This is a genomic window from Bradyrhizobium sp. sBnM-33 (assembly GCF_032917945.1).
Lineage (GTDB): Bacteria > Pseudomonadota > Alphaproteobacteria > Rhizobiales > Xanthobacteraceae > Bradyrhizobium.
In genome coordinates this window covers 4,740,667-4,969,222 of sequence record NZ_CP136624.1, presented here as the reverse complement: position 1 = coordinate 4,969,222, position 228,556 = coordinate 4,740,667, and the positions used below count along the sequence as shown (strand labels likewise).

Annotated in this window: 205 protein-coding genes and 21 pseudogenes (1 of these 226 cut by a window edge); 82 read left to right on the top strand and 144 right to left on the bottom strand. The window is 61.2% G+C overall.

Annotated elements, in window-relative coordinates:
* Positions 1-818 precede the first annotated feature (818 nt).
* The 5 genes from gatB to gatC all read right to left on the bottom strand — a co-directional run bounded on the left by gatB (position 819) and on the right by gatC (position 4,632).
* Complete coding sequence (gene gatB / locus RX328_RS23115; protein ID WP_213252009.1) at positions 819-2,303, bottom strand: Asp-tRNA(Asn)/Glu-tRNA(Gln) amidotransferase subunit GatB; 1,485 nt, start codon at positions 2,301-2,303, stop codon at positions 819-821.
* Positions 2,300-2,593, bottom strand: a complete 294-nt coding sequence (locus RX328_RS23110; RefSeq protein WP_213252010.1) for a hypothetical protein — start codon at positions 2,591-2,593, stop codon at positions 2,300-2,302. The genes gatB and RX328_RS23110 overlap by 4 nt, the downstream gene beginning before the upstream one ends.
* Position 2,594: 1 nt before the next feature.
* Entirely contained in the window at positions 2,595-4,070 is a 1,476-nt protein-coding gene (gene gatA / locus RX328_RS23105; protein WP_213252011.1) for an Asp-tRNA(Asn)/Glu-tRNA(Gln) amidotransferase subunit GatA, read from the bottom strand.
* The gene (locus tag RX328_RS23100; RefSeq protein WP_171582027.1) at positions 4,067-4,273 is read right to left on the bottom strand and encodes a hypothetical protein; all 207 of its coding nucleotides are present in this window, start codon (positions 4,271-4,273) and stop codon (positions 4,067-4,069) included. The genes gatA and RX328_RS23100 overlap by 4 nt, the downstream gene beginning before the upstream one ends.
* A 71-nt stretch (positions 4,274-4,344) precedes the next feature.
* On the bottom strand, positions 4,345-4,632 hold the full coding sequence (gene gatC, locus RX328_RS23095) for an Asp-tRNA(Asn)/Glu-tRNA(Gln) amidotransferase subunit GatC (protein ID WP_213252012.1): 288 nt from the start codon (positions 4,630-4,632) through the stop codon (positions 4,345-4,347).
* A 377-nt stretch (positions 4,633-5,009) separates the two neighbouring features.
* Between gatC and RX328_RS23090 the strand changes: the two genes are divergently transcribed.
* Complete coding sequence (locus RX328_RS23090) at positions 5,010-5,189, top strand: hypothetical protein (RefSeq protein WP_213252013.1); 180 nt, start codon at positions 5,010-5,012, stop codon at positions 5,187-5,189.
* Positions 5,190-5,202: 13 nt separating this feature from the next.
* Here the strand turns inward: RX328_RS23090 and RX328_RS23085 are convergent, their stop codons facing one another.
* Positions 5,203-6,279: an NAD(P)H-dependent flavin oxidoreductase gene (locus tag RX328_RS23085; protein WP_213252014.1), complete on the bottom strand. Its 1,077-nt coding sequence runs from the start codon at positions 6,277-6,279 to the stop codon at positions 5,203-5,205.
* Between the two features lie 139 nt (positions 6,280-6,418).
* Positions 6,419-7,435, bottom strand: coding sequence for an NAD(P)H-dependent flavin oxidoreductase (locus RX328_RS23080; RefSeq protein WP_213252015.1), 1,017 nt, complete (start codon positions 7,433-7,435; stop codon positions 6,419-6,421).
* Positions 7,436-7,538: 103 nt separating this feature from the next.
* Here RX328_RS23080 and RX328_RS23075 point away from each other — a divergent pair, with 103 nt between their 5' ends.
* The gene (locus RX328_RS23075) at positions 7,539-8,420 is read left to right on the top strand and encodes a LysR family transcriptional regulator (protein ID WP_213252016.1); all 882 of its coding nucleotides are present in this window, start codon (positions 7,539-7,541) and stop codon (positions 8,418-8,420) included.
* Here the strand turns inward: RX328_RS23075 and RX328_RS23070 are convergent.
* The gene (locus RX328_RS23070) at positions 8,407-8,622 is read right to left on the bottom strand and encodes a hypothetical protein (RefSeq protein ID WP_213252017.1); all 216 of its coding nucleotides are present in this window, start codon (positions 8,620-8,622) and stop codon (positions 8,407-8,409) included. The two genes, RX328_RS23075 and RX328_RS23070, sit on opposite strands and share 14 nt — an antisense overlap.
* A gap of 198 nt (positions 8,623-8,820) precedes the next feature.
* On the opposite strand from RX328_RS23070, the pseudogene RX328_RS23065 reads away from it, so the two are divergent.
* The 3 genes and pseudogenes from RX328_RS23065 to RX328_RS23055 all read left to right on the top strand — a co-directional run bounded on the left by RX328_RS23065 (position 8,821) and on the right by RX328_RS23055 (position 11,255).
* Positions 8,821-9,755: pseudogene (locus tag RX328_RS23065) on the top strand (cyclase family protein).
* 85 nt (positions 9,756-9,840) lie between these two features.
* Complete coding sequence (ruvX, locus tag RX328_RS23060; RefSeq protein ID WP_213252018.1) at positions 9,841-10,323, top strand: Holliday junction resolvase RuvX; 483 nt, start codon at positions 9,841-9,843, stop codon at positions 10,321-10,323.
* Between the two features lie 2 nt (positions 10,324-10,325).
* The gene (locus tag RX328_RS23055) at positions 10,326-11,255 is read left to right on the top strand and encodes an AEC family transporter (RefSeq protein WP_213252019.1); all 930 of its coding nucleotides are present in this window, start codon (positions 10,326-10,328) and stop codon (positions 11,253-11,255) included.
* Here RX328_RS23055 and RX328_RS23050 read toward each other — a convergent pair.
* The 3 genes from RX328_RS23050 to RX328_RS23040 all read right to left on the bottom strand — a co-directional run bounded on the left by RX328_RS23050 (position 11,252) and on the right by RX328_RS23040 (position 14,634).
* Positions 11,252-12,034 (bottom strand): CPBP family intramembrane glutamic endopeptidase, encoded by a 783-nt coding sequence (locus RX328_RS23050; RefSeq protein WP_213252020.1) that lies wholly within the window; start codon positions 12,032-12,034, stop codon positions 11,252-11,254. The genes RX328_RS23055 and RX328_RS23050 overlap by 4 nt on opposite strands.
* Positions 12,035-12,221: 187 nt before the next feature.
* On the bottom strand, positions 12,222-13,865 hold the full coding sequence (locus tag RX328_RS23045; protein WP_213252021.1) for an acyl-CoA dehydrogenase family protein: 1,644 nt from the start codon (positions 13,863-13,865) through the stop codon (positions 12,222-12,224).
* A gap of 22 nt (positions 13,866-13,887) precedes the next feature.
* Positions 13,888-14,634: a M15 family metallopeptidase gene (locus tag RX328_RS23040; RefSeq protein WP_213252070.1), complete on the bottom strand. Its 747-nt coding sequence runs from the start codon at positions 14,632-14,634 to the stop codon at positions 13,888-13,890.
* Between the two features lie 243 nt (positions 14,635-14,877).
* Here RX328_RS23040 and RX328_RS23035 point away from each other — a divergent pair, with 243 nt between their 5' ends.
* Genes RX328_RS23035 through plsY form a run of 3 tightly spaced genes read left to right on the top strand, consistent with a single transcriptional unit; the run spans position 14,878 to position 17,764 of the window.
* Complete coding sequence (locus tag RX328_RS23035) at positions 14,878-15,831, top strand: aspartate carbamoyltransferase catalytic subunit (RefSeq protein ID WP_213252022.1); 954 nt, start codon at positions 14,878-14,880, stop codon at positions 15,829-15,831.
* Between the two features lie 4 nt (positions 15,832-15,835).
* Positions 15,836-17,137: a dihydroorotase gene (locus tag RX328_RS23030; RefSeq protein WP_213252023.1), complete on the top strand. Its 1,302-nt coding sequence runs from the start codon at positions 15,836-15,838 to the stop codon at positions 17,135-17,137.
* A 33-nt stretch (positions 17,138-17,170) separates the two neighbouring features.
* Positions 17,171-17,764 (top strand): glycerol-3-phosphate 1-O-acyltransferase PlsY, encoded by a 594-nt coding sequence (gene plsY, locus RX328_RS23025; protein WP_213252024.1) that lies wholly within the window; start codon positions 17,171-17,173, stop codon positions 17,762-17,764.
* Between the two features lie 15 nt (positions 17,765-17,779).
* Here plsY and RX328_RS23020 read toward each other — a convergent pair whose 3' ends face one another.
* Genes RX328_RS23020 through RX328_RS23010 form a run of 3 tightly spaced genes read right to left on the bottom strand, consistent with a single transcriptional unit; the run spans position 17,780 to position 19,756 of the window.
* Complete coding sequence (locus RX328_RS23020) at positions 17,780-18,160, bottom strand: type II toxin-antitoxin system HigA family antitoxin (protein WP_213252025.1); 381 nt, start codon at positions 18,158-18,160, stop codon at positions 17,780-17,782.
* Positions 18,150-18,473 carry a type II toxin-antitoxin system HigB family toxin gene (locus tag RX328_RS23015; RefSeq protein ID WP_213252026.1) on the bottom strand — a complete coding sequence of 108 codons (324 nt, stop codon included), beginning with the start codon at positions 18,471-18,473 and terminating at the stop codon, positions 18,150-18,152. The genes RX328_RS23020 and RX328_RS23015 overlap by 11 nt, the downstream gene beginning before the upstream one ends.
* 41 nt (positions 18,474-18,514) lie before the next feature.
* Positions 18,515-19,756, bottom strand: coding sequence for an amidase (locus RX328_RS23010; RefSeq protein ID WP_213252027.1), 1,242 nt, complete (start codon positions 19,754-19,756; stop codon positions 18,515-18,517).
* 86 nt (positions 19,757-19,842) lie between these two features.
* Between RX328_RS23010 and RX328_RS23005 the strand changes: the two genes are divergently transcribed.
* A complete protein-coding gene (locus RX328_RS23005) occupies positions 19,843-20,052 on the top strand; it encodes a GDCCVxC domain-containing (seleno)protein (RefSeq protein ID WP_249726448.1) in 210 nt (69 codons plus the stop codon).
* Between the two features lie 67 nt (positions 20,053-20,119).
* Complete coding sequence (gene dprA, locus RX328_RS23000; protein WP_213252028.1) at positions 20,120-21,235, top strand: DNA-processing protein DprA; 1,116 nt, start codon at positions 20,120-20,122, stop codon at positions 21,233-21,235.
* Here dprA and RX328_RS22995 read toward each other — a convergent pair.
* The gene (locus RX328_RS22995) at positions 21,232-21,633 is read right to left on the bottom strand and encodes a winged helix-turn-helix transcriptional regulator (RefSeq protein WP_213252029.1); all 402 of its coding nucleotides are present in this window, start codon (positions 21,631-21,633) and stop codon (positions 21,232-21,234) included. The genes dprA and RX328_RS22995 overlap by 4 nt on opposite strands.
* Positions 21,634-21,730: 97 nt before the next feature.
* On the opposite strand from RX328_RS22995, the gene RX328_RS22990 reads away from it, so the two are divergent.
* Positions 21,731-22,339, top strand: a complete 609-nt coding sequence (locus RX328_RS22990; protein WP_213252030.1) for an FMN-dependent NADH-azoreductase — start codon at positions 21,731-21,733, stop codon at positions 22,337-22,339.
* Positions 22,340-22,402: 63 nt separating this feature from the next.
* On the opposite strand, the gene RX328_RS22985 is transcribed toward RX328_RS22990, so the two are convergent.
* Positions 22,403-22,543, bottom strand: coding sequence for a hypothetical protein (locus RX328_RS22985; RefSeq protein ID WP_213252031.1), 141 nt, complete (start codon positions 22,541-22,543; stop codon positions 22,403-22,405).
* 182 nt (positions 22,544-22,725) lie between these two features.
* Positions 22,726-23,499 (bottom strand): SDR family oxidoreductase, encoded by a 774-nt coding sequence (locus tag RX328_RS22980; protein ID WP_213252032.1) that lies wholly within the window; start codon positions 23,497-23,499, stop codon positions 22,726-22,728.
* Between the two features lie 112 nt (positions 23,500-23,611).
* Here RX328_RS22980 and RX328_RS22975 point away from each other — a divergent pair, with 112 nt between their 5' ends.
* Entirely contained in the window at positions 23,612-24,088 is a 477-nt protein-coding gene (locus RX328_RS22975; protein WP_213252033.1) for a winged helix-turn-helix transcriptional regulator, read from the top strand.
* Between the two features lie 75 nt (positions 24,089-24,163).
* Here the strand turns inward: RX328_RS22975 and RX328_RS22970 are convergent, their stop codons facing one another.
* On the bottom strand, positions 24,164-24,412 hold the full coding sequence (locus tag RX328_RS22970) for a hypothetical protein (RefSeq protein ID WP_213252075.1): 249 nt from the start codon (positions 24,410-24,412) through the stop codon (positions 24,164-24,166).
* A 231-nt stretch (positions 24,413-24,643) separates the two neighbouring features.
* Between RX328_RS22970 and topA the strand changes: the two genes are divergently transcribed.
* From topA to rpmG, 6 genes are all read left to right on the top strand, one after another.
* Positions 24,644-27,412: a type I DNA topoisomerase gene (topA, locus tag RX328_RS22965; protein ID WP_213252034.1), complete on the top strand. Its 2,769-nt coding sequence runs from the start codon at positions 24,644-24,646 to the stop codon at positions 27,410-27,412.
* Entirely contained in the window at positions 27,413-29,767 is a 2,355-nt protein-coding gene (gene rnr, locus RX328_RS22960) for a ribonuclease R (protein WP_213252035.1), read from the top strand. It begins immediately after the preceding gene.
* On the top strand, positions 29,755-30,192 hold the full coding sequence (locus tag RX328_RS22955) for a DUF983 domain-containing protein (protein ID WP_213252036.1): 438 nt from the start codon (positions 29,755-29,757) through the stop codon (positions 30,190-30,192). Before rnr ends, RX328_RS22955 begins: the two co-directional genes overlap by 13 nt.
* 40 nt (positions 30,193-30,232) lie before the next feature.
* Positions 30,233-30,970 carry an NUDIX hydrolase gene (locus RX328_RS22950; protein WP_213252037.1) on the top strand — a complete coding sequence of 246 codons (738 nt, stop codon included), beginning with the start codon at positions 30,233-30,235 and terminating at the stop codon, positions 30,968-30,970.
* Positions 30,971-31,206: 236 nt separating this feature from the next.
* The gene (locus RX328_RS22945) at positions 31,207-32,532 is read left to right on the top strand and encodes an LLM class flavin-dependent oxidoreductase (protein WP_213252038.1); all 1,326 of its coding nucleotides are present in this window, start codon (positions 31,207-31,209) and stop codon (positions 32,530-32,532) included.
* A gap of 124 nt (positions 32,533-32,656) precedes the next feature.
* Positions 32,657-32,824 carry a 50S ribosomal protein L33 gene (rpmG, locus tag RX328_RS22940; RefSeq protein ID WP_007603295.1) on the top strand — a complete coding sequence of 56 codons (168 nt, stop codon included), beginning with the start codon at positions 32,657-32,659 and terminating at the stop codon, positions 32,822-32,824.
* Positions 32,825-33,005: 181 nt separating this feature from the next.
* Here the strand turns inward: rpmG and RX328_RS22935 are convergent, their stop codons facing one another.
* On the bottom strand, positions 33,006-34,238 hold the full coding sequence (locus RX328_RS22935) for an MFS transporter (RefSeq protein WP_213252039.1): 1,233 nt from the start codon (positions 34,236-34,238) through the stop codon (positions 33,006-33,008).
* A gap of 132 nt (positions 34,239-34,370) precedes the next feature.
* Between RX328_RS22935 and RX328_RS22930 the strand changes: the two genes are divergently transcribed.
* The 3 genes from RX328_RS22930 to RX328_RS22920 all read left to right on the top strand — a co-directional run bounded on the left by RX328_RS22930 (position 34,371) and on the right by RX328_RS22920 (position 36,384).
* A complete protein-coding gene (locus RX328_RS22930) occupies positions 34,371-34,988 on the top strand; it encodes a TetR/AcrR family transcriptional regulator (protein WP_213252040.1) in 618 nt (205 codons plus the stop codon).
* Between the two features lie 171 nt (positions 34,989-35,159).
* Positions 35,160-36,125, top strand: coding sequence for a serine hydrolase domain-containing protein (locus RX328_RS22925; RefSeq protein WP_249726449.1), 966 nt, complete (start codon positions 35,160-35,162; stop codon positions 36,123-36,125).
* Positions 36,115-36,384 carry a hypothetical protein gene (locus tag RX328_RS22920; protein WP_249726450.1) on the top strand — a complete coding sequence of 90 codons (270 nt, stop codon included), beginning with the start codon at positions 36,115-36,117 and terminating at the stop codon, positions 36,382-36,384. The genes RX328_RS22925 and RX328_RS22920 overlap by 11 nt, the downstream gene beginning before the upstream one ends.
* Positions 36,385-36,535: 151 nt before the next feature.
* Here the strand turns inward: RX328_RS22920 and RX328_RS22915 are convergent, their stop codons facing one another.
* Both RX328_RS22915 and RX328_RS22910 read right to left on the bottom strand, forming a co-directional pair.
* Positions 36,536-37,909: a PleD family two-component system response regulator gene (locus RX328_RS22915; RefSeq protein ID WP_213252041.1), complete on the bottom strand. Its 1,374-nt coding sequence runs from the start codon at positions 37,907-37,909 to the stop codon at positions 36,536-36,538.
* An 11-nt stretch (positions 37,910-37,920) separates the two neighbouring features.
* Positions 37,921-38,286 (bottom strand): response regulator, encoded by a 366-nt coding sequence (locus RX328_RS22910; protein WP_027538546.1) that lies wholly within the window; start codon positions 38,284-38,286, stop codon positions 37,921-37,923.
* A gap of 232 nt (positions 38,287-38,518) precedes the next feature.
* Here RX328_RS22910 and RX328_RS22905 point away from each other — a divergent pair, with 232 nt between their 5' ends.
* Both RX328_RS22905 and RX328_RS22900 read left to right on the top strand, forming a co-directional pair.
* Complete coding sequence (locus RX328_RS22905) at positions 38,519-38,818, top strand: DUF3572 domain-containing protein (RefSeq protein WP_213252042.1); 300 nt, start codon at positions 38,519-38,521, stop codon at positions 38,816-38,818.
* 174 nt (positions 38,819-38,992) lie between these two features.
* Positions 38,993-40,288, top strand: coding sequence for a DNA polymerase IV (locus RX328_RS22900; protein WP_213252043.1), 1,296 nt, complete (start codon positions 38,993-38,995; stop codon positions 40,286-40,288).
* Between the two features lie 143 nt (positions 40,289-40,431).
* On the opposite strand, the gene RX328_RS22895 is transcribed toward RX328_RS22900, so the two are convergent.
* The 5 genes from RX328_RS22895 to RX328_RS22875 all read right to left on the bottom strand — a co-directional run bounded on the left by RX328_RS22895 (position 40,432) and on the right by RX328_RS22875 (position 45,423).
* Positions 40,432-40,833, bottom strand: coding sequence for a RidA family protein (locus tag RX328_RS22895; RefSeq protein WP_213252044.1), 402 nt, complete (start codon positions 40,831-40,833; stop codon positions 40,432-40,434).
* A gap of 141 nt (positions 40,834-40,974) precedes the next feature.
* Positions 40,975-42,075, bottom strand: coding sequence for a dihydrolipoamide acetyltransferase family protein (locus RX328_RS22890; RefSeq protein ID WP_213252045.1), 1,101 nt, complete (start codon positions 42,073-42,075; stop codon positions 40,975-40,977).
* A gap of 19 nt (positions 42,076-42,094) precedes the next feature.
* Positions 42,095-43,075 (bottom strand): alpha-ketoacid dehydrogenase subunit beta, encoded by a 981-nt coding sequence (locus RX328_RS22885; RefSeq protein ID WP_213252046.1) that lies wholly within the window; start codon positions 43,073-43,075, stop codon positions 42,095-42,097.
* Positions 43,068-44,153, bottom strand: a complete 1,086-nt coding sequence (pdhA, locus tag RX328_RS22880; protein WP_213252071.1) for a pyruvate dehydrogenase (acetyl-transferring) E1 component subunit alpha — start codon at positions 44,151-44,153, stop codon at positions 43,068-43,070. The genes RX328_RS22885 and pdhA overlap by 8 nt, the downstream gene beginning before the upstream one ends.
* 403 nt (positions 44,154-44,556) lie before the next feature.
* Positions 44,557-45,423, bottom strand: a complete 867-nt coding sequence (locus RX328_RS22875; protein ID WP_213252047.1) for a cell envelope integrity EipB family protein — start codon at positions 45,421-45,423, stop codon at positions 44,557-44,559.
* A 250-nt stretch (positions 45,424-45,673) separates the two neighbouring features.
* Between RX328_RS22875 and RX328_RS22870 the strand changes: the two genes are divergently transcribed.
* From RX328_RS22870 to RX328_RS22855, 4 genes are all read left to right on the top strand, one after another.
* A complete protein-coding gene (locus RX328_RS22870) occupies positions 45,674-46,141 on the top strand; it encodes a RidA family protein (protein WP_213252048.1) in 468 nt (155 codons plus the stop codon).
* Positions 46,142-46,156: 15 nt separating this feature from the next.
* Positions 46,157-46,909, top strand: coding sequence for a glycerophosphodiester phosphodiesterase family protein (locus tag RX328_RS22865; protein ID WP_213252049.1), 753 nt, complete (start codon positions 46,157-46,159; stop codon positions 46,907-46,909).
* 107 nt (positions 46,910-47,016) lie between these two features.
* Positions 47,017-48,255, top strand: coding sequence for a GNAT family N-acetyltransferase (locus RX328_RS22860; RefSeq protein ID WP_213252050.1), 1,239 nt, complete (start codon positions 47,017-47,019; stop codon positions 48,253-48,255).
* Positions 48,256-48,309: 54 nt separating this feature from the next.
* The gene (locus tag RX328_RS22855; protein ID WP_213252051.1) at positions 48,310-48,732 is read left to right on the top strand and encodes an HIT domain-containing protein; all 423 of its coding nucleotides are present in this window, start codon (positions 48,310-48,312) and stop codon (positions 48,730-48,732) included.
* Between the two features lie 100 nt (positions 48,733-48,832).
* Here RX328_RS22855 and tsaA read toward each other — a convergent pair whose 3' ends face one another.
* From tsaA to RX328_RS22830, 5 genes are all read right to left on the bottom strand, one after another.
* A complete protein-coding gene (gene tsaA, locus RX328_RS22850; protein WP_213252052.1) occupies positions 48,833-49,324 on the bottom strand; it encodes a tRNA (N6-threonylcarbamoyladenosine(37)-N6)-methyltransferase TrmO in 492 nt (163 codons plus the stop codon).
* Between the two features lie 80 nt (positions 49,325-49,404).
* Positions 49,405-49,749: an AzlD domain-containing protein gene (locus RX328_RS22845; RefSeq protein ID WP_213252053.1), complete on the bottom strand. Its 345-nt coding sequence runs from the start codon at positions 49,747-49,749 to the stop codon at positions 49,405-49,407.
* A complete protein-coding gene (locus RX328_RS22840; RefSeq protein ID WP_213252072.1) occupies positions 49,746-50,489 on the bottom strand; it encodes an AzlC family ABC transporter permease in 744 nt (247 codons plus the stop codon). The genes RX328_RS22845 and RX328_RS22840 overlap by 4 nt, the downstream gene beginning before the upstream one ends.
* An 83-nt stretch (positions 50,490-50,572) precedes the next feature.
* Complete coding sequence (locus tag RX328_RS22835) at positions 50,573-50,995, bottom strand: dual specificity protein phosphatase family protein (protein ID WP_213252054.1); 423 nt, start codon at positions 50,993-50,995, stop codon at positions 50,573-50,575.
* Positions 50,996-51,129: 134 nt separating this feature from the next.
* Positions 51,130-52,080 (bottom strand): lytic transglycosylase domain-containing protein, encoded by a 951-nt coding sequence (locus tag RX328_RS22830; protein ID WP_213252055.1) that lies wholly within the window; start codon positions 52,078-52,080, stop codon positions 51,130-51,132.
* Positions 52,081-52,317: 237 nt separating this feature from the next.
* Here RX328_RS22830 and RX328_RS22825 point away from each other — a divergent pair, with 237 nt between their 5' ends.
* A complete protein-coding gene (locus tag RX328_RS22825) occupies positions 52,318-52,674 on the top strand; it encodes a PilZ domain-containing protein (protein ID WP_213252056.1) in 357 nt (118 codons plus the stop codon).
* Between the two features lie 83 nt (positions 52,675-52,757).
* On the opposite strand, the gene clpA is transcribed toward RX328_RS22825, so the two are convergent.
* Both clpA and clpS read right to left on the bottom strand, forming a co-directional pair.
* Complete coding sequence (gene clpA / locus RX328_RS22820; protein ID WP_213252057.1) at positions 52,758-55,169, bottom strand: ATP-dependent Clp protease ATP-binding subunit ClpA; 2,412 nt, start codon at positions 55,167-55,169, stop codon at positions 52,758-52,760.
* 264 nt (positions 55,170-55,433) lie between these two features.
* Positions 55,434-55,766: an ATP-dependent Clp protease adapter ClpS gene (gene clpS / locus RX328_RS22815; protein WP_028345585.1), complete on the bottom strand. Its 333-nt coding sequence runs from the start codon at positions 55,764-55,766 to the stop codon at positions 55,434-55,436.
* A 501-nt stretch (positions 55,767-56,267) separates the two neighbouring features.
* On the opposite strand from clpS, the gene RX328_RS22810 reads away from it, so the two are divergent.
* Positions 56,268-57,659, top strand: a complete 1,392-nt coding sequence (locus tag RX328_RS22810; protein ID WP_213252058.1) for a vWA domain-containing protein — start codon at positions 56,268-56,270, stop codon at positions 57,657-57,659.
* A 77-nt stretch (positions 57,660-57,736) separates the two neighbouring features.
* On the opposite strand, the gene RX328_RS22805 is transcribed toward RX328_RS22810, so the two are convergent.
* A complete protein-coding gene (locus RX328_RS22805; RefSeq protein ID WP_213252073.1) occupies positions 57,737-58,075 on the bottom strand; it encodes a phasin family protein in 339 nt (112 codons plus the stop codon).
* Positions 58,076-58,472: 397 nt separating this feature from the next.
* On the opposite strand from RX328_RS22805, the gene RX328_RS22800 reads away from it, so the two are divergent.
* Positions 58,473-60,320, top strand: a complete 1,848-nt coding sequence (locus tag RX328_RS22800) for a D-alanyl-D-alanine carboxypeptidase (protein WP_213252059.1) — start codon at positions 58,473-58,475, stop codon at positions 60,318-60,320.
* Positions 60,321-60,572: 252 nt separating this feature from the next.
* On the opposite strand, the gene RX328_RS22795 is transcribed toward RX328_RS22800, so the two are convergent.
* The 4 genes from RX328_RS22795 to RX328_RS22780 all read right to left on the bottom strand — a co-directional run bounded on the left by RX328_RS22795 (position 60,573) and on the right by RX328_RS22780 (position 64,244).
* Positions 60,573-61,298 (bottom strand): DnaJ domain-containing protein, encoded by a 726-nt coding sequence (locus tag RX328_RS22795; RefSeq protein WP_213252060.1) that lies wholly within the window; start codon positions 61,296-61,298, stop codon positions 60,573-60,575.
* Positions 61,299-61,365: 67 nt separating this feature from the next.
* Positions 61,366-62,130 carry a VWA domain-containing protein gene (locus RX328_RS22790; RefSeq protein ID WP_213252061.1) on the bottom strand — a complete coding sequence of 255 codons (765 nt, stop codon included), beginning with the start codon at positions 62,128-62,130 and terminating at the stop codon, positions 61,366-61,368.
* A 103-nt stretch (positions 62,131-62,233) separates the two neighbouring features.
* The gene (locus RX328_RS22785; protein WP_213252062.1) at positions 62,234-63,130 is read right to left on the bottom strand and encodes an alpha/beta fold hydrolase; all 897 of its coding nucleotides are present in this window, start codon (positions 63,128-63,130) and stop codon (positions 62,234-62,236) included.
* Positions 63,131-63,461: 331 nt separating this feature from the next.
* A complete protein-coding gene (locus RX328_RS22780) occupies positions 63,462-64,244 on the bottom strand; it encodes a helix-turn-helix transcriptional regulator (RefSeq protein ID WP_213252063.1) in 783 nt (260 codons plus the stop codon).
* 94 nt (positions 64,245-64,338) lie between these two features.
* On the opposite strand from RX328_RS22780, the gene RX328_RS22775 reads away from it, so the two are divergent.
* On the top strand, positions 64,339-65,421 hold the full coding sequence (locus RX328_RS22775) for a zinc-binding dehydrogenase (RefSeq protein ID WP_213252064.1): 1,083 nt from the start codon (positions 64,339-64,341) through the stop codon (positions 65,419-65,421).
* Positions 65,422-65,445: 24 nt separating this feature from the next.
* Here RX328_RS22775 and RX328_RS22770 read toward each other — a convergent pair whose 3' ends face one another.
* Positions 65,446-66,381, bottom strand: coding sequence for a division plane positioning ATPase MipZ (locus RX328_RS22770; protein ID WP_213252065.1), 936 nt, complete (start codon positions 66,379-66,381; stop codon positions 65,446-65,448).
* Positions 66,382-66,699: 318 nt separating this feature from the next.
* Between RX328_RS22770 and panC the strand changes: the two genes are divergently transcribed.
* Positions 66,700-67,551 (top strand): pantoate--beta-alanine ligase, encoded by an 852-nt coding sequence (gene panC / locus RX328_RS22765; protein WP_213252066.1) that lies wholly within the window; start codon positions 66,700-66,702, stop codon positions 67,549-67,551.
* Positions 67,552-67,670: 119 nt separating this feature from the next.
* On the opposite strand, the gene RX328_RS22760 is transcribed toward panC, so the two are convergent.
* The 4 genes from RX328_RS22760 to RX328_RS22745 all read right to left on the bottom strand — a co-directional run bounded on the left by RX328_RS22760 (position 67,671) and on the right by RX328_RS22745 (position 70,458).
* Positions 67,671-68,111, bottom strand: a complete 441-nt coding sequence (locus RX328_RS22760; protein ID WP_213252074.1) for a DUF1489 family protein — start codon at positions 68,109-68,111, stop codon at positions 67,671-67,673.
* Between the two features lie 56 nt (positions 68,112-68,167).
* Positions 68,168-69,148, bottom strand: coding sequence for a hypothetical protein (locus RX328_RS22755; protein WP_317258493.1), 981 nt, complete (start codon positions 69,146-69,148; stop codon positions 68,168-68,170).
* A 151-nt stretch (positions 69,149-69,299) separates the two neighbouring features.
* Positions 69,300-69,503, bottom strand: coding sequence for a hypothetical protein (locus RX328_RS22750; RefSeq protein ID WP_108517906.1), 204 nt, complete (start codon positions 69,501-69,503; stop codon positions 69,300-69,302).
* Positions 69,504-69,801: 298 nt separating this feature from the next.
* Positions 69,802-70,458, bottom strand: coding sequence for a glutathione S-transferase family protein (locus tag RX328_RS22745; protein WP_213254400.1), 657 nt, complete (start codon positions 70,456-70,458; stop codon positions 69,802-69,804).
* Positions 70,459-70,561: 103 nt separating this feature from the next.
* Here RX328_RS22745 and RX328_RS22740 point away from each other — a divergent pair, with 103 nt between their 5' ends.
* On the top strand, positions 70,562-71,239 hold the full coding sequence (locus RX328_RS22740; protein WP_213254402.1) for a DUF599 domain-containing protein: 678 nt from the start codon (positions 70,562-70,564) through the stop codon (positions 71,237-71,239).
* Between the two features lie 243 nt (positions 71,240-71,482).
* Positions 71,483-72,301 (top strand): phytanoyl-CoA dioxygenase family protein, encoded by an 819-nt coding sequence (locus RX328_RS22735; protein ID WP_213254404.1) that lies wholly within the window; start codon positions 71,483-71,485, stop codon positions 72,299-72,301.
* 71 nt (positions 72,302-72,372) lie between these two features.
* Here the strand turns inward: RX328_RS22735 and RX328_RS22730 are convergent, their stop codons facing one another.
* The 4 genes from RX328_RS22730 to mgtE form a co-directional block, all read right to left on the bottom strand.
* Positions 72,373-73,248, bottom strand: coding sequence for a hypothetical protein (locus RX328_RS22730; RefSeq protein WP_249726952.1), 876 nt, complete (start codon positions 73,246-73,248; stop codon positions 72,373-72,375).
* 21 nt (positions 73,249-73,269) lie between these two features.
* On the bottom strand, positions 73,270-74,088 hold the full coding sequence (locus RX328_RS22725; RefSeq protein WP_213254406.1) for an aldo/keto reductase: 819 nt from the start codon (positions 74,086-74,088) through the stop codon (positions 73,270-73,272).
* Positions 74,089-74,204: 116 nt separating this feature from the next.
* Positions 74,205-74,585, bottom strand: coding sequence for a helix-turn-helix domain-containing protein (locus RX328_RS22720; protein ID WP_213254468.1), 381 nt, complete (start codon positions 74,583-74,585; stop codon positions 74,205-74,207).
* A gap of 65 nt (positions 74,586-74,650) precedes the next feature.
* The gene (gene mgtE, locus RX328_RS22715; protein ID WP_213254408.1) at positions 74,651-76,087 is read right to left on the bottom strand and encodes a magnesium transporter; all 1,437 of its coding nucleotides are present in this window, start codon (positions 76,085-76,087) and stop codon (positions 74,651-74,653) included.
* Between the two features lie 164 nt (positions 76,088-76,251).
* Between mgtE and RX328_RS43805 the strand changes: the two are divergent.
* Positions 76,252-76,566: pseudogene (locus RX328_RS43805) on the top strand (polysaccharide deacetylase family protein); the annotation flags it as partial.
* A 188-nt stretch (positions 76,567-76,754) separates the two neighbouring features.
* Positions 76,755-78,047 (top strand): polysaccharide deacetylase family protein, encoded by a 1,293-nt coding sequence (locus tag RX328_RS22705; RefSeq protein ID WP_249726953.1) that lies wholly within the window; start codon positions 76,755-76,757, stop codon positions 78,045-78,047.
* 37 nt (positions 78,048-78,084) lie between these two features.
* Here the strand turns inward: RX328_RS22705 and RX328_RS22700 are convergent, their stop codons facing one another.
* On the bottom strand, positions 78,085-78,459 hold the full coding sequence (locus RX328_RS22700; protein ID WP_171582108.1) for a hypothetical protein: 375 nt from the start codon (positions 78,457-78,459) through the stop codon (positions 78,085-78,087).
* A 1,028-nt stretch (positions 78,460-79,487) separates the two neighbouring features.
* Between RX328_RS22700 and RX328_RS22695 the strand changes: the two genes are divergently transcribed.
* The gene (locus RX328_RS22695; protein ID WP_213254415.1) at positions 79,488-79,673 is read left to right on the top strand and encodes a hypothetical protein; all 186 of its coding nucleotides are present in this window, start codon (positions 79,488-79,490) and stop codon (positions 79,671-79,673) included.
* A 235-nt stretch (positions 79,674-79,908) separates the two neighbouring features.
* Here the strand turns inward: RX328_RS22695 and RX328_RS22690 are convergent, their stop codons facing one another.
* Entirely contained in the window at positions 79,909-80,334 is a 426-nt protein-coding gene (locus RX328_RS22690; RefSeq protein ID WP_213254417.1) for a hypothetical protein, read from the bottom strand.
* A 308-nt stretch (positions 80,335-80,642) separates the two neighbouring features.
* Here RX328_RS22690 and RX328_RS22685 point away from each other — a divergent pair, with 308 nt between their 5' ends.
* The 4 genes and pseudogenes from RX328_RS22685 (at position 80,643) to RX328_RS22680 (ending at position 82,461) form a co-directional block, all read left to right on the top strand.
* Positions 80,643-81,431, top strand: a complete 789-nt coding sequence (locus RX328_RS22685; RefSeq protein ID WP_249726955.1) for a hypothetical protein — start codon at positions 80,643-80,645, stop codon at positions 81,429-81,431.
* 461 nt (positions 81,432-81,892) lie between these two features.
* Positions 81,893-81,946, top strand: a pseudogene (locus RX328_RS43800) (hypothetical protein); the annotation flags it as partial.
* A 10-nt stretch (positions 81,947-81,956) separates the two neighbouring features.
* Positions 81,957-82,115: pseudogene (locus RX328_RS43795) on the top strand (phospholipase effector Tle1 domain-containing protein); the annotation flags it as partial.
* Between the two features lie 61 nt (positions 82,116-82,176).
* Positions 82,177-82,461: a hypothetical protein gene (locus tag RX328_RS22680; protein WP_249726958.1), complete on the top strand. Its 285-nt coding sequence runs from the start codon at positions 82,177-82,179 to the stop codon at positions 82,459-82,461.
* A 229-nt stretch (positions 82,462-82,690) separates the two neighbouring features.
* Here RX328_RS22680 and RX328_RS22675 read toward each other — a convergent pair whose 3' ends face one another.
* From RX328_RS22675 to RX328_RS22635, 9 genes are all read right to left on the bottom strand, one after another.
* On the bottom strand, positions 82,691-84,664 hold the full coding sequence (locus tag RX328_RS22675) for an ATP-binding cassette domain-containing protein (protein ID WP_213254420.1): 1,974 nt from the start codon (positions 84,662-84,664) through the stop codon (positions 82,691-82,693).
* On the bottom strand, positions 84,661-86,397 hold the full coding sequence (locus tag RX328_RS22670) for a peptidoglycan-binding protein (RefSeq protein WP_213254422.1): 1,737 nt from the start codon (positions 86,395-86,397) through the stop codon (positions 84,661-84,663). The genes RX328_RS22675 and RX328_RS22670 overlap by 4 nt, the downstream gene beginning before the upstream one ends.
* Positions 86,398-86,538: 141 nt before the next feature.
* Entirely contained in the window at positions 86,539-87,396 is an 858-nt protein-coding gene (locus RX328_RS22665) for a hypothetical protein (RefSeq protein WP_249726960.1), read from the bottom strand.
* A 74-nt stretch (positions 87,397-87,470) separates the two neighbouring features.
* Positions 87,471-87,770, bottom strand: a complete 300-nt coding sequence (locus tag RX328_RS22660; protein WP_213254426.1) for a PepSY domain-containing protein — start codon at positions 87,768-87,770, stop codon at positions 87,471-87,473.
* Positions 87,771-87,906: 136 nt separating this feature from the next.
* On the bottom strand, positions 87,907-89,004 hold the full coding sequence (locus RX328_RS22655; RefSeq protein ID WP_249726962.1) for a PepSY domain-containing protein: 1,098 nt from the start codon (positions 89,002-89,004) through the stop codon (positions 87,907-87,909).
* 171 nt (positions 89,005-89,175) lie between these two features.
* Positions 89,176-89,877 (bottom strand): hypothetical protein, encoded by a 702-nt coding sequence (locus RX328_RS22650; protein WP_213254428.1) that lies wholly within the window; start codon positions 89,875-89,877, stop codon positions 89,176-89,178.
* Position 89,878: 1 nt separating this feature from the next.
* On the bottom strand, positions 89,879-93,028 hold the full coding sequence (locus RX328_RS22645) for an efflux RND transporter permease subunit (protein ID WP_213254430.1): 3,150 nt from the start codon (positions 93,026-93,028) through the stop codon (positions 89,879-89,881).
* Between the two features lie 55 nt (positions 93,029-93,083).
* Positions 93,084-93,569: a hypothetical protein gene (locus RX328_RS22640; protein WP_317258492.1), complete on the bottom strand. Its 486-nt coding sequence runs from the start codon at positions 93,567-93,569 to the stop codon at positions 93,084-93,086.
* Positions 93,566-96,691 (bottom strand): efflux RND transporter permease subunit, encoded by a 3,126-nt coding sequence (locus RX328_RS22635; RefSeq protein ID WP_213254434.1) that lies wholly within the window; start codon positions 96,689-96,691, stop codon positions 93,566-93,568. The genes RX328_RS22640 and RX328_RS22635 overlap by 4 nt, the downstream gene beginning before the upstream one ends.
* Positions 96,692-97,355: 664 nt before the next feature.
* Between RX328_RS22635 and RX328_RS22630 the strand changes: the two genes are divergently transcribed.
* Positions 97,356-99,176: a hypothetical protein gene (locus RX328_RS22630; protein WP_213254436.1), complete on the top strand. Its 1,821-nt coding sequence runs from the start codon at positions 97,356-97,358 to the stop codon at positions 99,174-99,176.
* Between the two features lie 257 nt (positions 99,177-99,433).
* Here RX328_RS22630 and tnpC read toward each other — a convergent pair.
* The 3 genes and pseudogenes from tnpC to RX328_RS22615 all read right to left on the bottom strand — a co-directional run bounded on the left by tnpC (position 99,434) and on the right by RX328_RS22615 (position 101,876).
* Positions 99,434-101,026: pseudogene (tnpC, locus tag RX328_RS22625) on the bottom strand (IS66 family transposase).
* Between the two features lie 92 nt (positions 101,027-101,118).
* The gene (gene tnpB, locus RX328_RS22620; protein WP_213254438.1) at positions 101,119-101,466 is read right to left on the bottom strand and encodes an IS66 family insertion sequence element accessory protein TnpB; all 348 of its coding nucleotides are present in this window, start codon (positions 101,464-101,466) and stop codon (positions 101,119-101,121) included.
* A 200-nt stretch (positions 101,467-101,666) separates the two neighbouring features.
* A complete protein-coding gene (locus tag RX328_RS22615; RefSeq protein ID WP_213254440.1) occupies positions 101,667-101,876 on the bottom strand; it encodes a transposase in 210 nt (69 codons plus the stop codon).
* A gap of 809 nt (positions 101,877-102,685) precedes the next feature.
* Between RX328_RS22615 and RX328_RS22610 the strand changes: the two genes are divergently transcribed.
* Together RX328_RS22610 and RX328_RS22605 are read left to right on the top strand one after the other, a co-directional pair.
* A complete protein-coding gene (locus tag RX328_RS22610; protein WP_249726965.1) occupies positions 102,686-103,210 on the top strand; it encodes a hypothetical protein in 525 nt (174 codons plus the stop codon).
* Between the two features lie 142 nt (positions 103,211-103,352).
* Positions 103,353-104,189, top strand: coding sequence for a response regulator transcription factor (locus RX328_RS22605; RefSeq protein ID WP_249726967.1), 837 nt, complete (start codon positions 103,353-103,355; stop codon positions 104,187-104,189).
* A gap of 32 nt (positions 104,190-104,221) precedes the next feature.
* Here RX328_RS22605 and RX328_RS22600 read toward each other — a convergent pair whose 3' ends face one another.
* The 6 genes from RX328_RS22600 to opgC all read right to left on the bottom strand — a co-directional run bounded on the left by RX328_RS22600 (position 104,222) and on the right by opgC (position 111,025).
* Positions 104,222-105,568: an HlyD family type I secretion periplasmic adaptor subunit gene (locus RX328_RS22600; protein WP_409410882.1), complete on the bottom strand. Its 1,347-nt coding sequence runs from the start codon at positions 105,566-105,568 to the stop codon at positions 104,222-104,224.
* Positions 105,569-105,776: 208 nt separating this feature from the next.
* Positions 105,777-107,543 carry a type I secretion system permease/ATPase gene (locus RX328_RS22595; RefSeq protein ID WP_312018096.1) on the bottom strand — a complete coding sequence of 589 codons (1,767 nt, stop codon included), beginning with the start codon at positions 107,541-107,543 and terminating at the stop codon, positions 105,777-105,779.
* 147 nt (positions 107,544-107,690) lie between these two features.
* Entirely contained in the window at positions 107,691-108,218 is a 528-nt protein-coding gene (locus tag RX328_RS22590) for a hypothetical protein (RefSeq protein ID WP_249726968.1), read from the bottom strand.
* 300 nt (positions 108,219-108,518) lie between these two features.
* Complete coding sequence (locus RX328_RS22585) at positions 108,519-109,550, bottom strand: hypothetical protein (protein WP_213254446.1); 1,032 nt, start codon at positions 109,548-109,550, stop codon at positions 108,519-108,521.
* A 448-nt stretch (positions 109,551-109,998) separates the two neighbouring features.
* Complete coding sequence (locus RX328_RS43790) at positions 109,999-110,286, bottom strand: cupin domain-containing protein (RefSeq protein WP_410734069.1); 288 nt, start codon at positions 110,284-110,286, stop codon at positions 109,999-110,001.
* Between the two features lie 379 nt (positions 110,287-110,665).
* A complete protein-coding gene (opgC, locus tag RX328_RS22580) occupies positions 110,666-111,025 on the bottom strand; it encodes an OpgC domain-containing protein (RefSeq protein ID WP_317258807.1) in 360 nt (119 codons plus the stop codon).
* A gap of 341 nt (positions 111,026-111,366) precedes the next feature.
* Between opgC and RX328_RS22575 the strand changes: the two genes are divergently transcribed.
* Entirely contained in the window at positions 111,367-111,579 is a 213-nt protein-coding gene (locus tag RX328_RS22575) for a hypothetical protein (protein ID WP_317258491.1), read from the top strand.
* Positions 111,580-112,780: 1,201 nt separating this feature from the next.
* Here RX328_RS22575 and RX328_RS22565 read toward each other — a convergent pair.
* The 11 genes and pseudogenes from RX328_RS22565 to wrbA form a co-directional block, all read right to left on the bottom strand.
* The gene (locus tag RX328_RS22565) at positions 112,781-113,653 is read right to left on the bottom strand and encodes a DMT family transporter (protein ID WP_283772418.1); all 873 of its coding nucleotides are present in this window, start codon (positions 113,651-113,653) and stop codon (positions 112,781-112,783) included.
* A gap of 222 nt (positions 113,654-113,875) precedes the next feature.
* A complete protein-coding gene (locus RX328_RS22560; protein ID WP_213254454.1) occupies positions 113,876-114,370 on the bottom strand; it encodes a GNAT family N-acetyltransferase in 495 nt (164 codons plus the stop codon).
* 24 nt (positions 114,371-114,394) lie between these two features.
* Positions 114,395-114,541 carry a hypothetical protein gene (locus RX328_RS22555; protein ID WP_213254456.1) on the bottom strand — a complete coding sequence of 49 codons (147 nt, stop codon included), beginning with the start codon at positions 114,539-114,541 and terminating at the stop codon, positions 114,395-114,397.
* Positions 114,538-115,242, bottom strand: coding sequence for a hypothetical protein (locus RX328_RS22550; protein WP_213254458.1), 705 nt, complete (start codon positions 115,240-115,242; stop codon positions 114,538-114,540). The genes RX328_RS22555 and RX328_RS22550 overlap by 4 nt, the downstream gene beginning before the upstream one ends.
* A pseudogene (locus tag RX328_RS22545) lies at positions 115,239-116,114 on the bottom strand (arylamine N-acetyltransferase family protein). Before RX328_RS22545 ends, RX328_RS22550 begins: the two are co-directional and overlap by 4 nt.
* A gap of 20 nt (positions 116,115-116,134) precedes the next feature.
* Positions 116,135-116,320, bottom strand: coding sequence for a hypothetical protein (locus tag RX328_RS22540; protein ID WP_249726972.1), 186 nt, complete (start codon positions 116,318-116,320; stop codon positions 116,135-116,137).
* Positions 116,321-116,338: 18 nt separating this feature from the next.
* A pseudogene (locus RX328_RS43785) lies at positions 116,339-116,518 on the bottom strand (isochorismatase family protein); the annotation flags it as partial.
* A complete protein-coding gene (locus tag RX328_RS22535) occupies positions 116,482-116,829 on the bottom strand; it encodes a hypothetical protein (protein WP_213254462.1) in 348 nt (115 codons plus the stop codon). The pseudogene RX328_RS43785 and the gene RX328_RS22535, both read right to left, overlap by 37 nt.
* Before the next feature lie 358 nt (positions 116,830-117,187).
* On the bottom strand, positions 117,188-118,051 hold the full coding sequence (istB, locus tag RX328_RS22530; RefSeq protein WP_410733882.1) for an IS21-like element helper ATPase IstB: 864 nt from the start codon (positions 118,049-118,051) through the stop codon (positions 117,188-117,190).
* Positions 118,051-119,550: an IS21 family transposase gene (gene istA, locus RX328_RS22525; RefSeq protein WP_213257592.1), complete on the bottom strand. Its 1,500-nt coding sequence runs from the start codon at positions 119,548-119,550 to the stop codon at positions 118,051-118,053. The genes istB and istA overlap by 1 nt, the downstream gene beginning before the upstream one ends.
* A gap of 181 nt (positions 119,551-119,731) precedes the next feature.
* Positions 119,732-120,337, bottom strand: coding sequence for an NAD(P)H:quinone oxidoreductase (wrbA, locus tag RX328_RS22520; protein ID WP_213255443.1), 606 nt, complete (start codon positions 120,335-120,337; stop codon positions 119,732-119,734).
* Between the two features lie 286 nt (positions 120,338-120,623).
* Here wrbA and RX328_RS22515 point away from each other — a divergent pair, with 286 nt between their 5' ends.
* Entirely contained in the window at positions 120,624-121,220 is a 597-nt protein-coding gene (locus RX328_RS22515) for a LysR family transcriptional regulator (protein ID WP_213255441.1), read from the top strand.
* Positions 121,208-121,513, top strand: a complete 306-nt coding sequence (locus RX328_RS22510; RefSeq protein ID WP_213255439.1) for a LysR substrate-binding domain-containing protein — start codon at positions 121,208-121,210, stop codon at positions 121,511-121,513. The genes RX328_RS22515 and RX328_RS22510 overlap by 13 nt, the downstream gene beginning before the upstream one ends.
* A 203-nt stretch (positions 121,514-121,716) precedes the next feature.
* On the opposite strand, the pseudogene RX328_RS22505 reads toward RX328_RS22510, so the two are convergent.
* The 11 genes and pseudogenes from RX328_RS22505 to RX328_RS22455 form a co-directional block, all read right to left on the bottom strand.
* Positions 121,717-121,852 (bottom strand): annotated as a pseudogene (locus tag RX328_RS22505) (protease); the annotation flags it as partial.
* Positions 121,853-122,051: 199 nt separating this feature from the next.
* Positions 122,052-122,903 carry a sugar phosphate isomerase/epimerase family protein gene (locus RX328_RS22500; protein WP_213255437.1) on the bottom strand — a complete coding sequence of 284 codons (852 nt, stop codon included), beginning with the start codon at positions 122,901-122,903 and terminating at the stop codon, positions 122,052-122,054.
* Positions 122,904-122,959: 56 nt separating this feature from the next.
* Positions 122,960-123,706 (bottom strand): type 1 glutamine amidotransferase domain-containing protein, encoded by a 747-nt coding sequence (locus tag RX328_RS22495; protein ID WP_213255435.1) that lies wholly within the window; start codon positions 123,704-123,706, stop codon positions 122,960-122,962.
* Positions 123,707-123,853: 147 nt separating this feature from the next.
* On the bottom strand, positions 123,854-124,303 hold the full coding sequence (locus RX328_RS22490) for a hypothetical protein (protein ID WP_213255433.1): 450 nt from the start codon (positions 124,301-124,303) through the stop codon (positions 123,854-123,856).
* Positions 124,300-125,388, bottom strand: coding sequence for an ABC transporter ATP-binding protein (locus RX328_RS22485; RefSeq protein ID WP_213255431.1), 1,089 nt, complete (start codon positions 125,386-125,388; stop codon positions 124,300-124,302). The genes RX328_RS22490 and RX328_RS22485 overlap by 4 nt, the downstream gene beginning before the upstream one ends.
* A gap of 2 nt (positions 125,389-125,390) precedes the next feature.
* The gene (locus tag RX328_RS22480) at positions 125,391-126,335 is read right to left on the bottom strand and encodes a carbohydrate ABC transporter permease (protein WP_213255429.1); all 945 of its coding nucleotides are present in this window, start codon (positions 126,333-126,335) and stop codon (positions 125,391-125,393) included.
* Positions 126,336-126,338: 3 nt separating this feature from the next.
* Entirely contained in the window at positions 126,339-127,409 is a 1,071-nt protein-coding gene (locus tag RX328_RS22475; RefSeq protein WP_249727065.1) for a carbohydrate ABC transporter permease, read from the bottom strand.
* A 162-nt stretch (positions 127,410-127,571) separates the two neighbouring features.
* A complete protein-coding gene (locus tag RX328_RS22470) occupies positions 127,572-129,002 on the bottom strand; it encodes an ABC transporter substrate-binding protein (RefSeq protein WP_213255426.1) in 1,431 nt (476 codons plus the stop codon).
* A 47-nt stretch (positions 129,003-129,049) separates the two neighbouring features.
* On the bottom strand, positions 129,050-130,141 hold the full coding sequence (locus RX328_RS22465) for an ABC transporter ATP-binding protein (RefSeq protein ID WP_213255424.1): 1,092 nt from the start codon (positions 130,139-130,141) through the stop codon (positions 129,050-129,052).
* Positions 130,128-130,301 (bottom strand): hypothetical protein, encoded by a 174-nt coding sequence (locus RX328_RS22460; RefSeq protein WP_213255422.1) that lies wholly within the window; start codon positions 130,299-130,301, stop codon positions 130,128-130,130. The genes RX328_RS22465 and RX328_RS22460 overlap by 14 nt, the downstream gene beginning before the upstream one ends.
* Positions 130,302-130,308: 7 nt before the next feature.
* Positions 130,309-131,001 carry a GntR family transcriptional regulator gene (locus tag RX328_RS22455; protein WP_213255420.1) on the bottom strand — a complete coding sequence of 231 codons (693 nt, stop codon included), beginning with the start codon at positions 130,999-131,001 and terminating at the stop codon, positions 130,309-130,311.
* 82 nt (positions 131,002-131,083) lie between these two features.
* On the opposite strand from RX328_RS22455, the gene RX328_RS22450 reads away from it, so the two are divergent.
* From RX328_RS22450 to RX328_RS22425, 6 genes and pseudogenes are all read left to right on the top strand, one after another.
* A complete protein-coding gene (locus RX328_RS22450) occupies positions 131,084-131,563 on the top strand; it encodes a hypothetical protein (RefSeq protein ID WP_213255419.1) in 480 nt (159 codons plus the stop codon).
* Positions 131,560-132,786 carry an iron-containing alcohol dehydrogenase gene (locus RX328_RS22445; protein ID WP_213255417.1) on the top strand — a complete coding sequence of 409 codons (1,227 nt, stop codon included), beginning with the start codon at positions 131,560-131,562 and terminating at the stop codon, positions 132,784-132,786. The genes RX328_RS22450 and RX328_RS22445 overlap by 4 nt, the downstream gene beginning before the upstream one ends.
* Before the next feature lie 17 nt (positions 132,787-132,803).
* Positions 132,804-134,291, top strand: a complete 1,488-nt coding sequence (locus RX328_RS22440) for an NAD-dependent succinate-semialdehyde dehydrogenase (RefSeq protein ID WP_213255415.1) — start codon at positions 132,804-132,806, stop codon at positions 134,289-134,291.
* 123 nt (positions 134,292-134,414) lie between these two features.
* A complete protein-coding gene (locus tag RX328_RS22435) occupies positions 134,415-135,488 on the top strand; it encodes a sugar phosphate isomerase/epimerase family protein (RefSeq protein ID WP_213255413.1) in 1,074 nt (357 codons plus the stop codon).
* Positions 135,485-136,624 (top strand): Gfo/Idh/MocA family protein, encoded by a 1,140-nt coding sequence (locus RX328_RS22430; protein WP_213255411.1) that lies wholly within the window; start codon positions 135,485-135,487, stop codon positions 136,622-136,624. Before RX328_RS22435 ends, RX328_RS22430 begins: the two co-directional genes overlap by 4 nt.
* Positions 136,625-136,740: 116 nt before the next feature.
* Positions 136,741-137,521, top strand: a pseudogene (locus RX328_RS22425) (SDR family NAD(P)-dependent oxidoreductase).
* A gap of 77 nt (positions 137,522-137,598) precedes the next feature.
* On the opposite strand, the gene RX328_RS22420 reads toward RX328_RS22425, so the two are convergent.
* Both RX328_RS22420 and RX328_RS22415 read right to left on the bottom strand, forming a co-directional pair.
* Complete coding sequence (locus RX328_RS22420) at positions 137,599-137,799, bottom strand: hypothetical protein (protein ID WP_213255409.1); 201 nt, start codon at positions 137,797-137,799, stop codon at positions 137,599-137,601.
* Between the two features lie 37 nt (positions 137,800-137,836).
* Positions 137,837-138,052: pseudogene (locus tag RX328_RS22415) on the bottom strand (glutamine--fructose-6-phosphate aminotransferase); the annotation flags it as partial.
* 1,146 nt (positions 138,053-139,198) lie between these two features.
* Here RX328_RS22415 and RX328_RS22405 point away from each other — a divergent pair.
* Positions 139,199-140,338, top strand: coding sequence for a PqqD family peptide modification chaperone (locus RX328_RS22405; protein ID WP_213255407.1), 1,140 nt, complete (start codon positions 139,199-139,201; stop codon positions 140,336-140,338).
* 53 nt (positions 140,339-140,391) lie between these two features.
* A complete protein-coding gene (locus RX328_RS22400; RefSeq protein WP_312018112.1) occupies positions 140,392-141,336 on the top strand; it encodes a nucleotidyltransferase family protein in 945 nt (314 codons plus the stop codon).
* 750 nt (positions 141,337-142,086) lie between these two features.
* Here the strand turns inward: RX328_RS22400 and RX328_RS22395 are convergent.
* Positions 142,087-143,106: a TAXI family TRAP transporter solute-binding subunit gene (locus RX328_RS22395; RefSeq protein WP_213255403.1), complete on the bottom strand. Its 1,020-nt coding sequence runs from the start codon at positions 143,104-143,106 to the stop codon at positions 142,087-142,089.
* Positions 143,107-143,124: 18 nt separating this feature from the next.
* A complete protein-coding gene (locus RX328_RS22390; RefSeq protein WP_213255402.1) occupies positions 143,125-146,001 on the bottom strand; it encodes a hypothetical protein in 2,877 nt (958 codons plus the stop codon).
* A gap of 447 nt (positions 146,002-146,448) precedes the next feature.
* On the opposite strand from RX328_RS22390, the gene RX328_RS22385 reads away from it, so the two are divergent.
* Entirely contained in the window at positions 146,449-146,769 is a 321-nt protein-coding gene (locus tag RX328_RS22385; RefSeq protein ID WP_213255401.1) for a DsrE family protein, read from the top strand.
* Positions 146,770-147,130: 361 nt separating this feature from the next.
* On the opposite strand, the gene RX328_RS22380 is transcribed toward RX328_RS22385, so the two are convergent.
* The 9 genes from RX328_RS22380 to RX328_RS22340 form a co-directional block, all read right to left on the bottom strand.
* A complete protein-coding gene (locus tag RX328_RS22380; protein ID WP_213255400.1) occupies positions 147,131-149,293 on the bottom strand; it encodes a lipopolysaccharide biosynthesis protein in 2,163 nt (720 codons plus the stop codon).
* Entirely contained in the window at positions 149,290-151,212 is a 1,923-nt protein-coding gene (locus tag RX328_RS22375) for a hypothetical protein (RefSeq protein ID WP_213255399.1), read from the bottom strand. Before RX328_RS22375 ends, RX328_RS22380 begins: the two co-directional genes overlap by 4 nt.
* Positions 151,213-151,473: 261 nt before the next feature.
* Positions 151,474-152,484 (bottom strand): O-antigen ligase family protein, encoded by a 1,011-nt coding sequence (locus RX328_RS22370; RefSeq protein ID WP_213255398.1) that lies wholly within the window; start codon positions 152,482-152,484, stop codon positions 151,474-151,476.
* Positions 152,485-152,741: 257 nt separating this feature from the next.
* Positions 152,742-153,929 carry a glycosyltransferase gene (locus RX328_RS22365; RefSeq protein ID WP_213255397.1) on the bottom strand — a complete coding sequence of 396 codons (1,188 nt, stop codon included), beginning with the start codon at positions 153,927-153,929 and terminating at the stop codon, positions 152,742-152,744.
* Positions 153,930-154,182: 253 nt separating this feature from the next.
* A complete protein-coding gene (locus RX328_RS22360; RefSeq protein WP_213255396.1) occupies positions 154,183-154,839 on the bottom strand; it encodes a helix-turn-helix transcriptional regulator in 657 nt (218 codons plus the stop codon).
* Positions 154,840-155,088: 249 nt separating this feature from the next.
* The gene (locus tag RX328_RS22355) at positions 155,089-156,366 is read right to left on the bottom strand and encodes a polysaccharide biosynthesis/export family protein (protein WP_213255394.1); all 1,278 of its coding nucleotides are present in this window, start codon (positions 156,364-156,366) and stop codon (positions 155,089-155,091) included.
* Positions 156,363-157,631, bottom strand: a complete 1,269-nt coding sequence (locus RX328_RS22350; protein WP_213255392.1) for a hypothetical protein — start codon at positions 157,629-157,631, stop codon at positions 156,363-156,365. Before RX328_RS22350 ends, RX328_RS22355 begins: the two co-directional genes overlap by 4 nt.
* A complete protein-coding gene (locus RX328_RS22345) occupies positions 157,628-157,825 on the bottom strand; it encodes a hypothetical protein (protein ID WP_213255390.1) in 198 nt (65 codons plus the stop codon). The genes RX328_RS22350 and RX328_RS22345 overlap by 4 nt, the downstream gene beginning before the upstream one ends.
* Positions 157,826-157,870: 45 nt before the next feature.
* On the bottom strand, positions 157,871-158,590 hold the full coding sequence (locus tag RX328_RS22340) for an NDP-sugar synthase (RefSeq protein WP_317258489.1): 720 nt from the start codon (positions 158,588-158,590) through the stop codon (positions 157,871-157,873).
* 530 nt (positions 158,591-159,120) lie between these two features.
* Here RX328_RS22340 and RX328_RS22335 point away from each other — a divergent pair.
* The 6 genes from RX328_RS22335 to RX328_RS22310 all read left to right on the top strand — a co-directional run bounded on the left by RX328_RS22335 (position 159,121) and on the right by RX328_RS22310 (position 166,971).
* Positions 159,121-161,139, top strand: a complete 2,019-nt coding sequence (locus RX328_RS22335; protein ID WP_213255632.1) for a Calx-beta domain-containing protein — start codon at positions 159,121-159,123, stop codon at positions 161,137-161,139.
* 106 nt (positions 161,140-161,245) lie between these two features.
* Positions 161,246-162,811, top strand: coding sequence for a hypothetical protein (locus RX328_RS22330; protein ID WP_317258488.1), 1,566 nt, complete (start codon positions 161,246-161,248; stop codon positions 162,809-162,811).
* Positions 162,812-163,329: 518 nt separating this feature from the next.
* Entirely contained in the window at positions 163,330-164,049 is a 720-nt protein-coding gene (locus tag RX328_RS22325; RefSeq protein WP_213255636.1) for an NDP-sugar synthase, read from the top strand.
* Between the two features lie 65 nt (positions 164,050-164,114).
* Complete coding sequence (locus RX328_RS22320) at positions 164,115-165,251, top strand: DegT/DnrJ/EryC1/StrS family aminotransferase (protein ID WP_213255638.1); 1,137 nt, start codon at positions 164,115-164,117, stop codon at positions 165,249-165,251.
* Between the two features lie 56 nt (positions 165,252-165,307).
* The gene (locus tag RX328_RS22315; protein ID WP_249727100.1) at positions 165,308-165,946 is read left to right on the top strand and encodes a sugar transferase; all 639 of its coding nucleotides are present in this window, start codon (positions 165,308-165,310) and stop codon (positions 165,944-165,946) included.
* Complete coding sequence (locus RX328_RS22310; RefSeq protein WP_213255642.1) at positions 165,943-166,971, top strand: SDR family NAD(P)-dependent oxidoreductase; 1,029 nt, start codon at positions 165,943-165,945, stop codon at positions 166,969-166,971. The genes RX328_RS22315 and RX328_RS22310 overlap by 4 nt, the downstream gene beginning before the upstream one ends.
* Before the next feature lie 369 nt (positions 166,972-167,340).
* Here the strand turns inward: RX328_RS22310 and RX328_RS22305 are convergent.
* A pseudogene (locus RX328_RS22305) lies at positions 167,341-168,330 on the bottom strand (NAD-dependent epimerase/dehydratase family protein).
* A gap of 125 nt (positions 168,331-168,455) precedes the next feature.
* Positions 168,456-169,823, bottom strand: a complete 1,368-nt coding sequence (locus RX328_RS22300) for a UDP-glucose dehydrogenase family protein (protein ID WP_213255644.1) — start codon at positions 169,821-169,823, stop codon at positions 168,456-168,458.
* 916 nt (positions 169,824-170,739) lie between these two features.
* Here RX328_RS22300 and RX328_RS22295 point away from each other — a divergent pair.
* The 5 genes and pseudogenes from RX328_RS22295 to RX328_RS22270 all read left to right on the top strand — a co-directional run bounded on the left by RX328_RS22295 (position 170,740) and on the right by RX328_RS22270 (position 176,334).
* A complete protein-coding gene (locus RX328_RS22295; protein ID WP_213255646.1) occupies positions 170,740-171,681 on the top strand; it encodes a calcium-binding protein in 942 nt (313 codons plus the stop codon).
* Positions 171,648-172,166 carry a Calx-beta domain-containing protein gene (locus RX328_RS43780; protein WP_410734068.1) on the top strand — a complete coding sequence of 173 codons (519 nt, stop codon included), beginning with the start codon at positions 171,648-171,650 and terminating at the stop codon, positions 172,164-172,166. Before RX328_RS22295 ends, RX328_RS43780 begins: the two co-directional genes overlap by 34 nt.
* 169 nt (positions 172,167-172,335) lie before the next feature.
* Positions 172,336-174,039 (top strand): Calx-beta domain-containing protein, encoded by a 1,704-nt coding sequence (locus RX328_RS22280; protein ID WP_213255652.1) that lies wholly within the window; start codon positions 172,336-172,338, stop codon positions 174,037-174,039.
* 167 nt (positions 174,040-174,206) lie between these two features.
* Positions 174,207-174,443, top strand: a pseudogene (locus RX328_RS22275) (IS66 family transposase); the annotation flags it as partial.
* Positions 174,444-175,437: 994 nt separating this feature from the next.
* On the top strand, positions 175,438-176,334 hold the full coding sequence (locus tag RX328_RS22270) for a response regulator transcription factor (protein ID WP_213255654.1): 897 nt from the start codon (positions 175,438-175,440) through the stop codon (positions 176,332-176,334).
* Here RX328_RS22270 and RX328_RS22265 read toward each other — a convergent pair.
* Together RX328_RS22265 and RX328_RS22260 are read right to left on the bottom strand one after the other, a co-directional pair.
* Positions 176,243-177,007 (bottom strand): annotated as a pseudogene (locus RX328_RS22265) (transposase); the annotation flags it as partial. The gene RX328_RS22270 and the pseudogene RX328_RS22265 sit on opposite strands and share 92 nt — an antisense overlap.
* A gap of 628 nt (positions 177,008-177,635) precedes the next feature.
* Complete coding sequence (locus RX328_RS22260; protein WP_213255658.1) at positions 177,636-178,418, bottom strand: LuxR C-terminal-related transcriptional regulator; 783 nt, start codon at positions 178,416-178,418, stop codon at positions 177,636-177,638.
* 392 nt (positions 178,419-178,810) lie between these two features.
* Between RX328_RS22260 and RX328_RS22255 the strand changes: the two genes are divergently transcribed.
* The gene (locus RX328_RS22255; protein WP_213255660.1) at positions 178,811-179,536 is read left to right on the top strand and encodes a LuxR C-terminal-related transcriptional regulator; all 726 of its coding nucleotides are present in this window, start codon (positions 178,811-178,813) and stop codon (positions 179,534-179,536) included.
* A gap of 145 nt (positions 179,537-179,681) precedes the next feature.
* Here RX328_RS22255 and RX328_RS22250 read toward each other — a convergent pair whose 3' ends face one another.
* Entirely contained in the window at positions 179,682-179,918 is a 237-nt protein-coding gene (locus RX328_RS22250; protein ID WP_213255662.1) for a DUF6894 family protein, read from the bottom strand.
* Between the two features lie 1,127 nt (positions 179,919-181,045).
* Here RX328_RS22250 and RX328_RS22245 point away from each other — a divergent pair.
* The 5 genes from RX328_RS22245 to RX328_RS22225 all read left to right on the top strand — a co-directional run bounded on the left by RX328_RS22245 (position 181,046) and on the right by RX328_RS22225 (position 188,383).
* Entirely contained in the window at positions 181,046-181,306 is a 261-nt protein-coding gene (locus RX328_RS22245) for a hypothetical protein (protein ID WP_213255664.1), read from the top strand.
* Positions 181,307-181,430: 124 nt separating this feature from the next.
* Positions 181,431-182,969, top strand: coding sequence for a right-handed parallel beta-helix repeat-containing protein (locus tag RX328_RS22240; RefSeq protein ID WP_213255666.1), 1,539 nt, complete (start codon positions 181,431-181,433; stop codon positions 182,967-182,969).
* A 398-nt stretch (positions 182,970-183,367) separates the two neighbouring features.
* A complete protein-coding gene (locus RX328_RS22235) occupies positions 183,368-185,080 on the top strand; it encodes a type I secretion system permease/ATPase (RefSeq protein WP_213255687.1) in 1,713 nt (570 codons plus the stop codon).
* Between the two features lie 2 nt (positions 185,081-185,082).
* Positions 185,083-186,993, top strand: coding sequence for an HlyD family type I secretion periplasmic adaptor subunit (locus tag RX328_RS22230; protein WP_249727101.1), 1,911 nt, complete (start codon positions 185,083-185,085; stop codon positions 186,991-186,993).
* 1,144 nt (positions 186,994-188,137) lie between these two features.
* Positions 188,138-188,383 carry a DUF2934 domain-containing protein gene (locus RX328_RS22225; protein WP_213255668.1) on the top strand — a complete coding sequence of 82 codons (246 nt, stop codon included), beginning with the start codon at positions 188,138-188,140 and terminating at the stop codon, positions 188,381-188,383.
* A 184-nt stretch (positions 188,384-188,567) separates the two neighbouring features.
* Here the strand turns inward: RX328_RS22225 and RX328_RS22220 are convergent, their stop codons facing one another.
* The 5 genes from RX328_RS22220 to RX328_RS22200 all read right to left on the bottom strand — a co-directional run bounded on the left by RX328_RS22220 (position 188,568) and on the right by RX328_RS22200 (position 192,883).
* Positions 188,568-188,807: a hypothetical protein gene (locus RX328_RS22220; protein WP_213255676.1), complete on the bottom strand. Its 240-nt coding sequence runs from the start codon at positions 188,805-188,807 to the stop codon at positions 188,568-188,570.
* Positions 188,808-189,161: 354 nt separating this feature from the next.
* Positions 189,162-189,944, bottom strand: a complete 783-nt coding sequence (locus RX328_RS22215) for an alpha/beta hydrolase family protein (RefSeq protein WP_213255678.1) — start codon at positions 189,942-189,944, stop codon at positions 189,162-189,164.
* Positions 189,941-191,032, bottom strand: a complete 1,092-nt coding sequence (locus RX328_RS22210) for a DUF3182 family protein (protein WP_213255680.1) — start codon at positions 191,030-191,032, stop codon at positions 189,941-189,943. Before RX328_RS22210 ends, RX328_RS22215 begins: the two co-directional genes overlap by 4 nt.
* 784 nt (positions 191,033-191,816) lie before the next feature.
* On the bottom strand, positions 191,817-192,416 hold the full coding sequence (locus tag RX328_RS22205) for an NADPH-dependent F420 reductase (protein ID WP_249727105.1): 600 nt from the start codon (positions 192,414-192,416) through the stop codon (positions 191,817-191,819).
* 26 nt (positions 192,417-192,442) lie between these two features.
* On the bottom strand, positions 192,443-192,883 hold the full coding sequence (locus RX328_RS22200; RefSeq protein ID WP_213255684.1) for an ester cyclase: 441 nt from the start codon (positions 192,881-192,883) through the stop codon (positions 192,443-192,445).
* 173 nt (positions 192,884-193,056) lie between these two features.
* Between RX328_RS22200 and RX328_RS22195 the strand changes: the two genes are divergently transcribed.
* A complete protein-coding gene (locus RX328_RS22195) occupies positions 193,057-193,986 on the top strand; it encodes a LysR family transcriptional regulator (protein ID WP_213255691.1) in 930 nt (309 codons plus the stop codon).
* A gap of 92 nt (positions 193,987-194,078) precedes the next feature.
* A pseudogene (locus RX328_RS22190) lies at positions 194,079-194,675 on the top strand (IS110 family transposase); the annotation flags it as partial.
* Between the two features lie 917 nt (positions 194,676-195,592).
* Here the strand turns inward: RX328_RS22190 and RX328_RS22185 are convergent.
* The 3 genes from RX328_RS22185 to RX328_RS22175 form a co-directional block, all read right to left on the bottom strand.
* On the bottom strand, positions 195,593-195,970 hold the full coding sequence (locus RX328_RS22185; RefSeq protein WP_213254010.1) for a PRC-barrel domain-containing protein: 378 nt from the start codon (positions 195,968-195,970) through the stop codon (positions 195,593-195,595).
* Positions 195,971-196,110: 140 nt separating this feature from the next.
* Positions 196,111-196,281 (bottom strand): hypothetical protein, encoded by a 171-nt coding sequence (locus tag RX328_RS22180; protein ID WP_213254009.1) that lies wholly within the window; start codon positions 196,279-196,281, stop codon positions 196,111-196,113.
* Between the two features lie 20 nt (positions 196,282-196,301).
* On the bottom strand, positions 196,302-196,715 hold the full coding sequence (locus tag RX328_RS22175) for a ParB/Srx family N-terminal domain-containing protein (RefSeq protein WP_213254008.1): 414 nt from the start codon (positions 196,713-196,715) through the stop codon (positions 196,302-196,304).
* Between the two features lie 955 nt (positions 196,716-197,670).
* Here RX328_RS22175 and RX328_RS22170 point away from each other — a divergent pair.
* From RX328_RS22170 to RX328_RS22145, 6 genes and pseudogenes are all read left to right on the top strand, one after another.
* The gene (locus RX328_RS22170) at positions 197,671-197,805 is read left to right on the top strand and encodes a hypothetical protein (RefSeq protein WP_283772410.1); all 135 of its coding nucleotides are present in this window, start codon (positions 197,671-197,673) and stop codon (positions 197,803-197,805) included.
* A 152-nt stretch (positions 197,806-197,957) separates the two neighbouring features.
* Positions 197,958-198,122: a hypothetical protein gene (locus tag RX328_RS22165; protein ID WP_213254007.1), complete on the top strand. Its 165-nt coding sequence runs from the start codon at positions 197,958-197,960 to the stop codon at positions 198,120-198,122.
* 141 nt (positions 198,123-198,263) lie between these two features.
* Positions 198,264-198,695: pseudogene (locus tag RX328_RS22160) on the top strand (DMT family transporter); the annotation flags it as partial.
* A 515-nt stretch (positions 198,696-199,210) separates the two neighbouring features.
* Positions 199,211-199,729: a hypothetical protein gene (locus RX328_RS22155; protein WP_213254006.1), complete on the top strand. Its 519-nt coding sequence runs from the start codon at positions 199,211-199,213 to the stop codon at positions 199,727-199,729.
* A 321-nt stretch (positions 199,730-200,050) separates the two neighbouring features.
* Positions 200,051-200,413: a hypothetical protein gene (locus RX328_RS22150; RefSeq protein WP_213254005.1), complete on the top strand. Its 363-nt coding sequence runs from the start codon at positions 200,051-200,053 to the stop codon at positions 200,411-200,413.
* A gap of 675 nt (positions 200,414-201,088) precedes the next feature.
* The gene (locus RX328_RS22145; RefSeq protein ID WP_213254004.1) at positions 201,089-201,661 is read left to right on the top strand and encodes a hypothetical protein; all 573 of its coding nucleotides are present in this window, start codon (positions 201,089-201,091) and stop codon (positions 201,659-201,661) included.
* 638 nt (positions 201,662-202,299) lie between these two features.
* Here the strand turns inward: RX328_RS22145 and RX328_RS22140 are convergent.
* The 29 genes and pseudogenes from RX328_RS22140 to RX328_RS22000 all read right to left on the bottom strand — a co-directional run.
* Positions 202,300-202,542, bottom strand: a complete 243-nt coding sequence (locus tag RX328_RS22140) for a hypothetical protein (RefSeq protein ID WP_213254003.1) — start codon at positions 202,540-202,542, stop codon at positions 202,300-202,302.
* Positions 202,539-202,793 (bottom strand): hypothetical protein, encoded by a 255-nt coding sequence (locus tag RX328_RS22135; protein ID WP_213254002.1) that lies wholly within the window; start codon positions 202,791-202,793, stop codon positions 202,539-202,541. The genes RX328_RS22140 and RX328_RS22135 overlap by 4 nt, the downstream gene beginning before the upstream one ends.
* Positions 202,793-203,782, bottom strand: coding sequence for a dihydroxyacetone kinase subunit DhaK (dhaK, locus tag RX328_RS22130; protein WP_213254001.1), 990 nt, complete (start codon positions 203,780-203,782; stop codon positions 202,793-202,795). Before dhaK ends, RX328_RS22135 begins: the two co-directional genes overlap by 1 nt.
* A gap of 42 nt (positions 203,783-203,824) precedes the next feature.
* A complete protein-coding gene (locus RX328_RS22125; protein ID WP_213254000.1) occupies positions 203,825-204,256 on the bottom strand; it encodes a hypothetical protein in 432 nt (143 codons plus the stop codon).
* Complete coding sequence (gene ptsP, locus RX328_RS22120) at positions 204,253-205,851, bottom strand: phosphoenolpyruvate--protein phosphotransferase (protein WP_213253999.1); 1,599 nt, start codon at positions 205,849-205,851, stop codon at positions 204,253-204,255. The genes RX328_RS22125 and ptsP overlap by 4 nt, the downstream gene beginning before the upstream one ends.
* A 5-nt stretch (positions 205,852-205,856) precedes the next feature.
* Positions 205,857-206,171, bottom strand: a complete 315-nt coding sequence (locus RX328_RS22115; RefSeq protein ID WP_213253998.1) for an HPr family phosphocarrier protein — start codon at positions 206,169-206,171, stop codon at positions 205,857-205,859.
* Entirely contained in the window at positions 206,164-206,565 is a 402-nt protein-coding gene (dhaM, locus tag RX328_RS22110; RefSeq protein WP_213253997.1) for a dihydroxyacetone kinase phosphoryl donor subunit DhaM, read from the bottom strand. Before dhaM ends, RX328_RS22115 begins: the two co-directional genes overlap by 8 nt.
* Positions 206,562-207,176 (bottom strand): dihydroxyacetone kinase subunit DhaL, encoded by a 615-nt coding sequence (gene dhaL, locus RX328_RS22105; RefSeq protein ID WP_213253996.1) that lies wholly within the window; start codon positions 207,174-207,176, stop codon positions 206,562-206,564. The genes dhaM and dhaL overlap by 4 nt, the downstream gene beginning before the upstream one ends.
* A complete protein-coding gene (locus RX328_RS22100) occupies positions 207,173-208,180 on the bottom strand; it encodes an ABC transporter ATP-binding protein (RefSeq protein ID WP_213253995.1) in 1,008 nt (335 codons plus the stop codon). Before RX328_RS22100 ends, dhaL begins: the two co-directional genes overlap by 4 nt.
* Positions 208,173-209,270, bottom strand: a complete 1,098-nt coding sequence (locus RX328_RS22095) for an ABC transporter ATP-binding protein (protein WP_213253994.1) — start codon at positions 209,268-209,270, stop codon at positions 208,173-208,175. Before RX328_RS22095 ends, RX328_RS22100 begins: the two co-directional genes overlap by 8 nt.
* Before the next feature lie 5 nt (positions 209,271-209,275).
* A complete protein-coding gene (locus RX328_RS22090; RefSeq protein WP_213253993.1) occupies positions 209,276-209,488 on the bottom strand; it encodes a hypothetical protein in 213 nt (70 codons plus the stop codon).
* Positions 209,485-210,438 (bottom strand): carbohydrate ABC transporter permease, encoded by a 954-nt coding sequence (locus tag RX328_RS22085; RefSeq protein WP_213253992.1) that lies wholly within the window; start codon positions 210,436-210,438, stop codon positions 209,485-209,487. Before RX328_RS22085 ends, RX328_RS22090 begins: the two co-directional genes overlap by 4 nt.
* Entirely contained in the window at positions 210,435-211,394 is a 960-nt protein-coding gene (locus RX328_RS22080; protein ID WP_213253991.1) for a carbohydrate ABC transporter permease, read from the bottom strand. The genes RX328_RS22085 and RX328_RS22080 overlap by 4 nt, the downstream gene beginning before the upstream one ends.
* A 106-nt stretch (positions 211,395-211,500) precedes the next feature.
* Positions 211,501-212,832, bottom strand: coding sequence for an ABC transporter substrate-binding protein (locus RX328_RS22075; RefSeq protein WP_213254012.1), 1,332 nt, complete (start codon positions 212,830-212,832; stop codon positions 211,501-211,503).
* A 550-nt stretch (positions 212,833-213,382) separates the two neighbouring features.
* Positions 213,383-213,717 (bottom strand): annotated as a pseudogene (locus RX328_RS22070) (c-type cytochrome); the annotation flags it as partial.
* 574 nt (positions 213,718-214,291) lie between these two features.
* A pseudogene (locus tag RX328_RS22065) lies at positions 214,292-215,049 on the bottom strand (SDR family NAD(P)-dependent oxidoreductase).
* A gap of 64 nt (positions 215,050-215,113) precedes the next feature.
* Positions 215,114-216,540: pseudogene (locus tag RX328_RS22060) on the bottom strand (nitrilase-related carbon-nitrogen hydrolase).
* Positions 216,541-216,554: 14 nt separating this feature from the next.
* Positions 216,555-217,544, bottom strand: a complete 990-nt coding sequence (locus RX328_RS22055) for an acetamidase/formamidase family protein (protein WP_213253990.1) — start codon at positions 217,542-217,544, stop codon at positions 216,555-216,557.
* A gap of 40 nt (positions 217,545-217,584) precedes the next feature.
* On the bottom strand, positions 217,585-218,304 hold the full coding sequence (locus tag RX328_RS22050) for an ABC transporter ATP-binding protein (RefSeq protein ID WP_409410875.1): 720 nt from the start codon (positions 218,302-218,304) through the stop codon (positions 217,585-217,587).
* A gap of 13 nt (positions 218,305-218,317) precedes the next feature.
* On the bottom strand, positions 218,318-219,034 hold the full coding sequence (locus RX328_RS22045; RefSeq protein WP_213253988.1) for an ABC transporter ATP-binding protein: 717 nt from the start codon (positions 219,032-219,034) through the stop codon (positions 218,318-218,320).
* The gene (locus tag RX328_RS22040) at positions 219,034-220,098 is read right to left on the bottom strand and encodes a branched-chain amino acid ABC transporter permease (protein ID WP_213253987.1); all 1,065 of its coding nucleotides are present in this window, start codon (positions 220,096-220,098) and stop codon (positions 219,034-219,036) included. The genes RX328_RS22045 and RX328_RS22040 overlap by 1 nt, the downstream gene beginning before the upstream one ends.
* A gap of 13 nt (positions 220,099-220,111) precedes the next feature.
* A pseudogene (locus RX328_RS22035) lies at positions 220,112-220,983 on the bottom strand (ABC transporter permease subunit).
* A gap of 104 nt (positions 220,984-221,087) precedes the next feature.
* Positions 221,088-222,324: pseudogene (locus RX328_RS22030) on the bottom strand (urea ABC transporter substrate-binding protein).
* An 11-nt stretch (positions 222,325-222,335) separates the two neighbouring features.
* Positions 222,336-223,001: an ANTAR domain-containing response regulator gene (locus tag RX328_RS22025; RefSeq protein ID WP_213253986.1), complete on the bottom strand. Its 666-nt coding sequence runs from the start codon at positions 222,999-223,001 to the stop codon at positions 222,336-222,338.
* Positions 222,998-224,128: a transporter substrate-binding domain-containing protein gene (locus tag RX328_RS22020; RefSeq protein ID WP_410734067.1), complete on the bottom strand. Its 1,131-nt coding sequence runs from the start codon at positions 224,126-224,128 to the stop codon at positions 222,998-223,000. Before RX328_RS22020 ends, RX328_RS22025 begins: the two co-directional genes overlap by 4 nt.
* A 681-nt stretch (positions 224,129-224,809) precedes the next feature.
* Positions 224,810-225,394 (bottom strand): flavin reductase family protein, encoded by a 585-nt coding sequence (locus RX328_RS22015; RefSeq protein WP_213253984.1) that lies wholly within the window; start codon positions 225,392-225,394, stop codon positions 224,810-224,812.
* Between the two features lie 7 nt (positions 225,395-225,401).
* Positions 225,402-226,247 (bottom strand): ATP-binding cassette domain-containing protein, encoded by an 846-nt coding sequence (locus tag RX328_RS22010; protein WP_213253983.1) that lies wholly within the window; start codon positions 226,245-226,247, stop codon positions 225,402-225,404.
* 36 nt (positions 226,248-226,283) lie between these two features.
* A complete protein-coding gene (locus RX328_RS22005) occupies positions 226,284-227,087 on the bottom strand; it encodes an ABC transporter permease subunit (protein ID WP_213253982.1) in 804 nt (267 codons plus the stop codon).
* Positions 227,084-227,660 (bottom strand): annotated as a pseudogene (locus RX328_RS22000) (LLM class flavin-dependent oxidoreductase); the annotation flags it as partial. The pseudogene RX328_RS22000 and the gene RX328_RS22005, both read right to left, overlap by 4 nt.
* A gap of 252 nt (positions 227,661-227,912) precedes the next feature.
* Between RX328_RS22000 and RX328_RS21995 the strand changes: the two are divergent.
* On the top strand, positions 227,913-228,556 hold the 5' portion of the coding sequence (locus RX328_RS21995) for a hypothetical protein (protein WP_213253981.1). It continues 193 nt past the right edge of the window; the window shows 644 of its 837 coding nt (coding positions 1-644); the start codon lies at positions 227,913-227,915; its stop codon lies off the right edge, out of view.

Here is a 228,556-nt window from a genome sequence, read left to right as displayed (position 1 = left end):
CGGACCGATTTGAAAGAGCAAGTTCTTCCGAAATACGATCCAGCCGTTTGACCTGATGTCTCGCCGACACCCTCTTTCGTCGACCAGAGCCTTCAGCGTTTCGTCTTGGGGCTCGGGTGACGTGCCGGCATCGAGCCGCCGGCAATTTTCAAAGAAGCGAACTTACTTCTTCTTCTTGGCGACCTTGCGGGTCTTCTTCGCAGTCTTCTTCACTGCGCTCTTCGCTTTCTTCGCCTTCTTAGCTTTCTTGGCCATGTTGCCCTCCTAATGTAGTGAGATGGCTTAGTCGCTGCGTGCACTCGGGAATCGAGATGCACTACATCCCGAATACACCAACACATTCAAAAAAACAGCTTCCCGCTTAAGGAAGTGTTGACGCAGCGATGTGAGGGCGCGCGCAGCGCTGCAGTCGGCGACGCGACGACATGCTCGCGCATCAATGCAAAAAGTGCCGCAACGACCGCCATCGGCATTTGTCAAGATTGCAAGAAGCGCCTGTGCCGCAGCACTTTCTTGAATTCGCGCAGACCACGTTCGATGCGCAATCGATGTCGTCGCGACTCACTGATGCCGTGAAAAAGTCGTGTGCACGGACTCTGAGTCGCAAATTTTGGCAATAAAAAAATTTTCGTGGGCACAGCGTTGGCGTCTCATCGCCGCTCGCCAAAACCGAACTTTTTTGCGAATCGCGAAGATCGATTCGCAACTGCGCTATCCGGCGCGAGGGTGAATTTCAGATCGCGATCGACGATCGAAACACGCTCGCGCGCATCAATCGCGGCGCCATCAACGACGGAGTCGTCCCGTTACGGGACGCTTCAGATGCCGAGCTTCGCCTTCAGCAGATCGTTGACCGCTTGCGGATTGGCCTTGCCGCCGGACTGCTTCATCACCTGGCCGACGAACCAGCCGGCGAGCTGCGGCTTGGCTTTCGCCTGTGCGACCTTGTCCGGATTGGCGGCGATGATCTCATCGACGACCTTCTCGATCGCACCGAGATCGGTGACCTGCTTCATGCCGCGCGCTTCGACCAGCTCGCGCGGGTCGCCGCCTTCCGTCCAAACGATCTCGAACAGGTCTTTTGCGATCTTGCCGGAAATCGTACCCTCGCCGATCAGGCCAACGATCGCAGCTAGCTGCCCCGCCGACACCGGCGAGTCTGCGATTCCGTGGCCTTCCTTGTTGAGACGCCCGAACAGCTCGTTGATCACCCAGTTGGCGGCGAGCTTGCCATCGCGCGCCTTGTCGGCAAGACCGGCCAGCACGGTCTCATAGAAGACCGCGCTCTCGCGCTCGGCGACCAACACGCCGGCGTCGTAAGGCGACAGGCCGAGGCTCTCGATAAAACGCGCCTTCTTCTGGTCCGGCAGTTCCGGCAGCTTCGCCTTGAGCTCATCGACATAGCCTTGCGTGAACTCAAGCGGCAGCAGGTCGGGATCGGGGAAATAACGATAGTCGTGCGCCTCTTCCTTGGAGCGCATCGATCGCGTTTCGCCCTTGTTGGGGTCGAACAGTCGCGTCTCCTGGTCGATCGTGCCGCCATCCTCGATGATCTCGATCTGGCGCCGCGCCTCGTACTCGATCGCCTGGCCGATAAAGTTGATCGAGTTCATGTTCTTGATTTCGCAGCGGGTGCCGAGCGGCCCGCCCGGCTTTCGCACGGAAACGTTTACATCGGCGCGCAACGAGCCCTTCTCCATGTCGCCGTCGCAGGTGCCGAGATAGCGCAGGATCGAACGAAGTTTTGTCACGTAGGCCTTGGCCTGCTCGGCATCGCGAATATCAGGTTTTGACACGATCTCCATCAACGCCACGCCGGAGCGGTTGAGGTCGACATAGGACATGGTCGGCGACTGATCATGCAGCAATTTGCCGGCATCCTGTTCCAGATGCAGCCGCTCGATGCCGATCGTGGCGGTCTTGCCGCCGTCCAGTTCGACGACGATCTCGCCCTCGCCCACGATCGGCGACTTGTACTGGCTGATCTGATAGCCCTGCGGCAGGTCCGGATAGAAATAGTTTTTTCGGTCGAACACCGAGCGCAGGTTGATCTTGGCGTTGAGGCCGAGCCCGGTTCTGACAGCCTGCTTGACGCATTCCTCGTTGATGACGGGCAGCATGCCCGGCATCGCGGCATCGACCAGCGACACATGACTGTTGGGCTCGCCGCCGAATTCGGTCGACGCACCGGAGAACAGTTTTGATTTCGAGGTGACCTGGGCGTGCACCTCCATCCCGATCACGACTTCCCAGTCGCCGGTCTGGCCCTTAATCAGTTTTCCGGGTTTGACTGACACGTTCATGCTTTTCCACCCCCGAGCAGTGCGGACACGATCCGCTCCCATTCGGCTTCCAGAGAATCCTTCGCCACCGGCTGGCCAGCCTGGCGGTACCAGTAGCCGGCGTTACCGAGATCGCCTTCGACCCGGTGCAGATAGGCATGCACCCAGGCGGCGTTTGCACCGCTCTCGCCCTGCACGATCTTGTGGGCCCGGTCCCAGTCGCCCTTGGCGGCCCACCACAACGCGGCCAGCGGCGGTTGCAGGCCCGGCGCTGGCGCGGCATCCGTCAGGCTGGTGCGGAAATCCGGCATGTCACCACCAGCGCGGCGGCGTGAAGCGGCCGGCCGCCTGCTCCACGACTTCGCCGAGCGAGAACAGCGTCTCCTCGTCGAACGGACGGCCGATCAACTGCAGCCCAAGCGGCAGTCCCTGCGCGTCCTTGCCGGCCGGCACGGCGATGCCCGGCAGCCCCGCCATGTTCACCGTCACCGTAAAGATGTCGTTGAGATACATTTCGACCGGATCAGCGCCGCCCTTTTCGCCGATGCCGAAGGCGGCCGAGGGCGTCGCCGGCGTCAGGATCGCGTTGACGCCCTTGGCGAAGCAGTCCTCAAAATCCTTCTTGATCAGCGTGCGCACTTTTTGCGCGCGCAGATAATAGGCATCGTAATAGCCGGCCGAGAGCACATAAGTGCCGATCATGACGCGGCGGCGCACTTCATCGCCAAACCCTTCCGCGCGGGTGTTCTCGTACAACTCGCCTATGCTGCGGCCCGGCACGCGCAGCCCATAGCGTACGCCATCATAGCGCGCGAGGTTGGACGAGGCTTCCGCCGGCGCGACGATATAATAGGCCGGCAGCGCGTATTTGGTGTGCGGCAGCGACACCTCGACCAGTTCGGCGCCGGCCGCCTTCAGCCAGTCCGCGCCTTCGGTCCAGAGCTTTTCGATTTCCGCCGGCATGCCGTCGAGGCGATACTCTTTCGGGATACCGATCTTCATCCCTTTCACCGACTTGCCGATCGCGGCTTCATAGTCGGGCACGCCGATGTCGACCGAGGTCGTGTCCTTCGGGTCGTGGCCCGCCATCGAGCGCATCAGGATCGCAGAATCGCGCACCGTGCGCGCGATCGGACCGGCCTGGTCGAGCGAGGACGCGAACGCCACGATGCCCCAGCGCGAGCAGCGCCCATAGGTCGGCTTGACGCCAACTGTCGCGGTGAACGCGGCAGGCTGGCGGATCGAGCCGCCGGTGTCGGTTGCCGTCGCGCCCATGCAGAGCAGCGCTGCCACCGCGGATGCCGATCCGCCGGACGAGCCGCCCGGCACCAGCGTGGTGTTGGAACCTTCGCGGCGCCACGGGTTGACCACCGGGCCGAAGCACGAGGTCTCGTTCGACGAGCCCATCGCGAATTCGTCGTTGTTGAGCTTGCCGAGCATCACGGCGCCGTCGCGCCAGAGCTGCGAGGTCACGGTCGATTCGTACGGCGGCACGAAGTTGCCGAGGATCTTTGAGCACGCCGTGGTGCGCACGTCCTTGGTTGCGAACAGGTCCTTGATGCCGAGCGGAATGCCGGCAAGCGGCCCGCCCTCGCCCTTGGCAATCTTCGCATCGACCGCGCGCGCCATGGCACGCGCCTGGTCGGGCGTTTCCAGCACGAAGGCGTTGAGCGAACGCGCCGCTTCGATCGCGGCAAGATGCGCATCCGTCAGTTCGAGCGAGGTGAAAGACTTGCTCGCGAAGCCTTCCCGGGCCTCCGCGATCGTCAGAGATGTCAGATCGGTCATTTATTGATCGGGCTGCAGAAGAACGGAGAAAGCGTCTTGTCGTTGGCGGGATCGTTGGCGCGCGCCTTGTCGGCTGCCTCGAGCTGATCAAGCACGGCATCCATCGCCTTGTCGGGATCGGCGGCCTTGCCCTGCCGCTCCATCGCGTCGAGATAGTTCATATAGGCCTGATAGGCCTTTTCATCGTCGCAGAGCAGACACATCGGAAGACTCTTTTGTTTGACGCGTTTTCTTCACGCGAACCGGTACCCACTTCGCTCGAAAACGCTACGCTCTACTCCACCACCTTCGGCACCAGGAAGAAATCGTTTTGTGTCTCCGGCGCATTCCTGACGATGTCGTCGGGAATCTCGCCGTCACTGACCACATCCGGCCGTTTCTTCATTTCCATCGGCGTCACCGAGGTCATCGGCTCAACGCCGTCGATGTTCACTTCCGAAAGCTGCTCCACGAAGGCCAGCATGGCGTTCAGCTCGCCCTGCAAATGGGGAACCTCGGCCTCGGTGACCGCAATCCGCGCAAGATGCGCGATGCGGCGAACAGTGGCGGCATCTACAGACATAAATATAGGCCTCAAAGGGGGAATTCGCACCCGCCGTATAGCAGAGGCCGCTTTTGCGCCGCAACCGCGGGAACAGGCGGCCGCAGGGCCCTTTCGGTCGCCCTTGCCGTGATGCACAAGATTTCGTGTGCGAAGCGAAGATTTCTTGCGCAAAGGCGCCCCGACGAAACCATTTTTACCGATTGACGTAGTCATCCTGAAGCAATCGGGGGATGTAGTCGCGGCCGGAACATCGGGAGGCCGTGTCATATCGATCATCGAAAATGACCGCGCCGGATCGGAAAGCTGGGATCCGGCCCTCTGGTCCATCGGGACCGTTCTCGGCGTCGCGATCGTCTACCTCGCCTGCTTAACCTGACCCAAACGGGAGGAGAGCCATGTCCCAGGCTAAAATCTCCCAGGCTAAAATCCTGCGGGAAAAGGCGGAGATGTTCGAACGCCGCGCCGAAAATGCGACCGATCCCATCTCCAGGCAGCACTACAAGGAGATGGCAGCACATTACCGTTCGCTGGCCGCAGAGCATCTGGACGTCAGGCGCGACGAACCGGCGCACTGAGCGGCGAATGGGATTATCCGCTTAGCGCCCCGAACCGCGCCAGCGCAGCCCCCGCGAGCGAACGGGTCAATTCCGCCGCCGGCATTTCGCGGCCCATCCGCACCGCCTGCCCGGCCCACAGATTGGTGAAATCGACCTTGCCGAGCTTTTCGGCCGCGGCCTTCAGCGGCCCGAGTGCGGTTGCGGCATGCGGGAATGCCGGCGCATCCGGCGAGATCGGTCCGACCTCGCACATGACACGATTGGCAACGCCACGCGCAGGACGGCCGGTCATGACATTGGTGATGACGGTGGAATCATCATGCGCCTGGGCCAGCGCCGTGCGCGCGGGTCCGATCACCTTGGACTCCGGACAGCGCAGATAGGCGCTGCCGATCTGCACGCCGGATGCGCCAAGCGCGAACGCCGCCGCAATGCCGCGCCCGTCGGCGATGCCGCCGGCTGCGACAACAGGCACTTTCACTGCGTCGACTACCTGCGGCACCAGCGCAAACGTGCCGGGCTGCTGGGCGACATTGTCGGTCAGGAACATGCCGCGATGGCCGCCGGCTTCGGCACCTTGTGCGATGATGACGTCAGCGCCGTTCTCCTCCAGCCAGATCGCTTCCTTCACAATGGTTGCCGAAGACATCACGATGCAGCCCGCCGCCTTGACGCGCTTGACCAGCGCCGGATCCGGCAGGCCGAAATGGAAGCTGACGATTTCCGGCTTCAGTTCTTCCACCACCGCACACATCGTCTCGTCGAACGGCGCACGGTTGGCGGCGTTGATGGGCGTGGAAGGATCGATACCCAATTCCTTGTAATAAGCGCCAAGCCGCGCCTTCCATCCGGCCTCGCGCGTAGGATCGGCATCGACCGGCTTATGACAGAAGAAGTTCATGTTGACCGGCGCCGTGACGCGCTGGCGGATGATGTTGACCTGCTCGCGTGCTTTTTCGGCCGAAATCATCGCACACGGCAGCGAACCCAGCGCCCCGCCTTGGGCTGCGGCGATCACGAGTTCGGCGTCCACGGCGCCGGCCATCGGCGCCTGCACGATCGGAAATTCGGTCTTGAAGAGGTCGATGATCCGGCGATCTGGCCACATGGTTGTGCTCGCTAGTTATATTGCTCGGCTGCTGCATCCCCTCTCCCCTTGTGGGAGAGGGTGGATCGAATGAGCGAAGCTCATTCGAGACGGGTGAGGGGTTTCTGTCCGCGGAGACAAACCCCTCATCCGGCGCGGACTATGTCCGCGCACCTTCTCCCACAAGGGGAGAAGGGAAAGAAGAAGTGATCGCTGAATTCCGCCGTCCACCCAATATCTGCTCCGCCTCGGTGACGATCCTGTCAACGATTTCGGCGGCGGGCGGGATATCGTGGATCAGCCCGACCGCTTCGCCCGCAATGACGGCAGCGATATCGAAATTGCCCGCCGCTCTCGCCGCCGCATATTCGGCGGTAACCGCTTGAAGATTTTGCATGAGCTCGACCTCGCGTCCCATCCAGCGCCGCGCATGATCGTTGATCAGGCAGCGGCCGGTAAACGGCGCCGGCCAGACATTGTTGCGCGACAGATCGAAGATGATGCCGCGAACGCTGTTGCCGCTTGAGGCTGCACAGATGCGCCGCTTGGCTTCGTCCGCGCCGTCGCATTCCTGGCTGGCATAAAAGCGGGTGCCGAGCAGCACGCCGGAAGCGCCCAGCATCATCATCGCCGCAAGCCCGCGGCCGTCACCTATCCCGCCTGCTGCTGCGACTGGCACCCGGCCGGCCGCCAGATCAACAATGGCCGGCACAATGTCGATCGTGGTGCGCGAGGCGCCATGGCCGCCGGCTTCCGTTCCCTGTGCGATCAGAATGTCGGCGTCTGCATCGAGCGCCTGTCGCGCCATATCCTCGTCCTGAACCTGGCAGATCAACAACGCGCCCGATGATTTGACGCGCGGTGCGAAGGGTGTGGGATCGCCGAACGAGAGCATGATCGCTCGCGGACCGGCTTCAAGCGCGACATCCAGTAGCGCCGGCTGCTTCGCAAGGCTCCAGGTGATGAAGCCAATGCCGAAGGGATCGGAGACATCGGCGAGCTTGGCCGCCTCCTGCTCCAACCACGCCCGGTCGCCATAGCCGCCGCCGAGAATGCCGAACCCGCCGGCAGCGCTGACGGCTGACGTTAGGCGCGCGCCCGCAATCACATCCATCGGCGCCGACAGGATCGGATGCTGGATGCCCAGACGGGCGGTCAATGGCGTGGAGATCGGCATGTCCATTCCCCTGCAAACTAGACAGGCAGTCTAGGCCGAACTATCATTCTCCAAAAATGAATACTATAGAACTCTCCCATCTCTAGAAAGAAACGGGGCTGCCATGGAGCTGAGCGATCTCGTCACCTTCTCGGCCGTGGCCCGGCTCGGCGGCATCACCCGCGCCGCGGACGAACTCAACACCGTGCAGTCCAACGTCACCCAGCGCGTGAAGGCGCTGGAAGCCGAGATCGGCACCGCGTTGTTCGAACGGCACAGCCGCGGCATGACGCTGACCGGCGCCGGCCGCCGCCTGCTTCCCTATGCCGACCGGATGGCGGCGCTGTCGCGCGAGGCGGTGCTGGCCGCGCGCGACGATGGCGAGCCGAAGGGGCCGCTTTCGATTGGCTCGATGGAGACGACGGCCGCGGTACGCCTGCCCTCTTTGCTCGCCGAATTCCATCGCCGCTTTCCGGCGGTGCAATTGATCCTGCGGACCTCGACAACGGCTGACCTCGTGACCGGCGTGCTCAACGGCACGTTCGATGGCGCCTTCGTTGCTGGGCCGATCGAGCATGCCGAACTCGATGCGACAGTTGTCTTCCGCGAAGAACTGGTGCTGGTCACGGCACGGCGCTGGCAGAGCCTCGGCGCGTTACGTGCGGGAACGCCCGGCTCGGGTCCGACCGCCTTGGTCTTCCGTACCGGCTGCACCTACCGGCAGCGGCTCGAACAGGTGTTTTCGGAATTCGGCTGGCCGTCTTCCGCCCGGTTCGAACTCGGCACGCTCGACGGCATGATCGGCTGCGTCGCCGCCGACATGGGCGTGACGCTGCTGCCGCGCGCCGTCGTCGGGCGGAACGATACCGTCAACGTCCACACGCTGAACCCGGCGCAGGCACACGTCGAGACGCTTTTCATCACTCGTCGCACGGCCCATCAATACAGCGCGCTCCAGGGCTTTGCGTCCTGTCTGGCCGGCAACGGCGAGGTTATCGCTGCCTGACATACCAGCGCCGCAGCGCGACGCCGGCCCAGATCGCCTCGACCAGCCCGAACGGCCAGGCGCCCTGCAGAAATCCGTACACTGAGCCGAGCGCGCACGCGCCGGCAAAGGCAATGATGAACCAGTGGCTGCGGTCCTCCAGCGCGTAGGCCACCAGCATCGCGGTCACCGCGAGCAGGCCGAACAGGCTAAGCGCATCCACTGAACTGCCCCACGCGTTCCGTTGCGCGAAAATTCCGTTGCCGCAATTCAGCAACACATCGAATTGCGGCGCAGCACTCGCGGCTTTCCATCGCACACACGCAACGGCTCGAAAAATTTCTGGCCGCCGCGCCCCGCTACGTTAGTATGAGCCGCTAGTTACCAAAAACCATAACGTCAACATCTGGGAGGAACTGCGATGCGCAACGCTTTCGTGTTGTGCTGTTCTGCTGCCCTGTTGGGTACGGTCGGAACGGCAAGCGCTCAAGACTGGACGAAATCGAAATGGGGCCCAACGACGAGATCGGCGCTGCCAACTACATGACGCCTGAACTCGTCGTGAAGGCAGCGGGCTTGGTCAAAACCGGCAAGACCTACGCACTCGGCATTCCCGTCGACTCCACGACGCCGGCCCATCCGCCGCGCGCCTTCAAGATCACCGTCGTGCAACCCGGCCAAGCGGGAAGCCCCGGCCTCGGACCGACCAAGACTACCTACAATGACGACCTCATCGACGGCTGGGTTGGCGTCGGCAGCCAACTCGATGGCCTCGGCCATATCGGCGTCGAGCACGTCTACTATAACGGCAACAAGCTGGTCGATTTCGCCGATCCCACCGGGCTGAAGAAGCTCGGCGTCGAGAAGATTCCGCCGATGGTTGCCCGCGGCGTGCTGCTTGACATGGCCGCCCATTACAACACCGACGTGGTCAAGGAAGGCACCGCCTTCAACACCAAGGAGATCGAGGAAGTCGCGAAGAAGCAGGGCGTCGAAATTCGCCAGGGTGACGTCGTGATCTTCCATACCGGCTGGCTCAGCCTGATCGGCAAGGACGACAAGCGTTTCGGCGCCGGTGAACCCGGTCTGGGCGTCGAAGGCGCCAAGTATCTCACCGGCAAGGGCGTCGTCGCTGTTGGCGCCGATACCTGGGGCGTCGAAGCGGTCCCGTTCGAGACCAAGAACGTTTTCGAGGTGCACCAGATATTGTTGCCGATGAACGGCACCTACATCCTCGAAAACATGAACACCGCTGAACTGGCCCGGGACAGGGCCTACGAGTTCCTGTTCGTCCTCGGTCAGCCGCGCTTCAAGGGCGCGGTGCAGAGCATGATCAACCCGGTCGCGATCCGGTAACACCAAGCGCGGCGTGGCGTTCTCGCATGGATGCCACGCCGCGATCGGCTTTGCCTGGGCGACGCGGTGCGTGTTAAGCGGGGCGATGCCTGCCCCCATCCTCCCCTTGATCGACGCCGTGGCGCACTGGCCCGAGCGTGGCGCCCTGATCGGCCTCGATCTTGGCTCCAAGACCATCGGCGTCGCCGTGTCCGACCCCGACCGCCGGCTGGCAACCGGCGTCGCGACCATCCAGCGCAAGGCCTTCAAGGCCGACGCGGCGCGGCTGCTCGCGATATCAGGCGAGCGCAACGCGGTCGGCTTCGTGCTCGGGCTGCCTATCAACATGGACGGCAGCGAGGGGCCGCGCGCGCAATCGACCCGCGCCTTTGCCCGCAATTTCTCCAATCTCACCGGGCTTGCCATTGCCTTATGGGACGAGCGGCTTTCGACCGCGGCGGTCGAGCGCGAGCTGATCGGAATGGACGTTTCCCGCGCCCGCCGCGCCGAGGTGATCGACGAGCACGCCGCGATGTTCATCCTGCAGGGCGCGCTGGACCGGCTCGCAAAACTGCGCAGGGATCGCTGATCATGGCGGTCGTCATCGCGGCGCTGCTGCCGGTGTTCCTGCTGATCGTGCTCGGCTTCATCCTGAAGCGGACCCTGATCCGGCCCGAGGCGCAATGGCAAGGGCTCGAACGGCTGACCTACTACGTGCTGTTTCCGATCCTGCTGGTACAGACGCTGGTCAAGGCCGACCTGAGCACGGTGCCGGTGGCCGGCGTTGGCGGCGCGCTGCTGCTCTCGGTCCTGCTGATGTCGCTGCTCTGCCTGGCGCTACGGCCCTTGCTGGCGCGCCTGTCAGTCGACGGTCCGGCTTTCACCTCGATTTTCCAGGGCGCTACTCGCTGGCAGACCTACGTCGCGCTCGCCGTATCCGGCAGCCTGTTCGGCGACCTCGGGCTGGCGCTGGCTTCCGTCGCGATGGTCGCCATCATTCCGCTGGTCAACGTGTTCAGCGTTTCCGTGCTCGCCCACTACGCTTCGCCGGAAAAGCGCTCGGTTGGCACCATCGTCGCGACCGTGGCACTCAATCCTTTTATCTGGGCCTGCGTCATCGGGTTGGCGCTCAACGTCACCCACATCCCGCTTCCCAAACTCTGGCACGAGGTGGCCGATGCGCTCGGACGTTCCTCGCTCGCCATCGGCTTGCTGGTGACCGGCGCCGGCCTGCACCTCGAAGGCATGTTCCGGCCGAGCCTCGCCGCGTCAGTCGCGTTGTTCCTTAAGCTGATCCTGATGCCTGTGATGGCGGTCGCGCTGGCGCTCTGGTTCGGAGTTTCGGGTGCGAACCTTGCCATCGTGACGGCCTGCGCCGCGGTGCCCACCTCTTCCTCGGCTTACGTGCTGGCGCGGCAAATGGGCGGCGACGCACCGCTGTTGGCCCAGATCATCACGCTGCAGACCATTCTGGCGGCGGTGACGATGCCGATTGCGATCGCTCTGGCGGCCATGTGCTAATTGGAGCCGGCCAGCCAGAAAGTCTGGATGGTCGCCGCCAGATTGTTGATGCCGTGCAGGACGATGGTCAGCCAGGTCGAATTGGTGCGGTAGCGCAGATAGCCCAGCAGCAAGCCGATCGAAAACACCTCGCCGAAAAAGAACCAGTCGTATTGCAGGTGCAGCGAAGTCCAGGCCAGCGAGGACAGGAAGATGGCGCCGGCGACGCCGAGCCGCGACTCCGACCAGCCGCGATAGAGAAACCCGCGCGCGAAGATCTCTTCCCACATCGGTGCCGCGACGGCGAACGCGATCACCAATAGCCACAGCGCACCTTCGGCCTGCGCTGTTTTCAGAACCTCGCCCATGAAGCCCGGCGTCACCTCGCGCCCGAGCGCGCGCGACAGCAGGTCCCAGCCGCCGACGAGAATAGCCAGCGCGGCGAGACCGACGAAGAAATCGCGCCATGTGGTCCAGCGCAGCGCCAGATAATCGACAAAGGGAATGCGCGTCGGGCGGATCGCGATCCACGTCGCCAGCAGCACGGCAGGCAATCCGAGGATGACCGAGAGCGAGATGGTCAGGCCGGCGCCAATGACCCGGATCGCCTCAGTGATGTCGAACGATCCGCCCTGCCGCAGCACGAAATAGATGATGACCGTGGCTTGGCCGAGGAACACCGCGGCGAAGATGAACAGGCCCCACAGCGTCGTGCCCCAGAATTTCCAGGCGCGTGGCGGCCGCTGATTTGACGTCGCAGGTGGTACGGCAGCGGGACTTGCGGTGGTGAGGGAGTCCATCAAGTGACTTTCTCGTTGTCGTCATGCCCGGCCTTGCCGCCTTCGCTGAAGCTTCGGCGGCCGAGCGCACTTGTGGCCCGGCGAAGCCTTGGCGGAGACGGATGCCGGGCATCCACGTCTCTAGCACCGCGCAAAAGCAGGACGTGGATGGCCGGGTCAAGCCCGGCCATGACGATAAAAGCCCTATTCACGGCAGTGCGCGCGCCAGAAGGCCGCGGATGTCGCCGCTATCCAGATCGACCGCGCCATACATGCCGCCGTGATTGCCACCGAGGCGCGTGGCCGCGAACAACTCGGCATGGTGCGGCGACACGGCATTGAGCGCGGCAGCAGCCGCCAGCAGCGCCAGTTTTTCGACCGCCAGCCGCGCCACACGCTCGCTGTCCAGCCGGTGGAACGCCTTGCCGATGAATGCGGTTGCCTCACTCGCGCCCGGCACTCCGAGCGTCTCGCCGGTCAGTTCATGCACGATGTTGGACGCGGCTTCGGGCTCGCGCGACAGCGCGCGCAGCACGTCGAGACACATCACGTTTCCGGAGCCTTCCCAGATCGCATTGACCGGTGATTCCCGGTAATGCCGCGCCAGAATGCCCTCCTCCACGTAACCATTGCCGCCAAGGCATTCCATCGCTTCATAGAGAAAGCCCGGCGCGCTCTTGCATACCCAGTATTTGATCGCTGGCGTCAGCAGACGCATATAGGCGGCTTCCTTGGCGTCAAGGGGGGCGCGGTCGAACGAACGGCATAGCCGCATCACCAGCGCGACGGTAGCCTCGACATGCAGCGCCATGTCCGAGAGCACCGCCTGCATCAGCGGCTGATCGGCGAGATGCTTTTGGAATACGCTGCGATGCCTGGCGTGATGCAGCGCATGCGCCAGGCCCGATCGCATCAGCCCGGCGGAGGCGATCGCACAATCCTGCCGCGTCAACTGCACCATCTGGATGATGGTGCGGACGCCCTTGCCTTCGGCGCCGACGCGCTCGGCATAGGCGCCATGAAACTCGACCTCGGAGGAAGCATTGGAGCGGTTGCCAAGCTTGTCCTTCAGCCGCTGGAACCGGATCGCGTTGACGGACCCGTCGGGCGTAAAGCGCGGCATGAAGAAGCAGGTCAATCCCTGCTCGGCCTGGGCCAGCACCAGGAAGGCGTCGCACATCGGCGCCGACATGAACCATTTGTGGCCGGTGATGCGGTAGGCGCTGCCGTCGCGCTCCGCCCGTGTCATGTTGGAACGGACGTCGGTGCCGCCCTGCTTCTCGGTCATGCCCATGCCGAGCGTCATGCCACGCTTGGTCCACCACGGCGCAAACGCCGGATCGTAAGACCGTGTACCGAGCACCGGCATCACCTTCTCCAATAGGTCAGGCTGTTCCGCCAGCGCAGCAACAGAGGCCCGCGTCATGGTGATCGGGCAGAGATGCCCGGTCTCGACCTGCGCGGCCATGTAGAATTTTGCTGCGCGCACGGCTTCGGACGCACCGCCGGCTGGTTTGCCTTCGGCGGTCCAAGTCGAATTGTGCACGCCGGCATGCGCACTATGCGCCATCAATTCGTGATAGGCGGGATGAAACTCGACCTCGTCGCGGCGATTGCCGCGTGCATCGAAGGTGCGCAGCTTGGGCGTATTCTCGTTGGCGATGCGGCCGCGCTCCGCCATCGCCGCGGAACCCCAATGCTTGCCGAAGTCGGATAGTTCGCCCTCTGTCGCAGCGCCGCCATTGGCGGCGACTGCATCGACCAGCGGCCGGTCGGCCACGTATAGATCGACATCCTCGAACGGCGGCGACTGGTTGAAGACTTCGTGGGTCGAAAATGTTGCCTGGCTCATGGCTGATCCTGGAACCGTTAAATCATTTCCGCGATGTGATCGGGAAAACATAAGCCTGCCCGCCCGCGCCCGGCAGCGAAAAGTGCCACCACTCCTTCGAATAGTTTACAAATCCTCGCCGCGCCATCACCTGAACCAGCTTCGCGCGCCAGCGGCGCTGATCCGCGGTGATGGATTTCGCTGATGTGTGCGACTTGGGGTCGGAACAATCATAGCCGGTACCCATGTCGACGCTGCCTTCCGGCGCGCGCAGGTTCACGTTGGCGATGCAGTCGGCATAGTCCTTGTTGGGATCGAAGGTGGCCGAATTGTCGGTCTTCAGATCAACCAATGTGACATCGAGCGCAGCACCGGTCGAATGCCCAGAACGTTCGGCAATATAGCCCAGGCGGAACAGGTCGGCCTTGCTGAACGAGGGATTGTAGCGCTTCTGCGCCGGTGTTTCGCGGCCATCGCGCGACCACGCCACCATGTCGGCCACCGCGCGCGCCGGGCGGTAACAATCGAACATCTTCAGCGACAGGTTCTGTCGCGCGAGTTCTTCCTGAACACTCTTCAAGAGCACACCGACCTCGCGCTTCACCACGCATTCGGCGGCCTCATAGCCCCGCAGCGGCCGGCCGACAAAATTGTTCGAACCGGCGTAGCGGATATCCTGAATGATGGTCGGATCGGCGTCGCGCAGATGGATGAAACCGGCGGGCAATTTTGGCGCCTGCGCGGCGGCGCTTGCGATGCAACCCACCGCGAATATCGCCGCGAGTGCCATCCGTCTTGCCGCACCCCTGCCGACGGTCACGCCACTGCCCACGTGATCCGAACGCATTGAATGAAATGCCGCACGTTTTCCATGGTCCGATATACCGCGTGGCGATCCCGGCCATTCTAGTGGAATCCCCAGGCACGAACAGTGGAGACCCATTTGCCTGCCGTCGAGGCCCTAGTGGATAAGTCCGCACCGGGGATTTGAGACTTGCCCTGCGTGGCATCTCTGCCTATAGCTCTCGCTTTAATGAGCCCTGCATCGAAATCGACCTTCGTCCTCGGACACCGGCATCTGCTGGGAATCGAGGGGCTTTCCGCTGCCGATATTACAGGCCTGCTCGACCTTTCCGAGGAATATGTCGAGCTCAACCGCCAGGTGGACAAAAAGCGCACCTCCTTGCGCGGTCGCACCCAGGTGAACCTGTTTTTCGAGGCCTCGACCCGAACCCAATCCTCGTTCGAACTGGCGGGGAAACGGCTTGGCGCCGACGTCATGAACATGTCGGTGTCCTCGTCCTCGATCCGCAAGGGCGAGACGCTGATGGATACCGCCGTAACGCTCAACGCCATGCACCCGGATATCCTGGTGGTGCGGCACCACGCCTCCGGGGCGGTGGAACTTCTGGCGCGCAAGGTTGACGGTTCCGTGATCAATGCCGGCGATGGCGCGCACGAACATCCGACCCAGGCGCTGCTGGACGCGCTGACCATCCGCCGGAATAAGGGCCGGCTGGAAGGCCTCGTGATCGCGATCTGCGGCGACGTGATGCACTCCCGCGTGGCACGATCCAATATCCTCCTGCTCAACACCATGGGTGCCCGCGTCCGCGTCGTCGCTCCCTCCACACTGCTGCCGCGCGGCATCGAGCGGATGGGCGTCGAGGTCGCGCGCGACATGCGCGAGGGCCTCAATGGCGCCGATATCGTGATGATGCTGCGGCTGCAGCGCGAGCGCATGAACGGCTCCTTCGTGCCGTCGTCGGGCGAATACTTCCACTATTTCGGCCTCGACCAGAAGAAGCTCGCTTACGCCAAGCCGGACGCGCTGGTGATGCATCCCGGCCCGATGAACCGCGGCGTCGAGATCGACTCGATCGTGGCCGACGGCGCGCAATCGCTGATCCGTGAACAGGTGGAAATGGGAGTGGCAGTGCGGATGGCGGTGCTTGAAGCGCTCGCCCGCAACTTGCCGAACGCGTGAGATCATGCTGACCGACCGCCGCCCGATCCTGCTCGCCAATGCCCGCGTCGTCGATCCCTCAAGGGACTTTGACGGCCTGGGCGACGTCCTGATTGCCGACGGAACTATACGTGACTCCAGACGCGGCATCGGCGCCGCCGGCGTGCCTGAAGGCACCGACATCATCAATTGCGTCGGCAAGATCGTCGCCCCCGGGCTGATCGACATGCGCGCCTTTGTCGGCGAACCCGGCGCCAGCCACCGCGAGACTTTTGCGTCCGCAAGCCTTGCGGCGGCTGCCGGCGGCATCACCACGATCATCTGCCAGCCGGATACCTCGCCGGTCATCGATAATTCGGCGACTGTCGATTTCGTGCTGCGCCGCGCCCGCGACACCGCGATCGTCAGTATCCACCCGATGGCGGCTTTGACGAAGGGCCTGCTCGGCCAGGAAATGACCGAGATCGGCCTCTTGAAGGCCGCCGGCGCCGTCGCCTTCACCGACGGCGACAAGAGCGTGACCAATGCGCAGGTGATGCGGCGGGCGCTGACCTATGCGCGGGACTTCGACGCACTCATCGTGCATCACACCGAAGATCCCAACCTAGTCGGCGAAGGCGTGATGAACGAGGGCGAGTTCGCCGCCCGGCTTGGACTCGCCGGCATTCCCAACGCCGCCGAAGCCGTGATGCTGGAGCGCGATATGCGGCTCGTCGCGCTGACCGGCGGGCGCTATCACGCGGCCTCGCTATCGTCGATCGAGTCGCTGGAAATCCTCAAGCGCGCACGCGACGCCGGCCTCGACGTCAGCGCTTCCGTGTCGATCAACCACGTTACGCTCAACGAAAACGACATCGGTCCCTACCGCACCTTCCTGAAACTGTCGCCGCCGCTGCGTACCGAGGAGGACCGCCTCGCGCTGGTCGCAGCCCTCGCCTCCGGTTTGGTGGATGTCGTGATGTCCGATCACAATCCGCAGGACGTCGAGGTGAAACGGCTGCCGTTCGCGGAAGCGGCGTCCGGCGCGGTCGGGCTGCAGACCATGCTGCCGGCGGCGCTGCGGCTGATCCACAACGGCGAGATGGACTTCAAGACGCTGATCCGGGCGATGTCGACCCGCCCTGCGGAGCTTCTCGGCCTGCCCGGCGGCTCGCTGCGGGCGGGTTCCCCGGCCGACGTGATCGTCATCGACCCCGATACGCCTTGGGTGCTCGATCCCGCCGACCTCAAATCGCAATGCAAGAACACGCCGTTCGACGAAGCCCGCTTCTCGGGACGCGTCGTGCGTACTATCGTGGGTGGGCGGACAGTTTATGAACACGTCTGATTCGTCCGAACCAGCCCGCGTGGAGTAACGGCGATGTCACCTGAAGTATGGCTGCCGTTGGCATTCATTCTCGGCTATCTGCTGGGCTCGATTCCCTTCGGGGTGGTGCTGACTACAGTCGCCGGCACGCAGGACCTGCGCTCGATCGGCTCTGGCAACATCGGTGCCACCAACGTATTGCGCACCGGGCGCAAGGGCCTCGCCGCTGCGACGCTGATCGGCGATATGCTCAAAGGCACGGTTGCGGTGATGATCGCAGGCTATTTCGGCGGCGCCGATGCGGCGATCCTGGGCGCGCTCGGCGCCTTCCTCGGTCACCTCTTCCCGGTCTGGCTCAAATTCAACGGCGGCAAAGGCGTCGCCACCTATATCGGCGTGCTGATCGGCCTGTTCTGGCCGGCAGCCGTAATGTTTTGCCTGATCTGGTTAGCCACTGCCGTCACCACGCGCTATTCGTCGCTATCGGCACTGGTCGCTGCGTTCGTCACACCGCTGTTCCTGTGGTGGTTTGGCCACCCCGCGCTGGCCTCCCTGTTCGTCGTGCTGACATTGCTGCTGTTCTGGAAGCACAGCGAGAACATCAAGCGGCTGCAGGCCGGGACTGAGGGACGGATCGGGGCGAGGTAGCCCACTTGGCGGTCGTCAGGCCGCCTCTTCCTCGCGGGTCGGGCGAATCAGGATCTCGGCGGAAATACCGAGTTGCTCATGCAAACGACGGATCATATCGATCGACAGACTCCGCTTGCGGTTCATGACCTCCGCTACACGCGCGCGTGTTCCAATCAAAGGTTCTAGGTCCCGGCGGCTCAAACCTTGCTGCTCCATCCGAAACTGGATCGCCTCAATGGGATCTGGCGGATCCATGGGATAGTGCTTCGCTTCGTACGCGTCGATCAGGGTCGCCAGCACGTCGAGCCGGTCGCCCTTCGCAGTCCCGCTTTTTGCGCCCCAAAGGCGCTCAACCTCCGCAAGTGCGTTCTTGTAGTCCGCCTTGGTACGGATCGGTTTAAGCTCAGTCGCCATGTCGCACCTCGGTCACGTCGATTTTGTCATAGGCTTTGTGGGTGCCGATCCATTTGATCCAGATAATCTCCTTTTCGAAATCGACAGCCATCACAAGACGATAGTCATTGCCCTTGATGTTGAAGACGATCCGCTCTGCGCTAACGACGCTTGCTGTAGCATAGTGCCGCTTCACATCGGCCGTGCTCTTCCAAGACGCCTTACTCGCTTCGTCGAACCAAGCATCCAGCGCCGCTTTGACGGCCGGCTGATCCTTCCTGCCCGAAAGTCCCTGGACAAACTCTCGCAATGTCCGGCGGGCAATAATCCTCATTCCGCACCATTTATCATGGTCCCATTATGGGAGCAACAGATTCATTGCCTCTTGAGCGCCTCCTCCACAAACCGCGCCGCCGCCAGTGCTTGCGCATCCGCGCCGTGTCTCGCAATCACCTGCACGCCCACCGGCAAATTGACTTCCGCCACAAGTGTCGGAACGTTGACGCAGGGCACGCCCATCAGCGTCCACAGCCGGTTATAACGGGCATCGCCGGTCGAACCCAATCCCTTTGGCGCCGTGCCAGGCGCCGACAAGGTCAGCAGCACGTCGACATCGTCGAACATTTTTTCCAGCGTCTGTCTGGCACGGTTCGCTATTCCGATCGCCTCGTCGTAGGCGGCGGGTGTTATGTCCCCGCTCTTGTCCAGCTTGGCCCGCAAGAGCGGCGCCATCTTGTCGTAATGTTCACGATACTCCCAGGCGAGCGCCCGATGCGCCTCGAACTCCTGCACGACCGATTGCGCCAGCCATGCCTCGGCAACAATTTTGGGCAAACCCAATGCTTGTACCTGAGCGCCGGCTTTCTCCACCGCCCGCGTCGCAATGCGCAACGCCGCCTCGCCTGACGCTTCCGGCCGACCGGCGAAGTCCTGGGTCACGACGCCGATGCATGGTGTTCGAACTGTGGGTGGCAGAAGCAATTCGGGCCGGCCCGTCATCGCGGCAAGCCCGCGCGCCACGTCATCCACGCCAGCCGCGAACAGCCCGACCGTATCGAGCGTCCATGAATAGCATTTGACGCCGACCGTCGGCAGCAAGCGGTAAGACGGCTTGATCGCGGCGACGCCACAGAACGAGGCCGGCCGGATCACCGAACCGCCGGTTTGCGTCCCCAGTGCCAGCGGGATCATGCCGGCCGCAACCGCTGCCGCCGAGCCCGATGACGATCCGCCGGGTGTATGACCCTTGTTGCGCGGATTGAGCGTCGGCGTCGGATCCACGGAGGCGAATGCGGTGGTCGTGGTCTTGCCGATGATGGTCGCGCCCGCCTGCTTCAGCATCATCACCACGGCCGCATCGGCGCGCGGCTGATATCCCCGATAGATCGGCGAACCCATCTCGGTCGGGAAATCCATCGTATCCATGATGTCCTTGATGCCGACCGCAATGCCGCGCAACGGTCCGGCGCTTGCCGCACGCACATTTTCGGTACGGCAGACGAAAGCGCCGATGGCTTTGTCCTGTGCGGTGATCGCTTCCAGCGACTGGGCGACGGCGATGTCGGGTGAAAGTTCACCAGCATCGATGCGGCGCTGAAGGCCGGCGAGCGAGATCACGGGGCGTGGTTCCTGCGGCTTTTGATCGTGGCAGCTGGATGGAATATGATCGACCCGCCGCTGTCAAAAATTATCCGTGATTCCTGATGCAGCTTGAATCCATCCTGACCTGTCCGCGCTGCAGTCATCAAGCCGATGAGCAAATGCCAACGGACGCCTGTCAGTTTTTCTATGTCTGTAAAGGCTGCGGCGAGAGGCTGAAACCGCTGGCGGGCGACTGTTGCGTGTTCTGCTCGTACGGCTCCGTGCCGTGTCCTCCCGTTCAGGAAAGCGGCAAAGGCGCCTGCTGCAGCTAACAAACTCGGGACGTTTTCGCCTCAAACCAGTTGATCGCAATCTCAGGTTGGGCAAAGCTGTGTCCGCATGCATGACCGGACACCACATACCCTTCACCTCACCGACGCCGAGCGGATCGACCGGCTGCGCCTGATCCGCAGCGACAATGTCGGCCCGCGCACCTTCAACTCGCTCCTCGCCCATTTCGGCAATGCGGGCGCGGCGCTGGAACGGCTGCCCGATCTGGCGCGGCGTGGCGGTGCTGCGCGTTCAGCGCGCATCTGCAGCCAGGAGGAAGCGCGGACCGAGATCGCGGCAGCGAGCAAGATCGGTGTTTCGCTGGTGGCGCCGGGTGAAGCCGCCTACCCGCCGCGGCTGGCGACGCTCGACGATCCGCCGCCGATGCTCGGCGTGCGCGGCGCGCCCGACGCGTTGATGCGGCCGATGATCGCGATCGTCGGCTCGCGCAATGCTTCCGGCGCCGGGTTGAAATTCGCCGGCCAACTGGCGCGCGATCTCGGCGACGCCGGCTTCGTTGTCATCTCCGGGCTGGCGCGCGGCATCGATCAGGCCGCGCATCGCGCGACGATCGAAAGCGGCACGGTCGCGGCGCTGGCCGGCGGCCACGACCGGATCTATCCACCGGAGCACGGGGATTTGCTGGCCGCCCTGCTCGAGCATGGCGGAGCGATTTCCGAAATGCCGTTCGGCCACGTACCTCGCGCCCGCGATTTTCCCCGGCGCAACCGCCTGATCTCGGGCGCCTCGCTCGGCGTGGTCGTGATCGAAGCCGCGCATCGCTCGGGATCGCTGATCACGGCCCGGATGGCCGCCGAACAGGGCCGCGAAGTGTTCGCGGTGCCCGGCTCGCCGCTCGACCCGCGCGCCGCCGGCACCAACGATCTGATCAAGCAGGGCGCGGCGCTCGTCACCGAAGCCAGCGACGTCATTAACGCTATTCAGCCGATCCTCGAACGGCCAATCATGCTCGAGGCACGCGAGGACGACGAGCCGCTCGACTTCGACACCGATCCAGGCGAACGCGAGCGCATCGTTGCGCTGCTGGGACCGAGCCCGGTCAGCCTCGACGATCTGATCAGGATGTCAGGCCTCTCGCCCACCATCGTCCGTACCGTACTGCTCGAACTCGAACTGGCGGGCCGCCTGGAGCGTCATGGCGGCGGGCTGGTGTCGCTGATTTAGTCCTTCTCGCTGCGTGCGTCGAACTTCATCCGCGCGCGTTGGATCTCTGGCTGATGCTCGATCGCCCACGTGCCGAGAGCTTTCACCGGCTCGGATAAGCCACGCCCCAGATCGGTCAATTCGTAGTCGACGCGCGGCGGAATGGTTGGGAACACCGTTCGCGTCACAAGACCATCCCGTTCGAGCCCGCGCAGCGTCAGCGTCAGCATCCGCTGCGAGATGCCGCCGATCATGCGCTTGATCTCGTTGAAGCGCTTGGGTCCGTCGCCAAGCATCATGATCACGAACACGCTCCATTTGTCGCCGACCCGCGCCAGCACCGAAGCGGCGCCGCGGCAGTCACTGTCGAGGTGAGGACCAGCTGGCAGGGCAGGCACTTTTTTGTGCTCGGGTCTCATGGATGTGCTCGGGTGTAAAAAATGTGCGTTCTTGCGGGACCTTACGACAGTCACTCATATAGCGCCAGTTACAAACGTATACCAAGGGTGACCACTCATGAAGCTCCTGCATCTCGATTCCAGCGTTCTCGGCCCCCACTCCGTCAGCCGCCAAGTTTCCGCCGCCATCGTCGATCGGCTGCGCCAATCCACCCCTGGCCTCGACGTCAGCTACCGTGATCTCACGCTGACCCCGCTCGCGCATCTCACCGGTTCACACCTTGCCGCCGGCCAGGGGGCGCCTGTCGATGCTTCGCTGCAGGCGGATGTCGCCGCCGGCCAGGCCATGTTGGACGAATTCCTCGCCGCCGACATCGTCGTGATCGGCGCGCCCATGTACAATTTCACGATCCCAAGCCAGCTCAAGGCCTGGATCGACCGCATCCTGGTGGCCGGCAAGACCTTCAAATACGGCCCGCAAGGCGTCGAAGGGCTGGCCGGCAACAAGCGCGTCATCGTCGCGATCTCGCGCGGCGGGTTTTACGGGCCCGGCACGCCAGCCGCGGTCGGCGAGCATTTGGAAACCTATTTGCGCTGGGTATTCGGCTTTATCGGCATCAAGAATCCGGAATTCATTTCCGCCGACGGCATTCAGGTCGGCCCGGAGCACCGCGAAAAAGCCGTGGCCGGCGCGCTGAAGGCGGCAAGCGATCTGCACGCGGCCTAGATCAAAACGCTCTCGTTAGAGCTAGAGCGGCTGCCGCCGCCAGGCGCGGCGGCAGCGGCTCAATCAGAACACGCCGTTGATGCGGAGGATAACGACGATCAGCGAGATCAGCAGACCGACCCCGGAAAACAGGGCGACTGAAACAAATTGAGCGGTATCCGAACTTTGCGACGCCGACGAGGAGATGCCAGCGGTTTTCGGCATGACGGCTCTCCGGTTCTTTGATTGGCAAGAACGCCTGCCTCAAAATGTCCTGCAGTTACACCCCGGGTTCAATGCGCGTTCTGGCTCAGCGCCAATCCGCCGCAGGGCGCCGGAGCTGGCCAACGCGACGGAGAATAGTGGCATCACACCGCTGACCGGCTTGGATCGTGCCGGGACACGCCTCACCCCCGATAGATCGGCGCACCACTCGGAGAGGCCGTAGCGCCGCCGTCGACGAACAACTCCTGGCCCTGCACATGGGCGGAATCGTCGGAAGCGAGGAACAGGACTGTCTTGGAAATATGCTCGGGTTCGCCGATCCGGCCGAGCGGCGTCGCCAACGCGATGCGCTTCTCGAAGGCCTTTTCGGCTTCCGGCGTGGCGATCGCCGCCCCCCAGATCGGGGTGCGGATCGCACCGGGCGCCACCACGTTGACGCGGATGCCACGCGGCGACAATTCCGACGCCATGATCCGCGCCATTGCGCGCACGCCAGCCTTGGCGGCGCCATAAGCCGAATAGCCGGGAATGCCGAGCACCGAGATCACCGAACCGTTCAGAACGATGGAGGCGTTGTCGTTCAGATGCGGTAGCGCGGACTGAACCGTAAAAAATACGCTCGTAAGATTGGTGCTGATGACCTTCTCGAAGGTCTCGATCGTGGCAGCGCCAAGCGGCGTGCCGCCGGCGATCCCGGCATTGGCGAACAGGATGTCATACTTGCCGAACTTTTCGGCCCCCTTCCCGATCGCAGCTTCGGTCGCCGCGATGTCGGTGGCGTCAGCCGCGAGTGCCAGCGCGTTTGGGCCCAACTCCTTCGCAGCGGCATCGAGCGTCGCCTGATTTCGTCCGGTGATGACGACCCGGGCGCCTTCGGCCACGAACAGCTTTGCGGTCGCGAGCCCGATGCCGCTGTTGCCGCCTGTGATCAACGCCGTCTTGTTCGCGAGCCTCATGGCACGTCCCCGATGGTTGCATTATTAAACTAGATTGATTAGCTAGGGCATCTAGTTTAATATTGCAACCACACAAAGCCGTGATCGGTCTGAAACCCAATCGGAGACTGAAATGGTGAAACGAACGAGCTTTGAGCACGACGATTGCCCGATCGCGCGCTCGCTGGATGCGATCGGCGACTGGTGGTCGATGCTGATCATTCGCGAGGCGCTGTTTGGCATCAGCCGCTTCAGCGAATTCCAGAAGAGACTGGGGCTCGCCAAGAACATCCTCACGGTGCGGCTGCGCGCACTGGTCGATCAGGGCATCCTGAAGACCGCGCCCGCTTCCGACGGCAGCGCCTATCAAGAATATCTGCTGACGCCGAAAGGCCGCGGCGTTTTCCCTATCCTTGTCGCCCTGCGGCAATGGAACGAGGAATTCGACGAGCACCCGGAAGAGATCGCCACCATTTTGGTCGACAAGGAGAAGGGTAAGCCGGTTCGCAAACTCGAACTCTACGCGCAGGACGGGCGGTTATTGGGTGCGGGGGATACCGCGCTGAAGCCACGTACGGCGGTGAAGCAAAGCCGGCGGGCTACGGCGTAGCCGACTTCTTCTCCCTCCCCCCGCGAAGAGCGGCGAGAGGGAGAGTGCTCGGTGAGCTGCCGTCGGATCGAACTTTCATGACAATTTGCGTTTGCTGCGGGTGCGCAGCCGCTCTTCCGCCTCGAGTTGCGCCATGCCCAGCAGATGGCTGAGCACCTCGAGCCGATGGCGCTCCGCGAGCTTGACCAACTCGGCAACGGTCTCCGCAATGAAGGCCACGGCCTCATCGGGGCCGCCTTCCTCACCTCGTTCTGGTTCTTCGGTTGGCGATTCCGGTTTCTTGCTGGAAGCCTTCCGCTTCCGGCCGCCCGAAGCTTTACTCAAATAAATTGCATCCCAATGACACCAAAGTATTGCCCAGAAATAACCCCTTTAATGGCGCAACTCTAGGGCGCACTTCGCAACTCCTCAGATATAAGTCGGCATCAAAAGGTTCCCTGGCGGCATTTGCCGATTTGACAGGGGCCGCCTCACCACCCATGTTCGGGTCCAATCGGTGGGCCGCGAGTCTCGCGGAACCCGCCTTTATCTTTTCCCGTAAGCCATTGGAATGACATGAATATCGTCATCGTGGAGTCGCCGGCGAAAGCCAAGACGATCAATAAGTATTTGGGCGCCTCCTACGAGGTTCTGGCCTCGTTCGGCCATGTCCGCGACCTCCCCGCCAAGAACGGTTCCGTCGATCCGGACGCCAATTTTCAGATGATCTGGGAGGTCGATCCCAAGGCGGCCGGCCGGCTCAACGACATCGCCAAGGCCCTGAAGGGCGCCAGCCGACTGATTCTCGCAACCGACCCTGATCGCGAGGGCGAAGCGATCTCCTGGCACGTGCTGGAGGTGATGAAGGAGAAACGCGCGCTGAAGGATCAGAAGATCGAGCGCGTGGTGTTCAACGCCATCACCAAGCAGGCGGTGACGGACGCCATGAAGGCGCCGCGCCAGATCGACGGGGCGCTGGTCGACGCCTATATGGCGCGCCGCGCGCTGGACTATCTGGTCGGCTTCACGCTCTCACCCGTGCTGTGGCGCAAGCTGCCGGGCGCGCGCTCGGCCGGCCGCGTACAGTCGGTCGCGCTGCGGCTGGTCTGCGACCGCGAACTCGAAATCGAAAAATTCGTCCCGCGCGAATACTGGTCGCTGGTCGCGACCCTGACCACGCCGCGCGGCGACAGCTTTGAGGCGCGTCTCGTCGGCGCCGACGGCAAGAAGATCCAGCGGCTCGACATCGGCTCCGGCGCGGAAGCCGAAGACCTCAAGAGGGCCATTGAAGCGGCGAACTTCACGGTTTCGACCGTCGAAGCAAAACCCGCGCGCCGCAATCCGCAGGCACCCTTCACGACCTCGACGCTGCAGCAGGAAGCCAGCCGCAAGCTCGGCTTTGCGCCGGCGCACACCATGCGGATCGCCCAGCGCCTCTATGAAGGTATCGACATCGGCGGCGAGACCACCGGCCTCATCACCTATATGCGAACCGACGGCGTGCAGATCGACAGCTCGGCGATCACCCAGGCCCGCAAAGTGATCGGCGAGGATTACGGCAACGCCTATGTCCCCGACGCGCCGCGCCAGTACCAGACCAAGGCCAAGAACGCGCAGGAAGCGCACGAAGCGATCCGCCCGACCGATCTGTCGCGCCGGCCCGCCGAGATGCGCCGCCGCCTCGATCCCGATCAGGCGAAACTCTATGAACTGATCTGGATCCGCACTATTGCGAGCCAGATGGAATCGGCCGAACTCGAACGCACCACCGTGGACATCGCGGCGAAAGCCGGTTCTCGTGTGTTGGAGCTGCGCGCTTCGGGCCAGGTCATCAAGTTCGACGGCTTCCTCGCGCTCTATCAGGAAGGCAAGGACGACGACGGTGACGACGAGGATTCCCGCCGCCTCCCCACCATGAGCGAAGGCGAAGCCCTGAAGCGGCAAGCTCTTGCCGTGACCCAGCACTTCACCGAGCCGCCGCCGCGCTTCTCGGAAGCCTCGCTGGTCAAGCGAATGGAAGAGCTCGGCATCGGCCGCCCCTCGACCTACGCCTCGATCCTGCAGGTCCTGAAAGACCGCGGTTACGTCAAGCTGGAGAAAAAGCGGCTGCACGGCGAGGACAAGGGCCGCGTCGTGGTCGCGTTCCTCGAAAACTTCTTCTTGCGCTATGTGGAGTATGACTTCACCGCCGCGCTGGAAGAGCAGCTCGATCGCATCTCCAATAACGAGATTTCCTGGCAGCAGGTGCTGCAGGATTTCTGGAAAGACTTCATCGCCGCGGTCAACGACATCAAGGATCTGCGCGTCGCCGAAGTGCTGGATGCGCTCGATGATATGCTGGGTCCGCACATCTATCCCGCCCGCGCCGATGGCGGCGACGTCAGGCAGTGCCCAAGCTGCGGCACCGGCAGGCTCAATTTGAAGGCCGGAAAGTTCGGCGCCTTTGTCGGCTGCTCGAATTATCCGGAATGCCGTTACACGCGGCCCTTGGCCACCGATGGCGAGGCCAGCGCCGACCGCATCCTCGGCCAGGATCCCGATACCGGTCTCGATGTCGTCGTGAAAGCCGGCCGCTTCGGCCCCTACATCCAGCTCGGCGAACAGAAGGATTACGCCGAAGGCGAGAAGCCGAAACGCGCGGGCATTCCGAAGAACATGTCGCCTAGCGATATCGAGCTTGAACTCGCCTTGAAACTGCTGTCGCTGCCGCGCGAGATCGGGAAACACCCCGAGACCGGCGAGCCGATTACTGCCGGTATCGGTCGCTTCGGGCCATTCGTAAAACACGAGAAGACCTATGCGAGCCTGGAAGCCGGCGACGAGGTGTTCGACATTGGCCTCAATCGCGCAGTGACGCTGATTGCCGAGAAGATTGCAAAAGGCCCGAGCGGCCGCCGTTTCGGCGCCGACCCAGGCAAGCCGCTCGGCGAGCATCCGAGCCTTGGCGGCGTCGCTGTCAAGAACGGCCGCTATGGCGCCTATGTCACCGCTGGCGGCGTCAACGCCACGATCCCGAGCGATAAGACGCCGGACACGATCACGCTGCCCGAAGCCATCGCGCTGATCGACGAACGCGCCGCCAAGGGCGGCGGCAAGCCGAAACGCGGCGGCAAGAAGGCCGCGCCGAAGAAGGCCACCGCCAAGACTGCTACCAAGGCTGCCGACGCCGACGCGCCAAAGCCTGTCAAGAAAGCAGCAGCGAAGAAAGCCGTAGCAAAGCCGAAATCAGGAGCCGTCAGCAAGGCGCGCGCGCCGGTGGCATCCGCGGCCAAGACATCGGCGGCCAAGCTCGCCGCTCCATCCAAAACGCCCGCGAAGAAAAGCGCGGGCAAGGCGCGAGGATAAGTGAAGAGAAAACACGACCATGGCTTTCCGGCCCGGGACGCCATCGTCACCTTTATTCGTGCGCATCCAGGCAAGATCGGCACGCGGGAAATCGCCCGCGAGTTCGGCCTGAAGAATGCCGACCGCGCCGAACTGAAACGTATCCTGCGCGAGCTCGCCGACGAAGGCGCCATCGCGAAACGCGGCCGGAAGATTCACGAGACGGCTCTCCTGCCCCCGACCGTGATCGCAGACATCACCGGGCGTGACACCGACGGCGAACTGCTCGCCACTCCCACTGAATGGGACACTGAACAGAGCGGGCCCGCGCCGCAGATTCGCATCCACGTTCCACGCCGTCTGCAACCCGGCACGGCAGCAGGTGTCGGCGACCGAGCCCTGTTGCGGATCGAAAAGGCTGATGATGCCGAAGGCGCCCCTTATCGCGGGCGTATCATCAAGATCATCGATCAGGCCCGCACGCGCGTGCTCGGCATCTTCCGCAAACTGCCTGGCGGCGGCGGTCTGCTCGTTCCCGTCGACAAGAAGCAGGCCGGGCGCGAATTGAACATCGCGCCATCGGACACCGCGGGCGCCGAGGATGGCGACCTCATTAGCGTCGATCTGGTGCGCTCGCGCGGTTATGGCCTCGCCTCCGGCAAGGTGAAGGAGCGGCTCGGCTCGTTGTCGAGCGAAAAGGCGATCAGCCTGATCGCGATCCACGCCCACGAAATCCCGCAAGCGTTTTCACCATCCGCCTTGCGCGAGGCTGAGGCCGCGCAGCCTGCTGACCTGAAAGGCCGCGAGGACTGGCGCGATTTGCCGTTGGTGACCATCGATCCGCCTGATGCGAAGGACCATGACGACGCGGTGCACGCCGCGCCCGATTCCGATCCGAACAACAAGGGCGGCTATATCGTCCATGTCGCGATTGCCGACGTCGCCTTCTATGTGCGGCCGGGCTCGGCGCTAGACCGCGAAGCGGTGACGCGCGGCAACTCGGTGTATTTTCCGGACCGTGTGGTGCCGATGCTGCCTGAGCGCATCTCCAACGATCTCTGCTCGTTGGTGCCGGGCGAAGCGCGCGGCGCGCTTGCGGTGCGGCTCGTCATTGGCCCCGACGGCCGCAAACGCTCGCATAGCTTTCATCGCGTGCTGATGCGCTCGGCTGCAAAACTGCACTACGCGCAGGCGCAGGCTGCGATCGACGGGCGGCCCGACGATATCACTGGTCCGCTGCTCGAATCGATCCTGAAGCCTCTCTATACCGCCTATGCGCTGGTGAAGCTCGCGCGCGACGAGCGCGATCCGCTCGACCTCGATCTGCCTGAACGAAAAATTCTGCTCAAGCCCGACGGCACCGTCGATCGCGTCATCGTGCCGGAGCGTCTCGATGCGCACCGTTTGATCGAGGAATTCATGATCCTCGCCAACGTCGCTGCGGCCGAAATGCTTGAAAAAAGGGCGTTGCCGCTTATCTATCGGGTGCATGACGAACCAACCCTGGAGAAGGTCCATAACCTCCAGGAATTCCTGAAGACGCTCGACCTGCCGTTTGCCAAAACGGGCGCGCTACGGCCCTCGCTGTTCAATCGGGTGCTGGGCCAAGTCCGCGGCGAGGATTACGAGCCGCTGGTCAACGAGGTGGTGCTGCGCTCGCAGGCGCAGGCGGAATACTCGGCGGAGAATTACGGCCATTTCGGCCTCAACCTGCGCCGCTACGCGCATTTCACCTCACCGATCAGGCGATACGCAGATCTGATCGTGCATCGCGCGCTGATCCGCGCGCTCGGTCTCGGTGAAGGCGCGTTGCCAGAGAGCGAGACGCTGGAGACACTGAGCGAGATCGCGGCGCAGATTTCGCTGACCGAGCGGCGCGCCATGAAGGCGGAACGCGAAACCGCCGACCGGCTGATCGCGCATTTCCTCGCCGACCGTATCGGCGCAACGTTTCAGGGCCGCATCTCAGGCGTTACCCGCGCCGGCCTGTTTGTAAAACTTTCGGATACCGGCGCCGACGGGCTGATTCCGATCCGCACGCTCGGCACCGAGTACTACAATTATGACGAGACACGTCACGCGCTCGTCGGCTCACGCAGCGGTGCCATGCACCGGTTGGGTGACGTCGTCGACGTGCGTCTGGTAGAAGCTGCACCGGTGGCCGGCGCGTTGCGGTTCGAGCTGTTGTCGGAAGGCCAAGTGGAAAGCAAGATCATTCCGCGCGGCAGAAAACGCGAGGGCTCGAAGGCATCGGAAAAGCCGTCGAAATCGCATCCGGGCCGCAGCCCGCGCGACAAGGTTCGCAAGCCTCACAAGGGCAAGTCGGGCAAAGCCAAGCCCGGCAAATCGAAGAAGGGCAAGTCATGGAAACGGTGAACGCCGCGACGACATGGACCCGGGACACCGCGCAGGCCGAGAAGCGCGACCTCTGGAGTGCGATGAAGCGCGGCTTCCGTTGCCGCTGTCCGCGTTGCGGCGAAGGCAAGATGTTTCGCGCTTTCCTGAAGACTTCCGATAATTGCGCGAAGTGCGGGCTCGATTTTACTCCGCACCGCGCCGACGATCTGCCGGCCTATCTCGTCATCGTCATCGTCGGCCACATCGTAGTACCGGCGGCGCTGTGGATCGAGACCAATTTCTCGCCGGCCGTATGGCTGCAATTGGCGATCTATTTGCCGTTGACGTTCCTCTTATCGCTGGTCCTGCTGCAGCCGATCAAGGGTGCGGTGGTCGGCATCCAATGGGCGCTGCGCATGCACGGCTTCGACGAAAATGCCCCTGGCGATATTCCGCCGGTCTAGCTAAACCGGGGCAACAAGAGCACAAAAAGACGGGGATGGAATGAACGACGCCGCGACCGCCGTAACGGAAGAAAAAGAAGCCGATCATCATCCCTATTTCCGGCCCAAGGATGCAGCGACGCTGATCCTGATCGACCGCTCCGGCGAGAAACCGAAGGTTCTGGTTGGCAAGCGCCACGACAAGGTGGTGTTCATGCCGGGCAAATATGTTTTTCCCGGCGGCCGCGTCGACAAGTCGGACAACCGCATCCCCGTGGCCGCGCCGATTTCCCCAGAGCTCGAGTCCAACCTGCTCAAGGGCAGTCCGAAGATCGCACCATCGCGGGCGCGGGCGCTGGCGGTTGCCGCGATCCGCGAAGCCTGCGAGGAAACAGGTCTCTGCCTCGGATGCAAGGTCGACAAACCCGTCAAGCTCGACGGCGCCTGGAAGCCGTTTGCGGAAGCTGGTCTCTTGCCCGATCCATCCGGCCTGTTCCTGATCGCACGCGCGATCACCCCGCCCGGCCGCGTCCGCCGTTTTGATACGCGCTTCTTCACCGCCGACGCGTCAGCCATCGCCCATCGCGTCGAAGGCGTGATCCACGCCGACGCCGAACTGGTCGAGTTGATGTGGGTCGAGATCGGCTCGCAACCGCTGGCCGACGCCCATGCCATGACCAAGAACGTGCTCGCCGAACTCGACCGTCGGCTCGCCACCGGCCCCTTGCGCCACGACGCGCCGGTGCCGTTCTTTCATTTCTACGGCGGCAAGATGCAGAAGGACGTGTTGGGGGCATAGGGTCTTCCCGCTCTCTCCCCGCCATTGCGAGGAGCGTTAGCGACGAAGCAATCCATATCAGTGCTTGCGGCGCCATGGATTGCTTCGCTTGCGCTCGCAATGAGGGTATTGGCGTCACAGCAAATATCCTCCTCCAATCCCTTTAATTGCAAAATTCTTCTCAGGCCGCCCTGTTGGCGCTCACCTAATCGCCTCCCTATCTCTTTCCCAACAACAACAGCTACGGAAACGGGGCAATGGCACAGCGGCAACTCAAGCTCGGCGCATTCATGCGGCCGGTCTCCATCCATACCGGCGCGTGGCGCTATCCCGGCGCATGGCCCGATGCGAATTTCAATTTCCCGCGTATCAAACAACTGATCCAGAAGCTCGAAGCCGGCAAGTTCGACGCCTTCTTCATGGCCGACCATCTGGCCGTGCTGAACATGCCGATCAATGCGCTCAAGCGCAGTCACACGGTGACGTCATTTGAACCGTTCACGCTTCTGTCGGCGCTGGCCGCCGCCACCGAACATATCGGCCTGATCGCGACGGGATCGACAACCTTCGACGAGCCCTATCATGTGGCGCGGCGCTTTGCGTCGCTCGATCACATCTCAGGCGGGCGCGCCGGGTGGAATATCGTCACCACCTCCAATCCGGACGCAGCGCTCAATTTCGGGCTCGACGATCACATGGAGCACGGCGAGCGCTATAAGCGGGCGCGCGAGTTTTATGACGTGGTGACGGGTCTGTGGGATTCCTTTGCCGACGACGCCTTCGTGCGCGACGTCGAACAAGGCCTCTATTTCGATCCCGCCAAAATGCATGTGCTCAATCACAAGGGCAAATATCTCTCCGTGCGCGGGCCGCTCAACATTGCCCGCCCCGTCCAGGGCTGGCCGCTGATCGTGCAGGCCGGCGCGTCCGAGGACGGCAAGCAGCTCGCGGCGGAAACCGCGGAAGCCGTGTTCACCGGCGGCGGCAGCCTTGCCGACGGGCAGAAGCTTTATGCCGACATCAAGGGCCGCATGGAGAAAATCGGCCGCAATCCCGAGCACCTGAAAATCCTGCCCGGCGCCTTTGTTGTCGTCGGCGACAGTGTCGAGGAAGCCAAGGAGAAAAGGGCCAAGCTCGACAGCATGGTGCATTACGACAGCGCCATCGCCTCGCTCTCGGTGCAGCTCGGCACCGACGCCTCCGGCTTCGATCCCGACGGCCCGTTGCCCGAAATCCCCGAGACCAACGCCAGCAAGAGCGGCCGTCAGCGCCTGATCGATCTCGCCGCGCGCGACAAGCTCACCGTGCGCCAGCTCGCCCAGCGCGTCGGCGGCTATGGCGGACTGTCCTTTGTCGGCACGCCGCAAACCATCGCCGACCAGATGGAAGAGTGGCTGATGAGCCGCGGCAGCGACGGTTTTAACATCATGTTCCCGTTCCTCCCGGCAGGCCTGGACGACTTCGTCGACAAGGTGGTGCCGGAACTGCAGCGGCGCGGGATTTTCCGGAAAGAGTATGAGGGCAAGACACTGCGGGAGAATTTGGGGCTGCCGAGGCCGAAAAACCGGTTCTTTGAGGGTTAACTACCCCGATTCAAGCCAGTTTTTGCCCCGAAAACCTTGACTTTGGGCGATCAGAAGCTAGGTTGCGCGGCAAATGCAGGCCGGTTTGGCCGGCGCCTGACACCCCCATTTTGAGGTTCTGAACATGGCCAAAGCGGTCACCATCAAGGTCAAGCTCGTTTCCTCGGCGGATACCGGCTTCTATTACGTCGCCAAGAAGAATTCGCGCACCATGACCGACAAGCTGGTCAAGAAGAAGTACGACCCGGTCGCGCGCAAGCACGTCGAATTCCGCGAAGCGAAGATCAAGTAAGCGAGCCAATCGCTGACGGTTTTGAACGGGGCCTTGCGGCCCCGTTTTTTGATTCCGCGCTTTCGTGTCCCGGACGCGGTGCACCGCAGAACCGGGACCCACAGTAGCGCGGATGGACCCCGGATTAGCAGCGCACCACGCTGCTAAGAGCGGCGCGCTGCGCAGCATCCGGGGAACGAGACTACGCCGCTTGCATCTGCGGCGGCCCACCCGGCCGGATCAGCGCGAAGGCCACCTGGACGATGCCGCCGGCTAACCCAAGCGCGACGCCGATCCGCCAGGCCATGGTGTAGGAGCCGAGCGCGTCGTAGAGCACACCGCCCCCGAATGCGCCGAGGAAGCTGCCGATTTGGTGGCTCATGAAGGCGAGCCCCTGGATCATCGCCTGCCATTTCAGGCCGAACATTTCCGCCACCGCGCCCGCGACCAGCGGGCCGACGCCCATCCACAGAAAGCCCATGATGGCGCCGAACAGCAGCGTGGTTGCCGGCGTCGGCGGCAGCGTGAAATACCAGGCGAGCGCGATCGAGCGAAAGATGTAGATGCCGCCGAGCAGCGCCAGCTTGTTCCAGCGCTGGCCGGCCCAGCCGAAGAAGATGCTGCCGAGCACGTTGAAGCCGCCGATCATGCCGAGCGTCTGCGCGCTGAGCATCGGGTCCATGCCGCAGATCGCGAGATAGGACGGCAGGTGCGTGGTGAGAAAGACGAGCTGCATGCCGCAGACGAAATAGGCGCCGGTCATCACCACGAAGGACGCGTTGGAGAAGGCTATCTTCGTTGCGGCGGTGGCCGAAGTGTCGCCGATCTCGTCGTCCGACGGCTTGGGCAACGGGATTTTGTCCACTCTGCCCGCATACCAGGCCGCGGGAATCATCAGGAGCGACAGCACCACGAAGCCGACCAGCCCCATTCGCCAGCCGTAACCTTCATTGAGCATCTGCCCCATCGGCGCCGACAACAGCGCGCCGAGGGACCCGGCGCCCGACACCAGGCCGAGCACTGTGGAGCGCACCGACGCTGGAACGGCACGGGCTGCAACCGACATCGCAATCGCCGCCGCGGTACATGCCAGCGACGTGCCGATCAACACGCCGCCGCCGATCATCACGGCGAGAACGCCGTTCGCAGCCGCCATCAAGGCAAGGCCGGCGACATAGAGCAGCGCGCCGACCACCATGATGGCGCGAAAGCCGTAGCGCACTGTCAGCGCCCCGGCGAGCGGCTGCAAAAATCCCCAGGCGAGGTTTTGCACCGCGATCGCCAGCGTGAAGTCGGAAATCGATATTCTGATATCCTGCGTCAGCGGCTGCATGAAAATGCCGAGCGACTGCCGCAGCCCCATGCTCAGCGTCAGCATGATGGATGCGCCGATCAGAATGGGCAGCGTCGGACGCAGGATTTGCAGCAGCGCCATTGTTTTTATTCTCCCGAAGGGGCGCGATTCGAACGCCGCGTCCTGCAATCGACATCTGAAATGGGTACACAGACCTGTGTAACTGAGCTATAAGGCGCGCTGCTGTCAAGCAAACAGGACCCTCGCAATCGCATGGCTCCCCTGCCCGCCAAAACGGCGATGAAGGAACGGATTCTGGAAACCGCAGATAGGCTGTTCTATCTGCAGGGGATTCGCGCAGTCGGCGTCGATACTATCGCCGCCGAAATCGGCATCAGCAAGCGCACGCTCTACAATCATTTTCCCTCCAAGGATGCGCTTATCTCGGCCTATCTGGCGCGGCGCTTCGTGGCGCCGCGGCCATCAGACAAGTCTCCAGTCGAGCAGATTCTCGGCACTTTCGATTCGCTGGAGCGGCGCTTTTCGGCAAAAGATTTTCGCGGCTGTCCGTTCGTCAACGCAGTCGCAGAACTCGGCGAAGATCGGTCGGTCCGGAAGGTTGCGGTCGAGTTCAAGGAAAGCCGCCGCCTCTGGTTTCGCGACCTGCTGGTGCAGCTCGGCGTCGCGGAAGCGGACGCGCTGGCGACGCAGCTCGCTCTGCTGGTCGACGGCTCGATCGCGCAGGATCTCGTCCGCAACGATCCCGCGATGGCGCGCGCGGCAAAGGAAGCGGCAACGGTGCTGCTCAGGAATGCGGGGGTGAAGGTGGGCGGGACCAGTATGGCCGCGAAGAAAAGGACGAAGAAGCCCCGGCACTCGTCAATTGCATGAGGCTGGCAACCCGTCACACCGTCGTCCCTGCGAACGCAGGAACCCATACGCCGTGGCTTTTCAATGGGCCGATGTGGTAATCACCTTTGCTACAAGCAGCATCGGTGGTTATGGGTCCCTGCGTTCGCAAGGGGTCGACGCCATAGAAAGCGGCGACAAGTGGAAGTGAAAATGGAAAACCTGAAAGTGACCGCCAAAGGTTACGACTTTAAACCGGCACGCGCGGCTATGCAGCGCTATATCGATAACAACCTGCTGTCAGGCATTTCCTGGGCGGTCATGGTCGGGCGCGACCTCGTCGACGTGAATTGCGTCGGCTGGGCCGACAAGGAAGCGCAGACGCCGCTCCGCACCGATCACATCTTCCGCGTTTTCTCCAACACCAAGCTGATCACCTCCTGCGCCGTGCTCTTGCTGTTCGAGGAAGGTAAACTCAAGCTCGACGACGCAATCGAAAAATTCATTCCGCAGCTCGGAAATCGCAAGGTGCTGCGGCCCGGCGCCACCTCGCTTGACGACACCGAACCGGCGAAGAGCTCGATCACCATTCGTCAGTTGCTCAGCCACAGTTCAGGCCTGAGTTACGGCTTCTTCGATCCGGGCACTGCCATCTACAAGGCGCTCAACGAGCGCGGCGTCCATAATCCCATAACGACGCTGGCTGAAATGGTGGACGTGCTGACCGACCTGCCGCTGATCTATCAACCGGGCACGTCGTGGGAATATTCGCTGGCCACCGACGTGCTGTCGCGGCTGGTCGAAGTCATCAGCGGCCAGAGTTTCGACAAGTTCATCCGGGCGCGGATTCTCGACCCGCTCGGCATGGTCGACACCGGCTTCGTCGTGCCGGAAAAGCATCAGGGACGGCTCGTTGCCTATTACGCCGGTGCGGACCTGATGGAGCCGATGAAGCCGGGATTGACCCGAACCGACAACTCGCCCTTCCCCGGCGCCTATCTGCGCCCGATCGCAAGACTGAGCGGCGGCGGCGGTCTGGTCTCAACCCTGCCCGACATGGTCGCGCTTCCGAAGCCTGCTGCCCGGCGGGCCGACCTTGCTCAAGCCCGAGACGATCGCGTTGATGCTGACCAACCAATTGCCCGAGGGCCAGTGGATCCGTTTTGCCATGATGGGTGAGCAGCCCGGAAAGGCCTATACCCTGGCTGGCGGATTGATCCTGAAGCCCTCGGCGTTCGATCACCCCGACGCCGCAGGTGAACTGTATTGGGGCGGCGTTGCCGGCACCCAATGGTGGATCTCGCCGAAGCGCAACATGGCCGGCGTGATGATGGCGCAGCGCCAGATGGCGTTCGTCCATCCATTCTCGTTCGAGTTCAAGCGGCTGGCGTATGAGGCGGTGCGGCAGAACGCCGAAGGGATGCGTGTGTCGGCGTAACGTCCGCACAAAGACTGTCGTCACGCGCGAAAGCGGGTGACCCAGTATTCCAGAGACGCTAGTTATTGAACGGAGACGCCGCGGCGTACTGGATACCCCGCTTTCGCGGGGTATGACGACCGAGTAAGGCGGTGCAACTGCGCGATGAAGACTACGCCGCCGCTGATACCACGCGGTTCCGCCCGTCGTGCTTGGCGCGGTAGAGCGCGGTGTCGGCGCGCTTGAGCACGTCGGCGACCGGCTCGCCCTTGCGGTCCAGCGTGGCCAGGCCGATCGAGATCGTGACGTCGATCCGCTTAGTGCCCTTGTTGACGGCAAAGGTTTCGCCGGCGATCGAGCGGCGCAGGCGCTCGGCGACCATGCCGGCGACGGTCAGGTCGGTTTCCGGCATCACGATGACGAATTCCTCGCCGCCATAGCGGCAGGCGAGATCGATGCCGCGGATCGACTTGCGGATGCGCACGGCAAATTCGCGCAACACGTCGTCGCCGGCGTCGTGGCCGTAGGTATCGTTGATGGATTTGAAGAAGTCGATGTCGAGGATCATCAGCGCGAGCGGCTTACCGCGGCTCGAGGCCTGCTCGGCCAGCGTCGAGAGATGGCTTTCCATGTAGCGGCGGTTGTGCAGACCGGTCAGCGCGTCGGTGATCGCCATTTCGATCGAGTTCTGCACATTGTCGCGCAGATGATCGGTATAGCGCCGCTTGCGGATCTGGGTGCGCGCCCGTGCCAGCAGTTCGTTCTTGTCAACGGGACGCAGGAGATAATCGTTGACGCCGATTTCGAGCCCGCGCAGCAACCGCGCATTGTTGTCGGCGTCGGAGATGGCGAGAATGGGCAGCTGGCGGGTGCGCTCCAGCGAGCGCGCCTGGCTGCACAGCCGCAGGCCGTCGTAATTTTCCAGGCTGAGAGAGACGATCAGCAAATCGTAGTTGCCGTCAGCGGCGTGAAACAGCGCTTCCGCTGGATTGACTTCGACATCGACGGTGTGCTCGGCGGCAAGGATCGGCGCCAGCCGCTCGTAGGACGATGGCCGGTCGTCGACCAAAAGGATCCGCCCGCCGACGCCCTTGTCGGCAATCGCGCTGCGCTCGGGCGCTTCCATGCCGATCTCGAGCGAGGTGATGGCGCGCATGCGCAGCTCATCGGTCATCATCTTCAGCCGCGTCAGTGACCGAACGCGCGCGATCAGAACGATGTCGGATACCGGCTTGGTGAGAAAGTCGTCGGCCCCGGATTCCAGCCCGCGGACGCGATCAGACGGGCTATCAAGCGCGGTGACGATCACGACGGGAATGAAATGGGTGGCGGGGTTGGATTTCAGCCGGCGACAGACCTCGAAACCATCCATGTCCGGCATCATGACGTCGAGCAGGATGATGTCGCATTCGGAGCGCGAACAGAGGTCGAGCGCCTCGGCGCCGTTGGAAGCGGTCAGCACATCAAAATATTCGGCTGACAGCCGGGCTTCCAGAAGCTTGACGTTCGCAGGAACGTCATCGACGACAAGGATACGCGCAGACATCGAAACTCACCCTACCCGATAAAACGCCGCACGGTTTCAATAAACTTGCCGACGGAAATTGGTTTGGACAGATACGCCTCGCAGCCGCCTTCGCGGATGCGCTCTTCATCGCCCTTCATCGCAAACGCGGTGACGGCAACCACCGGAATGGCGCGCAACTCCGGATCGTCCTTGATCCAGCGCGTCACTTCCAGGCCCGATACCTGCGGAAGCTGGATATCCATCAGGATCAGATCAGGGCGCAGCTTGCGGACGAGATCGAGCGCCTCGAAACCATTGCTGGTGCCGGAGGTTTGATAGCCATGAGCTTCCAACAGATCGCGAAAGAGCTTCATGTTGAGCTCGTTGTCCTCCACGATCAGGACGGTTTTCGCCATCCCGTCCCTCCCTCACCTTAAGGAAACAAGTCCGGCCTTTCGGCACGTCCTGCACCGCCGCCGCCCCCTGTCGAAAACTGAATTCAAACTAGCGCCAGATTTCGCTCTAAGCCGTTAAATCGATGCACCAACTTTTACGAAGCGGTTTCCAATTGCTTGAACGCACTCCGCAGACTCGGGCATGATGGTTCCAAATTAGAGCCCATAAGTTAACGGAAAGGCAAATGATCTGTTGAAAAAGCCTGTTCACAACCCCCGCGAAGTGGCTGAAATCGTTGCGGTTCAGGCGCTGAGTTTTATTGCCGGCGATCCTGAAAGGCTAGGCTTGTTCCTGGCTGAAAGCGGCATCGGTCCGGAGACGCTGCGCACCGCGGCCGCCGACCCGCAATTTCTGGCCTCAGTGCTCGATTTCGTGCTGCGCGACGACGCAACCGTGAAGGCGTTTGCGAGCGCCTCGCAACTTCACCCGACCAATATCGCCGCCGCCCGTCAGGTGCTTGGCGATCCGCACTGGGAGCGCGACGTGCCGTGAGCGCGCCCGCGGCATCACCAGTGCGGCGAATTTGAAGTTCCTACCAGACTCGCAGTAACCTCTTCGTAGGAACTTCAAATTCTAAGAGCCGCGCTGGCAAACATAATTTGCTGGTGCTCCTTGTCATTCCGCAGTTCGCATAAGGTGGTGCGGCAAATGCGTGCGAACTGCGGAATGGGAGCACCAGACGGTCCGCGCGCGTTCTGCCGGGATTGCCTCAGCGACCTCGATATCAAGGCAAGGCGATGCAATGAATGCGGTTCCCCGCGCCTAGTCCGCCACCATGCCCTGCCCTCGCTGACGCTGGCGCATATCGATTGCGACGCGTTCTATGCCACGGTTGAGAAGCGCGACAATCCGGAACTTGCCGACAAGCCCGTGATCATCGGCGGCGGCAAGCGCGGCGTCGTGTCGGCTGCCTGTTATGTCTCGCGGACTTATGGCGTGCGCTCGGCAATGCCGATGTTTAAAGCGCTGGCGCTCTGCCCCCAGGCAGCCGTGATCCCGCCAAATATGGCCAAATATGTCCGCGTCGGCCGCGAGGTGCGGCATGCCATGCAAACGCTGACGCCGCTGGTGGAACCGCTCTCGATCGACGAGGCGTTTCTCGATCTTTCCGGCACGCAGCGTGTTCACGGCATGATCCCCGCAAAAGTGCTGGCGCGCTTTGCCCGCGAGGTCGAGCGCGACATCGGCATCACGGTTTCCGTCGGCCTGTCCTGCAACAAGTTCCTGGCCAAGATCGCCTCCGATCTCGACAAGCCGCGCGGCTTTGCCGCCCTCGACCAGATCGAAGCGCGCGAGATGCTCGCCGACAAGCCGGTCGGCTTCATCTACGGCGTCGGGCCCGCGACCCAGGAAAAGCTGCTGCAGCGCGGCTTTCGCACCATTGCCGATCTGCAGCGCGCCGACGAGGTCGAGCTGATGAAGCAGTTCGGCGGCGAAGGTCGCAGGCTGTGGCGGCTGGCGCGCGGCATCGACGACCGCAGCGTGGTGCCTGACCGCGGCGCCAAGACGATATCGAGCGAAACCACGTTCGAAAACGACATCCGCGATTTCGCCACGCTGGAACGGCTGTTGTGGCGGCTGTCGGAAAAGGTGTCGTCGCGGCTGAAGAACGGCAACCTGGCCGGCTGCACCATCACGCTGAAGCTGAAGACCGCCGATTTCAGGCAGCGGACCCGCTCGCAATCGATTCAGGCGCCGACCCAACTCGCCGCGAAAATCTTTGCGGTGTCGCGCGAAATGCTGGCAAAGGAGATCGACGGCACCGCCTTCCGCCTGATGGGCACCGGCGTCAGCGCCTTGCGCGAGGGATCGCGAGGAGACGACAGCGACATGCTCGACCGCCGCTCGGCCCACGCCGAGCGCGCGATGGATGACTTGCGGAAAAAGTTCGGCAATGCCGCGGTGATCCGGGGCATCGCGTATAATGGGCCCGCGCAGGAAGAAGATGAGGAGGAGGGGTAGATCACTCTCTCCCCGTCATTGCGAGCCACCCGGTCGGCGCAAAGCGCCGCCGGATGACAGGCTCCGCGAAGCAATCCATAGCGCCACAAGGGGAGAGATGGATTGCTTCGTCGCTATCGCTCCTCGCAATGACAGAAAAAAGCTCAATCGACGACGGCCACCGCCTCAATCTCGATCAGCCATTCCGGGGCCGCGAGCGCCGTTACACCGACGAGCGTGCTCGCCGGCGGCTCCATGCCCTCAAAGAAGGCCGAGCGCGCCTTGCCGATGATGGGACGGAGTTCAGGCTTGTAGCCGACGACGAAAGTCGTGATCTTCACGATATCAGCATAACTCGCGCCGGCGGCTTTCAGCGCCAGGCCAATATTGTGCATCACCTGCGTCGTCTGCGCGGCTATATCACCCTCGCCGACCACCCGCCCCTCCTCGTCGGTGGAGACCTGTCCCGCGATGTAGATCGTGCGCGCGCCCGAGGCGACGACGACGTGGGAGTAAGCCGGATTGTGGTGAAGGCCGCTTGGCCGAAGTTTTTCGAGCTTGCTCATGTTTGCGCCTCCCTGACGTGCATTGGTTCGGCCGAAGCGTATCCGGGTCCGGCGCTCTCGACCAGAGCGGTTCTCGCAATGCTGGACGGCTGCGAGGACGACCCCTCATCATCCGCATATGGTACCCTGCGCACGGCTATCTCACGAAAACTGCTCAAGGTCCGCTTTGAGCGCTACGAGGAAGCGAGCGGCTTCACCGCCTGTCACAACGCGATGGTCAAACGTGAGCGACAACGGCAGCACGCGCCTCACCGCCGGCTGGCCCCGATACGCGACCACCCCTTGGGTAATCCGGCCGGCGCCTATGATCGCCACTTGCGGCGGTACCACGATCAGGTTGGCGAAACGGCCTCCGATCATCCCGAAGTTCGACAGCGTAATCGTGGCTCCGCGCAGCTCTCCCGGAGGTATTGAGCGCGCGACTGCGTCAGCCCGCATGCGGTCAAGCCCGGCTCGCAAGTCCTTGACGTCCTGCTCTGCGACATTGCGCAACACAGGAACGATAAGGCCACCCCCGGTATCGACGGCAATGCCGAGGTCGATACGGTCGATCAGACGCCTTTCACCAGCGCCGGAATTGTACCAGGCATTGAGCGAAGGCTGTGCCTTGCAGGCGACAGCGATCGCGCGCACCAGTCGGATGGTCACGTCCTCGCCGGTTCGCCAATCGTCGATATCGGCCTGGTCGGTGACGCTGGCCGGGACGATCTCGGCGTGAGCCGCCGTCATGCGCTGAGCCATCGCGCGCCGCAAACCGCGCAAGGGTTCGGCAGGTCCGGTATGGGGCAAGCCCTTGGCAGCCCGTTCCACATCCGCACGCGTGATGGTGCCGCCGGGTCCTGTGGCTTCGACCAGATCGAGATCGACATCGAGTTTGCGGGCGAGCGCGCGTACCGCCGGAAACACCTGGGCTTTCTGTCCAGCCGCTGGCCCGGAAGTTGTCGCTGCCGCCGCCGGCGGCTCGCCACCGCCAAGTTCGCCGACAATGGTGCCGGTGTCTTGCTCGGGGCCTTCGGCAAACTCGACAAGCGGCGCGCCCACCTTCACCACATCTCCCTTGGCGCCAAACAGATGCAGGATGCGTCCGCTCGAAGGTGACGGCACCTCGACGACGGCTTTGTCGGTTTCGACCGAAACCAGTGGCTGATCGGTAACGACGTGGTCGCCTTCGTTGACATACCAGTTCACGATCTCCGCCTCTTCGAGACCCTCTCCCAGATCCGGCAATACGAACTGGCGCATGGGACAAACTCGCTTGCAATCAACTGAACTGGCACGCTTTGCGCGCGGCCGTGACGATACGACCGACCGATGGCATCATGTGTTGCTCAAGCCGCGCCATCGGAATGACCGTATCGTAGCCGGTGACCCGGGCCACCGGTGCGAGCAGAGAGGTCAGAGCGCGCTCGGCGATCAGCGCCGCGATCTCGGCGCCGAATCCGCCGGTGCGTGTCGCCTCGTGGACGATGACACACCGCCCTGTTTTCGCGACCGAACCGAGCACCGTGGCTTCGTCGTAAGGCTTGAGCGTGGCGAGATCGATCACCTCGGCGGCGATGCCGTCGGCGGCCAGCGCGTCGGCCGCCGCCATGGTTTCTTTCAGCATCGCCCCCCAACTGATCAGTGTGACGTCGCGGCCCTCCCGCAGGACAAAGGCGACATCCAGCGGTAAAGCCTCACCATTGTCTTCCACCTCGCCTTTCGCCGCGCGGTAGATGCGGGTCGGCTCAAGAAACACCACCGGATCTGGATCGCGGATCGCGGCGAGCAGCAGTCCGTATGCGCGATCCGGCGACGAGGGAATGACGACGCGCAAGCCTGGGATATGGGCGAGCATCGCCTCGGTGCTTTCGGAATGATGTTCCGGCGCGCGAATGCCGGCGCCGTGCGGCGTACGCAGAACCATTGGGCAGGTGAGCCGTCCCTGGGTGCGGTTGCGGATTCGGGAGGCATGGTTCACCAGTTGATCGATGCAGGGATACAGAAATCCCATGAACTGGATCTCGCCAACAGGCTTCAACCTCTGCGCCGCCATGCCGACGCAGAGTCCGCTGATCAGGAGTTCGGCAAGCGGCGTATCGAGGACGCGCTCGGGGCCGAAACGCGCTTGCAGCCCGACGGTCGCGCGGAAGACGCCGCCATTGATGCCGACATCTTCGCCAAGCACAACGACATCAGGATCATCTTCCATCGCGCGGGCAAGCGCCAGATTGACGGCTTCGACCAACGTCATTTCAGGCATCGCCCTCTCCCGCGAGTTCGCGGCGTTGCGCGGCGTAGACCTCGGGCAATTCGGCATAGAGATGATCAAACATGGTTTCGGGTCGACGTGGCTCCGCTGCCAGGTAGCGCTCAACCGCCGCCTCGACGCGCTCATGGCACTCCGCGGCGAGCTGTTCTTCCTCCGCCTTGCTCCACATTTTTTGGCCGACGAGATAGCTCCTCAGGCGCGTAATCGGCTCTTCCTTCCAACGGGCCTGGACTTCGTCAGCCGAACGATAACGTAACGCGTCATCGGAGGTCGTATGATCGCCGAGCCGGTAGGTGACTGCCTCGATGAAGCGCGGGCCTTGCCCCTCCCGGGCGGCGGCAATGGCATCTTCGGCCGCGGCGCGCATCGCCACAACATCGCTGCCGTCCACCTGCTCGCCGATGAAGCCGGCCGCGATGGCTTTCTGCGCCAGCGTTTCACAACCGGTCTGTAGTCGTAACGGAACAGAAATAGCCCATTGATTGTTGGTGGCCACGAACACGACCGGCATTTTGTGCACCCCGGCAAAATTCATCGCCTCGTAGACATCACCCTTCGAAGTAGCGCCATCGCCGAACATGCATACGGCGACACGCGGCTGCTTGCGAAGCTTGAAGGCATAGGCAACGCCGGCGGCATGCGGCGCCTGCGATCCCACCGGAACGCAAAACGGAAAATCCTGAACCGGTCCGGAGAAGTGATTGCCCCGCTCGTCCCCTCCCCAGAACAGCAGAATTTCCTCCAGCTTGACCCCACGCCAGATCAGCGCACCATTGTCGCGATAGGAGGGCAACAGGACGTCCTCTTCGCGCATCGCACTGGCTACGCTAACCGACACCGCCTCCTGGCCGAGTGAAACAGCGTATGTCCCAAGCCGGCCGGTGCGCTGCAACGCAACAGCCTTTCGGTCAAAGTTGCGCAGCAGCATCATCGCTCGATAGAGCGCCGTGAGGAGGCCGGCATCGGAGGCGAATGGGGGGAGCGGTCGGTTAATCGAGCCGTCTGGCGCGAGGTAATTGCGGTGGCGCACTTCAAAGTGCGCGATGACCGGAAGTCCTCCGTCTGGCATTTTTTTGCTGGCCACGTCCTCGCTCCCAGAGCGATTCTGCATCCTACCATTCGTAATTGGTGCTGGGCCGGAACAATACAAGATGGGCGCGCCGATCTCGCATGGCCGTTGCTGCACCGCGGGCTCGCGGGGATGGTCAGGTTGTCCTCGCGACGACTGAACCGTTAGGAGGCGGTTCGCCCGTTCGTTCGGTCTACTATGGCTGAACAGGATCCAGCAAAGGCCGAGGCAATCATCGCAGCCATGATGGCCCCGAACGAAAGGGTCGAGGCCTGGGGGCCGCTTGCGGCGCCAGCTGTCAAGGCGCTCGGATTGAAGCCCGGCGACTTCATGCGCCGGATGACATCAAGCAAAAGTTTGAGACACCCGCGCGGTCTCCGGTCGCGAACGTCTCGAGGGGACGTCACTTACACGGCTTGGAATCCCTGACGTCGAACCGGCCCATTGCACCCGCAATCACGAAATCATTGTAATCGAGCACCAGCGCGCGGGAGACGCCGTTCTCAAAGAGCTCGAACGACATCGCGTAAACCGGCGTCTGCTCACCGTCTTTCGCCTTGGTGTCGCGGTCGTAATAGCTCACGGTCACGGGCCAGCGGGTCAGCGCCTTCATCTGGTCGTTGACGGTCGACGGGTCGGGCGATGCAATGCTTTGGGTGCCCGGGATCGGCTTCCCGATCACCGACAGCGTGTTGTAGACCTTCTCGCCATTATCCGAGCCGTCATAGACCATCAGCTCCAGCACCGATTTACCTGCGCGCGCGGCGGCGATGATATGCTGGATCTGCTCGGTCGGGAACACGACCTTGCCGTCGAGCTCGAACGTCTTCGCAACCGGCTGCTTCAGCTTGACCCTGATGCGGTCGCCGACCCGTTCCGCCACGCCGTCGATCGGCGCGGAATCGGTATCGTTCATGCGGGTGTCGATCTTGAAGCGATAGCTCTTGCCGGCGGCATCTTCCCAGGAATGCGAGCGAAGATCGCTCAGCGTCAGCCTGCCCTCGCCGCTATCGAGTTCGGACACCTGGCGGAATTCGGAAGTGTAGCCTTCGCAGGCGCTGCCTGAAAAATTGTAGAGAATGCGCCCGCGCGCACCCGATATCGCGTTGGATCCGCGCGACTTGACCAGCTTCAATTCATACAGCGCCTGATGGGCGAGAAACGGCCCGCTGGCGCCCGCCAGCGCCGGTCCGTTTGCGAAGCCTGAGAGCAAAGTGGCCGCAGCCGAAAACACCAAAGCACGAACCGGAATCGGGAACGAGCTAGCCATGTCCTATTTTTCCTCGCGGGAGATTCGACTACATTAGTGACGGGTCCATTGCGTCGCAACTAGGGCAGTGCCACGAAAACGCAAGAATTCGAGGCCGAGGCGCGCCGCTTTTGGCATTTTCGGGTACGATCCGCCTCGATCGCCATGCTGGACGCAGCTCCACGTCGCTTGCAAGAAAAAGCGCGATGCGCGAAACAATGCACGCCTGACCGCAGGTCAGGAACGGTCACATCAAGCGGAGACGCAAAGCATGGCGGGTACGGTCGAACAGAAGCTGGCGGCACAAGGCATCACGCTGAACGAGCCGCGCACCCCCATGGCGAACTATGTCGGCTTCGTGCGCTCGGGAAACCTGCTGTTCGTCTCCGGCCAGGTCTGCGCCAACGCCGAAGGCAAGCTGATCGCCAAGGGCAAGCTCGGGGCTGGCGTCACGATCGAACAGGGCTACGCCGCAGCACAGGGCTGCGGCGTCAATCTGCTGGCCCAGATCAAGGCGGCGCTCGGCGATCTCGACAAGGTGGTCCGCGTGGTCCGGCTCGGCGGCTTCATCAATTCCGCGCCTGACTTCCTCGACGGGCCCAAGGTGCTCAACGGCGCCTCCGACCTGATGGTCACCGCATTCGGCGACAAGGGCCGGCACGCCCGCACCACCGTCGGCGTCGCCTCGCTCCCCTCGGACGCGGCCGTCGAGGTCGACGCCATCTTCGAGGTATCCTGATCGGAGCGTCCTCTCGTGCGTGCGCCGGACTGGCTGACGGCACGGCCCGTGGCCCATCGCGGCCTGCATGATATTTCGCGCGGCATCGTCGAAAACATGCCGGCGGCCGCGCAGGCCGCCGTCGACGATAATTTCGCCATCGAATGCGACATTCAGCTTTCGTCGGATGGCGAGGCGATGGTCCATCACGACAATGCGCTCGGCCGCCTCACCGAGGGCTCCGGCGCGTTGCTCGGCATGACCGCGTCCGAACTTAAGGCCGTCAGTTTCAAGAACACGCCGGAACGGATGATGACGCTCGGTGATCTCTGCGCGCTGGTCGCCGGCCGCGTGCCGCTGGTGATCGAGGTGAAAAGCCATTTCGACGGCGACCGCCGGCTGGTGAAACGGATGGCAGAGGTGCTCGCCTCCTATGACGGCCCGGCGGTCGGCATGTCCTTCGATCCGGATCAGGTGGTGGCGTTGCGCGAACTGATCCCCGGCCGCGCGCGCGGCATTGTGGCCGAACATGACTATACCGCCGAGGAGTGGCCGGAAGCGTCAGCGGAACAGCGCCGCGGCATGACGCATCTGCGCCATGCCTTCCGCACCCGGCCGCATTTCGTCGCCTATTGGGTGAATGAGCTGCCCGCGGCCGCGCCCTGGATCGCCCGCAACGTCTTCGGCCTGCCGCTGCTCGCCTGGACCGTGCGCACGCCCGAGCAGCGCGCGCGCGCCGCGCGCTATGCCGACCAGATCATCTTCGAGGAGTTCCTGCCGGGAACCTGATGCGTGGCCGCCCACCTTGAACTCGCCCGCTTGATGCACGATCTTTGCAAGGCGTTGGTCACATGGGCGATGGCTGATCGCATGATGGGACCGGTTTGAATTTCTAGATGGCGTCATCCGAAATCACCCTCGAAGCCGTTCCCTCCGTCAGCGACATCAAGGCTGCGGACTGGGACGCCTGCGCCAATCCGAAGCCGAACCCGCACAGCCTCGACAATCTCGACACGCTGGCCGCAAACGGATCTCAAAGCGATTCCTGCAAGCCAGCCTATAACCCTTTCGTTTCCCACGCGTTTTTTGCTGCCGCCGAGGTTTCCGGCTCGGCCTGCGCCCGCACCGGCTGGGGTCCCCGGCATCTTCTGGCACGGCTCGACGGCGAGATCGCCGGCATCGTGCCCTGCTATCTGAAAACGCATTCGCAAGGCGAATATGTCTTTGACCGCGGCTGGGCGGATGCTTATGAGCGCGCCGGCGGACGTTATTATCCGAAACTGCAGGTCTCGGTGCCGTTCACGCCTGCCACCGGGCCCCGGCTTCTGATCCGCGACGGTGTCGATCGCGAGCAGATCGGCTCGGCGCTGGCGCGCGGGCTAATGGCGCTGTGCAACGCGACCAACGCCTCCTCCGTGCACGTGACTTTTGCCCGCGAGGCGGAAGCGAAGTTGTTGGGCCAGCACGGCTTCCTGCTGCGGAACGACCAGCAGTTTCACTGGCACAACGATGGCTACGGTAGTTTTGACGATTTTCTGAACTCGCTGAATTCGCGCCACCGCAAGGCAATCAAGCGCGAACGCCGCGAGGCAGTGGCCGCCGGGATCACCATCCACCACCTGACCGGAGCCGATATCACGGAGGAAGCCTGGGACGCATTCTTCGCGTTCTATATGGAGACCGGCTCGCGCAAATGGGGCCGCCCCTACCTCACCCGCAAATTCTTCTCGATGATCGGCGAGAGCATGAGCCGCGACGTGCTCCTGGTGATGGCCAAACGCAAAGGTCGCTGGATCGCGGGCGCCATCAATTTCATCGGATCGGACACACTGTTCGGCCGTAATTGGGGCGCCGTCGAGCATCACCCATTCTTGCATTTCGAGGTCTGCTACTATCAGGCGATCGATTTTGCAATCCAGCGCGGCCTGAAGGTCGTCGAGGCCGGCGCGCAGGGCGAACACAAGCTGGCCCGCGGTTACCTGCCGCAAACCACCTACTCCGCGCATTTCATCGCCGATCCCGATTTGCGCCGCGCGATTGCCGACTACCTGAAGCGCGAGCGCGCCTATGTGGCCGAGGTCGGACGCGAACTGACCGAGGCCGGCCCGTTCCGCAAGGCCGCCGACGAGACTTGACCGGTTGAGCTGGCGACGTGAGATTTGAGATCAAACCTTGAGGAAAAGAAGCCCATGCCCGCCTATGACCCCAACAACCCTTTCGCAAAAATCTTGCGCGGCGAGTTTCCCTGCCACAAGGTCTACGAGGACGACCACGTGCTGGCGTTCCTCGACATCATGCCGCGTTCGCCGGGCCATACGCTGGTGATCCCAAAAGCCCCTGCCCGCAACATCCTCGACATCAGTCCCGAGGATTACGCCCACGTCGCGCGCGCCGCCCACAAGATCGCCGCCGCCGCGATGGAGGCCTTCAACGCCGATGGCATCACCGTGCAGCAATTCAACGAGCCAGCCGGCGGGCAAGTCGTGTTCCATTTGCACATGCACGTGATGCCGCGCCACGATGGTGTGGCGCTGCTGCCGCCCGCAAGCCGCAAGGAAGATGTGAAGGTACTGGAGGACAACGCGACCAAGCTGATGGCGGCGCTGGGGTAGTTCACGTAGCCCGGATGGAGCGAAGCGTAATCCGGGGAATTATGCGACGTTTGCAACACCGGCCCCGGATTACGCTGCGCTCCATCCGGGCTACGCAAGCCTACTCCCCCTCCAAATCCCCGCTCTTCGGCTGCGCCAGCGGCGAGAACTCGCAGCGGTCCGGCTTGACGTCCAGCAGCGGCGTTTCGTCGAGGCAGTCGAGGCCGCGCACCAGGATCGTGTTGCCTTCGACCCCGACGAACTTGACGACCGAGGTGCCGATCGGATTAGGCCGCACCGGCGAGCGCAGCGAGAAGGTGCCGCGGGTTTTCCGGTTGTTCTTCGGGCTCTGCAGCACCAGATCGCGGCGCGAGTGATGCAGCCAATAGATCACTTCGAGATTTTCATAGAATTCGACGCCCTTGATAGCGGGCACCCACGGCTCGAAAATCTCAAGGCGACAAACCGGGCCGTCATGGCGGCCCTGCCGTGGCGTCTCCAGCCGCGATTTCCAGGGCGTGCGGATGCGGCCGATGAACACCAGTCCGGCATCACGGACCGGCGGCATCTCGACGGTAACTTCGCCCTCGCGGAGTTTGGTGTCCTGAACCATTGCCTAATCCAGTGAGATGGGCACCGATCGCGTGCAACTTTTCTTGCGCGCGGGACAGTACCGGATTATGGGCCATGCAATCAACCGAGCCACCATTTGCCGGCCAGAAGGATGATCTCGCCGGAGACTACGCCGGCAAAGATCGAGCGTCGCGTCAGCATGAACACCGCAAAGCCGGCAGCGACCGCGCCGTAGCGCAGCCAGTCCGGCACGCCGGCCAGCGCGCCCGGCGGCTGCACCAGGATTTGCGCAATGACACCGGCGAGGATCGCGGTCGCCACCGCCCTCACCCACACCAGGACTTCCGAGCCCTCGTCGACGCCGGCGCCGAACCACAGCCCGGCCATCCGCCAGACCTCGTTAGGCAGGAAGCCCGCGAGCACGAGCACCAACAGCGCGTGCGGGCTGCCGAAAAACTCGCTCATGCGCGCGCCCTCTCCCGCCACCAGTGCACGGCGTAGGCAATGCTGCCAGCCGTGACGCCGCTAATCAGGATATCGACGCCGGTATGCAGCATCGACACCAGCGGAAACAACGCCAGACCCAGCACTAGCGCCAGCACATCCGATATCTGCTTGCAGTTGCGCGCCGTCGAAAGCAGGAACGCCAACGGCGTCAGCAGCAGGATCGCCGGCGCGAACAGCGGCGGCAGTTTGGCGGCAAGTGCGTAGCCAAGCGCAGTCGCGATCATGCATACAGTGACAAGTCCGCAGCCCAGGCCGTGCGTGAACGCAATCCGCCGCTCGCGCGGCACTTTTGGCAGCAGCCGATAGCATTCGACCCAAAGCGTGACGGCAATGAAATGCGTCACCAGCACGAGGTGGCGGCGCCTGGTCTTGGACGTCTTCATCAGCGGCAGCACCGACACCACCATTGGAAACAGGCGGATCGCGCTCACCGTCACCGCAATCGCCGCCTGCACCGCGGTTGCCCCGGAGCCGAGCGTCGAAATCAAGATGATCTGCGCCGGACCAGCCCAGACCAGCAATGTGCTGCCGAGCACCCAGCCGAGGCTGAAGTGGCTGTCATGGGCCAGAGCGCCGATGCCGAGATAGGTCGCAAACAGCACCAGCGTCAGCACGGTGGATGCGACCGAACTCATGCCCCACGCGAAGGCGCGGATGGGGCTTTTCCATTGGGGAGAAGAGAGTGGAGGCAGCGCCACGGATGACCGGATGTAAGTTTGAGTCGTCACGGGCATAGGGCTGACGAATGCGGGGCGCGTCAACCAAGCTCCGCTCAGGGCGGCTATGCGATTTGCGGCGATGCTCGGCTGGCCTTGTCAAAGGCGATAACCCAGTCACGTTGCTCCTCGGTGTCCGGCACGATCACGCCACGAGCTGCTTTGATCAAAGCAAGCGCTTCGCCGACCTCGATTCCCCGACAGATCATTGCGCACGCGGCGATAATGGACGCTCTGCCGATCCCTGCCCTGCAGTGAACCGCGATCGAACGGCCGTCGGCAAGACCGCCAGCGATGGACCGCGCAATACCCAACGCCTGCTGAATCTCCGGCACGCCACGATCAGGAATCGGAAAGGAGACGAATTCAATTCCACTCGCGCGGCAAAGCTCAGCTTCCCGCTGCAAACCAAGTTCGGTGACCTCGTCCGGCTCAAGGAGACTTATGACCAGATGGACGCCGGAAGTTTTCCATTCACCAACGTCCACTCCAACCAATCATCGGCGCGAGGACGGGCCATGATGGCGAGCCGACCCGCCATCTCAATCCAGTGCAATCGGGACATTCAAGATCGCCTCGGAATCCAGCATGTGTTCAAGCTAACCGTCAAGTCGCCACTTCTTCAACCCGGCACACCCCGGTTTCTCAGCACAAAACACGCGCCGCCCGCCTTGCGAATGCGGTTGCAGAGATCGTCGGCCTCGCCGCGTGTGTCTGCGCCGAAGCGCACTTGGTAGAATGTCGCCGGGCCGCGGCTGCGCAGGCGCGAGGCGAGGATGCTGGGGTCGCGATTGCCGATCAGGCTCGCAAGCCGCGAGACCGCGCGCCCATACATCGCGAGCGCCTTGTCGCGGGAAAAGCCGGCGGCGAGCTGCACGCCCCACACCTTCGCGGCCGCCAGCTTCACGCGCTGCTCCAGCCCGGCGATAAAGGGATTGGGCGCCTGCTTCAAGAGCGCCATCAATTCGCGGCAGCTCGATGCCTTGATACGTTCGGGCTGCTTGCCGTCCTTTCCCGCCTTCGCCCACTCCTCCACCGTGGAGCCTGTGATAGCGACGACGTAGTTGCGGGTTTCCTGCGGCATCCCGCCAGTGCCGGCCAGCCATTCCTGCACGCGCCGCGGGCCGGCATTATAGGCTGCCGCCGCGAGCCCGAGATTGCCGAATTGCTGGCGCAACTCGTCGAGAAACTCAGCCGACTTCGGCAGCGCCTGCACGGGATTGAAGGGATCGAGCAGGCCGCGTTCGTTGGCCGTTCCCGGCATGAACTGCGCAATTCCCTGCGCCCGCGCCCCGCTCCGCGTCACCGGCCCAACCGCATCCGGCTGAAAGCGGCTCTCCTGCCAGATCACGCGCGCGAAGAACTCCAGCGGCAGGTCCGACGCCCTCGCCGCCGACTCAATCATCAGGCACATCGCTTCGCGCGCCTCGCTCTCGCGCGCGGTGGGCGGCTTTTGGCTAGCCGTCGCGCTCGACCGGGTAGCCTCGCCCGCGTCCTCCGCGAAGGCGTTCGCAACTGAGCACAAAAGCGACACCGTGCACCATACGGCGCGAAGAAACCGACCTCTTTGCATGGCAGTTTGCAATCCGGGATTGCGCATTGCGGTGGAAACGTTAGTCAAACGATCATGGCTTGCAGGTGGATCCGCCGCCCCTCCGCTGCGCGCGGCTTTTTTGCGTTGCAATTGCTCCGAAAATACCCGCTATCGGAACCGCCGTTAATTTACGTTAACGCCGCATTTTGCGTCCGCCGGACTTTTACGGGCAACAAACCGGGGTAAAAGTCTCCTCACTTCTTTGGGAGACTTTCAATGCGGGAACGGCGCGAGAGCGTGCGCGACAAGGTGATGTATGGCGGCGTCGCCGAGATCGGCGAACGCGGCGCGACGCACGAATGCATCGTCCGCAATATTTCCGATCACGGCGCTACAATCGAATTCAGCAATGACGTCCAATTGCCGAAAGAACAGCTCTCGCTGCGCATCGCGCGCAAGGGTCGCTCTTTCCTCGCCAGGGTCGTTTGGTGGCGCGACAATTTTGTCGGCGTCGCATTCAGGGCGGAAAGCCCGGCCGAGCCGGTCTCCGATCTCGAGGAGCGGCTGCGCCGAAGCGAGATCAAAAAGCGGCAGCTCCAGCGCCGGATCGACGAACTGCTCGGCGAGCGCTGAAGCTGCAAGGCGCTACAGAAAAAGGCCGGCTGTCGAGCCGGCCTTTTTGCATTCTCTCGTCGCGTCTCTCGGTCGAACCGCGATCAGACCTTGACCAGCGGCCCCTTCGAGGCCGGCCCCTTGGAGCCGCCACCGCCGTTGGGGCCGCCCGGCTTCGGTTTGCGCTTGCGCGACACCGGCAGCTTTTCCGGCTTGGGCGTGACCGGCCCTTCGACGAACTCAAAGCCGATCTTGTCCTTGCCTTCCCCGGCGGCCTCGTCCTTGACCAGCACGACGCGGACATGGCCACCGCCCTTGAGCTGACCGAACAGCACCTCATCGGCGAGCGGCTTCTTGATGTGCTCCTGGATCACGCGCGCCATCGGCCGCGCGCCCATCTGCTCGTCATAGCCATGCTCGATCAGCCAGGCCTTGGCGGGTTCCGACAGCTCGATCGTGACGTCGCGATCGGCGAGCTGCGCCTCAAGCTGCAGCACGAACTTCTCGACCACCATGCCGATGACGTCGGCGTTGAGATGGGCGAACGAGACGATCGCGTCCAGCCGGTTGCGGAATTCCGGCGCGAACTGCCGGTTGATCGCCTCGTGGTCGTCGCCTTCCCGCTTGTTGCGCGTGAAGCCGAAGGCCTGACGCGCGAGGTCGGCGGCGCCCGCATTCGTGGTCATGATCAGGATCACGTTGCGGAAATTGACCTGCTTGCCGTTATGGTCGGTGAGCCGGCCGTGGTCCATGATCTGCAGCAGCACGTTGTAGAGATCCGGATGCGCCTTCTCGATTTCGTCGAGCAGCACCACGCAATGCGGATGCTGGTCCACGCCGTCGGTCAACAGCCCGCCCTGGTCGAAGCCGACATAGCCGGGAGGCGCGCCGATCAGGCGCGACACCGTGTGCCGCTCCATGTATTCGGACATGTCGAAGCGCAGCAACTCGACGCCGAGCGAGGCCGCGAGTTGCTTGGCCACTTCGGTCTTGCCGACGCCGGTCGGCCCGGAGAACAGGTATGAACCGATCGGCTTCTCGGGCTCGCGCAGGCCGGCGCGCGCCAGCTTGATCGAGGCGGATAGCGACTCGATCGCCTTGTCCTGGCCGAACACCACGCGCTTCAGCGTCTGCTCGAGATGCTTCAGCACCTCGGCATCGTTCTTTGACACGCTCTTGGGCGGAATCCGCGCCATGGTCGCGATGGTGGTCTCGATTTCCTTGATGCCGATCGTCTTCTTGCGCCGGTTCTCCGCGACCAGCATCTGCGCCGCGCCCGACTCGTCGATCACGTCGATCGCCTTGTCCGGCAGCTTGCGGTCGTGGATGTAGCGCGACGACAATTGCACCGCCGCCTCGATCGCCTCATTGGTGTATTTCAGCCGGTGGTAATCCTCGAAATAGGGTTTCAACCCCTTCAGGATTGCAATCGCGTCCTCCACCGTCGGCTCGTTGACGTCGATCTTCTGGAACCGGCGCACCAGCGCGCGGTCCTTCTCGAAATGCTGACGGTATTCCTTGTAGGTCGTCGAACCCATGCAGCGGATCGTGCCCGAAGCCAGCGCCGGCTTCAGCAGGTTGGACGCGTCCATCGCGCCGCCGGAGGTGGCGCCGGCGCCGATCACGGTGTGGATTTCATCGATGAACAGGATCGCGTTCGGGTGCGCCTCCAGTTCCTTCAAAACCTGCTTCAGCCGCTCCTCGAAATCGCCGCGGTAGCGGGTGCCGGCGAGCAGCGTGCCCATGTCGAGCGAGAACACGGTGGCGGCAGCCAGCACCTCGGGCACTTCGGAATCGACGATGCGCTTGGCAAGCCCTTCCGCAATCGCGGTCTTGCCGACGCCGGCCTCGCCCACGAACAGCGGATTGTTCTTCTGCCGGCGGCACAACACCTGGATGGCACGGTTGATCTCGGCATTGCGCCCGATCACCGGATCGATCTTGCCGTCCCGCGCCTTCTTGTTGAGGTTGACGCAATAGGTCTCGAGCGCTTCGCCCTTCTTCTTGGCGTCCTCGTTGCCCTTGGCCTCGGTCTCCTCGTCGACGCCGCGCACGGGGCGCGCTTCGGAGACGCCCGGCCGCTTGGCGATGCCATGGCTGATGTAATTAACCGCGTCGTACCGCGTCATGTCCTGCTCCTGCAGGAAATAGGCGGCGTGACTTTCGCGCTCCGCGAAAATCGCGATCAGCACGTTGGCACCGGTCACTTCCTCGCGCCCCGATGACTGAACGTGTATCACCGCGCGCTGGATCACGCGCTGGAAACCGGCCGTCGGCTTCGCGTCATCGGCTCCGTCAGTCACCAGATTTTCGAATTCGGTCTCGAGATAATTGACGAGGCTGGTGCGCAGCTTGTCGAGATCGACGCTGCAGGCGCGCATCACCGCAGCCGCATCCGAGTCATCGATCAGCGACAGCAGAAGATGTTCGAGCGTCGCATATTGATGATGGCGCTCGTTTGCAATCGCCAATGCACGATGCAGGGATTGTTCAAGGCTTTGGGAAAAAGTTGGCATTCGCGTCCTCTATGGCCCCCGGTCATCATGATCGCCATTACCCGGTGAGGCAACAACAACCTTCGTCATCCCCTGTCATATAGTTACACACGATCGTGGCGAAAGACCGGTTCCGCAAGCGTGGTTTTCCTCTAAATTCGCGGCACCACGGCGGCGGCACGCGACCTCCGCCCGAAAAATTATCGGGAATACGGTCGGCCTCCGTCAACACCGATCAATGCAATCCCGTTCCTTATCTCCGGCCGGATCGAGAGCCACGCGCGGCTATTTCTTTTCCATCACACATTGCAGTGGATGCTGGTGCTTGCGCGCAAAGTCCATCACCTGCGTGACCTTGGTCTCGGCAATTTCGTAGGTGAACACGCCGCACTCACCGATCCCGTGGTGATGGACATGGAGCATGATCTTGGTGGCCGCTTCGGCGTCCTTCTGGAAGAATTTCTCCAGCACATGAACGACGAACTCCATCGGCGTGTAGTCATCGTTCAGAATAAGGACGCGATAGAGGTTCGGACGCTTGGTCTTCGGCTTGACCTTGGTGATGACCGACGTTGATGGTCCGCCGGTTCCGGCGTTGCGGTTCTCGTCATTGCTCATTCGGGGAGCAGAAGATGACTTTGCCGGCACGGACGGACAAGCTTTGAAGGTTGACTGCAACATGGCTCAGGCGTTCGAAATTCCAAAAGGGATGACCGGAGAGCGCATCCTGGCCCACATGCGGTCGACTCTGACGTGAGCCACCGCCTGGTACCCAGTAACGCTTATTCCAGATCGCCGCTCCCGGTCCGACCCGTTGGTCGGATCGGCACCTGGAATATGGGTCCGTCGCCGGATCTCCGCAAGCGCATTGATGTCGCCCTGCCACGTCCCGCGATCGGCCCGATTCCCGGCTCGGCTCTCCGGACCAAGGTTAATCGTTTCTGTCGGATTTGACAAAGGACGGCGACGTGCCGTTTAGCCGCCGTTGAGCATACCGGGGTCTTTTGGCGACCGGCCCGGCGGTGCACCGGCTTTGACCTGTTTTTAGCGGAACCGGTTTACCGCCTGTTTAGCGGCCCGGGCGGAAATGCCCGTAGAAATCACATTTGCGGTGAGGCCATGCTCGATACAGTCGTATTCCGTCGCATTCGCGCGGCTGCCAGCCGGTTTGCCGGCGCCAATGAGGGCAACATCGCGATCCTGTTCGGGATCGCGGTACTCCCGATCATCGCTTTCGTCGGCGCGGCAGTTGATTACACCCGCGCCAACAGCGCCCGCTCCTCGATGCAGGCCGCCCTCGATTCCACCGCGCTGATGCTCGCGAAGGACCTGACCGCGGGCACCATCTCGACCTCGGAAATCCCGGCGAAGGCAGACGCGTATTTCAAGGCCCTCTATACCAACCCGGAAGCCAAATCGATCACGATCTCGGCAAGCCATACCCAAACCTCCGGCAGCGGCTCGACCATCCTGATTAACGGCTCCGGCGCCGTGGATACCACTCTCATGCGGGTCGCCGGTTTCCCGACCATGGGCTTCAATACCAGTTCCACCTCGGCCTGGGGCAACGTGCGCATGCGGGTGGCGATGGCGCTCGACGTGACGGGGTCGATGGCTTGGGATGGCAAGATGCCGGCCATGCAGACGGCCGCCAAGAGCCTGGTCGATCAGTTGAGCAAGCTCGCAAAGAACAACGGCGACATCTACATCTCGATTGTTCCCTTCGCCAAGGACGTCAACCTCGGCACGAGCTATGTCAACGAGAGCTGGATGGACTGGTCGCGGTGGGACACTCAGAGTGCTACCAACACTTGGGGCACGTGCAGCCAGTCCAGTTACACTGACAGGACTACTTGCAAGAACAACGGTAGGACCTGGACGCCGGACAGGAGCAAATGGACCGGCTGCGTCACTGACCGCGACAAGAACTTCGACACCATGAACACGCCTCCGACCTCGTCCAATGCTCCGACGATGGTCGTTGCCGAGGAATATATCGGCAATGGCGAAAATTACTGCAAATCGGGCAACACCCCCTACCTAGGAAAGATCGTGCCGCTGAGCTACGACTGGGCCACGCTCAAGTCGGAGATCGACAAATTGCAGCCCACCGGTAATACCAACCAGGGCATCGGTATGGCGTGGGCCTGGCTGACGCTCGGCGTAGGCGTGCCGCCGTTCAATGCCCCGGCCAAGGACACGGCGAACTATGAGTACAAGGATGCCATCGTCCTGCTGTCGGACGGTCTGAACACGCAAAACCGCTTCACCAACGACACCTCGCAGATCGATGCTCGCCAGAAGATCCTGTGCGCAAACGCCAAGGCGGCGCCGCACAACATCACGATCTACACCGTCCAGGTCAATACCGGCGGGGACGCGGAGTCTGCCGTGCTCAAGGAATGCGCCAGCGGTGCGGATAAATTCTATCACATCAAGTCCGCCGGCGAGACCGCGTCGGCGTTCAACTCGATCGGCCAGTCGCTGGCCAAGCTGCGCGTCGCGAAATAGGCGCCTCCATCGAGGCGGAAAGAAAAAGCCCGGCCGTTACGGCCGGGCTTTTTGCTTTCGAAATATAGAGCGGCGAATTAGTGCGCGGCCGGCGTGAACTTCGCGACCAGGCCTTCGTACGGCTTGTAGGTCTGCTTGGCGAGATCAGTGTAGAGGCCGGCAATCTTCTGCGACTCTGCGACAAAGGTTTCGTAGGAAGAACGCGCAAATTCGGTCTGGGCTTCGAGAGCCTTGTCCAGCGACTTCACGCCGGAGAGCTTTTCGACAAACGACTTTGTGTCTTCGAACGACTTCTTGGCGTAGTCGCCGTAGGCGCTCGCGATCGCCTGAACGCCGCTTTGCAGGTTGGTTGCGGAAGCGGCAACCGATTCGAGATGCTCTTTGCCGTAGTTCTGAATGTCTTCAATCTTGACCATCATGGAGTCCTTTTCCCAGACTGAGCGTTTCGATTGCCGGGAGGTCCCGGCCCCCTGACATGCTTCTTATATGTGCACTGCACAATAAAGTCAACAATTGTTGTGCGACGCACAAATGCGGCCAATTAACGGAAAACCCCGGGGTCTTACGCAACGGTTAATTAATCTTTTGGAAACTCGCTCGGCCTAACCTGATTCCTGGACTTGTTCGCCTTCCGACAGACAGCCCGAAAGCTGTTTGTGAACAGCATCTTAGCTAGAACAGCGACCTGATCGGCCACTCCAGCCTTGCCTCATGGCCGGACCGGTACTTCGAACGGGGAACCATCAGCGGCTGGTGGGCACAATTTTGCCTCACGAGCCGGTGATCAAGACAGAAATTGGGACGGGGAAGTAAATGCTTCGTACAACCTTGGCTTCCTCGCGCGCACTGCGAGTGTGCGTCCTCGGACTCGTTACCTTCACGACAGCAATACTGATCTCGAGCGAGAGCGCCGAAGCGCGCCGCCACAAGCACCGTCGGCACCATCACGTCGTGCGCGAAAGCTACAGCCCGCAATTCTCCTCCATCATCGTCGACGGCAATTCAGGCGCGGTGCTCGCATCCAACAATCCCGACGGTATCCGGCGCCCGGCGTCGCTGACCAAGATCATGACGCTCTATCTGCTGTTCGAGCGCCTGGAATCCGGCAAGATGAAGCTCGACACCGAAATGGAGGTCTCCGAGCACGCCTCCGAGCAGGCGCCGACCAAGCTCGGCCTGCGCCCGGGCCAGACCCTGAAGGTCGAGGACGCCATCAAGGGCCTTGTGACGCGTTCCGCCAATGACGCCGCCGTGGTGGTCGCCGAAGCGATTGCCGGCGATGAAGCCGAATTCGCCAGGCTGATGACGCGCAAGGCACGCGCGCTCGGCATGAGCAAGACCACCTATCGCAACGCCTCCGGCCTGCCTAACGACGAGCAACTGACCACCGCGCGCGATCAGGCGACCCTCGGCCGCGCGATCCAGGATCGCTTCCCGCGCTACTACCGCTACTTCGCGACCTCGGTGTTCAATTATCGCGGACAATCGATCCGCAATCACAATCGCCTGCTCGGCAATGTCGAAGGCGTCGATGGCATCAAGACCGGCTACACCCGCGCGTCCGGCTTCAACCTCGTAAGCTCGATGCGCCGCGGCAACCGCCACCTGATCGGCGTGGTGCTGGGCGGCCGCAGCGGCGGTTCGCGCGATGCCACCATGCGCAACCTGCTGGCCGAAAACCTCGAGAAGGGCGCGACCAAGCGCACCGTTGCCGCGATCACCGAGCGCAATCCCGCCGACGGCACCGTCGATGTCGCCGCAGCCGAGACCGTTGCGCGTCCGGCCGAAACGGCTCAGTCCGGCGGTGCCCTCGCCGCCGCCGAACCGGGGCTCGCCGCCATGCCGACAACCCGCTCGATCGCGCCGGCCAAGCCGTCGCTGATGGCGGCGGCCGCCGCTGCCCTGCCCCCTTCGCCCGCCAAGGTCGAACAGAACAAATTCGAGCCGCAAGGCAGGCCCGAACCCGCACCATTGACCAACGGCGTCATCCAGACCCAGCCGATCTCAGCGATCCCCGGCTCGGCTGAGCCGATGAAGCCGGTCAAGGTCAAGACAGTTCAGGTCAAGGCCGGGCCGATGAAGCTCGCTTCCGCCGGCCCCTCGCAGCCCGCGGCGCCGCCGATCACCAACACCATTCCGGCCCGCCCTGAAATCGCCGAGACCTCCAGCGCCGTCGTCGCAAAGGCCGCGGAGACCAAGGCCGAAGCCGCCAGGGTCGCGATGCCGCCGCAGCCGGCCAATCACGGCACCGGACAAGGCGTGCTCGGCGTGTTGCCCGCTTCCAGCCTGACACAGCCCCCCTCGCAAGCCACGCACTCGCAGGCGCTGGCATACGCCGACCCGGCGTCCCACGCCCAACCGCCGGCCGTGCAGCAAAACAGCGCCATCAAGCCGGCCGCGCCGGCGGTGGTCCGCACCGGCTGGATCATTCAGGTGGGTGCGCTTGAAAGCGAAAGCGAGGCCAAGCAGCGGATCGATCTCGCCCGCGCCAAGGCCAGCGCCCTGCTCAGCAAGGCCGATCCCTTCACCGAGCCCGTGGTCGCCAAGGACAACCGCACGCTCTACCGGGCCCGCTTCGCCGGCCTCGAGCGCGATCAGGCCGAAGCGGTATGCAAGACCCTCAAGCGCGCCGATATTTCCTGCATCACCGTTCGCAACTGATCGGGACGTTTCTTTGAATTTGGCAAAGCCGGCGCCGCAAGCGCCGGCTTTGTTGTTTTCCAAACACAGTCGCGACGGCGCTCGCGAGATCACGCTCAAGGCGGTCCGCGAAAACTTCTCGTCAAGGATTTCCGGTTAGGTTTCCCTGCAATGAACGATCGACCGCGCCGGACAACGGCGGGCGATATGGGCGTCAGTCAGAGAACGGAAGCAACTCGCGGTTTGTAGCGTCGGTGGCGTGAGCCGGAGTAGCTAGAGATGCGTGCGAAGAAGAGTATCCTTGGCCTCGTTTACGCGGGCAGCGAGGTACGTCGAGCCCCCTTGGTCGGGATGCAGTTTCTTCATCAGGGCGCGGTGCGCCCGGCTGATGTCGTCACGCCCCGCCCCCGGCTGCAAGCCAAGGATCTGATAGGCTTCCTCGTCCGTCATTTTTCCGCTCGCCGCCGTGCGGCGCTGCCCCCCTGCCGCATCGCCTTGCGCGTTCTGACGCCAAGCGGGAAACCGGCGGTCAAGATAGCTTTCAAGTAACGCGACGCTCTCGGCGTCGAAGGTCGGTATCATCGCGATCAATTGCCGCAGGTCGAATTCGCCGAGCGAACGCCCGGCATTCGGCCCGTCCACGATCCGCCCCGACAGCTCGCCGCTGTCGTGATCGAGATTCATGTCGAGAAACTGCGAACGGACGCGCGAGGTCTGCCCCGACGAACGCTGCGCGCCGCCGCCGAAGATCCCGCCGATATTGCTGAAGCCGCCTGGCCCGAATGGCGACCAGCCGAGCAGGCCGGCGCCGAAGATGCCGAGCGGAATGGCAACCGCGAGCTCGCCGCGCAGCCCGGTGAAAGCTGCGACCGCCAGCGCCACCACGCCGCCCACGATCTTGATAGCGCGCGCAAGCACGACCGGGTTGGCCGCACGAAACATCTGCAGCAGCAAGTACAGAACGACAACGGCGACGACGCCGGCAATCAGGGTTGCCATGGCTCTAATATAGCGATCCCGCAGACGAAAAGCATGATGCTCGCCCGGTCGCAAACCAAAGTCGTAATCACTTCATCTGCCCGATCAGTGCGGCCGCGCCGCTTGTGGTCTTCGACAGCCGCAGCAGCGCTTCGCGCCCGCCGGCAGCGTAGGCTGCGGCGGCGCGCAGCAGCTCGCGCAACTGCGCCGCGGCGCCGGGGTCGAACCTGCACCATGCGCCGCCGGTGAGCCGCGCAATTTCCCGGAACGCCTGCTCGGCGGTCGGATCGTGGCCTTCCTGGAACATGAACACGGGCACCTTGAGCAGGCCGAGCTCGCCGGCCTTGGCGCAGAGGTCGTCGACGGATTCCTCCATGGCGTCGCCAACAAACACCATGGCGCGCACGCCGGACGCCACCGCCTCGCGGCGCGCTTCCGACAGCACCTTGCCGATCTGGGTATTGCCGCCCCGGCAATCGATCTTGCCCATCAGCCGTGCCAATTGCGCGGAATCGGAGATCCAGCCCGTGGCGCGGCATTCGTTGAAGCCGCGGTAATAGACCAGCCTGATATCGAGGCTGCCGAGCGAGGCCGCCTCGCGAAACATGTCGGCCTGCAGCGCGCAGGCCATGTCCCAGGTCGGCTGCCGGCTCATGGTGGCGTCGAGCGCAAACACCAGCCTTCCCCTGGCGTCCGGGCGGTGCGGCGACATCGCGCGCGCTTTCGCCACGAAGGCTGCGATGTCCTCCGACGCCGACGGCTTGGTCTCGGGCAACGGGCCGCCTTTGCGCGCCTCGGCTCTTGCCGAAGCAACATCGTCTGCCGATTTGGGTTTGGTGGGTTCGCCGGCCATGAGCGCTCGCGAGTAACAGCAAGCTCTATTTGGGACGGCGCCTACAGCGGGTCAATGCGCCAACTCATGACGCAGCCGCAAATGCACGATAGCGGTAGGTTGTCTAGTTCGTGACTGGCTTGTTCTTCGGCGGCGGATTGCTGGCCAGCGGAACGGACAGCGGCACCGGTCCCGGGCTGCTGGTCAGAACGTCAGGCACCTTGGCGGGCACGGGCTTGAGCGCGCTCCTGTCGGACTCGTCAAGGAACCTGTCGAGCATCGACTGGATCGAGGACTTGGCCGCGTCAGGCCCGGTGTCGCGCATATCGTTATGCTGGAAGCCGGTGTTCACGACCGTGATGCCGGCCTGCTCGCATTGCTCGTCGTCGGGCACGACGCCGGGGTCGGGCTTGAAATGCGTATCCGTAGAGCGGAACGACAGGATCTTGAACTTGCCTTCGGTGAGGAACGGCACACGCAGATTGTCCAGCGTCACGACCTTCTTGATCTCGTCGGGATACTGCTTGGCGAAATACATCGAGATGTCGCCGCCCATCGAGTGGCCGACCATCGTCACCTTCTCATAGTCGGCGTTGGGCTGGACCTTCCTCATTTCGTGGATAGCGAAATGGATGTTGGCGACGCCGCGCTGAATCTGCGGCAGACGGCCGACATAGGGCTCGCCGATCTTGGTCACCATCGGCGGATCGGTCGGCAGATCGTGCTGCGGACTGACCGCAAGATAGCCGCGCCAGGCGAACACGTTCGACAGGAATGAATACTCGGTGTTCTTGACGGTGTTACCGTGATTGAGGATCGCAACCGGCAGGTTGATCAAGCCGGCATTGGCCTGCATTTCCTTGTCGCGGCGGACGGCAATATGCACCGCGACCAAGCGGTTGTCGCGGACGGGATCATGAAACGCGATAGTCTCATGCCGGATCGCCCACTTGCTCGCGGTGAAATACGCGACAGCGACCAGCACCGAGAGTGAAAGCAGAACGAGAATTCCACGTTTCATATTTGTCTTCGTCCTCGCGCCCCGTGGGGCCCAACCCTGTTTGAGACTCTTTCGGTCCCTTGTTGATGATATATGTCACGATGGCGTGACATAAAGGCTAAATGTTGTGTATTGACCGCCTGATCGTTGTGCGATGCACTCATCTATTGTGCAGCCGCTCGGTTCCACAAATTCGGCCTCCTTTTTACTTATGACGCCTCCTTTCAAGCTTCGGTTCGAGCATCCGATAAAAGTCTAATGGAAACGGCGTACTGCAGGGCCGGTTCCCGGGAACCGCTGCGTCACAGTGCGTCACGGTGCGTTAATACCCGCGGCGGGTCCCAGAGGGGACTTAAACCGTCGTGTAGATGACAAGCTTCAAAGCCGGGTCGTCATTGGCCTGGAAACTCGCATACTCCAGTTTGAGCTGCCCCTTTTTGGGATGGGTCAAGGATTTCCGTCCTGCCGCGACGCCGCTGACGTCATGGGCCTCCCACCAGCCAATAAATTCCGGACAGCCTTCCCGCAGGCGCGCCAGCAGGTCGCGAAAGGCAGGATCGCCGGCCCACAGGTCATGCGTCGCCCTGAACTGGGCAACCATGCGCTGGGCCTCATCCGCCCATGACGCGCCGAACAGCCGCCTCTTCGCGGGATTGGTCAGTACCGAGAGCAGGCTGTTGCGATCGGCTTCCGCAAGCCGGCTGAACGCAAAGATTTCGTCGGCGGCCGCATTCCAGGCGAGAATGTCCCAGCGTCGGCCGGTGACATAGGCCGGCAGGTTGAGTTGCTCGACCGTGCGGCGGACCGCGGACGGAACGGTCTCGCGGACAAAGGCACGCCGGTCGGTATTTTGCGTCAGCTCCTTCAGATGCCGGTGTTCGGCCCTGGTCAGCCGCAGCGCGCGCGCCAGTGCATCGATCGTTGCTGCCGAAGGGCTGACGGATCGTCCCTGCTCGAGTCGGATGTACCAGTCGACGCCGATACCGGCGAGGTCGGCCACTTCCTCCCGCCGCAGGCCGGGCGTGCGCCGCCGGCCGCCGGACAGGCCGACCGCCTTCGGCGTCAGTTTCTGCCGCCGCGAGCGCAGGAAGTCTCCGAGTTCGCTTTGCCTTGAATTCGTGCCTGGTTCTGCCATGCGCGCGGCGCTCCGTAGAAGGGTCCCAATCCTAGGATGATACCAGGTCTTGTTGGGGTGCGAGAATGCGACTTCGTCGAAACGAGGAGACCCCATGAAGGCTGCCGTTCTGAACGCGTTCGGATCGCCGCTTGCGATCGAGACGCTTCCCGACCCGCTGCTCGGCACCGGCGAGGTTATCGTCGACGTCATCGCGAGCCGCGTGCTGGCCCATGCCAACGAGGTCCTCAGCGGGCAGCGAAAATACCTGCTGGAATTACCCGTGGTGCCGGGCCCGGGTGCGATCGGCCGTGTCCGTGCCACCGGCCCCGACGCGACCCGCCTCCGGCCCGGCGATTGGGTCTATTGCGATCCGACAGTGCGCTCGCACGACAATGCGCTATCGCCCGACATCGCCCTGCAGGGGCTCACCGCCGGCAGCGAGGGCGGGCTGCACCTGCAACGGTATTTCCACAACGGCGCCTGGGCCGAACAGATGCGCGTGCCGACCGAAAACGCGGTTCCGATCGTCGAGATCGACGAGAAGGACGCAAGCCGCTGGTGTGCGCTCGGCACCCTGCTCGCCCCCTTCGGCGGCTTCCTTGCCGCACAACTGCAGGCCGGAGAGATCGCGCTGGTCAACGGCGCCACCGGCAGCTTCGGCAGTGCGGCCGTCGCCGTCGCATTGGGGATGGGCGCGCAATGCGTAGTCGCGACCGGGCGGAACGAGCAGGCGCTGGCTGAGCTGACGCGGCGGTTCGGCGCGCGTGTCCGAGCCGTGCCGATGCGCGGCCACCAGGCCGACGATCACGACCGCATCCTGCAGGCGGCGCCCGGCCCGATCGACTGCGTGCTCGACATCCTCCCGCCGGCGGCCAACGCCGCGCAGGTGCGCACCGCCATGATGGCGGTGCGGCCTTACGGGCGGGTGGTGCTGATGGGCGGCGTCGGCATGCTCGGGGGCGCCGGCCTCGACCTGCCCTACTCCTGGATGATGCGAAACTGCATCACCCTGCGGGGGCAATGGATGTACCCACCGCATGCGGCCGTGCTGATGACCGGCTTGATCAGTGCCGGCCTGGTCGATCTCGATCATTTTGAGATCACCGCGTTCGATCTGGACCGCGCCAACGAGGCGGTCGCGCATGCCGCCGCGCACAGCGGTCCGTTCAAAATGACGGTGATCCAGCCGCGATAGGCCGGCAAAGCGGGCCGATGGCGGTCAAGCGCTGATGATGTCGCCGATGATGTCGTGGACTTCGAGCGGCTTGTCAACCTGGGTGAACCATTCGGCGCGGTTGGCGGCGCGGCGGCGGCCGCGCTCGTCGAGCGGCAGCTTGAGCTGGCGCAATAGGCTGGTCACTTCCTCGCGCGCCGTGATGTGGCCCATGCTGGGGCGGGTGCCGAGGGTAGCCTCGTCGATGTCGTCGAGGGCGGTCAGGCCGCGCGGGAAGAATTCGCGGTAGACCACCCGCTCGGCGAATCCATCGATGGCACGGAAGCCGAGCCGCAGCGAAAGGTCCTTCAGGCTGTCGGCGACGAGCTGCTTGTTGCGCGATCCGATCATCGACAGGCGGTTGCGCACCACGATCCAGTCGGTGGTGGAGCCATCGAGCTGGCGGCGCTTGCGCCTGGTGTCGCGGACCATCTCGGCGTAGTGGCTTTCGCCGGTTACGGAATAGGTGGCCGGATCGACAGTGCCGAGCACGTCGAAATCGAGGAAGCTGTCGTTGATCGGGGTCACCAGCGTGTCGGCCATCGAATGCGCCAGCCGCATCAGGTAGGAGTCCGAACCGGGCGTATCGATGACGATGAAGTCGAAGGCGCGCTCGACCGTGCCGACCGCCGCCGCGAACTGCTGGAACTCCGAGTTTTCATTGTCGGCGATCTGCATCGTCTCGCCGAGCTTGATACAATAGTGAACGGGGATTTCGAGATCGAGACCGGTGCGGCGCGCCCACGCGCTCCGGTTGGCGATGTAGCGGGTAAAACTCTGCTGGCGGCAGTCGAGGTCGATGGTGGCGACGCGCTGCCCGGCCTTCATCAGGGCAACAGCAATATGCAGCGCGGTGGTCGATTTTCCGGATCCGCCCTTCTCGTTGCCGAGCACGACGACATGCGCCGAACCGAATTGACCCTGACTCGCCTGAAGCAACATGATTCAACCCCCGCACGATATCTTCAAATCACAGCGCGGCTGCGGTCAAGTGAAATGCGTGACGACGCATTCGATTCGCTCGCGGTGTGTCTTAATCATGAATCCGATGGTGCGGATTTCGTTCCGTTGCGCGATCGGCTCGCATTGTTTCAATCAGCGAGGCGCGCACGTCTAACTTTCGCGTTGAGCTGCCGCAGGCTTGTCATTCCGAGTAACCTTGGCGGCAAAGCTCGGGCCTTATAAGGTCGGCCCGCCCGCCGAAAGCATCGGGGCCACCGGCCCCTCACCCCGTCACAAGCTGCAAGAGATCGAGGCAAGATGTCGCGAAGTCCCATGGTCGTCCGTACCGTTCCCGCATTACGCCGCGCCGTCGAGACCTTGCGCGCCCGCAAAGCCGCCGTCGCGCTGGTGCCGACCATGGGTGCGCTTCATGACGGACACATGTCGCTGGTCCGCCTCGCCAAGCGTCGCGCACAGAAAGTCGTCGTCTCAATCTTCGTTAACCCGACGCAGTTCGCGCCGACGGAGGATTTCGGTTCGTATCCGCGCACCTGGAGGGCCGACCTTGCCAAACTCACCGCCGAGAAGGTCGACCTGGTCTGGAATCCGGACGTCAAAGCGATGTACCCGGACGGCTTCGCGACAAGGATCGTGCCCGAAGGTCCGGCTATCGCCGGGCTTGAGGATCGTTTCCGGCCGCATTTCTTCGGCGGCGTCGCCACCGTGGTTGGCAAGCTGTTCACGCAGGTTCGGCCGGACATCGCGATCTTCGGCGAGAAGGACTATCAGCAATTGCGGGTGGTGACTCAGATGGCCGCCGATCTCGACCTCGGCGTCAAGGTGATCGGCTCGCGCACCGTGCGGGAACGCGACGGGCTGGCGATGTCCTCACGCAACATCTACCTCTCGGCCGAGGAACGGCAGACGGCACCGACGCTCTATCGCGCCATGAAGGAAAGCGCAAAACGGCTGAAGGCCGGCGAGGATTTCGAGGCCGCGATGGCGGCGGGCCGCGAACTGATCACCGCCGCGGGCTTCGCGCTGGACTATTTCGAGGCCCGGCACGCCGGGACGCTGGCGCCGATCGCATCGGTCAAGGAAGGACCGGTGCGGATCCTTGTCGCCGCGAAGCTCGACACGACCCGCTTGATCGATAACATCGGTGTCTAGAGCCTTTCGGTTCTGATTGAATCAGAGCCGGGCCTAGATTCTTGTTTTGACGCGTTTTCTTGACGCGAACCGGTATCCACTTCGCTGGAAAACGCTTTGGTGCATAGCCGCAGCCCCGGTCAGAGCAACCCGAGATCGCGCAATTCGCGCCGCATCGGTTCCGGCATCGCGGCGACGCTGGCGGCGGAGGATTTGGTGAGGTCCGGGGGTGCTGCGTCCTCGGTCAAATAGCGCCAGCCCTGGAACGGGCGCATCGGCCGCGGCGAGACGGCAAACACCCTGGGCTGCATCACCAGGCGGCACCGCCCGATACCGTCCTTGTCGCGGAACGGTTCGATCGCGATGATCTTTTCGCGCGCGGCGATTTCACCCTTGATGACCCAATAGAGCGAACCGCCGGCGAGGATCTCGCCGTCGCGCTTGGGCGTCATCCGTGTGACGTGGACGTGACGAAGCGGCAGGCCCTTTTTCTTGGCGGTTGCCATGCGTTCGGCAACCCATCCTTTGAGTTCTTTGACCGACTCGCAGCCAACGGCGAGCTTGATGAGATGAAGCGGCATGATCCCGCCGATGTAGCGGCCCAGGCGCACTTTGAAAAGGTCACTCGTTGTGGAGATCACTGCTCGTTGTCGGCAGCCCCTGAAGCCGACGGCGCGAGCTGGACCGGTGCCGCAGTGGACGGCCGTTTCGGCGGCGGTGGCGGCTTCTTGGCGGCGGCTAGCGCTGGAGAGGGTGACGCTGATGGTGCCGGCGGCGGCGCCGCGGCCGGTCGCGGCGCCGCCGCCGATGCCGGTGCAGCTGTGGCCGGTGGCGACGGCTTCGCCGGCGGCTCGGGCGTCATGATGCTGACTGGCGGGGTCGAAGCTGAGGTCGGGAATTCGGCATTGGTCGGCTTCCCTGTCGGCACCGACGGCGGCAGCGCGGCAACCAGGCCCGCCGTCGCGGTCTGCGCCGGCGCATTCCACGACGCCGCATGGCGCATAACCAGGCTCTCGTAGACACGGTCTTCCATGTTGGCCGCGACCTGACGCGTGTCGGTCAGCGCGCGGAACGCGCGGCAGGCCGCTGGCGTACAGCGGTCACGCACCGTCAGCACATAGGCCATCAGCCCGTAACGGTCGCGCTCGACGGCGCGGCGCAGCGCCAGCAAGTCGGAGCCGCCCCCCTTGTTCGCGGTGACGACATCGCCCAGCGAGGTCAACAGCGTGATCTGCGAGGCGGCGTAGGCAACCGCCGCCGCCACCGACTCGGCCGAACCGAACAGCGCCTTCTCGCACGCGGTGAGGACGGCATCACCGGCGAGCTCATCGATACAGGAAAGCTGCGGCAATGCGGCGGTGGCTGTCAGAACCGGGCGAGCCTCCGTCGGCTGAACCGCGTTTGCCGTGCCGAAGCCGCGGAAGGTCACAGCTCCCGCGACGCCGATCGCAAGCAGCGTGACGAGCGCCAGCACGCCGTTGGCCACGGATCTCTCCGAGCGCAGCAGCGTAATCAGAACGACGAGCCCGACAAAGCCGGCCGTGGCCAGCGTCAGGTACAGTGGAAGGTTCGGCGAGCGCCAGATCTGATCCAGCGAAGCAGCCCAGGCCCAGTTCATGCGCAGTGTCCCTCAACGCAGCATCAAACGCGATCGAAACACGAATGCGTCTTTGTCGCATTCGCTTTTCGGCAGAATGGTTCTGCGAACGGGGCCTTTTGACGGCGCTTTGAATGGAACTCCGTCAGCCGGCTGCTTGCACACGACTGTTTCAGGAAATCGCGAGCTGGCTTTCCTTGGCGACCCGTTCGAAAGCTTCGGTCGAGCTTTTGATGCGATACTGACAGTCGTCGCCATCGGTCGGCAGCAGCCGGATCACCTCATAGGTGCCGCTGGCGGCCGGACGGGCCACGTTGCTGGCAGTAAAATAGACAGTCTCTCCAACGGAGTACTTATGCTTCAACGCCCTCTCCATTACGCAAGAACGCCGGCCGCGCTCACGGTCCCGCTAGCTTTCGGCCGACTTGAGAACCCCGCGACAACCTAGCACAGGCTAGCCCCCAAAAGCCAGTGGAATAGAGGCATGGCAAATGCGCAATTCTGCATGTTTTTCAGGGCGATAAGTGGCAATCCTGGGGTTCCCCCGAGAAACCTCACTTTCGGCGCCGGGACCGCTTTTCCCAATATCGGACAACTAACGGAGGATTGATCGAGTGCCACGGGCTCGCGGGCAGGCCCATGCGCCCCCAACCGCGCCTGCGTCGCGCCCTTCGTCAGACCGTCTCAAACCGGTCAATGACGAGCGTTTCGGCAAGGCCGGCGCGGGTCCATTCCTGGAATGCCGGAAACGACATCATCGCATCGAAATAGTGCCTCGCCTCGCCCCTCACCTCGATCGCATAGGTGCGAAAGCGATGCACCACCGGCGCAAACATCGCGTCTGCCCCGCCGAACGCTCCGAACAGGAACGGTCCGTCCTTGCCGTAACGGCGATGACAATCGGACCAGATCTCCTGAATGCGCGCCACATTGGCGCGTGCATCCTCCGACAGATCGACGGCACCGATCGGGCGGTGCAGGTTCATGCCGCATTCGTTGCGCAGCGGCATGAATCCCGAATGCATTTCCGCCGAAATCGAACGCGCATGCGCCCGGCGGGCGCGGTCTTCCGGCCACAGCTTCGCCTGCGGGTATTTCTCGGCGAGATACTCGATGATTGCGAGCGAATCCCACACCGTGATGTCGCCATCGATCAGCGTCGGCACCTTGCCTGAGTCCGAAAAGCTCAGGATCCGGTCCTTGTCCGCCTTGTCGTTGGTGTAGAGCGGAATGAACACCTCCTCAAAGGGGATGTCATTGGCGCGCAGCGCCAGCCATGGCCGCATCGACCATGACGAATAGTTCTTGTTGCCGATGACCAGTTTCAACATTTTGCGGGGAAATCCTGTTTGGACCGGCATCTTGCCATAGTGCACCGCACACGTCCAACCTGTACATCACGATCGCACAAGCCATCATCGGGGATGCCGCCACATGGGCACCTACTGGGTCGATATCGCCGCCGTCGCCTTCTTCGTCGTCGAGTGGCTGGCCTATGGCTTCACGCTCGAACACACGGCTTACGGCCGCGACAGCCTGTCGGCGCGCATGAATGCGTACCGTGAGGTCTGGGTGCGCAACATGCTCGACCGCGAGGCACGGATGGTCGACATGCAGATCATGGCCTCGCTGCAGAACGGCACCGCCTTCTTCGCCTCCACCAGCCTGATCGCGATCGGCGGCGCACTGGCGCTGCTGCGGGCGACCAACGATGCATTGGCCGTGCTTCGCGAGCTGCCGGTCGATCTCACCCCCTCGCCGGCGCTGTGGGAGATCAAATGCGTCGGGCTGATCCTGATCTTCATCTACGCCTTCTTCAAATTCGCCTGGTCGTATCGCCTGTTCAACTATGTCGCGATCCTGCTCGGCGCGATGCCACCCTCGTCGCAGCGCGACACGGCGGAAGCAGAAGCCCACGTCATGCGCACGACGCGCCTATTCGAGGCGGCGGGGCGGCATTTCAACCGCGGCCAGCGCGCGTTCTTCTTCGCGCTCGGCTATCTTGGCTGGTTCGTCAGCCCCTGGGTGTTGCTGATCACGACCGCACTCGTCGTGATCGTGACCTGGCGGCGGCAGTTTGCGTCGAACGCGTGGCGAGCGATGGGGAACTGATGAGCCGGCGGCTTTATTGATGCCTCAAACCGCGCGTGTTATCCCTCCGGCCACCATGATGATGATCCGCATCTTCAATATCGCTTCGGCCTTGTTCCTCAGCCGCTAACGGCCTGCCCGCGCCAGCGGGCGGAAACGACGCGTTCGTGCCGTTTTCGGCGCCAGCGCGATTCAGGGACCGAATGAGCCAACCATCCTCGCGACACGCGATGATGTCGGCTGGCCAAGTGATATGAGGATTTCATGCCTTCTAATACAATCCGACACGTGCGCGCGCTCAGCGACGCACAACTGAATCAGTTTGTTCAAGACGGGTTTGTCCGGCTGGACAACGCTTTCCCCGAGCAGCTTGCCGAGCAAGGCCGCGCCATTCTCTGGCGCGACACCGGATGCGATCCCTGCGACAAGAAAACCTGGACCCGGCCGGTGATCCGGCTCGGCTATTACGCACAGGAGCCGTTTCGGAAAGCGGTGAACACGCTGGTGCTCCACGCTGCCTTCGACCAGCTCGTCGGAAGCGGCCGCTGGCGACCACGCGCGGACCTCGGCAGTTTTCCGGTGCGCTTCCCGCATGCCGAAGATCCCGGCGATACTGGCTGGCACGTCGACCTCAGCTTCCCCGGCCCATCGGACGATCCAAACGAGCGGAACGATTTCGCCTCGTGGCGGGTCAACGTGACATCGCCTGGCCGCGCGCTGCTGATGCTCTTCCTGTTTTCCGATATTGGCGAACTGGATACGCCGACCCGCATCAGGGTCGGCTCGCACCTCGATATGGCGCGATTGCTCGAACCTGCTGGTGATGCCGGCATGTCGCACCTGATGCTCGCTGATGTGGCGGCCGAGCGTCCGGAAGCGCTGGCCGTAGGAAAGGCCGGCACGGTCTATTTGTGTCATCCGTTCCTGATCCATGCCGCGCAGCCGCACCGGGGTTCGAGGCTGCGCTTCATGGCGCAGCCGCCCCTGCATCCGGCCGAACCTGTCCGGCTTGAACGGGAGGACGGCGAATATTCGCCGGTTGAAATGGCGATCCGGCGCGCGCTGCAGGAAAATCCGGACTGAAAACCGGACTGAGAAGCGAATTGATGCCGTCCGGATCGGGACTCCCGAACCGGGCGGCATTCGTGAAAATGTTAGCCGCTTGTAAAATCCTGCGGGGTAAAGCTGAGGTCGAGCACCTTCCATTCGCCGTAGCGATCTACCGGCAGCATGGCATAGGGCTGGCAGGCCGAAAGCGCGCGGACGGCGCCCTGCATCAGCAATGGTCCCTTCATGGAGGCGCTGGCCTCGATCAGGATCGGTTCCGCGGCGAGCCTGCCGTCCGGCGCCATCAGGACACGCAGCTTGACCTTGACGTCGTCGGTGCCCGACACCGAGTTCGGCAGTTTCAAGCAGGTCTTCAGGTGCCGGCGGAATTCCGCGATCACGGAGCTCGATATGTCGGCGGCTTCGGTCGCCGGCCCATCGAAATCGTCGTCCTTGTTGCGGGCTTGCGCCGAAGCTTGCGGCTGCAGCGAGACGTCGGGCGGCAAGCCCAGCACCACCTGATATTTGATCGAGATATCCGGCTCGGGCGGCGTGTAGGCCGGTGCCGCCGATTGTGGCAGCGGCGACGCAACCGGCTGCGGCTCGGCCGCGCGTTGCGTGGCGAGTGCTGCCTGGTGCTGTGACCGCGGCTGTAGCTGCTCTGACGGCGGAGGTGGACTGGCAGCGGCAGGCTTTTCCAGCAGCGAGAAATCAGGCTGCGGGGTTGGCGCTGGCTCCGGCCTGGTCTCAGCGGCTTGCTGTTCCGCCGGCTTTGGCGGCTCGGGAATTTCCTGCGGCATGACGATTTCGACCGGGACCTGCTCGGCGGTCACCGTGCCGAACGGATGCACGTCCGAAAACAGCAGCACCAGCGTCAGCAGCGACACATGCGCGATCGCCGACGCCGTGATGTCAGAGGGTATGATCCGCCGCAGCTCCATCGCATCCGCAACGATGTTCGATATTCCTTGGCCTGCCAGCATAGCGGTCGGCGGCGCGGCTCCTCAATCCCATTTCGGTGCGAAGCCGAAATCCGTGAGCCGGCCGCCGGCGCTGCCCATGGCGGAAATCTCCTGCATGTCCTCGTCCGACAGATCAAAATCGAAGATCTCGATGTTCTCCGAGAGCCGTTCGAGTTTCGAGGTGCGCGGAATTGCCGCTACGCCCTGCTGCACCAGCCAGCGCAGGCAGATTTGCGCCGCCGTCTTGCGATGGCGTTCGCCGATCCGCTGCATCGCGCGATCGCCTTTGATGCGCCCCCTGACGATCGGACTGTAGGCCACCAGCGCCATGCCGTGACGTGCGCAAGCCTCCTTCACCTTGGTCTGGTCGAGATAGGGATGATACTCGACCTGGTCGCAGACCAGCGGTTCCGGGCATGCCGCTACCGCCTCCTCGATCAGGGCCACGGTGAAATTCGACACGCCGATATGCCGCGCGAGCCCTTGCTGCCTGACCCGTGCCAGCGCACCCAGCGTCTCCACCAGCGGCACCTGCGGGTTCGGCCAGTGCAGCAATAACAGGTCGACCTCGGTCAGGCGCAGCCGCACCAGGCTTTCCTTGGCAGAGCGTTCCAGATCGTGGGGCGCGAAATGCGAGGGCCAGACTTTGGTGGTGAGAAAAACCTGATCGCGCTTCACGCCCGCGGCCCGCAGCCCCTCGCCGACCTCGCGTTCGTTGTCATACATCTGTGCGGTGTCGATGTGGCGATAGCCGAGCCGCAATGCCTGCTCAACAATCCGCGCGCAGGTACGTCCACGCAATTCCCAGGTACCCAGCCCGATCGCCGGAATTTTTGCGCCATTGGCTTCGACAAACAGCATTGGTTGTATCCGCGGACCGGCCCCCATTATGGGCTGTGGAAACAGCCGTGCCAACAGATAGCGCTTCGAGCGGAGCGAATTCGGGCTCGCGTGAAGAAAACGCGCCAAATCAAGAGCTAGGCTGGCGACGGTTCCGTGGCGAGTGCTGCGAAGACGGTCTCCGGCGAGTGGGCAATCACCGCGAGCAGCGCCCGCGCCGGCCCGCGCGGCACGCGCTTGCCCTGCTCCCAATTCCGTATGGTTTCGACGGGCACGCCGAGCCGTGCCGCAAATTCGAGCTGCGTCAGTTGCGCACGACGGCGCAGATCGCGCACCGCGGGCCGCGCGGCGGTTTCACCCGGCGTTGCGTCAGGCATGACGGTCGCAGTCGAACGCGGCGCCACCGCGAGGCCGGGCGTCGCCAGCGCGAGCCCGGGCATCGTCGGCGCGAGCGGGAACTCCTGCCCGTCACGCAGTTCGACGATCCGTCCGTCTGCTTTCAGCCGCAACCGCTGCATGTTGACCTCGTGGGCCAACATCATCGGCGAAGCGCCTTAAGGTCCGATTAACGATAAATGAGGCGCTACTTCAGCCCGAACCAGAGCGTGGCGATGCCGAGGAACGAGAAGAAGCCGACCACGTCGGTGATGGTCGTGACGAAAGTTCCCGACGCCACCGCCGGATCGGCGCGCACCCGGTCCAGCACCATCGGGATCAGGATGCCGCCGAGCGCGCCGGCCACGAGGTTGCAGATGATGGCGAGGCCGATCACAACGCCCAGGCCGGGGATCTTGAACCACGCCACTGCGGCAACACCGGTGATGACAGCAAAGGCGAGCCCGTTGACGAGGCCGACCATCGCCTCGCGCATGACGACGCGGAACGCGTTGTTGGAACCGAGTTCGCGCGTTGCCAAGGCCCGCACCGCCACCGTCATGGTCTGGGTCGCGGCATTGCCGCCCTGGCTCGCCACGATCGGCGCCAGCACGGCGAGCGCCACCATCTTCTCGAGTTGGCCCTCGAACAGGCCGAGCACGGAGGACGCCAGAAAGGCGGTCGCCAGATTGACCAAGAGCCAGTTGAATCGGCCACGCGCGATGGTCCAGACGTTATCGGACAGTTGTTCGTCGCTGGTGACGCCACCGAGCGCCTTCAGGTCTTCATCGGCCTCTTCTTCGATCACGTCGACGACGTCGTCGATGGTGATGACGCCGACCAGCCGGTTGGTAGTGTCGACAACGGGAGCCGCGACCAGATTATACTTCCCGAACATCCGCGCGACCTCTTCCTGGTCGTCCAGCACCGAGACGCGGCGGCGGTCTTCTTCGATCAGGTCGACAAGCGGCACCGGGCGGCGTGCCCGCAACAGCGTGTCGAGCGAAACCGCGCCCTGCCAGTGCTGTTCGGAATCGATCGCGTAGATCTCGTAGAAGCGGTCGGGCAGATCGGGCGTGTCGCGCATGTAATCGATCGCCTGCCCGACGGTCCAATCCGGCGGCACCGCGATAAACGCGGTCTGCATCCGGCGGCCTGCGGAATTTTCCGGATAGAGCAGAACGCGCTCGATCGCGACGCGTTCGGGCGGCGGCAGCCTTTCGAGGATCTCTTCCTGGTCCTCCTCATCGAGGCCCTGGAGCAACTGGACGGCGTCGTCGGACTCCAGTTCGCGAACGCCCTCGGCAACCGTTTCCGGCTCAAGCTCCTCGAGGATCTCCTCGCGGACGGCGTCGTCGACCTCGTTGAGCGCCGAGAAGTCGAAATCGGTGCCCGTGATCTCGACGAGGGTGACACGGTCCTCGGGCTCGAGGGCCGCGATCAAATCGCCGAGATCGGCCTCGTGTAGTTCCGCGACCACCTCGCACAACAACGGCCGGTCGGCAGCATGGATTGCGCGCGTAATCTCCTCGACAAACTCGCGGCGGAGCTGCCCCTCCTCGTCCCGCATCAGGAGATGGTCGAGCACCGATCCCTGACCCGGTCGCGCTTCCGCGGCTTGGGCAACGTCGATCTTATCGGCCATGCCGCGCCTCGCCGGTTTGACAGAATGAGCGAACTCGTCTGAGCCACGCTTGACGCATTACCCAATCGGCTGCGCCATGTGCAATGCCAAATATCGCCAATAGCAAATGACCTGGAAATTCGGCGCGGCGCTGTGCCCGGCGGTCGCGACATTGCCATCACGACCCGACCTCACCGTTCTTTCGCTTCCTCTATTTTGGAACGACGCCCGCCACGCTGGAGATCTTGCAAAAGCGTGGCATCGCCGTGTTTCGGCGCCGATCTCTGGGCCGGCGACTGGAATCCAATGACGCCGGCGCAGCAACTGAAACTGCTCACCGACCGGCTGAAATTGCCCGCAAGGGCATCATCCTGCTGCACGTCCGAAGGCGCCGACCGCGGCGATGCTGCCGGCCTTTCTGCTACCTCCGCGACAATCACCACCGTGTGGTCCACGTCGTCCCGGCAGATGCCAAAACCGTGTCCGGCAAGGCACATTAAGGCCAAAATCGGCATGAAGTTCAGTCGATTAAAGCACGATTCATCGCGTCTCGTGTAAGCATGGCCCGCCTGAAGAACGATTGAACCTTGGTGCTGGTCGTCAGGACCAAGGGTTGGAATGAAGCCGGTGTTCAATGATTGCTAGCGTATTCGAAGGCCCCCGAGCGCGGCCATGGGCCGCTTTGTGCATGGGAGTGCTGGCCAGCTTCACCGTACAAACAGCTTCCGCCGCCGATTGTCCAGGTCATCCCGATGCCATCGGCACGTCACGTACCCTCGTGGTCGATCCGCGCGCCTATCCCGTCATCGGCACCATGCAATATCGTAAGACGCTGCCGCTGCAGGAACGTGAGGTGGTGCTGACGTTCGACGACGGTCCGCTGCCGAAATATAGCAACGAGATCCTCGACATTCTCGCCGCCCATTGCGCCAAGGCGACTTTCTTCCTGGTCGGAAGCCAGGCCAACGCCAATCCGGAAGGCGTGCGCAAGGTCCGCGACGCCGGCCACACCGTGGCCAGCCACACCCAGAACCATCCTGTCGGCATGGATCACCTGCCGCTCGACCGCTCCAAACAGGAGATCGAGCAGGGTATCGCCTCAGTAACTGCCGCGCTCGGCGACGGCACCGCGCCGGCGCCGTTCCTGCGCATTCCAGGCCTGCGTCGCAACGACGGGATCGAGGAATTTGCCGCTTCCAAGGGGCTTCAGCTCTGGAGCGCCGATTTCCTGGCCGACGACTGGCGCGACGTCTCCGCCAATCGCGTCTATGAGCTTGCGATGCAGAGGCTGGAGCGAAAGCGTAAAGGCATCCTGCTGCTGCACGACATTCAGCCGCGCACGGTCACGGCGCTGCCGAGGATCCTGAGCGAACTGAAGGCGCGCGGCTATCGCATCGTCCATGTGGTGCCGGCGACACCCGAACGGCCGCCGACGCCGACCGAACCGCAGCAATGGCAGTTGCATCCGCCATCGGAAATGGTGGCGATTTCGCGCTGGCCGAAGGTCTCGAAATTCGCTGTTGCCGGTCCCGCCGTGCTGCCCGTCCCGGGCTTGTCCAATCTCGACTGGCACACGGCCGATCTTGGCGCGCGCGCCCCGCGCGGTGGGGGCGGTGTAGCCCAGCTACCGGCAACGCCGTGGCCGCGCCAGACCAGTTTGCCGCCGGCCGGCGCGCTGGCCGCGCTGCCGATTCCGGCGGCGAGCATTTTCAAGATCCCGGAATCGGCGCGCGTAACAATGCTGGCCTTTTCGGCGCGGCCAACGACGCCGATTGCGCGGGTTCGGTCAACGGAAGTCTCCTCGGCAAAGCTCACCGGGAAATCTCATCGCCACGACCGCGCCGCGCCCGCCCAGCCGCCGGCGTCAGCCGGACAGACCGCGCAAGCGCCGGAGGGCGCCAGCGGGACGGCGCCGAAGCCGGTGGTGCAAGCCAAGCGGAATGCGCGATCGGTTCGCGTTGCTGGTCTGAAGAAGCGCTGACCGCCGGGGGCCGCTCGCCCGCCATCAAGGCGAAGGCTTAGCTGGCCACGATCTTGGCAATGCACAGCAGGATGACGATGGCGAGAAACAGCAGGTCGATATAGGCCTTGATCTCGCCGGCTTGGCGGAGCCCGCTGACTTCGGTGATCACCTGCTTGCGCGTAGACGTCGAATTCGGCCCCTCGCCCAGCGCCGCCACCAAGCGGCGGGCCTCCAGCTCCAGCCGTTCGATGCGCTGGAAGAAGTGAAACGACCGCAGCGCGGATGCCGCATGCATGCCGGCATAGACCAGCACGAGAACCGCGACGACCACGCGATGCTGGTACTTTTCCAGGAAATTCAGAGCAAAATAGACAAGCGCCAGGAACACGAAGTTGGAGAGGAATCGATAGGCATAGCTCAGAAAAAGCATTCATGTGCTCCGGATGGGCTGACATGCCGAACCGCGGTCAGAGAGCCGGAATCACCGGCAAGGCTGGCTCAGCTTACGCGAACGATACGACATCAGGGGAGCAACCATCACCCGGCCCCGAAAGGAATCACGCTGCCGTGTCCTTGCGGACACGCGCCTTCTCCTTCGCCCGCGACGTAAGGTCCAGCGGTACAGTTTGTGGTGCGCCGGCGGCCCCGAATCACCTCAGCAAGAATGACTCAAAGGTGCAGGCAAAACGATCTTTGTTCCGACAGTCTGCTGGCGCTGCCAAGGCGAACAGACCGGTTGCCCCGACGAAGAAGAAAGAGCGAGACTGACGTGCCTGACCGCTCAGGCAAATACACAAAGGGGAGCGACAGTCTCACCTAGCTCAGCGCTTCGCCATCCTGGAAGCCGCGAAACGGCCCGAGCACCGCGAAGCGCTGAGTCCTAACGATAAGATCCTCGCGCGTCTCGTAGCATATCCGGGGCAGCGACGATGCCGCCCGTCGCTGGATGAGACGTTTTCACTCCGCAAGGCCGACAGACTTATTTTTTCATCCTTTTCGTTTCTTGGTCCGGCGTGCTTACGTCGGCAGGGCTACGGGTGCTGTCAACTGGTACGGGTGGGGGTCCTCCGCCGGCGGCACCGCCGGAACCGGCGGCTCCACCTGTGCCGCCGTCACCGGCGCCTCCGCTACCTGCGCCGCCGGCGCCCGCGCCTGCACCGCCGGCCCCCGCGCCTGCGCCGCCCGCGCCTGCACCACCGGCCCCCCCGGCTCCTCCGGCACCTTGGGCGACAGCCAACGTTGAGCCGAGCGCAAAGAACAATGCTACCGCGATTGCTGATACTTTCATGATGATCTCCTTGTAGCTGTGGAAGCTCCGGAAATTTTCAGGCGCTGCTTTCGTTCCTATTTTTGCTGCGGCCAAATGCGCGAGCGGCTCCTTGGCGCGATAGGAACCTTTCCTGGCGCGGAGCTTAGGCAACAGCGATGATCGCGTGACTCAACGGAGGGCGGAAGCCAATGACATCGAAGTCAAAGAACCCTCTACGGCCCGAAGACTTTCCCTTGGATGTCGAAGGCCAGAAGATAAAGACACAGGACGGTACTCCCATCGCAGATGCGGAGAGTCCTGCCGTCGCGGTCGAAATCGCCGATCGCATTAACGAGGACGAGGCCAGGCGCGAGGAAGACAAGTGGTCAGCCTGATATGGCAGGCACCTGGCTTCGATTTACAGCGTGCGGCCGCCGCAGCGCCGCTGTTGGGACTGCCGGCTAGTACAAAGAGAACCCGTCATTTGCGACGGGCGCGAGTTTAGGGAGAAGTACAAACTAAGCTGATTCGCGGCCCCAGCGTGTACCGCAATTCACACACGCTATTAGAAAAGCATGGGCTCCCGTCGGGACGGCAAACCTGTGATCGATGTTCCCTATGTCTTACGGCCTACAATTTGCCTTCGATGATCTTGAGTTTGACGGTCTCGCAGGTCTTCCGAACGTGTTCTGTGAAGATCGCGCATTCCTCGATGCGCTTGAAGATCTTTTTGGCTTCCTCACGATACGACGCTGCGGTATCGCGCATGAAGGCAATGGCATTATGCACTTCAGCGGTCATTGCCTCGCATTTCTTCGCTGCGTTGATCAACTCCGCTCCCATCGCTTCGATTTCCTCGGCCGCAGCTTCATAGTCACGCACCACGGCCTCGGCTGTGAGCGCACCGACGCGCGTGACGCCCTCTTCATGCTCGACATAATCCGGCATCGGCTCCGATGGGGCCACCTTGATCGCAGGAAGGCTCCCTACGACATCTTCTTCAAACTTGGCCAAATCCAGCGGCGCAGTCCTGTGAAGTCGTTCGATACTCGCCATCGGTTATTCTCCATCACTTGATGAAAACCCCAGCGCGTGAGCATGGCGACCGATTCGTGGCGGAATCCTGCATGGAAGAAAGCGACGAAAAGGCGGACGTATGACAACGCGGTGGGATGGAAGCCTAGTCGCTTCTGTTCAGCCGAGGCGGCACTGGCTCACGCATTAACCATGCCGGCGCATCAGGCTACGCGTAGCCTACGCTTAATGCGCATTTAACAGTTTTGCATCATTGCTTGAGGCTCCAGCGCGAACTGCTTCAAGCCGCAAGAATTGCGGGCCGCACTCAACCTCTTCAGGAGGATCGATTGAGGACGCTTCTTATTTGCGCGCTGGGTACGACCTTGATCGGTTGCAGTAGCCAACAATCAACGCAGCCATCATGCGTTGGCCTGAACCCGTTAGCCTGCCTGACCGCGGTTCAAGTGCCGATCGAACCTGAATCGCTTGACAGCTATCCTGTCATAACGAAACCGGCGTCCGCCGTCGCCTGGCGCGGCGACAGCCTGCCCCGATCTCACGCGGACTACGCGGTCCGTCGAATACCCAAGCCAATCAAGGTCGCGGCGAAAGCTGCCATTCCCATACCGGTTCCTTCTCCGCAGGCAAGCCAGCAGACGACGGGCAATGCCATAGCTTCCCAAGCGCCTCCAGCAAGCCCTGCCGATCCGCATACAACGACTGACGTACCGCAAACCCGAACGACAGAGGAACAGGTGGCGGCCGCATCTGCCGTCGCGGAGCGAATGTCGGCCCCGACCTTGGATGCGTTGCTGGACGCTCTCGTAGCCGTTCTCGTGGCAGGTCCCGACGTCAAGTCGGTCGCGGACCTGGCCGGTAAGACAATTGCGATCGATGATAGATACTCCGAGTCGTCGATCAGGCGCGTCAGGACGGCGATGGCGGCAGCAGGTGCGCCCGACGTTCAACTGAGCAAAGCTCAAACTACTGCGGTCAGTCGGCTGGTCGGCAAAGAAGTTCCGGCTGCGGTGGTCGGGCTAGTCTCTACCAGCGCCGCGGACAACTTTCCTGAAATAGCGCGATATAAGACCTTCCAAATTCCGCTAAAACCTCGACCGAGCCCGGCCAAGCCGTAACGGGTTTGCCCCTCCGCACCCGTGACGGGATGCGGGCCGCGGAATCAAACACCCAACAAAAACAAGGCTGACTTTTTTGAGGTGGCGCGCTCGGAGGGCGGAGAAGATATTAGCAATTTCAACGACTTGCCGAGGTGAACACAGAGAAAAGCGCATTTCCGGCCTATAGGTGCCTTTCGAGCACAGCATCAGAGTTGAGCTAGATCGGGCGCGGCGCCGCTTGTACGCCGCGCCTCACCATCGACTCCTCCGATATGAGCCGTCCTCCGGGAGGGTTCTAAGGGGGTCTGCCTCCTCCGATTTCAAGAGGCACTAAAAGCGAAGCCACCTGTTTACGCTACGTGCCACCAAGGCCAGTCACCCGCCATCAAGGTGGCGGGCGGGCGAGCGGTAACCAATGAAGCGGGCCTGGGTTGGCTGGCTCGGCGCTTCAGTACGTATCCTGGAGACATCATGCGGGCGTGATTTGTGGGGGCGGAGTGATCGGAGCCTGTACCGCCTACTTCCTCGCTCGCCGCGGGGCCGATGTTGTTGTGGCGTCACGCCTTCCACAATGCCTCGCTAAATCCCTACGTCCCGTACGGGCGCCAAGCGCTCTCGATCGACGAAAACCGCGAAATCTTCGCGCCGGAGATTTGGGATGAGTCGGAAGAATCGCCGGAAGCCAAAGCGCGTGGTCGTATCAAGCAGGTTTGGTTTCCCGGCGTGCATTCCGACGTGGGCGGTGGCTATCGCGAGAGAGTGGATGATCAAGGAGGCCATGGCAGTCGAGCATCCGCTCATCGTGGATATGAGCAAGCTGAAATTGAAGCCGTCATACGAAGACATCCAGCACGACGAGCGGACCGGATGGGGTCGCGCCTGCACCGAGGGCACCAGGGAAGGCGTACGAGACGGCAATGGGCCGGACATCCTACATGAAGAATTTGTTCGCAACCGCTTTGGCTTAACCAAGGCACGTTGCGTGACCGGCGACCGACCCTATCGTCCAAAGGCGCTGGCGAAGCACCGCGATTATTTGAGTTTCTAAACCGTCACTGCGTTCGCCACACGGCGGACCTAATCTACGGTGAAGCCGACCTTTATAACGTGACCGCGCCGGAGCGCGACCAAGTTCACTTAAGCAAGCCGGGACCTGAGATTTGGCGCAAGCGCCCTCCCCCGGAGTGAAGCCAGAAAGCAGCGAGAAGATTGCCTTCAAGGGAAAGCGTCACCCGATTCGAACTTCCTTGCCAACCAAATTGGGTTTGCTGTCCGAACTAATGTCGGAACGCTTCGGCCGGCTCGAGCGCGGCGGCGCGCGAGGCAGGATAGACCCCCGACAGCAGACCGATCACCCCTCCGACGGCCGGTGCGAGCAAGGGAGCGAGCGGGTCTAGCACGGGAGTCCAGACCTGATACGCCGAGACACCCACCACGATCAGCACGCCGACACTCGATCCGAGCAGTCCCCCCACGACACCCATGGACGCACTCTCAATGAGGAACTGTGAAGCGATGTGGCGACGAGTAGCGCCAATGGCACGGCGCAGTCCAATCTCCGCCGTTCGCTCCATCACGCCCACCAGGGTGATATTTGCGATCCCGAGCGCGCCGACTACAAGCGACAGGCCGCCCAGCAGCAGGAACATCATATTGAGATCGGTTTGCACGTCATCGCGCACGCGCCGCGGCTCCTGCGGCAGTTGCACGCGAAGCGCGCGCGGGTCGTCCGGCCGCAGCGCCGCCCGCGCCTGCAGCGCGATCAGGGAAGCGGCGCCGATCTTCGTCTCCACGACTACCATGCCAGGCCCGAACAGACTGAAATGCCGTCGCGCCGTACCCTCGGGAATGATCACCGAACCGAGCAGCTCCGGCTTTCGCACCACATCACGGAGGATACCGATCACGAGATAGAGCTCGTCGCCGACATAGATCGCGGGCAGTCGCTCGACTCCAGTGATGCCCAGGCGGCGCGCGGCATCGGGGCCGAGGATCGCAACTCGCTCGGCGCGGGCAGAATGCCCCCCGTCGATAAACCGTCCCGAGGCGAGGTCGGCGCGGACCGCGCGGAACAAATCCGGCGAGGCGGCGCGCACTGCGAGTTTGAATGCGGTCTGATTGGACGGATCCACCACCGGCGAGGCGCTGACGAGCATGTCGTGGACATTGACGTCGCTGAGCAGGCCCGCAGCCACGACACCGTTCAGCCGGACCAGCCGTTCCGGCGCGTCCCATGGAATGGCACGCGGATCAATCGTGCCGGTCGCCATTCCCGGCCGCGCCGTGATGAACAATTCCGTGGCTGCGAGTTGATCGAACTGACTGATGATGCGGTTACCGGCGGTTCGGGTGAGACCGATGGTGGCAACCAGCGCCGACATGCCGATCACGATGCCAAGCACCGTCAGCGCCATACGGGCGGGACGGGCGATCGCCCCGGCAATGGCCTCCGAGACGAGGTCGCGCGTCGTGATCCCCGAAGGCGCGATGCGCGCCCTGGACGGAGGTGGCAATGCCGTCTCGCTTCCACCAAAGAGCCGGCCATCCTTCATGTTGACCCGGCGCGAGCCCCGGCGTGCGACGTTTTCGTCGTGCGTGACGACGACGATCGTCATGCCCTCCTTGTTGAGCTCGGTGAAAAAATCCAAGATCGACTCGGTATTCTTGGAATCGAGATTGCCGGTCGGCTCGTCGCACAAGAGCAGGCTCGGTGATCCCATCAGGGCACGGGCGATCGCCACCCGCTGACGTTCGCCGCCGGACAATTTCGAAGGCAGGAAATTCGCGCGATGCTCGAGGCCGACGCGGCAAATTTCCTCCATCGCCCGCTCGCGCCGCCCCCGTCCGGCCTGCCGGCGGTATACTTCCGCCAGCATGACGTTCTCAAGGACAGTGCGATAGGGCAGCAGGTGGAATGACTGAAAGATGAATCCAACGCGGCGGCTGCGCAGCCCGGCCCGCTCATTCTCGCTCAGCTTTGTCGTTTCGATACCATCAAAAACGTACTGTCCGCTGGTTGGCCGGTCGAGGCAGCCGAGAATATTCAACAGCGTGGATTTCCCCGAGCCTGACGGACCGGTTATCGACAGCCATTCGCCGCGCCGCAAAACGAGGTCAACATCGATCAATGCGTCGACCGCGGGATCGGTCCCGAATTGCTTGCACACTTTACGCAGATCGAGGACATGGTCGGCATCGACAGAAGCCGTCTTGATCGGCACCTCTGGCCGTATGTCCTCCATGAGCTTCATTTGACCGCCGCCGGCTCGGCTGTTTTATAGCCCACCACCACGAGTTGACCGGGCGCAAGCCGCCCGTCGGGAGTGTTGACCTCGACATAGCCGCCCGTTGAAAGCCCCGGTTGCACGGTGACGTATTCCTGCTTGCCGCCGCGATCGACCAGCACGCGCGACGTCCCGTCGGCGGCAAGCGAGACCGCGCTGGTCGGCACCGCGGTGACCGCGCCCTTCGATGTTTCGATCGGGATTGTCATCCGGACGGAAAACCCTGCCAGCAGCACAGGCGTGGTCTCCACCTTAACCCCGAGATAAAAGTGATAGCCGTCCACGCCGCGCGTGCCGGGTGTGGTCGCCACCGTCTCAACGACGCCGGTCGCCTTGATCCCAAGCGCCTGCTCGTCGATCGCAACTTTCATCCCGGACTTCACCAACGGCGCGGCTTCAAGTGGCAGTTGCGAGTCGACACTGAGCTGGTTGTCCGTTACACTCATCACCGGCCCGGAAGCATTGGCGGCGACCGAGGCGGTCACCTCGTGGACGCGGATCGGGAGCGACGGGATGAACACGACCTCGTCCGCCGGCACCTGCACGCCGAGCTTGGCGCGTGCCGCCGCAAGTTCGCTGGCGAGCCGCTCTGCGCGTTCGGTTGCGACCTTGACGTCAAATTCGGCGAGCGATTGCTGTTCCTGCGCCGCGCGTATGCTGCGGTCGCCTTCCAGGCGGGCCGCCTTCACCGCTCCCTCGGCGAGCTTGATCCGTTCGTCGATCAGAGCGGCCTCGCGTGCCGCGGTCTGTATCGCCAGATCGGCTTCCAGCTTCGCCTTGCGCTGCGCGGCACGCGCCACTTTCAGCTTGGCCTCGGCCGCAGCGCGCGCCGTTTCGGTCTGGCGCGGATCGAGCACGATCAGGGCACGATCGGCGACTTGCGTGGCGACATCGGCGCTGGCCGCGGTCGCGGAATGCGCGGCCCGCGCGCGTTCGGCTTCAAGCGCGAGCGATTTGCCGGCGCGCGCGTCCGCCAACTGGCGGCTATCGCCAACGCGCGCCGCGCTGTCGAGGGCGGCCTGACGCGCGTTCTGCTCAGCGATGGCCCGCGCGGCGGCGACGGCTTTCATCGCGGTTTCACGCGTGGCCTCGGCCGCAAGCTGGGCGCGCGCGGCGTCCGACCATTCCCGTTCGAGTGCGGCGACGGCCGCGCGCTGTTCGCGCGTCGGTGCGAACGGATCCCATCCGACCTTCTTATACAGACGCTCGACCGCGGCGGATGTCTTTTGATCGTAACTGCCATCGATGGTTCCCGGATCGAAGCCAAGACGGGCCAGAGCTTCTTCAAGCTGGCGGACGTCGCCGCCGCTCGTTCCCGGCGCCATGTCGCGAAAGGCGGGTGCCGCGCCCTGGAGGACAAAGACCGGGCGGCCGGATGCGGATAGAATCACCTCGCCTTCCCCAAAATTCGTATTCGGTCGCGGCAGTGACGAGATAAGCCCGGCGCCGCCCTTGACCGCTGAAGGTGCAATTGAAATCGGCTGAGGCAGCCCGAATCGGACCGTGCCGCGGGTGACAATATCGGAACTCAGTACGCGCGACTCCACAGGCACAAGGATCGCGGATGGTTCGGGCGCCGCAGTGCGCGCCGCCATTTCCGCTGGCGATTGGATCTTGGAGCCCATGTACCAGGCGCCAAGCGCCATGCCTCCAACCACGCCCAAGATAGCCCAGAGAAAGTTTACGCGCTTTGCGACCATGCCGTAGTCCCTCCCACCATCGACAGGGCCATCTTCGCAGGAAGCGTTGCGTCCGCCTTCGTCATGCGATGCGCTGCCAGGAAAGGAGATTACTCATAGCCGCCGATTTGGGGAAGTACGGGAGTGCACATCTTAATTGGTCTATTGCACCTTCCGGGAGAACAGTTCCTCCTGGATTTTCTCCTCGATTGGCGTCAGTACCTCCTCCTGCATTTTGAAGCTCTTAGCCGCGACCAGGCGCTCGTAATCCTGCAGTTTCCGTAGGGCAGTCTTCTGGTCCGGCGACATTTTGGAAACCAATAGCTTGCCACCCTCGGTCAGCGTGCTGAGCCGGTTCCGCAGGTCCGGTTCGATTTCGTCCGGGTGGCCGTATTCGAAGCCGGCCTTCTTCATCTCGCGCTGCCAGAATCCAAGCGCGGCCTTCATCCGCGGATCCTTGTTGATCAGCGCATCCTGGGGATTGTAGTGGGTAGCCTTTAGCTGATCGGGTTTGAAGGTTTCTGCTAAAGCCTTGCGCGTGCAACCGCCGGTACGCGATAAATCCTCGATTTCCAGAGCGACCGCGAGGGTGCTGGTCACTTCGTCCCCGAGCAATGCGCGATTGTAGGCGACTTGGTCTGCGGGGGATAGCTTACGGAAAATCTGCACATTGCGTTCGCCGAGACCGACGCGGGCGGGGCTGTAGCCGGTCGCTAGCTGAGGCGGCAGACCCGTATAGAAGGTGGATACGCCAAAGCCATAACGGCTGACGAACTCCTCCTCACTGAGGCCTGGAAGCCTTTTGTCCGCCGACATACCCGCCCGCACCGTGTTGTGATCAGCCGCGATGTACTGGAAGCCTTGTTCGCGCATGCAGCGCGCGATCAGTTCCTCGGTCTTCTCGATCGCCTGAACCAGTTCGCGCGGCGACAAGCCGAATTCCTCGGTGCCGAGGCCCTTCGGTGCCTGCGCCTGCGCCGCCGCTGTCGCTGGCGCGAGCAGGACGGCGAACAGGCCCATGTAAATTGCCCTCTTCATGGCGCTATCCTTTCCCAATAACGAACTTCGCATGCAGTCGTACATGCCGGTACCTGTCAGTCCGTCCCGATAATCTTTCCGCTCTCGATGTCGACGAACACGTCCTTCTCGCCCTGCTCCGGTGATTGGATCTCGATCACGTAGACATTCTTGCCGCGCTTTTTCTCGATCGCCACGTCGGTTACTTCGCCGGGGATGCGTTCAAGCGCAATCTTCTTTGCCTGTTCTTCCGTGATCTTTGCCGCAGGCTGCGCACGCTCTTTCGAACGGCCCGGTTGCTGCGCCTGCACGACGGCCACGGCTGGCGCAACAAGAAGAAGACTGGCGAGCAGGCCCCAGTGGATCGTCCTCTTCATGGCGGTATCCTTTCCGATCAATCGCTACGCCGGAACGGAACACAGAGGGATCGCCCGTGATCCACGATTTCGTCCCCCGCGGGAAGAGAAACCCGTGCGACGAAAATCGTGGATCAGGGCGCTCGCACCGTTCACATCAGTCTGTTCCGACGATCTTTCCGGACTCGATGTCGACAAAGACGTCCTTCTCGCCATCCTTCGTCTGGATCTCGACCACGTAGACATTCTTGCCTTTCTTCCGCTCGATCTTCAGGGAGGTGGCCTTGCCGGGGATCTCCGCGAGCGCGATCTTCGTCGCCTGGTCTCCCGAGACCTTCGCCACGGGCGGCGTATACTTCAACGGCTTGTCGCGCAGCTTCCCGACGCTTGAAACGTCCGCGGCGGGATTGTCCTTGGGCAGTGCGTTGGAAACGACGAGCTTGCCGTCCGAGGTGTCGAGCACGACGCCAACCACCGGACACCAGATCTTGTCGGTGATGTCTTTCAGGTCCTGCAGGCCCTGCTCGCGAACCCGCACGCAGTTTTTGAAGGTCCCGGCCGGAACCGCTATTTCGATGCCGGCTTCTATGTTCTCGGCGCCGCCATAGGCCGAGCTCTTGCTGCCGTCGAATATATAGCGGCCGCCGATTGTGAAAGTGCCGGGCATCAACAGGCCCGGTTCGGCCACGCCGTCGCCGTCAGGGTCGCCCGCTCGCCAGGTGCCAGCGAAAATGGGTTTGCCTTCCTCGTTGATCTCCCAACTCACCTCGCCAAAGACGTAGACGCTGTTGGTGGTCTTATCGAGGGCGAACCAATTGAGCGCGCGCTGTGTCAGCGTGCCATCGAGGTACTCCTCTTCCTGAACAACCGCGGTCTTGAATTTGCCGATGCCAGGGAGGTCGAAATCCTCGGTGCTATCCAGGACCACGGTCTCCTTGCGATATTTGCCGTCCGGGTGATCGGGCCGCTCATGCACGTGTTGGTGGCCGGGCACGATCGGGAAATAGAGCGGGTTGACCCCGTGCGGGACGATGTTCTCGCCTTTCAGATGCCAGTCCTTCAGCGACGAGTAATCCTTGTCGCTCTTAAAGCGCGGCGGTTCGTTGATCTCGCCCGCGACTGCGCTGCCAGCCTGCACGAACCCGGCTGCCGTCAGGACGGTGGCCGCCAAAAGCGTGGCACGCCACTTGACAAGCCAACCGGATTGGCTGCTCGCCGGCCTCATCTGCCGTTCCAAACCCTGCTTGTCGAACATCTCAATGCCCTCCAGTTGCGGGCGGCGGTCCGGCCAACTGACGCCCAAGGTTGCGGAAGTTTTCAGCCTGTGTGGCCGACGAACGAGAAAGCGCCGGTGCTCGCTCCCAATAAGAAGGCTTGGTCTGTATGGATCTTCTCTGCTGATCTGAGATCGCGTGGATGGGGTTGTTCATCGCGCCCTCGCAGTGGTGAAGCCGGCTTCGATGAACGACCGATTACCGTCCTTTGCGACGGTCCCAATCGCGAATTTGTAAGCCCTGCCGGCGCGCAGGAACCCTTCAGGTACCGTGAAGGATCTTGCTGAGCCCGGCAGCAGCGCCCGGATTTCGTAGGCCGAACCGGTTTGCTCGATCACGATCGCGCAGGCCTCGATCCCCTTCGGCGCGGACCAGCGCAGGGTCAACGCGGCGGCGGGTAAGTCTTTCTGATCAGGCCGCGGATATTCGAACGCGGCCGGTTCGGGGAATACGTGGCTCAACTGTGCCTCGCCGCGCAGGCTTGCCCCCTTCGTCGTTGTTCCCTCAAAACGATAGGCGCCCGCCGGGAAATCGGTCCGCACAATCCCGTCGTCAGTGGGCTCTGGCGATTCGATCGTAAGACGGCGGAGCCCCAGCTTCGAGTCTGGCGTTTTGAGATCGATCACCGTGCGCTCGGCGGGTGCCAACACCTTTAGTGCAGCCAGCCCATCCTCAGCGCCGGTTGCCTCGAACCGGATCTCGGCATCATGATCCTGCATATTGCGTTCGAGATAGACGGAGAGCTTTTGAAAGCGGCCAGCCTCTGCCTCGGCTGCCGTCGCCGGATATGCTAAAGTGGAGAGTGTCGCAGCGGCGACGCCAATCCAGCCGGTGTGACGACGCGCCGTTCTCATATCACGCGCTCCCGGCTACCGGTGCTGGAACGGTCAGGCGATCCGTCGAACGGCCAGCACCGCGACCGAAGCGGAGATAAAATGCAGGCAAGATAAACAGGTTGAGCAGCGTCGACGTCACGAGGCCGCCCAGAATGACGACCGCCATCGGATATTCGATCTCGTGGCCCGGCAGGTCGCCGAAAATCACCAGCGGCAGAATCGCCAGCCCGGCGGCACCGGTCGTCATCAGGATCGGCCGCAACCGCTCGCTCGCGCCGCGAAGCACGAGGTTCATGCCGAACGCCTCTCCCTCATGGCGTTCCAGATACTGGAAGTGGTTGATCATGATTATCCCGTTGCGGGCGGCGATGCCAAGCACGGTCAGGAAACCGATCAACGAGCCAAGAGAAATTACGCCGCCCGCGAGCCACGCCGCGAGGACGCCGCCCACCAGCGCCGAAGGAAGGGTGAGGAAACTGAGCGCTGCCAGACGCCAGCTGTCGAAAGACTGCCGCAGAAGTATGAGTATGCCGGCGAGCGCCAGAACGGCGAACAGTTGCAGCCGCTCGCGGGTGGCGCGCAGTTCCGCATATTCGCCTTGCAGCACCGCGTAATAGCCAAGTGGAAACGCCATCTTCTGCAGGCGCGACTGCACCTCGGTGGCGACGGCGGCGAGATCGTGGCCCTTGACATTGGCCTGCACGTCGATCCGACGGGAGCTGGCCTCACGCTTGATGGCATTTGGCGTCGGCCGAATGCTGACATCGGCTACTTCAGCGAGCCGAACGCGCTGCCCGGTCGGCGTGTTGATCAGCATCTCGCGGACCGAGTCCACGCTGTGGCGGGACACCGGATCGGTCCACACCTGCACGTCGTACGTGCGGCCGTCGATGAAGATATCGCCGACCTCCTCTCCGGCCATCAAGGTCGCAGAGGCACGCCTGACATCGCCCGGCTTCAGACCGTAGCGTTGTGCTTCCTCCAGCTTCACCGTCACCTGAATGTGCGGTACTTCGACCATCAACTCCTTGTGCAGGTTGACGAGGCCCGGAACGTCCGCGAGTGCCGCGCGGACCTCCTCCGCCTTGTCCCTGAGAACGTCGAGATCGGGGCCGAAGATGCGGACGACGATCGCCTCGCCGGCGCCGGTCAGGACCTCGCGAATGCGTTCCTTCAGATAGGTCTGCACATCGCGGTAGAGGCCGGGATAGCCGTCCACCATTTCCTCGACCTTGGCATGCGTCTTGTCGTAGTCCGCGTCTTTGCTGATGCTGATCCAGTTCTCCCCGAAATTGACGCCGTAGACCTCATCGGCGGCGAAGGCCTGGCCAATATGTGCACCGAAATTGCGTACACCCGGAATTGCGCGCAGTTCCCTGCTCGCGCGGGTCGTGATGCGCAGCATCTCGGGAAGCGAGGTGTCGGGGGTGGTGACCCAGTGCATCAGGAAGTCGCGCTCCTTGAACGAAGGCAGCAGCGAGTGCCCGAGCAGTGGCCAAACGCCGATCCCCGCGAGCGTCACGACACCGATGGCGACATAGGCCGCGCGCGGCGTTCGAGTGGCCCGTTCCAGCAAGGGCGTGTAGTGGCGCTGCAGCCAGATGATCACCGGCGATTCGCGCCCTTCGAGCCGCGCGTTACGCAGCAAGAGGAGACAGAGCGCCGGCGTCACCGTCATCGCGACGACGAGCGAGGCCGCTATCGCGAGCACATAGGCCGTAATCAGCGGCTTGAAGAAGGATCCGGTCAGGCCTTCCATGAACAGCACGGGCACGACCGCGACGACCACGATCAGGGTCGCGTAGACGATCGGCGCCCGCACCTCGAGCGACGCGTCCAGAATGATGCGCGCCGTGCTGCGCGTATCGCCCGCACGCCGTGCAAGACGCAGGCGTCGCATGATGTTCTCGACGTCGATGATCGCGTCGTCGACGACGATCCCCAACGCGATCACGAAGCCCGCCAGGATCATTGTGTTGACGGTGGCGCCGGCCTGGAACAGGACGAGGCTCGCCGCGAGCAGCGACAGCGGAATGGCGACGATGCAGACGATCGCGGTACGCAATTCGTAAAGGAAGATGAATATGATTCCCACGACCAGCAGGCAGCCCAGCAGTAGCGCCCATGATAGATTGTCGATCGAGTCCTCGACGAAAGTCGCTGGCCGGAAGATTGTCGTATCGATCTCCACCCCTGGAAGGCCGGGCTTCATCCTCTCCAGCGCCTCCTCCACCCCGCGGGTGACGGCAAGCGTGTTGCCCCAGGGGAATTTTTCGACGATGAGCATGAGGCCTGGGCCGTCGTTGATAATGGCATCGCCGATCATGCCCTGCGGCGCATAGACAAGATTGGCCACATCGCTCAGCAATAGCGGCGGCTTGCCGGCCGGTTTGGTCACTGGCACCCTGGCAAGCGTTTCGGGTGTCACGCTGGCGCCGACGAAGCGGAGTTGAAAGCGCTGATTGGGTGTTTCGACGAAGCCGCCGGTACCGATATGCGCGCCGCGGGCATAGCGCAGGAGGCCAACGTCGAGGGCATCGGAAACCGCCTCCTGCACCTGATCGAGCGTAATGTTCTCGGCGGCCAACCGCTTCGAATCAACCATGACCTGAACCATTTTGAGCTGCTCGCCCCAGATCGCGACGTTCGCGACGCCGGGAACGCCAAGCAGCCGCTGCCGGATGGTCCAATACGCCAGCATCGACAGGTCCATCACGGACTTGTCCTTTGAGGTAATGCCGACCTTCATGATCCGGCTGGTCGAGGACAACGGCGGCATCATGAAGGGCGGCGCGGCCCATGTCGGCAGGGTCTTGGTCGCGAGCGCCATCCGCTCGCTGACCAGCAGCCGCGCGCGAATTTCGTCGGCACCCGGCTTGAAGATCAGCAGGATCGACGACAGTTGCGGCACCGACTTCGACCGCATCACGTCGACGCCAGGGACGCCGTTCAGCGCGTTTTCCAGCGGCACGGTCACGAGTTGTTCAACTTCGGCGGATGAGAGTCCAAGACAGATTGTCTGGATCTCGACCCGTGGCGGCGCGAATTCCGGGAATACATCCACTGGCACGTCGCGCAGGCGCACCAGGCCAAACCAGATCAGCACCACGCCAAGGGCGAGGACGAGATAACGAAAGCGCAGACTGGAACCTACAATCAGCCTCATCATCACGAGCCCCCCACTCAGGCCGAAGCCGTAATGGAAAAACAATCTCGACGCGCAGCTAGTGACCTACCTTCACCTCAGTCCCGAAGACTTCCGGCACTCCAACGGCAAGCACCTTCGTGCCGGCAGGCGGCCCGTCACTCAGGTAAACATTGTCACCCTTGATGGTGTCGATCTCGACCGCTCCGCGGAAGAAGGTCAACGGATCGGCGCTGATATAGACCCACGTCTTTCCGGTCAGGTCGTAGAGAACAGAGGCATAGGGCACGATCCGGCGGCCCGACGGATCGGCGCGCACCTCGTCAATGAGGATGCCGAGCCGTTCCGCCGCTTTTGGCGTAAGCGTGATCTTTTTGATCTTTGCGTCATTCGTGGCCTCGACCCGCGCGGGCGCGCTCTTTTTGACCGTCGACTCCGCGGCCCATGCTGAGGGACAGGACGCTGCGAGGCACGCGGCAGACGCCGCGACCATCAATGCGTTGAAGCGGACCATGAGACGTTCCTCCTTTTTGACGTCCTTCGAAGCGGCACAAGCGGCGGTCATGACGCGGTCGCCATTTCAAGATCGAGCCGGTCGGCCGTCCAGCCACTGCCGAACCGCAGGTAAAGCGCCGGCAACACGAACAACGTTCCGAGCGTCATGGTAACGACGCCGCCCAAGACCGCGAGCGCAAGCGGGTGCGCGATTTCGAGTCCGGCAACATCACCCATGATCGCGAACGGAAGCACCAGAGCGAGCGTCGTCACCGATGACGCAATGATGCTGGGGAACTGTTCCAGCACGCCGCGACGCACCAGCTTTTCGCCGAACAGCTCACCCTCGTTCAATTGCAGATGCTGGAAATGGGCGACCAGACCGATACCCTGCCGCACCATCAGTGCGAGCACCGCTGCCAGACCCAACAGAGAACCAAGCGAGAAGTGAGCGTCGTTGATTGCGGCTGCCGCTAGGCCGCCGAGTGCCGCGACCGGTACACCGAGCAGCGACAGGGCACTGAGTGTCCAGCTGCGGAGCACCGCCTGCGTCAGCAGGAACATCAATACTACCGCCGCCGCCATGTAGCTGTATATCGATCGCAGGGCGGCTCGCTGTTCCTTGTATTCGCCGAGCACCTCGGCACGGTGCTCGAACGGGAATGCTATCTGCTTGACGCTCTTGGTAACATCAGCCGCCACATCACCAAGCGCCCGCTCGTCCACTTTCGCGGAAACATCGATACGGCGCGAGGACCCCTGGCGCCGGATGATGCTGGTGGCCGGCGCGATGCGAACGTCTGCGACCTGAGCGAGGCGGACCTGAGACCCGCCCTCGCTATTGATCATCAGATTCCGCACGTCATCAATGTTGTCGCGCAACTCCGGGCGTCCCCAGACAACCACGTCGAAAACCTTCTGGTCCTCGAAAAGCGCACCGACGGTGATGCCGCCGACCATCGCGGAGGTTGCCCTGCGGATGTCGCCCGGCTTCAGGCCGTAGTTTGCCGCGCGATCGACATCCACCTTGACTTCGATCGAGGGTTCTTCGACCTGTAATTCGACCCGGGGATTTTCAATGCCGGGGATCTTCGCCATCGATGCGCGGATCTCCTCCGCCTTGGCGCGAAGGATCTCAAGGCTGTTGCCATAGACCCGCACGGTCAGGGTATCCGGGTCACCGGTGAGCGCCTCACGCAGCTTCGTGGACAGGTATGTCCCAACCTCGCCACGCATTCCGGGATAGGCGGTGATGGCAGCTTCCACGGCATCGACCGTTGCTTCGTAGTCGGCCTTCGGATCGATGTTGACCCACACGTGCCCCGCATTGACATCCGTCGCGCGTTCGCAGTTGCACAGCACGGCCCGTCCGAGATCGGCGAAAGCGTTCTGTACTCCCGGGATCTGCCGTAGGTCGCGGATCAGGCCCTCGGTAGATCGGGTCATCGCCTGCAGCGAGGTGCCGGGCGGGCCCTGCCATTCGATCACGAGATCCGTCTCTCTGAAGCTGGGCACCATGTCGCGCTCGAGCGAGCGCCAGAGCGGATAGCACGCGATCGCCGCCACGAGGCAGGCGCCGATGCAGGCGAGCGGCGCGTGGATGACGCGCCCGACGATCCGATCGAAAGGCCTGGCCAACCTATTGATGACCCAACCGCCCGTCGGGGTCAGTGGCGCATTGGCGAGCAGCACCGCGGCCAGCGCGGCGGTCACGATCAACGCCACCAGCATCGAGATGGACACGGCGGCGATATAGGCCCAGGCCATCGGCGCGAAGAACGCGGCGGACCGGCTCTGCATGAACAGAACTGGCAGCACCGCAAGCACGATGATCAGCGACGCGTACAGCATCGGCCGGCGCGTTTCCAGCATCGCACGGACGACGACCATGAAGCCCGACCGACCGTCGCGTTGCGGCGCACGCAAGCGGTGCAGCACATTTTCGACGTCGATAATACTGTCATGCACGATCACGCCGGACGCCATCAGCAGGCCGGCGACGACCATCATGCTGAGCGGGATTCCGGCAGCCTGTAACAGCAGTTCAGCGCAGAGGAACGACAATGAGATCGTGGCCAAGGCGATAACCGCGGTCCTCCAGCTGCCCATCAGAAGGCCAAGCACGATGGCGGCCAGGATGATCGAAACGAGCATGGACTTGCCCAGATTGCTGGTCGCGCGTTCGATGAAACTCGCGGGATGGTAGATGGTCGTATTGATCTCGATACCGGGCAGCCCGGGTTTCAGTTCGTTGAGCGCGCGTTCAACGCCGCGCGTCACGTCCAATGTGTTGAAGCCGGGGAACTTCTCGATCGCAACCATCAGGCCGGGGTTTTCGCCGACGATAGCGTCTCCGATCAGCGCCTGATGACCGTCCACGAGATAGGCGACGTCGCCGACGCTCGTGGTCGTGCCGCTGAGCGGCACCTTGGCGAAGGTACCCACAGTAGAGATTGGCAGCTGGTGACGAATGCTGAGCCGCTGGTTCGGCGTTTCGATGAAGCCGCCGGTACCGGGCGTGGATGAGTTCAGGTAGGTGAGCGGCGAGGACCACACCGCCTCACCGGTCGTCTTGACCACCTGCTCGAGCTTGACGCCCTTCTTGTTCAGGTTTCGGGCGTCGACAAGCACCTGCACCTGCCGCTCGCGCTGACCCCATATCGACACATTCGCCACACCCGGAACCCCGGCGAGGCGTGGTGCGATATTCCAGCGCGCCTGAACGGACATGTCGATCAGCGAGACGGATTTCGAGCTCAGGCCGATGTTCATCACTCGGCTGGCCGAGGAAACCGGCTGAAGCATAACCGGCGGGCTGGAGACGTTCGGCAGTGCGTGCGCCTGCGTCAGCCGTTCCTGCACCATCTGGCGTGCTTTCATCAGATCGGTGCCGGGCGCGAAGATCATCTCGATCGTCGAAAGTCCCGCCATCGATTCCGACTGGATGACCTGGAGCCACGGCACACCGTTGAGCAGGTCCGCCTCCAGCGGCACGGTAATCAACGATTCGACCTCGGCGCTGGAGAGGCCAAGTGATTCCGTCTTCACCGTGAGCGAAGGCAGCGCCAGTTCGGGGATGACGTCTAGCGGCCTGTTACTGGCGCCGACGGCGCCGAGGATCAGAAGGCCGGCAGCACCAACTACAACGAGGGTGCGTAAACGCACGCTGGAGGAAATGAGCCATGCCAACATCGCTGCGCCCCCTCTTTGACCTCTGGTTGTATTTGACCTCTAGCTGTATTTGGCCTCTGGTTGTATTTGACGTCTAGCTGTAGTCGAACTCCGCCCGCCAGAGCAGTTGAACACTGATTTTCTACCCAGCGCTGCAATCTATTTCACAACGAGTTCCAATTTTTGCTATCGATCCTCAGCCGTATGGTCGCTGCAATTCGGTCTCGCTAATGCGGGCTATGTGCCCGTTAGATTACACATTGCCGTATTTCCCAGGCCAAAATCGGCGAGCAAGACACCTTGATGGCGATCTCTTGGCGATTCAAGTTAGCATGCTTACACAATTGTCTGTTGGCTAAAAGGGGGTAATTCCCCATCTGCGGTTATGTGGCTTTTGGGCTATGTGCGAAATCAAAAGATACATTGTAGGAATCGAAAGATATATTTTGCGGCAACCTCAAGTCGACGAGCCTAGTCAAGCGGTGTCGCGGCTGTCTCTTGGTTCGGATACATCGCTTCGCCTGCATTTGTTAACTGTGCCGATGCTGAGTCAGACGGTTGTCTGCAATCGACTTGACGGAGGATGCGCTGGCTGAGACAGTCCGATTACGCGAGCGGAATTGTTATGAGCCGGTTGGCTCGACTGGTTGGGTGGCGTCGATCTGCGGTAGTGATGGGGCCGCGTATGATCTGGGGTAAGCGGGACGAGTTCGTTGCCGGATCCAAGCAACGCCGGCGCGCGGCAGAAATTGGCACGGTCGAGACAACTGAGCAGGGTTGGCAGCGCGTCTGCACCGTTTATCCGTTGATCTTTCGCGCTACGCCGGCATTGTTGTTGAGCCTCGCACTGCTCGTTCCTCCTTGTGCCGCCGCCGAGAATGAGGACGTGGCAGATCTCCGGCGCATGCTCCAGGAGTTGAAGGCAGAGAACCGCAAACTTTCCCAGCGCCTGAGTACTTTGGAGAGCGCGCCGACGGCGCGGCGGACCAAGCCTGCAGCGACGTATGAGCGTCCGACAGCCGTCGCTGCTGCAGCGAAACCGGCACCGGTGGTTGAGGCTCCGCCCGCTCTGCCCGAGCCGGATTTGTCCGAAGCCGCAGCGAAGAGGCCGCTCGGCGTGCGCGTAAGAGAGTTGGAAATCGTCTGGGCGGCTCAGGAGAACGCAACGCGCCAGATCATCCGCGACTCGCTTTCAAAGACCGGGCCGAAGATCAATAGTTTCCTCGCGCTTAGCGGCGTGGTCGAAGGGCTGGCCTCGCGAACCGGATCATTCGACGGACCCACCAAGGAAGACCTGGCTCTGGGTACGGCGGAATTAGACTTCGATATTAAACTCGGCGACTGGTTGACCGGTGCTCTGGTTCTGCACTTCGACAATGGCACTGGCGCAATATTCCCGACCGGGAACCAACCAGTGGTGCCGACCAACCTCCCCGGCGTAGGCGTGGATCGCTTCACGCTTGATCGAACTCACATTTCAGTCGGCGATCTGATGCAATTCCCGATCGCGGCCCGCTTCGGAGTAGAGGTTTTGCATTTCGGTACGTCCACGGGCGTGGCACGCCTGGATACACTATCGATCGGCACTCCGCTGACAACCGAGGTGTTTGAAAACCGTCAGACCGCAGGAGGCCTCGAATTCGCCTGGCCAACCCCAGCGCGGCAGCCGCCGCCGGCGCCTGTCGTTGTTCCACGCGTTAGTCCGTTGGTCGTCGCACCGGCCGTGAGCCAACTGATGCGTTGGCTCGGCTACACTCCGCTCCCTGAGCGGCCGTTCCGGCCTACGCCAGTCACATTCCCCTTCGACCCGGCGCCCTTCTACGGCTCAGTCATGACCTATAGAGGCAGCGAAAGCATCATCCCCGGCCGGACGAAAATCGACGATTATAATGCCAGTCTCGGCTTCCGGACGAGAGGCCATTGCGGCGTGCCTTATGACCAGTTGAAGGACTCGCTTATTTGTCCCTGGACCCTTGACTTCCATGTCGACTACAACACGTCCGTTTTCGAAAGCAGATTTCTGCATTCGTCGTACCTGCCGTTCCTGAGTCAGATCGGCCGGATTCCCGGAGTGGCCGCGAGCCTCAAAACCAGTTTCGGCCCATTCGCGTTCGTGGGCGAGGTAAATGCCGCAGTTCAGGACGCCAGGTTTATCGATGGGCTCGGCATTGCTCGGAACATGATGCCGATGACTTGGCAGGCCTCGATTGCCTACCAGTTTGACTGGAACCCATGGATAACGGAGATCGGTGCGCAGGGCAATTACATCTCGGTGGGATATTCCGGCAGCAAAGACATGGCGGGCGTATCGATCCTGCAAAGCGGCGTACCAACCCGGATCGGATTCGTCCCGCAACACCGGCTTTTCCTCACCGGAGGCGAGTGGGTGATGGATGGGCTGAAGGTGGCCGTGGAATATTCAGCCAACTGGGACTATCCGGTGAGCAGCGGCGGCACGGGAAAGGTCGCGCATGGTGCATTCGGACTGATCCAGCTCAATTTTTGATCCGTCGGGCGTCCGGCGCTTAGAGAAACAAGCCAAATCCTGGAAGCATCGTCACGACAGATAGATTGAGCAGGCCGCTTCAGCCCCGCCGCCCACCAGAATGAACGCAAAAGATTGTTGACTCCCGGTTAGGGAAAATGCAGTTGCGTTTTCGATCGGAGCGACGGTGCGCGTTCTCACGCGCCAGTATAGAGCGCAGGAGCCGCAAATGAGGGGTACCCCTCCGGCGTGGGCCGCGGGTGTTGTCGCTTCGTAGGTCAGGCAGCGGATTTCGCCAGCGCCGTCTTCCATTCCCAGGGCAGCAGCTCATGGAGCCGGTTTTGTGGGGTATCGGCGATGCGAGCGAGCACGTCTGCGAGCCAGGCTTGCGGATCGACGTCGTTGAGCTTTGCCGTCATGATCAGCGTCACCATGACCGCGGCACGATCGGCGCCGCGCTCGGAGCCTGCGAAGAGCCACGACTTTCTTCCGAGGCCTAAGCCACGCAGGGCGCGTTCAGCGGTGTTGTTGGTCAGGCAGACCCGGCCATCTTCGATGAAGCGGGCGAACCGATCCCAGCGGCGCAGCATGTAGTCGATCGGCTTGACGACCGAGGATGAGTTCGACAGGCGGACGCGCTGTTCACGCAGCCATGCTTCCAGCGTCGCCAGCAGAGGAGCGCTCTGTTCTTTGCGCACCCGCAACCGTTCCTCGGCACTTTGGCCGTTGATGCCGCGCTCGATATCGAACATCGCGTCGATGCGCTTGACGGCCTCCAGCGCGATCGGTGAGATCGCCGCGGCGTTCTTGTCGCGCCGGGCATTAGCCGCGATATCTGCCAGCTCGAAGAACTGCCTTCGGGCGTGCGCCCAACACAAGGCAGGAGCAATCGGCCCCTGCGCGCGCGAGGCGTCGTATAGCTCGTTGTAGCCGCTATAGGCGTCGGCCTGCAGGATACCGGTGAAGCTGCCAAGATGCTGGACGGGATCCTCGTGCCGGCGATCGCGCGATGCCTAATAGAGCGCTGCCGGCGGGGCTCGTCCGCCAAATGGCCGGTCGTCGCGGACATAGGTCCAGATATGGCCCTTGATCGTCTGGCCCTTGGCCAGAATCGGCACATTGGTGTCGTCGCCATGCAGCCGCTCGGCGGCCAGGACGTGGCGCTCGATCAGTGCATGAAGCGGCTGCAGGGCCGCCGTACAGGCGCCGACCTGATCGGACAGCGTCGAGAGGCTCAGGTCGATGCCCTCCCGCCGGTAGCGCTCGCTCTGCCGGTTCAATGGCTGATGCTGGCCGAACTTCTCGAAAAGGATCATCGCCAGCAGGTTGGGACCGGCAAAGCCACGCGGTGTCACGTGGAAGGGCGCGGGCGGCTGGGTGATCCTCTCGCAGTCCCGGCACGAGAACTTCTCGCGCACGGTCTGGATCACCTTCCACTGCCGGGGAACGACCTCCAGCGTCTCGGTAATATCTTCGCCCAGCTTTGATAGTTTCGATGAGCCGCAGCAGGGACAGCTCTCCGGTGCGGCGACCACGACCCGCTCGCGCGGCAGATGATCGGGGAACGGTTTGCGCGACGGCCGCTTGCGCTGGAAGGACTTGACGGTCTGTGTCTGAGCCGCCGCCCTCTCAGCCGCCAGTTCGTCTTCGGTTGCGGTTGCTTCCAACTCTTCAAGCTGAAGCTCCATCTGCTCCAGCAACCGTGCCTTGCGCTCCGAGCGGCTGCCGTAAATCTGGCGACGGAGCTTCTCGATCTCGAGCTTGAGGTAACTGATCAGTGCCTCGGCCGCCTTCGCGTTGGCCGCTTCCGCTTTGGCGCTCGCCGCAACCGCCTCCGCTTCGAGCCGCGCGGCCCGTTCGGCGATGATCATCGCATGTGCGGCGGCAAGGTCAGTGGGGAGCGATTCAGGACGAGTCACGAAGCGATGGAATCACATCCATCGCCATCCGCAAGCGAAAAGCGTCAGCCGACCGATGTCGGCCGCCAGGTCTCCTGTGGGTGTCGCCAGTCGATGCCGGACAAAAGAAAACCAAGTTGTGCCGATGAGATCGCCACCGCGCCGTCAGCCGGGCTCGGCCACAAGAACCGGCCCCTCTCAAGGCGTTTGGTGAACAAGCAAGCACCCTGGCCATCATGCCAGATCACCTTCAGCAGGTTGCCGCGACGCCCGCGGAAGCAAAACAAGTGGCCTCTCAAGGGATCGCGCTGCAAGATCTCCTGGACCTGCAGAGCCAGCGACGGGAAGCCCTTGCGCATATCGGTGTGGCCGGTCGCAAGCCACACCCGCACGCCCGTCGGAAGCGGGATCATCGCTGTCGTGGCCCATCGGACAAGGCCGCGACGGCTGCCGTCACTGTCGCCGCGTCGACCGCACCCGCGATCCGCATCCGCGCCCCGGCGTAAACTCGATCTCGATCGCACCGCTGCTGGCCGATGCTTGCGCAGGTATCGGCGGCTCGGGCTCCGCGATCACCGTCACCGGCACGAAGCCGATTTGTCGTCCATCAGCGTCATTCTGCTCGGCGCGAAATGACCCGCCGCCACTTGAGAAGCAATGAACGCGAGACGCCGTATCGCCGGGCGGTCGCCGACACTTGCCGCGGACCCTGCAGGCTCTCCAGCACGATCCTGAGCTTCTCATCCTCGGACCAGCGCCGCCGCCGGCCCATCTCCACCACTTCGAGCCGCCCGATTTGGGCACTGTGCTTATCACTGTCCATAAGGACAGTTCTCAACATAGAGACCACCTCGCAAGGCGGCCCCCGCCGGAGGCTTACAATGAGGGCGGCGAGTAGCGCGTTATAAGCCTTCAGCTCCTGCGTTCCCCTTTAAGGAAGCACACCAGCGAAATCCGATGACGATCCCGGCGGATTTCCGATGCGAAGCAAACGACTGACGCTCGTGTCGGTCGTCATCCATACCAGCGCTCTCGCTATCCGGATTTATGGTAGTTCCAGTAAGCAACAATGCACTAGCGATCCCGAGCACGAAGAGAGGATGAGCGCGATCCGCTGGAACGGGCGGGCAGTTGCTGGCGAACATCGCAAGCCAGGCTAACTTCTTTACCAGCCCCCGCTCAGCTCAGTGTCGAGTTTGCTTTCAGCATTTCCAGCTTGTGGGCGTTCAAGGCGGAGAATTTTGCGAAGTGCGCTGCAAGCCAAACCATGCCGAGGGGCCGAACCACAATGAACTTTCATCGAGACGATGTTCAGGTCTGCTTTCGTGCCGATACTGTTGCAAAACTCATCTTGGATCACTGAGCACAAATGTTCCGGACCGCTGGTGCGGCGATCAAACGTTTATGCCACACGATCGCGAACTCACGAGCGGACGGGCGCTTAAGCAGCAGTTAATACTTTTGCGCAAATGATAGACAACCAGCGCAATATTAGATCGCCGCAAGAAGTGCGAGCGGAACTCAGGCCCCTTATGAGGGATTAGCATGAGAACGCTTCTCATTGGTGTTCTGGCTGCGACCCTGGTTGGCTGTAGCTGCCTTTTACCGCCACAAGCGAGCTTGGACGCGTGCATGGACGCGGGCGGGTCCGGCTGTCTCAACGGGATGGCGGTCGGTCGGTCGATTGAACCGGCGACAGCGTCATCCAAGACCAATTCCGCGACAACAAAAGTCAAGTCCACGATCGCGACGAAGACGCCGGAAGAGCCGTCGATTGCCCACGTCCGCGACAGGCCCCACCCCCCTGAGAAAAAGGCGAAGTCCACTGTGATCGAAGCGAAAGTCGGGGCTCCGGCATCTGGTCGGCCCGCTGAGACGTCCGATCCGGTCATCATCAAGGCGAAGACTACGATTGCTGCGAAGTTGGAGGACCCGACATCTGCCGAGTTCGGTGAGATGAAACGGGCCACCCGCAAAAATACGCTCGGGAAGTCCGTCGACACCATTTGCGGCCGTGTCAAAGGAAAAAACGCGTCGGGCGAAGATACCGGAGATAGGCCGTTTCTATATCTCGTGACGGAAGATGAAGCATACGTCGTCGATGGCCCCGCGAATTCGGCGGCGGCGAGCGCGTATCGCAATATTTGCAGCAGCTAGCCTGGAACAACAGAACCGCTGCCAAGATCTTTTGCGACGGACCAGAAGGTCCCTGACGACGTTCCTGCGAACGAATTCGAAGTTCGGGAGCAACGTGGCGATCTAGCAATTCGCTGCAGAGTGTGTGGGGCAGACTTGCTCCATGGAAAATGGAAATCAAAACTGGTGGAGTGCTCAGCGTTTCTCTGAACTCGGGGATATCATGGACGATCTTACTAATCTCGCGGAACTAGCCCAGGGGTCACAAAACTCACCGGTGATCGTGATCATCGAGCAGCATGTCCTGGCGCGTACGTGCATCCTCAATATCCTCAAGAGAGAACTCACTGGATTCGAGATCGTCGAGATGGCAACGACGAGTGGTCTGAACTGGCTATCAGGCAGAGACATCCGCTTGATTGCGCTTAATATCGGGAGCAAGCAGATCACCGACCCTTCGATCGAGGAGAGCCTCGCCCTCCTCGCAGAATCCTGCCCGAAGGCGTCCGTTGCTGTTTTGTCAAATCGCGACGACGACGCGACGGCTTCAGCTGCGATGCAACGGGGAGTGCGCGGCTTTTTTCCGACATCGATCCCGGTCGAAGTCGCTATCGCAGGACTACGCCTGGTTCTCGCCGGTGGGGTCTACCGGCCGTTACCGATCGTTGGGCAAAATGGAGCGTCGAGCCTCAAGGCGATATCGGAATGTCCCGGCGCGCTCGAGCTATTCGGAACTAACGAGGGTAACGGCGCCACCAGGATTGTGCCGGAGAAGGCGATGGGTGAGCTTACGCCACGCGAACAACATGTGCTCGAGGCGCTGCAGCTCGGCCTTCCCAACAAGTTGATTGCCGTCAGGCTCAACCTTTCGGAAAACACCGTAAAAATGCATATTCAACGTATCATGCGAAAATGCTCCGCGCATAACCGCACTGAGGCGGTCGTTCGCTGGAGCCGAGCCAACGGTCATGCGCGGCCCTCACGCGTGCGGTCATCTTGAGAGCTGCCAGAGCTCGCAGTTCTGGTCGCAGCTTAATCCTCGCGGAACGCGCCGTGGAAGCTGTCGAGCAGAGGTCTGAGAGCGTAGAGCGCCACGGTGCCGCGACCCGTCTTGATGAACACCTGGGCCGGCATTCCGGGAATAATCTGGAAACCATCGATCCCGGCGCCCGCCGGATCCTGCACCCGAATCTTCGTTGCGTAGTAGGGTTGATCCGTGCGCTTGTCGACCAGACGGTCGGCGGAAACGTGTATCACGGTGCCATGGAGCCGTGGCACGCGGCGCTGATTGTAAGGCAGAAGATTCACGTCGGCGCTCAGTCCGGGACGGACCACATCGATGTCTTCGGGCCTGACGCGCGCGATCACGATGAGTCGATCTTGCCGGGGAACTAGATCCATGAGAGGTGCCCCGGCGCCGATCACGCCGCCTAGCGTATGGATCTTCAGGTCGGTTACAACGCCGTCCTCGGGCGCCTTGACCGACGTTCGCAAGAGCTGGTCGTTGGCCGTCTGCAGTCGCTCGCGTAGCTGAAAAATCTGGTTTTGTACCTCGCGCAGCGACTGCGCTATCTCGTTATGACGGTCATTCTCCATCTTGAGCAGAACTGCCTGGGATTCGTTGATGACCTGCTCGGCGCGCGATATCTGCGCGACAATCTCACCCCGCCGCCCCTCGATGTCGGCGACTTCCCGCTCGAGGTTCAAAAGCCTCGGGCGCCGCTCAAGTCCTTTGTTGACGAGCATGGCGACGGTTGCCGCTTCTTCACGGACGATTTCGATGCGCCTCGACGCCGCGCTTTCCTGCGCCCTGAGGCCCTCGATCTCCTTTTCCACCTGCGACCTTTTTTCGCGGTTCACGGCCACTTGCGATTGAAAGACCTGCCGGCGCGTTTCGAAGATGGCCTGCTGGCCAGCAAGAACATCCGCGACCGACTGACTGGCATTCTGCGCCGTCTCCAGTCTGGCTGGAAACGACACCCGCCAGTCGCCGTGCTGTTCCGCCTGCAGCCGTGCCTCTCGTGCCATCGCCTCCCACAACTGGCCTTGCAGGCTCTGGGCTTCGGCGCGGGCCTTGGTGTCTTCCAGCGAGATCAGTGTTTGTCCGGCGCGGACGACGTCGCCATCCGCGACCAGAATTTCCCTGACGATGCCACCCTCCAGGTGTTGAATTGTCTTGCGACTCGACTCGGATTCGACGGTGCCGATCGCAATCGCGGCGCTCTCGAGCGGGGCATAGGTTGACCAGGTACCGAGACCAACGACAAAGCCACAAACCAGCAGGTTTCCAGTCCAGGTGACGCCGCGAAGCCGTTCGCGAAGCGCCGGCGGCGCCGATCTCAGCCACCGTGGGACCTCCCAAAGCTCGGAGTGAACGATTGCAGTCTTCAGATGATCCCATCCTCTTCGGGCAACGAGGTCAGAATGCTTGAGGTAGATCCAGGTGACACGGCGCAGCCGCTCGCAGAACGGTAGCGCCACCCATCTCAACCACAGTGAAACCTCTCGAATCCTGATCTGAGCGAATGAAAGTTTCATGAGATCCCGTTCCCTTCGGGCAAAGCGATAGGGAGAAGTGTACCGCGAGTCATGGCGAGATCGGTTGCGGCGAGGCGCCAGTGCTGCTTTCGCAGTTCTGGTCCGAACGACCTCGCACCGGTTCGCGCGCAGCAACTTGAGGTCGCGCCAAACACCTCTCGAAAACTTCCCTGCTCTCGCCGAAGGCGGTAACCGCGCCGTCCTGCATGATGGCAATCTTGTCCGTTACGCCCAGAATCCCGATCCGGTGGGTGATGATGATGACAGTGGTGTTGGCCGCCTTCATCCATGCAATGGCGTCGAACAGCATGCGCTCGCCGAGCGCGTCGAGGCTGGAGTTCGGCTCGTCGAGGACCACGAGGTGCGGGTCGCCGAAGAACGCCCGTGCAAGGCCGAGGCGCTGGCGAAGCCCGCGTGGAAGATTAGCGCCTCCGCCAACGACGACCGTATCGTACGCCTGCGGCAGCCGGATGATCGTCTCGTGAATACCGGCAAGCTTTGTTGCTTCAACAACTTTTTGCAAATCGGCATCGTCCAGCCGTGCAATGATGTCCTTTATGGTTTCTCCGAAGAGGTCGATATCCTGCGGCAGGTATCCAAGCCGCCGGCCGCCGCCCAAATCGCGCACGGCTGAAATGTCGATACCATCGAGCAGCACCGAACCTGCCGTCGGAGCCGAGATTCCAGTGATGATCTTGCCAAGCGTGGATTTGCCGGAGCCCGATGGACCGATGATGCCAAGGCATTCACCGGGCGCGAGACGGAACGACACGCCCTTCACGAACAGATGGTTCGATCCCGGCAGGGCAGCGCCGACATTGTTGACGATGAGGTCTCCCTTCGGCCTGTCCGGGAGGGCCTTGATGTTCGCAGCCGGGGTGACTGCGGACATAATGTCGTTGAGCCGGCGGTAGGCGGCGAGAGCCATCGCGAATGCCTTCCAGCCCGCAATCGCCCCTTCAACGGGCGGGAGCGCGCGTCCGAACAGCATGCTCGCGGCAAAGATGATGGCAGGACTTCTGCCCTGCTCCAGGACGAGCCAGGCGGCAGTGCCCATGATCACTACCTGCGTCAGCGCGCGCACGGGTTTGGAGATCAGCATGATAGTCTCGTGGCGGCGCTGAACCACCTCTTGCTCGCTCCGCGCATCCTGCGCAGCCTGACGGATGAGGCGCGCGGCGCCGTCGAGCATTCCCATGGCCCGGATCACGTGGAGGTTTGCGACGGCCGTGCCGAACCATCCCTGGCTCCTGGTCAGCGCGGCAGCCGACCGCGCCAGCGGGCCTTCCGTGAGCCGGTCTCCGGCAAGCCCAAGACCAAGCAGGAGAAGCGCGCTGAGTGTGCCGATCACACCCAACAAGGGATGCACGAGGAAGAGAACGCCGAGGAAGAGCGGCGTCCACAGCGCGTCAAACAGGGTCGAGCAGGCTCCGGACTGAGCGAACTGACGCAGGGTCGCAAGATCGCGATAGGCTTCCGATGCCCGAAAGCGATCGGCCTCATAGGCGTATTTGAAGCACGCGGAGAGCGCTGCCGGATGGAGCTCTTCTTCAAGCCACTCGCCCATCCGGCCCAATGCAGCCCGGCGCAACGCATCAAGCACGCCGCCAACCACGACGGTAAACGCAACGATCAGCGTCAGCATCAGGAGCGTAGCGCCGCTGCGGCTCGATAGGACGCGATCATAGATCTGAAGCAGATAGATCGAAGGCGCGAGAAGGAGGAGATTGTAGCTGCAGCTATACGCGAAAACGAGTCCGAGCGATCCCGCGCAGGTCCGCAAGGCCGCTTTCAACGGCGTCCGCGCTGGTGACATCGTTTGCAGCCGAAGCGGTGGCATCAGCATTGCGTTCCCGCCAGAGATCTGAAGTCCGACCCTTCCCCGCCCCGTTGTTCGCCGACTTTGCAGCGAAGCGAGAACCGGCAGCCCCCGCTGCCGGTTCTCTGCCCCCGGAGGCGCCGATCAGCCGTGCACTAACATGCCTGAATCGTCGATATAGTAGTGCTCGTAGCTGTTGAGCGCGTCGTTCAGGTTCGCGGACTCGATGCTGGCCTTGACGTCAAGGTCCCCGCCTTCCGCCTTGCTGTGGTCTCCGCCATCGCCGCCGATGCCGGCCCACACGTTCTGACTCATGTCCGCCGAGAGGTCGTTTTTCTGATAGGCCGACGTGCTAGCATCCACGTCGGACTTGTTGTGGCCGCTGTCCGTTTCCTGGTCGCCATCCGATACGGCTTTGCCGCCCTCTGCTTTCGAATGCTTCTCCGCCTTCGCATTCGCGCCCCCGGCGTCCCAGTCCGCGTCCTGGTGAACCTTATCGCCTGTCTTGACGTACACGTCGGCTCCATCAGCCTTGTTGTAAGGGTTGAACTCGATGCTTGGGCTGCTGCTGATGTTACCTTTGTTGATGCCATCTCCACCGTTGCCTGCGCTGTTGCCACCGGTCGAAACCTTGAACGCGATCGTGTCGGAAGGAAACAATACCTTTGCCATGTGGATCTCCCTGGTCTGGTTTGCACACTGTGCGTCCCAATGTGGACGGCACGAGTTTTGGATTTCGATGCCGGATCGGTCTAGCCGCCAAAGCTGATGCCATCCTTTTGCAAACCGTGTACGCCCGAAGTGCTACCCTCTCGGCGCCGAACCCAGTGATCTCCAATGCCACCAGAAGCGTTTTCAAGCGAAGCATGCCCTCGGACTTGATCCCGGGGGTAGAGACCGTTCACGTCAGGAAGAAAACGCGTCAAATCAAAATCCAGAGCGCCGCTTCGACTCTATCGAACGGAGAACGCTCTAGGCATGGTCCAGCAAGTGAAGGTCAGACAACAGGTGCATGGCGAAATCGCCGCCAAACACGGCGTTGCCGTGACCGCCGTCACCGCCTATTCCGGCAATCTGGATCGTGCTCTGATCGAATTGGACGTTGTTGCTCTGATGAGCCTCGGCTGTTGAATTGTAGCCGGCGATCGCAATGTTGATCGGGGCGTAGATCGCCACGTCGATGTCGACCATGCTTCCCGAGAAATGGCCGTTGCCGCCGTTGCCGGCGCCGTTGTTGCCGGTCGCGATGACGTCAGAGCCGATCAAGTCGAAAATGGAAGAAAATATGTCCGGGGTTCCGCCAGTCGCGGCATTGCCGTTCCCACCATCACCTCCGACGCCGGCCATCTGAAACGCGGATTGATCGAACACCACATCGTTCATCTGATGAGCGTTGGCACTGGAATTGTATCCTGCCACGGCGATATTGATAGGATAGTAGAACGCAAAGGACGCGTGAACGAGGCCCCCGTAAAAGTATCCGTCTCCGCCGTTGCCGGCATGGTTATTCCCGCTCGCGATCACATCGGAGCCCATCCCGCCGTGGTCGGATGCGAGACCTAACCCACCGATGGGTTGGTGGGGCCTGTGGTCAGTTCCGGAGAAGGACGCATCTCCGCCAATCGCGGCATTGCCGTTCCCGCCATCACCCCCGACGCCGGCCATCTGAAACGCGGATTGATCGAGCACCACATCATTCGTCTGATCAGCGTGGGCACTGGAATTGTATCCCGCCACCGCAATGTTGATCGGGGCATAGACCGCGACAGGAGCATGCATCATTGCTCCGAAGAAGTAGCCATCGCCACCGTTGCCGGCGCTGTTGTCACCGGTGGTGATCACGCCAGAGCCGACAGACCCGAACGCGCCGACGCCTCCGCCCAATGCGGCGTTCCAATTGCCGCCATCACCGCCAACTCCCGCGATCTGGGTTGGGGACTGATCAAAATAGGCGATGTTGGTCTGATCGGCGACGGCAATTGTATGGTTGGCCGCCTGCGTCATGTCGGCCGGCTCGGAAGCAGCGTAGCTGCCGCCGATCGGGCTGCCGGCAAAACAGGCCTTGACGCCGAGGCCGGCGCTGATCTCCCCAGCGTGGTCCGGGAAGAGTGGCCGCGAATCCGCGGAAAGCCACCATGAGACTGGCGCGTCGGCATCGTATGGATACCTACTGCCGAGGTAAACGCCGTCCGATAGACCCCGAACACCCATGGCTGCTGCCCTACCGAAATCGCTTCGCGCCGACTGGACGGACGCTCCCGAACTCAAGAGAGAATGTCACCGCGGCAACCCAAAAGCCGAGTCGTCAATTCGGATCGCAAACGTTCGGACGGTTGACATGACATCGGTTACGCCCGTTCGGACGTGCCCGCGCTTTCGATTGTCCGGAGGTTGAGCCGAGCTGAGCCGACCAACAAAGCCTCGGTCGTCCGCAAAGCCAAACCGTAGGACGTCACAGACAAGTGTCCGCTTGAGGCGGCCTCTTGCAATGCGAGCGGCTACTGTTTGCGCGGATCGTCAGCCGGATTGATGTAATCGATGCCGGGCCGATAAATTGAACTTGAAGGATCCCTTCCTCGCTTCCGGTCCAAGCGTAATGGGCGTGTTTTGCGGGGTGTACCCATAACGAGCCTGGCTTTAGGAGATCACCCTTCTTTTCGAGTTTTTCACCATGGCTACTGCCGTCATCACCACTTATGACTGTGACGACTTCGGAATAGGGATGAGTATGCGGAGGCATTTGGAAGTTAGGTCGAAACTTGATGCGTAAGACGACAACCTCGCCCGCTTTCGTGGGATCACCGACCAAGGTGGCAATCTGAACGCCCTTCGAAAAGGCTGGATTATCCTTCCATATGAGTGCGTCGGGCATCACCCGGAATGCAGTATTTTGCGCCATTGCCGGAATCGAGAGTGAAATCAAACCGCCGCCGTTAGCAGCAATTTTTCATGCGACTTCCTCCCCAAGCTGTAAGCAGCAAGAGACGCAAATCGCAATGTCCCGTCAGTGTGGAAACCAAATTGGAGCTGCGCGCCACAATTTTGCGTGCGTCAACACGAGTCAAACTACGTCATGAGAGACGGGCGAACCATAAGTCAAGTTTCGGAGATTGCGGCCATCACAATAATTCCGGCTGCCGCTTCGATTTGATCCTGATCAAATTCAGCAGCGTTGCGGCCGCGACCATCACCAGGGTACCAGCGAGGCTGAGCGCGATCTGCATCGCAAGCCCATCCGAGATGTTGACCAGCGCTATGTGGCTGGCGAGCGCCAGTAGAACACCGAGACAATAGATTGCCAGGGAGTTCTCGCCACAGCGGATCGCGCCGCGCATCACCGGCGTCATCAGCCCTCGCCAATCGCGAGGCACGAGCCATACCGTCAAAATCGCAAGGGCAAAAAAATGCAACAGTCGCAAAGGATCGAGATTCGATTTGTCCAGCGGATAGATCAGCTTTGCCAGCGTCTGCGGGACCAGCGCTTCCAGTGGTTTGCGTTGGGCGGCACGCTGAGCGTAAGCGGTGATTACTCGGCCACCCTATGCCGGCTGCCGGACGGTTGATGTGATCTGGTTCGCATCAGCGTGATCAACTTCCTTTGAAAGCACTTGCCTTCATTCGCCGGTGGCATCCGCGCTCAATTTGATTTTGTGAACGTCGCCTACCCCGGCACCGCCCTAACCGTGCGAGCGCTCCGGCTGAGTATGTGGCGCGCACAAGAGGGGGCACAAAAGAAACGAACGCCGGATCGCCGCCGCCACGCCACCAAATCGCCTAACGAATCAATGACGCCTGTTGCAGTGAGCTGGCGGCGATGCGCATGGGTACAGTAATGATGCGCTTGTCCAATCTATATCTAACTCCGGCCCAGACTGGGCTGGTTATGCTCACGGTGCTTCTGCTTGGCGCGATCGTCGTTCAAGTCATCATTGTGTCCGAACACAGCGAGGTGCGCACGCATACCAGTCCCGAGAACGGTGGCCGCGTCACCCTGGATATTGGTGTTGCAGACCTGCGTGCGTCGCTGCCGTAAATAACTTGTTGGACGGCAACGCGCGGCCGCCATGCAATGGACGCGAGGAACGCTATTTGATCGTCGCGTGCACAGTAACTACCGACGTGCCAAAAGCCGTCGGCCCCTGACCCGTTGCCTTGATGGCAAAAGTTTCGCTTCCCTTATATCTAGCCTTCGTAAGTAGTTGAGTTGAGCTTTTTCAATTTGCCGTGTGCCGGCTTTTGTAAATGTCCGAGCTACTCACCGTGCCGCGCATCGTGATCGGAAATGGGCAACTTTGCCCGGACGCGACGCTAATATCGCCGGTCGAGTTCTCGCCCTAGGCCGCGAGTTCTACTAATTTTGGACAGTCAGAAGCGGCCAGCGCTAAAGACGCGGACATTGAGCCTGTAACACCAACGCTAGCGCCAAAGCGGCGACTTTGGATAACCGCATAGTGGACTTTCTCGTTCTGCGCACCGCTGCCGAGCGATCCGGTCCAGGAGCCGCGGGATCAAGATGAAAAATCCGGCACACCCGGCCTACAGCCACGTCACAGAACAGTTCCGACAGCCGCCATCCCTACCACCAAAATCGGCACATCCAGACTGCCGGCTTTCCGAACGCTTTAATTTTCATAATATCGCAACCAAAGGAGGGCTCCGAGCACAGGTGTGCGCGCTCCGGCGAGAAACCCGCGCTGGCGCAGTCCAGTCCCCTGCTCCAAGCCAGGCATGTATCTCGTCGGGGCGCGCAAGCAGGAATTGCCGGCGCAAAGCTGATGACAATGGCAGCGTCACAGGCACCGGACTCCATCCCTCCAATTCGCGCGCAGCGGTTCGAACACGAGCGGACCGATTGATCGGTCTACATTTCTGCGGCGGCGCACCACTTTCAAGGAATTTCAACAGGTTACGCCAGCGCAAAAAGTGCCTTTGGGTAACCTTCGAAAGGAAATATCCTATATTTCAATTAGTTCCGCGGCTGGTGCGCTCGGAGGGCAGTCGTCTTTGTTGCAAATTCAACAGCTTATCGATATGGGCGAACAACGAAAACTACATCCGAACCAATCGCCTCGACTGCCTGGCGGTAGTACCTTGTGATTTGATCGTCAGTGCGCCGGGACGGTGGCCGTGCAATCATCACGCCGGCAGCGCCACGTTCCATCGAGTTGGGCCCGAGAAACCAAGAGCAGCAGTCCAACTTGCTACGAGAGACCTCACGGTTTCCCAGCGTTTTCTTAAGATGCGAGCCACATTCCCGCAAGCGCAATGACACCGCCAACTGCCTGCCCAACACCGAGCGTTTCGCCCAGGATCACGACCGCAGTCAGGACGCCAACGATCGGGTCCAGATTAATGAACGCGCCGACAACGCTCGCATCGAGCTCTCGCAACGCCCGGCTGTAGAGAACAAAGGCGATGGCTGAGGCCACGATCGCGAGGAATAAGGCGGCGAGCCAGGCCTGCAGAGAAGGGGACGGCCATGGAGCATGCATCAACTCGAAAGCAGCAAGCGGCATCTGCATCACCGCGCCGATCGCCGAGGCACAGGCGACCACGACGATTTGGTCTGCATCGGTTAAACGCTTCGCGATCACGGTATAGATGGCCCATGCAACGATCGCTCCCAACATCCACAGCGCGCCAAGCAGTGGCTGCGGCGAGGCGCAATCCCTCTCGCCGGTCAGCGCAACGAGCGCCACGCCGCACACGGACAGCGCAATGCCGGCGACACGGCGTCTCGATGGAGTTTCTTTGAGACCGATGACCGCGGCGACGACGACAGCGGCGGGAACAAGCGCGAACATGAGCGCCCCTTGGGAGGCCGAACCGTAGAGCAGCGCATAGTTAAACCCGACATGAAAGAGGGCGATGCCGGTGAACCCCATCAACAAGAGGGCAGGAAGGGGAAATGGACACGGCAGAGACCTGAAGCCACCCCGGGTGGCCGCGATGGGTATCAGCGCGACCGCGGCTATGAGAAACCGTAACGCACTCAGGGTAATCGGTGGAATCTCGCTGACCGCTGCCTTGGTGATGACGAAAGTGCTGCCCCACACAAGCATAACCGCAATGAGGCTTGCCAGCGCCGTAGAGCGATTCGATATCATGGGCGATCCCTGGGCAGCATGTCTTCAATCGGTGAGAATCGAACAACAAAAATGCACTGCCGAGCAAAGGATGCAATCACTCGCGCATGATGCAGGACCGTCCATAGTAACAAGAATGCTGCTCGCCCTCTCCGTTAACCGGCTCGTCGCGCCTACTCGGCGCTCATGCTCCGCACCCTTTCCTTCCTTCTCTCTGCGGACGATGAGAGGAATCACCGGCCATCACTCATGCGAGAGGCGCTTTACGAGACGCAGCTCACGCAAGCGGGTGCCTCGGAAGTCCGACTCGCGGACCGACCCATCCGGGCGGTAGCCGGCCGCTGTGTACACGGCTATAGCACGCTCGTTCTGCTCGTGGACGAACAGGTAAGTCTCCCGGCACCCGGCAGCCCGCAGGGCGTCATGCGCTGCAGCGAGCAGAGTGCGCCCAATACCGCGACGGGCGTGGCCGGGGTGAACGAAGAGAAGAAACATCTCGCCGTCTTTGGGATGGACCGCTGTGTAGCCGACGACGTTCTCGGTTTCGTCGACGGCGACCAGGAACACGTTTGGTGCCATGTGCTCGGCAACGAGCTGATCCCAATCGCGCGGCGCGAACATTGGCTTGGCGCTGAGCTCGCCGAGGTAGCTCCAGGCGGCGCGGACCGCGGCGTCGAAGACCGCCCCGATTGCCGCCGCGTCCTCGGCAGCGGCGCGCCGTAATGTGATCCCTTTCATCCGCGATTTCGTACTCATAGACCCTCACCCAAGCGGTGTCTCGAGCGCAACTTTCAGTGCCGCATCGTGCGCTGGTGCCGTCGGCCGGCAGTCTTCGAGCTCGATCACTACGCAGCCCTCAACGGGTTGGTGCGTTTTGCCGATAAACATGAAGGCATGGTGCTTGGTCATGAGTCTTCGCCCTCTGCTGATTCTGGCTCCGCCGGGCCAACACCGTCAGCGCGCGAGCCGATACAGGATCGGCATCGGCACAACGCCATTGGCGTCGAAGTTGGCGAGGACGTAGCTTCGAAAGGTAGGCCGGAATCGAAGGTCCGGGAGCACATCGTGCCAGTGATCCCAAAATAGTTGAACAGGAACACGCCATCACGGCTTGCATCCACTTCGCCCTTCTTGCGCGCGTTGCGGGCCCTGACGACGTGAACGTAATGCGAGTTGGCATGCAGCATCGACACGAGTTCCTTATATAGATCATGCGTCTCAAGCTTGGCCGCTTCGCTCGAATCTATTGTCTCGATCAGCACCACAAGATCAAAGCGGGCGACGTGCACGTGCGGGCGGTTTTCCATCGGCGCGCCTTGCCCAGGCGGAATGAATCGGCCCACGAAAACGCTGGCTCGGACCACCGTCGGAAGATTCTTGAGCCGCTCCGAAAGCGCCCGTGCCCGCGTCACTGCTTCACGCTTGTTCGAGCTGACGGGGCCCAGGCCGAAGGGCCAGATGCGATCTATCTCGGCGGCCACATGGAGGTAGCCCGAGGCATTGGGCTGCACCAGCCGCGCATTTGGGAACTGCAGGTGGCGATCCACGATCGTGAGGCCGTCGGTGCTGTCGGCGGCAACCTCCGGTCCGGGAGCCCGATCGACGATCATGGATGCACCTCGCGCACGTGGCTGGTCTCGATCTCAGAAAGGCGGTCGCGTTTCGACGGCTGCGCCACCCGCTCGAGAAGGGCATCAAGCCGAGGCCCGACAGGCAGCTTTAGGCGAAACTCGGTTCGCAGTACCTCGCCGAATTCGACAGCACTGGTCAGAGCGCGCGGCTCCACCGGTCCATCCACATACCTGATCGTATACCGGTTGTTGAACAGGACGTGCCGGCGGCCCGGCGCCGGTCTCGCAGCAATCAGATCAGTGACGAAGACTGAACTCGGATGGGTCGAGAAGTAGTAGTTGAACAGTTCGTAGTCGGGCCGCAGCTGCTCCTGAACGTCAAACCAGTAAAGGTTCTTCTAGGCGCGGTCGACCTCGGCTTCCAGCATGAAACCATCTCCGGCCTTGATTAGGCGAAAGCGACCATGTGGGGTGGTCTGCGCGACGTTTGTTTCAAGGCGCAGCGGCATCGTCGGCGTCTGGACGCCGAACCCGACGTCAACGATGTGGGGATGCGCGTCCAAATCGACACGCAGCAGCATGTGGCTGCGAGGTGTCATGACGCAGTCGGGCGTGTTCCATCGCACTCGGCCGGCGAGACCCGTGACCCAGAAACCAAGCGCTGTGAGCACCTGCCCGAAGAGCAGGTTCTGCTCATAGCAATAGCCGCCGCGCCGTTCCCCTACGAGCTTCCTCACGAGCGCCTTCGGATCGAGGTCGACGGGCCAACCCAGCACCGGGTTCAGGTTCTCGAAAGCGATGGCCTCGGTATGTCGGAGATGCAGGGCGGCAAGCGTATCGAGCGTCGGCGCGCCGCCACCGGCATAGCCAACTCTCGCAAAATAGGCAGAAAGATCGATAGTGTCCGTCATGGCGATTTGCCTTTCATGGGTCATTTCGACGTCCTGCCGATGCCCATGGCTCTGGCATAGGTAATGCCCATGCCGAAGGCGCCATGTGCCTTGGCGATCTCGCTCACGGCTCCAGCCGTCTCTTCACGGGCCCAATCGCACTGCCATTCAAGAAGCACGGTGAGCCACGTCACCGGTGTCGCTCCAGCCTGCACCATGCGCAGCATGCCATGTCGTGTGACATCTGGTTCACGTCGCCCGCGACATCCGCCAGCACATAGACTTCGTAGCCGTTCCCGCAAGGCGGAGAGAATAGGTAGCGTCACACAGCTGTCGGTCCACAGACCACCGACGATGATTTTCTTGCGCCCCGATCGCCGGATCTCATCTACGAGGCTCTGATCCTCCCAGGCGTTGATTGCGGTCCGGTCACGGGTGTGACGCCGGGGAGCACTGCCTGCACTTGCGGGAAAAAGGGCCCTGCAAAGCTCTGCGCCGAGATCGTCGCCAGAACGGTCGGCACCGCGAAGACCTTGGCGGCCTTGGTGATGCCGATGGCGTTATTGATCAGCGTCTGGGTGTCGATTGATGCGACCGTGAACGCGTACTGAGGCTGAAGGTCGACGAGGAGAAGCAAACTGTTGTCAGGGCTCAGGGGCTCCAGATAGCGCGATCCTGGCTGCTGTGCCGGCGCCGTTGTTGGCAAAATGGCAGCTATCGTCGCGATCGTGGCCAACGTGGCGTATGTTATGATGCTTGAAGTTCTCCACTCCATTGTTTCCAACCTCCATTAGCGTTGCGAGCAACACGGCGTGACTAGACGCGCCAGAACAACTCCGCTGCCCGTGCCATCTGCGAGCGCACGAGCCCACCAGGTGAGCATCGTTTAGGCTGAGCAGCTGTGCCGCTCCATGCTCGCGCGCCAGAGGCCAGCCACGAGCCGCACGCTGCCGAGTCATCGAAAGTGCGAATGCGAGATCCCAATTTGTTGGGGTTCGAACAAGGAATGTTGCTCATGTCTTCCTGCCGGTTAGCGTGGCGGCGCGCGTGAACGTTGATAGAAACTTGTTCTTTGTCCCACGCGGTGCTGCCTGTCAATCGGCGTTCAAATTTGACCCCTCATCGGCTTCCAATTTTGACCCCCTTGAGCGGCGGGGTTTGGCGGTAGCGCTCGGCTCGTCGGAGCTGGCCGGGATTGCGGAGACGAGACGAGCGCGGGTTGCGTGATCGTCGTCGCGGCTTTTGAATCGCCAGCTGTCATTGCCGGTCTCGACGATGTCACAGTGATGGGTCAGCCGGTCGAGCAGCGCGGTCGTCATCTTGGCGTCGCCGAAGACGCTGGGCCATTCGCCGAACGCAAGATTGGTGGTGACGATCACAGAGGCGCGCTCGTAGAGCCGGCTGACGAGATGGAACAGAAGCTGGCCGCCTGACTGGGCAAATGGCAGATAGCCGAGTTCGTCCAGGACGATGAAGTCCATCCGGGTCAAATGCTCGGCGAGCCGCCCCTGCCGTCCGTTGCGGGTCTCGATCTCGAGGCGGTTGGCGAGGTCGACCACATTGTAGAAGCGCCCGCGGGCACCGGATCGGATGCAGCTCCTGGCGATTGCGATGGCCAGATGGGTCTTGCCGGTGCCGGTGCCGCCGACCAGCACGACGTTGCGTTGCTGGGCGATGAAGCCGCCGCCGGCGAGGTCATTGACCAGCGTCCGGTTGATGGGCGTGCCTTCGAACTGGAAGTCCTCAAGGTCCTTGGCCAGCGGCAGCTTGGCGATGGTGAGCTGGTACTTGATCGAACGGGCCTGCTTCTCGTTGATCTCGGCGTTGAGCAGGTCGCCGACAATGCGCTGGGGTTCGTGCTGGCGCTTGACGGCAGTCGCCATGATCTCGTCGAAGGCGGCCTTCATGCCGTACAGCTTGAGTTCGCCCATGAGGTCAAACAGTTGGGTGCGCTCCATTAGTTGGTTCTCCTGAGGTTGTCGTAACGGGCACAGTCGGCGATTGGCGCATGCCGCAACATCAGCGCCGCCGGGGTAAGGATGTTGGCTGGTGGCGCAGGATCTCGCTGGCGGGCCAGGATGTTGAGAACGACATCGGCGGAATGGACGCCGTGAGCGACTGCCTCGGCGCAGGCCGCCTCGACGGCCGGCAGACCGTCGGTCAGCACCGCGTTGAGGATGTCGACCATTTGCCCATTGCCATCGTCGGTGCTGGCGAGCTTCCGCCGGATCCGCTCGATTGCGGCCGGCAGAACCCAGTCCTTGAAGGGAGCTCCGTTGCGCAGAGCGCCGGGTTTACGCGCCAGCACCGGCACATAGTGCCAGGGATCGTAGGTCGTCTCGCCGCGTCCGAAGGATCGCGGATGCTCCGCAACAACTCTTCCATCCTGACGGATCACGATGCGGTCGGCATAGGCTTGGACCTCGACCGGGCGTCCGACGGCACTGGCCATGACGGAGTACTTGTTGTTGTCGAAGCGCACCAGACAGGTCTTCGAGACCGACGCCTGCACGGCATGGAAGCCGTCGAACCGACCGGCATAGGGAACGAGCCTGGGCCGCTCGGCTTCGAACACCTCCCAGACCGTCTGCTCGGCCAGCTCCGGATGGCGATGCGCTTTGGCGTAGGCGATACATTTATCGAGCAGCCAGGCATTTAACTCGTCCAGGTTCTTGAACCGCAGCCGCGGCGTGAAGAAGCGTTCCCGGACCAGTCCGACCTGGTTCTCAACCTGCCCCTTCTCCCAGCCCGAGGCCGGCGTGCAGGCGACCGGGTCGACCAGATAATGGCTGCACATCTGCAGGAAGCGGCGATTGTAGCGGCGATCTTTGCCGACAAAGATCGTCTCCACCGCGGTCTTCATGTTGTCGTAGATGCCGCGGCTGCAAGTGCCCTTGAACAGGGCGAACGCCCGGTCGTGGGCGTCGAACACCATCTCCTGCGTCTCGCGCGGATAGGCCCGCACGAACAGCATGCGGCTGTGGCAGAGCCGGACATGCGCGACCTTCACGATCACCGTGGTCCCGCTCAACAGCACCACCTCATGGCTCCAGTCGAACTGATAGGCTTCGCCCGGCGCAAAGCTCAGCGGGACGTAAGCCGCCGCGGTTGATTGCCCGCGCTCCTTGCTCCACCGCCTGGCGTAACGACGCACCGCATCGTAACCGCCGTCATAGCCGCGGTCGCGCAGCTCTTCGAAGATCCGGATCAACGTCAGCTGTTCACGAGTGGATTTGGCCGCGTTCGCCGCCAGCAACTCGTCGAGCTCCGATGCCCATCGTCCCAGCTTTGGCCGCGGCTGCACCAACCGCTCGTACTCGAACGAGGTCTCTCCCGACCGCAGCACCTTCCGCACCGTGTTCCGCGACACCTTCAGGTCGCGGGCGATCTCCTTGATCGTCTTGCCCTTGATGAAGTGCTCGCGCCGTATCCGCGCAATCGTCTCCACGACCAGCATCCCCGACCACCTGCTTCATTCCAAAGCAGGCAGCGCAACAGACCTAACGATAGGGGGTCAATTTTGGACGCCGATCCCCCGGCTTAGGGGGTCAATATTGCAGGCCGAATAACAGCCACCGCGGGTACGGGTGGTGAGGTCGCGGCTCGCGTTGCAAGACCGTTGGCGGTCTCGCGGAGGTTCAAGCGCGACCGCGCAGCAGCGCGGCTGCGGTCTCCGCCACGTGCCGTCCCTGAAAGGCTGCAGCGTCGAGCTCGTTGGCGCTCGGCTGTCGTTCGCCTTCGCCGGCGAGGGTCGATGCGCCGTAGGGCGACGCTCCAGTCACCTCGTCCATGCGCATCTGACCTTTGAAGGTGTAAGGTAGGCCGACGATCATCAGGCCGAGATGCAGCAGAACCACGTGCGTGGCGAGGATGGTCGATTCCTGGCCGCCGTGCTGGCTTCCCGTCGAGGTGAAGACGCTGCCGACTTTGCCGACGAGCTTGTTCTGCGTCCATAAGCTGCCGGTCTGATCGAGAAAGTTCTTCATCTGGCTGGCCATGTTTCCGAAGCGTGTCGGCGTGCCGATGACGATCGCATCGTAGTCGGCAAGCTCGGCTGGCTGGGCGATAAGCGCAGCCTGGTTGAGCTTGTAGCCCACCTTGCGGATGATCGCCTCCGGCACGAGCTCCGGAACGCGTTTGATGTCGACGTCAGCGCCCGCCTCGCGAGCACCGACGGCAACCGCCTCCGCCATCTTCTCGATGTGGCCGTACGATGAATAGTAGAGCACTAGAACACGCGTCATTGTTCACCTCTTCAGGCACCTCTGCATCAGGCGGCAGCCGTTGCTTCGGCCCCCGAACAGCATCTTGGGATCTGCGATATGGGTGACGCCGAGCAAACGGTTTCCGCTGACCATGTGACCTCCTCGACCGGCCCGACTGGATCAAATGCTCGACGGGGGCCGTAATGCAGGACAGACGGAGGCCGTAAATGCAGCACAGCAGTTCGCTGATCAACGAACTAGGGCGTAGAGGGGGCATACGAAAACGTATAGCATTGTCGGCCCTCAGGCTGAGGGGAGACATGCATTGGACTGGGATGACCTGAAGATCACGCTCGCAATCGCCCGCCATGGCTCACTCAACGCCGCTGCGCGCGCACTTGGCACCACCCAGCCGACAGTCAGCCGCCGGCTCGACGGCCTCGAGCAGCGCGTCGGAGTTAAGCTCTTCGAGCGTGCGGCCAACGGTCTTTCACCGACGCCCCTCTGCGCAGCTTTGGTGGAGTCGCTCAGCCAAATGGAGGACGGCGCGCGGGCCGTCGAGCGGCGCATCGCCGCTCGCGATACGGGTTTGCAGGGGCTGATCACGGTGACAAGCCTCGCGTGGTTCGGCGACGACGTGCTGGCGCCGCTGCTGGCGCGCTTCTGCGCGCAGCACAAGCTGGTGAGCATCGACCTGATCAATGATCCGCGGAGGTTTAATCTGTCCCGCGGCGAGGCTGACATCGCCTTGCGTATCGGCACGTTCGACCAGGCGGACCTCGTCGAGCGCAAGATGGCCGATGTGTCTTATGGCCTTTATGCGTCCAGGGAGTACCTGGATCGCCATGGACCGCCGGATTTCGACAAGGGGTGCGCACGCTCGTCGACTCGCCGATCAAGGTCGTTCCCATGGAATGGCTGAAGGCGATCGCCCCGAAGGCCCGTTCCGTCCTTCAAACCAATGGCATGCAGTCGCATATCGCCAGCGCCGAAGCCGGTGAAGCCATGGCGGCTTTGCCGCGAGTCCTTGGGGATCGGCGATCGGGCCTAGTGCGGTTCGAGCCTCCTCTGGCTGAACCCTTCCAGGCCGTGAAACTCGGTGTGCACGCGGACATGCGCGATACGCCCCGCATCCGCGCCCTCATCGACTTCCTGGTCCTCGAGCTGAAGGCGCAATCGAACGCGCTGCACCCAGCCGGGTTCGCAAGGAATTGACGCGGCGCGCACGGTCAGAAACTGCTCCGGTTTTGCCGGGGCGCGTCACAGGCGAGCGGCAGGGCTGAGGGTCCCGAAAATGGCAAGGCTGAACCGACGCTTTCAGATCGGACCAAGCATGCCCATCGAGTATCACAGAACTCCTTCACGGCCGCCGTGACACCACTGCTGATGATGCCCCGGTGTTCCGCCGAGTCCATCTTGAGCTCTTCGTCCCGGCAGATTGTAAAAATGGGCTTTTCGTCTCGTGAAAGTGACGGACGATCGCCTGGACTCGTTTGTCGGTGCGGATATATTCGGACCACGGCTGCCCGCGCAATAGATCGCGTGATACAGGTCGCGTCGGCGATCCGTTGCGTGTATTGACCGCAGCTTTCATGGACTCACCAACGATTGCTGCAGGACGTCGTGGTCATCTCGGAAGCGCCGATGCGTCGTCCGGATTGCTGAGAAAATGGTCCGCCCGAGAGATTCTGCGAAGCTGACGTTTCGGGCTTTTGTCAGCGGTCACAGGTGCTGATGAGGTAGACCTTGACATTCAGGACCCGGCCTCGGCCCAGCCTTGCCGCATGCCCTTGAGCCCGAACTCATAAACCTCCTCCTCGTTGGGGAAGAAGTCGCGCCACACGCGGGTGGCGGCGGCGAGCGCCGGAACGGCGCGGCCGAAGGCTTCGATCGTCAACCTACCATCATATTTTGCGGCCCTCAGCGCCTTGTAGGTGGGACCCCACGGCACATGGCCCTTCCCCGGGACGCCGCGGTCATTCTCCGAGATATGGACATGGATCATGTGCCGCTTGATTGTATTTATGGCGCCGACCGGGTCCTTCTCCTCGATATTGGCATGGAATGTATCGTACATCCCTTTGATTGCGGGATGATCGACTTCGTCCAGATAGCTGGCCAACTGATCCATCGTGTTGAGGAAGTAGCATTCGAATCGGTTCACCGCTTCAAGGGCAAAGCTCATGCCATGCTTTCCGGCATGGTCGCCAGCGCGGCGATGAAATTCGATCCCGCGCTTGCGCTCATCCGCCGTGGGCCCCTTTCCGGTGAAGCGACCGAGTTCGGAGTGCATCGGCCCGGCGATGATCGATCCTCCAAGCGCCTTGGTGCAGTCGATGACCCATTTGGCCCGCTCGACGGCAGCCTGCCGCTCCATCTTGTCGTCCGAGAGTGGATCGTGCCCCGCGCCTAACACGCTCACGGTCGTGACGTCGAGATCCATCTTAGCAAGTTGATCTCCGAGCCTTGCGTAGGAATCGATCGTGCCTTCGAAGATCGGAACCTCCACGCTATCATAACCCGTCCTCTTGAGCGCCTTCAGCACAGGCGCGTGTTCGTCGGTGACATGCCCTGTCCAGAGCAGCAGATTGAATCCGTACTTCATTCGTGCCTCCCCATTGAGCTTTCCCACAGCAGGCGATCTGGGGCCAGTTCCGCGGCTTAGCCCTTTGCAGACACCAGCTGCTTCACCATCGCGTTAATTAGTCGCGGCAGGTCATAAGGGAAACGGGCCGTAATCAGGTTGCCGTCGACCACGCAGGGTTCGTCCAGGACCGTAGCGCCAGCGTTTTCGAGGTCGATCTGTATGTTCCAGACAGCCGTGGCGCGCTTGCCTTTGAGGATCTTGGCGCTCACCATAACCCATTGGCCATGACAGATGGCGCATGTGGGCTTGCCCGCTTCATACATGGCGGACACAAACGCGCGCGCATGCTGGTCCATGCGCAGCGCATCAGGGTTCCAGCATCCGCCCGGCAGGAGCATGGCATCGTAGTCCTCCGCCCTAGCTTCGTCCGTGTAGCGGTCGATCTTCAGCCAACCTGCGTTTTCCATGAGACGGATGGCGAGGACATGGGTGGCGCATTGCGGCGGGAAGCGGAGGCCGAGCGTGGGATGAAACTCACCTATGCGGGGCGAGACAACATGAACAGTGGCGCCGTGTTCGCTGAGCCAGCGATGAGCGCCCAGAATCTCCACTTCCTCCACGCCATTGGTGCAGCAGATGGCGATGCGCCTGCCCTTGAGCAGACTTGGATTTGTGGGCGGATCAAACAGGAAGCTCTTGAGCTCTCGGTTCAATTCGCCGTCAGCCGTCACCAACAATTCCGTCGAAATAGATGGGACCGGCGAAGAGGACATTAGCTGCTGCATGCGGTTGAAGGCAGTGGCCTGCGGAGACGCGCTCATCTTTCATGCTCCTGAACGAGGTGATTGGCACATTCGTGACTAAAAGTATCAGAAAACGATCCCCATTAAATGCACGGGTCTGTTGGTTGAGGGCGGTGTATCGGCAATCGGAGCCATAGAATCCGTGGATGCCTTGAAGGTGCAGGCTCACTCCTTGCGGCGACTCTGCAGCGTGATGAGGCCAGCCAAAGCAGCAGCGATAACCGCAATAGTCCATGTGAAGCTATGCATGTACCAAGGCGTTGCGTTGAGCTGAACTTTGCCTAGCACGGTGTTGGGATCCGGCGGCTTGAGGAAGAATGCGCCATAGAGATGTGCGACAACGATGGCCGCGAGCAGCACAATGCAGAAGATCATGGCGACGACCATGGCCACCGTCACCAGCGAGCGCTTGGGTACACCAGGTTGCGCTAGAGGCAGGAGGTTGTTGACAAGCCCCGCCAGAACGATCAGCGCGCAGCCAACCGTGAAAAGCGAGATGTTGAACGGCTGAAAAATCATCAGAAGCGCGAATACGCCAAGCCCGATGATGCTGTATTCCAGCGTCCGCGCCGCCGTCGGCGCCAGTCCGCCATTGCCTTGCTCGCCATTTCTCATGCGCGCACCGCCTTTCCGTCGTCTGCGAACACGTGGGTTTGCGCGGGATCGGGAACGAGGTGGAGCGCCTCGCCAATCTTCACCCTTTTGTCACGCGGCACGACGACCCGGATGTCGCTGCCCGTCTTGGTGCGCGCGTGAATAAGCGTCTCGGCACCCATTGGCTCAATGAGCTCGGCCATGGCGTCGATCGTGTCCCTGGTGTCCGCGGAGACGACGGTGAAAGCTCGCGGGCGAATTCCCACGGTGACCTTTCCAGCCTTCAGGTTTGCGACCGCGGGATGGACGCTCAGATCGACATCCTGCTCGTCGAAGACCACTTTCGCCTTGCCGTTGCCGTAGCTCTTGAATTGTGCGTCGATCAGGTTCATCTGCGGCGTGCCGATGAAGCTCGCGACAAATACGTTGGCGGGTTTTGCGAAGACCTCATGTGGGCTCCCCACCTGCTCGATGAGCCCGTCGCGCATGATGGCAATACGGTCTGCCATGGTCAGGGCCTCAAGCTGGTCGTGGGTGACTATGACAGTGGCTTTCGTGAGATTTGACAGCACGGCCTTGATCTGACCGCGCATGGAGTGACGCAGCTCCACATCGAGCCGCGAGAGAGGTTCGTCGAACAGAAAGCATTTGGGATCCCGAACAATGGCGCGGGCAACAGCAGCGCGTTGCTTCTCGCCCTCCGAAATCTGTCCTGGCAATCGGTCCAGGATATCGCGAAGATGCAAGATTTCAGCCACCTTCCTGACGCGAGCTGCCACTTCCGTGCTCCCAACTGCTTCGCGGTGAAGAGGCATTGCAATGTTCTGCCCAATACTTAGCGCCGGATAGAGAGCATAGAACTGGAAGACCATTGCGATGTCGCGCTTCTCTGGCGGCAGGTCATTCACGCGCTGTCCCGCAATGACGACGTCCCCTGCCGTGGCGCGTTCGAGGCCGGCAATCGTGCGCAGCGTAGTCGTCTTGCCGCAGCCCGAAGGACCGAGCAGACAAACAATTTCACCTGCAGCCACGGACAGGTTGGCATCTTTGACGGCAACAAATGCGCCGAACTTCTTGGTGAGGTCGCGTATTTCTATGGTCGACATGATCACTTCCTGACCGTGCCGAAGGTGACGCCACGCAGCAGGTGATCCTGCAAAAAGAAGGTGGCAAGGAAAACGGGAACAAGAAACAGGGTTTCAATGGCAGCCAGCAGCGTCCAGTCCGTTCCGCGCCCGCCGGAAGACACGGCCTGGTTCATGGCTACAGGCACGGTGCGTGTATCAGGACCCGTCAGGAGCAGCGCGAACAGGAACTCGTTCCAGGTGAGGATGAGGCCGAAAACGAATGTTGCGGCAAGACCTGCGATAACCTGCGGCAGGCAGATCTTGAAAAACACTTTGATTTCTGACGACCCATCGATACGGGCTGCATCCTCGATGTCTGTCGACAACTCATCGAAGAAGCTCTTCATCATCCAGACGGTAAATGCGAGATTGAAGGCCGTATAGAGCATTATGATGCCGAGATAGGATCCAGAAAGGCCCATGGCGCGGAACATCAAGATCACCGGAATGATGACGACGATCGCAGGCAGCATACGGGTCGTCAAAATGATGAAGAGATAGGTATCGTTGCCCCTGAGCGGATAGCGCGAGAAGCCATAGGCGGCCAACGTGCCGATAACGAGGGCAAGCAGGACGGATGCCGACGCGATCACGATGGAGTTGAAGAAGAATCGGTCAAACCCGGTGGACTCCGGCTGGCCACCCGCCGTCATGACGCGGGAAAAGACCGAGGCAAAGTTGTCCAATGTCGGTGTGAAGACAAACTGATCGGGGATGAGACCAAAGAATGAGGTAGGCGAAAGCGTTGGCGGTACTGAAAGCGCCAGCGCCTGCGGCTTTATAGCCGTGAAGATGATGAAGAGGACCGGCAGGAAGTAGATGAAGCTAACAACCGCCACGACGAGCGTGCGGCCCCAACCCGCCTCCGCGATGCCTCCGACGCTACGAAAGCCAATCCGCTCCCAGAAAGAAACTCTGTCTGTCATAGCTCAGGCTTCCCGGTTCTTGGGATTGGCAACGTAGAGATAAAGGTTCGTGAGCACGATCACTATGAAGAGGATGATGTAGGAGATGGCGGCTCCCTCGCTGGTCTTGTTCTGTTCGTTGGCAATGCGGATTAAGTGGTAGGAGATCGTCATTGTGTCGTTTCCGCCCTTGGTCAGCACGATCACAAGGTCTGCCAGCTTGAAAGCTTCGATGGTGCGGAACAGCAGCGCCAACATCAGGAGCCCGCGGATATAGGGGAAGGTGATGCTCCAGAAGCGCCGCCAGGCGGAGACCCTGTCGATGGCGGCTGCCTCGTAGAGATATTTCGGCACGGACACGAGGCCCGCCAGCACGAGCAGCATGACGAAGGGCGACCACATCCAGGCGTCGGCAAAAACGATACCGGCCACAGCGCCCGCCTTGCTGTCCATGACGATGAACTGGCCGCCCGCGACGCTATTGATCACATAGCTCAGGATGCCGAAGGTGGGATCATAGTAGTAGGTGAAGAAGACACCTGAGGCCACGACCGACAGCATCATCGGTGTGAGAACCAGAATCAGCAGATACTTCCGCAGCGGGAACTGCTTGGCAAAAAGCATCGCCAGGAGAAACCCCACGATCATCTGTGCAGAAACTGTGCACACCGCGAACATGGCGGTGTTGATGAGGGCGTTCCAGTTGCCCGGGGCCGCGACCTCGTCGGTCAGAACCTTGATGTAGTTGTTGAGGCCGACGAAGCGGATGGACTGCAGGTTCGACTGGTAGGCAAAAAATGAAAGCCCCAGGGACCAAAGCAGCGGGAAGATGTTCATCACGAATAGAACGGCGATGGCGGGCGCGACCAGGAGCCCGCCATAATAGCGACGGCGGTAGGCATTCACCGCGAATGCCGCAGCGACCAAAGCCGATATAGCGCCAACAACCCAGAAGGAACCGGACGCTGGCAGGGTCACCACCGCAAGCGCGGAGACAACAAGTCCCACGAGAACTGCAAACCGCCAATTGTCGGCCGAAAGCTTAAGAAGAGCCGGTGCAGTCTTGGCAGATTGTATGGTTGACATCAGTTGCATGAAGCTTCCGTGGAAAAGCAATTCCCGTGCGTTGCTGAGCGGCCTCGTGCGACCGCGGTCGGCGTCTGGCCATGTCTTTCAATTGGCCGGGGAAGGAGGACAAAGTCTCTTCCCCGGCCAAGCCTCGCAATTTGCCGCCGCTCGCAAAGCTCACGCGTCATGTTACTTAATCAGCCCCACCTCCTTGAGCAGGCGCTGCTGGAACTTGGCGATATTATCCTGAGTCGTCTTGGCATCCTGCCTGCCAGTAATGGCGAGATCGTACTGGTCTTGCTGCTGGGTCAGTAACTCGAAGAACTGCGGCACGTGCCACACGTCCTTCTGCCAATCCAGCGAAGGGGCCCAAGCCCTGTTCCAGGGGCGGTAAGTTACGTACTTCGGATCCGAGTACACGGACTTAATGGCAGACTGACCGCCGGCCGCCGCAAACTGGTGCTGGATGTTCGACGACAGCCACCACTTCACGAATTCCACGGCCTCCTTGATTTGTGCGTCGGTCGTCCAGGTGGTCAGCACGAAGGGCTGGCCGCCAATATTGGACCAGCGGACCAGCTTGCCGTCAGCACCTTTGGTTCCCGGCATCATGCCGAACACCAAATTGTCTGAGACCCTCGAAGTTTTCGGATCAAGTGAGGCTTCGGCAAGGCCGATCCAGTTGACGCTCATGGCCACCTTACCTTGGCGGAACAGCTCATCCGACTTGAAGATGTCCATCGTGCCGGTCTTGGCGAGAGGTGGCATGTATGCGATCAGGCTCAGATACTTCTCCAGCGCCTTCACGGCCGCCGGCGAGTTCACAACACCTTCCGCTTTGCTGGTGGGTGCCTGGGTCTCATCCCAGATGTCACCACCCATTTGCCAAATAAAGCCGTTGATCTGCATAGATGAGAAGTCGTAGCTCTTGCCCGCCTGAAACGCGATGCCGTAAAAATCGTCTTCGGCAGGCTTGCCGGCCAGCATCTCGCCCTTCTTGCGGCGAAAGAATTCGCCGACGTTCTTGAAGTCGTCCCAGGTCATGGCGTCGAGCTCTTCGCCCGTGCAGGGAAGTTTCTGGTTGAATTTCGCCATGAAGTTCTTCTGTTCTGCTTCGTGGCAGATAATGTCCTTTCGCGCAAAGTTCACCAGCACATCGGGAAACTGCGGAAAGCCGTAGTAGTTTTCCGACTTGTGCGGATAAGTTGAGTAGGAGTTCAGTGCGTTCGGATGGATGTCCTTGAACGTCTTCATGAACTCGGGATCTGCGTTGAGCAGATCGTTAATCTTCCGGAAATAGCCGCCCTCAACGAACGCGCCCAGCCACTGCGAGTCCGACACGATGAAGTTATACTTCCGCTCGCCTGATGTGAGCGACGCATTCACGCGGGTATAGAAGTCTGGCCACGGAATGAAATCCACCTGGAGCTTCACCGTGTTGCCGGACTTTGGCTTGTACTGCTCGTCGAAAAACTTCTTCATGATGCGCGTTGGTGGCCAATCCGGCACAGCCATCGTCAGCGTCACTTCACCGGCGAAAGCAAATGTCGCTCCCAGCACCAGCGAAGCGGCAAGCCCGGCCGCCATCACTATCCTGTTGATCTCCCTTGTCAGGGTCATTTTGGTTTCCTCCGTTTAGGTTTCATTTTTTCTTTAGATCACTCGCCTCAGGCCATCGTCCGTCCGCTCGAAGCGCGGAAGATGTAGAATTTGCTTGGATCGAGGATAACTGCCGCCTGTTGGCCGGGCTGCAAACCCGAGGCGGCGGATTCCGGCAGCACCATGCGCAGCGTTTCACCGCCGGTTTCCACGGATACGATCGTGACGTCCCCCAGCGGCTCAAGCATGGCAATATTGGCCTTGAGGCCTTGCTCGCCCTTCCCCGCAAAGCGCACGTCGCTCGGGCGGATGCCGACCACGGCCGCTTCGCCTGCTTCTGCAGCTTGCAGCTTTTTCACGAAAGGTAATGGCCCAATTGCGGATTCGAGAGCGGCGCTGTCTGTGGCCAGTTTGCCCTTGATCATGTTCATGTGGGGCGAGCCGATCTTGCTTGCCACATACAGATCACACGGCGCTTCGAAGAGCTCGTCCGGCGTTCCGATCTGCACCACGCCGCCATCGCGCATCACTGCGATTTCCTCACCCATCGAGAGGGCTTCGAGCTCATCGGGGGTGGCGTAGACGATGGTGAGACCAAACTGGCGGTGAAGGCGCTTCAGTTCCGCCCGCATGTCATGGCGAAGCTTCGCGTCGAGATTGGTCAAAGGCTCGTCCAGCAACAGGATCCTGGGGCGGCGTATCAAGGAGCGACCCAAGGCCACGCGCTGCTGTTCGCCACCCGAAAGCGTATTGGGCTTTCGATTGATCTTCGTGTCGAGCCGGAGCATCGCCGCCGTCTCCTTCACGCGGCGATCGATCTCCTCACGTGGGCGCTTTTCTTCGATCAGCGGATAAGCGAGGTTGTCGTAAACGGTCAGGTGCGGATAGAGCGCGAAGGACTGGAACACCATTGATACGCCCCGGCCCGCAATCGGCTCATGGGTCCAATCCTTGCCAAAAATCTCGACGTGCCCGCGTTCGGGAGCGATGAGACCAGCGATTGTGCGGAGCGTCGTTGTCTTGCCAACTGAGCTCGGCCCAAACAATACGAAGAAACGACCTTCCGCCACCCTGAAGGACAGGTTTTCAAGAGCCCGCACGCGGCCGTATGACTTGCTTACATTTGTCAAACGCAGCGCAGATTTCTCAAACTGTCCCATTGCCGTCTTCCAGACCACCGCCGTAGTAAAGGATGCCGGTCACTGAGCCGTATTGCTTCGAGAAGTTCGTCGCCTGTAGGACGAGCTCAACTGCCTTCGCTTCGCCGCTTCCGAGCCGCACGACCTCTTTTCTTCTGTCTATCGCGACATTCATCGACATCGGGGGCTCAATCGAACGCTAACAGCAGGCGATCGCGAGAGCGTTCAATATGAACGCGCATCGCTTCTTCGGCGGCCACGGGGTCCGCAGCCGCAAAGGCCGCCAGTATGGCTTCGTGCTCGTCGAGAGCCTCTTCGGTGACGCGCGAATGGAACATGAGACGAAAAATGTGAAAGTGGGTGTGCTGGAAAGCGATGGCTTGACGAATGAGTTCGTTCTCAGCGCAGGCCAAGATCTTGTCGTGAAAGACAGCGTCCTGCCTCGCGAAGTTCGAATACCGCAGGCGTTCGTCCTTGCCTTCCCGGCGGGCCATCATCCCGGCCGCTTCGCGAAGCATCGCCAGCTTCGTGTCGTCCATACGCGCCGCCGCCTTCGCGGCGCCGTAGGGCTCGAGACGCAATCGAAGCTCATAGATTTCGTCAAGCTGGCGCTTCGTGATCTGCGGCGCCGCGCGATACCCGATCAAGTGCGTCTTCAGCACCAACCCTTCACCCTCAAGCCGACCTAGCGCCTCACGGATAGGCGTTTGCGACACGTTGAATTCGCGGGCCAGGCTATCGACCGTGATACGGGCGCCGGGCGCGATCTTGAGCGACATGAGCTGCGCAAAAATTGCCTCATAGACGTCGCCCGCCAGACTGGTGGGGCGATGGATCTGCCCGCTGGCGGCCCCTGTTTGAGAAGGATTGGTGACGTTCATCGATTTCGGGCTGCCTCTTGACACAAGTTGCCTCTAGCACGATCTTGCGCGATATTCAATCCTATATCCTATAGGATCTAAATTGAACGGTGTGCCAACCTCGGGCGCGGGCGTGGGCTTGCTCATGGAGCGTGATGCTTTGGAGGAAAATGAATTTCACCGAGCCGACGTGCTTTTTGAAGCTGAACTGACGGGGCACCCGTCGCATGGCCCGCAACAACTACATCGTGTTCAACGCGGCTTAATGGTCGTGGCGCTCGCAGGTTCAGCGCTCGTGCCTGATATCCGCGGCATGCTCGACGCGGAATTCGTCTGCAAGGGCGATGTCGTCCTTGCGATAGATCTGGGCTCCGCTCCGGAATCGGTACCGAGGCTCTCCGGCTATCTGGATCTGGTTCGCGCTGCGCCGCCCATGCAGGCCGGCGCGCCTGTTTGCAGCCCCGGCGACAGCGCGGCCCGCCTTCGCGCCGCGAATGGCTTTGAGATTGAGCCCCGCCTCTGGAGCGAACTCAACGGTCTCGCACAGTCCAATTCGTCCGTCGCCATAGGATATGCATTATGACCCTGTTCGCCGCCCTGAGGCTGCCCCGCGAGATTTTATTTGGCAAGGGTCAACGCCACGCGCTTTCCGCCGTCGCCGCCAAACATGGGCGTCGAGCGCTCCTATGCACCGACGAGCGGTTCGCCGGCACGGCCATTTTTTCCGAAATCGTCGCGGGCTTAAAGGCGTCGTCGGTTGAGATTTTCGTTCATGATCGCGTGCAGCCGGACGTGCCGGTCGACACGGTCCGCGTCTGCGTTGAGGAGGCGCGGAGCTTCATGCCCGATATGGTGATCGGCATCGGCGGCGGCAGCTGTCTCGATCTTGCGAAATGCGCGGCCTTGCTGATCAGCCATGGCGGCAAGCTTCAGGACTACTACGGTGAGTTCAAGGTGCCGGGTCCGATCCTGCCAGTGATCGCCGCGCCGACCACAGCGGGCACCGGTTCGGAAGTGACGCCGGTCGCGGTGATCTCCGATTCTGATCGAATTTTGAAGGTGGGCATTTCGAGCCCGCACCTGATTGCCACCGCTGCGATCTGCGACCCGGAACTGACGATGACGTGTCCGCCGTCCCTGACGGCAATCGCAGGGGCCGACGCCTTGACCCACGCGATCGAGGCCTTCACTGCGGTTAGACGCGGTGTCGCTTCCGACCTGCCGCAGAAACATGTTTTCATCGGCAAGACGGCGCTTACCGATCACTTCGCTCTGCTCGCCATCAAGCTCCTGGGACGCAGTCTCGAGAAGGCCTGCCGCGATGGCGCCGACGAGGACGCGCGGGCGGATGTGATGATGGGCGCTCTGGCGGCCGGCTGCGCGTTCGGAACCGCGGGAACAGCGGCCGCGCACGCGGTGCAATATCCGATCGGCGCCTTAACCCACACGCCGCACGGGCTCGGCGTCGCGACCATGCTGCCTTATGTGATGAACTATAATTGCTCCGCGGCGACAACCGAAATCGCCAAAGTCGGAGTCGCTCTCGGCCTCGAGCGATCGAGCCGGAGCGACGGCGAGATGGCCCGCGCGACGATTGAAGAAATCAGCCGCATGTTCGCGGCGATTGGGATCACTCCTACATTGGCCGGTCTTGGACTTCCCGCCGACAAGATTGATTGGACCGCAGAACTCGCCCTCGGCATCGATCGGCTGATCAAAAACAATCCCCGCCCGTTCGACCTTCCCGCGATGAAACGACTGGTGAAAGCCGCCTACGACGGCGATCTCGCCGGCAGCGCCATCTGAGCTCACAGGACCCCATGATGAACATGCCCCAGCACACATTCAAGACCGACCACGAAACCCTCGACCTTCGCGCTTATACGCGCGGCCTCTATATCGACGGCCAATGGCGGCAGGCCGCTGACGGGCGCCTTATCGAGGTAGTCGATCCGTCCACCGAGCGCGTGATCGCCGAGGTTCCCGATGCGGCCATGGTCGACGTCGAGGCAGCGGTGGAGGCCGCCGCCCGGGCGGCGGCCGGCTGGCGCGAGACACCGCCGCGCAAGCGATCCGAAATTTTGAGGCGCTGCTTCGAATTGATGACCCAGCGTTCGGAAACGCTCGCCGAGCTGATATCGATCGAGAACGGCAAGGCCTTGCGCGATGCGCGCGCCGAGGTCGCCTATGCCGCCGAGTTCTTCCGCTGGAACGCCGAGGAAGCAGTGCGAATCATCGGCGAATTCAGCCTCGCTCCTTCGGGGGCGAACCGCATCATAGTCGACTATCAGCCGATCGGCGTCTGCGTTTTGATCACGCCCTGGAATTTCCCGGCGGCCATGGCGACGCGCAAGATCGCTCCCGCCCTGGCAGCGGGCTGCACGGTTGTTCTCAAGCCCGCGAGCGAGACGCCTCTCACGGCCTACGCGCTCGCTGCGCTGTATGAAGAAGCCGGCGTTCCCCCAGGCGTCGTCAACGTCGTTACGGTTTCCAGTCCTGCTCCGGCCACCGCCGCCATGCTGGCGGATCCACGGGTGCGGAAACTGTCGTTCACCGGCTCGACCGGAGTTGGCCGCCACCTCCTCGCCGAAGCGGCCAAGCACGTCATCTCGTGCTCGATGGAACTCGGCGGCAACGCGCCGTTCATCGTCTTCGACGACGCCGATCTCGAGGCTGCGCTCGACGGCGCGATGGTAGCGAAAATGCGCAACGCCGGCGAAGCCTGCACCGCCGCAAATCGCATCTATGTGCAATCCGGCATCCACGACGCCTTCGCCGAAGGGCTTCGAAAGCGCATGACGGCGCTCAAAGTGGGCGCGGGCGTCGATGCCGCCACCGAATGCGGTCCGATGATCACGAAAAAAGCCGTCGATAAGATCGATCGGCTGGTTCAGAACGCCGTCGCGCGTGGCGCGCGCGTTCTGTGCGGGGGCTCGGTCGGGAGCGGGACGGGATTTTACTATCCTCCGACAGTCCTCTGCGATGTGCCGACCGACGCCGCGATGGCGCAAGAGGAAATCTTCGGTCCTGTGGCGCCGATCTCGCGCTTCGAACGGGAGAGCGAGGCGATCGAGCGGGCGAACGACACGGAATACGGGCTCGCCGCCTACATCTACACTCGTGATCTCGCCCGCGGCATGCGTGTAGCCGCGAAGATTGAAACGGGTATGATCGCGCTCAATCGCGGCCTAATGTCGGATCCGGCCGCCCCGTTCGGCGGCGTCAAGCAGAGCGGCATTGGACGCGAAGGCGGACGGGGGCATGGCATCGCCGAGTTCATGGAGGCGAAATATCTCGCCGTCACGATGTAGACGGAGGACAGGTGCAGCGCGATCCCTTCAACCGTGACCATGTCGGGGTAAGAAGCAGAACTGCGGTGGGGTCCAGAGCCGTCAGGCTCAGGCCCTTCGAAGACAAGAGAGAGGAGATTAATTGTGCGCACCATCAAGGGACCGGCAATATTCCTGGCTCAGTTCGCCGGCGAATCTCCTCCTTTTAATACGTTGGACAGCATATGCGCCTGGGCAGCGGGTCTTGGATACAAGGGCGTGCAGATACCGAGCTGGCTTTCCAGCTTTATTGACTTGGAAAAGGCTGCGACTTCGAAAACATATGCGGATGAACTGCGTGGCACAGTCAATCGTCATGGACTCGAGATTTCTGAATTGTCGACGCACCTTCAGGGGCAACTGGTCGCTGTGCATCCGGCCTACTCCAGTGCTTTTGATGGTTTCGCGCCTGTTGCAGTCCATGGCAATTCCTCCGCTCGGACGGCGTGGGCAATTCAACAATTGAAATGGGCCGCAAGGGCTTCGAGTAACCTTGGTCTGAATGCCCATGCAACTTTTTCGGGCGCGTTTGCGTGGCCTTTCATCTACCCCTGGCCCCAACGCCCCCCGGGCCTGGTCGACGATGCCTTTGGTGAACTTGGCCGCCGATGGTTACCAATTCTGGATGAGTTCGATCATCACGGCGTAGACGTTTGCTATGAATTACATCCGGGCGAGGATCTGCACGACGGATCGACTTTCGAAATGTTTCTTGATCATGTGAAGAACCACGTTCGCGCCAATATTCTTTACGACCCAAGCCATCTTGTGCTGCAGCAACTCAAGTATCTCGATTTCATCGATATCTACCACCAGCGCATCAAGGCGTTCCATGTCAAGGATGCCGAATTCAATCCAACCGGCAGGCAAGGTGTCTACGGAGGTTTTCAGTCGTGGGTTAACCGCGCCGGACGTTTTCGATCGATTGGAGACGGTCAGGTTGATTTTCGATCGATCTTTTCGAAGCTTACGGCCTACGATTACGCAGGGTGGGCCGTGCTGGAGTGGGAATGCGCACTAAAGCATCCGGAAGATGGCGCTCGGGAAGGAGCTCGGTTGATCTCCGATTACATCATACGGGTAACCGAGCGAGCTTTTGATGACTTTGCAAGCTCCGGCACAAATAGGGAAGCAAATCTGAGAATGCTTGGTCTGCGGCCAGATGAGGGCATGTCATGAGAGGCAGCGAGACGTCGCGCATCCGATTGGGAATGGTCGGTGGTGGGATCGGAGCCTTCATCGGCTACGTGCACCGAATTGCATCGCGAATCGACGACGATTATGAACTGGTTGCGGGAGCTCTGTCCTCAGATCCCGTCCTGGCTCAAGAATCCGGCAGAAGGATTGGGCTGGCCGAAGACCGAATATATGCAAGTTTTGCCGAGATGGCGGCGAAAGAGGCTGCCCGCGAAGACGGCATTCAGGCCGTCTCAATCGTTACACCCAATCACCTGCATTTTGCGCCGGCCAAGGCATTTCTTGAGGCTGGAATTCATGTGATTTGCGACAAGCCGCTTACGTCAACGCTCGATGAGGCTCGTGCACTGGCCAAAATCAAGCCAAAGAACGGCGCGAAGTTTCTACTAACGCACAATTACACGGGTTATCCTTTGGTACGACAAGCGCGTGCCATGGTGGCGAGTGGTGATCTGGGCAAGATTCGCGTGGTTCAAGTCGAGTATCCGCAAGATTGGCTAACTCGCCCACTTTCAAACAAGCAGGCGGATTGGCGCACGGATCCTGCTCGTTCAGGACTAGGCGGAGCTATCGGAGATATCGGTACGCACGCATATAATCTTGCGCGATTTGTAACGGGTTTAACAACGGCGGCCGTAAGTGCGGACCTGTCGACTTTCGTAGAGGGCAGACGGCTCGACGATAACGTGCACATACTGCTCCGTTTTGAAGGCAATGCACGCGGGATGCTATGGGCCAGCCAAGTTGCCGTAGGCTGCGAAAACGGTCTGCAGCTGCGCGTTTACGGCGAAAAGGCCGGGCTTGAGTGGCGCCAGGATAATCCAAACCAGATGTGGTTCACCGAGTTTGGCAGGCCCAAGCAACTTCTTACGCGAGGCGGCGCCATCTCCGGTGACGCTCCTCCGATTCAGGTTCGACTGCCGAGCGGGCACCCCGAAGGTTATCTCGAGGCGTTCGCCACACTTTATAGTCAGTTTGCTCAGCTGATCCGCTCCGGAGACACTGCCTGTCCCGACCTGCCGTCGCTCGCTGACGGAATTGAAGGAATGGAATTCATCGCCGCCGCGGTCCGATCGAGTAACAATCAGAGCATGTGGACAAGCCTCAGCGACGTGTAAGGCGCGCGGGCTAGATCCAACGCCAAAAGAACTCACGACGCGCATCCTGGTGGATCGCAGCCTACATGATCGCCGAAATCCCGCCTTCGGCCACACGAGCACCGTTTGAGGAAGCCATGGTTGCCATGTATCCCGATCTCGCCGGCAAAGTCGTGCTGGTCACCGGTGGCGCATCCGGCATCGGGGAAGCGCTCGTGCGCGGCTTCGCGCGGCCAGAAATCGACCCTAGTCTTCTTCGATGTCGCGGACGAGGCGGGCATCAGTCTCGCGCGGGAGCTTTCCGGCCAAGGACTTGCCGCTCACTTTGCTCATGTCGACGTCACGGATATCCCCGCGCTGCGCGCGGGCATTGCGGAAGCCTGCAAGGTCCACGGGCCGATCACGATTCTCATCAACAACGCGGCGCATGACGAACGGCACGCGACTGAGGAGGTCACGCCGGAGTATTGGGACGACCGGATAGCGGTGAATCTCAAGCATCAATTCTTCGCGGCACAAGCCGTGCTGCCGGGCATGAAGGCCGCCCGGCAAGGCGTCATCATCAATTTCGGCTCGACCTCCTGGATGGTGGGGCAAGGCGGCATGACGGCTTACACGGCGAGCAAATCCGGTGTCATCGGATTGACGCGCTCGCTCGCACGCGACTACGGCCCCTCCAATATCCGCGTGAACGCGATCGCGCTCGGCTGGATCATGACCGAGCGCCAGCTCGAAGAATGGCTGACGCCGGAAAGCGAGGCCGAGTTAATGCGCCGGCAATGCCTGAAGCGGAAGCTCATGCCGGACGAGATCGCGAGATTCACGGTCTTCCTTGCATCCGACGAAGCATCGGCCTGCACCGCGCAGCATTACGTTTCCGCAGGTCCTCCAAACCGGCGACAGACTGGGTCATCCTGATCGAGAACTACGGGGTCCAAGGTGACGCCATGCGGGCCGAATACGTATCTCGCAACAGTTGGCCAACTGCGCCAGGTTCATCTCGCTCTCTGCAGCTCAGGTGCTCCATCGACATCAGTATATTTCGTCGCGCCAGCACCTATAGGAACAAGCCTGACAATTTCTGCTACTTTTTGCAGCTGTTGGCGAGTTTCATAGACCGGCAGGTGCAGCTCGGCCGCTCGATCTGCACGCTCCTTTTTGCGAAATTCCCTCTCTTGCCGCTCGAACTTAGCCATCTCCTTTTCTGCAGCCTGCAGAAAGCTATCGCGCGGGCGTAGTGGCTATCCCTATGCGGCCAACAAGCGGCTCACAAGCGAGCTTGCTCTCGAGGTTCTTGAGTTTTCCGACTGCGCGCCGCCTCGCAAGGCGACCGCGCTCAAGCGTGGCTATACCAGCAGAATCGTAACCCCGATATTCAAGCCGTTTCAGCGCATCCAGCATCGGCACCATGGCTGGGCCTTGGCCGACGAAACCAACGATTCCGCACATCTTCTCTCTCCGATCGCACCACGATTCGCTGCGGGAGTGAGCCTACGTCGGCCGCGAGCAATCACCGCGCGTTGGTCGCTGGCTGCCCATCCCGTAGCCCTTAGAAGCTGTGAGTAACTGTACAAAAAATGTAGAGCGGCTGCTGCGTCGATCGAGAACATGTTTATCAGGAAATCCAGGCCTGCTTAACTGTCATGGTGGAGTAGGCCGCAATAGCGCCTCACCGATCCTTTTGCAGCCATGATCCAACCGGAAGACGTCAGCCGTGTAGACGAGCTGCTTGCTTCGGCATCTGCTCCGGAGGGACAGCGAAACTCAGGCGCTTATTGCGCCGACTTCCCACTTACACGTAAGAGTGGTGGAGCGACTAGGCCATCAAGGCGATATGGATGTTGTCCGTAACGCTGATTGCACCGCCAAGCCCGGTCATCGATGCCGATCGCATTCGGCGCGGCAATGGCTGGGCACCACGAGTCAGGCCTTAGCCTGTCGCCGATGCCTTCCTCCCCGTAATGAGTACCCCGCTTGGATTGCGGGTGCCCCCTTTTGCTCGACGGAACGCCGTGGCGGGCGTGGTATAAGTATCTTCGAACAGTTGAGTGAGGGAGTGCTGCCATGGCGACACCGAACGCAAAGGGTCCGGAGAGCGTGGACCAGCCCAATTCGTCCGAAGATCAGGCGCGCCGTGACTTTCTCAAGAAGGCTGGCCGGTTTGCGGTCGTGACACCCCCGGCAATAACGCTCCTTCTTGGCACGAGCCTGAATTCGCGAGCTATAGCCGGCTCGGCCGGTTCAGGGGGTAAGGGTAAAGGCGGTTCACGTCCGGGCTACGGATTCGGAGATTCAAATCACGGTCACATCGGCCCGCCGGGCCGAAGGTAGCCCCTCTCTGCAGGACTCTTTTATGCTTGCCGCCAGTCTCCGTGCTTGCGCGCAGCAACGGAACCTGGTGGGGAATCCACCTGCCATACCCGGTTCTCCGATGCCCCATCGCCGGCGACCCTGCCAAGGGTCCCGGGCCGCCGACCGGGCTAGCCCTGCTGACCGAATAAACCCGTCCGCTCCTTCGGCGGTACGGCGTTGAACGTTCAACCTGCTTAGAGGCGAGGAGGCAATAGGGTGCCCGTGAATCGAGACGCGCGCTTGATGACCAATCAAACCCCGACCCAAAGCCCTGACGTATCCGGTTTGGCGGGGTTTGTGATGGGAGGTCGGCTTGCGCGGATTCGAAACCAAAGCATCTTATTTGGCCCGTCGCAGCAGGCGCTTTTCGCACTCAATGATATGGGGGCCGATATCTGGCGCTGTCTCGAAGATGGATTGTCGCCTGAAGCCATCGCATCCGAAATCGCCAGTCGGGGCATCAACGGACATCAGGCGGTCGAGTATGTTGACGCTGCGATCAGGCAGTGGGAGCGCCTAGGTCTGATCCGGCTCTCTCCAGCTTGGTTCGCCACTTCGTCCCTCGACCACGTGAGTCAGGTCGTTGCGGTTCCCGGCGCTCATGTCCGCATCGTCTATCCGGGAGCGCACGCGTTTCCCGCGGCATCTGTATTTCGGCATCTAGAGATCGGAGGAGCTGTAGCCGACGTTGTGCTTGAGTTGGTCGAGCACGGGCAGCGTATCCACCTGTTTCGGGATAGACGCTGGATTCTCTCGTGCTCCCCCGACGAACTCGCCGTCGTGGTGAAGGGGCAGTTACTGACCGAGGTTCTCGAGCGCAGCACCTATGAACTTGCCGTCCACTCGGCCGCGCTCCTCCAAGACGACCGTATCCTGCTCCTCTGCGGCAGCCCGGGCGCGGGCAAGACGACGCTGGCCCTTGGGCTGGTCCGTGCTGGATTCGGCTTCGCTGGAGATGATGTGACGCTCCTCGATTCGCTGGGGCATGGCGTTGGTATTCCCTTTGCGCCCGCGGTGAAGGCGGGAGCATGGCCCATTCTCGCCGAATACTACCCTGAACTGGATGCCGTCCCGGTCTGTCGCCGCCCCGACCGCAGGCGCATTCGCTATCTTGCACCCAAAGAGTTCGTTTCGCCATCTCCTCGCAAGGTGGGCTGGATCGTTCTGCTGCGTCGCCGAGCCGGTGCAAGCGCGGAACTAGTGACCGTCGATCCGGTCGACGCACTGCGCGGTCTGCTCAACGGCTCATTTTCACTCGGCGGAGAACTGACTGGCACCGCGTTCGACCTGCTGACCGAGATTATCAGATCGGCAGATGTGTTTTGCTTGACCTATTCGAGGCTGCCGGACGCGATAGCGCTGCTGCAGAAGGCCTGCCGATAATGCCAGTAGCTGTCGCGCTTGAGGCGTTGATCGCCGGACTTCGCGGACATGCAGTGAGCACCGCCGACTGGCAACCGGTCATCGCCCTGGCGAACCGCACCTTGCTTACTCCCGCCTTGTTCTCAGCTCTCGCGCACAGCGGCGAGATCGACCGGCTGCCCCAAGACGTACGCGAGTACTTGAGATTTATTCACGACCGCAACTGGGAGCGCAATGTGCGCCTGCGTGCGCAACTCGCGGAAGCTGTCGCCGCGCTGAATCGTCACGGCATCGCTCCGCTCCTTCTCAAGGGCGCCGTTCTCTTGTTTCTTTCTCCGGCTGATCGAGTTCCGGCCAGGATGACCAGCGATCTCGACCTGAGCGTTGATGCGGCCGAAGAGGCGGGCGCCGAACAGTGCTTACGCGAGCTTGGCTACAGGCCATTGGCGGGCGCACGTGGCATGGTGCGGCCGCAGGACGCCGGTGTCCTGGAACTCAGGCGGACTCAGGGAGCCAAATTTGGACTCTCGACGTTCGTCGAACGGGATCGTCTCCGGGCCAAAATTCCGTCGCCGCAGGCTCGTGCCCTCCACTGGATCATACATGACCTCCTCAAAGAGGGCGACTTTTGGCGCGGCAGAATTGACCTCCGACACCTTCATGATCTCGCGCAAATGGCGGAAAGCGACGATGTGGACTGGACGTCGTTGCGGGCGGCCATGCCGGACCAAAGCAGCCGCAACGCGCTCGATGCTCAGCTCCTCGCGCTGCACGATCTCTTCGGGGTAAGAATTCCCTCCGAGCACACTCAGCGCCTGATGGTTCGGTTGCAGCACTGGAGGCGCATATTCACGGCGAGACATCCTGTCATGGGCGCGCCTGTGCGATTGGCCGGCAATTTGGCATGGGGTGCGCGGCGGTTCTCACAGGCCGCCGATTTGGCGCAGCGTGGTTCCGTCGACCTCGCACGCCGCATGGGCCGTACGCTTCTGGAAAGTGATGGTCAGTCGAAGCTCTAGTATTGCTGCGACCCGCCGCCGAATCCCGAAGCGGCGAAATCGATTTCCATTCTTGAAACGAGCACGCTTTCGCATGAGGACTATAGTCGTGTGGCGCGCGACGACAGGTGACCGCGTCTTGTTTACCCATCGCGGCCAATTTATTCAGGCCGGGGCCAATTGCACGTGGTTGCGATCATACGCCGGACAGAATCCAGACCCGCCAATTCGAACGTGCTTTCATTGGGCGACATCTTTCCAGCATGCACTTTTACGAACGTTTGGCCGCTGGCCGGCATCGAGCGTAGAAGTCGGACGACATCGCCCGGAAAAGCACGATTCTCCGCGGGCTTCCAGCGCGCTTCAACAGGCGGATCTTCGTTGATCCGATACGCCACTGTAACCTCACCATCCTGTCTCCAGGAACCCGCCGTCGAGATCGTCAGCTCTGTGCGCCGGGCACGACAACGGAGGGCAAGCGAGGCGGGAGCATCTTGCGACGACGGACGCGCTTTTGTTACCGAGTGATCTGTGGGCTGTAGTCCACCGGCGAGGTGGTCTCGCTAATGATCCAGTTCGGCCCGTGAGAAATTGCGGAATCAGGTGTTTCAGCCATCTTCCTCAAGAGTTCATCGACGCATTTTAACCGTTCCATGCCGTCGAATTGTGAGCATGCCTTCAAGCGGTTGATAGCATTGTCGGCGCCGACCTGAGCACATATCGCTTGGCTGATTCCTAAGAACATGGCCGCCGCAACGGCAGCGCTCCTCCTCATCGCGACAGCCTCGCGGTCCCGGCTTGTGGACGATCAAGCCACTCCTGCGCAGGCCGAAACCGGCCGAGACTCGGCACGTTCGCGCGCAGATTTACTTGTTTCCATTTCGGATCGAAACCGGGAATCTGCAATTGATCGAGGCGGCTGAACAGATGATCCACGAGGCGTTCCACACGCCGGTATCGTTCGGACCGTTGCGGCCAATTATAGGCAGCCAAGATGGTAGGAACTGCGATCGTCGCGACCCTTTCATCTTTTTGCACCAGACTCGGATAGTCTGTCGCGTCGATCGATGAGGGAAGGTAGTAGTCCTCGAACTTTGCATCGTATTCGACAGCGAGGAATTTGAAACCGGGCTCCCAGCGTCCCTTCACAAAGGCATCGACCGGCTTTGATGTCACAAATACGACCGCCGAGAGTTCTCCGCGCTTCATTTGTTCCAGGGCCAGCTGATGGGGAATGAACATCTTCTCCACACTTAGCCCCAGCCGGCTAAAGATCAGCGGACCGGAGTATGCTGCGGCCGTCCCCTGCGTGTTGAAATTGACCTTTTTGTCCTTGAGATCGTCGAGTGATCGGATCTCGGGACGGACGAAGATGTGCAATTCGGATGGAAAGAGGTTCAGGAGGTAAACGAGGCGTCGTTCGATAAACGGCACTTGAGCTTTGTACTCGTCAAGGACATCCGTATTGATGATAGCGGCATCAACACCCCTGAGATAGAGCAGCGCATTTACGTTCTCCGTAGCACCGCGCGTCACGATCGGGAGGACGTGAAGCTTGCCCTCCTCGTTCACGACACGGGCGACTTCTGCCGCGAGGCGAAGCGGCGCGCCTTCAATGAGGCCGCCGGCGAGACCGACGGTCCATGCATTGGTGCGCTCCCTCACGGCCGCTTCTGCCTTCACGGCCGCAGCAACCGCCGCTGGCTCGCGCCTTTGGGATTGAGCGTGGGCAGTCATTTGAAGCCCAAGCAGCGTCAATGCAATCGTGGACGAAACCTTTATGAGCGACATCTGGATCTCCGTTCCAGGTTAACGGCCTTGGGTTGGCGGACTACGAACCGATAGCTTTTGCAGCTGTTTGATTCGTTCCTTCGCATCTTCAATGCCGCCCGATTGTGCTAATTCATATAATTCGCGTGCCTTCGCAATATCGCCGGCGATTCCGCGTACGCGCCACGATAGCAGCACGCGATCGTCGTATGTCTCGGCCAGCATAAAGGCAGCTCGAGCGCTACCACGCTGAGCCGCATGTTCAAGCACCGGCCGCGCACCGCTGATGTCGGCCTCTCGGAGCAATGCGATTGCCCGGTCGAGCAGCCTCTGTTCGTCAACAAGAGAACGAGACAGGGTACGCGCCGGCGTAGATGGCGCCGAAACCGTAGCGGCGTTCGGTTCCAGAACAGGCTCGCGTGCTGCCGGCGGCTTCGCTTCCGGCGTCGATAACGGCTCCCGATTAAAGGTAGGGGCTTGCATAGAAGCCCGTTGCGGGTGGTGGAACGTACCCGCAGTTGTCACGGAGCGGGATGTGGCGACCCACTCGGGCAGGCCATCGACGGCGGCGGGGGCCCAAAAAGCGTTCAAGGCCGCGAGCTGCCGATTTCCGGCATCTAGTTGATCTCTAGCGAAGACAAGTTCGCGCGCAACGGCGTCGCCACGGTCACGTTCAGCGGCGAGGGCGATTTTCTGTCCGGATGCGCTGGTCCTGCTCTTCTCGGTTACTTGCAGTGCCTCGGCGTATGCGGCAGCAAGGCGTGCGGAACGCTCGTCGGCCTGCGTTCGCACCGAGGCAAGCTCGCGGGTGAGCGTCTCAGCGCGGTCGCGTTCCTTTTTAAGTGCCTGCTCGTGTTCGATCTTGGCTGCCTCAAAACTCCGCGCAGCCTCCTGGGCAACCCCGTGCCCATTGTCGAGTTCTGTCCGGAGAAGGGCCAGTTCACGCGCGAGGGTCTCTGCTCCGTCTCGCTGCTGCTTGAGCTTCTTCTCGAGCGCCTGCCTTTGCTCGAATTCCACCGCGGCGGCATTGGTGGCATCCGAGCGGACGTAAGAATCGAGTTGATCTCTAACGGATGCAAGTTCGCGCGCAACGGCGTCGGCACGGTCACGTTCGGCGGCGAGGGCGATTTTCTGTTCGGATGCGCTGGTCCTGCTCGTCTCGGTTACTTGCAGTACCTCGGCGTATGCGGCAGCAAGGCGTGCGGAACGCTCGTCGGCCTGCGTTCGCACCGAGGCAAGCTCGCGGGTGAGCCTCTCAATCCTGTTGCGTGCTTCCTCACTCGCCTGCGTTTGCTCCCGCGTCACTTCGACGATCCGCACAGTCGGGGGTGACGCAGCACGCGCTGCGTCGAGTTCTGCCCGGAGGGAGGTCAGCTCGCCCGCAATAGCGCCCGCTCTGTCCCGCTGCTGCTTAAGCTCCCGTTCGAGCGCCTGGTTTTGCTCAGCCCCAGCAGCGGCAGCTTGCGCTGCTTCTGAACCCGCAAGCCGTGCCGTATCGAGTTCCGCCCGAACGGACGCAAGTTCCCGCGCAAGGATCTCTGCTTTATCCCGCTGCTGTTGGAGTGCCTGTTCGAGGACCCGCTTCTGCTCCACCATTGCGGCCGCAGCTTGGGCTGCTTCTGAACCCGAGGTCTGCGCCGTTTCATGTTCCGTGCGAAGGGAAGTAAGGTCGAACGCAAGGCGTTCCGCCGTGTTTTGCTGCTGTTCGAGCTCCCGTTCAATGGCCTGCTTTTGCGCAGACGCTTCCGCGATAGCTTGTTTGGCTTCTGAAGCCGCGATCCGTGCCGCGTCGATTTCCGCCCGAGCTGAAGCAAGATCGCGCGCAAGGCGTTCCGCCGTGTTTTGCTGCTGTTCGAGCTCCCGTTCAACGACCTGTTTTTGCGCGGACGCTTCCGCGATGGCTTGCTTGGCTTCTGAACCCGCGATCCGTGCCGCGTCGAGTTTCGCCCGAGCTGAAGCAAGGTCGCGCGCAAGAGCGTCCCCTTTGTCCCGCTGCTGCTTCAGCTCTTGCTCGGTCGTTGCAGCAGCAGCTAGCGCGGCTTCTGGCCCTGCCGCAGCTGGGGCCCGCGCAGCCTCGAGTTCGGCTCGAACGGATGCAAGCTCACGTGCAAGGTCATCTGCCCTTTGTCGCTCCTGCTCGAGCGCCTGCGTTTGCTTTATCCCCGCCTCGCTCGACTGTATAGCTTTTCGGCTTATGGCCCGCGCAGTTTCCAGTTCTGACCGAAGGGTGGTAAGTTCACGCGTAAGCATCTCGGCGGTCAGCTCTCGTGGTTGCTTGATCGGTGCCGCTTCAGCGGTCGACCGCGCTGCATTGAGCTCCGCTCGGACTTTCGAGACGACCGCGCGTGCAAGCGCTTCCGCCCTACCCCACTCCTGTTCCCGTTCAAGAGCCAGTTGTCGCTCCCGATCGGGGACAGATTGAGAAGCTTGTGCCATCTTGCCATCGCCCGCGTCTGACTGCGGAACGGGAGCAAGCTGAGCTACGAAGTTGGTGATTTCTCTGTTGGTGATTTCTCTATGGGTTCGCTCGAACCTCCGCTTCGGCTCAATCGGCGTAATCTCGGCAACTTGCGTGACCAGCAAGGAGCGTTTTCGAACGACGTAGGGCTCGGGGAGTTTGTATCCCATTGCGGTTGTTGCCGCGAAAGCCGGGTCTTGGCTTTCATCGCACCGACCATCCTCGATAGCTCCGATGAAGAGACATAGAATCCAAGCTCCAGCAACCGCATAGGCGCGCGCCGAAACTCTGCCTGCTACACGTGAACGCTCAACAGTTTTGGACCGCATCAGCCGACAGGGAGGAGCGAGAACAATGGACTCGTGCTCCCTCCGGAAAACAAGGCCTCGGCGCGCCGCCCGAACGGCAGTGGTCAACTCTGATTGCTGCGATGCTGTCGCAATTTCCTGTGAGGCCATCGTGACGACTCGGTTGGCGTTATGAAATTTTTGTCATGACACAGCCTGCATTGGTCGTTTGTCGATGTTGCAATGGAAGTAATCACAACGAGGTAGATGCACCCACTCGCGGCAATTAAGTTGATTGCGTGCGCTTTGTGCTGAACGATTCTTGACCCGAGTATTCGCGCCTGACTACGCTGCGGCGACACTTGAGCCGAACCCCTCGCGCACTCGAGGAAAACAACATGAACAGATCATTCGTCGCCTTCACCGCCGTTGCATCGGGTTCATCTTAGTGATGAGTACCCAAAGCAGCCGCTCTGCACAGAGCAACACTTCTCCGACACTCAATGCTGCCAAAGTCAGTGCTGCCAAACCAATGGTAAGGTCAAGTTCACCAACACCGCCGCTCAATCGCAGCCCCATCGGCTGGCTGTACAGGTCAACGTCAATGACCCCGCAACTATGAATCTTGCGCTCAACAAGGTAAGCAATGCAGCGCGCCACTACAGCGAACTCGGCCAGAAGGTTGAGATCGAGGTGGTGGCTTTTGGACCTGGACTGCACATGCTGCGAGACGACACTTCCCCTGTTAAAACGGGCATCAAATCTATGAGCGAAAGCATGCCAGGGCTCACCTTTTCGGCATGCCGAAATACCCTCGAAAATATGACGAAAGTTGAGGCCAAAGAAGTCCCTCTCGTCTCGCAGGCGAAGGTCACGGAATCGGGAGTGGTGCGGCTCATGGAGCTGCAAGAGCGAGGTTGGGCCTATCTGCGGCCTTGAGTTTAGCGAGAGACATCGACTTTGTGAGGCGCAACGGCGATCGACATTCCGCAGCGCCTCTTGAGTAGGCCGGCGAGAACAGACAAGCGATTTGTTGCGTGACTGGGCAACTTGCGACTGATTACCGCTCGACACACGCGCCCGAGTCGTTTGCTCGACGATCAGTTTGAGCAACTAGTTCATCATCGTGCGAGTTCCGGTCTGCATAAAAAAGACTTCTGCCCGGGACGAGCTGGAGATCCCCCAACCGGCGACGCCCATCATCAGGTAATGCCTCCGTCGACACTCACCATTCGTTGTTCGCCCCCTGGTTCGAACGAGCGTACGGGGAATTCGCTTTGGTTCTTGCAACCGGTCAAATTCATGGGACTACATGGCGGCGGGTCGACCAAAACTCCACGATTGCAAAGGGCAGTCCGGCGGTCATATTGACGCGTTTGGAGATGTAGATTGTCATTGCCCCGTTCCAAATGACGTTGGTCGCGGCTGTGGCAACTGCTGCCCCCATTGCTCCATATAGGGCAATGCCGAGCGCGCAACCGAAGACGTTCATGATGGCTCCGATCACCATAAGCGCGGCAGCTACCCGTTCGCGCCCCGTCATGGTCAAGAGACTCTGCTGCGGGCCCGTTGCAGCGGCAAGGATCTGTCCAGCGATAAGAACTTGGGTAATAGGAGCTGCTGCGACGAAATCATCTCCGAAGAATCGCAACAGTGGCTCAGTCAGCAACAACAGCGGCAGCGCCAGCGTTATCGTTCCGGCAACCGATAGGACGGTTGCCCGGGCAAACAGGCTTTGAAGCGCGCGCTCATCCTGGTTGGCGTGAAGCTTCGAGACATTTGGCGCAAAGAATGTCCCCACCGCCATGCGAGGGAGAATCAGCAAGAGAGCCAAATTCAGCCCGAGCGCGAAGATGCCTGCCGCATGAGTATCGCCGGTCCAAACCAGAAGGATCAGGCCGGCGCGGTTCAGGATAACGTCAACTCCAGTCATTATCATGACCGGAAACGCGAGGTGCCACCAGTCGCCTGGGGCATAGGCAAGCTCCGCAGACCGCAGTTGCAGCGGCCACAGTTTCAGAGTGCTCCACAGCAGGAGGCCGGCAGTGACCACAGAGCTTATCATCAATGCGCTCAGGACCGTTGTGGCATCCGGCGGTGTGACGCTAAACGCTGCGGCGAGCAGGACGATTGCAAGCATAAGGCCGTCGCGGCCCAGGCGCTCGGGGGCAATCGCCGAAATCACGCCCCCGAACGCACGCACCGTCGCCCCCCCTAGCACATAGAGCGCGACCAGGGGTACGATTGCCAAGCCTATTGCGAGACTGACGGTCATCTCGTGCCCGAAGTTCCTCCCAAGCGACAGCACGATGGCGATACCGCAGATTGCGATCGCCGTGCCGACCAAGAGCGAGCGCTGGAATGCAAATCGGATAACGCCGCGCGCCAACGACCACTGGTCTCTCGCGCTATAGGCTGGCACAAATCGCAGCAGCACCATACTAAATCCAAGCGTTGCGACGTAGGAGAGAAGAGTCGTCCAAGCCAAGACGTACGAATAAATGCCATAGCTCGCGGCTCCAATCGTTCGAGCTATCACAAGCTGTGCCAGACCGGTCAGCCCCGCACCGCCAACGTAGATCACAAACGACCACAGACTCGCCCTCGCCAAACGATCGGTTAGGTCTGTTTCGGATCTCGGCGCAATCGAAATCCGAGTGTCCTTGGGAGCTGGCGCGGGTTCTTCGTTGGGGCAGTCGAGCTGCTCGCGTTCCAGGCTGGACGGCAACCTGATCGCTGGAGGCTCCCCAAATCTGGCCGAGATCTCCTCCTCGACGAGATCAAGAGCATTGCGCAAGAGCTTCGGATCAAGTGAATTGACAGAAATCATTCGCCTATCTTCGGTCGCTAGCAGCGAACCAACGTAATCGGTAATGGGCTTCATCTTGAGAAACGTTCGCACATCGCGTTCTAGCCATTTCTCCACTAACGTCTTTTGGCCTGATCGGTGACGGAGCCGCTGTTCCAACAGCTCCTTTGGGGCGTCGAATCGAATCAGCAGGTCCGGCCTTCTCCTCATGCTAATTGCCTGAGCGATCGTCGTTTGGTCTGCCCGGCTATGCAGCGCCAAGCTGCAAACAGCTTGAACAAACCCTTGATCAAACAAGATGATGCGATCGGGCTTGTGTGGATCGTTCCACGCACAGGAAAACCTGACGACGTATTGACTGATTCTGATCCACCAAGCCGGACTCGCCGGCGGCATCAGCCGGAGCAGATCACGAGCGAGACGCAATCCTGGAGCATTTGAGATGGGCCGGCACAAGATCGCGATGGCAACGAAAATGGCGGATATGGCGCGTAGCAGCGCTGGGAGAAATCCGCCGCGGCTCAGGAACTCACTCTCTAGCCGAGGGAAAAGGATGAGATCGACCGTATATCCGCGCTGGCGCAGGCGCTGAGCCAGCGCTCTGCTAAACGTTGTTTTGCCTGCGCCTGGTGGACCGAATGCCTCGATGATCATGCGTTCCTCGGTCGCTTGCTACACCGATCCTGGGGCCTGAGATTTGGCTTTGCAGAGCCGACGACATCGATTACGGGTTCAATCCTTATCCATCGTCGGACCGCTGCCTTGAACTGCTGGTAGCGAATCATCAAGGCTAATCCGCGGTGCTGTTCCACATCGAGATGGTCGTGCTCTGACGGATGTCGGCGTACCAGGACTGACCAGAATTTGGTCTGGACGTTGGAATGCTCCGTTCGGGCGAGGAGATGCAGAGTGGTCTGCGCCATGTCTCGATTGGTTCGTCCGACGCGGACAGCAAGCAAGACATGGTCAGTACCACGCACCAGAAGTCCTACTTCCGGCGCCTCCTGCAACGCGGGAGCGTCGATCACCACGAGATCATAGGCGTCTCTCAACTGTTCGAGTAGCGAGGAGATCTCCGCACTTGCCAGCATCCAGAGACGATTTCCGTCAGAGAACCCTGCTGGTAAATAGTCAATGCCCAGTTCCTGAATACGCTGGATTGCATGTGCAGGCGGCTGGTCGTAGGTCAACACGCTGAACAGATCCGAAGTGTCGTCACCCGGTCGACGGAGCAAGTGGCCCAAATCCAGGAGTAGAACGCGTCGTCCAAGCTGTGCGGCGCAAAAGCCAAGACTCCACGAAATCGCGGTCTTTCCTTCTCCGCGAGCACTGGACGTCACGAGGGCAATTTGCTGCGACCGCGGGGTTGTTGGATCAGAAGCAAGTAAAGATACGACCGTTGAGCGAATTGATCTCATGTATTCGGTCGCGGGTTGATTCAGTATCTGCAGAGGCTGTGTGCTCAGACCGCGAGGGATCGAAGGTATCAGCCCGGCGCACGGAATGCGCAGCGCGTCTACGGCTTCGGTCTCGGTATGCAGAGTTCGATCAAAGCGATTACGGACAACTGCAATCAAGCACGCAAACAAGGCGAAGGCAATCGTAGTGGGAGGAATGAGAAACAAAGGATTCAACGAGCTGGGAAGCTCTGGCGGCGAGGCATCTGCTACCAAGGTCACCTCTGATTCTATGGCGAAGCCCTTCGCAATCACTTCCTGCCGGCGTCGCAGCAACATTTCAAACTGCTGTGCCAACGTTGTCATCTGCCACTCAAGGGCGGCGATCTGGGACGGCGAGCTCTGGCCAAGACGGCTGGCATCCAATTCCGTCTTTATCTTGGACAGCTCGCGCTGAACAATGGCGACTGCGTTCAGAGTATTCGCCTCATTGGTCTGCTTTTGACGGGCGAGTTCATCGACATACGATCGTGCTATCAAGTTGGCAACTTCCGCCGCCCGTTTCGGATCAGGGTCCGTGAACGAAACGCTGATGATCCTGGATCGACGCTCCCGTGCGACCATCAGACGGCCCTTTAATGCAGCTAATGCCTGCCCATCGGGATGTTCGGTGATAGCGAGCAACTCCCGGATCTTTAACCATACGGGACGGAACAACGCTCTCACGCGCTTTGTCCATGGCGGGGGTCCCCTGTTGTCGTACCGTGCATCATCGAGCGCCCTCAGCGGGGGCAGAAGTCGCAGTAGGTAGGCGTCGGACAACAAGACTGTGATGTGGGTATCGATGGCGGTATCCTCGATCCCGGCACTAGGCGCCTCCCCGCTGGAGCTGGCAGCGTCTGGTACGCCCGGGTTTCGAACGTTCACCGCGAGCTGCGTCGTCGCCGTGTAGGAGGGCGACATGAGAATGCTGGCAGCCACGGCGAGCAGCACCCCCGCGACAATCATCTTGACGATAAACGGCTTGTATTTTCGGATGCTGTCCAGCACCTGCTTCGCTGTTTGGACGGCATCGTCTGAAGTCGAGGACCGTCGTGCCGGATTCGGTTCGGTTCCTGGCCATTCTTCTGGAACATCAGTCAGGGATCGAGTCCGCTTACCTGTCAACGCGTCCATTGTGCGCTCCCCTGTACTGAGCTCGCTACGGAATATCCGCCATTCGGGACGCCCCATTTCCAGCCGTGGTTTCTTGCCATGACTGCATCAGCAGGACCGCCCAGAGCAGGCGCGAGTGATTCCGGCGGCTGCTTAGGTGCTTGCGCCAGCAATTCTGAACCCGCGCAACATTGGCCGTGCGTTGGCGCCGGCGGACCGTCATTGGCCTGATTGCGGACAAATCGACGGATTGAAAACGGAGTCTGAACTATCCTGGCGATTTCACACATGGTTCAAGTTCCAATCCGCGCGCCTTGGCAACGGAGCGCGCTCCAAACCAAGGATCAGGCTGACAGCAACCGCGAACCACACGATTGGATGGCGTGGGATAAAATGAGTCATGCTGAAAAAGATGAGGGCAACCATCAACACAGCCAGCGCGTCCAGCTTTGCGCGTAGTACGAGCAGGAAAATGCCTGCGAAGAGGCCATAAACAGCAATCACGCCGAGCAGGCCGCCTTGCGTGAATATGTCAAGCGCAGTGTTGTGAGCTTCGAAAGGACGCGTAAGGGGCCGATCATCGTCGTCGGCTATCTTCGGTTTCCAAAGATGCGGTCCCGGTCCAAGCCCGAGCGATCCAGATTCCAACCCGAGCTTCAGCGCGTTTTGCCAGAGGTACAGCCGTAGGGACGCGGTACGCATCGTTCCCTCGCCGCCATGATCCTTCGTCATGCTGGCCGCTAGGCTCCCCACGTGATCCACGGTCGCTACCGCATACGGCGTCAACGAAAGCGACAGGGGAACGAAAGCGACGACGATAAGCATCGCTGCGGCAGATCGTAGGCTGTATCTGTGCTCCGGCAAGGTCAACCAGCTCCATAAGCGCAGCACAAGAAACACCGCCGTGCAAAGCACCATCGCACCCAGGAACGCATCACTCTTGGTGAGCCGGCCGACGACGAGGGATGCCAAGCAGCTGAGTAATGCGGCGAGGCGGCTAAATCCCCTGGCTGAAAGAGCAAGGTGAAGCGATAGCGCTGCCAAAAGAGCGCAATAGAGCGCGAGCTGATTGGGGTTCTCTGACCAGCCGCGAAACCGTTCCCAGAACCATGGATCAACCGATGGCAGGCGGATGAACCGCCAGCCTAGGGCAATTTGCATGACCAAGGAGATATTCCAGAATGTAATCAGCAACCATTGCAATCGGCGCAAGGCGCCGTCAGTCTTCATTGTCGCGGCCACGAGGCAACTGAGAGCTGCAACCACGAGATAGGCGAAGGCGTCATGCAGCATCGAGCCTGGGTCCAGCTTCTGGAGCAGTATGGCCTGACATGTCCCGACGCTAAGGCTGAACGCAAAGCAAATCCAGAATGTGCCTAGAAGGAGCAAGGCTCTGGGATTTGAGACGCTGTCGCTCGTTAGAACGTGCAACAATGCGAAGCCGAGCCATAGGCCGAGGCAGAGCTCGCCAAGCCCGAGGGGGACACCGGGAACCCGCAGCTGTGAAGCTGTCGTGAGTACGAGACCAAGGGCAAGAAGTGCACTGCCGATCATTGTACTTCACTGCTGTTCTTCCGCGCCGCTCGGTCATCGCCTTGACTGCCGACTGAACGCAGTCGCATGTAAAGATCGGTGTAACGGTCGGCTACGACGTTCAGATCGAATTCACGACGCACAAGCTCAGTGGAGCGCTGCCCCATAGTTCTGGCACGAGCGGGATCTCGAAGTAGGTCTAGGATGGCGGCAGCGAGCGCGCGCGGGTCGCGCGGTGGGACCATGTAGCCATTCCAGCTCTCCGCCACGACATCATCACAGCCGGGCATGCGCGTGGCCACGATCGGTACGCCGGCCAGGCCGGCTTCCAGGAGAACGCGCGGGATTCCTTCGCGATACTCAGTCGGAAAGGCAAAGACATCTGCAATGCCGAGAAGGGCCGGAACATCCGATCTCGCACCGGGCGCGATCACGTAGGGTGCATGTCGCTCGATCAATGCCTGATCTACGGCGAACGGTCCCTCGCTCTCGCGGGGGCCAACGAGCAGGAAGCGAACACTAGGTCGCGCTTCGTGGACAATTCTCGCCGCATCCAGGAGGGTTGGGATACCCTTCTGTACGGTTAGCCGGCTCACGGTAAGGACGATTTCGGCGTCTCCCAACCCGAGCTGGGAACGAAGCTGGGAGATGCTACCCGTCTCCGTCCGTGCTGACTCGAAAGCCTTGACATCGATTCCTGAGCTTCCGATGACAACGGAGGAACCATTTCCAAGCAGATGGTAGCGGCGGAAGAAGTCGCTATCTGCCTTGTTTTGGAATACCGTTGCCGCGGTCCAGTAGGCGGTCAACCGCTGCAACGCCAGATACGCAGGCCGAAACACCAGGGCTTTCAGGTCTGTCGAGGAAAATACCCACCCCATTCCATTGATGGTGCGCACCACGGGAACCGCGCCCCGAATCGCCAGAGGTGCAAGAAGATTTGGCTTGGTATCAAACGTCTGAACAATATCGGGCTGGACGCGGTGCACCAGTTGCGAGAGCTGACCCACGGCGATCCGGTCGGCAAAGCGCGCATGGAATCTATCGAACTGGTATCGATGGTACTGAATGCCATTCTTTGCGAACGGGAACGTGACGCCGGTGCCCGCAGCACTCACCCGCAAGCCGCGGTTTTGCAGAGCAGTCAGGAAGGGAATCCGCAGCGCGTGATCCTCGCCTCCCACGCAAAGCAAGTGCAGCGTCATGCTGTTTCCTTTCGGTCTCGGATGCAACTTCGCCGAAACCGGAGATAGTACGAACGACGGCCGCTTTCCTGAAGGATGTGCGGACCAAGTGAGCTTAGGAGGAGACCAAGAACTGTCTTCATTTATTCGAATGATTCATCGACGAAAGAGTTGTTTCAGCAATCTCGAAAACTAACAGGCTGTTGCCGTGCACGCTCTGAATAGGTAGGCCGTGAGGGCGCCAAACCGGCAGATCGAGGTAACTCGCCCAGCGCTACGGTAAGATAGCGACACGTCCCAGCAGCGCGACGAGGTCAGCCTGCCGCCGCGTCTGTGTCTTAACAAACAAGGCGCCCAACTGTGAGCGTATTGTCGTTCGGCTCAGCCGTCGGGAACGCGCAATGTCAAGTAAATTGTGTCCTCGCGCCAATTCGACTGCGAGCTGAGTTTCCGCGGCTGTGAGTCCAAACAAGCATTGCAGCGTCCGAGGGGAAGGCTCCGGGTGAGCGTCGAGATCGAGCAGGATGAGTGCGCTCGTCCCATCGGACGACGCATTCGCTATCTGTTTTACAAGCGTGGTGATTCCTTCCTTGGAGGAAGTCACCAGCCATGATGTAGAGCCGATAGGAATTTGTGCGCCCGTGCGATTTATCAGCTGCTTTACAGCCCCATAAAGTGTTTCGCGTCCGGCAGCGTGCCTGCATTCGCGCTCCAACATTGCGCGGCCGGTTGCGCTAACTTCAATAATTCGGCCGCGCCTGATCCAGACTTGGCCACAGCCAATGCGCGCTAGGAGAGCACGCAGATCGCTACGCTTGTCGTCAGTGTCCGAAATGATGGGGGGAGCACGATTCGAGATATTGAAGATCGATTCGGCAGATCGATGCAAAGCGATTGTAGGCAATGTGGCACTCTGGCTGAGATTCAACATTTTTGCTTCCCAGTGCGCTGGTCGAAGAAATTGGTACGAACAAGGACGATTCCAATTTCACTGGGTCCTGTAAATGTTCAATGGGAGGTAACTCCGTTGACCCGCCCAGCGAAGCAGCTGAGTGCGCGGAGGCTGGCTGGTGATTTGAAGCCTCAGATGGGAAGGCGCTTCATGCTTAGGGCGCAACTTGGCCAAGGTTGTCGCGTCGGTAGCAGCAAAAGCGTATCCGAAGTGGGTACCCCTTTTTCGTCAATTTGACAGCTTGGCAGCGGTCGCTGAGGGACGCAACGCGACTTCGATCACGTCGCCGGGCTCTACATCGAAATCGACGGATGCGGCAATCCTATCCCATCGCTGGCCGAGCTTTCGTACGACGGTCACCTCCGGATACAGATTGCTTGTGCCGACGGGCAGCATTCCTGTCCCACCTACGGGTAGCAGTTTCTGGCTCAGCGCCAGCATTTTGACCCGCAGGTCCGCCAGGCGAACATTAGAGTCCTTCTGCTCCTTGAGCAGATTGATGGTTCGCTGGCTCGCAACCCGTTCGATCTGCCTCCGTAAATCGTGGCGCTGACGCTGCAGCCTCATCATCTCGACGCTGGTCTGTAGGCTACGCGTCGACGACAACAGAAGGGCGCGCCGATTTTCGGTGACGCGGGGACTTGCCAATAGGCCTGAACCGAGTAGCTTCTGCACCCGTTGGAGCTCTTCCTCATCGGCCTGTACACCCTTTTCTTCGCTCTCATGCTGCTGCTTTAGGGTTGCGAACTGCGCATCCGTTTGTATCACCGCCTCCTGCAGAAAGCGTTGTTCCGTACGGAAGTCATTTTGCGAGGTCTTCAAGGACTCCGCCTCCGCGCGCACCACAGATTCGACCACCACTGCGGGCAGAGAAACATCGTTCGGAACGGATCGATCGAAGGTGTCACGGCCATCAAGTTCCGCATTGATGCGGACGAGGTGAAAGTATTCCTTGACGTATTCCGTGGCCAAAGACTCATAATCGCGCACGAGATCCGCCGGATCAATGGCGCCGGGGTGACCGCGAGAGCGCAACAGGCTGAAGCCACCCGCGACCGCGACGGCCTGGCGCACCGTCATCGAAGCCCGATACGGCTGCTGTCCGGGAGTTAGCACGTCGCCGGAAACGTAGATCGGTCGATATTCCACAACGCTTGCGATTACGTCGCCCGGCTTGATGACGAACGTCTGATCGCGGCCATCGGCTGAGCGGTGACGCAGTATCTTTGATTGCAGCACTGTTTCGATGCGGCGCTGCATTTCGGACGGAGTCAACCCCGCAACCTCCACAGTACCTACTCCGGGAAGAGCGATGGTGCCGTCGATCTGTATCTGCCCTCGACTACGCTGATCGGGCAAACCGCCGACCGATACCTCGACAGTGTCACCTGGTGCGAGTTTATATTCAGCTCCGAAGCAGTTCTCGTTGCTGATGGACACAACAATTCCCGCCCAGAAGACAGCCGAAATAAGGCCGAAGATCTTGCCGTGTTTTTTGCTTTTCATGGACGATCTCCCTGTGCCACTCCTTGCCGAACATCGCGGTCATCCCAATCGAGGCGGGAGACGAAATCGAAAACCGGTCCCCCTGCCCGGCCCCAATTGCTCGACCAAATGACCTGCGACCCGTCAGGGGACGGAGAGCCATGCGTTTCGCTCCGGTAATCGTACGGCGCGCTGACCGTGTGTGCGACACGTCGAAATTTCCCGCTACCGTCAATTTTCAGTGCGATCACCTCTTGGGCGAATGGAGCCCCACGCAGACGCTGAGCTGACGCGGGCGGATTACCGGCATAGCTCAAGATAACCCAGCCCGGGCGGCGTATCGCCCGTGTCGAGGCATGCTGGGCCTCGCCATATGGAGCCAGCGCGGTGACCAGTCCATCGCTGAGTCTCCGTTTGATCACGTGGTACTTGTCGGGATCTGATTTGCTGATGCCGACGTAAACTTCACTGCCATCCTCATCGATTGTCATATCGCCATGGCCGGGCCGATGATGCTCGGTCCAGCTCTGGATAAGGCTACCATCGATGCCGAAAACAAATCCTTGATCCGTGGCCCCAACCTGTTGGCAGAATATGTACCGGCCGAGCGGGGAGATACTGCAATAGCTGTTTTTCCCGGGAAGCCTTGCCAAATCGACATCTGGAAATTTCTGACGAATCGAAAGGTCAACCGCGAACGTGACAAGCGCTCCCTGCTGGGTCATGGCGCGCACCGCGATGCGGTTGCCATCCCATGACGGATTGCCCTTGGACGGGCCGAATCGGAGACCGCGATATCCCTCCAAATCAAAGATCACCTTTTCTCGATTGTTTCGCGGAGCCCAGTGCGAAATACGCTGCCCGCCGACGCAAATCATGAGTTCGGGATCCTGGGGATGCCACTCGCATTCATCGCCAGAGCGACGTCGCTGAAAAAGCGGAGCGTATGTTTGCCCGTCGAGGAAGCACAGGCCGTTACAACCATTGACAATCAAGAGCAGCGTCTGGTCGGCATTCCAGGCTTGCGCGCTGGAATAACGATGCGTGCAGTAGGAGCGTCTGCAGGCCAGTCCGTTCCCCAGCGGGCTTTCGGGTGAAGTCACACGTACGAAGGTGGTTCCTATGGACGTATCGACGGTCGGCACGAGGTAGCCCGGCAGGTCCATGCGAGGTGCAAGGACGGGTTGCGCCGTCTGGATCGTTTCCGTTGCGGCGGCCTTAACGGCGAGCGCCAGGAAGACGCTGCACCACAGTACGATTTCGGCGCGGCCGAACCGGAGCGTCATGTGATGAAGTCCCGCTCTCGCATGCCTGGCTTTGCCGAGAGGCGGCGATGCCACCAGTTAGCCGTCCGTTCCAGTCTGCTGCTGGATTCGAATTCGTGCACCCGATCGCCCATCGTCACCCAGCCGCTATCGATCGCTGCGGCCAGCACTGCCTTCTCGTCTGCTCCCAACACCGGTTCTGATACCAACAGCATGTGCATGCCTCGAGCTAAAAAGCATTTGGGTCGCGCGGGAATGCCTCACGCCGCGACGGATGCAGGGAACGCGGACGACTGCTCATCCCAGGCGACATCCTGGGCTTTGAGGAAGTCCTCGACACGGCCGATATCAAGCCACAGGCCGCTGTGCTTGAATACGTTCACAGGAGCTTCCTCCTCCAGCATCTGGAACATCAGATCATCGAAGCCAAACGGTACGCCCGACGGGATGCGTTCAAGTATTGTGGGATCCATGCAATAGATACCCATGCTGACGAGGTGCGCCAACTCCGGCTTTTCGCGAAATCCGGTGACGCCTCCATTTGTCTCGTCGATCACACCAAAATCCATCTTCGTGGTACGAGTTGCGGTGGCAATCGTGACGCCGGCATTATGCCGCCGATGGCTGTGGATGAATTGGTTGAGATTGAGGTCCGTCAACACATCGCCGTTAAGGACCAGGAATGGTTCATTAAGCTGTTCGCGTAGCAGCGATAACGGGCCTATCGTTCCAAGCGGCTCAACTTCCTGGGTGTAGGTGATCCGCATATTCCACTGATTGCCGTCACCAACGACGCTGCGGATCAGATGTCCCAGATATCCAGTCGTAATGGAAACGTCTCTGATCCCGTTCCGTCTTAACCATTCGAGCACGAGTTCGAGCACCGGTCGCGCGCCGATCGGCATCAATGGTTTTGGCAAAATGGATGTGTGCGGACGCAATCGAGTGCCTTTTCCGCCGCACTGAATGACTGCCTTCATCTTGGTCCTCAGGTTACTGAAGCGCGGAACGCTCAAAAATTCGATCATACCGGTCCGGCAACTGGACGGTGCGTTGAGGAAGCTAGAGAGGAATTTTCCGCGCGTCTTCGTGCATTTGCATGAGATGCCTTCGAAATTGCGGAAAGGTGATCGAGACGGAGGTCGAATGAATCACGCAACGCAGCTTCGTCGTGGATGGGGCCGCTGGATCCAGCGCGTCGTTCTTTTCCATTAGTGTTCTGTGGCGAGATCGGGGGAATTATCAATGCGGGTTACTCCACGGCGGCATCCTTCCGTCTTGACCATGACCGCGGCGCCCTACCCCACGTTTGGTGAGCTCCCCTTGATTGGTGCTGCGCAACGATTGGTGCTGTGAAACGCGAAATCGGCCATGTCGCTGCCACCACCCTGCCCCCGCGCTTTGGCCGAACTCTGGATGGGTAATCCTGAAGGAGATCTTCTAATCCCCGGAATAGCAACTGGTCTCGCGTCCGGCTCGGATGTAAGTCCCTCATCCAGAGAGGTGCGCCATGAAAGTCCCTGAATTCCGGCAAATTCGCGGAACCGAGTCGGATGAGGATCTCGTCGGCAGTAGCGGGCGTGAGCAGCTTTACGGCTATGGCGGCAAAGACCGACTCTATGCCAATGGCGGCGACGACCAGCTCTACGGCGGTGCCGGAAACGATCTGTTGGATGGTGGAACGGGCGCCGACGTCATGTATGGCGGGTCGGGCGACGATCTCTACCGAGTCGACAATCTTGCCGACGTCGTGAGCGAAACGACCGTCCCCGGGATCGACGACGGTGGCGTCGACACAGTGGAAAGCGTGATCACCTACTCGCTGGGCGCCTTCATCGAGAAGTTAACTTTGAAGGGGACAGAGGCAATCAACGGGACAGGCAATGGCCTCGCCAACAAGCTCGCCGGGAACGAAGCGGCCAACGTGTTGAGCGGACAGGGTGGTGACGACTTGATGTACGGAAACGGGGGCGACGACACCCTGATCGGCGGCACCGGGAAGGACGAGCTCTGGGGAGGCGCAGGTTCGGACACGTTCGTATTCCGCTTTCCCGACGCAACGAGTACCGACAAGGTCAAAGATTATTCGTCCGGGGCTGATCACATCGGGATTTATGCGGGCGACTATAGGCTGAGCTTGGGTCACGGTCTCGTTGCTGACGGAACCGGCAAGCTGGTCCTCGATCCCACGTACTTCGTGGCCGTTGCAGGCTCGGCGGGCACTGTGCAGGGCACGTCCTCCGGTCACGGCCAGTTCGTGTTCTCGTCCACCGCCTCGACGTGGACACTAATGTGGGACGCGGACGGCGCCGGCCCCTCGCATGGTGTCGCGCTCGCCACCTTCAACTCGGGCGTCACTTTGAACGCCGCCGCTTTCAGCGTGACGACTTCGCTCCCGTCTGTGACGATAAGCAGTTCGCCGGACCCGGCACCCGAACGTGCCGACGCCCACGTCGCCTTCAGGATTGACCTGTCCGCTCCATGGAACGAGGATGTAGTTCTGACCTACTCGACGATAAACGGCACCGCCGTCGCCGGCAGCGACTTCGTCGGTGTCTCAGGTGGCCAGGTGGTGATCCCTGCTGGCAGCACCAGCGCCACAGTCTTGATCGATGTGCTCAGCGATAATGTCCCGGAGCTCGTCGAGTCCTTTACGCTTCAGCTTGATTCCGCCGTGGGCTCGACGAGCGGCACGGGGCTTCCCATTCTCGGCACGGCCAGTGGGTCCATCGCACCGCTCGGCCCCCAAGTTGTCGCGATAACTGACATGGCGGCGCTCGGCAGCACCGATCCCGCCGGGATCGCCTATGTCCCGGGAATGGGATTCTTCGTCAGCGACTCGGAAGTTGAGGAGAGCCCGTTCTTCCGCACCACGAATTTGTTGAAGCTGCAGCCGGATGGCACCCTCGTTCAGTCGTCCAGCCTCTTGAACTTCACAGATGAGCCAACGGGCCTCGCCTTTGATTCCGGAACGAACCGCCTGTACATCTCCGACGACGATAACTTCAAGATCTTCTGGGTTGACCCGGCCAATCCCACCGTCAAGCTGGGGGAATTCGATGTTAGCCATCTGGGCTGCAATGACCCCGAGGACGTGGCAGTCAATGCGAACAATGGCCACCTGTTCATCGTCAACGGGAGTGCTGGAGGCCGCTCGACTGTCGAGATCGACAATACTGGCACGCAGGTCTTTTCCATCATCCAGCTTCCCGCGGAAATCCAGGACCCCGAGGCGCTGGCCTACGACGCCGCTCACGACATCTTCTATGTAGGCGGCGGCTTTAGCTCGAACATCTGGGTTGTTGATCACAGCGGCACGATTCTGCAGGTGATCGATACTCTCGGCGGACATCGCAATGAGATCAACGATGCGGCGGCAGCCGTTAAGGACCTGGAACTTGCGCCGAGCAGCGACCCTAACGACGATCCCAATATGCTAAATCTATATGTCGCCGATTACGGGGCATCGCATGTCAGCGACGGCCGCATGATCGAGATCGACCTCCATGGTGGTTTGCTCTTGGCGTAACCCATCATCGGCTGCGGCGCGACGAGGACCTACTTCAACGAGGTATATCCCAAGGGGGACAGCGCGCGGCAGATTGTGGGATCTGATTTTTACCGGAGGTCGTATGATGCGTCACGAGACGGGATCTGTAAAGGTCGGGAATTTGGACGCCTCGAATTGGACGAGAGAAGCCGCATCGGTTCAGTCGGACGAAGCGGGATTAGAAGTATCGAGCAAAGAGCTCATCCGGAGGCTCTTCAACTCTCTTGAACAGAATGGGATCCGCCACTGCCACTGGAAAAGCAATGTCCGCCTAGAAGCGACGCTTGCGGCTGCAGAAGATATCGATCTCCTCGTCGACCAACGTGATGCCCGACTGTTCCACGCAGTCTTGCTCGAACACGGCTTCAAGCTGACGCAGTCGCGCTCCGGTCTCGGGCATCCAGGCGTCTTCCACGCGCTGGGGCTCGACCAGGCAAGCGCCGAGATGGTGCATGTGCACGCCTATTTTCAGATCGTGAGCGGCGATAGCTTGGTCAAGAACTACCGACTGCCGATCGAAAGATTTCTGCTGGAGCAGACCCGCTACTTGCATGGAGTGAGGGTCCCGAAAGCCGAAGCGGAGCTTGTGCTATTCGCGCTCCGGATCGCGCTCAAGCACACAGCCCCGATCGAGATCCTGATGGCCAATCGCCGCGATCGAACGGTTTCGAAGGAGCTGGGCTGGCTGCGCGAGGCAGCAAATACAGAGCGCGCCGAGGCGCTTTGCGCGGCTTGGTTCCCGAGCATCGACCCGCCTTTGTTTCGGCAGCTGTTGGACGCCATCGCGGCCGAGCGCGCCGTGGTCCGACGCGTCGTCCTTGGCTGGCGCGTCGCGCGGCGGCTGCGCGGATTGCGCAGGCTAAGCACGATGCTCGGAGCTGTTTCCCGGCTCTGGCGGGTGCTCTCCCTGCTTGTTAGGCGGTTCCGGCGTCGCGGCGACTTGGTGCTTCAGACGGGCGGGATGATCGTTGCGCTCGTCGGCCCGAAAGCGACCGGCAAATCCACCATCGCTCATGCACTGGCGACGCGCCTAGGTGGGCATCTCGACGTGCTGCCGATTCACGCCGGCAAGCCGCCCGCGACCGCGCTCACGCTGTTACCTCGTCTTCTTGTGCCGGCGGCGCGCTTCCTGTTCTCGAAGGAGCGCGCCGGAGAATACCAGAAGCCTGAACGCCGCCGGGATAAGCAATATTCGCTGCTATACGTCCTGCGGATGACTCTCCTTGCCTACGACCGTCGCAAGCTACTTGGCCGCTCGCTGCGAGCTGCGAGCTCCGGCTCCGTCGTCATCTCGGACCGGTATCCCTCGGAAAGCGTGGGAACCATCGACAGCTGCTGCTTTGATGAAGCGGCGCTGGCAAACTGCAGCTCTCCCCTGAAGCGCTGGCTGATGAATCGGGAGCGCATCCTCTACAAGGGCTTCCCGAAGCCGGACCTCCTTCTTTGCCTGGAGGCTCCGATCGAGACGACGATCGAAAGGGACGCGCGGCGCGTGAAGCAGGGCGGCCCCGATGCCGCGGCTGTACGGCGACGTTGGGAATTAGAGCGCCGGCCCGACGCTTCCCGAAGTACAGCGATCCGGATCGATACGAGCCGATCGCTGGATGAAACCCTCCGGACCGCAGTCAGAGCCGTCTGGTCTGCTCTGTGAGGATGGTCGCTTTCGAGCATGAGGAGGCAAAGTGAGCCGCTCGCACGGCTTTATGTCGGGTCAGTGGTCATTATCCCCGAATTCCGCCCATGCTCGCTGTCCAGAACTGCAGATTTCGGGTGACAGCAGGGCAGTCGCGCTCCTTTCGACAAGGTGGGCTTGGCTATTGTCCTTCTTCGAGCGCTTCATGAACTCCTTGTTTGATTAGGGCAACGATCGTTCGTAACGGGTCACGGATTTGGCGCAGGGCATCGACACGACACCAGGTTTGCTCCTCCCTTTAGGTCCAAGATATCCCCGGATCGTCGGCACGATCTTCCGAGGAGCTGACGAGCAATGACCTCGCCATCTATGGGCAAACTGCACGCTTCAACGCGGACCTTCTAACACTTGCTGGTTATAACCCGGGTTAGTCATGCGAAGAGAACGCAGGTGAGAGTAAGCTCGAGCGACTTAGGCGCCGAGGCGATGAAACTAAAGGCCGAGCGTTCCGCGCTTCAGTAACCTGGAGGACCAAGATGAAGGCAGTCATTCAGTGCGGCGGAAAAGGCACTCGATTGCGTCCGCACACATCCATTTTGCCAAAACCATTGATGCCGATCGGCGCGCGACCGGTGCTCGAACTCGTGCTCAAATGGTTAAGACGGAACGGGATCAGAGACGTTTCCATTACGACTGGATATCTGGGACATCTGATCCGCAGCGTCGTTGGTGACGGCAATCAGTGGAATATGCGGATCACCTACACCCAGGAAGTTGAGCCGCTTGGAACGATAGGCCCGTTATCGCTGCTACGCGAACAGCTTAATGAACCATTCCTGGTCCTTAACGGCGATGTGTTGACGGACCTCAATCTCAACCAATTCATCCACAGCCATCGGCGGCATAATGCCGGCGTCACGATTGCCACCGCAACTCGTACCACGAAGATGGATTTTGGTGTGATCGACGAGACAAATGGAGGCGTCACCGGATTTCGCGAAAAGCCGGAGTTGGCGCATCTCGTCAGCATGGGTATCTATTGCATGGATCCCACAATACTTGAACGCATCCCGTCGGGTGTTCCGTTTGGCTTCGATGATCTGATGTTCCAGATGCTGGAAGAAGAAGCACCTGTGAACGTATTCAAGCACAACGGCCTGTGGCTTGATATCGGCCGCGTCGAGGACTTCCTCAAAGCCCAGGATGTCGCCTGGGACGAGCAGTCGCCCGTGTTCACTGCATCCGTCGCGGCGTGAGGCAATCCCGCGCGACCCAAATGCTTTTGCCACATTTCGCTTAGCTCGAACGGGAAGGCATGCATATGCTGTTGGTATCAGAACCGGTACTGGGAGCAGACGAGAAGGCCGCCCTGGCCGCTGTAATCGATAGCGGCTGGGTGACGATGGGAGATCGAGTGCATGAATTCGAACAAGTGTTCGCCCGCATGCATGACGCCGAAGACTCAATCGCCGTCGGCTCCTGTACGGCAGCGCTTCATCTGATCCTGCACGCGCTCGGCATCGGGCCGGGCGATGAAGTTCTCGTTCCGTCTCTTACATTCGTCGCAACCGCCAACGCCGTCCTCTATGTAGGGGCACGGCCTGTGTTCGTTGATGTCGAATCGGCTGCGGTCCCGTTAATGTCGCTGGATGAGGCCAGGGCCAAGTGCACTTCACGAACGAAAGCCGTGATCCTCGTGCATTTTGCCGGCTACCTGGCGGACCGTGACGCCTGGCAGGCTTTCGCTCGCAGCAAGGGCTTACTCCTGGTCGAGGATGCCGCTCATGCGCCAGGGTTGCCAGCGGTCGGAACGTTCGGCGATGCGGCCGCATTCAGCTTTTACGGCAACAAGAACATGACCACCGCTGAAGGCGGGGCGATCATTACGCGGGGCCGAGCCTTGAGCGATACGATCAGGCGAGCCAGATCCCATGGAATGACAAGTAACACCCGGCAACGTCTGGCATGTCGCCGTCCGGATTATGACGTAACGATCCTCGGTTTTAATTACCGCATGGACGAGCTGCGCGCCGCAGTTGGCCTCGTACAGCTGAGGAAATTACCGGCGTGGAATGACATCAGACGACATTTATCGCATTGCTATCGCCAGTTAATTCTCGAACTTTGTCCATCGGTGATGGTGCCCTTCGACGCCTCATGGCTCTCCGCGCACCATCTTTTGCCAATCGTTGTGCCGAAAGCAGTCGACCGGCAATCCCTTATCGACCGGTTGCGCGAGCGTGGTATTCAGACCACCGTTCATTATCCGCCGGTGCATCGCCTCACGTTCTATAGCGATCTTTATCCAGACACGGCTCTGCCGAATACCGAAGATTTCGCCCAACGCGAGCTTACATTGCCGCTCCATCCTGGAATGACCCCAGCCGATGTCGAATATGTCGTCAATTCCCTGGCAACCGCGGTTGGTACGCCGGTTCCTGCTAGCGCGCTGGCATAAGCATGAGCACGATAATAGACCAGCTTAGCACGCGATCATCAGCCCGAGACCTGAGTTTGCGGCGCACCGTTGATATCCTGTGTGCCGGGATCGCGGGATTCGTTCTGGTGCCCGTTTTCCTGATTCTCGCGGCCGCAATCTGTCTCGAAAGCGGCAGGCCAATTCTGTATTCGCAGCTTCGCCTCGGACAGAATGGAACACCATTCCGCATCTACAAGTTCCGAAAGTTTAGAGCGGATTGTGACGACCGCGGTAGCCCGCTCACGATGGAACATGACGATCGACTAACAATGATCGGCCGCATCCTCGCTGCGGTCAAGCTGGACGAGTTGCCGCAACTCTGGAACGTTCTGCGCGGAGACATGTCCATTGTTGGACCGCGGCCGGAGACGCTCGCATTCGCCGATTGTTTCGTTAACGGCTTCGAAGAGATCCTCAAACACCGGCCCGGTCTGTTTGGACCGTGTCAGGTTATCTTCCGACACGAAAGCAAGTTCTATCCGACCGGTGCTGGCGTGCAGGACTTCTATCGAGAAGTCATCTTCCCCGCCAAGGCGAAAATTGACTTGGCATACTACTCGCGCCGAACCGCGGCCTCGGATATCGGCTGGGTTCTTCGTGCCGGCTGCGCTATCGTGGTGCAATCTGTGATTGAATTGGCGCGAAAGGGCCGATCAAGCGAGTCGACAACATGACACCGACACCAGCGACAAAGAAATACCTTGGTACAAAGGTTCTTGTGACAGGAGCCGACGGATTCATTGGCTCTCATCTGGTCGAAGCGCTGGTCTTGGCAGGAGCCGAGATTACTGCTCTTGCGCAATATAATTCTTTCGATAGCCATGGCTGGCTTGACGATCTGCCCGAGCCGGTGCGACGGCAAGTCCATGTCGTGCGCGGGGATGTCCGCGATGCTGCTTTTGTTGGCCGCCTCGTACCCGCCCACGAGATCGTCTTTCATCTGGCGGCCTTGATCGCTATACCTCACTCCTATGCCGCGCCACAGTCCTACGTTGAGACGAATGTGCTCGGCACCTTGCACGTGCTTGAGGCGGCGCGCCAACACGGAACCGAGCGCATCGTTCACACCTCGACCAGCGAAGTTTACGGCACTGCCCTGAAGATGCCGATCGATGAATCCCATCCGCTACAGGGACAGTCGCCCTATTCGGCTTCCAAAATAGCTGCGGACATGATGGCAGAGGCCTATGCGAGGTCGTTTGGCGTGCCGGTCGTGATCCTCCGACCATTTAACACCTTTGGACCAAGGCAAAGCGAGAGAGCGATCATCGCCAGTATTATACGTCAGGCGCTTGATCCCTCCTGTCCTGCTATAATGGTTGGTGATGCGACGACGGTGCGCGATCTCACATTTGTTACAGACACCGCCGCTGCATTCATGGCCGCCGGGTCGGCCGACGGCATCGAATTTGGTCAGGCATATAACGCCGGCAGCGGGCGGGCGATCGTGATCGCCGATCTGATCGATCTCATCGTCGATCTTTCGTCGAGCGAAAAGCCGGTGCTGCAGGACGAGAAACGTCTACGGCCGGCAAATTCGGAAGTGCGGGCGCTACTCGCAGATTGCACCAGCTTCGTAAAGACAACGGGGTGGTCACCGCAAGTGCCAATGCGGCGTGGACTGGAACGAACCGTTGACTGGTGGCGCGGCCGCCTCTCGGCCAGCAAAGTCAGGCGGCAGCGGGACTTCATCACATGACGATACCCCGCTCGGCCGCGTTCCACCGATGGTGTGGTGTGGCGCCTTAGCGGCCCGAGCTTTCTCCATCCTCCACCTATACCGACCGGCATCGCGAGATTCTCACCGGGCATGTGGGCGACAAGCCGGGCATGCAGAGGAATCCTTTTCGCTGGATCAAGGGCCTTGGCCTGATGCCGCGCCTGATGGGTAATGTCAAAGGCGTAAACCGGCCACGCAACCGGCTTTACCGAACGTTGGGGACAGAACTCTGCGATGGTCACCAGCTTCGCCGACGGCTCCAAATTCTCTGACGATGCTTCTATCACGCGTCGGACTTGCTGTCGTTGGTGACATATATGACTTGCACGCTCGCCCGGAGCCCATGCGTTAGGGAGAAGGGATGGATCCTGAAATCCCGTAGAAGTCACGATACCAAGCGACAAAATCGGCAAGCCCGTCCTCGATCAAGGTCTGCGGCCTGAAGCCGGTGTCGCGCAACAGTTCTTCGACATCGGCGAAGGTCTCGGTCAGTCTCCGGGCTGCATCGGCAGTATCTCCCTGATTGCCGCGCGGCCCAATTCCCGCTCCAGAATTGCAGCCACATGGGTCAGCTCTTCCGGATGATTGTTGCCGACATTGTAAATCCGTGCCGGTGCCCCGGCAGCCGGGCCCCGGCGCGCGGAGCTTGGTCGACCAGTTGCAACACGGCGCGCGCCGCATCGTCGACAGGGGTAAAGTCGCACCGCATCCTGCCATGGAGTGCCCTCCACGATCGCTTTGGTAAAGAGGAAATCGCCATATCGGGCCGTCCCCACGGCCCATAGATGGTAAAGAACCGCAGGCCCGTGACCGGAAGGCGATAGAGATGGCTGTAGGAATGCGCAATCAGCTCATTGGCTTTCTTTGTGGCGGCGTAGAGGCTGACCGGCTGGTCGGCTTTGTCGTCCACTGAAAACGGTAGTTTCGTATTGGCGCCGTAGACCGACGAGGATGACGCATAGACCAAATGGCCGCATCCGTGATGCCGGCAACCCTCCAGCACGTTGACGAAGCCTTCGAGATTGGCGTCGACATAGGCATGCGGATGATCGATCGAATAACGCACGCCGGCCTGTGCTGCGAGATGCACCACCCTGGCAAAGCGGTGTTTTCGAACAGGCGTTCGATTGAACCGCGATCGGCGAGATCGATCTGCTCGAATGCAAAACCCTGCTTCGCGCGCAGGATATCCAGCCGTGCCCGTTTCAGCGCCGGGTCGTAATAGTCGTTGAGATTGTCGAGGCCAAGCACGGCGCGGACTTCGGCCAGCAGCCGGCAAGCGACGTGGAAGCCGATGAAACCCGCCGCTCCGGTGACCAATATTGCCTGATCCGACATCGTGTCCTTGGGATCAGCCCGGCATCTGCCAGATCGGCCTTCTACCACGTGAAGATAGAAGTTATTTTGGGTTGCCTCAACGCCGTAAGCACACCCGGAAACGATGGTAGCCTCCTACGCTAAAGTCAGCGTCGCTTGTATGATGCTATCCTAGCTCGGCCACCCTCCACAATGTTGACCTGGCTCCTTCGTCGCCGTCCAATGCCCTCATAAATGAAACCGAGAGCTGCCATATCTTCAGGGCGATAGATGTTGCGCAGATCGACGACGACGGGCTTCGCCATTTCACGCTTCAGCCGTTTCAAATCGAGTGCGCGAAACTGCGCCCATTCCGTGATAATCACGAGCGCATCCGCGCCGCGGACGCAAACGTAGGGATCGTCGCAATATTCGATATCCGGCAATTCCTTGCGCGCCTGTTCCATGCCGGCCGGGTCGTGCGCGCGCACCTTGGCGCCCATGTCAAGGAGGCCCGTCACCAGCGGAATCGACGGCGCCTCGCGCATGTCATCGGTATCTGGCTTGAAGGTCAGACCGAGCACGGCGACGGTCTTGCCGCGCAGCGAACCGCCGGCAAGATTCACGACCTTGCGTGCCATTGCGCGCTTGCGGTTGTCGTTGACGCCGAGGACCGCTTCGACAATGCGCAACTGCACGTCATGGTCCTGCGCGATCTTGATCAGCGCGCGGGTGTCCTTGGGAAAACAGGAGCCGCCGAAGCCCGGGCCAGCGTGCAGGAATTTCGTGCCGATGCGGTTGTCGAGCCCGATGCCGCGCGCGACTTCCTGGACGTCGGCACCGACCTTTTCGGACAGATCCGCGATCTCGTTGATGAAGGTGATCTTGGTGGCGAGAAACGCGTTGGCAGCATATTTGATCAATTCCGCGGTGCGCCGCGCCGTGAACATCAGCGGCGCCTGGTTGAGCGACAGCGGCCGATAGATGTCGCCGAGCACCTTGCGCCCGCGCTCGTCCGAGGTCCCGACCACGATGCGATCCGGGAATTTGAAGTCACGGATTGCGGCGCCCTCACGCAAAAATTCCGGATTGGAGGCGACCACCACGTCGGCCGACGGGTTGGCCTCGCGGATCAGCCGCTCGACCTCGTCGCCGGTGCCGACCGGCACGGTCGATTTGGTCACCACGACGGTGAAACCGGACAGCGCGGCTGCGATCTCACGCGCGGCGCTGTAGACGTAAGTGAGGTCGGCATGGCCATCGCCACGCCGCGATGGGGTGCCGACCGCGATGAACACGGCGTCGGCTTCCGCCACCGGCGCTGTCAGGACGGTGGTGAACTCTAGCCTTTTAGCCTTGACGTTGGAGTCCACCAGCGCGTCGAGCCCGGGCTCAAAAATCGGGGTCTCGCCTCTGCGCAGGGCTTCGATCTTGCCGGCATCCTTGTCCACGCAGGTGACTTGGTGGCCGAAATCGGCAAAGCAGGCGCCGGACACCAGCCCCACATAGCCCGTGCCAATCATCGCGATGCGCATGTGAGTACCTGTCCATGAGGTTCAATTTGATCGCTTCGCCACCAAGTCGTGGCCGACATCGCATGGCCTACTCATTTAGCGAGTGCAACGTCTCGAATCGGCCGCTCCTTTGATGTCGCGCTTCGTTCTGCTGGCGTTTCGAAATAGACCAGGCTACCGTTCAGCGGGCCACAACCAACTAGCGGACTCTTCGATCTTGCTCGACAGCACGTTAATCGTTCTGCGAACCGCCTGCACTGTTCGTCTCTGCCAATTGATGATCCTCCATGCCGCCAGTGCATGAGAATAGAACGTTTTTCGGTTATGGCACTACGCCACACGGAGTTAACCCATGAGGCACGCGTGAATGTAGGTAATTTCCTTCAACTGCGCCCTCCAGCGCGAGCGATCGTTTGTCCCACGGCCAATGGGCGTTGTTAGACGTGCTATCCTTCAAAGTTAGGGATCTCTGGCTCAAGTCAAGCCGGGAATATCGGCCAGCGCCTGCACCAGCGAAATCTCACCGTTAGCCGAAAGCACGTCCCGATTTCGCCTAGCCGCGATAGCAAGGCAAGCAAGCGGCGCCAGTTCATAGGTGAACGCTTAGGTTGACGCCGCCCCGACTTCCGGCCCTGCGAGGTGGGCAACACAATCGCCGCGCGCTCCATTATCGAGCGTGCTCCAGCGAACGGCGCCAGCACCTCTCGAGGAAGAACAAGCCGGGGGCTCCTTGCGCCATGGCAGAGCCGCAACGCGACTGCATTCCACAAGGCCTTCAATTCAATATCAGGCGGAACTACGAGGTAGTCCAACAGCGGGAGTTACCTACGGACGGCGTGGATTGTATAGGTCATGTTAACGGGCGATCCCTGTCGTCTCACCTGATCGTCCGTCTGCGGGTGTAGCAGCAAACCCAATTGCGCCCGGAGCCAGCATTATGGCAAACATTACCGGCACAGAACTTGACGATCCCAATCTCACTGGCACAGCCGAAGGCGATACCATCTCGGGCCTTGGCGGGCGCGATCACCTTTATGGGGGCGCCGGTAACGATACGCTGTTTGGCGGGGCCGGTAACGACGCCATGCGCGGTGATGCCGGCGCCGACACCATGTTCGGCGGAGCCGGCGACGACGACTACTACGTCGACGACGTGAACGACGTCGTCAGCGAAACGACAACGCAAGGCGTCGACGACGGCGGCAAGGACAGGGTTTACAGCAGCGTCAGTTATACCCTGAGCCCATTCCTCGAGCGGCTGGTGCTGCTGGAATCGGCGGTCGCCCTCAGCGCCACGGGCAACGCCCAGGTCAACTCCATCGTCGGCAACTCGAACGCCAACATCATCAGCGGCGGCGGCGGCAAGGATACACTCACCGGCGGCTTGGCGGCCGATACATTCGTGTTCGGACCGGCCAACGCTGCCAACACCGTCACCATCACGGATTTCGCGGCCGAGGACAAGTTCGGCATCACTGCCAGCGACTATGGGTTGAGTCAGGGCAACGGCCTCGTCGACAATGGCTCCGGTACCCTCGTCCTGGACCCGGCCTGGTTCGCCACCGTGACCGGGAGCCAGGGCACGGTCGCCGGCCACGGCCAGTTTCTGTACAATACCACTACCCGCTCCGTGATGTGGGACCCGGACGGTTCCATTGCCGCCACCGGCATTGCGCTGGCGACGCTGCAGACAGGTGCCGTCGTTAGCGCCAGCAACTTCGCGATTTCCGGCGCCACCGGCAACCCGGTGGTCGGCGACATCTCGATCAACGACGTCACGATCACCGAGGGCAACTCCGGCACCAAGGTCGCCACCTTCACGGTGAGCCACACCGGCACCGCGGCATTCTCGGTCGACTATGCCACGGGCAACGGTTAGCGACCGCCGGCTCCGACTACGTCGCGACTTCAAACACGCTGAACTTCGCCGCCGGGTCCGGAGCGGCGCAGTCTCAGAACGTATCGGTCACCATCAACGGCGACGCGACCGTCGAACCCGATGAGACGTTTTTCGTCAACCTGTCGAACGCGACCAACGGCGGCAGCATCGTCAAGAGCCAGGGCATCGGCACCATCACCAACGACGACACCGTCGGCAACATCTCGATCAGCGATGTCACGATCGCAGAGGGCAACGCCGGGACCTCGATTGCCACCTTCACAGTAACTCGGACCGGCGGAACCGCAGCCTTCGACGTCAACTATGCCACGGCGGACGGCACGGCGACGGCCGGCAGCGACTATGTCGCACAGCCGACCGGCACGGTGAGCTTCGCCGCCGGCGATCTCACCAACACCATTTCGGTGACCATCAACGGCGACACGGCGATCGAGCCGACGAGACGTTCTTCGTTAATCTGTTGAGCGCGACCAACGGCGGCACCATTGTCGACGCTCAGGGCCTCGGCACCATCGCCAACGACGCCGGGGGGCGTCGGCAACATCTCGATCAACGACGTCATCATCACCGAGGGCAACTCTGGAACCAAGGTCGCCACCTTCACGGTCAGCCACCGGCAGCGCAGCCTTTTCCGTGAACTACGCCACCGCTAACAGCACGGCGGCGGCTGGTTCCGACTACGTGGCAACCGCGGGCACCTTGAGCTTCGCGGACGGACAGGCGACGCAGACGGCCTCGGTGACGATCAAGGGCGACACGATCTATGAGCCCACCGAGACATTCTTTGTCAATCTGACGGGTGCGACTAACGGCGGCACCATCCGCGACGGCCAGGGCCTCGGCACCATTACGAACGACGACGGCGGCGGCGCAGAACCGACCGTTGTCGCGAGCACCAACATGGCAGCGCTCGGCAGCACCGATCCCGCTGGGATCGCCTATGTCCCGGGAATGGGATTCTTCGTCAGTGACTCGGAAGTTGAGGAGAGCCCGTTCTTCCGTACCCAGGACCTATGGAAGCTGCAGCCCGACGGCACCCTCGTCCAGTCGTTCAGCGTGTTGAACTTCACAAATGAGCCGACGGGCCTGGCCTTCGATTCCAGCACGGGGCGTCTGTACATCTCCGACGACGATCAAAGGAAAATCGTCTGGGTCAATCCAGCCGATCCAACGGTGAAGCTCGGGCAGTCGGCCGACACTCGCCTTGTCAACATCGTTGACCCGGAGGATGTAGCCGTAAATCCGACCAACAGCCATTTGTTTATCGCTAACGGGACGGGTAATTCCTCGAACGGGGGACCCTTCGGCGCCGCGATTGTCGAGACCAATGATGCGGTCACCCAAGTCTATAGCGTCATTCGACTGCCGGCAGAAATCAAGGACCCCGAGGCGCTGGCCTATGACGCCAGTCACGACGTCTTCTATGTTGGCGGCGGCTTCAGCCCGAACATCTGGGTCGTCGACCGCAGCGGCAACATCCTGCAAAAGCTCGACGTCCTCGAAGGATTCCGCAACACTAACACATCGGCCCACGTCAAGGACCTCGAGCTCGCGCCGAGCAGCGACCCTAACGACGATCCCGGCACGCTAAACCTCTTTGTCGCCGATTACGGGAATTCGCACGTCAGCGACGGCCGTATGCTCGAGATTTCAGACCCATTCTTTTGGAACCACCAAGCGCCGGTCATCTCGACCAACAATTTAACCACCGTTCAAAATCTCGACGGATCAATGACACTGTTGGGCGTGCAGGTTACTGATTCCGATGCTCTTGCCTCATCCCAAACCTTCGGTCTTACGGCGACAGCCGGAGCTGCGGCGTCAGGAACCAGTATAACGCCGCCGACGAGCTCTGGTTCGTTGACGGGCATTAACAGTGTCCTCGCGACGGGCGTGACGTATCACCCGGGGGGTACGCCACTGTCGACTGACATGGTGACGCTTAGTGTCAAAGACAATTTTGGGGCGACTGACGCTGAAAACTTTGTCTTCGCTCAGGCTGGGTCGGGGCCCAACATCACACTGCAAGGCACCTCCGGCAAGGACGTGATTTTAGCGACCAATAATCAGGACGTGCTTACCGGCGACGCCGCACAGGACCAGTTCGTGTTCGCGCCGACTTCTTCAGGGCCATCGGTGCAGCACACGATAACCGACTTTGGGGCGGGCGTGGACAAGATCGACGTCAGGCAATTCAGCAATATTTCAGCCTCGGCTCTTCCGACCGAAACCCAGCAAGGCAGCGATACGCTGATCACGCTCGATAGTAATGATACCCTGCTACTGAAAAACGTCGCTGCCATAAGCCTGCACGCCAGCGATTTCATCGTCACTTAGAGCCCAACTCGGAAATATTGAACCGGGTGAGAAGTAGCAGGACAAGTTTGGTCGAGATGTCGGAACCGTTGCATAATCGAATGTGCGAAAGATTCTGGGATGCAAAACTTTGATTGTGATGGGGCTATAGCGAAGCGTGCATCCCTAGAAGTGCATCAAGTCCGAACCATCTGGCTGGGCGCAATCCTGGACCGATCCGCGAAGCTGCGTGTTGGTCGCATGCGCGGCGCCCGTTCTTTGCGGTGGCCGATATTGGAGAGAATGCACGCTGCAAGGCCGCCGGCAAAAAGCGCTCTCCCCGATCGCGATCACGTGATCCGCCGTATCGTTGCGCTGTTCGAGATCGAGCGCTCCGTCAATGGCAAGAGGAGCGTCTGGATGTTCGGCGGCCGCTGAGCCGGCCCAGGGCGGTGAGAGCCACAGGTTCAACATGTTTCCCGGTCTAGCTCGCATCCAATGTCCTACCCTGGTTCTGAGTGGGGAAGACGATCCAAATCACCCGATCGAGAGTCAGGCTGATATCGTGGCGGCGCTACCGCCGCGCCTCGTTCAGTTCGAGCGGTTCAACCCAAACGTTTGTGGTCAATTGAATGGCCGGTTCCCATTGCTGCGATGCTGCCCAAATTGCCTGTGACCATATCGTGACGACCCGTTTGGCGTTAGGCATGAATATTTTTCTGATGACAAGCTTTCATCGACCGTTTGTAGATGTCGCAATGGAAGTAGCCATAACGAGGTAGACGCACCCAATTCGGCCATTTGATCACGTCCGCTCATGCTGAACGACCCAAATTATCCATTCGCGACCGACTAGTCCGTGACGCACGCTTGAGCCGGCATTCGTAGTGCTCGGATCCTGCTTTTGCGGGGGTGCATTTATCCAAGTGTTGTTTCGCCCGAGTGCCTGAAAGATTCGATTGATGTCCCACCTAACGGTCATGGGCGCAGTAGCCCCCACCCTTCTCTGATACTCCGGAATCAAAATCGGGCCGTATTATCAGAAATCATAGAAATTCCGATTATCCGTTCGAACGGGGGACCTGGAAAGCCGGACAAGACCAAGGGCGGCTCGCCGCCGCGACGGGCGTTCGCCCCGTGAGGGTTCTGAATCCTGTCGGGGATACGCGTGATCAAGGCGTCGGAAATCGCGTACTCGCGCCAAGCGTAGAACAACGTGCACCCGCATAAAAGGGGTAATCACTTTGATCGTTTGATTGTGATGGGCGTTCATTTAACTTCTTTTGGGGCGCATGGCGGGGCCTGGGAGGCCTAGCATCGCCGGGGCAACATGGGGGGACACGGTTAATCGGAGCGCGGGTGGCGTTTCCCGATTGAATTCAAGGGGGCAGGATAGCCATGGGCCGGCCAATAGGCCGTCCCAGATCAGCGAGGACCACCATGAATCGGGCAACTACGGTTACCGTTCTTGTCGGGCAAAATGCGCTGCTGAGGGAAGGCCTCGCTCGGATTTTGAGTCCGGCTGGCTTTCGTATTTTGGCGTCGGCATCCAGCGTTGACTACCTGATCCCGAACTCGCTCCCTCAACAGCAGCCCATCTTGCTCATCATCGATGTCGGCGATGATTTCGATATTGCATTCGCGCAAATGAAGTCCTTCAAGCAGCGGTATCCGGCAGGACGCGTCGCCATGCTGGCTCATCAGCGTCAGCTGCGCACAATGATGTCCGCGTTTCGGCTGGGTGCCAACGCGTATTTGGCCAAGGCCGCGACGTGCGACACTTTTATCAAGACCCTTGAATTGGTCATGCTTGGCGTGACATTTTTGCCTCCTGAAATACTGAGTTTCATTTGTCACCAGCAAGACCGCAGCCGCGCAGCCAGCCACAGTGGCCACGCAGCTCACCACATAAATGCCCCTGACGACAAGGATGGCGATGCTGGCTCGATGATCGGGACCAAGGGTGAAACGAATGAACTTGTACCGCGCGACATGGCCAGCCTCACGCCACTGTCAACTCCGCAACAATCCATCCTGCGCTGTCTGATGCAGGGTGATTCCAACAAAAGCATAGCGCGTAAGCTGGCCATCTCCGAGGCCACCGCGAAGGTCCATGTCAAATCGATCCTCCGGAAGATTCGGGTCCACAATCGCACGCAGGCCGCTATTTGGGCGATAAGTGCAGCTCCGCTCATGTCGGCAAACGACGACGTTTCACCCGAGCAGGTTACGGAAGCCGCTGCCGCGCCAGCCCGGTGCGCAAGCAGGCCGTCAGTTCGCGGCGCAAAGCTCCTCGACCTTGCACATACAGTGCCTGATAGATCGCCTCGTGACTGATGCGCATCGTCTCATCCTCGGGGAAGTCGAACCGAATGCGGCGAGCAATCTGTTCTGGGCTCCATGCCGTCGCCCAACGTCTGTTCTGTCGATGTACAGCCCGACGCCCCTTCCACACGACCTTCGGGCCGACGAGGGGCACCCCGTCCGGAGACGCGATCATACCGGCAAGCCTGTCTTGCACATAATCTCGCAGGATCGGATTAATCGCCAACTTCGCGGGCTTTGGCCGTCGGGCGGACCGATCAGCGTGCCATTGTGCCGTGGTCGCTCGATAATCTAGAGCGCCGCTGCGGGTCGCCGCATTGCGCCGGAGCTCACGAGAGATCGTGCATGGAGGGCGATCAAGCTGACGAGCGATGACTCGCACTCCCTGACCCTGCGCGCGCAAGATGGCGATCTCCTCACGTTCGGCGAACGAAAGGTAACGCCCTGATGGAGGTTTTGACGACTGCGAGAAATGTGTTGGTGGCACGCCGCCCGCCCTCCGGAACCAGCCTACTCCGACCGCCGGCGACACCCTGGCGTCAACCGCAGCATCCTCGCTCGAGCGCCCCGAGGCAATCGCGATCCAGAACTGTCTACAATTCTCTCGCTGTGCCTCTGGGGGGCGGCCTGGCGATCTCAAAGCTGCTCGCACACACCGATCCGAACGCCGCCTGTATCTCTTCATCGCAACCTCTTTTGCTAGAGTGTTGCGACGACCGATTGAATCCGCCCAGGATGCGCCCCCATATGAAAGGGGTCTCCCCTCCTCGCTGACACTTTGATCAAGCTGCGGAGTACTTCTTAGCTTTCGGATCGCTCTCACCGCGACACCGGCCTCGCGGTTTCCTTACATGCCAATACGGCATCGCATCGAGCGCAGCAGCGTCCGGATCACATTCTCAAGCCCGCCGATCTTGTGCCGCGACAAGCCGGCGCTAACCTCCTTTTATCCACGAAGCTGCAACGCCCGGTAGTCAGGTGATCTCGTAAGTAAGCTAGCGCTCTGATGCAATGCAAACCGATAGATTCCGCGCTGTCACGAGAACGGTCGGTCGATTTGTCACTCGGGCTCCACTGGCCGCTCCAAATGTTGAAAGGCGGCCGGCACGACATGAGCACGGGCTAATCGCTTCGATCAGCGCTTCGCGATGGCCCGCACGTAAGAATGCTGTCGCCTTGGAAGTTGCATGCGGCGAAGGTTATAAAGCTGCGCCGCGCCTCGTTCCACGTCAAGCCGCCCTGCGGCGCGCGCCGACGCAGCTACGGTGCTCGCGTCGTCGCACCCATTCATGCGAATCAGATGCCGGCGATCGTTACTTGCTTTCAAGTCTGATTTGTCGTTCTCCGCCATTGCGAGGAACAGGAAGTTCGCCGCTGGTGCCTGCATTCGAGGGCACGTCGGGCGCCTCTGCCAAGAACGCGTGATTGACCCCCCAGATCGCTGCTTGTGTCCGGTTCTGAACCTGGATCTTGCGAAGGATCGCTTTGATATGGACCTTTACGGTAGCTTCGGCAATTTCGATTTTCCGTGCGATGCATTTGTTCGAATCGCCTTCGATCAAACAGCGCATAATAGACCTCTCACGCGGAGAGAGCCGTGGGTCGATCGTGCCTGCAGTGAGCATCGCACCGCCGCTGCCTACGCTCGATGCACGGTTACTCACGTGATGATCGTCAACAAGAGCAAATGACAGAAACGCTGGAGGGAAGACGACTTCACCCATCATCACCAATTCCACCGATTTGGCAAAGACCTCGCAGCTCGTGACGTCAGCGAAATAGCCGTTAACGCCTGCGCGAAAAGCTGCCACTATGTCGTCCAACCGATAGCGGGTGACGACAATCGCGACTCGCGCATTGGGATGGCGGTTTCTCAGAAATTCGATCTGCTCTACGGTGGCATCAAAGTCATCGCCCGTATGAACGATCAGAAAAAGCAATTGGTCGGCTTGAATCTGGCTAGCCATCAAATCATCACCCGGCGCTGCCGAAGCCCTGATGCGGAAATTGGCTGAGCGTAGGATTCGTTCAATGCCCTCTCTAAGCAGCCCCCGTTCTCCGACAAGAATGATTGCAAAATCCCGTCGCCGTTTCATGATGAACTCCGAGCAAAAAACAAGGCGTTCGGCTGCGGTTGAAAACCCGCCGTTCCAAGCGATGGTCAGTATGTGATGGGCACTAGGCCCCCAGTCCCGTCAATCTAAGGTCGTTTTCCCGCTAAATTTTCGTCGCATGTTTGTCATATCTTAGATTTTAATGCCCGATATCACCATATATCATTTGCTATAACCGTTTCTCCTAGCACGGATTTTGGTACGGAATGTCGCAGTCCACAACAAGCCCGTGGGTTTCCATAGGCGAACGGCCTTACGTTGCTTTTTGGGTCCGGAGCCACATCTTTGCCCTCGGCACAACAAAGCCAATGACGGGCGATATTTTGTGATAGTTTGATGACGTTCTTGATTACGCGTTTGTTTGGAGCTGGCGTATGCATTGTATTCGTGTGGTTATTGCGGATCGCCATCCCATAGTTCGGCAAGGCCTGGCTGACGTACTCGGGACAGAACGTGATTTCAGGTTAGTCGCCTGCTGCGGTGATGGACCAAGCTGCATCGAAGCGATCAGGTTATTCGTGCCGGAGATCGCCATTGTGGATTTGCCCGATATCGGTGGGTCAGAAATTCTCGCTGTGACCAGGGCGGAGAAGCTTCGCACGCGGTTGGTGTTTTTTACCGGCTATATCCATGACAGCGATATAGCGAGCCTGGCTTCGGGAGGGGCCTACAGTGTTATCTCCAAGGATATAGAGCCCAAACTTCTGCTGCAGATTCTACGGCAAGTTGCGAGCAATCACAGATTGGCTCCGCCTACTCCATATGAGCTCGAACCAGCTCAGGAAACCACGAAGGCCAAAGCGACGCACGCCCCCCTCACCGACCGCGAGCGTCAGATTATGCGTCTAGTGTCTGAGGGATTACCGAACAAGGAAATTGCGCGTCGACTGAATGTCACTGATGGCACAATCAAGGTTCATCTTCATCATATCTTTCAGAAGCTCGAAGTAAGCAATCGGACGGTGCTTGCGACCCTCGCCATCTCACAAATTCACGAGCTGGACGCACCTCAGGAAGATCGTCGTGAGGCGTCATTCGAAGCTTCCCCCGGAACGCGCTCCACTGTTGCAGATAAAATCAGGTCCGTACGCAACCGATGAGATCGCCCGCGCGCAATAACCACTCATATGGTGCAGCATCGCGAATTCCCGAGCGAGAATTTCGGTGTGGCTAGACTCCAATCGGGTTAACCCACGTCAGCCACCTGAGCGACCAGGACCTTGCTGGGCCGACCTTGGGCTGCACTTATGACGTGATTGAAAAATTGACCACGAAGAACCTTTGGCCGCCTATTTGGGGGCTGTCAGTTACTTCGACTCGCCAGCAAAGCTCATTCCACAACGGCCCCAACATCCCATCCTTGAGGATTTCAGCAGTCAATTGGATCGCTGTCGTTTGCGCGGAGGTGACGTCAGGTAGCTCCACTCCGACGTCATCCAACACCAAAGTGCCGTCACTAACATGGAAGAAGTAGCGAGCCATCACTGGCTCCTCTGGAAACGCGGCGCCCGCATCCGCACAGACGAGACCGAGACACAATTCTTGAGAAGGACCAAGTATCCTTTGTCTTGAGAGGGACCAAGTATCCTTTGGAAGCGATCGACAGCTCTTAAGTGGTACCGCCAAGTTGGACTCCTTGTACGTGAACGCCCATCCCTAACTGCAGCCTGGGCTGCCGGTGGGATTTAGAGCGCGAGAAATACTAGATCGTCGCCCGATGATCACTTTCCAGGAGTGTGCGGACCATGCGAGGCCCGAAGTCAACGGGGCCGCGTCGCGCCAAATCGTTGGCCTTTGAAAGCCGCCACGCGCCCCATGCCAAATAGCCGCACCGGCGCACCAATAATAGAATGTCTCGCGGTGCTGGTAACGAACGATCGGACGCTGCGTCGGCCCAAAGGGAATTGCCGCCCTTGAACAGCGTCTCACTGAGCGAGCGCAGTATGAGGACGCTGCGGCTTAGGGCGAACTCGCTGCTGGGTTGAGCAACGACCGGGAGCCCAACTATGGGAACCTCGGGCCCAACCGGCCGATCATTACGTGGAACAGGAAGAGATCATTGCTGGCCACTGAAACCTTCATTGGCAAGCTCTCCCGCGGGCACGACTGGCCAAAGCGTTCAACTACATCCTGAAGCGATGGGAAGGCTGAAGCGGCGCCGCACGAGCCGCGCGCCCGCGAGAAGCTGTCCGTCTTCTTCCAAGAGGTCAGCAGCAGGAGATGAGCTGAGTACAGCGCAGCGTGACTTCCCTCTCAGGCTGCCTTTCACTGGCTTTAGCAAGGCAGAGACCGCGCGTTTGAAGTGGAGCGATATCGAGCTTGTCCAACGCGTGACTGCATCGCCTGCGCCCAACACGTAGACAAGAAGTTAGCTCCATCTGGTGGTGTTTGATTCGAGTCAACGAACGCGGCGATGACCTTCTGCATCGCTGACAACCACGGCGGCTCTCGCAAGCATTGATTGATACTTCAACAATATCAATGCCTCATCAATGCCACCGCCCTGACCTAGCCCTCATCTTATCTCGAAGCGACCTTCATTCAGCCTCGTTTGTCGCGGAGCCAGACCATGGGAATGAACAACGAAGGGATGGATGGAGAAACAGTAGATGAGTACGATTAACCTGACCGGCAGCTACGGCACCACGCCGTACAAGGTATCCGGTCTCGCGTCCGGGACAGTCATCGACGCCGAGACCGCGTCGTGGATCCAGTCGAACTCCGGGAGCGGCAGCAACGACTACCCGTTCCTGGTGTACAAGTCGCCCGACGCCGTCCTCGATGGCGGCACGATCATCGGGCAGATCGACCAGACGAGCGAGTGGCGCACCGTGTACAACGACACATGTGATAACCCCGCACTAGCATGACCTCCAGCGTCCCATCGCATGCATGGGGACTGACGCTGGAGGTCAGTCGGATAGTTCAATTCAGCTCGGGTCTTGCTTTTCGAACCAGCACGTTGCGGGCGAGTAAACCCAACCGGAGGAAGTCATGAGTCACACAGTTACACGCTCAGGTAATCAAGTTCAAACACCTTACAAGACGGGTTCTGCCGGCCTTGACCCCAATACACTGCTCGATTTCGAGACCGCCACCTTCATTTTGGACAATCAACCGTCCACAATTGATGGCGACGGGACAAACTATTGGCCTGTGGACGTTCGCAACTCGCCCGGTGTCATTATTGATGGTGGCACAATTCAGGGCGAGATCAACATGACCGGAGACTGGCGCACAGTTTACGACTATGGCAATTCGGCCGGTGTCACTGTGCAGTATAGTCCAGGGGTTATTGTACGCGACTGGCGTATGACGAATGTGTTCGACGGCGTTAATATTTCCTGGGAGAGCAGCAACTTTTTGGTCGAGGATGTTTGGATTACCGGCGCCAGGGACGACGCCATTCAGAATGATAAGGTTAACTCTGGTACAATCCGTGATAGCTTGTTCGATGGAGTGTTTGCTGGTATCTCGCTTGACCCTTCGTCATCAAGCCCGGTGGATGGGAGAAACAACGTCGTCACTATTGATGGTGTGCTCATGCGTCTTAACCTTCAGAATTACGAAGGTGAGATGACACATGCAAGTTGGATTAAAACCGATTCTGCTACGTTGGGTGCGGTCACGCCACACTTGCAGGTCTTTAATACCGTTGTTGCTATCGAGGATCCAACGCACCACAGCTTCCGCAGCACGGCCGACGCGTGGAAGTATCAAATAGAAGGCGCGAACAACTTCTATCTGAACCTGTCCGACACGCCGTTGCCCTCGGACTACCCTATGCCTCCCTCTGGGAGCTGGACGGTCCTCCAGGGGCAGGCGGCCCGCGACTACTGGGACCAGGCCAAGGCCGAGTGGATCAAGAACCACGAGGGCGACGGCGCGATGACTGCGCCGCCGCCGGTCAACGAACAGCCACCGGTGGAGGAGACTCCGACTGCCTCGGGTTCGGATACGACCGGCACAACGACCGGCAGCAGTCCTTCCACGGGCGGCACGTCCACGGCCACGGACGGTACATCGACCACGGGCGATACTTCCACGACCACCGGCAGTACATCCACGGCCACGGACGATACATCGACCACGGGCGGTACTTCCACGGCCACCGGCAGTACATCCACGGCCACGGACGGTACATCGACCACGGGCGGTACTTCCACGGCCACCGGCAGTACATCCACGGCCGCGGACGGTACATCGACCACGAGCGGTACTTCCACGACCACCGAAGGCACATCCACGACCGTCTCGTCGGACTCGGCACGAGGCGGTCACCACTGGTGGCAGCAGACGTTTGGTAATTCGTCGACGGACGATACGACCGTCTCGCCGGACATAGCACGAGGCGGCCACCACTGGTGGGAGCAGGCACTTGGTAATTCGACGACGGACGATAGATCCACGACCGTCTCGCCGGCTTCGACATCAGAAGGATTGGGCCACCACTGGCAGCAAATTGCTGGTTTGACGACGAGCGCGCTGGGCAGCCACGATTGGCAACAGCACGCGAACTTCTGGCACCAATAGGAGCTGGAGAGCTGTCTTCCGACATGACCTGCCGGAAGACAGCCCTTTGGGATCGAAGATTGAACGAAGGTCCAGGCAGGGTGGCTGAGGTAGTGAGACGGCCGCCTTTGAGACCGCGCACATTCCGGCGCGCGAACTTGAGAACAATATCGATGGCGGCGCTCTCCAGGGAGTCTGATCTGGCCACGAAATTGCCTGCGTAAATCCTCAGTGATCCCATTTTTGCCGGAAAACGGTCAGTGTCGGCCGTCATTTATTCAAATGTTCGTAGGGGACGCAACCGAATGAGTGTTGGTCAAAGTCGCATGCGAATGCCGTCCTTCGGTTTGCCGAATCCACTGTCAGCGGTGGCCGGCGATGACCCGGTGGCTATCGGCTTGCGCGAAAGCGCACGACGGATGGTCGGCGTCGCCGGGTTCAGCGGGGTGGTGAACATCCTGATGCTGTCCGGCTCTCTTTATATGTTGCAGGTTTATGACCGGGTGATCCCGAGCCGCAACGTCGCGACCTTGCTCGGCCTCTCGTTGATGGTGCTGCTCGCTTACCTGATCCAGGCATATTTCGAGGCGTTGCGCGCGCGCATGCTGTGCCGGGTGGCAACCATGTTCGATGTCGGCATGCAGGAATCGATCCATACCGCGCTTGCGATGCTGCCGCTCCGTGGCGCGAACCCGATGCTGCTCCTGCAGCCGCTGCGCGATCTCGACCAGGTTCGCACCTTCATGTCGGGAATGGGACCGACGGCGTTTCTGGACATGCCCTGGATTCCGATCTTTCTGGTCACGCTCTTTCTGTTCCATCCCGCAATCGGCGCTACGGCGCTACTGGGAACGATTGCAATCATCGCGATGACATTGCTCACAGAACGGCTGTCGCGTGGTGCGGCCAGGGCCGCGATGGACTCAAGTGCACGCCGGCAGGTGCTGGCGGATACGACCCAGCGCAACGCCGAGGTGATACGGGCGTTCGGCATGATTGATCGATTCACCGTGCGTTGGTCGCAGGCCAATGAGCGGTATCTGCGCGAAAACATCCGAGCCAACGATGTATATGCCAATCTCGGATCCGTGGCGAAGCTCCTGCGCTACGTGTTGCAGTCGGGCATGCTGGGGATTGGCGCCTATCTTGTGGTGGTCGACCAGGCCTCGGGCGGCATCATGATTGCTTCGTCGATCATGATGGGCCGCGCGTTGGCGCCGGTTGAAGTTGTGCTCGGCAACTGGAAGCAGCTTGTCACCGCGCGCCAGGGGCTCGCCCGCCTGCGCGACATCTGCAAGGCGACGGCTACGCCGCCTGCGCCGCCGGTGGCGTTGCCGCGTCCCTGCCGCGAGCTCTCGGTAGAGCATCTCGCGGTCGCAGCTCCGGGCATGGACAAGCCCATCGTGTCCGACATTTCGTTCTCGCTGAAAGCGGGTATGGGGCTCGCACTGCTCGGCGCCAGTGCTTCCGGCAAGACCTCACTTTCGAGGGCGCTGGTCGGAATCTGGCCGGCCAAAGAGGGTGTCGTGCGGCTCGACGGAGCGGCCATCGATCAATGGCGCAACGAGGATCTGGGGCGTCATATCGGCTACTTGCCTCAGGACGTTGCGCTGCTCGAGGGCACGGTGGCCGAAAATATCTGCCGGTTCGATGAGCGGGCGACGTCAGAGGCGATATTGAAGGCTGCGCAGATTGCCGGCGTGCACGATCTCATCCTGCGCCTGCCGCAGGGATATGCGACGCGCATCGGCCAGGGCGGTATGAGCCTCTCGGCGGGCCAGCGCCAGCGGATTGGTCTGGCGCGAGCTGCCTTCGGCGACCCGTTTCTGGTTGTGCTCGACGAGCCCAATGCGAACCTCGACACCGACGGCGAGAATTCCCTGGGCCAAGCTATTGAGACTCTGCGCCGAAACGGGAGCATCGTCATCGTCATATCGCACCGCCCCAGCGCGCTTGCCGTACTGGACATGGCGATGGTGCTCTACGATGGCAAGGCGATCGCGTTCGGTCCCTGCGAGGAGGTCTTTGCACGCGTTCGAAGGGGGACGGGCAAGGCGGCGTCTGCGGCAAAGGCGGCGGCTGCACGGACCGCACCTGCGGTGCCTCGCGCAGCGGTCGCTGAGGGAGTTTGAACATGCGGCCTAGACAGAATGCACTAGATTCCGATCAGGCCTCGCCGCGCGTGGCACGCGATCCCAACCCCGACGCGTTCGGATCGCAAAGCGCTGCCTTGATACTCGAATTGCAACGTTTGAGCCGCGCCTTTGACGGCGAAATTCGCAGTCATCAGCATGCACAGCGGCTGCGGCGCGCCGCGCCTGATACTTCAGCACGTCCCATTGGTGCCCAGACCCGCCGGCCCAAGCGCCGGAAAAAGAGCAAGGTGGGGTGGGTTATCGACTTCTGCCTTGAACAGGTCGGTTTCAAGTCGGCCGCGCAGGCCAAGCGCCGGATGGACCCGCCGAACGCGGCTCACGTCACGCCGCGCCATCCGAGCCCGAGTCTCGTACCGTCCCGTCCATCGCCGATGGAATTGACGAAACCCGGGCCGGCAATTCCTGCGCCGGATGCCCCACATCAATCGATGGCTCTCCCGAATCCGCAACTCAGGCTTACAGGTCCGCTCGCGCCGGCAACGGCCGTCGGGCGCTTGCTTCGAACTGGCAGCGCCGGCCTGGTCGCTGCGGGTTCATTCCTGCTCAATCGCAACGCGCAAGCCCCGGCGAACGCCACGGCCGATATCGGCCTGATGACGCATGCCGGCTGGTCGTTTGAAAATCAGTTGCGGACCGGCCTTCGAATTCTGCTCCTCGCCACCGTGCTGGGCGGCGGCTGGCTTGCACTCGTGCCGCTTGCGGGCGCCGTGGTGGTGCCTGGAAATCTTGTCGTGCAGTCCAATGTCAAGACTATCCAGCATCCCACCGGCGGGGTCGTCGCGGATATTAAGGTCGCCAATGGTGCACACGTGGCCGCCGGCGATTTGCTGCTGCGGCTCGACGCCACCCAGGCCCAGACCAGCCTTCAGATCGTGAGCAAGCAGCTCGACGAGGTGCGCGCGCGGATCGCTCGATTGACCGCTGAGCGCGATGGCCTGAACCAGCCGGAATTTCCTCCTGCATTGATGGCACGCGCCGGCGAAGAAAGCATCCGAAGTCTGCTGGCGTCGGAGACTTCACTGTTCAAGGCCCGATCGGAAGGGCGCAAGAGCCAAAAGGACGTTTTGCAGAGCAAGATTGGGCAGCTCGGCCAAGAGGTTTCGGGACAAGAGGCCCAGGTGGACTCCAAAGCCAAGCAGCTTGAATTGATTGCTGGCGAGCTTGTCGGGGTCAAGGACCTTTACGACAAGCGACTGGTGCCGCTGACGCGTCTCACGACGTTGCAGCGTGAGACCGCGCGGATCGAAGGCGAGCGCGGGCAATTGATATCCTCGATCGCCGAGACGAAATCAAAGGTCGGCGAGACACAGCTTCAGATCGCGCGCCTCGATCAGGATTTTCGCACCGAAGTGGTCAAGGAACTAGGCGAGACGCAGGGCAAGGAAGCCGAACTCGTCGAGCGCGGCGTCGCCGCGCGGGATCTGCTCGACCGGATCGAAATGCGTGCGCCGACATCGGGCGTGATCCACAAGCTTTCCGCGCACACCATCGGCGGGGTCGTCCGCCCAGGCGACGTCATTATGGAAATCGTGCCCGATACGGACGACCTGCTTGTCGAAGCAAGGTTGCAGCCGCAGGATATCGACCAGGTTCGTACCGGCCAAAAGGCATTCGTCCGCTTCTCGGCCTTCAACCAGCGGGTGACACCGCAGCTCACCGGCACGGTGTCTCTGGTGTCGGCCGATACCAGCCGTGATCAGCAGACCAATTCATCCTATTTCACGGTGAGGGTCGTGTTGCCCGATGATGAGCGTCGCCGGCTGGGCGGCCTACAACTCGTCCCAGGCATGCCGGCCGAAGTTTTCATGCAGACCGGCAGCCGGACCATGATGAACTATTTGTTGAAGCCGATCACCGAGCAAATGAACCGTGCGTTTGTCGAGCGGTAGCTCGACGCCGGGCCAAGTTTCAGAACCTATACAACTCCAGCTCCAATGGTAAAGGCCGCGCCATTCAATAGCTGATCGGCGCCCGTTTGGCGGAATTTAACGATGAGACCGCGCGCGGCGAGGTTTGGTCGGGTGGCAACCTGGAACAGAGCCAACCTTCAGGGCCGAAAAAAGGGAAAGAGATCGAGTGCGTTATGCAACGCGCTGGTTGGCCGGCTTGAACATAACCGGCCGAAGAAGTTCGTGACGCCGGAGTGGACGGGACGAAGCGCGCCGGCGCATTGAACGGGCAGTTCGTTGAATGGGACACGCAGCGCAAGCGGCTCAGCGCACAGGGTGCTTTTTGCTTTCAAGGCCAGAAATCTCACGTATCGGTCGTTTTAATGGGCCGCAGAGGGCTCGCTTTAACTAAAACTTTAGACAAACAGGTTGGCATTGTTGGACTGAACCGACCAGCGATTTTTTGAATGCCCCCTCGCGGATCGAGCTCTATCGCTTAATCCATTGCACTCTGGACTTACTCCATGAAGTCCGATTTTTCGATTGGCGATCGTGTTCAAATGAGCGCCCTCGGCGCAGCACGCTGCCCTCGACATGCACACAAGGCCGGCACTATTGTCGGGCGGAGCAACTACGTTAATTGCGCCCGCGTCCTTCTCGACGGAAACAAGTCACCAATCTCCCTTCATTGCGAATATCTTGACGCGATTCTGCCGGTCAATGCAGCGATACAACCTCGTTGATACCGTACCTTGGTTCGTTGAATGCGATGGCACTTGATAGGCGGATCACTCTTTGAGACGTTCGCCGAAGCGGAGAAGGCCTGTGAGGCCGTGCTGGAGCACCTGATCAGATAGCTTCGGATCTGGCGTAGCCCTTGCCCCGCTCAGCCGCGTCGGGCTGAATATCCCGAACGAGGAGTATTCATCAGGCCGCGGTCGTAAGTTCGAAGAGCCGATCGCGCCGCCGGGCGGCGGCAAGCTCGTCCCTCACCCGCCGCCGCGATCTTGACGCGCTTCAAAGAGACCTGCTGATCGCAGTCCGGCCAGGCAATCCAGCCCACACGAGCGGGTAAGATTTCGTTAACCTTACGGGAGCAAGACTTTGGCTGCCGGGGCTGGGCGCATCATAAAAGGAGAATCCCATGCCAAATCTGGAAGAGGCCATTCGCGAACGTGCCTACCACCTCTGGATCGCCGATGGTCAACCCGAGGGCCAGGCGGACATCCATTGGCTCAATGCTCAACGCGAAATTCTCACGACATCAGTTGAAAGCTCAGGCGGCAACGCTGCCGCCGCAGCGCCCACCGACACGGGATTGGTTGCGACGAAATCCGCTAAAAAGGCGAAGGCAGCCCGATCGGGAAAAAGCAAAACCCTCGCCGCATAGGTCCATACGAGCATCATCGCGCGGACCCGTAACAACGACTCCATCATCAGCGGAGGGAGCAGCCCCGCTCCCCCGTTGTTCGTCCAAACGAATCGAGGCCGATTTTTCACGAATGGCAAGACAACCGGGATTGGACTGCCAAGAAGTACCGGCGCCTCCCGCATGGTCGTTTGGGGAGCGCTCATCAACTGACGGCCGTTCCAAGATCGCGCAGCGCCTGGGTGAAGTTCGGCGATGACAAGCCGTTGGCTAAGCAGGAAACGATGCGCCGATAGTCAGCGATCTCGGCAGTCTGACCGCCGCGGCGACCGTGGCGCCCGCCGTCCACCAAGATGGCCTGGGCGACGTCATTCGGCGCACACTCTGACTCGAAGGTTGCGCCTCTTGTTGCGCCCAGCCTGGTCGCGAGTGCTGTCGCCGCCATCGCGCTCCTGGCGGTTCTGAAGCCGTCCTAATTCGCAACATTAGGGACGACGGGAGGGCCGCTCATTCCGACGCCGTCTCTAGACAGCATAGCCCTTGGCCGTCCCTTGGCTACGCTTCACTTGCGAAACTCAGGCGTGGCCAGTTTCCCTCTGTTAGCGAGGCGAGCATATTAAGCATTCCAGCTGATGTCCAAGGCCTCATCGTGTGCCTGCAGCATTACGACGGCCGCAACCTCGCGTCGGTTGGGCCTTGAACGGGCCGCGCCAAGGCGAAGCAGGATGGCGGAGAAAACTGGCCGAAAGCTGACGTGGATCAATCCGCGCTCACGTCTGTCGCTTTACAAGTACACGGCCTAGCTGATGACGTGAGGCGGCGAGGCTTGCGCCCGCGATTGACCGGTCCCGCGCGATCCAAGCACCATTTCCGTCGTCCAATTCATGAGCAGCGATGTGTATGCGTGCTGGTGTTCTGCCTGAGAAAGTGCGTGATCCGCCCCGCTGACAGTGCGGTAGGTAAGGGAGTGAGCTCCGCTACACGAGAACCGGTAGCTGAGGATTGTTTCGTGGGGAACCAAATCATCATGCTCAGACTCGATGATCAACACGTCGCCACGGAACCGGGTGCAGGCATGAAGAGCCAGATTGTCCTTCGAAGGTACAAAGCTTCGGCGGTACGCAGCCAATACCTCTCGGTCGAGCTGCCGCTTCGGAACGTTCCATTCGTCATCCCGGTAAAGAGCCGGTACCCGGAGCGCCATCCAGCGCACGGCCCTTTTTGAGGTCAAAAGGGCAGCTAAGTAGGCGCCGTAACTGCTTCCCACGACGGCAACCGCCGAACCGTCGACAGCTGGGTGCCGTACCAGCGTGTCGTAAGCCCCGATGAGGTCATTGAGGTTCTGCTCGCGGGTGACGCTTTCGAATTGAGATTTCGTTCCCGCATGGCCGCGCAGATCGAACGTCAGGCAAACGCACCCGAGTGCAGCAATTTCGCGGGCACGAACCAGGTCGCTGGCTTGGCTACCACCCCAGCCGTGAACAAACAGTATGCCCGGAAGCGAACTTGCCGGAGTTAGCAACGTGCCTGCCAGATGCTGGTCCTCGACCTTGATTTGAATCGTCGTTTGCTCAGGAGTCATGCGTTGCGTAAGTGCGCGTATTTGGTGATTACGCCGACCTGTTGGTCCACGCCCTCAAAGTAGATGATCGCGTTCGCTGGCTTCGGCGGGCAGGTTCCGTACGCCTCAACCGACGACACTTCGACGCTCTTCAGACCAGAATCAGCTGCAAAGGCTTCGAGCGCAGTGATCTCGGCCGGTGTTGCTCCACCAATCCGCCACGACTGTTCAAGAACGCCGCAACAACGTTGTCCCGTCGTCGACGTTCCGCAAATAATGTCATAATTCCTTCGCGAAGCGATGATTTCCGGAAAGTGCCGCTTGGCGGCGGCGTCGTAGCGTTGAGCCTGATCGATCGCGATGCGCACTTCGTCCGAAGGATCTCTCACGCCCACAAGATCATCGAAGTCTCCACGGACGACGGAGAGATCGGACCCTCCGTAAGCGGTGTGACCGAAATTGTCGCGTGCGAGGATCTGTACGCCATAATAGCTCGCGACCAGCCCGTCGAGCCGAATCTGTCCGACGCTATAGGTGATGGGTGCGGCGATATCCTCTTCGAGAACGAGCCCGAATTGCGAGAGCTGCGCGTGATCGAGCTTTTCGACAATCCCGTCAAACTCAGAGGCACGGCGTATGATCGATTGACCGCGGCCGCCGGTCGCCTTTACGGGTTTGACCCGGACAGGCCCTTCGCGAAGCAAACACTCTATTGCGGCGTGCGCATCTTCGATGCAGAAAGCCGTATATCCCCGAGGGACAATGCTAACGACGTCCATCGCAAACTCGGCCGACCAGCTCGCCGGTGATCGGGCGCCTTCCGAAATCAAGCCATGGGTAATGGCTTTTGTTCCGACGAACCCGTGAGGGACAACACCGCCAAACAGATCATCCTCTGCGAAAATTCCAAGTTCGTGTGCAACATCAATTCCGATGATCGTGTCCGTTGGCAAGAAGTAAGGCCGGCCAGAATAGCTAAAGGTGGCATCGAATTGTCCGCCGAAGCAGCCGCCCTTGATTGCGGCAATCCTCTTGGCGATCCCGATGTGTGCAACCCTTTCGTGAGTTGCGCAAAACCGTGTGCCGGCTGGCGTGTGAATGAGAACCACCCTTCTTGCAGGAAGATTGGTTTGACATACAAACTCGCCAAATCTCTCAAGTTTCGCCGTGGCCCCGCCCGCAGTTCATGGAACGCCATCGAAAGGTGCGCGTTCCGCGACATTTCGATGACGGTGATTGGGAGACGGAAGATCACATAGCGCGGCGCCAATCGTCGCCGCCTCAGCGAGCGCGTTTTTGCGATTTTTCTGGTTCGGCAGATTCAACATCTGGCTGGCTCGTGCCATCGGCACGGTGGCGGTCGCGCGAAAGCAGGTTACCAGAGCGATCGAACTCGACATCGGGCTGGGCTTCCTTTGAGCGCCCACTCAGGTCGGGGTCGATACTAGTTCGAATATTGGGTCGCGGCTCAAGGCGCGACGAAGTATGTCTGCGTTGGCACATAGGCGGACCTCGACCATCGCAATCAGGTGGTCCGCTTTGCCGCTGATACTGTTGCAAGAGTCGATTTTCGTCGATGACCAAAATTCTGCGGGCCGTGGGCGCGACTTTCGTGCACAAGATATGAGGGACCTCACGGCGTCACGCAAAATTCACAGGCGACTTCGGTAACGCGATTGAGGTCATTCGAATCAGCGATCGCTCGCTGCTTAGTGTTTTCGCGAAAAATCTTGAGCCCCTGCAACTTTCGACTTTTGCAACACTATCCCCCTATGATCGGACATCGTCAGACCAGCCGGTCAGGTCCGAAAACCTTCACAGAAGCAGCTCTGAGTGATTCAACACTCACGACAGTGCTGCCTTGTGACTCGGTCCCACAGGGCCTTAGCAGGATTATCCGATCTTCAAGAGATTCTGGTTCGGCAATGGCCCGCCGGGAAATTGTGCCAGCCTGCCGCCAAGCGCGAGTGGACCAAGGTCGATACCGGCGAATCCGAGGCAATCAATCAGTGCACCAACCTCGGCCTTCGCGGCGGTATCATCGCCGGAGTAAAAGAGCACGCGACGACCACCGTCTGCCCCTGGATCGCTTGCCAGCACGTCCGCCCTCAGATGATTGAACGCCTTCACGAGGCGCGCACCACGCACCAGACCGGCGACCACCTCGCTTGAAATGCGGCCCTGCAAATCGACCGGCTTGAATAGCGGGGCTTCGATCGGATTGTTGGCGTCAATGACGATGCGTCCGCCCCAGGGCGGCAGCCCAGCCACCGCCTGCGGCAGTTTTGTCCAGTTGACCGCGATCAAGACGATGTCCGCGGCGGCGGCTTGCTCGCGCGTTCCCGGCTTGATGGTCGGGCCCAGAGCAGCAACGGACTCCTTGAGCGAGTCGGGCCCTCGGCTGTTGGCGATGGTTGCGGCAATTCCAGCTCGCGACAGCGTCTTGGCGAAGGCCAGGCCAATATTGCCGCCTCCAATAATGCCGAGGCTCATGCTCATGTCCTCTTCTGTAGGCTGCCTTAGCGGTTGGGCGTGCCGGGAAGCGCGCCGAGTTGCTGCATGAGTGAGAATAGGTTGGCCACGCCCCAGTGCTCGGTGATCTTGCCGTCGCGCACGCCCATGACGTCCACCGTCTCAAATTGAATCTTGCGACCGGTTGGCGCGATGCCGAAGAACTCGCCCTTGTGCGTGCCGTGGTAGGTCTTGTAGGTGGTCACCCGGTCGCCATCGGCGAGTTGCCAGTGGATGTCGGCGTGAAAGTCCGGGAAGGCAGCGCGCAGAACCTTGTAGAGTTCACGCGCGCCAGCCTTGTCAGGCGTGCGCCCCGGCTGCGGCGTATGGTCAATAAAATCGTCGGCGAATAATTGCTCGAACACCTCGAAATTCCCCCCGCCTTGGACTTCTTCGGTGTTCCGCCGAACAACCGCCTTCGCTGCTTCGCTCACGCTGATCCTGGTCATGGATGTCGCTCCAAGTTTATGGGCGCTGCATCGTGTTGGCGCCGATTTCAAGCGGCAGCGCCGGTCTTTGGCCGAGAAGCTGCGCTTTCCGCGGTGGATAGTGGCGACATATTCGCCTAAGATTAGTCCTGAATTGATGGAATTACTTTCAAGCATCCGTTGAAGGAAGTCTTCTGGAAACCCTCGCCAACCTTGAATCCTTCGTCCGCCGTGCCGAAACCGCCAGTTTCTCGGCCGCGGCGCGTCGCCTTGGCCTCACGCCAGCGGCAGTCAGCCGGAACGTAGCGATGCTGGAGCGCAATATCGGCGCCCGGTTGTTTCACAGGAGCACACGCAAGCTAACGCTCACCGACGCTGGAGAGCGCTTTCTGCTCGCCATCAAGGACAATCTAGAGGAACTACAGCAGGCGATTTCGGGGATGGCGACGGATGGAGGAGAGCCGGCGGGCGTGCTCAAGGTAAGCATGGGTCTCAACTTCGGTGCGGATTACATCCTTCCGCTGTTGCCGGCGTTCCTGGCCCGATATCCAGGCATTCGACCCGATTGGCAATTTACAACGCGTCAGATCGATTTGATCGCCGATGGATATGATGTCGCAATCGGGGGCGGCATTGAATGGACGCCAGGCGCTGTTTCGCGCGTGCTTGCGCCGTTGCACCTCATCGCGGTCGCCGCGCCGGAATATCTCAAGAGCCGTGCACTGCCGGCCGACCCCAACGGGCTCGCAGCATTCGAAGGAATCGTATGGCGCTCATCGCGCACGGGTCGGATTCGCGAACGCATTATGCGCAATGCGGCGGGCACCGAAATTCCGGTGAAATTGGCTGAGACGATTGTCTTCGATGATCCGGAAGCGACCTGCCGGGCAGCCCTGTTAGGCCTAGGTGTGACATTGATCGCGATGAGCCACGCGCTACCGCATTTGGAGCGCGGTGCGCTCGTGCGTCTCGTCCCTCAATGGTACAGCGACGGTGGGCCGATCTCGATCTATTACGCGAGCCGTACACTGCTGCCTGCGAAGACCCGCGTCTTCGTTGATTTTGTTGTTGAGGCATTCAAGCGTGATCGTCTGGCCGAACGTTTCGCCGGTAGCTTAGGCTAGGGTTCGGGGTCCGTTAATGGGATGGTCCGGCCGTGCTCCGGCCCTGCCAGCACGAGAAGCTGGCAAGGGGCGCTCAAGACAAGGAGCACGCCATGTCTCAGAAAATCAACGCAGCGATCGCCGTGATCGGCATCGATATTGGCAAAAACTCGCTCCACATCGTGGGGCATGATCACCGCGGTGCCATCGTGCTGCGGCAGAAGTGGTCACGCGGCCAGGTGGAAATGCGGCTCGCCAACCTGCCGCCGTGCTTGATCGGTATGGAGGCCTGCGTAGGCGCCCATCATCTCAGCCGCAAACTCCAGATGCTTGGCCACGACGCCCGCCTGATGCCGGCGAAGTACGTGCGCCCGTATTCGAAGGGACAGAAGAATGACTTCCGAGATGCAGAAGCCATCGCCGAGGCGGTGCAACGCCCGACCATGAAATTCGTCGCGACCAAGACCGCCGATCAGCTCGACCTTCAGGCACTGCACCGCGTCCGCGATCGATTGGTCGGTCAGCGTACCGGCGTCATCAATCAGATCCGTGCGTTCCTGCTGGAGCGGGGCATCGCCGTGCGGCAAGGCCTGCATTCCCTGCGGTTCGAGTTGCCGGGCATCTTGGCGACACGCATCGATGTCCTCTCGCCTCGCATGTTGCTCGTCATCGAGGGCCTGGTGGAAGACTGGCGCCGGCTGGATCAGCGAAGCCGGCCGTCCAAAAAGACGCCGAGCGCGAGGAAAGCATTGTTGACGGTCTTGTGGCTGTAATGCAGCCGAATGATCAGCGCGTCGGCATCCTTCTTTGCGATCGGCGCGACGCGGATTTCCTTAGCCTGTCCCATGGTTAGTCACTGAGTTCGTTCGAGACTCCGGTTTAGGAGGCACGGCTGCAAATAGTGGGTGATTGGATATGGGCGGTATCGCGACCGCAATTCGGCTAGGGCGTCAACCCGATGGCTGCTCTAGCCTTCACTTCTTGGGCCAGTCGCTTGGCTCGAACGTGTCTTTTATACGGAAACGGCACCGCTAATTCGCGCGCTTTATTCTGGACGGAAGCCCTCGAGCGCTTAAGCAGCACCGAGGCGCGAGACGATGAAACGCCCCTGAGGACTAGACTCCGCAAAAGCTCGATCTGCTCCGGCGTCCAGCTACGAATTGTATTGCGCGACATTCCGAGCAAACGAGGCGCGTGCCGGAAAGTTCCAGTCTCTCTACGTTCGAGGACGTATACGTGCACAGCGTGGCTCAGGCAGTAGCGGATGGCGCTGACGTTTGGCCCGAGATTCCAGATATAGGGCCGCTTGATTGGACCGGCGATAATGAGGAGCGATGTCTCTGGGTCGGGGCCTCCGTAATCGCGCAGCCGCCAATAAGCTCCACCGGCAAGTCTCCGATGCGTCAGTTCGGCAGGATCGAATCCAATAGCGCCTAGTGCATCTCCCTGTGCGCGGCGCATGAGATCAAGGGTCGCAAATTGTAATAACTGCATCGGACCCTGCGCCTGTTCATCCCATGGACGCTGCCAAACGCGAGCAGCCCCGCCGCAGCCGCCTCACACGAGCGCTGGTCGATCAGTTCTTCAATGAGTCAGCCCTGCGAATTTTCAGATGCGCTGCCTAGCGTTATAGGCCACCTCGCCCCTCCCAGTACGTCGGCGTCCCATAGTACTGGTGGGTGCGCGTTTCCCAGTCTCGATCCTGCCACGAGTCATCACTGAACTCAGGCGCGTCCCTCAGCTGTTGCTCGGTGATATTGGTTCGAAAACCACCAAGCGACGTATCATATGTCAGAGCGCCCCAGGGGATGGGATAATGGCTGTGGCCCAATCCAACAAATCCGCCAAAGCTCATGACGGCATAAGCTACGCGACCTGACACTTTGTCGATGATGAGGTGATCAATCTCACCGATATTCTTTCCATCTGCTCCATAAACCTCGGTTCCATGAACGTCTTCGCTTGAGATGCATTGATGATCCGGATGGGCTGTTGCGCGGGCCATGACTTCGGCTCCCTTCACGAGAGTGAATTTCGTCGACTTAACTCGGCCGCTACGGGGGTCGTTCCTGCTTTCGGAGAACATCTCAGGCATTATGATCGATATCGGGCATAGCGGACATCGATGTGACGCGCCCCAGATATTCAGCGCAGATCGCGGCGAGCATTGCCTTGCGGCGATCGATTGGGATTGTCCGGGTCACGTGGCTTAGTCGCCCTACCGATGGCGCGCTCGACGATGTCCCACTGCTCCCCATAGAGAATGAACGCCATGTCCCGAAAAGGCGACCGATCGCCATCCGGCAATTCCGGCATCTGCTCTAACTCGTCGACTCCTACGGACAGCCGCGATAGCTCGTCCTCGGTATCCCGGTCACCGCGATCTCGAAACCGCCCTCCACGAGGTCAGCCAATTCGAGCCGCAGCATCTCGTCATCCCAATCGCTCGCGTCGGTCAGCCGATTATCGGCGATGACATAGGCGCGCTTCTGCTGCTCGGTCCATCCGCGCGCCGCGATGACCGGGACTTGCGTAAATCCAAGCAGCTTGCCGGCGGCTAGGCGCCCGTGACCGGCTAGAACCATGCCGTTATCGGCCGCCAATATCGGCATCGTCCAGCCCCATTCCCGGATCGATGCCGCGATCTGCTCGATTTGCTCGGGCGAGTGCCGGCGCGAATTGCGCTCATAGGGCCGTAGCCGCTCAGTCGGCCATGTTTCTATGGCCGGTTTGCTCGTCAAAGCATCCATTTCACCTGCCTGTAGGGTTGTTTATGGCCCGGGAAATCGGGCCCGATCGGGGAAGCAAGGGCGAAAAACCGCGCCGCCAAATATCCGAAAGGTACGCGGTCCCGCGTACCCGTAGGTCTTTGCCCCTCTCAAAGTACCTACGCGCGCCCCGTTCCGGAATTGCCCCCGTGGCGAACGCCCCGCCGCGAGCGCAACGAAGCAGCGACATAGAACGGCCCCGCCGCGCGCACAACTCTAGCAGGGCCGCCCTGCTCTCCGGGCTTGGGGCTTGGGGGCTTGCAGGCCCGGCGGGCTTAGCCAGCCTATTCCTCCGCCCCCAAGGAAATGAGCGCTATGAAGAGGTAACCAACTCAAAATGGCGAGTGTCCTAATTAGGATGCACCGGCGCCAGGTTCTGTCCGCGTTAAGCCCCTGTGTCCTAAGTTGAATTCGTCAGTGTCCTGCTCGTAAATGTCGCACAGCGGAACTCGATTTCTATCGACTTCCAAGCGGAAAGGGAATGTAGTTCCATCATCACCGTCCGTTCCCGCGGCATCTACCAGTGACTGAGAGTGTCGCACTCCCGCCTGCGTTTTACGTGAGCGGTCATGACCAAAAGCCCCTTGCGTCCCGATTGTCCGAAGTGCGGCCAACCTATGCACTTCCTGATCGCGGACGCCATCCGCAAATTCCAATGTGTCAAATGCGACGACGTTGATCCGATGCAGTTGTTAGACGTCCAGGACTTGATCGAGAGCGAACTGCAACCGCCTAAGTAAGGCCGCCTCACTTGGCGGTCTCTCGCGCAATCGATGGAGCACCTCCCGTTTCCACATTTCGCCATTTACCGATTTGGCTACCAAAGGTGCAAGCATCCCACCATTGCAGATACGCCGCGATTAGCGGCAGCGAATTCCGAAATGCTTTAACCCGGACAGCCCGGTTGGCGGTCTCTTTCCCTCGGAGGTGGCCCTCTATGTTCAAAGGGTTCGTAATCGCAGCCTTGATGCTGCTTGGTGCGTCGCAGCTAGATCAGTATCTCACCCACGGCCGGTATACCGACGCCGCCACGTCGATGCTGAGGCAGATCAGGCACTCGTTCGGTATTTGACCCGCAACCCGACTGGTATCGGCTGAATTGCAGCCGGCCGTTGGGCCGCCTCGGTTGGCGCCGGAGGGACCGCGTTAATCTTGATGAATATTTATTCAAGCTCCTGCAACCATCGGTCCTGTTCGGCGTCGTGCTCAAGTGCGGAGCGCGTTATGGACGACGACAAGGAACAGCGTGAGCTTCAAGAGCGGGTGATGCGGTACCGGATGATGGAGCGCGAGGTTACCGACCCGCTCGCAATTAGCCTCCTGCACGACATCATCGAAGAATTGGAGACGGCTCTGCGGCCGCCTCCTCAGCGGCCTCCCAAGGACTAGTGCCTATTGGCCGGATAGAAGTCCTTACATGGACTGCCGCATAATTACGGCTTGCATCACGTTTTATATCTGCGTTCGCCCGGCGGCCTTGATTGGCAGCCGGGCTTTTGCATGGGCGTCACTAGGTCCGCCCGTTAGGGGATGCTTGTGGTCGGAGCAGCCTTCGCTTTCGCGGTGTCCAACATCTTGACGAAACGCTACGGCCCTTTTGATCCTTTGATGTTGATGGGGTGGTCGTCACTACTCACGGTGCCGCGGTCATGTTGATGTCGTTACTCATTGAACATGGACAACTGACAAGCCTTGTCACGGCGGATGAACGTGGCTGGCTGGCACTCGCCTACACAATTTTCATTGGAGGAATTGTTGGGTTCGGACTTTGGTTCTGGCTGATTGCCCGATGCTCCATGGGCCCGCGTCGCACCCTTCGGTCTGCTGCTTCCGGTGTTCGCCTTGATTTCGAGCGTGTTGTTCCTCGGCGACCGCATGACCCCAAAGTTGATTGTCGGCGGGCTGCTCGCGATCTCCGGCGTCGCCATTACACAAGTAAGACCGAGCGCTCGACCAATTTGAACCCGGAAGTCGCGTCGTGGCGACTTCCGGGTTTGGCACGTTTGAGACGTGCCGACGGTCCCTGAGAATGTCTGTTGATAGGGGCAGATCGGAAGTGACCGGCACACGGTCAAAAGTGACGCGATTGACCCGTTACGGAAGTTCACCACCTCCAAAGAATTTTATTTGACTGGCTTGGGCCTCTTCCAGCAGACATCGGCAATCTTGGGGGCAGGCCAAGGCCACTCATCGACGTCTCACTTTCATGCGACAAACGGCAAGCGGCCACGTCCGGCGACGATCGTTGCCTTGATATCAGCTGTGCCTTCTTTGCAGATATCATTGTGGTGTGACCGCGCGCAGCGCTCGAGCAAATAGTTGGCGTATTGCCGTGAAGAAGGAGCGTGAATCTGACGGCGCTAATCGTGCGGCGATCTCACAATCGCCCTAGGGCCGCTGCGCTCCTGCCTCGCTTCTGTCAAATCAAGGATGGCCTCTTCCGTCAATGGTTAGGAGGACCACCGGGGGAGGTACCAATGGCGTACTCGCAAAGCCCACCACTCGTGCCGAAGGAGTGGCGGACCGGCGAAGCAAATACGTCTGGCGGGCATGCGCGCGATCCACACGCCCAATCCGATCAGCGCATTGGTATTCAGCCCAAGAAGCCGTCGATCCATGCTCATTCCTCCAGCCTCACGGACGATTGGGCCGCCAGCAGCCGGCCTTCGATCGGCAGGCGAATGTTCCGCACCCTTACCCGGTTTTTTATTGCGGTTCTCATCGGTGTCGGCGCAATGCTGGCCTGGCAGTCCTACGGTGGCGCAGCAAGGGAGATGATGGTAGCCAGGGTTCCAACGCTGGACTGGTTGTTACCAGTTTCGGCGACAAAGCCGCCAGTCGTGGCTGTAACTCCCCCTGCCTCGGCGCAGCAGCTTGAGTCCTTGGCGTCCAATCTCGATAGCGTGCGACGCAGCGTAGAGCAGCTCGCTGCCAAGCAAGAACAGATGGTCCAGAACATTGCGACACTGCAGGCCGTCGAGGAGGACATCAGATAGAAGATGCTATACACGCCATCGTCCCCGTCCCAGGTGGCCCCATCCCGCAGCAGAAACCCTCGCAACCCAGAGCGCAGTCATCGGCTGCGCAGTCATCGTCGGTCCCTCGCCCCTCGCCTCCGACGGGATCAGTGTCGCTCCCGCGCTGATGCCCGAGATTGCTGGGCGAAACTGATAAGCGCGTTTCCCTTTGCGGCACAGATTGCTGCGGAACGGCTTGGTCGTTTGATCTCGACGATGGTAGTCTTTTCGTATGGCTGTGATCCGGCGGGTTAAGCCTAACGCCAAGCCTCGAGGGATTGCCGGCAGAAATGCGACGCCATGGCGTTAGTAGCAAACTTCGACAGCGCCTTGGGGGCGCTGCGCGCGTCGCTGATCGGTCGCCGTTTTGCCTCAACGCGGACAAACGCTTTGGCAAAACTGCGAAGCGACAGCGCGATGATAAGCAGGGGAGCGGCGCTAATGTTGTGCGAACAAAGTGTTGTCTATGATCCAGAAGAACTCTCTCTTTTTGGGGACGTTTTTGATAGAGCCGTTGCGTCACTACCGGCTGCTATGTGCACGCCCTTCAATCAAGCAGAGGTCGCAAGAGGCATTTTCGCGCGCGCAGCCGCAGGTGAGCGTGATCCGAGCCAACTTGAACTGGCGGCCCTGATGAACTTGACGGTCGCCGTTGCCTCTTAAATCCTAACCTCACTCACTGCAGGCCGGCGACGCAAGAGGTGGTTGGCTCTTTCACCGAATACTTAATCAGGCCGCAATCCGATCTTTCCGCTTCACGCCGATATGGAATAGATCGCCGGCTCGGTCGGGAAAGCGGATAGTGGACTTGCCGCACGCGCCCATTAACGTTCATCGACAGGGTTAACCGCGAGATCTAATGGACGCATCAATCGCCATTTCGGTAGAGCTTCGACTTTGCCGAGGATTATTTCAATGACAAAGGAATCGCGTCAATCATTAGAAAGACTCAGGGGCGCTGCTGATATCACGAACGCCCTCGCTGTTCAGATGAGCCACTTCACCGCCGTCCACTTCAACGGTTGCGGCCGTTGCGCGCGAAGTTGCTCGGCGCTCAATCATGGCTCAACGTGCGCCGAAGACATCAAGATCAACTGAGCAGTTGTTACTGTTGTTCGGATTTGAGACTGCAAATAGTCAGCGTGTGGTTCACCTATTATCACCAGACGGTTCGCTCCATCAGCAAGTTGGACCACGGTTGCGACGATGGGTTTAGAGATGACTCAACCCAAATGACTCGCTAGACTTGCGCGACGAGCTTCCCGCCTAGAAACCCAAGGACCGCAATGGCAAAAAGATTTTGATGCAATCGGTCTGACATTGTGTGGAGTAGCGTAAATGAGTTTCGTTAGGGCGAACGACCATGCCAATCCCGTTAGTCCGCAAGATCCGCTGTACTATGCACCGCGCTCGGCGCGCAGCATAGCGGACCCACGATCAAACTCGATGCAGCAGACGAGACAAGACAGTCTGCCTCCTGCTTCCTCCTTGTCTCGTTTTGATGGGATGCGTGAGGAAGCTTTCGCCAAATACACCCGTCCGCTGGAATCCCAACTCGTTCACGAACGCCGTCCATCACGCGCACTGCTCGCCACTGCTAGCGGAATTACCGCCGCGATTGTCACTGCTGTTGTGGCGCTTCTTTTTCTAAACGGATTTCCGAAGCCAAAAAGTGATCCCTCCGAACTTACCGTTTCCATTTCCACTCCTGCATCGGCTACGCCGGCTCAGGTGACGTCCGAAGACTCGCAAGCGCTGCTTCAGAGATTCAAGCAATTTCGAACAACGCAAGAAAGCGAAAACCAGAAACCCGCTGTTTCCGAACTCACCGCCGCTGGAACGGCTAAAGAACGGCCCGATACATCCCAAGCTCTGCTTGAAAAATTCATTCAGTGGCAGCAAAGGAATTAGTGTCGGCGATTTCCCCGCTGTTGTCCTGGGGTCTTATCGCTTTCTTATTTGGGGGAAGAAATTCAACGATGGTCTCCGAAAAACCGGGCTGCAGAGTGATCAAGGCGGTTGCCCAGGCGGATTAGGTGATCCAGAGGCGGTTCGCTGCATGTCTCTTATTGGGTCAAACGCGTCATTTCGACCGTGCGCCGACAACTTCCGATCTACGCCGATAAGCAGACATTTTCAGTTTCCGTCGGCATGTCTCAAAGGTGCCATGAGCCGACATCGCGGGTGTCACGCCGCCGCTGGATATCGGGTGCGCAGACGGCGGCAAACTATAACCTCACCTTCACGCTTGAGCTGCGGGTGAAAGTAAGCCCTGCCGACCGCCATACAGTCCAGCTACTGACCTCAATTCGAAGTAGCGATCATTAACCAACGCCTCGACACCGCACAGGTGTAGCAGGGCGATGTATCCCGCCAGATTGCCGATTCTCGGTCCGTCCTGTTGTTAGCAAACATATATCTGGCAAATAGTGGGCTTCTCGGCATCGTTCAGTCTGAACACGCTGCCGCGATCAGGACCAAACGGCGTCACGCAATGCATCTCGATCCAACGAATATTCTGACCAGCGCGAGTGTGCTTGGGCATGGGGTCACTCGTCCTCTTCTCTATCCCAAGGCGTCGGCCCACCGCCATTTTTGGGTAACCGCACTTTCTGATCAAGAGTTGCCCGGGACAATCGCGCAATCGAAAGGCTTTCGGCCGCCTGCTGCCTAAGCAGATCGATGTAAATCCGGAGATTAGGAGATTCCTGCTTTTTGCTTTTCTGGGAATAGGACCGGAGCAGATTGGCCACCTTGTGGGAGGCATCGATGTGTCGGGTGAGCTGGATCAACACCTCTTCTCCGCCGATCCGTCCCGGACGAAGTCGCCGACCGTACGTTGCACGTCGGCGACGATCGTCTGCAGGTCATTGGCGTTGTCCACTATCTCGACGGAGGAAGTAAATCCATCGAACAGCGTCGTCATGCTGTGCACCTGGAGCCAGCCGTTGGCGGCCACGATGGCAAGAAGCGCCAGCGCAAAGCCCAGATAGATCCGCAATGCGATCGAGCCCGCGCCAGGCAGCCCGGACAAGTAACGCATCAGGCGCCCCAGCGCAGCGCTGCGGTGTGCACCGGCGCATCCCACAACTCCTTCGCTTGGTCATCGAGCACCGATACCGTGACCGAGGCGCCGGCCATGTCGAGCGAAGTGACGTAGGACCCGGTCAGGAAACGCGTCGCTTTGATCCCCGCGCCGCCCAGAATCCGCCTAGCGCTGTTGACCATCAAATAGAGTTCGATCAGCGGCGTTGCGCCGAACCCGTTGACGAGAAGCAGAACTTCACTGCCCGACTCCGGCGCAAGGTCCTTGAGGATCGCGCCAACGAGTTCCTCGGCAATCGCATCGGCGGAAGCCAGCCGGACCCGGCGCCGGCCCGGTTCGCCATGAATGCCGACACCCATTTCCATTTCGTCGTCAGCCAGCGTGAAGTTCGGCCGCCCCGCCGCCGGAACGGTGCACGGCGACAGCGCCACACCCATCGAGCGCGTGCGCCGGTTGATTTCCTCGCCAAGCGCCTTGAGAGCGGCTAGCGGCATTCCGGCCTCGGCCGCGGCACCGACCATCTTTTCCACGATCAGCGTGCCCGCAACACCGCGGCGACCGGTCGTGTAGGTCGATTTCTCCACCGCCACGTCGTCGTTGGTCACCACGCTCGCCACTTCCCGGCCGGCCATCTCGGCGGCCATGGTGAAATTCATTACATCGCCTTCGTAGTTCTTGACGATGAATAGCACGCCTGCGCCGGTATCGACGGCCTCTGCAGCCTCGATCATCTGGTCTGGCGTCGGCGAGGTGAAGACCTGGCCGGGACAGGCGGCATCGAGCATACCGCGGCCGACAAAGCCCGCATGCAATGGCTCATGCCCTGAACCGCCGCCTGAAATCAGGGCAACCTTGCCGGACTTCAACGTGCGGCGGCGCACGAATTTGCGTTCGGCACCAAGAAGCAGAATATCCGCATGAGCGGCCGCAAAGCCGTCAAGACTTTCTTCGAGTACCGTATCGGCGCCGTTGATCAGCTTTTTCATAAACGCCCTCCCGTGACTCATTTTTCGGTCCGGATCAATCCATCACCCGACGCTCTCGGCGTAGCGCGCGAGCTGCGCCGCAAAATCGATGACGAGTTGTTCGAGCGCGCGGTTCTTCTTGTCGTCGCCGAGATCCGGCACCGTCACTGCGATGGTGCGCGTGCGCGCTTCGCGATGGGATGTGCGCAGCCGGCCCGGATGCGCGCGTCCGTAGGCTGCCAGGAATGCCGCGCGCTCGGCGCCGGACAGATGGCAGACATCAAAGATAATCGCGACATGTTTCGCCGGAATCGGCACCAGATAGGCCGGATTGGTGATCTGGGTCACGAAGGAGCGGTTCTTGCCCAGCGCCGCCGCGAGCTTGAGCCGGGTCCCGGAAGGCCGGTTGTCGAGTACCCGCCGCAGGATGAGCTTGTAGTCAGCGACATTGCTGTCGCCAGGCCCGCGGGTATCTTCGCGTGCTTCGTTCGTCATGACCCTACCTTTGCGATCGCCGCCTTGAGCCGCGCTACCGCAACCGGTGCCACCGAAAGGCTCGTCAGTCCGGTCGCAAGCAGCGCCGTCGTCAGGCGGGTGTCGGCGGCAGCGTCGCCGCAGAGCGAGACCTCGACATCGCGCTTGCGTGCGGCCTCGACGGTCCGGGCGATCAGCGCCAGTACTGCTGGATGGCCCGCATCGTTGAGCTCGGCGACCGAACTGATATCGCGCGCCGCAGCCATCGTATACTGGGTCAGATCGTTCGATCCGATCGAATAGAACGCAGCGTCGAAATCCTCGGCGCAGAGCGCCGCCGCCGGAACCTCGATCATGATACCGAGCGGCGGCCGGGCGCAAGCGGTCCCTTCCGCCCTGAGCGCCGCGAACTCCGCGTCAAGCATGACACCGGCACGATCGAGTTCTCCGGGAACGGCGATCATCGGCAGCATCACTTTCAGTACCCCGTGCACCGCCGCTCGCGACAGCGCCCGCAGTTGCACGCGAAACACCTCCGGTCGCGCAAGCGAGAGGCGAATGCCGCGAAGGCCGAGAAACGGATTGCTCTCGCCGTCAACCGTCAGGCCGGCGATCGGCTTGTCGCCGCCAGCATCGAGGGTGCGGATCGTCACCGGTCTTCCCTCGGCCCACTCAAGAATGCGCCGATAGATCACATACTGCGTGTCCTCGTCCGGCAGGCCATGGGACGCCTCGAACAGGAATTCCGTGCGTACAAGACCGATACCGTCGCAGATCGCGGGATCGAGGCTTGCGAGGTCTTCAGAAGCCGTGACGTTGAGCAGTACCGCGATCCGCCGCCTGTCGGCGGTGTAGGCAGGGGTAACGCAGCCGGCCTCGGCGGCAGCCTGCGCGGCGTTCGCAGCCGCCATGCGCTGCTCGAACTGGCGGCGCGTCTCCGGCTCGGGATCGAAGATCACGGTGCCGGCATCGCCGTCGACCAGGGCCAGCGCCGGCGGCTGCCCGTTCCACGACAACGGACCGAGCCCGACGACCATGGGCGCCCCGCGCGCCCGCGCCAACATCGCGACATGCGAGGAAGGTGAGCCCCCGGCCAGCGCGATGGCGCCGCCGTGCGACCAGTCGGCGGCAAGAAAAGCGGAAGGCGTGATGTCGTCAGCCGCCACGATCGAGCCACCGGTAATCCTGGCGACCGTGTCCACGCCGCTCAAATGCGCGAGCACGCGGTCGCGGATGTCGACGATGTCCGCGGCACGGGCACGAAAATATTCATCTTCGGCAGTGCGATAGCCTTCTATCTCCACGTCGAGCGCCAAGCGCCAGGCATGGTGGGCAGTGATCCCTTCCGAGATGACCTCATATGCCGCATCCGCCAGCGCATCATCTTCAAGCATGGCGACCTGGAATTCCAGAATGTCGGCCACCTCGCCCCGAATCGTCTTGATCTGCTCGGCGATCTCCGCCCTCGCGCCTTCAATTGCCGCCCGCAGTGCCGCCGCCTCCTGCGCGGGATCGTCGCTCGCCGTCCGCCTGGCCACAGCCGCAGTCAGCATGGTGACCGGTCCGATCGCGAGACCCGGCGAGGCAGCACGGCCGATGAGATGAATCTCTGCCACCGCGATCAGGCCTCGCCGAAACCGTCATGCACCAGCGCAAGCACGGCAGCAAGTGCTGCCTTGCCATCGGGGCCGGCGACGCGGAAATGCAGCGTCGCTCCCTGCGGGGCCTTGACGCGCATCACCTTTACCGGGCTCTTCGCATCCGTCCAGGGACCGTCCGGCGCAAGCGCGAGTTCGATCTTCGCCGCAAAGCGTTTCGCGCACTGCGTGAGCTTGACCGACGGCCGCGCATGAAGACCGACGGCATTGACGAGAACCGCCGAGGCCATCAGCGGCACGAAGGCGTTAGACGCCCGGCTGGCGTGGACATCATGCATAGAATTCCTCCGCGCTACGTTTGACGGCAGCAAGTGACGAACCGCCCGAGGACTCGGTCGCTGCGATCACGGCGCCCTCCACCACCGGCGCATTGCAGACAACGACGCGCGCACGTCGATCTTCGGCCAGCATCTCTACCGCCATCTCCGAATTCGTCTCCGCCCCGCCAAGATCGACCAGGATCGCCACGCCGGCCGACGACCAGGCCGCCTCGATTGCCTCCAGGATACCGGCGACATTGGTGCCGAGCCCGCCATCGGTGTCGCCGCCGGTCCAGGCCAGCGGCACGGCATTGCCTACCATCTGGCGCACCATATCCGCCGCGCCTTCCGCGATTTTGGAGGAATGCGAAACGATGACGATGCCGACATTGCCGGAACTTGAACTGCTCATGATGTTGCCTCGAATTCCAGTGCCGCAACGGCAGCGCTGATCAACAGGGACGCCGAGCGGGATCCCGGGTCCATATGGCCGATGGATCTTTCGCCGAGGAAGGACGCGCGGCCGCGGGTCGCGAGCATGGGCGTCGTGCGATCGGCAGCTTGCGCCGCCTCGGCCGCAATCGCCCTGGCATCGCCGCCGCCTGCAAACGCAGCTTGCACCGGCACCAGAACATCCAGCAGGGTTTTCTGCCCTGCCTCCGAACGCCCGCGCATCTTGACCGCGTCGATCGCTTTTTCCGCCGCCGCGACGAGATCAGTGCGCGCCGGCAGCTCCGGAAGCCCCTTGCCGAGTTCCATGAAGAAGGTGCCGACCAGTGGCCCGGAGGCGCCGCCGACCTTCATGACCAGCGTCATTCCAATCGACTTCAGCATCTCCGGCAAAGATTTGTCCGCGAGGCCGGGCAGTGTCGCAAGCACGGCCTCGAAACCGCGCTTCATGTTCAATCCGTGATCGCCGTCGCCGATCGCTTGGTCGAGGCTGGTCAGTTCCTCGGCGTGTTCGATCATCGACGCTGCGAGCGCCCGCACCAGTTTTTCCCTCGCTGCCCGATCGAGACTCATGCCGCGACCCTCCCGCCATCTGCATCGAAGAACAGCGGCTTGTTGAGGCGAAGCGAGACGATATCCCCGGCGCCGAGCCTCGCTTCGGGGTCGGACAGCGTCACGACCGATTGGCCGCCAAGGTCGAGATGGAGGTGGCTCTGGTCGCCGAGATGTTCGATCCGCTTGACGGTCGCCTGAACATCACCGCCGCCGCGCGCGATCGTCAGGTGCTCGGTACGCGCGCCGACGGTCCTGGCCCCGACCGGCGCGCCGGCAAACAGAACCGCCGGCAACAGGTTGATCGCCGGCTGGCCAAGCCGCGCAGCGACATGGGCGTTGATCGGGTTCTCGTAGATCTCACGTGGCGTTCCTATCTGCAGCAGCCGCCCGCCCTCGATGACGCCGATGCGCGAAGCCATGGTCATCGCTTCGGTCTGATCATGGGTGACATAGAGGATGGTCGCGCCGAGATCGGTCTGGATGCGCTTGAGTTCAAGCCGCATTTCGCCGCGCAGCTTGGCATCCAGCGAGGAGAGCGGCTCGTCCATCAGATAGATCGAGGGCGAACGCACCAGGGCCCGGCCGATCGCAACCCGCTGCATCTGTCCGCCCGACAACTGCGTTGCCTTGTTGTCCAGTTTGGTTTCGATGTGGAGAAGACGCGCGACCTCGTGCACTTTTGCGCGGATCTCGGCTTCCGGGATGCGGCGGATCGGCGCGCGTAACGCAAAAGCCATGTTCTCGAACACGCTCAGATGCGGATACAGCGAATATTGCTGGAACACAAAAGCAATGTCGCGATCGGCCGGCGCATCGCCGGTCACGTCGCGGCCGCCGATCCGGATCGAACCACGGTCCGGCATTTCCAGTCCGGCGATGAGGCGTAGTGTCGTCGTCTTGCCCGCACCCGTCGGCCCGAGCAAGGCAACGAATTCGCCGTCGCCGACGGTCAACGACAGGTCGCTGACAGCCTGCGTCTTCTTGAACGCCTTGGAAACCGCCCTGATCTCGACCTCAGCCATGCGCGCCTCCCTCATGCAACACGGTTCGGACAGCCCTGCCCGACGTCTTGTCAAAGATCGACAGCGTATCGGGCCGGAAGTCGAGCCCGACATTCTCTCCGGTCCGGAACGGGACGCTGGCAGGCGACCGGGCCTTCAGCGCGCCATAGCGCGTCGTCACGGTCACGATCTGCGTGGTGCCTAGGTACTCCGACCCATAGACCTCGCCACGCACGACGCCGCGATCGGAAAAACGCACATGCTCGGGCCTGACCCCGAGGACGAGATCGCTTTCCGGCAGCGCCTCACGCGCCGCGGGAACGGTCACGTCGCGATCGCCGAGCCGGATCGCCTGCGCGCCGGCTTGCAGGCTGCCGCGGAACGGTAGGAAGTTCATCGGCGGCGAGCCAATGAAGTCCGCAACGAAGAGCGACGCAGGCCGGTCATAAATGTCGCGTGGGCTCGCGATCTGCTCGACGACGCCGTTGTTCATCACGGCGATCATATCAGCCATCGCCATGGCCTCGAGCTGGTCATGCGTGACATAGACCGTCGTTGCTCCGAGCCGGTCATGCAGCGCGCGCAATTCATGGATCATCGCCTCGCGCATTTCGGTATCGAGTGCGCCGAGCGGCTCGTCCATCAGGAAGCATTTCGGCTTGCGCACAATTGCCCGCCCGAGCGCGACGCGCTGCCGATCGCCCCCGGCAAGTCCCGACACCGGCCGGTCCAGCAGATGCGAAATGCGCAGGATGCGCGCGGCCTCCACCACCCGCCGGTGCGCCTCCGCCGCGCCGATACCCTCGCATTTCAGGGGAAAGCCGATGTTGCGCCGCACATTCATGTGCGGATAGAGGGCGAACAGCTGGAACACGAAGGCGATATCGCGGGCCGACGCGCGGTTCATCGTGACATCCTCGCCATCGAGCCGGATGATGCCGGCCGTCGGCAATTCCAGTCCGGCAATCATGCGCAGCGTCGTCGTCTTGCCGCAGCCTGAGGGCCCGAGCAGGCAGAGGAATTGGCCGTCTTCCACGGTGAAACTCGCAGCCTTCACGGCATGGAAATCGGCGAAGGATTTGTCGAGCGCTTCGACCCTTATTTGCGCCATCCGCCCTACTCCCTGACCTTGGAGACAATGGTGAACAGCACGGTACCGAACAGCGTGGTCGCGAACGACCAGGAATAGAGCGTCAGCGAAAACGGCTGCATCAGCATGACGACGCCCGCGGCAATAATCGTCGTCGCGATGGCTTCCAGCGGACCACGCCGCAGAATTCTGTCCGCGAAGCCGCGAACCGGCATAGGGGTATGTGCATCGAGGCTCATTTGCGCACCGCACCAAAGGTGATGCCGCGCAGCAGATGCTTGCGCAACAACACGGTGAAAACGACGATCGGCACCAGAAACAGCGTCGTGCCGGCGGCAACCGCGGGCCAATCCTGCCCGCCTTCCCCGATGATGATCGGAATGAACGGGGGCGCCGTCTGCGCATTGCCGGAGGTCAGCAGCACCGCGAAGGCGTATTCGTTCCAGGCGAATATCAGGCAGAAGATCGCGGTTGCCGCGATTCCTGTCGTTGCCTGCGGCAGCACCACCTTCACAAAGGCCTGAAAGCGGGTATAGCCGTCGATCATGGCCGCTTCCTCGTACTCGCGCGGGATCTCGTCGATGAAACCTTTCAGCAGCCAAACGGCGAGCGAGACGTTCACCGAAGTATAGAGCAGGATCATGCCGAGCCGGGTGTCCGACAGCCCGATGGCGCGGTACATTAGATAGATCGGGATCGCGACCGCGATGGGTGGCATCATTCGCGTCGACAGGATAAAGAACAACAGATCGTCCTTCAGGGGCAACCGAAACCGCGAGAAACCGTAGGCCGACAACGTCCCGAGCGCGACCGCGAGCACGGTCGAGCCAAAGGCGATGACCAGCGAATTGACGAAACGCGGTACGTAATTCGACGGTCCGGCGACGACCATATTGCGACTGCGCGCAATGTCGTCGCAAAGCCCCTGCGGCGGTCCTAGCGTGCGGATGAATTCCGGCGTCTGGCGGGATCGCGTGGTGAAAAGATTGCAGTAACCTTCGAGCGATGGGGTAAAGACGATTTTGGGCGGATAGGAGATCGCATCGTCCGGCGACTTGAATGAGGTGAGAACGATCCAGACCAACGGAATCATCGTGATTACGGTATAGAGAACCACGAGCGAACCCGCCAATCGCCTGGTATTGACCGATGGTTCGACGACGGAATGGGCCGTGTTGGCGATGCTCATCGGCTCTTCACCCGGTTCAGCGCCTTGACGTAGATGTTGGCTAGTCCAAACACCGTCACGAAGAGGATGATCGCGAATGCCGAGGAATAGCCTGTCCTCCAGCTCTCGAACGCCGCGCGCTTCAGCGTGATCGAGGCAAACTCGGTGGTCGAACCCGGCCCGCCCCCGGTGAGCAGGTTGACCATGTCGAACATCTTGAAGTTCTCGATGCCGCGGAAAAGGACGGCGAGCATGATGAACGGCAACGCCATCGGCAGCGTGATCGACCAGAACTGCCGCCATTTCGACGCGCGGTCGACCTCCGCCGCCTCATAGATATAGTCCGGAATCGATCGCAGGCCGGCAAGGCAGATCAGCATCACATAAGGCGTCCACATCCAGGCATCGACGATGACGATTGCCCAGGGACTGAGCGTCACGTCGCCCAGCATCTGGAACGAGGATGCGGAGCGGCCGGTGAGGAAAGCGACCACATAGTTGAAAAGCCCGATCTGCGGCTGGTAGAGAAACGTCCAGAAATTGCCGACCACGGCCGGTGACAGCATCATCGGTAGCAGGATGATCGTGGTCCATATGCCGTGGCCGCGGAATTTCTTGTCGATCAGGAAGGCAAGACCGAATCCAAGCACGGTCTCGATAACGACGGTCCAGAACACGAAGTGCGCCGTCACCTGCATCGCCGCCCAGATATCCGGATCGGTCAGGATCGTCTGGTACCAATCGATCCCCAGCCACTTCACCGGCGCGTTGGCCCGGTTGGCCCGATAGTTGGTGAATGACAGATAGATGGTCCAGATCAGCGGGAAGATGTTGATCGCCAGCAGGAGGACCATCGTCGGGGTGATGAAGAGCCATGCGAGGGCCTCGTCCGACAAGCCCCGGATACGGCGCACAATTGCAGGCTGTACTGGCACAGCGCCGTAGGTAATCTGCGACGAGGCACTCAAATCATTCATGGCGTCGGTTAGTCCTGATGCGCTGCGATTGCCAGCTTCCAAAAGTATCGGCATTGCCGGAGAGAATGGCCTGGAGCGCTGAAGAACCGCGCTCCAGGCCGCTATCCTAGAACTTCTTGCCTTCTACCTTGAAGATGGCTTTCCAGTCTTTCACCAGCCCATCGAGCGCTTCCTGCGCGGTGCCCTTGTCGGCGACCACGTAGTCATGCACCCGCTTCTGCTCGGCTTGCAGGAGTTGCGCGTAGGAGGGCTCGGCCCAGAAGTCGACCACCATGCCCATCGACGTCAGGAACTCCTTGGCGAACGGAGCGCTGTCCGGGAAGCTCGGGTCGTTCAGCACGGATTTGGCGCAGGAATAGCCGCCCAGCGCCCACCACTTCTTCTGCACATCATTGCCCGCGAACCATTTGATGTATTGCAGCGCTTCGCCCTGGTTCTTGGAATAGGAGACCACAGAGATGCCCTGTCCGCCGAGCTGGGTTGCCCGGGTGGTGGCGGCAGGATTTGAGAAGAAGCCGATCTTGTCGCCGCCGACATTCGGATCCTTGTAGAGACCCGGGAAGAAGGCGAAGAAGTTCATCTGCAGCGCCACCTGGCCGGACTTGAAGGCATCAAGACCTTCCGACATGTAGGAGTTGGAAGCGCCGGGAGGCGTGCAGCATTTGTAAAGCGCCTTGTAGGCTTCGAGCCCCTTGACGGCGCCCGCCGAGTTGACGAAACCGTCCATCGCATATGGCTTGTTGGGGTCCTGGTATTTGAAGCCATAGTCGTAGAGATAATTCGAAACGCCCATGGTGATGCCTTCCGAACCTCGCTCGGTATAGATCGACGCCCCATAGACCTTCTTGCCGTCGATCTCTCGCCCCTGGAAGAATTTGGCGATGTCGCTGAGTTCGTCGAGCGTCTTCGGCACCGCGAGATCACGGCCATATTTGGCCTTGAAGTCCGCCTGCACGTCCGGCCGCGCAAACCAGTCCTTGCGATAGGTCCAGCCTACCGCGTCGCCCATCGCCGGTAGCGCCCAATAGTTCGGCGTGTTCTTCGGCCACTGCGAATAGCCGATCACGGTGGCCGGCATGTAGTCGTCCATGCTGGTGCCTTCCTTCTTGAAGAAGTCATTCAGCTTGACGTATTGGCCGTTCTCGGCGGCGCCGCCGATCCACTGCGAATCGCCGATCAGGAGATCGCACAGCGAGCCGCGCGAATTGAGTTCGTTCAGGAAGCGGTCGGCATAATTGGTCCAGGGCACGAATTCGAACTTCATGCCGATCCCGGTCTTGGCGGTAAAATCCTTCGACAGTTCGACCAGCGCGTTGGCCGGGTCCCACGCGGCCCAGCACAGCGTGATTGTCTTAAGCTGCGCGTGCGCGGGCGTGGTCGTAGCTCCGCTACCGAGCGCGGCGCCAAGGGCACCACCTGCAACAAGAAGCGCCTTCATCGTGTTCATGCGCGTTTCCCTCCATTTGAGCCGGCCATCGACATGGCGCAGCGTTCCTGCCTGCCCGAATGGTTCGAGCAGTGCGACACAGTCCGTGACGATCTGATTCACTAAACGGCGTTCCCTCGCGCTACCCGGATTCTTAAGGACCGGTGAGCTCGATTTGTTTATGGCTGGAGGAGAGGCGTCTATAGCTCGGCGGCGCGAGGCGAACGCGCATCGGCCGAACGGCGAACCGGGCAACCGCACCAGGTTCGCACCAGAAACGACCTCGATAAAGCACAACGAACGCGATCGAAATCGAACGATAACTCAGTAAAATTAACGAAGCCGAACGATATTCTGCCGCTCATAACGGCCTGGTTGCAGGTTCGAGTCCTGCCGGGCCCACCACGAAATCAATTACTTATCAGGTGTTCATTTCGCCGGGTCTCTTGTGGCCCGAATGCGCTCCGGAGAGTTATCAAGCCCTCGACGGCCATGGCATGTGCTCCTATCAACATCGTTGCGACCGACGCAAGGACGATCACCCGAAGGGACAGCGTCGTCATTACTTCCTGAACAGCCTGGCCGGATCGAACCCCGTGTCCGATACGAACCCGTCTCGGTTGGGCATCTCACTTTCGGCAGGCTGTCGCGATCGAGTTTGCCATCGGGCGGCACGATGCCGTTCAGGCTCAGGATTTAGGCCGCGACTAGGTGTCGTCGTTGCTGAGTGAGCCCGGCGCCTGGTAAGGCATCGCCCGGTGAATGTAATCGAACCAGGTCGTGGATAGAGCTATAGCTGCCCACGGTCTTCACCGGCGCGTTCGATATGAGCGTGCCCTGTCCGCCGGCCAGGCGGTCCTTGATGCCACCAATACCATTGTCGCCGTGACACGCGGACACAGTTCGCTTCACGGACCACGGTCCCACAACATCGGCCTGCCCGCTCCTGGCCGTCGCCTGGCACCAATCGCTGGACAAATTCCCGTAGCTCAGGAGACGTGCCGCGTTCTGCGTTGTTTGCCGCAAACAGCAGCAACGTAAGCTCGTTAGCCAAAAAGTATTCCGAGCTCATCGATGCTGCGATTCGATCACCTCTCGATCCCCACGCGATTGTCTTGATTCGACCGGATGGCTACGTCGCATGCGTAGCAAACGCCGATGATATCGATGCCGTTGGTGATTATTTGGAGTCGATCAACGTCCGTGCGAGCGTGGTTGACGCGCTGGAAGCCGTGGCACGAGGACCGGCAACAGCGTGCGTCCGACCGTCTCGTCCGCCGTCATCGGCGCGCGCCACGAGGCCCAGCTTCGCGACAAAATCCGCGCGGTCGACTGATCGCTGGACCCTGCGCTCATCGCAGCACTCAGCCGCGCGTGCGACGTGATGCCGGCCTATCCCTATTATCCCTATTATCGCTACCGCACCCAGCAAGTTTTTGTGCGGCTCAACCCGTCGTTGGTGTGTGGCCGACTAGACCGCCTTTGTCAGCGCACCATCGATGATCAGGTTGGTACCGGAGATACGGCTCGCGATTGGGCTGGCGACGAAGACCACTCCTACGGCCACTTCTTCCGCAGTCCCCATCCGGCCGGTCGGGTTCAAGCCCATCGCCATCTTGTAGAGCTCGGGCGAGCCATGCTCGATGTTCTGCCAGATGCCACCCTCGAAATAGGTGTTGCCTGGTGACACCGCGTTGACTCGGATTCCTTTCGCGGCCAACTGGTTGCTCAATCCCTTGGCGTAGTGGATCAGCGCCGCCTTGAAGGCACCGTACGAGCCGGCGGCGAAATCGACCTCGAACCCGGAGACGCTGGAGACGATGACGATCGATGGCGTGTTTGATTTTTCCATATAAGGAAGGGTTGCCACCACCGCATGAACCGTGTGCATCATGTCGGTGCGGAACGACGCCTCCCAGGTGTCCGCGGTGTCGCCGACCGCGAGTGCACTGACGTTGCACACCAGGATATCGGCGCCGCCGAGTTCAGCCGCCGCGCCATCGACCACCCATTGCTTCAATGCGGCGGGGTCGGCGACATCAGTCGGCTTGCCCCAGGCCTTGACGCCCTTGCCCTTCAACGCCGTGACCACACTGTCGATCTGTTCCGGCTGCCGCGCGCAGATGGCGACATTGGCGCCTTCGGCTGCAAGCAGATCCGCGATTGACGGCCGCTCCCCTTGCTGCCACCCGTCACCAGGGCGTTCTTACCTTTCAGTCCCAGATCCACGGTTCATTCCTCGGTTGAGATGCCACACTATCCGTTCGCTCGATCGATGTCTTCGTATTGCTCGTCAATCCGCAGCCTTCGTGATCAACGCGCGGTAGCTATGCGGCATCCGCATCGCGACCAGATCTTTCCGGCGCACGACATTGGTCGGATAGACTGTATCGAGATTGGTCGTGTCCATCGTGGCTGTCGCCGTACCTTCGACATCGGGCGCGATGGCCTCACGGCGCGGAAACTCGAAGGTATCGGGCCCGAACACGCCGCTCAAGCCGGGGTATCCTTCTTCGGGATTGAACACGTTCGAGAACGCGAAATATAAATTATTCTCGCCGGCGCGAACCCGGAAGTGATGCCAATGATAGGGATCGGCGCCGGTTGGGATCGGATGGTCCTGCGGCACCAGAGATCCCGGATGCGGCGAGCTGAAACGCTCCTTCACCGCGGCCGGGCAGGCTATGAGGTCGCATCCCTCAAGCGCGAGGATCCGGCCGGCTTCGGGAAATGACGCGTCGTGACCGATCAGAAGCCCGATGCGTCCGACCGGCGTGTCGGCCACGACCCAAGCGTCGCCGGGGCTCGCCCAGTTGCGCTCGGCGTCCGTCAGATGGATCTTGCGATAGACCGCGACGAGGCCTTCGGGCCCGATCAGGCAGGCGCTGTTGTAAATCGCACCACCGTCACGCTCGGCAAGGCCAACGACAATTTGCATGTTCAGCTCCGCCGCCAGTCGGCATAGCCGATCAGTGACCGGCCCCGGAATGGGCTGCGCCCGCGCGCCGGTCTCGACGAGTCCGCTCACCGCAAGCTCTGGAAACACGACCAGATCAGATCCGTTCTGAAGTTTTGCCTGTCGCGCGAGGGAAGCAATGCTGGCGAGATTTACTTCGACGTCGCCGCCGGGCTGCATCTGCGCGACCGTAATCTGCGAAATCCGCCCCGGAGGCCACGGTCTGTGGCCGTACAGCTTGAAGAAGTCACGCGGATTCCAGCTGAACGTATCGGAGAGCAGCCCGGCATAGAGTTCGGGGCGACGCTGGACGAACACGGCCTCGCCGCCGACACGCCGCGCGCGTGTCGCGTCGAGGTCCATGTCGGCGACCGCAAAGCCGTCGCCGCCGTCGGTTCCGAAATATAGGGGTGCGACTTGCGGTGCCGACCGATGACGCCGTCGGGCCCGATCAGCACCGCGCAGTTGAAATGGATGCCGTCGCTGTCGATCTCCGGCATGCCGATAACGATGTAGCAATCATGCCTGCGCGCGAGCGCGGTGAAACGGTCCGTGGTCGGCCCCGGAACCGTCTCGACGAACGGCGCGACCTCGGCCCGATCGAACCAGCAGTAACCCGTGGTGCCCATCTCCGGGGTGACGATAAGCCGGGCGCCAGCCAGCGCCGCGGCCTCGCAGAGTTCGATCAGCCGCGCGATGTTGCGCTCCTTCTCGAACATGGTCGGCTCGAACTGGACGGTGGCGACCTTGTGCACGCGCGACATCACGGGCTCGCCCTTCAGACCAAAAACGACTTCTTGATCGAGGCGCCCATCGTGTATTTTGGATCCACCATGTTGCCGAGCCGGACGCGGCCGGCCTGCGTCAGCAGCATGTAAGCGTCGATTTCCTCAAAACCGTAGTCGGCCGCCATCCAGCGGCACAGCTCGCGATAGGCGATGCGCGCGGCATCCTCCATCGGCCGTGCCGAGCCGATCGTCATGATAAAGTCTTTGGTCTCCAGCCGCGGCCAGGCGATGCTCCAGCCCTTGATCAGGTCGACCTGGACCGTAGTCACGGTCGGATGCTCGATCGCGACGCCGCAAAGTTCGCCGTCGCCCTGTGCGGCATGGCAATCGCCGAGATAGAGTAGCGCGCCCTTGGTGTTAACAGGCAGATAGACCACCGCGCCGACGCCGACGTCGGGCAGGTCCATGTTGCCACCGTAATAATCCGGCACCAGCGACGAGATCGCCTCAATCTCCGGCGAGGTACCGATGGTGCCGATGAAGGGTTCATAAGGCAACGTGATCTTATCATTCCATTTGGTGCCGTGCTCGAGCGTGATCTCGAGCTTCTTGACCCGCTCGGGCAAGGCCGGATTGAGCAGCGCGGTCTGGCCGGTGCCGACCAGGCCGCCGAATTCCGGCATCACGACGGTGGTACCACGCGGTTGCGGGCCCCGCGGCACGATGCTCTCGATGTAGACCGCAAGCGTATCGCCCTTCTCGGCGCCGTTAACCCAGATCGGCCCGTTCTGCGGATTGAGGAAGGGGAAGTTGAGAATTTTCGTCGGACTGTCGGTCTCGTGCTTGATCGCACCGTCGAACGCATCGTGGGTCTCGGCGGAGATCACCGCGCCGGGATCGATGGTGAGGACCGGCTTGACGTAGGGACCGTAGACATAATGGTACTTGCCCTGATCGGCTTCGGTGATCATGTGATGAATGCCAGGTTTGCCTTTGGCGACGCCCTTGCTTGCCATGATCGAATTGTCTTGCCAGGCCATCGATGTTCTCTTTCTCTGCTGTTAGCGACGTGGAACGGCTTCAAACCGCGAGGTGGCGGCGCATTTCCGCCTGGTTGTCGAGCGCGGCGTGATCGAGGCTCGCGACGATGCGGCCCTTGTCCATGACGTAGCATCGCTGCGCCATGGCGCGGATCATGTCGAGGTTCTGCTCGACCAGGATGATAGTTACGCCGGTTGCACGGTTGAGTTCGACCATGTTGCGGGCGATGTCCTGGACGATGTTGGGCTGGATGCCTTCCGATGGCTCGTCGAGCAAAATGAGGTTGGGATCTGATATCAGCACACGCCCGATCGCGAGCTGCTGCTGCTGGCCGCCGGACAGGGTACCGGCGCGCTGGCTCCAGCGCTCGGCCAGGATCGGAAAGGCGTCCAAGATGCGCTTTTTGGTGGATCGAGGAATCTCGCCCTTGATCGCGGCGCCGACCACGATGTTCTCGGCGACCGTCAGGCGCGGAAATACGTCGCGGCCCTGCGGCACGTAGCCCATGCCGAGCCGCGCACGCTTGTGCGACGGCAACAGCTCTACTGCTTCACCGCGATAGACGATCGATCCGCTCATCGCCGGCACCAAGCCAATGAGGCTTTTCATCAAGGTGGACTTGCCGACGCCGTTGCGGCCAATCACGGCGACGATCTCGCCTTCCCGCACCTCGATCTCAAGGCCCTGCAGCACCGGCTTGCCGCCATAGCCCGCGCGCAAACCCAGCGTCGAGAGGATCACTTCGTTGCGCGACTTCACGGACACAGGCTCCCTACACATGGGCCTGCCCCAGATAGATGGCAGCGACGCGCTCGTCGGCGACGATCTGTTCGATCGAGCCTTGCGCGAACACTTGGCCGAGATGCAGCACAGTGACCCGCTGCGCAACTTGGCGCACAAAGGCCATATCGTGCTCGATCGCTAACACGGTCATGCCGTCTACATTGAGCCGCTGAACCATCTCGCCGGTCTGGTGCGTCTCTTCCGGCGACATGCCTGCGGTCGGCTCGTCGAGCAGCAACAGCCGCGGCTTCAGGCCGACCGCCATGCCGATCTCGAGCCACTGCTTCTGCCCGTGACTGAGATTGCCTGCAGTCTGCGCTTGGTCGGCTTCAAGGTTGAGGAACGTCAGCAGTCGGTCGATTTCGCGCGCAAGCTCGACGCCATGGTGCTGCCGCTGCAAAGCAATTTCGAGGTTTTGACGGACCGACAGGCCCTTGAACACGCCCGGCACCTGGAATTTGACCGAGAGCCCGCGGTGAATGCGCGCAAAGGATTTCAGAGCAGTGATGTTCTCGCCGGCGAACAAAATATTGCCGCTGCCGGGGTGGTGCTCGCCGAGTATCAACCGGAACAGCGTGCTCTTGCCGGCGCCGTTCGGGCCGATCAGGCAATGGATTTCACCGGCTTCGAGTTCGAGGTCGACCGAATTGGTGAGGTGCAGGCCGCCGAAATGCTTGTTCAGACCGCGCAATTCGAGCAGCGCCATCAGACGCCTCCCTTGCCGCGGTGTACGACGAGCCGAGAGAGAAGATTCATGGCGCCGAGCACGAGCCCGTTCGGCGCGATCAGCACGGTCAGCACCAGCAGCACGCCCATGAAGACCAGCGCGTACTGGCTGCCATAGATGGTCAGCGCCTGAAAGGCCGCGAGCACCACCAGCGTGCCGATCACAGTCGAAGTTAGATCGCTGCGGCCACCGACCGCGACCCAGATCAACGGCAGGGCCGCAGCGGTCATGCCCATGCTCGACGGCGTGATGTATTGCCCCCACACCGTGTAGAGTACGCCGGAAAGACCCGCGAGCCCGGCCCCGATCACAAAGGTGATGAGCTGATACTTGCGGACGTCGTAGCCCAGCATTTCCGCGCGTTCCGGATTCTCCCTGATCGCGACGATGACATTTCCGAAACTCGAATTCATTAGGATACGCAGGCCGAGATAGACCAGCACCAGGAGCCCAAGCACGAAATAATAGAGCCCGATATCGGCAAAAAGCACGATGTCGCCGCCGGGCCACGGAATCGTTAGCGGCGACATCGCGCTCATCCCGTTGAAACCGTTGAGGCGCGCCACGCCAACGCGCCATTCGGGGCCCGCAGTCTGGGCCATAAAGCGCTCCAGCATCAAGGTCACCGCCAGCGTGACGATGCCGAGGAAGACGCCCGCGATACGGCCGAAGAACATGAAATAGCCGAGCAGCAAAGCGAACAGCGCCGCGATGACGACCGCCAGCACCAGCGCGACCAGGGTGAAGCCGTAGGCGGCACCGAAATTGAGGGTGAGGATGCCGTAGCTGTAGCCAGCGATGCCGAAGAACGCGGTCTGGCCGAACGAGAGCGAGCCGCCATAGCCCCAGATCAGGCACAAGCTGAGCGCGATGAATACCCAGACGAAGAAATACACGGTATTGCCGACGGTGTAGCCGTCGCTGAACAGCGGATAGGCGCACGCGATCGCGAGCACGATGGCGAAGATGATCCAGAACGCCGGGCCGCGGCCGATCGTCTGCAGACCTTCGAGGCGGCGGAGGAAACCAGGCAATCCGTTCACTGCAGCGGATCCTTCAGGTTCGTTCGCGCAGCAGGAATCCGGAAATGCCCTTCGGCAGTATCCGGACGACGATGATCACAGCCACCAAGAGACCGATCTGGCCGACAATTGTCCCTGCCACGACGTCATCACCGACTTCACTACCGCAAGAACCGCGCCGGCGGGTGCCGTCCCAAGGAACACGTCGGCGCCGCCGATCACGACGGTGACAAAGGCTTCCATGATGAAGGTGGCGCCCATAGTCGGCACCAATGTCATGGTCGGCGCATAAAGACCGCCGGCAAGGCCGGCGAGCCCGGCGCCGCAGGCAAAAGTGAGGCTGTAGATTAATCGGGTGTCGACGCCGAGTGCGGCCGCCATGTGCGGCACCTGGATAGTGGCGCGGGCGAGCACGCCAAAGCGGGTCCAGTTGAACAGCGCATAGAGGCCGCCGAGCACGCCGAGCGCGGAGGCGAACAGCACGAGGCGGTAGATCGAATAGGAATACGCGCCGACCTGAAAGCTGCCGAACGGGGTTCCGACGCCGGCCATGGTCGAGCCTACCATGATCAAGGTGCCCTGGGTCGCAATCAGGCTAAGGCCCCAGGTAGCGACGATCGTGTCGAGGGGACGGTCATAGAGATGGCGGATCACCACGAGCTCAACCAGCGCGCCGACCAGGGCCGCTACGATAGCGCCGGATAGGATCGCCAGCGGCAGCGGCAGCCCGGCATGAGCGGTGGAAGCCGTCACATAGGCGCCGCACATGATGAACTCGCCATGTGCGAGATTAATCACGCCCATCATGCCGAAGATCACCGCCAGCCCGCATGCCGACAGCACCAGGAAAGCGAAAGCATCGCCGAATTGATAGAGCGCCGAGAAGGCGAGTGTCGCGATGTCCATGAACCGACCGGATGATGGGGATGCAGGCTACGATACTTCAATAGTTAAAGTGACCATCGCCCCGGCGGCCATGAGTACCCACCGGGCCGACGCCGACGCCACGGTCAGGGTTTCGGCGGCGGGTTTGACGGCGTGTACTGTGCCATCGGATCCTTCTTGGTTAGGTCGCAGCCCGCATCACCCAGCCAATACGGCTTGATGTCCTCCCAGACTTTCGGGAACGAGATCGAGTGATCGGCACCGACCTTGGCGAGATAGATGGTGTGCGACATGTGCTGGCTCTTCGGATCGATGCAGACCTTGCCTTCCGGGGCATCCATGCAGACGTCGCCGGCCGCGATCACCTTGCGAATGTCTTCCCGCTTGGTCGACTTCGCCCGTTCCACCATCTGCTTGTAAAGGTAGACCGCGAGATAGGAATTCTCGGCTTCCTGATTCACATAGGGCTCGCTCGGGAACTTGGCCTTGAACTTGGCGAAGAACGCCTTGCTGGTCGGGGAGTCGATCTCCTCGATGTAGTTGGTGGTGACGTACATGTCCTTCAGGCTCGGCGGCTTGAAGCGCTTGTGCTCATATCCCTGCCCGACATTGACCGAGGAGGCCATCGGCAGATTGACGTTGGCGGATGCCGCTTGTTCATAATAGGAGGCCTGCGCGGTGCCGACCAAGAGCGTCACCACGAAATCCGGTTTTGCTTTCTGAATGTTCTGGATACTTTGGGAGAACTGCGACACGCCGAGCGGGATGAACTCCTCGCCGGCCATCTTGCCGCCGTTCTCCTTGACGATCTTGCGCACCCATTCCGCCGAGATCTGGCCGAAATTGTAGTCGGCGGCGAGCGTGTAGACATTCTTGCCGTATTTCTCCATCATGTAGGGAATTAGCGTGGAAAACTGCTGCTCCGGCACCGCGCCAGTGACGATCATGTGGCCGTCACAGACGCCGCCTTCATACTGATTGTTGTAGAACGCAAAGCCGTTGAATTGATCGACGATCGGGCGATAGGCTTCGCGCGAAGCGGACGAAAAGCCGGCGAACACCACGTCGACCTTGTCACGCTGCAGCACCCGGCGCATGAATTCCTGATAGCGGGTGTTGTCGGACTGGGTCGTAAGTAACGAGCTCGATCGGACGGCCGGCGATGCCGCCAGCCTTGTTGATCTCCTCGGTCGCAAGCTGGATCGCGTGCACCTTGCCAATGGTGGCCGCCGCGAAATCGCCGGATTGATCCTCCAGTACCCCGAGCTTGATGGGGTCTGCCGCAAACGCCGCACCTGCCGCGAGGACAAGCGTCCCCGTGAGGGCTACGGCGCGCAGCCCCCGCAATACACTTCTGGTCATGTCGGTGTCTCCTACATCGCTTGCTTGGTTCCGCCTCTCAGCGTGATGCTGTTCGCGCGGCCGGGAATGTCGGGCGAATCGACCCGTCTGCTTAGAAACCCCTCGCAGTAAAGTTCCAGATTCTGCCGCGCGCGCATGCTCTCGCGGCGAAGCTGGGAATAGGCGCCCTCTTCATCGAGACCGTCCTGCTTCATCAAGAAGATCACCGCGCGGATCACGGCACGGCGGCCACGGCGGCGACCTTCGAGATCCTGAAGACGGGCATACATGTTGTTACGCAGCAGGAACTGATTGATGCCCATGAAAAGCGAGGTGTAAACGGCGCCGCCATGCACCGGCTTGCGCAGGAAGGAGGTGGCGCCAAAGTTGACCAGTGCCTTGAGCCGGCTCGGCGCCTCAACGCCGACCAAACCGATCACCGGCACTGGCGGCAGGCGCGAGACCGGATTGACGTCGATCGCAACCGCGCCTTCGAGGTCGCCGTCGACGAACAGGATGTCACGTTCGGCCTGAAGACTGCCGATATCGATCTGGGCGCGGCCGCCGACAATTTCCGGGTATTCGCAGGAGACGCCGAGCTTAGCGAGCGTCGTTTCGAGCGTGGTCTCCCTTCCGCCGCGCGCCGTAATCACCAAAGCGCGGCCATCTTTGAAATTCTGGAGCAGTCGGGATGTCATGATTGCACCACTCTGAGCACGGGGGAGCGCATTGTGACCGCGAAACGCGGTGACGACTGGACGAGATAGGGATCGGGAGCGACGGGGCTGCGCGCTTCCAGCAGCACTTCGAATTGCCCGTTGGCGGCCGAGCGGCCGATGCGCGGCGTCAGCCAGGCGTGATGGGTCTGTGGATCAATACGCACCTCACCCTGCGGCGCCAGTAGCCGCTGGTTCGCGACCGCAGCGCGCACGGGGCGGGCGTCGTCGGTGCCGGCCTGTTCCAGCGACGCGGCCAGCAGCTTGACCGCGATGTAGGAAGCTTCCGCATCGGCGGACGATACCGGCCCGTCAGGAAACGCCTTGGTGTAGGTTTCGATAAAGGCCGCATTCGGCGGCGAATTCAGGGACGAGAAATAGACGCTGGAACTGAGATGCCCATCGATGGCCCCGCCGCCGATTTCGGCCAGTTCCGGTTCCGACAGCGTGCAGCTCGCCACCGGAATATCATTGGCCTGATCGATGCCGCGCACTTTGCAGGCAGCGCGGAACGCACGGAAGAACGCGTATGCGCTGGTACCGATCAGATTGTTGAAGACGAAATCGGGACGCTGGTCGAGGATCGCCGATATCACCTGGTCGAACTCGGTGTCGCCCACCGACAGATACCGCTCCGCGATCACGCTGCCGCCGCGCGCGGTCAGTGCCTCGCGGAAGATGCGGTTGTTCTCCCAGGCCCAGATGTAGTTGGAGCCGACGCAAAAGGCCCGGTCGCCGACCCTCGATGCGAGGTAGTCGACCAGTGGCAGAACATGCTGATTGGGCGACGCGCCGGTATAGATCACATTGTCGGAGCTTTCGAAGCCCTCGTAGTGCGACGGATACCACAATAGCCCATCGAACTTCTCGAAGCACGGAATGACCTCCTTGCGGCTCGAGGAGGTATAGCAGCCGACCACCTGCCGGATGCCTGCGCCGAGCAGTTCGAGGCTGAGCGCACGGTAACGCGCGAGATCGCCCGACGGGTTGACCACGACCGGCTCCAGAACAACCGGGCCGGCGGCCTCGGCATTTTCACGGAACGCCAGCATCGCGCCGTTCAGCATCGAGCGCGCGACGACGCTGTAAGGCCCCGTCGTCGAAAACATCACGCCGATACGATACTGCTTCCGCACCAATCACCCGATCAAAAAACAAAAAGCGCCCGCCGGCTGTGAAGCCGAGGGCGCCCTCGCCACCAACTGGACACGCTCGAACCTGAAGCGCGGTGTTGGAAATGGTTTGAACTTATCGCGTTAAAGGGCAGCTTTGCCCAACGCTTGTACGTTAGGCTCCCTTAGAACGACCATGCTGTCAAGCATGATGTTGTGGCTGCGATTGCATCAATTCATGACTTGCTGCAGAAAAACTATGCAAGCGCGGCGAGCCGCCGCAACCGTTCGCGCAAGTGTTCTATTTGTCCAACATCTGTATAAGGACCGCGTTGTAGCGCTGGGGCCGGTTGTCCCGTTTGACGGTGACTCCGGCCCAGTCCTTTTCTGTCACGGTGCCCAGGTCATTCTTGTCGTGACGCCTGTACACGCGGGCACCGACGTCGAATAACCTCGACTGGGAGCCCGTCATTCATTTCCGCCGTTTCTGTGCGGTTTCATTTGGGTGCGATCAACCTAGCCGCTCAGCGCGGCGATGCCATGACGCGTGAAACGCGCTCACAGCTACGCACATGCCGATCGGGCGCTCATTCGGCGAATTAGCGACAGTTGCCAGTGTCCGCTTCGCGGCCAGAAGTGGTCAATCGGAATCATTGAGCCCTGATTCTCAGTGATTTCTTATTGCGTTCGTGGACGACGCGAAAACGGAACGCTGACCTCGGCCAGTTTAACCGCGTCCTCGTCCCGGTCGATCGCGACATATTGCCCGTGCCAATAAGCCAGCGCCGCAGAGCGGGTCGAGAGTTGCAGATCCAGCACCCGCCCAATCAGAATGGCATGGGAATGCCGCTCGATGATTTCCTCCACCTCACAATCGATCGCGGCCAGTGCGCCAGCCAGCAACGGCACGCCCGAAGCGCGCGTCGTCCACTCGGCGCCAGTAAACCGCTCCAAGCCCTTGAGTCCGTCCTTGCCGGCAAACCGCTCGGCGACGTCGATCTGATCTGACGTCAGGATATTGACGCCGAAGAAACCGTACCGCTGCAGCAGCGGCCAAGAGGACGCCTGCCGGTTGACGCTGACGATCAGCGCCGGCGGATCGACCGACAGCGACGACACCGAGGTCACCGTCATCCCCGAAATGTCCTTGCCGCGCCCGGCCGTGATGACGCTCACGCCGCCCGTCAACTGGCGCATGGCGCCGCGAAAATCGTGTTCGGAAACCCGGCGATCGATCGCGATATGGCGGACAACGGAGTTCATGATGGCCTCACAGGTCGGAACTGTCCTCGGCGCCTTGCAGCAGGTTCTTCAGGATCGAGCCTTCCAGCGCAGCAAGTTCCGCAGAACCCCGGCGCCTCGGACGCGGGATATCGACATCGATATCGTGGGCGATGCGGCCGTCCTCGATCACCAGAACGCGGTCGGCCAGTGCGACGGCCTCGGCGACGTCATGCGTCACCAGGATCGCCGTGAAGGCCTGATCGTGCCAGACCTGCTCCAGCAGCCGCTGCATCGAGATGCGCGTCAGGGCATCCAGCGCGCCGAGCGGCTCGTCAAAGGCCAGCACGCGCGGACGGCTGACCAAGGCCCGCGCCAGCGCCGCGCGCTGTTTTTGTCCGCCGGAGAGAACCGCCGGCCATTGCTCCCGTTTTTCGGTAAGGCCGACCTGCACCAGCGCGCTCTCGGCGCGGGCCTGCGCGTCCGGTGAGGTTCGCTCGCGGCCGAGACCGACCTCGACATTCGACAGCACCCGGGCCCAGGGCAGCAACCGCGGCTCCTGAAACATCACGCGGACGTCTTCCGCGCGCGTTTCCTCGCCGAAGTCAATGGTGCCCGCCGTGACGGTTTCGAGGCCCGCGATCAGCCGCAGCAGCGTGCTCTTGCCGCAACCGCTGCGGCCGACGATGGCGACGAACTGGCCCGCCGGTATGTGCAGGTCGATGCCGCGCAGCACCTCATTATCACCGAACGATTTGCGCAAACCGCGGATCGTCAGCGATAGCCCGCGCAACAGGGCGTCCGCATCACGCCGCAACAGCCGCGCCGGCCTGACAAAGCCGGAGCGCTTCAAGGCTTCGGCATCGACGGGGCGAAAACGAAGAGCTTCCTGCATTTCAATCCTCAATGTTTCTGCCTCGAGGTTTCTGCATCAATGTTTCTGGAAGGCCGGGTGCCAGGACAGCGTCAGCCGTTCCAGCCCGCGTACGCTGTCGGCCAGCTTTCCAAGCAGCGCGTAGATCAGGATGGAGAGCACCACGACATCGATCAGCATGAATTCGCGCGCCTGCATCGCCATGTAGCCGAGGCCGGACGACGCTGCGATGGTTTCCGCCACGATCAGGGTCAGCCACATGATGCCGAGCGCAAAGCGCAGGCCGACGAAGATCGACGGCAATGCCCCCGGAAAGATCACCCGGCGGAACAATTCGCCGTCGGTCATGCCGTAGATGCGTCCCATCTCGATCAGCTGCGGATCGACGGTGCGGATGCCGTGCAGCGTGTTGAGGTAGATCGGAAAGAACACCCCGAGTGCGACCAGGAACAGTTTTGCGGACTCATCGATGCCGAACCACAGAATCACCAGCGGGATCAGCGCCAGATGCGGAATGTTGCGCACCATCTGCAAGGTCGTGTCAGTCAACTTGCTGGAGAGTTGCGACAGGCCGTTGGCGAGGCCGAAGGCAAAGCCGATGCTGCCGCCGATCAGGAAGCCGACGCTGGCCCGCCAGAAACTGACCCAGATGTTGCGTGCCAGTTCCCCTGACAGCAACAGCTTCCATCCCGCCAGCGCCACATCGCTCGGCGCCGGCAGCACGCGCGCCGAGACGAAGCCGGTCACGCACGCAACTTGCCAGATCAGGATGATCGCAAGCGGCACGATCCATGGAATGAGACCGTCGGCGCGCGGCAGGCGCAGGCGTCGGACACGCGGAAGGCTTTCGATCAGGCTCATGATTGCGACGCCTTGACGAGGGGACGATGTGCATTGGCGATGGTCTCGCCGAACGGGCCGGTGTTGACGCGGATCGGCGTCACATTGTTCGGCTGCTGCAGCGACAACAGCGGAAACACCAGTTCGGCGAAGCGATAGGCCTCCTCCAGATGCGGATAACCCGACATGATGAAGGTATCGATGCCGACGTCCTGATATTCACGGATCCGCGCCGCCACCGTGGCGGGATCGCCGACCAGCGCCGTCCCTGCCCCGCCGCGCACCAGCCCAACGCCGGCCCAGAGATTGGGGCTGATTTCAAGCTTTGTCGCGACGTCCGCCATGCAGCTGCGCCATGCGCTGCTGGCCGACCGAATCCATCCGGGAAAATATCTTCTGCGCCGAGGCGACGGTCTCGTCGGTGACGTGCTGGATCAGCTCATCCGCCGCCTTCCAGGCTTCAGCATTGGTCTCGCGCACGATCACATGCAGGCGGATGCCGAACGAGAGTTTTCGCCCGCGCGCTTCGGCAACCGCTTTCACCCGGTTGATCTTCTCGGCCACCTGCGCCGGCGGCTCGCCCCAGGTCAGATCGGCAAGTTCGGCGACGCCACCGACTGGGTCCACGCCGAAAAGCAAAGGCGCGAAAAGCGCGAGCCACTGCCGACCACGCCGCCGGTTCCGGGCAGCCTGCGTTGGTACTGGACTCTCTACAGGCAGAGTGACCGCTGGCTTGGCAATCCGGCGATTGGCGAGGAAGGGCTGGCCGAAAGCACGCGAGACGCGCGGACCGGGCTGATTGAGCCACTGCTCCATGACAACGGCGAGCGACCGTTTGCTGCACTCATGCGCAGGGTATTGCGGGAGGAACTGAAGGCGCGCACGCCGGTTCAGGCCGGCAATCTATTGTCGGCGCTGCGCCACATGATCGGCTGGATGATCGACGAGGAGCACATCGAGCCGGATGACGACCCGACCATCGGACTGAAGAGTGGCAAGGCAAAAGCCTCGCGCGAGAGCGGTGGCTGGGCGCCGTGGACAGAAGAGGATATGGCGAAGTATCGGGCGCGCTGGCCGCTCGGCACCGAGGCGCGGTTGATGTTCGACATCCTCCACTACACTCACCTGCGGCTCGGCGATGCCTCTCGCTTTGGATCCGCCCACCTGCAGCGGACGTTGGAGACAATGATGGTCAAGGTCGCGACCGAGAAGAGCAAGGGCCACACCACGGCGACGGTGCCCGTGCATCGCGACTTCGCGGTCTCCCTGGCGGCGGCGCGCAATGCCGGCATCTTGGGAACCGGCGAGGTCTTCACCGGCAAACTGGTGAAGGGCGAGATCATGCCGATGAACAAGAAGGCGTGGGCGGCAAAGTTCAAGAAGTTTGCTCGGCTGGCCTGCGTCAACGAGCCCAAAAAGAATTGCCATGGCGTGCGCAAGGCGCGCGCCGAAGTCGCGGCCTACTCGGAGTGCACGGAAGCGCAGATGAT

What these genes read in the sequence shown, in the direction of transcription:
- gatB (WP_213252009.1), bottom strand. Translation starts at nt 2,303, where the DNA reads ATGAACGTGTCAGTCAAACCCGGAAAACTGATTAAGGGCCAGACCGGC.
- RX328_RS23110 (WP_213252010.1), bottom strand. Translation starts at nt 2,593, where the DNA reads ATGCCGGATTTCCGCACCAGCCTGACGGATGCCGCGCCAGCGCCGGGC.
- gatA (WP_213252011.1), bottom strand. Translation starts at nt 4,070, where the DNA reads ATGACCGATCTGACATCTCTGACGATCGCGGAGGCCCGGGAAGGCTTC.
- RX328_RS23100 (WP_171582027.1), bottom strand. Translation starts at nt 4,273, where the DNA reads ATGTGTCTGCTCTGCGACGATGAAAAGGCCTATCAGGCCTATATGAAC.
- gatC (WP_213252012.1), bottom strand. Translation starts at nt 4,632, where the DNA reads ATGTCTGTAGATGCCGCCACTGTTCGCCGCATCGCGCATCTTGCGCGG.
- RX328_RS23090 (WP_213252013.1), top strand. Translation starts at nt 5,010, where the DNA reads ATGTCCCAGGCTAAAATCTCCCAGGCTAAAATCCTGCGGGAAAAGGCG.
- RX328_RS23085 (WP_213252014.1), bottom strand. Translation starts at nt 6,279, where the DNA reads ATGTGGCCAGATCGCCGGATCATCGACCTCTTCAAGACCGAATTTCCG.
- RX328_RS23080 (WP_213252015.1), bottom strand. Translation starts at nt 7,435, where the DNA reads ATGCCGATCTCCACGCCATTGACCGCCCGTCTGGGCATCCAGCATCCG.
- RX328_RS23075 (WP_213252016.1), top strand. Translation starts at nt 7,539, where the DNA reads ATGGAGCTGAGCGATCTCGTCACCTTCTCGGCCGTGGCCCGGCTCGGC.
- ruvX (WP_213252018.1), top strand. Translation starts at nt 9,841, where the DNA reads ATGCCTGCCCCCATCCTCCCCTTGATCGACGCCGTGGCGCACTGGCCC.
- RX328_RS23055 (WP_213252019.1), top strand. Translation starts at nt 10,326, where the DNA reads ATGGCGGTCGTCATCGCGGCGCTGCTGCCGGTGTTCCTGCTGATCGTG.
- RX328_RS23050 (WP_213252020.1), bottom strand. Translation starts at nt 12,034, where the DNA reads ATGGACTCCCTCACCACCGCAAGTCCCGCTGCCGTACCACCTGCGACG.
- RX328_RS23045 (WP_213252021.1), bottom strand. Translation starts at nt 13,865, where the DNA reads ATGAGCCAGGCAACATTTTCGACCCACGAAGTCTTCAACCAGTCGCCG.
- RX328_RS23040 (WP_213252070.1), bottom strand. Translation starts at nt 14,634, where the DNA reads ATGGCACTCGCGGCGATATTCGCGGTGGGTTGCATCGCAAGCGCCGCC.
- RX328_RS23035 (WP_213252022.1), top strand. Translation starts at nt 14,878, where the DNA reads ATGAGCCCTGCATCGAAATCGACCTTCGTCCTCGGACACCGGCATCTG.
- RX328_RS23030 (WP_213252023.1), top strand. Translation starts at nt 15,836, where the DNA reads ATGCTGACCGACCGCCGCCCGATCCTGCTCGCCAATGCCCGCGTCGTC.
- plsY (WP_213252024.1), top strand. Translation starts at nt 17,171, where the DNA reads ATGTCACCTGAAGTATGGCTGCCGTTGGCATTCATTCTCGGCTATCTG.
- RX328_RS23020 (WP_213252025.1), bottom strand. Translation starts at nt 18,160, where the DNA reads ATGGCGACTGAGCTTAAACCGATCCGTACCAAGGCGGACTACAAGAAC.
- RX328_RS23015 (WP_213252026.1), bottom strand. Translation starts at nt 18,473, where the DNA reads ATGAGGATTATTGCCCGCCGGACATTGCGAGAGTTTGTCCAGGGACTT.
- RX328_RS23005 (WP_249726448.1), top strand. Translation starts at nt 19,843, where the DNA reads ATGCAGCTTGAATCCATCCTGACCTGTCCGCGCTGCAGTCATCAAGCC.
- dprA (WP_213252028.1), top strand. Translation starts at nt 20,120, where the DNA reads ATGCATGACCGGACACCACATACCCTTCACCTCACCGACGCCGAGCGG.
- RX328_RS22995 (WP_213252029.1), bottom strand. Translation starts at nt 21,633, where the DNA reads ATGAGACCCGAGCACAAAAAAGTGCCTGCCCTGCCAGCTGGTCCTCAC.
- RX328_RS22990 (WP_213252030.1), top strand. Translation starts at nt 21,731, where the DNA reads ATGAAGCTCCTGCATCTCGATTCCAGCGTTCTCGGCCCCCACTCCGTC.
- RX328_RS22985 (WP_213252031.1), bottom strand. Translation starts at nt 22,543, where the DNA reads ATGCCGAAAACCGCTGGCATCTCCTCGTCGGCGTCGCAAAGTTCGGAT.
- RX328_RS22980 (WP_213252032.1), bottom strand. Translation starts at nt 23,499, where the DNA reads ATGAGGCTCGCGAACAAGACGGCGTTGATCACAGGCGGCAACAGCGGC.
- RX328_RS22975 (WP_213252033.1), top strand. Translation starts at nt 23,612, where the DNA reads ATGGTGAAACGAACGAGCTTTGAGCACGACGATTGCCCGATCGCGCGC.
- topA (WP_213252034.1), top strand. Translation starts at nt 24,644, where the DNA reads ATGAATATCGTCATCGTGGAGTCGCCGGCGAAAGCCAAGACGATCAAT.
- RX328_RS22955 (WP_213252036.1), top strand. Translation starts at nt 29,755, where the DNA reads ATGGAAACGGTGAACGCCGCGACGACATGGACCCGGGACACCGCGCAG.
- RX328_RS22950 (WP_213252037.1), top strand. Translation starts at nt 30,233, where the DNA reads ATGAACGACGCCGCGACCGCCGTAACGGAAGAAAAAGAAGCCGATCAT.
- RX328_RS22945 (WP_213252038.1), top strand. Translation starts at nt 31,207, where the DNA reads ATGGCACAGCGGCAACTCAAGCTCGGCGCATTCATGCGGCCGGTCTCC.
- rpmG (WP_007603295.1), top strand. Translation starts at nt 32,657, where the DNA reads ATGGCCAAAGCGGTCACCATCAAGGTCAAGCTCGTTTCCTCGGCGGAT.
- RX328_RS22935 (WP_213252039.1), bottom strand. Translation starts at nt 34,238, where the DNA reads ATGGCGCTGCTGCAAATCCTGCGTCCGACGCTGCCCATTCTGATCGGC.
- RX328_RS22930 (WP_213252040.1), top strand. Translation starts at nt 34,371, where the DNA reads ATGGCTCCCCTGCCCGCCAAAACGGCGATGAAGGAACGGATTCTGGAA.
- RX328_RS22925 (WP_249726449.1), top strand. Translation starts at nt 35,160, where the DNA reads ATGGAAAACCTGAAAGTGACCGCCAAAGGTTACGACTTTAAACCGGCA.
- RX328_RS22920 (WP_249726450.1), top strand. Translation starts at nt 36,115, where the DNA reads ATGATGGGTGAGCAGCCCGGAAAGGCCTATACCCTGGCTGGCGGATTG.
- RX328_RS22915 (WP_213252041.1), bottom strand. Translation starts at nt 37,909, where the DNA reads ATGTCTGCGCGTATCCTTGTCGTCGATGACGTTCCTGCGAACGTCAAG.
- RX328_RS22910 (WP_027538546.1), bottom strand. Translation starts at nt 38,286, where the DNA reads ATGGCGAAAACCGTCCTGATCGTGGAGGACAACGAGCTCAACATGAAG.
- RX328_RS22900 (WP_213252043.1), top strand. Translation starts at nt 38,993, where the DNA reads ATGGGAGCACCAGACGGTCCGCGCGCGTTCTGCCGGGATTGCCTCAGC.
- RX328_RS22895 (WP_213252044.1), bottom strand. Translation starts at nt 40,833, where the DNA reads ATGAGCAAGCTCGAAAAACTTCGGCCAAGCGGCCTTCACCACAATCCG.
- RX328_RS22890 (WP_213252045.1), bottom strand. Translation starts at nt 42,075, where the DNA reads ATGCGCCAGTTCGTATTGCCGGATCTGGGAGAGGGTCTCGAAGAGGCG.
- RX328_RS22885 (WP_213252046.1), bottom strand. Translation starts at nt 43,075, where the DNA reads ATGCCTGAAATGACGTTGGTCGAAGCCGTCAATCTGGCGCTTGCCCGC.
- pdhA (WP_213252071.1), bottom strand. Translation starts at nt 44,153, where the DNA reads ATGCCAGACGGAGGACTTCCGGTCATCGCGCACTTTGAAGTGCGCCAC.
- RX328_RS22875 (WP_213252047.1), bottom strand. Translation starts at nt 45,423, where the DNA reads ATGGCTAGCTCGTTCCCGATTCCGGTTCGTGCTTTGGTGTTTTCGGCT.
- RX328_RS22870 (WP_213252048.1), top strand. Translation starts at nt 45,674, where the DNA reads ATGGCGGGTACGGTCGAACAGAAGCTGGCGGCACAAGGCATCACGCTG.
- RX328_RS22860 (WP_213252050.1), top strand. Translation starts at nt 47,017, where the DNA reads ATGGCGTCATCCGAAATCACCCTCGAAGCCGTTCCCTCCGTCAGCGAC.
- RX328_RS22855 (WP_213252051.1), top strand. Translation starts at nt 48,310, where the DNA reads ATGCCCGCCTATGACCCCAACAACCCTTTCGCAAAAATCTTGCGCGGC.
- tsaA (WP_213252052.1), bottom strand. Translation starts at nt 49,324, where the DNA reads ATGGTTCAGGACACCAAACTCCGCGAGGGCGAAGTTACCGTCGAGATG.
- RX328_RS22845 (WP_213252053.1), bottom strand. Translation starts at nt 49,749, where the DNA reads ATGAGCGAGTTTTTCGGCAGCCCGCACGCGCTGTTGGTGCTCGTGCTC.
- RX328_RS22830 (WP_213252055.1), bottom strand. Translation starts at nt 52,080, where the DNA reads ATGCAAAGAGGTCGGTTTCTTCGCGCCGTATGGTGCACGGTGTCGCTT.
- RX328_RS22825 (WP_213252056.1), top strand. Translation starts at nt 52,318, where the DNA reads ATGCGGGAACGGCGCGAGAGCGTGCGCGACAAGGTGATGTATGGCGGC.
- clpA (WP_213252057.1), bottom strand. Translation starts at nt 55,169, where the DNA reads ATGCCAACTTTTTCCCAAAGCCTTGAACAATCCCTGCATCGTGCATTG.
- clpS (WP_028345585.1), bottom strand. Translation starts at nt 55,766, where the DNA reads ATGAGCAATGACGAGAACCGCAACGCCGGAACCGGCGGACCATCAACG.
- RX328_RS22810 (WP_213252058.1), top strand. Translation starts at nt 56,268, where the DNA reads ATGCTCGATACAGTCGTATTCCGTCGCATTCGCGCGGCTGCCAGCCGG.
- RX328_RS22805 (WP_213252073.1), bottom strand. Translation starts at nt 58,075, where the DNA reads ATGGTCAAGATTGAAGACATTCAGAACTACGGCAAAGAGCATCTCGAA.
- RX328_RS22800 (WP_213252059.1), top strand. Translation starts at nt 58,473, where the DNA reads ATGCTTCGTACAACCTTGGCTTCCTCGCGCGCACTGCGAGTGTGCGTC.
- RX328_RS22795 (WP_213252060.1), bottom strand. Translation starts at nt 61,298, where the DNA reads ATGGCAACCCTGATTGCCGGCGTCGTCGCCGTTGTCGTTCTGTACTTG.
- RX328_RS22790 (WP_213252061.1), bottom strand. Translation starts at nt 62,130, where the DNA reads ATGGCCGGCGAACCCACCAAACCCAAATCGGCAGACGATGTTGCTTCG.
- RX328_RS22785 (WP_213252062.1), bottom strand. Translation starts at nt 63,130, where the DNA reads ATGAAACGTGGAATTCTCGTTCTGCTTTCACTCTCGGTGCTGGTCGCT.
- RX328_RS22780 (WP_213252063.1), bottom strand. Translation starts at nt 64,244, where the DNA reads ATGGCAGAACCAGGCACGAATTCAAGGCAAAGCGAACTCGGAGACTTC.
- RX328_RS22775 (WP_213252064.1), top strand. Translation starts at nt 64,339, where the DNA reads ATGAAGGCTGCCGTTCTGAACGCGTTCGGATCGCCGCTTGCGATCGAG.
- RX328_RS22770 (WP_213252065.1), bottom strand. Translation starts at nt 66,381, where the DNA reads ATGTTGCTTCAGGCGAGTCAGGGTCAATTCGGTTCGGCGCATGTCGTC.
- panC (WP_213252066.1), top strand. Translation starts at nt 66,700, where the DNA reads ATGTCGCGAAGTCCCATGGTCGTCCGTACCGTTCCCGCATTACGCCGC.
- RX328_RS22760 (WP_213252074.1), bottom strand. Translation starts at nt 68,111, where the DNA reads ATGCCGCTTCATCTCATCAAGCTCGCCGTTGGCTGCGAGTCGGTCAAA.
- RX328_RS22755 (WP_317258493.1), bottom strand. Translation starts at nt 69,148, where the DNA reads ATGAACTGGGCCTGGGCTGCTTCGCTGGATCAGATCTGGCGCTCGCCG.
- RX328_RS22750 (WP_108517906.1), bottom strand. Translation starts at nt 69,503, where the DNA reads ATGGAGAGGGCGTTGAAGCATAAGTACTCCGTTGGAGAGACTGTCTAT.
- RX328_RS22745 (WP_213254400.1), bottom strand. Translation starts at nt 70,458, where the DNA reads ATGTTGAAACTGGTCATCGGCAACAAGAACTATTCGTCATGGTCGATG.
- RX328_RS22740 (WP_213254402.1), top strand. Translation starts at nt 70,562, where the DNA reads ATGGGCACCTACTGGGTCGATATCGCCGCCGTCGCCTTCTTCGTCGTC.
- RX328_RS22735 (WP_213254404.1), top strand. Translation starts at nt 71,483, where the DNA reads ATGCCTTCTAATACAATCCGACACGTGCGCGCGCTCAGCGACGCACAA.
- RX328_RS22730 (WP_249726952.1), bottom strand. Translation starts at nt 73,248, where the DNA reads ATGCTGGCAGGCCAAGGAATATCGAACATCGTTGCGGATGCGATGGAG.
- RX328_RS22725 (WP_213254406.1), bottom strand. Translation starts at nt 74,088, where the DNA reads ATGCTGTTTGTCGAAGCCAATGGCGCAAAAATTCCGGCGATCGGGCTG.
- RX328_RS22720 (WP_213254468.1), bottom strand. Translation starts at nt 74,585, where the DNA reads ATGCAGCGGTTGCGGCTGAAAGCAGACGGACGGATCGTCGAACTGCGT.
- mgtE (WP_213254408.1), bottom strand. Translation starts at nt 76,087, where the DNA reads ATGGCCGATAAGATCGACGTTGCCCAAGCCGCGGAAGCGCGACCGGGT.
- RX328_RS22705 (WP_249726953.1), top strand. Translation starts at nt 76,755, where the DNA reads ATGGGAGTGCTGGCCAGCTTCACCGTACAAACAGCTTCCGCCGCCGAT.
- RX328_RS22700 (WP_171582108.1), bottom strand. Translation starts at nt 78,459, where the DNA reads ATGCTTTTTCTGAGCTATGCCTATCGATTCCTCTCCAACTTCGTGTTC.
- RX328_RS22695 (WP_213254415.1), top strand. Translation starts at nt 79,488, where the DNA reads ATGACATCGAAGTCAAAGAACCCTCTACGGCCCGAAGACTTTCCCTTG.
- RX328_RS22690 (WP_213254417.1), bottom strand. Translation starts at nt 80,334, where the DNA reads ATGGCGAGTATCGAACGACTTCACAGGACTGCGCCGCTGGATTTGGCC.
- RX328_RS22680 (WP_249726958.1), top strand. Translation starts at nt 82,177, where the DNA reads ATGATCAAGGAGGCCATGGCAGTCGAGCATCCGCTCATCGTGGATATG.
- RX328_RS22675 (WP_213254420.1), bottom strand. Translation starts at nt 84,664, where the DNA reads ATGAAGCTCATGGAGGACATACGGCCAGAGGTGCCGATCAAGACGGCT.
- RX328_RS22670 (WP_213254422.1), bottom strand. Translation starts at nt 86,397, where the DNA reads ATGGTCGCAAAGCGCGTAAACTTTCTCTGGGCTATCTTGGGCGTGGTT.
- RX328_RS22665 (WP_249726960.1), bottom strand. Translation starts at nt 87,396, where the DNA reads ATGGGCCTGTTCGCCGTCCTGCTCGCGCCAGCGACAGCGGCGGCGCAG.
- RX328_RS22660 (WP_213254426.1), bottom strand. Translation starts at nt 87,770, where the DNA reads ATGAAGAGGACGATCCACTGGGGCCTGCTCGCCAGTCTTCTTCTTGTT.
- RX328_RS22655 (WP_249726962.1), bottom strand. Translation starts at nt 89,004, where the DNA reads ATGTTCGACAAGCAGGGTTTGGAACGGCAGATGAGGCCGGCGAGCAGC.
- RX328_RS22650 (WP_213254428.1), bottom strand. Translation starts at nt 89,877, where the DNA reads ATGAGAACGGCGCGTCGTCACACCGGCTGGATTGGCGTCGCCGCTGCG.
- RX328_RS22645 (WP_213254430.1), bottom strand. Translation starts at nt 93,028, where the DNA reads ATGATGAGGCTGATTGTAGGTTCCAGTCTGCGCTTTCGTTATCTCGTC.
- RX328_RS22640 (WP_317258492.1), bottom strand. Translation starts at nt 93,569, where the DNA reads ATGACCGCCGCTTGTGCCGCTTCGAAGGACGTCAAAAAGGAGGAACGT.
- RX328_RS22635 (WP_213254434.1), bottom strand. Translation starts at nt 96,691, where the DNA reads ATGTTGGCATGGCTCATTTCCTCCAGCGTGCGTTTACGCACCCTCGTT.
- RX328_RS22630 (WP_213254436.1), top strand. Translation starts at nt 97,356, where the DNA reads ATGATCTGGGGTAAGCGGGACGAGTTCGTTGCCGGATCCAAGCAACGC.
- tnpB (WP_213254438.1), bottom strand. Translation starts at nt 101,466, where the DNA reads ATGATCCCGCTTCCGACGGGCGTGCGGGTGTGGCTTGCGACCGGCCAC.
- RX328_RS22615 (WP_213254440.1), bottom strand. Translation starts at nt 101,876, where the DNA reads ATGGACAGTGATAAGCACAGTGCCCAAATCGGGCGGCTCGAAGTGGTG.
- RX328_RS22610 (WP_249726965.1), top strand. Translation starts at nt 102,686, where the DNA reads ATGGACGCGGGCGGGTCCGGCTGTCTCAACGGGATGGCGGTCGGTCGG.
- RX328_RS22605 (WP_249726967.1), top strand. Translation starts at nt 103,353, where the DNA reads ATGGAAAATGGAAATCAAAACTGGTGGAGTGCTCAGCGTTTCTCTGAA.
- RX328_RS22595 (WP_312018096.1), bottom strand. Translation starts at nt 107,543, where the DNA reads ATGTCACCAGCGCGGACGCCGTTGAAAGCGGCCTTGCGGACCTGCGCG.
- RX328_RS22590 (WP_249726968.1), bottom strand. Translation starts at nt 108,218, where the DNA reads ATGGCAAAGGTATTGTTTCCTTCCGACACGATCGCGTTCAAGGTTTCG.
- RX328_RS22585 (WP_213254446.1), bottom strand. Translation starts at nt 109,550, where the DNA reads ATGACGCAGGCGGCCAACCATACAATTGCCGTCGCCGATCAGACCAAC.
- RX328_RS43790 (WP_410734069.1), bottom strand. Translation starts at nt 110,286, where the DNA reads ATGCCTCCGCATACTCATCCCTATTCCGAAGTCGTCACAGTCATAAGT.
- RX328_RS22575 (WP_317258491.1), top strand. Translation starts at nt 111,367, where the DNA reads ATGGGTACAGTAATGATGCGCTTGTCCAATCTATATCTAACTCCGGCC.
- RX328_RS22565 (WP_283772418.1), bottom strand. Translation starts at nt 113,653, where the DNA reads ATGATATCGAATCGCTCTACGGCGCTGGCAAGCCTCATTGCGGTTATG.
- RX328_RS22560 (WP_213254454.1), bottom strand. Translation starts at nt 114,370, where the DNA reads ATGAAAGGGATCACATTACGGCGCGCCGCTGCCGAGGACGCGGCGGCA.
- RX328_RS22555 (WP_213254456.1), bottom strand. Translation starts at nt 114,541, where the DNA reads ATGACCAAGCACCATGCCTTCATGTTTATCGGCAAAACGCACCAACCC.
- RX328_RS22550 (WP_213254458.1), bottom strand. Translation starts at nt 115,242, where the DNA reads ATGATCGTCGATCGGGCTCCCGGACCGGAGGTTGCCGCCGACAGCACC.
- RX328_RS22540 (WP_249726972.1), bottom strand. Translation starts at nt 116,320, where the DNA reads ATGCTGCGCATGGTGCAGGCTGGAGCGACACCGGTGACGTGGCTCACC.
- istB (WP_410733882.1), bottom strand. Translation starts at nt 118,051, where the DNA reads ATGGAGCGCACCCAACTGTTTGACCTCATGGGCGAACTCAAGCTGTAC.
- istA (WP_213257592.1), bottom strand. Translation starts at nt 119,550, where the DNA reads ATGCTGGTCGTGGAGACGATTGCGCGGATACGGCGCGAGCACTTCATC.
- wrbA (WP_213255443.1), bottom strand. Translation starts at nt 120,337, where the DNA reads ATGACGCGTGTTCTAGTGCTCTACTATTCATCGTACGGCCACATCGAG.
- RX328_RS22510 (WP_213255439.1), top strand. Translation starts at nt 121,208, where the DNA reads ATGGAATGGCTGAAGGCGATCGCCCCGAAGGCCCGTTCCGTCCTTCAA.
- RX328_RS22500 (WP_213255437.1), bottom strand. Translation starts at nt 122,903, where the DNA reads ATGAAGTACGGATTCAATCTGCTGCTCTGGACAGGGCATGTCACCGAC.
- RX328_RS22495 (WP_213255435.1), bottom strand. Translation starts at nt 123,706, where the DNA reads ATGAGCGCGTCTCCGCAGGCCACTGCCTTCAACCGCATGCAGCAGCTA.
- RX328_RS22490 (WP_213255433.1), bottom strand. Translation starts at nt 124,303, where the DNA reads ATGAGAAATGGCGAGCAAGGCAATGGCGGACTGGCGCCGACGGCGGCG.
- RX328_RS22485 (WP_213255431.1), bottom strand. Translation starts at nt 125,388, where the DNA reads ATGTCGACCATAGAAATACGCGACCTCACCAAGAAGTTCGGCGCATTT.
- RX328_RS22480 (WP_213255429.1), bottom strand. Translation starts at nt 126,335, where the DNA reads ATGACAGACAGAGTTTCTTTCTGGGAGCGGATTGGCTTTCGTAGCGTC.
- RX328_RS22475 (WP_249727065.1), bottom strand. Translation starts at nt 127,409, where the DNA reads ATGCAACTGATGTCAACCATACAATCTGCCAAGACTGCACCGGCTCTT.
- RX328_RS22470 (WP_213255426.1), bottom strand. Translation starts at nt 129,002, where the DNA reads ATGACCCTGACAAGGGAGATCAACAGGATAGTGATGGCGGCCGGGCTT.
- RX328_RS22465 (WP_213255424.1), bottom strand. Translation starts at nt 130,141, where the DNA reads ATGGGACAGTTTGAGAAATCTGCGCTGCGTTTGACAAATGTAAGCAAG.
- RX328_RS22460 (WP_213255422.1), bottom strand. Translation starts at nt 130,301, where the DNA reads ATGTCGATGAATGTCGCGATAGACAGAAGAAAAGAGGTCGTGCGGCTC.
- RX328_RS22455 (WP_213255420.1), bottom strand. Translation starts at nt 131,001, where the DNA reads ATGAACGTCACCAATCCTTCTCAAACAGGGGCCGCCAGCGGGCAGATC.
- RX328_RS22445 (WP_213255417.1), top strand. Translation starts at nt 131,560, where the DNA reads ATGACCCTGTTCGCCGCCCTGAGGCTGCCCCGCGAGATTTTATTTGGC.
- RX328_RS22440 (WP_213255415.1), top strand. Translation starts at nt 132,804, where the DNA reads ATGAACATGCCCCAGCACACATTCAAGACCGACCACGAAACCCTCGAC.
- RX328_RS22430 (WP_213255411.1), top strand. Translation starts at nt 135,485, where the DNA reads ATGAGAGGCAGCGAGACGTCGCGCATCCGATTGGGAATGGTCGGTGGT.
- RX328_RS22420 (WP_213255409.1), bottom strand. Translation starts at nt 137,799, where the DNA reads ATGGCTAAGTTCGAGCGGCAAGAGAGGGAATTTCGCAAAAAGGAGCGT.
- RX328_RS22405 (WP_213255407.1), top strand. Translation starts at nt 139,199, where the DNA reads ATGACCAATCAAACCCCGACCCAAAGCCCTGACGTATCCGGTTTGGCG.
- RX328_RS22395 (WP_213255403.1), bottom strand. Translation starts at nt 143,106, where the DNA reads ATGTCGCTCATAAAGGTTTCGTCCACGATTGCATTGACGCTGCTTGGG.
- RX328_RS22390 (WP_213255402.1), bottom strand. Translation starts at nt 146,001, where the DNA reads ATGGCCTCACAGGAAATTGCGACAGCATCGCAGCAATCAGAGTTGACC.
- RX328_RS22385 (WP_213255401.1), top strand. Translation starts at nt 146,449, where the DNA reads ATGAATCTTGCGCTCAACAAGGTAAGCAATGCAGCGCGCCACTACAGC.
- RX328_RS22380 (WP_213255400.1), bottom strand. Translation starts at nt 149,293, where the DNA reads ATGATCATCGAGGCATTCGGTCCACCAGGCGCAGGCAAAACAACGTTT.
- RX328_RS22375 (WP_213255399.1), bottom strand. Translation starts at nt 151,212, where the DNA reads ATGGACGCGTTGACAGGTAAGCGGACTCGATCCCTGACTGATGTTCCA.
- RX328_RS22370 (WP_213255398.1), bottom strand. Translation starts at nt 152,484, where the DNA reads ATGCTGCATGACGCCTTCGCCTATCTCGTGGTTGCAGCTCTCAGTTGC.
- RX328_RS22365 (WP_213255397.1), bottom strand. Translation starts at nt 153,929, where the DNA reads ATGACGCTGCACTTGCTTTGCGTGGGAGGCGAGGATCACGCGCTGCGG.
- RX328_RS22360 (WP_213255396.1), bottom strand. Translation starts at nt 154,839, where the DNA reads ATGTTGAATCTCAGCCAGAGTGCCACATTGCCTACAATCGCTTTGCAT.
- RX328_RS22355 (WP_213255394.1), bottom strand. Translation starts at nt 156,366, where the DNA reads ATGAAAAGCAAAAAACACGGCAAGATCTTCGGCCTTATTTCGGCTGTC.
- RX328_RS22350 (WP_213255392.1), bottom strand. Translation starts at nt 157,631, where the DNA reads ATGACGCTCCGGTTCGGCCGCGCCGAAATCGTACTGTGGTGCAGCGTC.
- RX328_RS22345 (WP_213255390.1), bottom strand. Translation starts at nt 157,825, where the DNA reads ATGCTGTTGGTATCAGAACCGGTGTTGGGAGCAGACGAGAAGGCAGTG.
- RX328_RS22340 (WP_317258489.1), bottom strand. Translation starts at nt 158,590, where the DNA reads ATGAAGGCAGTCATTCAGTGCGGCGGAAAAGGCACTCGATTGCGTCCG.
- RX328_RS22335 (WP_213255632.1), top strand. Translation starts at nt 159,121, where the DNA reads ATGAAAGTCCCTGAATTCCGGCAAATTCGCGGAACCGAGTCGGATGAG.
- RX328_RS22330 (WP_317258488.1), top strand. Translation starts at nt 161,246, where the DNA reads ATGCGTCACGAGACGGGATCTGTAAAGGTCGGGAATTTGGACGCCTCG.
- RX328_RS22325 (WP_213255636.1), top strand. Translation starts at nt 163,330, where the DNA reads ATGAAGGCAGTCATTCAGTGCGGCGGAAAAGGCACTCGATTGCGTCCG.
- RX328_RS22320 (WP_213255638.1), top strand. Translation starts at nt 164,115, where the DNA reads ATGCTGTTGGTATCAGAACCGGTACTGGGAGCAGACGAGAAGGCCGCC.
- RX328_RS22310 (WP_213255642.1), top strand. Translation starts at nt 165,943, where the DNA reads ATGACACCGACACCAGCGACAAAGAAATACCTTGGTACAAAGGTTCTT.
- RX328_RS22300 (WP_213255644.1), bottom strand. Translation starts at nt 169,823, where the DNA reads ATGCGCATCGCGATGATTGGCACGGGCTATGTGGGGCTGGTGTCCGGC.
- RX328_RS22295 (WP_213255646.1), top strand. Translation starts at nt 170,740, where the DNA reads ATGGCAAACATTACCGGCACAGAACTTGACGATCCCAATCTCACTGGC.
- RX328_RS22270 (WP_213255654.1), top strand. Translation starts at nt 175,438, where the DNA reads ATGAATCGGGCAACTACGGTTACCGTTCTTGTCGGGCAAAATGCGCTG.
- RX328_RS22260 (WP_213255658.1), bottom strand. Translation starts at nt 178,418, where the DNA reads ATGAAACGGCGACGGGATTTTGCAATCATTCTTGTCGGAGAACGGGGG.
- RX328_RS22255 (WP_213255660.1), top strand. Translation starts at nt 178,811, where the DNA reads ATGCATTGTATTCGTGTGGTTATTGCGGATCGCCATCCCATAGTTCGG.
- RX328_RS22250 (WP_213255662.1), bottom strand. Translation starts at nt 179,918, where the DNA reads ATGGCTCGCTACTTCTTCCATGTTAGTGACGGCACTTTGGTGTTGGAT.
- RX328_RS22245 (WP_213255664.1), top strand. Translation starts at nt 181,046, where the DNA reads ATGAGTACGATTAACCTGACCGGCAGCTACGGCACCACGCCGTACAAG.
- RX328_RS22240 (WP_213255666.1), top strand. Translation starts at nt 181,431, where the DNA reads ATGAGTCACACAGTTACACGCTCAGGTAATCAAGTTCAAACACCTTAC.
- RX328_RS22235 (WP_213255687.1), top strand. Translation starts at nt 183,368, where the DNA reads ATGGTCGGCGTCGCCGGGTTCAGCGGGGTGGTGAACATCCTGATGCTG.
- RX328_RS22230 (WP_249727101.1), top strand. Translation starts at nt 185,083, where the DNA reads ATGCGGCCTAGACAGAATGCACTAGATTCCGATCAGGCCTCGCCGCGC.
- RX328_RS22225 (WP_213255668.1), top strand. Translation starts at nt 188,138, where the DNA reads ATGCCAAATCTGGAAGAGGCCATTCGCGAACGTGCCTACCACCTCTGG.
- RX328_RS22220 (WP_213255676.1), bottom strand. Translation starts at nt 188,807, where the DNA reads ATGGCGGCGACAGCACTCGCGACCAGGCTGGGCGCAACAAGAGGCGCA.
- RX328_RS22215 (WP_213255678.1), bottom strand. Translation starts at nt 189,944, where the DNA reads ATGACTCCTGAGCAAACGACGATTCAAATCAAGGTCGAGGACCAGCAT.
- RX328_RS22205 (WP_249727105.1), bottom strand. Translation starts at nt 192,416, where the DNA reads ATGAGCCTCGGCATTATTGGAGGCGGCAATATTGGCCTGGCCTTCGCC.
- RX328_RS22200 (WP_213255684.1), bottom strand. Translation starts at nt 192,883, where the DNA reads ATGACCAGGATCAGCGTGAGCGAAGCAGCGAAGGCGGTTGTTCGGCGG.
- RX328_RS22185 (WP_213254010.1), bottom strand. Translation starts at nt 195,970, where the DNA reads ATGGCCCGCGCAACAGCCCATCCGGATCATCAATGCATCTCAAGCGAA.
- RX328_RS22180 (WP_213254009.1), bottom strand. Translation starts at nt 196,281, where the DNA reads ATGCCGGAATTGCCGGATGGCGATCGGTCGCCTTTTCGGGACATGGCG.
- RX328_RS22175 (WP_213254008.1), bottom strand. Translation starts at nt 196,715, where the DNA reads ATGGATGCTTTGACGAGCAAACCGGCCATAGAAACATGGCCGACTGAG.
- RX328_RS22170 (WP_283772410.1), top strand. Translation starts at nt 197,671, where the DNA reads ATGTTCAAAGGGTTCGTAATCGCAGCCTTGATGCTGCTTGGTGCGTCG.
- RX328_RS22165 (WP_213254007.1), top strand. Translation starts at nt 197,958, where the DNA reads ATGGACGACGACAAGGAACAGCGTGAGCTTCAAGAGCGGGTGATGCGG.
- RX328_RS22155 (WP_213254006.1), top strand. Translation starts at nt 199,211, where the DNA reads ATGGCGTACTCGCAAAGCCCACCACTCGTGCCGAAGGAGTGGCGGACC.
- RX328_RS22150 (WP_213254005.1), top strand. Translation starts at nt 200,051, where the DNA reads ATGGCGTTAGTAGCAAACTTCGACAGCGCCTTGGGGGCGCTGCGCGCG.
- RX328_RS22145 (WP_213254004.1), top strand. Translation starts at nt 201,089, where the DNA reads ATGAGTTTCGTTAGGGCGAACGACCATGCCAATCCCGTTAGTCCGCAA.
- RX328_RS22135 (WP_213254002.1), bottom strand. Translation starts at nt 202,793, where the DNA reads ATGCGTTACTTGTCCGGGCTGCCTGGCGCGGGCTCGATCGCATTGCGG.
- dhaK (WP_213254001.1), bottom strand. Translation starts at nt 203,782, where the DNA reads ATGAAAAAGCTGATCAACGGCGCCGATACGGTACTCGAAGAAAGTCTT.
- RX328_RS22125 (WP_213254000.1), bottom strand. Translation starts at nt 204,256, where the DNA reads ATGACGAACGAAGCACGCGAAGATACCCGCGGGCCTGGCGACAGCAAT.
- RX328_RS22115 (WP_213253998.1), bottom strand. Translation starts at nt 206,171, where the DNA reads ATGCATGATGTCCACGCCAGCCGGGCGTCTAACGCCTTCGTGCCGCTG.
- dhaM (WP_213253997.1), bottom strand. Translation starts at nt 206,565, where the DNA reads ATGAGCAGTTCAAGTTCCGGCAATGTCGGCATCGTCATCGTTTCGCAT.
- dhaL (WP_213253996.1), bottom strand. Translation starts at nt 207,176, where the DNA reads ATGAGTCTCGATCGGGCAGCGAGGGAAAAACTGGTGCGGGCGCTCGCA.
- RX328_RS22100 (WP_213253995.1), bottom strand. Translation starts at nt 208,180, where the DNA reads ATGGCTGAGGTCGAGATCAGGGCGGTTTCCAAGGCGTTCAAGAAGACG.
- RX328_RS22095 (WP_213253994.1), bottom strand. Translation starts at nt 209,270, where the DNA reads ATGGCGCAAATAAGGGTCGAAGCGCTCGACAAATCCTTCGCCGATTTC.
- RX328_RS22090 (WP_213253993.1), bottom strand. Translation starts at nt 209,488, where the DNA reads ATGAGCCTCGATGCACATACCCCTATGCCGGTTCGCGGCTTCGCGGAC.
- RX328_RS22085 (WP_213253992.1), bottom strand. Translation starts at nt 210,438, where the DNA reads ATGAGCATCGCCAACACGGCCCATTCCGTCGTCGAACCATCGGTCAAT.
- RX328_RS22080 (WP_213253991.1), bottom strand. Translation starts at nt 211,394, where the DNA reads ATGAATGATTTGAGTGCCTCGTCGCAGATTACCTACGGCGCTGTGCCA.
- RX328_RS22075 (WP_213254012.1), bottom strand. Translation starts at nt 212,832, where the DNA reads ATGAAGGCGCTTCTTGTTGCAGGTGGTGCCCTTGGCGCCGCGCTCGGT.
- RX328_RS22055 (WP_213253990.1), bottom strand. Translation starts at nt 217,544, where the DNA reads ATGGCCTGGCAAGACAATTCGATCATGGCAAGCAAGGGCGTCGCCAAA.
- RX328_RS22045 (WP_213253988.1), bottom strand. Translation starts at nt 219,034, where the DNA reads ATGGCGCTGCTCGAATTGCGCGGTCTGAACAAGCATTTCGGCGGCCTG.
- RX328_RS22025 (WP_213253986.1), bottom strand. Translation starts at nt 223,001, where the DNA reads ATGACATCCCGACTGCTCCAGAATTTCAAAGATGGCCGCGCTTTGGTG.
- RX328_RS22020 (WP_410734067.1), bottom strand. Translation starts at nt 224,128, where the DNA reads ATGTTTTCGACGACGGGGCCTTACAGCGTCGTCGCGCGCTCGATGCTG.
- RX328_RS22015 (WP_213253984.1), bottom strand. Translation starts at nt 225,394, where the DNA reads ATGAACTCCGTTGTCCGCCATATCGCGATCGATCGCCGGGTTTCCGAA.
- RX328_RS22010 (WP_213253983.1), bottom strand. Translation starts at nt 226,247, where the DNA reads ATGCAGGAAGCTCTTCGTTTTCGCCCCGTCGATGCCGAAGCCTTGAAG.
- RX328_RS22005 (WP_213253982.1), bottom strand. Translation starts at nt 227,087, where the DNA reads ATGAGCCTGATCGAAAGCCTTCCGCGTGTCCGACGCCTGCGCCTGCCG.